Below are 230,686 nucleotides of genomic sequence, written 5' to 3'. Positions count from 1 at the left end.
AGATCCTCATAGAAAAAGTGATCGTAATGCAGATCGGCCAGCCGCAGATATGCCTCCCAGAAGGCATAGCTCTGCTCGATCAGAAAATAGGCCTGGCAGATGCCGGCGAAGTCGTATTGCGGAACCAGGTCCGCGCCGTCCATCGTGCTTCTCCAATGGCCTGACGCCTTCGCCCGGCAATAGGAAATCGCCTGGCGAAGACGGTCCCGCCGCTCCAGCAGGACCAAACCCATGGCATGGCGCCGGCCGCATTCCGCCAGGAAGTCGGCTCCATATTTGGCCTGCGACCAGTGAAGGTGCCGTGGAAACAGCTTGACGGCGAACGTGCCGTTCGCGGTCCCGCCGCGATCGATCACGGCGGACAGCAGGTCATCGAAGGATTTCGGCTTGCACCCGAGATTGGTCGTGTCGAGCCACTCGGCGGAGTTGCCGAACAATCCCGTGCTGTTTGTGAGACTGCCAAGCCATTCGGAACCGCTACGGGCTTCGGTAAGTATCGCCACGCCTTTCATGCGTGCGGATTGCCCGCGGCCTGTCCGACCTCGATTGCAGAAAGCCGTTCTTCCTGATCGCCCCTCGACATGTCAAAGCTCCGCTTAAACAGCGCCTCAACGAACAAAGGCTCATATGGTTCCGTAGATTCGACCTCACGCCAAGGCAAAATGCAGGCCATACACGTTACACTGGTCGATCAACGCCGTACGCGCAAAGGCCGGCCACGTTGTGGTGGTCGGCCTTTGCGTCAACCGCAGAAGCGATTACAGCCAGACGCGCTCGCGCCAGCAGCGGACGCGGCGGCGGCCGTGGCGCCAGTAGCTGCGGCAAACCCGTCTCCAGCCGCGGCGGCGTCCATGGCGGCGACGCCAGTAGTCATCGTGGTAATCGTGGCCATGGTGGCCGCTGCGATGGGAGACCTGCTCCAGCGCGACTTCGTCGTCCCCTTCGAAGACAGCCGGATCTGGCTTGTCCAGCTCATCAAGAATTCCGGTGCCCTGGGGAATACCGGCAACCGCGCGGCCGGGTCCGGCCACGCTTGCAAATGCCACTGCCCCCGCAACGCCAAGCATTCCAGTAAGAAACTTCCGACGTTCCATAAAAACCTCTCGAGTTGTTGACCATCGACACCTCGTTCCCTCGCCCGAAACAGGCTCCAGCGCGCATGCCGATCGCTTCTGAACGCGCGGTGTCGGTTCTCGTTCCGTCACCCTACTTCGCGCAGGATGAAATCATGCAGCATCTTGGCCGCCGGCGAGAGCACGCGATTCCGGACCGTGATCAGGCTGTAGGGCCTGACCTCGATGTCGAACTCGGTCTGGACGACATCGATGGCGCCGGCAAGCCCGTCCGGATTCTGGATGAACTTCGCCACCTGCACCGAGACCGGTGCGATGGCATCGGATTGTGCAACCATGACCAGCGTGAGCAGCAGCGAGCTGGTGTTCAAGATCCGGTCCGGCAGCGCGATGTTGCGGTTCAGGAAATTGCTTTCCATCGCCTGGCGCAAGGGCGAACCGCCCGATTGGAAGACCCAGTCATAGGCGGCGGTGTCTTCCAGCCTGACCACATTGCCCCCGGCGAGCGGGTGGCCGCGGCGCACGATCAGGCAGGCTTTCTCGACGCCGATCACACGGGATTCGAACAGCCGCGGATTGAGGTCGTCGGGAATGCGGGCGATGATGAAGTCGTGGCGCGAGGCGATCAGCTCGCGGGCGAGCACGTTCGACGTCTCGACCTGCATGGTGATCTCGATGCGCGGGTAGATGCGGCGGATCTCGCGAATCGCCGGTACGGCCAATTCGATCGCCGGCGCGGTCACGGCACCGAGGAACACCGAGCCGCCCTTGCCGGCCTTGAGCTCGGCAATCTCGCGGTCGGCTTCGCGCATCTCGAGCAGGATCGACCGGGCCCGCCTGGCGAGCGCCTGGCCGTAGGGGGTAAGGGTCACGCCGCGCGGCAGCCGTTCGCACAGCTTTACGTCAAGCACCGCCTCCATCTCGGCGATCATGCGCGAGGCGGCCGGCTGGGAGATGTTCATGACCTGGGCCGCCGCGCTCACCCGTCCGTGATCGTCGAGGGCGGCGATCATGCGCATGTGGCGCAAGCTCAAGCCACTGCGCAGGAGTGTCTCCCCATCTCCCGGGAGCTTCTCGTAACTTACTGGAATAGCATCGGGATCGCGCAATGCCGCCATGATCTTCCAGCCTTTCCGCCGGTTTCTTTCCGCATGCTAGATCATACCGGTTTCGGTATAGCAACCACCAAAGATCGCATTTGACAGTTATGGCAAAGGGACCCACCCTTCGCGCGCTCCGAGATGCAAGGGTCGGTAACGAACAAAATCGTATCGATTGAAACTGTGTCGCGGAGCCGATTGGGAGGATACCGGAGATCGATAAAGCCGACAGCGGCGCCTTTGCGCTCCTGTCTGGCTGCGCGGCCCGCGAAGCCCCGAGGTGTCGCGTCCATCAACCAGGGAGAGTAACGTGAAAATCATCAAGACGCTGGCCGCCGTCGCGGCCCTTGGCATCGCTGCCATGAGCTATCAGGCGCACGCGGCCGACAAGGGTCTTGTCGGCGTGCTGATGCCGACCAAGACCTCGCAGCGCTGGATCAATGACGGCGACGCCGTCAAATCCCAGCTCGAGGCGCTCGGCTACACTGTCGACCTGCAGTATGCGCAGGACGACATCCCCAACCAGCTCAGCCAGCTGGAAAACGAAATCACCAAGGGCCCGAAGGCGCTGATCATCGCCTCGATCGACGGCACCACCCTGTCGGATGCGCTGCAGAAGGCGAACGACGCAGGCGTCGTCGTGGTCGCCTATGACCGCCTGATCAAGAAGACCGCCAATGTCGACTACTACACCACTTTCGACAATTTCGGCGTCGGCGTGATCCAGGCGAATTCGCTGGTCAAGGGCCTCAAGGAGCGCTTCCCGAACACCAAGCCGTGGAACGTCGAACTGTTCGGCGGCTCGCCCGACGACAACAACGCCTTCTTCTTCTACAACGGTGCTATCTCCGTCCTGCAGCCATTGATTGACGACGGCTCGATCAAGATCAAGTCCGGCCAGACCGGCATGGACAAGGTCGGCACGCTGCGCTGGCTCGCCGCCACCGCCCAGGCTCGCATGGACAACCTCCTGTCGGCCAACTACTCGGACGGCAGCCGCGTCGACGGCGTCCTATCGCCCTATGACGGCCTGTCGCGCGGCATCACCGCCTCGCTGCGCGCCGTCGGCTACGGCACGGACGCACAGCCCTGGCCGATCGTGACCGGTCAGGATGCCGAGACCGCCTCAGTCAAGCTGATCATCTCGGGCGAGCAGTACTCGACCGTGTTCAAGGACACCCGCGAACTGGCCAAGGCCACTGTGCAGCTGGTCGACAAGGTGCTCTCGGGCGGCAAGCCGGAAGGCCTCGATGAAAAGACCTACAACAACGACGTCAAGGTGGTTCCCTCGATCCTGCTGACGCCGCATGAGGTCGACAAGTCGAACTACCAGGCGATGGTCGTCGATTCCGGCTACATCAAGGCCGAAGACCTGAAGTAATCCCGGTTATAAAATCAGGGGTCCTGCGCAACGCAGGGCCCCTTTTCGTTCACAAGCGACCCCGGTATTGTTTCTGCCGGCCTAGAGCAATTCCAGGAAAAGTGCGCGGCGGTTTTCCGTCAGGAATTGCGTAAAAACAAGAAAGTCTAGGAGGAGCTTGCCCTGATGACCTCGACGATTTTGGAGATGCGCGACATCACCAAGACGTTCCCCGGCGTGAAGGCGCTGTCGAACGTCAACCTCAGCGTGGAGGAAGGTGAGATCCACGCCGTTGTCGGCGAGAACGGCGCCGGCAAGTCGACGCTGATGAAGGTGCTGTCGGGCGTCTATCCCTCCGGCACCTATGACGGCCAGATCATTTTTCAGGGCCAGGAATGCCAATTCAAGGGCATCCATGACAGCGAACACAAGGGCATCGTCATCATCCACCAGGAGCTTGCGCTGGTGCCGATGCTGTCGATCGCCGAAAACATCTTCCTCGGCAACGAGCACGCCAGATACGGCGTCATCGACTGGAACGCCAACGAGGCGCGCACCAGCGCCCTGTTGAAGAAGGTGGGCCTCAAGGAGGACCCAAAGACCCTGATCACCAATATCGGCGTCGGCAAGCAGCAGTTGGTCGAGATCGCCAAGGCGCTGAGCAAGGAAGTCAAGCTGCTGATCCTCGACGAGCCGACCGCATCGCTCAGCGAAAAGGACAGCCAGGCGCTGCTCGACCTGCTGCTCGAATTCAAGCGGCAAGGCATGACCTCGATCCTGATCTCGCACAAGCTCAACGAGGTGAACCGGGTCGCCGACAAGGTTACCGTGATCCGCGACGGGCGTACCATCGAGACGCTGGCCAAGAAGGATATTTCGGAGGACCGCATCATCACCTCCATGGTCGGCCGCTCGCTCGACGACCGCTATCCGCCGCGCGAGCCTGACATCGGCGAGGTCGTGTTCGAAGTGAAGAACTGGTCGGTCTATCACCCGATCCATGCCGAGCGGCAGGTGATCAAGGGCATCGACCTCAACGTGCGCAAGGGCGAGGTGGTCGGCATTGCCGGGCTGATGGGCGCCGGCCGCACCGAATTCGCCATGAGCCTGTTCGGCCGCTCCTATGGGCGCCGCATCACCGGCGAAGTGCTGCTCAAGGGCAAGGCGGTCGACGTCTCCTCGGTGAGCAAGGCGGTCCAACACGGGATCGCCTATGTGACCGAGGACCGCAAGACCTACGGTCTCAACCTCATCGATCATATCAAGCACAACATAACGCTGGCCAATCTGGGCGGCGTCTCGCGCCACAGTGTGATCGACGACATGCGCGAGCTCGCCGTTGCCAACGACTATCGAAAGAAGACCAACATCCGTGCATCGAGCGTCTATCAGATGACCGGCAATCTTTCGGGCGGCAACCAGCAGAAGGTGGTGTTGTCGAAATGGCTGTTCGCCGACCCGGAAGTTCTGATCCTCGACGAGCCGACGCGCGGCATCGATGTCGGCGCCAAGTACGAAATCTACACGATCATCGCGCGCCTCGCCGCTGAAGGTAAGGCGATCCTGGTCATCTCGTCGGAAATGCCGGAATTGCTCGGCATCACCGACCGAATCTATGTCATGAACGAAGGGCGCATCGTGGGCGAAATGCCCGCGGCGGACGCGAGCCAGGAAAAAATAATGCGGGCCATCGTTCGTGGAGAAGGAAAAGCAGCATGAGCACCGACAGCGCCCCCGCCCCGCAAGGCAACATCGCCGAAGAACAGCGTCCACGCATCGCCGTCTCGGCGCTGACGACGAACCTGCGCGAATATGGTCTGATTATCGCGCTGATCGTCATCATGCTGTTCTTCCAGTTCACCACGTCGGGAACGCTGTTCAAGCCGGTCAACCTCAGCAACCTGGTGCAGCAGAACTCGTTCATCATCGTGATGGCGCTGGGCATGCTGCTGGTCATCGTTTCGGGCTACATCGACCTCAGCGTCGGGTCGGTCGCCGGTTTCATCGGCGCGCTGGCGGCGAACATGATGGTCATCTGGCAGCTCGGACCGCTCAGCAATCCGCTGGTGGTCTCGATCGTCTGCCTGATCGTGGGCGGCCTGATCGGCGCGGCGCAAGGCTATTGGATCGCCTACCACCGGATACCGAGCTTCATCGTGACGCTGGCGGGCATGCTGATCTTCCGCGGCATCTGCCAGGCGCTGCTGGGCGGCGGCTCCTCGGTGGGTCCACTTCCGGACGGCTTCAAGGCACTCAGCTCCGGCTTCATCCCTGATGTGATCGGCCCGCTGACGCTGGTTGCGCCGACGGTGAACGCGGCCGGCAAGACCATTTTGGGCAGCGGCCTGACGCTGCACATGACGACGGTCGTGCTGGGGCTGATCGCCGTGCTGGCCTATGCCTATTTCGGGGTGAGGACACGGCGCAAGCGCGAGCGCCACGGCTATGAGGCCGAGCCCTTCCCCCTGTTCGTCATCAAGACGCTGGTTGCCAGCGCGCTGGCGCTGTTCCTGGTCTATGAATTCGCCAGCTACAGGGGCCTGCCGGTGGTGCTGCTCGTCATGGGCGTGCTGATCTCGCTGTTCGTCTTCGTTACCAAGCGCATGACCATCGGCCGCCGCATCTACGCGATGGGCGGCAACCCCAAGGCAGCGCAATTGTCGGGCATCAACACCGAGCGGCTGACGCTTCTGGTGTTCATCAATATGGGCGTGCTGTCGGCGCTCGGCGGCCTGATCATCGCCGCGCGTCTCGGCCAGGCCGTGCCGGCCGCGGGCCTCGGCAGCGAGCTCGACGTGATCGCGGCCGTCTTCATCGGCGGCGCCTCGGCGATGGGCGGCGTCGGCCAGGTGATCGGCGCGGTGGTCGGCGGCTTCATCATGGGCGTGATGAACAACGGCATGTCGATCATGGGCGTCAACGTCGACTGGCAGCAGGTGGTCAAGGGACTGGTGTTGCTCGGAGCCGTCATCTTCGACGTCTACAACAAGAACAAGGCTTAAGGGCTGGAGGCGAGGACTAGGAGGCATACGGGTTCTAGATCGCGAAGCTGCCGGCAGCCCGTCGGCACCAAGAAGTCCGGGGAAGGACCAGGCTCGCGAACGCAATCCGGACGAAGCGTTTCAACCGTGGCGCGTTTCCGCGCCGCGCCGGTCAGGATTTTGCCGATGGCAGCCGGACACGGAAAAATGAGAGAGGACTGATCATGCTGATCTCGCAGATTCTCGACGACGCCGAGACGATCCGTGTCGTTGCCCGCAGCGGCGGGAAGACCCGGATCATCAACGGCGCGCGCAGCGTCTATTCGCTGGCGATGGAGGCCGCCCGCACCGGTGTCGGCCTGGCCGCCCTGATCGAACGCAAGGGACTTGGCGAGACGGTCGATCTCGACGCCGCCTACAAGAGAGGACGGCTCCTGTCGCCGATCAATCACCCCGACCCGGCGCATCTGCACCTGACCGGCACGGGGCTGACGCATCTCGGGTCGGCCGCGACGCGCGATTCCATGCACAAGAAGCTCAGCACCGACGGCGAGGAGCAGCTCACCGATTCGATGAAGATGTTCCGCATGGGGCTGGAAGGCGGCAAACCCGCCAAAGGCCAGGTCGGCGTACAGCCGGAATGGTTCTACAAGGGCAACGGCACCATGGCGGTCGCGCCTGGCGCGGCGCTGATGTCGCCGGCCTTTGCCAAGGATGCCGGCGAAGAACCCGAGGTCGCCGGGATCTATGTCATCGGCGACGACGGCGCGCCGTTCCGCGTCGGCTTCACGCTGTCGAACGAATTCTCGGACCATGTGACCGAGCGCGTGAACTATCTCTTCCTCGCCCACTCCAAGCTGCGCAATGCCTCGTTCGGGCCGGAAATCCTGATCGGAGACCTGCCTTCGGACATCCGCGGCACGTCGCGCATCCTGCGAGACGGCAAGACATTGTGGGAGAAGCCGTTCCTGTCGGGCGAAACGAACATGTCGCACACCATCGCCAATCTCGAACACCACCACTTCAAATATTCGGCCTTCCGCCAGCCGGGCGACGTGCATGTGCATATGTTCGGCACCGCGACGCTATCCTTCGCCGACGGCATCAACACGGAAGCAGGCGACGTGTTCGAGATCGAGGCAGGGGATTTCGGCCTGCCGCTGCGCAACCCGCTGGAAATCGAAAAGCCGGTGAAGGTGGCGGTGAAGGCGCTGTAAAAGCCACGGGGGCGTCATCCCCCTCTCGTGGGGAGATCGGCAGCTTCGACCTTAGCGCACCGCGCGGAAATGCTTTGAGAGCTTGAGGCCTTGCGCCTGGTAGTTCGAGCCCAGGTCGGTGCCGTAAAGCGCCCGCGGCCGCTTCAGCATGTGCTCGTAGACCAGCCGGCCGACGATCTGGCCATGGTCGAGGATGAACGGGACTTCGTGGCTGCGCACTTCGAGCACCGCCCGGCTGCCGGTGCCGCCGGACGCCGAATGGCCGAACCCCGGATCGAAAAAGCCGGCATAGTGGACACGGAACTCGCCGACCAGCGGATCGAAGGGCGTCATCTCGGCGGCGTAGAGCGGCGGCACATGCACCGCCTCCTGGCTGACGAGGATGTAGAACTCGTCGGGATCGAGCACCAGTTCGCCGGCGCCGCTCTTGTGGATCGGCTCCCAGAAATCGACGACGTCCTGTGCGGCACGCTTGTCGACATCGACGAGGCCGGTGTGGTGCTTGCCGCGATAGCCGACCAGCCCATCCTTGTCGCCATTGAGATCGATCGACAGCGCGATGCCGCCGCCGGAAATGTTCGGCGGATCGGTGGCGACCAGCATTTCGGCGTTGTGCAATTCATGCAGTTCGGCTTCCGATAGCAGTGCGTTGCCTGTACGGAAGCGGATCTGCGACAGGCGCGAACCGGTGCGCACGACGATCGGAAAAGTGCGCGGACTGACCTCGAGATAGAGCGGGCCGTGATAGCCGGCGGCGATCTTGTCGAACTCGTGGCCGCGATCGGTCATGACGCGGGTGAAGATGTCGAGCCGCCCGGTCGAGCTCTTCGGATTGGCCGAAGCCGAAATGCCAGCCGGCAGGGCCAGACTTTCGAGCAGCGGCACGATATAGACGCAGCCGGTTTCGAGAACCGCGCCTTCGGTCAGATTAATCTCGTGGAGTTGCAGCCGATCGAGCTTTTCCGAGACCTTGTGGTTGGGGCCGGGCAGGAACGAGGCGCGCACCCGCCAGGCCTTTTTCCCCAATCTGAGATCAAGGCTCGCCGGCTGGATCTGATCGGCATCGAGCGCGCGCGGCGACTTCAGCGCGCCGGACTTGAACAGCGCCGAAATGTCCTGATCGGGAAGAATGCCTGTCTGCCGCAAAGTCTGGCTCCGCCCAAGACTGGTCTCTTTTGGTGCAGGTTCTTGCCGCAAAACCACTGGGCACTTTTGCGGAACCTGCCTTGGTACAAACCTCTTAATGAAGCCGGCAATTGACGCAAGCGTGGCGCGGGTCTAAAGGGTCGTTATCCCGTGGTGATTTGGCCGGTCGGCTTGCAGCCACGTTAAACAAGTCGCTAAAGGACCGTCGGGCCGCAAGGCCGTATGGACCGGTTGCGACTTTCGCGGCCGGTTTTTTTGTGTCTGGAACAAAGCGATGAGCACCAAGAAGCGCAACTGGAAACCTCAGACGGCACTCGTGCATGGCGGAACCCTGCGTTCCCAATTCGGCGAAACCGCCGAGGCGATGTACCTGACCCAGGGCTATGTCTATAAAACCGCCCAGGCGGCGGAAGCCCGCTTCAAGGGCGAAGAGCCTGGCTTCATCTATTCGCGTTACGCCAACCCGACCGTCGACATGTTCGAAAAGCGCATGTGCGCTCTCGAAGGCGCCGAGGACGCGCGCGCCACGGCGTCGGGCATGGCGGCGGTGACCGCGGCCCTTCTGTGCAGCGTCAAGGCCGGCGATCATATCATTGCGGCGCGCGCGCTGTTCGGCTCCTGTCGCTGGGTGGTCGAGACGCTGGCGCCGCGCTATGGCATCGAGGCGACCTTGGTCGACGGCACCGATATCGCCAATTGGGAAAAGGCGGTCAGGCCGAACACCAAGCTGTTCTTCCTGGAAAGCCCGACCAATCCGACGCTGGAAGTCGTCGACATATCAGCCGTCGCCTCGCTTGCCAATTCGATCGGCGCGCGGCTTGTCGTCGACAATGTCTTCGCCACGCCGCTGCAGCAGAAGCCGTTGCAGCTTGGTGCGCACATCGTCGTCTACTCGGCCACCAAGCATATTGACGGCCAGGGCCGTTGCCTCGGCGGCGTCATCCTGTCGGACAAGAAGTGGATCGACGAAAACCTGCACGACTATTTCCGCCACACCGGCCCCAGCCTGTCGCCGTTCAATGCCTGGACCTTGCTGAAGGGGCTCGAAACGCTGCCGCTGCGCGTGCGCCAGCAGACGGAAAGCGCCGGCAGGATCGCCGACTTCCTGGCCGAGCAGCCGCAGATCGCCCGCGTCATCTATCCCGGCCGCGCCGACCATCCGCAGGCCGCCATCGTCAAGAAGCAGATGTCGGGCGGCTCGACGCTGATCTGCCTCGACGTCAAGGGCGGCAAGCCGGCGGCCTTCGCGCTGCAGAACGCCCTCGACATCGTGCTGATCTCGAACAATCTCGGCGATGCCAAGAGCCTGATCACCCATCCGGCGACGACGACGCACAAGAACCTGAGCGACGAGGCCCGCGCCGAACTCGGCATCGGGCCAGGGACGCTCAGGCTGTCGGTCGGCCTGGAGGACGCCGACGACCTGCTGGAAGACATCGCGCAGGCGCTGAAGACCGCCAAATAGGCTGTTTGGGAGCGTCGGTCGCGGCGATCAGGCGCGCGACGGCGTCTCCTCCAGTTCGGCCGCCTTGGTGCGGATGGTCATTACGTTGCCGCGCCAGTCGACGGCGCCGCCGAGCCAGCCGCGCGCCCAGAGGGTTGGGAGCATCACGTCCCGCGCAATCATGGCCGCGACCATGCGCGGCGACAGGTACCAGCCCTTGGACAAGGCCAGTGCGCACTCCGGAAGGTAGAAGGCCGCCAACACGGCAATCGCGGTTGCCCAGAGGCTGATGCCGGCGCTCGCCGCAGCAACCAGGGCAAGCGCGAGAGGCACCGCCGCGCCGGTCAGGATTTCGGGCGCGAAGAACAGCGGGAAGGTGACGCGGCGCAGGCGCGCCCAGCGGGCCTGACGCGACCAGATCTCGCCAAGCGTGCGCTGGCCGAGCGGCTGCTCGAAGGGCGCGGCAACGAGATTGACGCGCAAGCCGAGGCCGTTCACCAGCTTGGTGGCGGCAGCGTCCTCGGCGATCTCGGCGGCCAGCGCCCGAATGCCGCCATTGGCATCCAGCATCGGCTTGTTCCACAGCATGCTCTTGCCCTGGGCAAAGCCGAGGCCGAGCGCCTCGCCGGCATACTGCCAGCGGGCCTGCAATGTGTTAAGGAAGGCGCATTCGACATCGGCCCAGAAACCCTCGGGCCGCGAGCCGATCGGCGTCGAGCAGACAAGGCCGGTGTCGGGCCGCCATGCCGCCATCATGTGCTCGACATAGTTCCTCGGCATCAGGACGTTGGAATCGGCAAGGATGACCCAGTTGTGGCGTGCCGCTTCCCAACCCTTGACGCAATTGTTGAGCTTTGGATTGGCGCTGACGCGGTCGTCACCGATCAGCAGCCGGGCCGGCACCTTGGGAAACCGGGCAATCGCCCTGTTTATCAGTTTGACCACCGGATCGTCGGGATGGGCGACGCAGAAGATCAGTTCGTAGCGTGGCCAGTCGAGGGCGAAGGCGCGTTCCAGCGTCTCATGCGTGAACGGCTCGACGCCCCGCGACGGGACGACGATCGAGACCGGTTGCGGCTTGCCGGCTGGCGGGGCGATCGTGTTGCGCCGTTTCAGCTGTGAAGCGGCGAGCGAAATGCTGGCGGCGTTTGAAAGGATGAGTGCGGTCGAAAGCGAGGCGGCTATGAAGGTGAGTTCCATCGAGATCTGGTCACTCCGGAAAGGCGGCCGGCATCGTGGCCGTTTTCAACAGTTCGACAGAGCGCCGAGTCGCCCGGTTCGTGCACACCACCATTGTCGTGTGTCACTTAAATGACATTCTTTGCCGGCACCTGCGGTTCAAGGTCAGCCGCGACAAGACGCGCACGTTGACCTGCTCACCGGGAGCGCTGAAAGTCATCGGGTTGTTTTGGAGCCGCTCATGTACCGCGCCGTGACGCGCAACATCGAAGTGCAGGTCAGGCCGTTCTATCTCGAGGACCGTTCGGATCCCTCGGAGAACCGCTATGTCTGGGGCTATCAGATAACGATCGACAACCAGTCGGACGAGTTCGTGCAGTTGTTGTCGCGCTATTGGCACATCACCGATGGCGCCGGCCGGGTCGAGGAAGTGCGCGGGCCGGGCGTTGTCGGCGACCAGCCGGAACTCAATCCCGGCGACAGCTATCAATACACGTCCGGCTGCCCGCTCTCGACACCGTCCGGGATCATGGTCGGACGCTACACGATGCGCAACAAGCGCGGCGAGACCTTCGACATCGCCATCCCCGCCTTCTCGCTCGATCTGCCGGGGACAAGGCGCACGGTGAATTAGCGTCTTTTCTCCCGTCACTATACGGGGGAGTTGAGGAATGGTCCGCGAAGCGGACGAAAAGCCAATTGCTTGGCTTTTCGAGTGACGACCGTCCGGCAGGACAATGAGGGCAGCGCCGAGCTTGCGAGAATTTCTTCAGATAGAGCCAAGGAGCTCCTGTACTAACGCTGGCGCTGCCCCTCATCCGCCTGCCGGCACCTTCTCCCCGTATAGTGACGGGGAGAAGGGACTAGCTTTACTGAGCCGCAAACTCGGCCGGATCGAAGTCGTACTGGGTCGAGCAGAACTCGCAGGCGACGTGGATGCCGCCATCCTCGGTGCTGTCCTTGATCTCCTGCGCGGAGAAGCCTTCGAGGATATCGCGGATCTTGTCCCTGGAGCACGAGCACTGGTCGGTGACCGGGACGCCGCCGAAGACGCGCACGCCATGCTCGTGGAACAAGCGATAGAGCAGCCGCTCGGCGCCGATGGTCGGGTCGATCAGCTCGGTCGGCTCGATGGTGCCCAGCAAGGCGAGGAGTTCCTGCCAGGAATTATCGGCCGGATCGTGGACTTCCTCGCGCGGATCGCCATCGCCACCCGGCAGGTCCGGGACGCGCATGCGCTCGGGCGATTGCGGCAGGAACTGCGCCAGTATGCCGCCGGCGCGCCACTGCTCGCGCGCACCGCCGATACCGGGCGTCAGCAGCTTGGCGACCGAGAGCCTGATATCCGTCGGGATCTGTTCCGACTGGCGGAAATAGGTGCGCGCCGCGTCTTCCAGCGTTTCGCCGTCGAGCTGGACGATGCCCTGATAGCGCTGCGTATGGGCGCCCTGATCGATGGTCAGCGCCAGCACGCCGCTGCCAAGCAGCGTTTGCTGCGAGGTCTCGCCGGCCGCGACCAGCGCTTCGAGCCGATCCGCGTCGAAACGCGCATAGGCGCGCAGCGCCGAGGGCGTGGAAAAGTCCGCGACCAGCATGTCGACAGGCCCGTCGGTACGGGTCTGCAGGATGAACTTGCCTTCGAACTTGAGCGAGGTGCCGAGCAGCACCGTCAGCACACAGGCTTCCGCCAGCAGGCGGGCGACCGGCTCGGGATAGTCGTGGCGGCCAAGGATGGCGTCGAGCATCGGCCCGAGCTGCACCGTGCGGCCACGCACGTCGAGCGGACCGACTTCGAAGGGAACGACGTGATCGTCGCCGGCGTAGCCGAACTCGCCGAGTTTGGGGTGATGTTCAGTCACTTGATGGCTTTCCAACATGACAAAGCTCCAGGGCGCGGCCATGCGGCCCTGGTGGGCACATGCGTCCAAACGCGCTTGATTTGCGTGATGCGGCGCAGATAGGCATCGCGCCCCCGCAGATCAAGCGCCTGGGCATTTCAGGCGCCAAGACATATCAAGCAACAAGACACATCAAGCACCGAGACACCAGGCAAGCACGGCCTTCTGGGCGTGCAGCCGGTTTTCGGCCTCGTCGAAGACCACCGAATGCGGTCCGTCGATGACCTCGTCGGTCACCTCCTCACCGCGATGGGCCGGCAGGCAATGCATGAACAGGGCGTCGGGCTTTGCCTTGGCCATCAGCGCCGCGTTGACCTGATAGGGCGAGAAGACATTGTGGCCGCGGGCACGGTGTTCCTGGCCCATCGACACCCAGCAGTCGGTGACGATGCAGTCGGCCTGGTCGACGGCTTCTTCGGGCGAGCGGGTGAAATGCAGCTTGCCGCCATGCGCCTTGGACCAGTCGACATGCTTCTGCGCCGGTTCGCTGCCTTCGGGTACGGCGACGTTGAGATTGAAGCGGAACCGTGCCGAGGCCTCGAGCAGCGAGTGTAGCACGTTGTTGCCGTCGCCGGTCCAGGCAATGGTCTTGCCGGCCACCGGACCGCGATGCTCCTCGAAAGTCATGATGTCGGCCATCAGCTGGCAGGGGTGGGTGTCGTCGGTCAGCCCGTTGATCACCGGAACGGTGGCATTCTCGGTCAACTCTAGCAGCCGCTCGTGCGAGGTGGTGCGGATCATGATGGCGTCGACATAGCGCGACAGCACCTTGGCGGTGTCGGCGATGGTCTCGGAGCGGCCGAGCTGCATCTCGGTGCCGGTTAACATGATGGTCTCGCCGCCAAGCTGGCGCATGCCGACGTCGAAAGAAACGCGCGTGCGCGTCGACGGTTTGTCGAAGATCATGGCCAGCACCTTGCCTTCGAGCGGCTTGGTCCGCTCGCCGGCCCTGAGACGCGCCTTTCGCGTCACCGCATCATCCAGCATGAAGCGCAAATCGCCTTCGGAAACGGTGGAAAGATCGGTGAAATGGCGAACTGACATCAGGAATGGTTCCGGATTACTTCGCGGCGGCGGAGGCAATGGCCTCCGACAGGCCCTTGGCGCCGGCGCGGATGCGGCCGAGCGCTTCGTGAATCTCGGCATCGGTGACGGTCAGCGGCGGCAGCAGGCGAATGACGTTGTCGCCGGCCGGAACCGCCAGCAAATGCTGGTCGCGCAGCGCCATGTTCACCTTGCCGTTGGGCATCGCGCATTTGAGGCCGAGCATCAGCCCGGTGCCCCTGATATCCTCCATCACCTCGGGGAATTCGTCGGCTACCGACGCAAGCCCCTGCTTCATCAGCAGCGCCTTGCGCTGGACATCCTCGAGAAATCCATCTTCCAGCACGACGTCGAGGACGGCGTTGCCGACCGCCATTGCCAGCGGATTGCCGCCGAACGTGGTGCCGTGCACGCCGGCGGTCATGCCGACGGCCGCTTCATCGGTGGCAAGGCAGGCGCCCATCGGGAAGCCGCCGCCAATGCCCTTGGCGATTGCCATGATGTCGGGCGTCACACCCGACCACTCATGCGCGAACAGCTTGCCGGTACGGCCAATGCCGCACTGAACCTCATCGTAGATCAACAACAGGCCGTGCTGCTCGCAGAGCTGCCGCAGACGCTTCAACGACTGTGTCGGTACCGGGCGGATGCCGCCCTCGCCCTGCACCGGCTCGATCAGGATCGCGGCGGTCTCGGGCGTGATCGCTTTTTCAGCGGCGTCGATGTCGTCGAAGCCGACCTGATCGAAGCCTTCGACCTTGGGTCCGAAGCCCTCGAGATATTTGTACTGGCCGCCGGCCGCGATGGTCGCCAGCGTGCGGCCATGGAAGGCGCCTTCGAAGGTGATGATGCGGAAGCGCTCGGGATGTCCCTTGACGAAGTGGTAGCGCCGCGCCGTCTTGATCGCGCATTCCAGCGCCTCGGCGCCGGAATTGGTGAAGAACACCTTGTCGGCGAAGGTGGCATCAGCCAATCGTTCGCCAAGCCGGCTCTGCCCCGGGATCTCATAGAGATTGGAGACGTGCCAGAGCTTCGCCGCCTGTTCGGTAAGGGCCGCGACCAGATGAGGATGGCCGTGGCCAAGCGAATTGACAGCTATGCCGCCGGCGAAATCGAGATATCGCTCGCCCTTGTCGGTAACCAGCCAGGTGCCTTCCCCATGGTCGAAGGCCAGGGGTGCGCGAGCAAAGGTCTCGTAAAGCGCCGAACCGCTCATTATATGCGTCTCCGGTACCGGAAAATCAAAAAAGCCGCCAAAGCGGCGGCCTTCTGTGGCTTATCGTGTTTTTCGGTCATGAAGTCAACGAAAACGTCGCGTAGTGGCGCGCGGCAAGCCCCCTGACGCGACGCCGGCTCATGAGCGACCGGGCAAGTTGGGGAAAACCGAAAAAACCGATTCGTGTTGCACTTGGGACTCTTGTCACCGAGTCAGCGCATAGAGTAGTTGTAGTCGAGAAATAACTAGATTTCGTGCGGCGGACCTAATCACCAGATATATGTGGTGTCTGCCCCAGCAGTGGTGCTGGGTCGGGAAAGGATTCTGATTGCCGCACGCTTATGAGGAGCGCGGTCATGAACTGGACTGACGAGCGGGTAGAACTCTTGAGAAAACTGTGGTCGGAGGGTCTGAGCGCAAGCCAGATTGCCGCTCAGCTTGGAGGGGTCAGCCGCAACGCGGTCATCGGTAAGGTGCACCGGCTGAAACTGTCGGGCCGCGGCCGTGCGACGGCGACGCCGGCACGCCAGAAGAAGGCATCGCAAGGATCGACCGTCCAGAAGTCGGTGGCACGCGCCGCGACCACGGCACGTCATGTCACGACTTCGATCGGCGCGACGGCCCTTCAGACGCAATTCGACGCCGAACCTGTAGCAAGACACTACATTCGCCCGGTCGAGAACGTCGTGGTACCGATCTCACGGCATCTGCAGCTCGTCGAACTGACCGAGCGCACCTGCAAATGGCCGAACGGTGATCCGCTTTCGGAGGACTTCAATTTCTGCGGCAACGAAGCCGCCGAGACCGGTCCCTACTGCAAGTACCATGCCCGCGTGGCGTTCCAGCCAGCGGCGGAGCGGCGCAGGAACCGATAGGGAATAGCCACTGATTGAGCTTCCGCGAGGGGGCAATGCAGTCTTTCCCCTATTCGCTATTTGCTCTTTCACAGCCAGCCGTTCTTCCTGAACCGCCAATACAGGAAGCAGCAGATCAGCGCGATGGTGGCCAGCACCATCGGGTAGCCATATTCCATCTTCAGCTCGGGCATGTCGGTAAAGTTCATGCCGTAGATACCGGCGAATGCGGTTGGCACCGCCAGGATGGCCGCCCACGAGGCGAGTTTCTTGGAGATCGCCGTTTCCTGGCTCTGGCCGACCAGGAGACTGGCCTCGAAGGCGAAGGCCAGCACCTCGCGCAGACTGTCGATTTTCTCCTGGACGGTGCGGATGTGATCCGTCACGTCGCGGAACAGCGGGTGCATGGCCGAATGGATCTGCGGCAGCTCGGCGCTGGTCAGCCGGCGGCAGACTTCCACCAGGGGCAATGCCGCATTGCGCAGGCGCAAGAGGTCGCGGCGCAGCATGTAAAGCCGTTCGATATCGGGGCCGGTCATCGGCTTCAGCAGGACCTTGTCCTCGATCGCCTCGACCTCGTCCTCGATCTGCTCGAGCACGGGCATGTAGTTGTCGACGATGAAGTCGAGAATGGCGTAAAGGACGAAATCCTCGCCCTTGGCCAGCGAGTGCGGGCAGCTTTCCCAGTGCTGGCGCACGGCGGCATAGGATGTCGACGGGCCGTGCCTGACGCTGACGATGTAGCCTGAGCCGACAAACAGATGAGTCTCGCCGAAGGTGACGCGCCCGTCGATCAGCTGCGCCGTGCGGGCGACGATGAACAGCGCATCGCCATATTGCTCGATCTTTGGCCGCTGGTGCGGATGCTCGGCATCCTCGATCGCCAGCTCATGCAGATGAAACTGTGCCTGGACGCGCAGCAGAAGTTCACGGTCGGGTTCAAGCAGCCCGATCCAGACGACGTGTCCCGATTTCTTGGCCCAATCGCCGGCTTCCTCGATTGGAATATCGGCGATGCGGCGCCCGGCGGTATAGACACCGCAGGCAATGATGCCCGATGTCGGCGGCGAGGGCTTGAACTCCCGGACATATTCCATCGCGGCCTCCGAAAGCGTTGCCTTCCCCAGGGAACCAAGCTTATCTCGGGGTAGTTTAGCGCAATATGATCAAGCGTTCGAGAGGACGTGCGTTCACTTCACCGGCAGCGCCGCGGGGAGGCCGATCTTGTCCGTCTTGTCGCTTTTCGGCCGATCGGGCGGCATCTGGTCGCCGGTGACGATGTAGTAGATGGTCTCGGCGATGTTGGTGGCATGATCGCCGATACGCTCGATGTTCTTGGCGCAGAACAGCAGATGCGTACAGGGCGTGATGTTGCGCGGATCTTCCATCATGTAGGTCAGCAATTCGCGAAACAGCGACGTGTACATGGCATCGATCTGGTCGTCTCGGTCGCGCACGAAGCCGATCTTGTCGACCGAACGCGACGCATAGACGTCGAGAACTTCCTTCAGCTGGGTCAGCGCCAGGTTGGCCAGAGCCTCCAGGCCGCGGAAAAGGCTGGTCGGCTGACGGCCGTCGATGACGGCGACCACCCGCTTGGCGACGTTCTTACCGAGGTCGCCGACCCGCTCGAGGTCGGCCGAAATGCGGATGGCGCCGACGATCTCGCGCAGGTCCGTCGCCATCGGCTGGCGCTTGGCGATGATGATGATCGCCTTGTCGTCGATCTCACGCTGCCCCTCATCCAGCACGAGGTCATCGCGAATGACCTTCTGGGCCAATCCCGGATCGGCATTGACCAAGGCGGCGACCGCCTGCTCGACCATGCGCTCGGCATGGCCGCCCATGGCGGCGATGCGCTTGGAGAGATATTTCAGTTCCTCGTCAAAGGCGCTCATTGTGTGAACGGACTGCATGGACGAAATGCCTTCCCACGGGGTGTCTTGATTTTGAGTCGTTTCCTCGAATCCCCGCTGATACGCTAACCGGATGACAGAAAAAAGAAACGGTCCCGTGGAAAACTAGGGCAGTATCAGTGCGCCGGCAAATGGACTGAGAACGCGGCGCCCTTGCCGACCTCGGACCGGATCGTCAGCCTTGCGTTGTGACGCGTCAGAATGTGCTTGACGATCGACAGGCCAAGTCCCGTGCCTTTCTGGGTCCGGCTGGTCTCGACATCGATACGATAGAAGCGTTCGGTGATGCGCGGGATATGTTCCTCGGGGATGCCGGGGCCGAAATCCCGGATCGTCACGTCGATGCCTGGTTCGGAACCGTCATCGCCGCGCGCGATCGACACCACGACGCGGCCGCCCGACTGGCCGTATTTGCAGGCGTTTTCCAAAAGGTTCTCGAAGACCTGGAACAACTCGTCGCGATCGCCCGGCACATCGAGCGGCCCCTTGGCGAAATCGCGCTCGATGGCGACATTGTTTTCCCGGGCGAGCGGTCCGAGCGAATCGATGACGCTGTCGACGGTCTGGCGCAGATCGACTTCGGTTCCCGGTCTCAGATAGGGCTTCATCTCCAGCCGCGACAGCGACAGCAGATCGTCGATCAGGCGCGCCATGCGGCCGGTCTGGTTCTGCATGATCTGGAGGAACTGCTCGCGCGCCGCCGGATCGTTGCGGGCCGGTCCGCGCAGCGTCTCGATGAAACCCGCGATCGAGGCCAGCGGGGTGCGCAACTCGTGACTGGCGTTGGCGATGAAGTCGGCGCGCATGCGGTCTATGCGTCGCGCCTCGCTCTGGTCCTTGAAGACCAGCACATAGAGGTCGGTGCCATGCCCGACCGATGACGCGCTGACCCGGTAGGCCCGTTCGACAGGCAGTTTCTCGGTGTAATCGACAACATCCGAGGCGACGGTTCCCGACAGCACACTGTCCAGCAGCGCCTGCATTTCCGGCGCCCGGAATTTCAGCGGCAGCGATATGCCGGGCGCGATGCCGCCAAAGGCGGCAAAGGCGGCGGCGTTGGCGTGGACGATGGTGGCGGCCTGGTCGAAGATGATGAGCGGATCGGCGACGGCGGCCGCGAGATATTCCCCCGACAGGCGCTGCAAGCCCATCGCCTCGATTGCCCCGACGCTCTCGGCGGAATGGCGCACACCGGCCGCCGGCAATATTGCCGCCGCCAGCAACAGCAGCAGAGCCGGTACCAGCACGTAGGCGGAAATACCCGCGAAGCCATAGGCGATCAGAACCGCCACGACCCCGGCCGCAAGCAGCCAGCGGCTGTTCCACAGCCGGGCGGCCATGGCTTGCCCCGTGCCTTTCTGTTCCGCGCCCAGGTCAGTCATTCGCGCGCCCAACCTCCACCGGTCACACGGCGACGGAAACTTCCGCTGGACCGCAAATCAAAAGTGCTACAGCGTCGTTTGCGCGTCCAAATGGACATGCGGCCTGTAGTGGCTCCCAATAGCATGAGTCCAGACACTTAAAAGGGTTCGTCTGCATGAAAAACGCCAAGGAAAATTCCGTCACGCCAACTTCTGGTCCGCTGAACATCAAGATCGGCGGCAAGAAACGGGAGTTCGATATCGAGAATCCCGAGCTTCCGGACTGGGTCGAGGAGAACAAGCTGACCGCGGGCGGGTATCCCTACGACAAGAAGATGAAAAGCGAAGAGTATGACGAGACGCTCGAGAAATTGCAGATCGAGCTGGTCAAGGCGCAAGCCTGGCTGCAGGCGACCGGCAAGCGGGTGATGGCGCTGTTCGAGGGGCGTGACGCTGCCGGCAAGGGCGGTACGATCTTCGTGGTGCGCCAGTACCTCAACCCGCGCACGGCGCGCAACGTCGCGCTGACCAAACCAACCCCGACGGAGCTGGGGCAATGGTACTACCAGCGCTATGCCGACCATTTCCCGACGTCGGGCGAATTCGTCACTTTCGACCGCTCCTGGTACAACCGCGCCGGCGTCGAGCCAGTGATGGGTTTTTGCACCCCCGAACAGCATGAGAAGTTTCTCGACGAGACGCCGCATTTCGAACGAATGATCGTCAATGACGGCATCCATTTCTTCAAATTCTGGCTGAACATCGGCCAGGAGACGCAGCTCGAGCGCTTTCACGATCGCCGCTACAGCCCCCTGAAGAGCTGGAAGTTCTCGCCGATAGACATTGCCGGCATCACCAAGTGGGACGATTACACCAAGGCGCGCGACAGCATGTTCGAGCGCACCCACAAGGAGTTCGCGCCATGGATCATCGTGCGGGCCAACGACAAGCGCCGCGCGCGGCTGGCGGTGATGCGTCGCATCCTCCTGTCGCTGCCCTACGAGGGGCGCGATCTCGATGTCGTCGGCAAGGAAGACAAGAAGATCATCGGCGAAGGGCCGTCATTCCTGGGCAAGCAGGACTGACGCTTTGGCGCCGCGCGGCCAAAGCCAGCGCGGCGCAGTTGATGGATGTCCTCTTTCCTCAGCCGAGCGGCTCTAGGCCGCCAGGCGCGCGATCCGCTGCAACCGTCGCAGCGTGGCGTCGTCCTGCAGCGCCTGCTGGAACAGCGATATCTCCTCATCGATGCGCTCGCAAAGTGCCGTGGTGTTGCCCTTGAGCAAGCCGCGCGTCTGCAGCAACGCCGCAACCGGCTTTTTGGCCAATTGTCTTGCCCGGCCGAGCGTCGCCTCCTCGACGCTGCCTTCCGGGACGATCTCTGCGACGAGGCCGAGCGCCCTGGCGTCTTCGGCACGGAGCGTGTCGCCGAGGCAGAAGAAGCGGAAAGCTCCGGCATAGCCGAGCTTCTGCGGCGCCAGGATGCTGGTCGCCGCGTCCGGCACCAGGCCGAAATCGACGAACGGCACCCGGAACGTGCTTTTTTCCGACGCGATCACCATGTCGCAATGGAACAGGATGGTGCAACCGACGCCGACGGCGTCGCCGTCGACACAGGCCAGGATGGGCTTCGGAAACGTCGCCAGCATGCGGAACATGTCGGTGACGGCGGCGATCAGCTTCTGATGCTTGGTGGCATCCAGGAATTCGGAAAAGTCGCCGCCAAGGCAGAAACAGCCCGCCAGGCCGCGCAGCACGACGACCCGCACCTCGTCGTTCTCGGCGGCTTCGTGGAACGTCGTGGCAAGGCTCTCATAGGCCCTTCTATCGAGCACCGGCCGGCCGTCATTCGACGATACGGTGACGATCAGAGCGTGGTTGCGCAGTTCAGGCTGCGGGTGCGCGTTCATGATGCCCTCCTTTGGCCGAACATGTCGGGATATCCCCTGGCCAGAACGGGCGCATGATGATTGCGGCGCGACCGCACCACGTCCAGCGTGTGCTCGTTGAAGGTGAGCAGCGTCGCCACGACCTGCTGGGTGCCATAGGTGCGCTGATAGCCGAGCGGCGTCGCCAGGAAGTGCAGTTGCAACGCGCGCAGCACCCACATCGGCTCGAACTCGATGATCACCTTGTCGACGCCGCGCTTCAGACCCCACTCGACGAAACCGGCTATCAACTCCGTGCCGACGGTCGAGACGCCGCGCCGGCCATCGCGAAAACCCGGAGCCACCGCATAGCGGGTCAACTCCCAGATGTTGGGACCCGCCGGCGGCGTTCCCTCGGAGAGATCGGTCAACACCTCGGTCAGCAGATGCGGCCGCGTGGTCGGCAACATCCTCTGATAGCCCGCGACTTCATTGCCCCTGATGACGATCTGATGCACCGCCTCGTCATGATCGAACTGGTCGACCTCAAATCCGTCGGGGCGCCGTAGGTCCTCCCATCCCATTTCCTCGACGAATATCTGATAGCGCAGCCGATGGACGGCCTCCCAGAGATCGGGGCGTTCCATCAATTCCTTGGTCGAAAGACAAAAAAGCATTCCGTAGTCTCCTGTGTTTCAGGGGAAGATACGGCCGTGCTTCGATGCGAAAATTGCGTGATCACGTAGGCGAAAAGTGCTAGGCCGGCACGGCCGACCTAGCTAATGTAGCCGCGCCGTATCGCCTCGGCGACTGCCTGCACCCGGTTGACGGCACCGAGTTTGCTTTTGGCGTTAAGAAGATGTTTCTCCGACGTGTGCTCGGAGATGCCGAGGATTTGCGAAATCTCCCATTCGGACTTGCCGACGGCGGCCCATTGCAGGCACTCGCGTTCGCGCGGCGTCAATTCGATATGGTCGATTATCTTGCCGGCCATGGTGTGGAGTTGCATGGCGCGGCCGACCGCATAGGTCGAGACCAGCGAGACAAGGCCGAACTCGGCCGCCGACAGTTCCACGGCCTCGCCCCCCAGGGACACCATGACGATCTCACCGTCAAGCGTGATCAGAGGGAAGGCGAGCCCGTCACGCAGCTTGAAGGCACCGGCGTCGCCCATCACTTCGCCACTGTTCTTGTCGATGCGAAGGCCCTGGGCGGCTTCACGCCACTGGAACGGCGCCTGCAACTGCTTCATGTGACTGACGACGGGATCGTGATCGACATAGTTGCGCGCCACATAGCGCTCCAGCCATTCGACCGGCCAATCGCAAAGCAGCACATGCTGCTTTTGCTGACCCGTCGGCGTGCCCGGCTTCGGAACGGTTCCGGCCATCAGCGCGGTCAGGCCGAACTCCGATGTTACGCCCAACAGTTTCTCGCAGACCGCGGCCGCCGTCGCGGCGTGCTGCAGTTGGTCTATGTATTCCAGCGTCCGATCGAACTGACTCATCGCAACATCAACCCCATGTTGCCTCATGCATTAAAGCCCATGGTCCGCGCCTTGCTGGCACTTTGCCACTGACCACGGATTGCAAAGCGCCCGCTTCCGGTTGTGGTTCTCGACCCTGGTACCCCACCAGGGCAGCCACCGCTTGTTTGCAAACTCAGCGAATCATATCCTGAAATCGAAGCGTTGAAATCAAAAAGCATTGTGCCTGTACCATTTTCGTACCAAAACCGGCACGAGCACGGTGCGGGGAGTTCTATTGTGGCGTTCCAATGGAGGTTCCAGGTCCTGGCAGTGGCGCTCATTGCGGCATTGGCTTGGATTCCCGGAGCACGCGCGGAGCCCCAGGTACCGGTGCTGTGGGACGCCAAGGAGCGGCTGCCCAAGCCGGACCTTTCGGCACTGCCGCGGCTGCGGTTCCTGACGACCACGGATTTTCCGCCCTTCAATTTCCTCGACGGCGCGGGAAAGCTGTCGGGTTTCCATATCGACCTGGCGCGCGCCATCTGCGCGGAGCTCGGCATCGTCGACAAGTGCCAGATCCAGGCGCTGCCCTGGGCGGAGCTTCAAGGCGCGATCGGGAAAGGCGAAGGCGAAGCGATCATCGCCGGCATTGCCGCAACGCCGCAGTCGCGCCAGACATACGCCTTCTCGCGCGCCTACCTGCAGTTCCCGGCGCGCTTCATCATGCCGAAGAACAAGGCGCTGGCGGAACCGATCTTCGATAAATTGCACGGCAAGCGCGTCGGGGTGATATCAGGCTCGGCGCATGAACGCATGCTGCGCGACTATTTCAGCACGGTCCAGGTGGTTCCCTTCGACAAGCCGGAAGCCCTCTATGGCGATCTGAAGGCCGGCAAGATCGATGCGGCCTTCGGTGATGGCATGCGCTTCGCCTTCTGGCTCGGCGGCTCCGACGCGGCCGGCTGCTGCCGCTTTGCCGGCGGCCCCTATCTGGCGCCCGAATATCTGGGCACCGGCATGGCGATCGCCACGCGAGCGGACAATCCGGCACTGGCCGCGGCCCTCGACTACGCGCTGCAGGAGATTTCGATGAAAGGCACCTTCGCCGAATTCTACCTGCGCTATTTCCCGGTCAGCTTTTTCTGATCCGGCCCGGTCAGCTTTTTCTGATCCGGCCCGGTCAGCTTTTTTCTGATCCGGCGTAATGCTCGCCTTCAGGTGAGCGTGCGAAGCCGCGCCTTGGCCGCACGGCCGATGGCCGCCACGGTCAACGTGTCGAGATCGAGCTGGCGGCGGATCAACTGCAGCACCCGCACTTCCTCCATGCGCATTTCGAGATCGATGGCAGCCACTTCGAAGGCCGCCGCATAGGCGGTGTCGCGCAATCGCTCCGGCAGCGCCTCGGCAACCTGGGTGAGGACACCCTCCAGGCCATCCTTTTCATGCAACAGCTTCTGACAAGCCTGAGCCACGGCAACCAGCCGGTCCTGCTTGAAATCCTCGAACACCGGCCACGAGCGGACGACCTCGCCGATCCTGGCCAGTTCGACATCGGTCATGTCACGGTCGGAGGCCGATGTGATGACCATCAGGTAGATCAGCGCTTCGTGCGGGGTGGGCGACGGCATTCTTTACTCCTTGGACGGGCTTCGAAGGTAGGAAGGGGAGCCTGAGGCCGCAAGGAAAAAGCGCCCCACGCGTTGACGCTCCGGCCATGCGCGCCTAGAGACCGGTTGAAAATCGACACTTGCAGCCCGAGCGGCGAATAATTTTGGAAAACAGGACCATGGCGGGATCAAACATCATCGATCTCAATCCCGAACTGCTGGCGGCGGCGGCCGAGAGCAAGGCGTGGCCGTTCGAGGAAGCCAAAAAAATCATCGAACGCTACAAGGGCGCCGACTTTCCCGAAACGATCCTGTTCGAAACCGGCTATGGACCGTCGGGCCTGCCGCATATCGGCACGTTCGGCGAAGTGGCGCGCACCTCCATGGTGCGCCATGCGTTCCGCGTGCTGACGCAGGACAAGGTCGCGACCAAGCTGCTGTGTTTTTCGGACGACATGGACGGCATGCGCAAGATACCCGACAGCGTGCCGGATCGAGCGGCGCTCGAGCCGTATCTGCACAAGCCGCTGTCATCGGTGCCCAACCCCTTCGGCGGCGACTTTGCGAGCTTCGCCGACCACAACAATGCGATGCTCTGCCGCTTCCTCGACACGTTCGGCTTCGACTACGAATTCGCCAGCGCGACGCAATATTACAAGTCAGGCCGCTTCGATGCGATGCTGTTGCGCGCCGCCGAACGCTACGACCAGATCATGGCGGTGATGTTGCCGACGCTCGGGCCGGAGCGGCAGGCGACATACAGCCCCTTCCTGCCGATTTCGCCGAAGAGCGGGCGCGTGCTTTACGTTCCCATGAAGCATGTCGACGCCAAGGCCGGCACCATCACCTTCGACGATGAAGGCACCGAAACCACGCTGCCGGTCACCGGCGGCAGAGTGAAGCTGCAGTGGAAGCCGGATTTCGGCATGCGCTGGGCGGCCCTCGGCGTCGATTTCGAGATGTTCGGCAAGGACCACCAGACCAATGCGGTGGTCTATGACCGCATCTGCAACATACTGGGCGGGCGGGCGCCGGAGCATTTCGTCTACGAGTTGTTCCTCGACGAGAACGGCCAGAAGATCTCCAAGTCGAAGGGCAACGGCCTGACCATCGACGAATGGCTAACCTATGCGCCGACCGAGAGCCTGGGGCTCTATATGTACCAGCGGCCCAGGCAGGCGAAGAAGCTCTATTTCGACGTCATCCCGCGGGCGGTCGACGAATACTACACTTTCCTCGCGGCCTATCCCCGCCAAGAGTGGAAGGAGCGGCTGGGCAACCCGGTCTGGCATATGCATGACGGCAATCCGCCCGCCATCGACATGCCGGTGCCGTTCTCGCTGCTGCTCAACCTGGTCAGCGCCTCCAATGCGCAAAACAAGGATGTGCTGTGGGGCTTCATCTCGCGCCATGTTCAGGGCGTGACCCCCGCCTCCCATCCCGAGCTCGACCGGCTGACGGGCTATGCGATCCGCTATTTCGACGATTTCGTGAAGCCGACGAAGACCTTTCGCCCGGCCGACGAGGTCGAACGCGAAGCGCTGGTGGCTCTCGAAAAGGCGCTTGCCGACTTGCCGACGGACGCCGGCGGCGAGGCGATCCAGAACGCCTCGCTCAACGTGGCGCGCAAGATCGAACGCTACCAGGATCATTCCAAGCAGAGCCCAGAAGGCGGCCCCGGCGTTTCAGGCGCCTTCTTCCAGATGATCTATCAGGTGCTGATTGGCCAGGAACGCGGCCCACGCTTCGGATCCTTCGCCGCGCTCTACGGCGTCACCGAGACCCGCTCGCTCATTCAGAAGGCGTTGGCTGGTCAGCTTGCTTGAGGACGCCGCCATCCTCTTCCAGGATCGAACCCGGCGCCTGAGGCGCCGGGGCGGTGGCGGCCGGCGCCGCCGGGATGCCGGCTAGGTTCGGCGCCGGTCCGAAAATACCTTTCTTCGCACTTTGTGCCTTGTCACCGGCTTCCACATAGGGCCCGCCCTTGGCGGCGCGCGCCCAGCCGTTTTCGACCAGCCATTGACCGACATCCTGCTTGCCTATCCGGCACTCCGCGGCAATCAGGTCGCGACCACCTTCCGGCGGCACCAGGCAAACCACCGCGCGGCCGCGCAGCAAGGAACGGAATGCCGTGCGGGCACGGACGCCGCACGGCCAGGATTTGCCATCGGTGGTGCAGGTCTCGTCCTGCCCGACGACATCGATGCCGGAAATGGCGACCGAATAGCCTTTCGCCTCGATCAGGCCGGCGGCCGGGGCGACCGGCTGGAACAGCTTTGTGCCGTGCCAGTCGTCGGGCATCTTCGGCTTGGGCGGCACGGCGAGCGCCAGCTTGCTCAGCGGCGCGCGCGGCTCGACCCGCTCGGGCTCCCCGGCGGGCATTTCTGGCGGCGTGATGACATCCGGATCGATCGCCCGCGAATGCACCGCCGGCTTTGGCGGCTGCGATGCAGGTATGGCGGAGGTGGCAGGTTCTTCCGGCACCGTCCCGGCGTCAGCCTGGGGGAGCGTATCGGCGCCGGGATCGATCTGGTCCAACGCAACAGTGCTTTCGCTGCCCTTCAGCGTGCGTCCGCCGGCAACGACCAGTGCCGCCATCGCCGGAACCATCAGAACCGCCAGGACAAGATGAGGAAGTCGCACCCGTTGCACCTATTGGCTTGCCCAGACGATCCGCGCCACCCATTCGACCTCGCGCATTGGGATGTCGCGATCCGGATGCTCCGGATTGAGCGAGACCAGCGCGATCGACTTGACGGTCTGTCGCTCGAGCACCTTGGCCATCACCTCACCTGATGTCGTCTTGACGACGACGCGATCGCCCTTGCGCGTGGCGGCGCCCGGCTCGACGATGAGGACGTCGCCGTTGCGGTAGAGCGGCAGCATGGAATCGCCCTGCACCTGCAGCGCATAGGAACTTTCGGTCGATTGCGCCGGCAATTCGACGAGCTCCCAGCCCTGCCCCGCCGGAAAGCCGGCATCGTCGAAGAAGCCGCCGGCGCCTGCCTGGGCAAAGCCGAGCAACGGCACGGCGCGCCGGCTGGCGGGCGATGCGCCCCGGCCTTCGATCAGTCCCGTGAATTCGTCCAGCGAAGCGCCGGTCGCCTCGATGATCTTGGCCAGCGATTCGGTCGAAGGCCAGCGCGGCCGGCCGTCCGAGGACAGGCGTTTCGATTTGTTGAAGGCGGTCGAATCCAGTCCCGCGCGCCTTGCCAGACCCGACGCCGAAAGCGAATAGCGCTCGGCAAGAGCATCGATGGCAGCCCAGACGCGGTCGTGCGAGAGCATGACGTGCTCTCCTTCGAAACAGGAAAAAATGCCTCTTCCTGTCTAACGCGCAACGGCTGCGTTGTCCACCAGCGTGGCCGGCGGATCACGAACAAAGCTGTGTGCCGCAATGACGGCACAGTCATGGCCGAAGCCGCGGATAAGCTATCAGGCCAATGCCGCCATCGCCCTCGGCAGACCCTTCTTCAGCTCGTCGACGTTCATTACCGGGATCATCTCGACGGTGGCATTGAAGGCGAAGAAGAACCGCTCGGCGACATAGGGCATGTCCGAACTGTCCTTTACCTCGAGGAAAAGGTAGGCCGTCCGCCAACCACCGTCAGCGGTAAAATAGGCAGCCTCCGGCTTGAGGTCGGACAGGGTATGCTCGATGAACTTGCCCATGCTGCCTTCCTTGATCGCCTTGTTGCCCTCCTCGGCCGGGATGGACACTCTCAGCATCATACGCATGATGACTACTCCTCCGCCAACATTATGTTAGCGAAAACTAATGTATCATCCGCACCTGGCTTGGGAAAGTCGATCGACGGGTTGATCAGCCGGACGATTTGGCCAGACCGCGCAGCCCTTGGTGCGAGGTCATGAAAATCCGTTCCGCCTCTGTCGGCGGACGCGGGTTCACCGCCCGGCCAAGTGCGGCGACAACCTCGTCAATGTCGAGGAAGCGGCGCGCCTTGCGGTCGTAGACGCCGGCCGTCGTCAGGATCAAAGCGGCCGTCTCGCCATTGTCCAGGACGAAACGGTGTTTGCCGATGACCTGGGTGCCTTCCCAGGTCTCGATCGAGGACACCACCTCGAAACGGCGCCACAGCCTGATCTCGCGGGCATAGACCACCTGCAGCCCGCCCATCATCGGCGCCCAGCCATTCTTCCGCGCCAGCCTGATCAAGCCGGCACGGACGAACAGGTCGATGCGGCCGAGATCGGCCAGCATCATGTAGCGCGCATTGTTGAGATGGACGTTGAAGTCGATGTCGGTCGGCAGGCAGCGAAAGGCCAGCCGGCCTTCACCAGCCATCACATAGGGGCCACGGCTACGCGCCGTGGCCAGCATGCGCGCCATGCGCGCCCAGACATACATGGCGCGATATCAGGCTGCCTGCTTCACATCGCCCTTGGCATAGGGATCGAAGCGTTCGTAGAAGGTCTCACCTTTCTCGGCCATGTCGAGGAGCAGCTTGGGCGCCTTGAACTCGGCGCCATACTTCTTCTGCAGGCCCTTGGCGATCTTGACGAACTGCTTGGCGCCGATCCCGTCGATATAGGACAGCGCACCACCGGTATAAGGCGCGAAGCCGAAGGCCAGGATCGAACCGACATCGGCCTCGCGTGGATCGGTGACGATGCCTTCCTCCATCACCCGCGCCGCTTCGAGCGCGATGGTGACGAGCAGACGTTGCTGCAGCTCCTCATAGTCGACCTTCTCGGGTGCCAGCTGCGGATAGAGGTCCTTGAGGCCGGGCCAGAGCTTCTTCTTGGCGGGCTTGGCCGGATAGTCGTAAAAACCCTTGCCGTTCTTGCGGCCGAAACGGCCGTGGTCGTCGACCATTGTGTCGATCAGCGCCATCTGCCTGGGGTCGACGGCCTTGTCGCCGATATCCCTGATGGTCTGCTTCATGATCTTCTGGGCGAGGTCAATGGCCGTCTCGTCGGTCAGCGCCAAGGGACCGACCGGCATGCCGGCGGCCTTCGCCGCATTCTCGATCATCGGCGCGGGCACGCCCTCGATCAGCATCTTGTAGGCTTCCGACATGTAACGCAGCACGCAGCGGTTGACGTAGAAGCCGCGCGTGTCGTTGACGACGATCGGCGTCTTCTTGATGGCGCGCACGAAGTCGATCGCCGTGGCCAGCGCCTTGTCGCCGGTCTTCTTACCCAGGATGATCTCGACCAGCATCATCTTGTCGACCGGCGAGAAGAAGTGGATGCCGATGAAATTCTTCGGCCGCGCCGAATTCTTGGCGAGACCGGTGATCGGGATGGTCGAGGTGTTGGAGGCAAAGATCGCCGACGACTTGAGCACGGCCTCCGCCTGTTCGGTGGCGGCTTTCTTGACAGCGGAATCCTCGAACACCGCTTCGACGACGAGATCGCAGCCGGCGAGGTCGGCATAGTCCGCCGTCGGCGTGATCAGCGACAGGAGCTTGTCCTTCTCCTCGGGCTTGGCGCGGCCCTTCTTGACCTGGTCCGAGACCAGGCTGTCCGAATGCGCCTTGCCCTTCTGCGCCGAGTCCATATCCCGGTCGAGCAGAACCACCGGAATGCCGGCCTTGGCGGTGACATAGGCAATGCCCGCGCCCATGAAGCCGGCGCCGAGGATGCCGATCTTCCTGAACTTGGTGTCCGGCACGCCGGCCGGACGGCGTGCGCCCTTGTTCAACTCCTGCAGCGACACGAACAGCGAGCGGATCATCGCCGCCGCTTCCTTCGTCTGCATGATCTCGGTGAAATAGCGCTGCTCGATCCTGAGCGCGGTGTCGAAGGGCACCAGGAGGCCCTCATAGACGCATTTGAGGATCGCCGCGGCGGCCGGGTAATTGCCATGGGTCTCGCGGCGCAGGATGGCGATGGCCGGCGGCCACAAATTGGCGCCGGCCGCCGAATAAACCGGCCCGCCGGGCAGCTTGAAGCCCTTCTCGTCCCACGGCGCCACCGGCTTGAGGCCGTTCCTGATCATCGCCTTCGCGGTCTCGACCAGCTTCGCCGGTTCGGCGATCTCATGGATCAGGCCCATCGCCTTCGCCTTCTGCGGCGACAGCGTCTGGCCGGAGGTCAGCATCTGCAACGCCTGTTGCTGGTCGGTCAGCCGCGGCACGCGCTGGGTGCCGCCGGCACCGGGGAAGATGCCGATCTTCACCTCGGGGAGCGCCATCCTGACCTTGTCGGAGTCGGCGGCGACGCGGCCATGGCAGGCCAGCGACATTTCGAAGGCGCCGCCCATGCAGGTGCCGTTGATCGCCGAGACCCATGGCTTGCCGCAGGTTTCCAGCTTGCGGAACAGGCCGGTCATGATGCCGGCATTATCGAACAGCGCCTTGGTCGCCTTTTCGACGTCCTTGACCTTGTCAGTGGCGAAGCTGGTCAGCATCTTCTGCAGCAGGGTGATGTCGGCGCCACCGGAGAAGCTGTCCTTGCCGGAGGTGATCACGGCGCCCTTGATGGCGGCATCGCCGGCCACCTTGTCGACGATGGCGTTCAACTCGCGCATCACCTCTTCGGTGAAGACGTTCATCGAGCGGTCCGGGCTGTTCCAGGTGACCAGCGCGATGCCGTCGGCGTCGGTGTCGAGGGTGAAATTGGTGTAGCTCATCGTTCTCTCCCCGTCAGACGCGTTCGATGATGGTTGCGGTGCCCATGCCGGCACCGATGCAGAGCGTTACCAGCGCGGTGTTCAAGTCGCGGCGCTCGAGTTCGTCCAGCACGGTGCCGAAGATCATCGCGCCGGTGGCGCCGAGCGGATGGCCCATGGCGATGGCGCCGCCATTGACGTTGATCTTGTCGTGCGGGATCTCGAAGGCCTGCATGTAGCGCAGCACCACCGAAGCGAAGGCCTCGTTGAGCTCGAACAGGTCGATATCCGACAGCTTCATCTTGGCGCGCTTCAACAGCTTCTCGGTGACGTCGACAGGGCCGGTCAGCATCAGCACCGGCTCGGAGCCGATGTTGGCGAAGGTGCGGATGCGCGCGCGCGGCTTCAGGCCCATGGCCTTGCCGGCCTTCTTCGAGCCGAGCAGCACGGCGGCGGCGCCATCGACGATGCCGGACGAGTTGCCGGCGTGGTGGACATGGTTGACCTCCTCGACCTCGGGGTGCTTCTGCACCGCCACGGCATCGAAGCCGCCCATTTCGCCAGGCATGACGAAGGAAGGGTTGAGCGAGGCGAGCGACTGCATGTCGGTCGACGGCCGCATGTGCTCGTCATGGTCGAGAATGGTGAGACCGTTCTGGTCCTTGATCGGGATGACCGAGTTCTTGAAGCGGCCATCGGCCCAGGATTTCGCGGCTCGCTTCTGGCTCTCGACCGCGTAGGCGTCGACGTCGTCGCGCGAGAAGCCGTATTTGGTGGCGATCAGGTCGGCTGAAATGCCTTGCGGCACGAACCAGCCGGGCAGGCCGACCGAAGGATCCATGAACCAGGCGCCGCCGGACATGCCCATGCCGACGCGCGACATCGATTCGACGCCGCCGGCGATGACGATTTCATCGGCGCCTTGCGCGATCTTGGCGGCGCCGAAATTGATGGCGTCCAAGCCGGAGGCGCAGAAGCGCGAGATCTGCATGCCGGGTGCCTTGGTGTCGTAGCCGGCCTCGAAGGCGGCGGCGCGCGGAATGACGGAGCCCGCCTCGCCGACCGGGTCGACGCAGCCGAAGATGATGTCGTCGACCGTGCCGGTGTCCAGCCCATTGCGGTCGCGCAGTGCCTCGAGCGTCCTGGCGGCGAGCCGCACCGCCGGCACCTCGTGCAGCGATCCGTCCTTCTTGCCCTTGCCGCGCGGCGTGCGCACGGCGTCATAGACATAAGCTTCGGCCATTTTCATGCTCCTTGGGTTCGCTGAAGAGAGCTGCTCAGAGCGAGCGTCCGATCAACAATTTCATGATCTCGTTGGTGCCGCCGTAGATGCGCTGGACGCGAGCGTCGCGGAACATGCGGGCGATCGGATATTCATTCATGTAGCCATAGCCGCCGTGCAATTGAAGGCATTCGTCGACGACTTTGCCCTGCAGGTCGGAGAGCCAGTACTTGGCCATCGAGGCCGTGACCGGATCGAGGCCGCCATTGATGTGACGGGTGACGCAGTCATTGTAGAAGACGCGGCCGATGGTGGCCTCGGTCTTCAGCTCGGCCAATTTGAACTGGGTGTTCTGGAAGTCGATGATCGCCTTGCCGAAGGCCTTGCGCTCCTTGACGTAGTCGATGGTCAGCGCCAGCGCCCGCTCGATCATGGCGATCGCCCCGGTGCCGATCTGCAGCCGCTCCTGCGGCAATTGCTGCATGAGCTGGACGAAGCCCTGTCCCTCCTCATGGCCGAGCAGGTTGGCGGTCGGCACACGCACATCGTTGAAGAACAGTTCCGAGGTGTCGTTGGCCTTCAGCCCGATCTTGTCGAGGTTGCGGCCGCGCTGAAAACCTTCGACCTCATCGGTCTCGACGATCATCAGCGAGGTACCCTTGGCGCCCTTCTCCGGATCGGTCTTGGTGACGACGATGATGAAGTTCGCCAGCTGGCCGTTGGTGATGAAGGTCTTGGAACCGTTGATCTTGTACTGGTTGCCGTCCTTCTCGGCACGGGTCTTGACACCTTGCAGGTCAGAGCCGGCGCCGGGCTCTGTCATGGCAATGGCGCCGATCAGTTCGCCGGTGGCGAGCTTGGGCAGCCATTTCTTCTTCTGCTCCTCCGAACCGTAGTGAAGGATGTAGGGTGCCACGATCGAATTGTGCAGGCCGATGCCGAAACCGTCGACGCCGACATGGCCGATCGCCTCGATGATGGCGCTCTCATGCGCGAAGGTGCCGCCCGAGCCACCATATTCCTCCGGCATCGAGGCGCAGAGCAGGCCGGCGGAACCGGCCTTCAGCCAGCTTTCGCGGTCGACCATCTCGTTCTTCTCGAACTCGTCGTAGCGCGGTGCGATCTCCTCCGACATGAAGCGTGTAGCCATGTCGTAGAGCATGCCGACCTCGTCGGCCGCCCAGGCTGGTTTCGGCAAGGAGAGCACTTCGGCGGGATTTGTCGCCACGATTTCCTCCGCGTATCGACAGATAGAAGGCTAGCGGGACCGAGTTTAGAACGCTTCCGCCGGCAGGGCCATCAGCGTATCGGCGCCGCTCGAAATACGGGCGAGGTGCGCCGAGGTTTCCGGCATGATCCGTTCCATGAAAAAGCGCGCCGTCACGACCTTGTTGTCGTAGAATTGCTGGAAGCCGTTGGCGCCGGTCTTGCCCTGCGCCGCCTTGGCCATCTGCGCCCACATGTAACCCAGCGCCACGAGGCCGAAGAGATGCATGTAGTCGGTCGAGGCCGCACCGGCATTGTCGGGCTTGGCCATGCCGTTCTGCAGCAGCCACATCGTCGCCGCCTGCAAATCGTTGAGTCCCTTCTTCAGACCCTTGGTGAAGGGCGCCATCTTCTCATCAACGCGGTTTTCCTCACAGAATTCGCCGACCTCCTTGAAGAAGGCCTGGATGGCGCGGCCGCCATTCAAGCCGAGCTTGCGGCCGACGAGGTCGAGCGCCTGGATGCCGTTGGCGCCTTCATAGATCATGGCGATGCGGGCATCGCGCACGAACTGGCTCATGCCGTGCTCTTCGATATAGCCGTGGCCGCCGAACACCTGCTGCGCCATGACAGCGTGGTCGAAGCCCTTGTCGGTCAGCACGCCCTTGACCACCGGCGTCATCAAGCCGGTGTAATCGTCGGCCGCCTGGCGGTCCTTGTCGTCGGCGGAGCGGTGCGCGATGTCGGACTTGATGGCAGTCCACAGCGCCAGCGCGCGGCCGGCCTCGTTGAAAGCCTTCATGGTCATCAGCGAGCGGCGGATGTCGGGATGAACGATGATCGGGTCGGCCTTCTTGTCCGGCGCCTTCGGGCCTGACAGCGAGCGGCCCTGCAAACGGTCCTTGGCGTAGGCGACGGCGTTCTGGTAGGCGATCTCCGACAGTGAAAGGCCCTGCAGGCCGACGCCGAGACGGGCCTCGTTCATCATCGTGAACATCGCCTTCAAGCCGCCATTGGCCTCGCCCAGCAGCGTGCCTTCGGCCTCGTCATAATTCATGACGCAGGTCGAGTTGCCATGGATGCCCATCTTCTCCTCGATGGAACCGCAGGAAACGGTGTTTCTTGTCCCCGGATTGCCCGAGGCGTCGAGCTTGAGCTTCGGCACGATGAACAGCGAGATGCCCTTGACGCCTTCGGGTGCGCCTTCGATGCGGGCCAGCACCAGATGGACGATGTTGTCCGACATGTCGTGCTCACCGGCCGAGATGAAGATCTTCTGGCCTGAAATCTTGTAGGTGCCATCGCCGTTCGGCACCGCCTTGGTGCGCAGCAGGCCGAGATCGGTGCCGCAATGCGGCTCGGTCAGGTTCATGGTGCCGGTCCAGGTGCCCTCGACCATCCTGGGCAGCCAGGTCGCCTTCTGCTCGTCGGTGCCGTGGGTGATGATGGCGGCGATCGCGCCCTGGGTCAGGCCGGGATACATCATCAGCGACATGTTGGCCGACACCATGTATTCGGCCACCGCCGTGTGTACGGCATAGGGCAGGCCCTGGCCGCCGAACTCGACGGGGGCCGCCAGACCCATCCAGCCGCCTTCGCGATACTGGTCGAACGCTTCCTTGAAGCCCTTGGGCGTGGTCACCGAGCCGTCGTCATGGCGCACGCAGCCTTCCATGTCGCCGACACGATTGAGCGGATGCATGACGTTCTCGGCGAGCTTGGCCCCTTCGGCGAGAATTGCCTCCAGCACGTCGGGCGTTGCGTCGGCGAATCCGGGAAGGTTCGAATAGCGCTGATAGCCCAGCACTTCGTTGAGCACGAACAGCGTGTCCTGGACCGGGGCCCTGTAGATCGGCATGCTTTTCCTCCACCATGCGGATTAGGCCTCGAAATCAAGCCGTGCGCGGCAAGCGGGCCAATGTCGAAGCCGCAATAGCAAATATTGACGTTTGCGTAAACGTCAATATTTTCGATGCGACAAGATTTCCGCCGCCAGGCGCGCGGAGCCTAGCGTTGCGGCATCGCGCAAGCCAGGATGAAACAGCGGGCCAAAGATAGCGAAAAGCCGCGCGGCATGGCCACGCGGCTTTGATGGTGAAGGGCCGACAGTGTCGGCGTGAGCAGACTGGCTTAGCTGGCGACGCTCGCCTGCGGCGCCGAACGCTCGGCCAACATCTGACGCACCGCCGACATCGAGCCGCTGAGCTCATTGATGGCGTCGTCGATCAGCGCCCGCTGCTTCTGCAGGCGAGCGAGCTGCTTCTCCGACTTGTCCAGCGCCAGGCGCAACTGCTTGGTGTTGGAACCGGTCGGATCGTAGAGGTCCATCATCTGCTTGACGTCGCGCAGCGAGAACCCGACCTTGCGGCCGAGCAGGATCAGCTTCAGCCTGGCCTTGTCGCGGCGCGTATAGAGACGGGTCGAACCGTCGCGTTGCGGGTTGAGCAGGCCCTTGTCCTCGTAGAAACGCAGCGTGCGCAGCGTCACGCCGTACTTTTTGGCCATTTCGCCGATGCGGGAGAGATCCTCGCCGGCTTCGACGGATGCATTATTGGTATTGGCCGCGGTCTCGCCGGCCGAGATAAGCTTCATGGTTACTGGCTTCCCCGTCTGGTGGCGTCGCGGTCCTGGACCATGCGTCGCCTGACTGGAAGCGGGGGCGTGCTTCCGGCCGTGGTTTCAACAAACAAATCGCAAAACAGCACAGTTGTGCGCCATTTACGTTTACGTCAATTCTATACCGATAGCCGCCTCATGACGCAAGGGCGTTCTGAGAACGGTGCTTTATGCCGCACCGGAAGTCGCGACAGCCAACTTCCTTGCAACTTCTTAAGCTTGGTTAACGCGTTGTTTACCACGTTGGGCGAAATGTGCGCGTGTCGGCTACCCGTGGTTATCCTGTATCGAATTTTCACGGTTTTTCGGAGCGCGGGTGAAACCCGGGAAGCTTGTCTTCCACCGTGGCATGGAAGCGCGGTCGCCTCGTTCCGGCAGGGACTTGGGGAGCTGGTCGCAAGCCGGCCAATCTGAAAGACGGACGCACCGATGAACAGCAAGCGGTCCTACCTCGATACACTCAATGCCGGCAGGCAGCGCAAGCCGCAGACAACGCTCGAGCAGCTGAACCGCTCGCTGGAGACCCTGGAGCAGCGCCTGGGGCAGACGCGTGAGGACGCGACGGCACGGCCCGTTCCTCGCCAATATGGCGCCGATCCGCGCTACCCCGCCACCGATCCGCGTTATCCCGCCGCTCAGCCGACGGCCCAGCAGCGCTGGTATGAGGATCCGCAGCCGGCACCGCGCGCGCAGAATCCGGCGCCCTCGCCCGCCTTCGACCAGAATTATCAAGCGATCGCGCGCGACATCGACCGCGTGCGCGGCCAGGAAGACAGCGTCGCCATGGTCGGCAAGATCGCCGGCGAGCTGCGCGGCATGCGCGAGGAACTGCGCCACCAGGTGACTTCAGGGCTGCAGCGCGAATTCGACGCGCTGCGCAAGGACATCGACCGCGCCTTCCAGGCGAACGCCAAGCCCGGCGCGACAGGCAAGGGCAGCGCCGAACTCGGCGTGGAATTCGAGCGGCTCTCCGGCGCCATCAAATCGCTGTCGGAGAAGAGTGACGACAGGAGCGTCAACCTGCTGCGGCTGGAGCTCGAGCAGGTCAAGGCCGCGCTCGACACGCTGGCGCGCGAGGAGAGCGTGCAGAAGGTCGACCGCCGCTGGGACGATTTCGACCGCCGCTGGACGGCTTTCGAGGACCGCGTCGACGCCGACCAGCGCAAGCGCTCCGACGATCCCGCCCTCGCGGCCTTGACCGACCGGCTGGAGCAGATCAGCAACGCCGTCAACAACCTGCCGGAATCGCTGTCGCTGCGCTCGCTGGAGGAAAAGGTCCGCACGCTGGCCGGCGCTGTCGACCATTTCGCCAGCCAGCAGGACCATCGCGGCGGCGGCACGCTGGCCATGATCGACGAGCGGCTGGACGAGATTTCCCGCGCCATCGTGGCCTCGACAGTCGCCGCACAGGCGAATTCAATCGACCACGAAGCCTTCGAGCGCATCGAGAAGCGGATCGACTCGCTCGCGCAGCAGATCGAGGAAGTGGCGCAGGACCGTCCCGGCAATGTCGTGATCGACCGGCTGAACACACTGTCGAGCCGGGTCGATGACCTCGCCGGCCGCGCCAACCTGCCCGAGCAGGCGATGGAACGGCTCGCCAAGCAGATCGCGCTGATCGCAGACAAGATCGATCAGGCGCCGGCCATGCCCGACGCCGACTACATCTTCCACGGGCTGGAGCAGCGCTTCGACGTGCTGTCGGGCATGATGGAGCGTCGCCAGGGCGACGCCATCGAACAGGGCAACATGCTGTTTCGCGATCTCGAGCGCCGGCTGGACGAGGTTGCCGACCGGCTGGACCAGCGCAGCATGCCGCAGGTCGACAGCGCCGGCATCATGGACGCCATCGATGCCCGCTTCACCGCGCTGGCCAAGCGCATGGAAACGCGCGCTCCCGATCCCGCCGGCGAGGCGGCGATCCGCGGGCTGGAAAGCCGGCTCGAGGATATCTCAAGCCGGCTGGACGCCTCGGCGGCCCAGGTGGCCGGCATTGATCCGGCGCTGATCCGCAGCCTGGAGGCTCAGGTCGCCGGCCTGTCGGCGCATCTTTCCAGGCCCAGCACGCCGCTGCCGGACTTCGAGGACATCAGCCCGCGCCTCAACGAAATCGAGAAAGCGCTGGCCGGGACCCGCGATTCCATCCTCGGCGCCGCACGCGAGGCAGCCGAGAACGCCGTGCGCTCGCTGGCCGGAACGAGCACCAATACGGCCGCGGTTTCCGGCCTCGCCCAGGATCTGAAGACACTGGAGACATTGACGCGGCGTTCCGACGAACGCAATTCGCGCACCTTCGAGGCCATTCACGATACACTGCTCAAGATCGTCGACAGGCTGGGTTCGCTGGAAACCAGCGACCCGTCCGAAGCGGTAAGCGAACTGCTGGATGCGGCTCCGACCGAACCGGGCGGCTGGCGTGGCGCACGGCGGTCCAAGATGGCGGTGAACGCGCCGTCGATGACCATGGACGAGCCGCTGCCGCTGACCGGCGACATGGCCGATCTGGACGCGCGTGCCGCGGCCATATTGCGCGCCGAGCCTGCTTCGTCAGTCGAGCCGGCACTGCACGTCGAATCGGGCTTTTCGGCCCGGCCGGGGGCGCGCTCGCCGGCGGAAGCCGCCGCCGCCGCCGCGATGGCCGCACTCGGTTCCGACGCCACCACCAGAAAAGACCAGCCTGCTGGCCGCAAGTCGATGTTCGGCGGGCTGGCGCGCGCCTTCAAGAGCAAGAAGGCGGCGGATGTTCCGCCGCTGGCCGGCCCGGCGCCGGACGCCGATATCCCGAGTGTCGATCTCGACGAGCCGCTCGACCCGAAAGTCGCCAACCGCCCGCTGGAGCCCGGCTCCGGCGCGCCCGACCTCAATGCCATCATGAAGCGCGTGCGCGACGAGCGGGGACAACCGGCAAAGCCCGGCGACAGCGACGCCGCGAAATCGGATTTCATCGCCGCTGCCCGGCGCGCGGCGCAGGCGGCCGCGGCCGAGGCCGACGCCCTGAAGCGCCAGTCGACGATGAAAGGCCCGGTCAAGGCGCTCAGGATAGGTGACCTGCTCAAGGCGCGGCGCAAGCCGATCCTGATGGCGGCGGCAGCGATCATGCTGGCGCTTGCCGGCCTGCAGCTCGGCAAGGCGTTTCTTTCGGATCCCGCCCAGGTGGCAAGCAACGACGCGGCTCCCATCGTCGCCTCGCAGCCGGTGAAGACGGCATCTGTCGATACCGCCAGCCAGCCTAAGACCGAAGTCCAACCGGTGGCGACGGACAGCGCGCCGGCCCCTACCGTCAGGCAGGCGGAACAATCCGCGCCGCCAAGCAAGGACGACATGGCGGCGCAGACCGTCATGGCCATGCCGTCGGATACGGACGCGATGCCCGCGCCTACCGCCGAGCCCGCTCCAGCACCCGTCGCGCCGGCCATGGCTCCCGACGCGATGGCTTCGGCCTCGCCGGCGCCTGTTGCTCCGATGACCGCTGCTCCTACCTTAACGGATCCGGCACCAGCCGCCGTCACCAGCGGTACGCAGGCGTCGGATGCCGATGCCCAACCTGCATCAGCCGCGCCAACGGCCGCCGCCGAGGCAACGGCCAACGACACGACCGGCACCGTTGCGCCGATGGACAAGCCGGCGGCGACAGCCGCGACCAAGTTCGACATCCCGGCCGAAGCCGGCCCCGTTGCTTTGCGTGACGCCGCCGCCGCTGGCGACGCCAAGGCACTGTTCGAGGTCGGCTCGCGCTACGCCGAGTCGCGCGGCGTCAAGGAAGACATGCCGGCGGCCGCCAAATGGTACGAGAAATCGGCGGAACTCGGCTTCGCGCCGGCCGAATACCGTATCGGCAATTTCTACGAGAAGGGCATCGGCGTCGCGCGCGACATCAAGAAGTCGAAGACCTGGTACCAGCTCGCCGCCGCGCAGGGCAACGCCAGTGCCATGCACAATCTGGCGGTGCTGTTCGCCATGGCCGCCGACGGCGTGACCGACAATGAATCGGCCGCGCACTGGTTCCAGGAGGCCGCCGACCTCGGCGTCAAGGACAGCCAGTTCAATCTCGGTATCCTGGCCGCCAAGGGCGTCGGCATGAAGCAGAACCTGGAAGAGTCCTATAAATGGTTCGCGCTTGTCGCCAAGACCGGCGACAAGGATGCCGCGGCCAAGCGCGACGAGATCGCCAATGCGCTGCGGCCCGAGCAGCTCGAGCGGGCGCGCGCCGCGACAGAATTGTGGAAGGCCAAGCCGCTCAACGCGGCGGCCAATTCGGTGGACATTCCCGAATCCTGGCAGGAAGGCACGCCGCAGACGACCGCCGGCATCGACATGAAGAAGGCGGTCAAGAATATCCAGCTCATCCTCAACAAGAACGGCTATGACGCAGGCGGCGCCGACGGCGTGATGGGCGAGAAAACCAAGAACGCGATCATCGCTTTCCAGACCGCCAACAAGCTGCCGGCGACCGGCGCGGTCGACGAGAAACTGGTCAAGGCATTGCTGGCGCGCAAATAACGGCAGAAGCGTCGTTTCCACGACGCCCTTGCCATACATTTGCCTGTTAACTGATTGAGTTGTTTTTTGTTTCGGCGCGGTGGCGGGGTTTGACCCCGCTGCCGCGTCGGCGCAAGACAAAATTGGCTTTTCGATGCGATACTGCCCGCAACGGCTTTATTCGCCGACAGGCAAACTGATCGAGACTGACGGGTGGGCATCTATCTCCCGATCGCGGAAATTTCCGTCAACGTCTTCGTGCTGCTGGCCATGGGCGCCGCGGTGGGCTTCCTGTCGGGCATGTTCGGGGTGGGCGGCGGCTTTCTCATCACGCCGCTCTTGATCTTCTACAACATCCCGCCGGCAATCGCGGTCGCCACCGGCGCCAACCAGGTCATCGCTTCTTCCGTCTCCGGCGTCCTTTCGCACATGAAGCGAGGCACGCTCGACTTCAAGCTCGGCGGCGTGCTGCTCGCCGGGGGCATCGTCGGTTCCACCGCCGGCATCTACGTGTTCGGCTTCCTGCGCAGGCTCGGCCAGCTCGACCTGTTCATCTCGCTGCTCTACGTCGTGCTGCTCGGCACCGTCGGCGGGCTGATGCTGGTCGAGAGCATCAGCGCGTTGCGCGCCACGCGCAGCGGTGCGGCACCGGTGCTGAAGAAATCCGGCCAGCACAACTGGATCCATCGCTTGCCGCTGAAGATGCGCTTCCGCGCGTCGAAACTGTTCGTCAGCGTCATTCCGGTGCTCGGCCTTGGCGCCGGCATCGGGTTCCTGTCGTCGATCATGGGCGTCGGCGGCGGCTTCATCATGGTGCCGGCGCTGATCTATCTCTTGAAAGTGCCGACCAATGTCGTCATCGGCACCTCGCTGTTCCAGATCATCTTCACGTCCGCCTACACGACGCTGGTCCACGCCACCACCAACCAGACCGTCGATGTGATGCTGGCCTTCCTTTTGATGGCCGGCGGCGTGGCCGGGGCACAGTATGGCGCCAAGGCCGGCCAGCGGCTGCGCGGCGAGCAATTGAGAGCCCTGCTGGCGCTGCTGGTGCTGGCGGTGGCGATCCGGCTCGCCATCGATCTGTTCGTCACGCCGCCCAACCTTTATTCGTTGTCCGGCTTGGGCCTCAACTGATGAAAGGCATGAAGGCGCTCGCAACCGTCGCTCTCCTGTCCCTGACCGCCGCCCCGCCGGCGAAGGCGCAGACGCCATTGACGGAAGGCATCCAGATCGGCCTCTCCACCGACGCGGTGTCGATCACCGCCGGTTTTTCCGGCGCCGACCTGACCATTTTCGGTTCGCTGGAAAATCCCGACCCACTGGTGGCACGCCAGGGCCGCTACGACGTCATCGTCGTGCTCGAAGGGCCGCCCAAACCGGTGGTGGTGCGCCGCAAGGACCGGGTGCTGGGCGTCTGGATCAATCTGGATTCAGAGACCTTCGAGAATGTGCCGGTGTCCTATTCGGTGGCGACGACGCGGCCGCTGCAGGACATCACCGAACCCAACAGCTACAAGCAATTGTCGCTCGGCGCGTCCAACCTCTATATGCAGCCCGCCGATGCCGGTGACAGCCCGGCGACGATCGAGGAATTCACGGCGGCACTGCGCGAGCGCAAGGCCGCCGCGGGCCTCTACAGCGAGAATGTCGGTGGCGTGCAATTCCTGTCGCAGAACCTGTTTCGCGCCACGGTCAGGCTGGCGCCGAATGTGCCGGTCGGCACGCACAAGGCGCGCGCCTTCCTGTTCAAGAGCGGCCTGTTCATCAAGGAGAGTTCGGCGCAACTCGAAATCCGCAAGTCGGGCTTCGAACAATCGATCTTCCGCGTCGCCCACGACTATTCGTTCCTCTATGGCGTGTTCGCCATATCGCTGGCCATGGTGACCGGCTGGCTCGGCCGGCTGGTGTTCCGCAAAGATTGACGCTCGGGGAAAAGAGGGGTTCCCCTTTTCCCCACCATGCGATAAACCGCCGCCTCCCAGCCCAAGGGCAAACACGCACATACCATTCGCCAGAGCGGTCCGGCCTTCCGGATGACAGCGCGATGCATCGCCGCTGTCTTGCCGCCACGAAACAATTACAGGAGGCTGCAATGCATCGGGCATTCGGCGGCATCGACTTCGGCACGTCCAATTCCGCGGTGGGCGTGATCCGGAACGGCAAGGCGCGGCTGGTCCCGCTGGAGGGCGAACAGCCCACCTTGCCAAGTGCCGTGTTCTTCGACTTCGAGGACGGCCACACCTATTTCGGCCGTCGCGCGATCGGCGATTATACCGACAGCATCGAAGGCCGCCTAATGCGCTCGCTGAAGAGCGTGCTCGGCAGTTCGCTCGCCCATGAGAAGACGCGTATCAAGGCGCGCCAGATCGGCTTCATCGACATTATCGGCCTGTTCATCGGCCATCTGAAGACGCGGCTCGAAGAGGACGCCGGCGGCGTGGTAGAAAGCGTGGTGCTCGGCCGCCCGGTGCAATTCGTCGATGACGATGCGCAAGCCGACGCGAAGGCGCAAGGCGAGCTCGAGAAGGCCGCCCGTGCCCAGGGTTTCAAGCACATCGCTTTCCAGTTCGAGCCGATTGCCGCGGCGCTCGACTACGAGCAGAAGGTAACGCGCGAGGAACTGGCGCTGATCATCGACATGGGCGGCGGCACGTCCGACTTCTCGATCGTGCGGGTCTCGCCGGAGCGCTCGCGATCGACCGACCGCAAGGACGACATCCTGGCCAGCCGCGGCATCCATATCGGCGGCACCGATTTCGACCGGTTGCTGAGCATCGCCCATGTCATGCCGCAGCTCGGCTACCTCTCCGCGACCAAGGACGGCAAGCGCAATCTGCCGGCCAGCTATTTCATCGACCTCGCCACATGGCAGCGCATCAACCTGGTCTATACCGCCAAGGCGATGACGCATCTCCGCCAGATCCGTTACGAGGCCGTGCGTGCCGACCTGGTCGACCGCTTCATCCACATCGTCGAGCACCGCTACGGGCACGCTCTGGCGGCGCTGGTCGAAAAGGCCAAGATAGAACTGACCAACAGGTCATCGGCGGAGGTGGAGGTGAAGCTGCCGGACGCGGCGTTCGCCGCCGGGATCACGCGCGACGGGCTGGAGGCCACGATTGCCAGGGATATCGAGCGGGTCACCGAAACGGTCGGTCAGACCATTCGCGACGCTCAGGTCAAGCCATCGGACATCACCGCCGTGTTCCTGACCGGAGGCTCGACCGCGATCCCGCTGGCAAGACGAGAGATCCTGTCGCTGGTGCCGCAGGCTTCCGTCATAGACGGCGACATGTTCGGATCGGTCGGGCTTGGCCTGGCACTCGATGCGCAGCGGAAGTTCGGCTGATCCTACCCTGACCCGTTCATCTCTGCAGCCAGATGCGCCTTCAGCGCCATCTGGGCCAGGCTTGCCTGGCGGTCGCGATGGGTGATCATGGCGAAGTCGCGCTTCGGCAATTCGATCGGCACGGCTCTCAGGCTCCCCTCGGCGACCGCGTGCCCGACGACCAGCTCCGAAATGATGGTCGCGCCTGCGCCTGCTTCGACGGCCTGGCGAACCGCCTCGTTGCTGGGCAGCACCAGGAATATCTGCAGGTCGGCAAGTGAAATCCCCTCGCGACGCGCCAGATCCTCCAGCACCTCGCGCGTGCCGGAGCCGCCCTCGCGGATGATCCAGCGCAGGCCCGTGATGTCGGGGCGGCCCGGCGCGATTTCGGCGATCCGCGGATGGGAGCTGGCAACGACCAGCATCAACCGGTCGGTATCGACCTTGGCGCGGCGCAATATGTCGGATTCGGTGCGCCCTTCGACCAAGCCGAGATCGGCGGTTCCATCGAGCACGCTGGCCTCGACCTGCCTCGTGTTGCCGATGGTGACGCTAAGCCTGACGGCCGGATAGGCCTCGTGGAAGGAGGCCAGCCGGCGCGGCAGCCAGTAGCTGGCGATGGTCAGGCTGGCGGCGATCGAGAGGCTGCCGGCGACCGTCTGCGAAACATGTTCCAGCACGTTGCGGGCGGCGGCAGCCCGCTCCAGCACGGCCTTGGCCTCGGGCAGGAACCGGTGGCCGGTCTGGGCCAGCTCTATGTTGCGGCCGACGCGGTTGAACAGATGGACACCGTGCTGCTCTTCCAGCGCGCGAATGGCCGCCGACGCGGCCGACTGGGAAATGCCGAGAAGCTCTGCTGCCTTGGTCATGTGGCCGCGCTCTGCGACGGCGACGAAAATGCGCAACTGGTCCAGGGTCATGCCTGTATTAAGAACCAATATCGATCGAATTTACAAGAACAACTGATTAGACGGATCGATAGCTTTATTCTACTTTTTCAGTCGAAGTTAGAAAAAATTGGCCTGCAGGTCGCAGAGAATAAAATGATCGGGCGGTTCAGATCCCTGCTTGCGCATTGGACCCGCGGCATCCGGCGGCGATTGGCCGGTGATCGATATCACCCGGAAGAGCATTACATGCGCGGGCCCGGGCCGAAGACGCGCGCCAAATCCGCCGGCCGCGCGAGTACCCCGGGATCATGATGCAAGGGCCGCGCTGCGCCAATTCGGCCCCCTCGCAACGCCCGCTTGCCGACACGCGGGCGCCCGATGAAGGCGACGGCGTCGACACCTCGCCAGATGTTTCCGACAGCATCGCCAAGACGACCTGCTACATGTGCGCCTGCCGCTGCGGCATCGACGTGCACATCAAGGATGGCAAGGTCCGCTACATCAACGGCAACAAGGATCATCCGGTCAATCGCGGCGTGATCTGCGGCAAGGGCAGCTCCGGCATCATGCAGCACTACAGCCCGGCCCGGCTGAAGAAGCCGCTCTTGCGCACCGGCCCGCGCGGCTCGGGTGAGTTCCGCGAGATCGAGTGGGAGGAAGCCTTCTCGATCGCCACCGAGCGGCTGTTGAAGATCCGCCGGACCGATCCTAAGAAACTCGCCTTCTTCACCGGACGTGACCAGTCGCAATCCTTGACAGGCTGGTGGGCGAGCCAGTTCGGGACGCCGAATTTCGCTGCCCATGGCGGCTTCTGTTCGGTCAACATGGCAGCCGGTGGCCTCTACACGATCGGCGGCTCGTTCTGGGAGTTCGGCGAGCCCGATTGGGACAACACGAAATACTTCATGCTGTTCGGCGTCGCCGAGGACCATGACTCCAACCCGATCAAGATCGGCCTGGGCAAACTCAAGGCGCGCGGCGCCAAGGTGGTGTCGATCAATCCCTGCCGGACCGGTTACAACGCGATCGCCGACGACTGGATCGGCATCCGGCCCGGCACCGACGGCCTGTTCGTGTTCGCGCTCATCCACGAACTCTTGAAGGCCGGCCGCGTCGATCTCGATTATCTGCTCCGATACACCAACGCGCATGTCCTGGTTATCCAGGAGCCTGGCGCGGCCGATGATGGGCTTTTTCTGCGCGACAGCGACGGCACTCTTGTCGCTTGGGACCGAGTGGCGAAGACCTCCGTCAACGCAACCGATCCAGATGCAAAGCCGGCACTGACTGGCAGCTTCACGGTCGACGGGCGCAGGTGCGTTCCGGTATTTCAGCTCATTGCCGACCGCTATCTCGACGAGAGCTACGCGCCCGACGCGGTCGCCGAGCGTTGCGGCATTGCCGCCGATACGATCCGCCGCATCGCCGCCGAACTTGCCCATGTCGCCTTCGAACAGGCGATCGAACTGCCGGTCGCATGGACCGATTGGGCCGGGCGCCGGCATGAGACGATCAAGGGTCGGCCCGTTTCTATGCATGCCATGCGCGGCATCTCCGCCCATTCCAACGGCTTCCATACCTGCCGCGCCATTCACCTGTTGCAGGTGCTTCTCGGAACTGTGGATGTGCCTGGCGGCTTCCGCTTCAAACCGCCCTACCCCAGATCCGCCCCGCCTGGCCCGAAGCCCTGCGGCAAGGACGTGAGGCCGATGACGCCGCTCGATGGCATGCCGCTCGGTTTCGTTTGTGGACCCGACGATCTGCTGGTCGACGACGCGGGGACGCCGCTGCGCATCGACAAGGCCTATTCCTGGGATTCACCGCTTGCGGCGCATGGCCTGATGCACACTGTCATCCGCAACGCCTGGGCCGGCGATCCGTACTCCATCGACACGCTGATGATGTACATGTCGAACATGGCCTGGAATTCGTCGATGAACACGGTCGAGACCATGGCCATGCTCACCGACCGTGATGAGGTGGGCAACTACAGGATCCCCTTCATCATCTATTCCGACGCCTATTATTCCGAGACCGTGCCGTTCGCCGACCTCGTGCTGCCCGACACCACCTATCTCGAGCGCCATGACTGCATCAGCCTGCTCGACCGGCCGATCAGCCACGCCGACGGGCCGGGCGACGCCATCCGCCATCCCGTCGTCGAGCCCGACCGCGACGTCAAGGCGTTCCAGTCGGTGCTGATCGAACTCGGCGCGCGGCTTGGCTTGCCGGGCTTCGTCGAGGACGACGGCTCGGCGAAGTACCGCGACTACGCCGACTACATCGTCAATCACGAACGCACGCCCGGCATCGGCCCGCTCGCCGGCTGGCGCGGCAAGGACGAAATCTCGATCGGCAAGGGCGACGTCAACCCCAACCAGTTGCAGCGCTACATCGACAATGGCGGTTTCTGGCATCACGACTTCAATGACGACCAGCGCTACTACAAGATGGCCAACCGCTCCTATCTCGACTTCGCGGTGCAACTGGGCTTCATCCCCAAGGCCGAGCCGATCGTCTTCCAGCTCTATTCCGAACCGATGCAGCGTTTCCGGCTGGCCGCGCGCGGACATGGCCGGGTGGTGCCGCCGCAGTCGCAACGCGAGCGCGTCGAGACCTACATGGATCCGCTGCCGTTCTGGTACATGCCTTTCGAGGAAGCGGCCGTGGACCTGGAAAAATACCCGCTGCACGCGCTGACGCAGCGGCCCATGCACATGTACCATTCCTGGGGTTCGCAAAACGCGTGGTTGCGGCAGATCACCAGCCAGAACCGGTTGTTCGTGCATCGCCGGACGGCGGCCGGCCTTGGCCTTGTCGATGACGACTGGGTGTGGATCGAGAGCATCAACGGCAAGGTGAAGGGGCAGATCAAGCTGGTCGACGGGGTCAACGAAAGCACGGTGTGGACCTGGAACGCCATCGGCAAACGGCGCGGCAGCTGGGGCCTGAAGGACGATGCCGCCGAAAGCAATCGCGGCTTCCTGCTCAACCACATCATCGGCGACCAGACCTCTGCCGATGCCAACGGCAGGCGCTATTCGAATTCCGATCCGGTGACCGGCCAGGCGGCATGGTTCGATCTCAGGGTGCGCATCGTCAAATGCGCGGCGGAAGAGGCCGGCTTCACCGAACCGCAATTCGAGCGTTTCCACCAGCCGCCAAATCTCGAGCCCGTGCCGGACATACTTCGCTTCGGCGCCGAATTCCGCCAAAAGAGAGAAGCCGCCGAATGACCTGCTTGCCCTCTCACACGGACAAAAGGCTCGGTCTCGTCATCGACCTCGACACCTGCGTCGGCTGCCAGGCCTGCGTCACCGCCTGCAAGGAATGGAACACCGGCGGCCACATGGCGCCGCTGACCGACATCGACCCCTACGGCGGCCATGTCGACGGCGTCTGGTTCAACCGCGTGCACAGCTACGAGCACATCACCGAGATGGGCGGGCGCACGGTGAACTTCCCGCGCTCCTGCCTGCATTGCGAGACGCCGGCCTGCGTCACCGTCTGTCCGACGGGCGCCTCCTACAAACGCGCCTCGGACGGCATCGTGCTGATCGACGAGGACAAGTGCATCGGTTGCAAATTGTGCAGCTGGGCGTGCCCTTACGGCGCGCGCGAGTTCGACACGGATGTCGGCGTGATGAAGAAATGCACGCTCTGCGTCGACCGCATCTACAACGACAATCTGGCCGAAGGAGACCGCGTGCCGGCCTGCGTCGCCGCCTGCCCGACCAGCGCCCGGCATTTCGGCGATCTCGGCGATCCCCAATCCGCCGTCTCGCAACTGGTGGCGGAGCGCGGCGGGGTCGACCTCATGCCCGAACTCGGCTATCGCCCCACCAACAAATACCTGCCGCCGCGCGCCCATACACAGCGCGCCGCATCGGTGGCCGCTCCCGCGCTGGAGCCGGTACGGGCCGAGGGCGGTTTCCTTGGCTGGGTCGACCGCATGCTCTCGAACTAGCCCATGCATCCCGCCTTCTCCGTCGTCTTCTTCACCACCGCCACCGGTGCCGGCTACGGCCTGCTCGCGCTGCTTGGCGTGCTCGGCCCGCTCGGCCTCATCACGCCCGATTTCTGGCCGGCCTTCGTCGGCATGGGGCTGGCGCTCGGCCTGATCGCGGCCGGCCTGCTGTCATCGACCCGCCATCTCGGCAGACCTGAACGTGCCTGGCGGGCGTTCTCGCAATGGCGCAGTTCATGGCTGTCGCGCGAAGGCGTCGCGTCGGTCGCCACCTTCATTCCCGCAGGCCTCTTCGGCATGGGCTGGGTCTTCCTTGGCCGCCTCGATGGCTGGGTGGCGGCCGCGGGCGTTCTGGCCAGCCTCGGTGCCATTGTCACGGTCTGCATGACCGGCATGATCTATGCGTCGCTGAAGCCGATTGCCCAATGGCATAGCCCCTACACCTTGCCCGGCTATCTCATCTTCTCGGCGATGAGCGGCTGCGTGCTCGTGAATGCCCTGCTGCAAGGCTTTGCGCTCGGCTCGACTGTCCTGCTCGCCACTTCGGTACTGATCACCTTGCTCGGCTGGGGCTGGAAGCTGGCGACCTGGCGCTACAATGACCAGCTTGAAATCGCGACCAACGCGAACACCGCTACCGGACTCTCCGGCGGCACGGTGCGATCCCTGGAATGGCCGCATACCGAGGAAAACTACCTGCTCAAGGAAATGGGCTTCCGCATCGCACGCAAGCACAGCGCGAAGCTGCGCCGGATCGCGCAAGCGCTGGCGTTCGGCTTGCCAAGCTTGCTGCTGATTGCCGCCTTCGCCTTGCCGTGGCCGTTTGCGGCGGTCTCTTCAGGGCTCGCTGCAATCGTCCAGTTCACCGGCATGCTGGTCGAACGCTGGCTGTTCTTCGCCGAGGCGAAGCACACCGTCACGCTTTATTATGGACGATAGGACAGCCGAAAATGACTTCCGCCAGCTCTCTGAGCGACAGTAAAATTCGGCATTATTGTTGACAGCGGAGTCGATACTATCCTTTAAATCCAGAATGCTCCAGTTCTCTATTCGTAGTTCAAGGCGATGAATCTCGCTGCCTTCCGCTCTCCGACCTATCTCGCACTCGGCTTGTTCGCCGCATGTATGTTTATCCTTGCACCCTGCAATTTAATAGCAGGCGCGCTCGAAGCCGAAGCCGCCTTTAAAGCGAATAATTATTCAGAAGCGTACAAAGAATGGACGGCTCTCGCCCAAAAGGGTGATGCCATTGCCCAATTTAACGTCGGATTTCTGTATTCCAGAGGACTGGGTGTTCCACTGGATTATTCCAAAGCTGCCGAATGGTGGGGCAAGGCGGCGGATCAAGACATGGCAGTGGCCGAGTTGAACCTTGGACTTTTGTACTCCTGGGGCAAGGGCGTTCAGCAGGATGATTCCAAAGCGGCGGAGCTATGGCGCAAGGCGGCGATCCGAGGTTTGCCCGAAGCTCAGCAGTATCTTGGATACGCGTATTTTTCTGGGACGGGAGTGCCCAAAAGTGGTTCCGATGCGGTACTTTGGTTAACCAAAGCAGCTGAGCAAGGTAATGTTGACGCGCAAATTAATTTGGGCGTGGCTTACCTGACCGGCGAGATTGTAGATAAGAACCCCAAGCTAGCCTTCTATTGGTACGAAAAGGCTGCGCAACTGAATGACAGCAAGGCGCAATTCAACGTGGCATTGATGTATCTCAAAGGTGTTGGGGTTGAGCAGAATGATGACCTTGCCATCCAATGGTTAAAACGCTCGGCAGCGCAGGGATACCGCGGCGCGGAAGAAGCACTTGACCGCATTCATGCTGCGCTTAAGAAGACTTGAGCTTCACCAAGACCAGGCGGCGACCCTCAACCCGGCCGCAGCATCGAACCGGAGATGGCGAAGATGCGGTCAGTGCCAAGCATGTAAGCCATCAGCGACTCCAGCCGGAACAAGCCGGCATAGGCGCGGTCGAGCACGTTGAGCGAGCCGGTATAGGCACCGAAAGCCGGCATGATCATGCGGCCGCCGTCGCCCGCGAAACAGCGCCGCCGCACCGAACGACCGCGCTGCACGATGCGCGCGCAGGGATGCAGGTGGCCTGAAATCTCGCCCTCGACCCGCACCTTCGACGGCTCGTGCCGGAACAGCAGGGAACCTATGGCCAGTTCCCGCACGGTCTCGCCGGGCAGGTCCGCCGGCGCCTCCGGGTCGTGATTGCCGGCGACCCAGAACCAGTCACGGCCTGCCATCAGCGCCTCCAGCCGTTCGCGAAAGCTCGAATGCATGCGCTTGGCGCCGCCGCCATCGTGGAAACTGTCACCCAGGCTGATGACGATCGACGGCTGGTAGTCCGATATCACCGCCTGCAATCGCAGCAGGGTCGCGCCGGTATCGTAGGGCGGGATCAGTGTGCCGCGCCTGGCCAGCGACGAGCCCTTCTCCAGATGCAGGTCCGATACTGTCAGCAGCTTGAGCTCGGGAAAATAGAGCACGCCGCGCGGATCGCAGACCGCGCGCGCGCCCGCGATGCCGACAAGGTCGGCCTCGGCGATCAGCGATGCGCGCGCCAGCGAAAAGGTCATTCGTCAACCATCCCGGGCCCCATGGCCTCCTCGACCAGCGTCGCCGCATCCATCAGCAGCGTTTCATCGGCCTCGCCATTGACCGGCATCTTGCCGATCTCGAGCATGATCGGCACGGCAAGCGGCGATATCTGTTCGAGGGCCTTATGCATGATTCGACCCTGGATGCGCGAGAGCATGTCCGCAAGTCTGCTGACATCGAGCAGGCCGGTCGCCGCATCGGCACGCGTCGCCTGAAGCAGGATGTGGTCCGGCTCATGGCTGCGCAGCACATCGTAGATCAGGTCGGTCGACACCGTGACCTGGCGGCCGCTCTTCTCCTGGCCGGGGTGGCGTTTTTCGATCAGGCCCGAGATCAGCGCGCAGTTGCGGAAGGTGCGCTTGAGAAGCCAGCTATCGGCCAGCCAGGCTTCGAGATCGTCGCCCAGCATATCCTGATCGAAGAGCGCGCCGAGTGAAGGTTTCCTGGCTTTGAACATGGCGCTCATGTCGCCCAGCGACCATATGGCCAAGGCATAGTCGGTGGCGACGAAGCCAAGCGGCCTGGCGCCCGCCCTGTCGAGGCGACGGGTGAGCAGCATGCCAAGCGTCTGGTGCGCCAGCCTGCCCTCGAAGGGATAGGCGACCAGATAATGGCGGTTGCCGCGCGGAAAAGTCTCGATCAGCAAATCGTCGCGCTTGGGGAGCATCGATTTGTCCGACTGAAACCGCAGCCAGTCGGCCACCTGCTCCGGCAGCTTCTTCCAACGCTGCGGATCGTCGAGCATGATGCGGACCTGTTCGGCAAGGTACGTCGACAGCGGAAACTTGCCGCCGCCATAATAGGGCACCTTGGCGTCGCTGCCGGGCGCATTCGAGACGAAGCACTCATTCTCGCGGATACCTTCGAAGCGCAGCACCTTGCCGGCAAACATGAAGGTGTCGCCATGCGTCAAGGTTTCGAGGAACGCCTCCTCGATCTTGCCGAGCACGCGGCCGCCGTGCGACGCCGCGCCTTTTCTGCCGGCCTTGACGTAGCGCACATTGAGCGCCGGCACCTCGATGATGGTGCCGACATTCAGCCTGTATTGCTGGGCGACGCGCGGATTGGACACGCGCCACATCCCATCCTTGTTCAGGCGGATGCGGGCGTAGCGCTCGTAATTCTTCAACGCGTAGCCGCCGGTGGCGACGAAATCGATGACACGGTCGAAAGTCGGACGATCGAGGCCGGCATAGGGTGCCGCCGTTCGCACCTCTTCATAGAGGTCATCGGCGCGGAACGGTGCGCCGCAGGCGCAGCCCAGCACATGCTGCGCCAGCACGTCGAGCCCGCCATTGACCAGCGGCGGCGTATCCTGCGCGCCGAGATAATTGGCGTCGAGCGCGGCCCGGCATTCCAGCACCTCGAAACGGTTGGCGGGAATCAGGATCGCCTTCGACGGCTCGTCCATGCGGTGGTTGGCGCGGCCGATGCGCTGCGCAAGCCGGCTGGCCCCCTTTGGCGCGCCGACATGCACGACCAGGTCGACATCGCCCCAGTCGATGCCGAGATCGAGCGTCGAGGTGGCGACGATGGCGCGCAATGCGTTGTCGCCCATTGCCTTTTCGACACGCCGGCGCTGGGCGACGTCGAGCGAGCCATGATGCAGGGCGATCGGCAAGGTATCCTCGTTGACGCGCCACAGCTCCTGGAACAGCAGCTCCGCCTGGCTGCGTGTGTTGACGAACAGCAAGGTCGTCTTGTGGCGCTTGATCTCGCGGTAGATTTCCGGCGTGGCGTAGCGCGCCGAGTGCCCCGCCCACGGCACGCGCTCCTCGGAATCGAGGATCGAGATTTCCGGCTTCGCCCCACCCGTCACGGTGATCAATTCCGCCATGTCACCGGGTGGGTTCTGGCTGACCAGCCAGCGCCGCAATTCGTCCGGCTCGGCCACCGTCGCCGACAGCCCGATCGTCTGCAGGCCAGGGACGAAGCTGCGCAGCCGCGCCAGCCCAAGCGCCAGCAGATGGCCGCGCTTCGACGTCACCAGCGAATGCAATTCGTCGAGCACGACATAGCGCAAATCCTCGAAGAAGCGCCTCGCATCGCCTGCCGCGATCAGCAAGGCCAGTTGCTCTGGTGTGGTGAGCAGGATGTCGGGCGGCGCAAGCTTCTGGCGCTGGCGCTTGTGGGCGGGGGTGTCGCCGGTGCGCGTTTCGATGGTGACCGGCAGGCCGATCTCCTCGACCGGCTTGCCGAGATTGCGCTCGATGTCGACGGCCAGTGCCTTCAGCGGCGAGATGTACAGCGTGTGGATGCCGCGCCGCGCCTGGCCTGGTTTTCGCCTCGGCCTGACGGCCAGTTCGGTCAGCGACGGCAGGAAGCCGGCCAGCGTCTTGCCGGCGCCGGTCGGCGCGATCAACAGCACCGATTGCCCGGCCTGGGCTTTCGCCAGCAGTTCGATCTGATGCGCGCGCGGCGACCAGCCCTTCTCGCCGAACCATTTTACGAATGGCTCGGGCAAGACGACGGCGGCATTCTGGTCGGCGAGGCGCGGCAGCTCGGTCACCCGCCAGAGGTAGCGCGGCGGCGCGCAATCGCCAAGCAGAATCGGAACAAAAGGGGATCGAAAAAAAGCCTTACGGCCGCCGAAACCCCGTCGGTCCGCCATAGAGATAGCCGATGCGGGCGACCGCTTCCTTCAGCCCTTCGCGCGATACCAGCATGGTGTGGCCGTTGGCGTGGATCATGGTTTGGGCGTCGGTCATGATGGCGACGTGACCTTTCCAGAACACCAGGTCACCACGTCGCAACCCCGAAAAATCGGGGCCCGGCTCGAGCGGCTCGCCGACCGAAGCGGCCTGCATGTCGGAATCGCGCAGCACCTCCCTGCCGGCCATGCGCATGGCCAGTTGCACCAGGCCGGAGCAATCGATGCCGAAGCCGGAAACACCGCCCCACAGATAGGGCGTGCCGAGAAATGTCTCGGCCACGGACACATAGTCGTCGGCCACTTCGCCGATCGGCCGCAGATGGCCTGCGATCATGGCTTCACCCGACGGCAGCAGGGCATAGTGCGTGCCGCGTGTTTCCGCGGCACCCGTCACCGTTACGGTCGATCCCATCGACAGTTGCCCGGCGATCGGAAAGCGCAGATCCGGACCGGGATAAAGGAACGTACGCGGCACCGAGACAATATGGGTGGACGCATGGTCCCGCCCGCCCAGCATGGTGTCGGCGACATAGCCGACATAGCCGTCTCGCTCGGCCTGGATCCAGGCCCAGCCTTCTCTGTCCTCGAAAACCAGGACATCGTCGCCGAACAGAGCTTGCGTGTTGACACCCGACTCCAACTTGGGCGCCTTGCGGATATCGGCCACCGGCACCGAAATCCGCGCTGGCCGGCCCGCGACGAAACGGTCGGCAGCGACTTCTCCTTTCAACCTGGCATCGGCGAGATCGGAGCGGAAAGCATGAAGGCGTGCGTCGTGAGCGGTCAAAATCGGCAACCCTGTTGAATGGGCAATACAGTCAGATCGGCAGTTCGTGGGCCTTGGCAATGATACCATCGCCGAAGCGTTCGACAAAGAGCGCGCCTTCAACGGTGCGCTTGATCAGGACATTGCGCTTGTCGAGCTCGTCGCGATGGCGCGACACCAGTTTCAGCGCGCCCATCGTATCGAGCGCACGTGTGATGACCGGCTTGGTGACGTTGAGGCGGGCGGCAAGACCGCGCACCGTATGCGGCGGCGGATCGAGATAGATGGTGAACAGGATCGCCGTCTGACGCATGGTGAGATCGGGCGCATCCTCGCGCACCTGTGACAGCATCACTTGCTGCCACAGTCGCAAGGCCTGGCTCGGGCGCATCGCAATCGACATCGCGCCATCATGACGGCAAATTGTTTCGGTTCCGTTTCAGTATCAGCAATTTGCCTGCTCTGGTTGCGGCCATCAGCCATAACGCGTCGAGATGATCCGCTCCAGCGCCCGGATGCCTTGCGCCTCGCCACCGGCGGGGCCGTAGGGGCGATCGGCGGGGTTCCAGGCAAAGATATCGAAATGCGCCCAGCTCGCGGTCTTCTCGACGAAGCGCTTGAGGAACAGCGCCGCGGTGATGGAACCGGCGAAACCGTCCGTGGTGACGTTGTTGATGTCGGCGATCTTCGACGACAGTTTCGCATCGTAGGGCCGCCATAGCGGCATGCGCCACAGCGGATCCTCGACCGCCAGCGATGCCGCCGCCAGCTCCGAGGCAAGCGCCTCGTCATCGGTGTAGAAGGGCGGCAGGTCGGGGCCGAGCGCGACGCGGGCGGCTCCGGTCAGGGTCGCCATGTCGACCAGGAGCCGCGGTTCCTCCTCGTCGGCCAGCGCCAGCGCATCGCCCAGCACCAGCCTCCCCTCGGCGTCCGTGTTGCCGATCTCGACTGATATACCCTTGCGGCTCGCCAGCACGTCACCGGGCCGGAAAGCGTTGCCGGCAATCGAATTCTCGACCGCGGGGATCAGCACCCGCAGCCGTACGTTGAGCCCGGCGGCCATGATCATCGAAACCAGGCCCAGCACATTGGCGGCGCCGCCCATGTCCTTCTTCATCAACAGCATGCCCGAGGACGGCTTGATGTCGAGGCCGCCAGTGTCGAAGCAGACACCCTTGCCGACCAGGGTCACCTTCGGCGCCCCTTGCTGCCCCCATGTCATGTCGATCAAGCGCGGCGCGCCGGACGAGGCGCGGCCGACGGCGTGGATCATCGGGAAGTTCTGTGTGAGCAGGTCGTCACCCTTGATGACGGAGACTTCGGCCTTGTGGGTCCCAGCCAAGGCCCGCACTGCCCTCTCCAGATCGTCCGGCCCCATATCGTTGGTCGGTGTGTTGATCAGATCGCGCGTCAGGAAAACGCCATCGGCGATGCGGCGAACGCGCTGCGCATCGACGCCGGCCGGCAATTCGAAGCGCAGCGCCTTGACCGGCTTCTTGCCGTAGCGGGTAAAGACATAGCCGCCGAGCGCCAACGCGATCGCCGCCAACTCCGGCTCGGCCGGCGCCGAGGCGAAGTGCCAGTCGCCTTCCGGCAAGGTTTTCGACAGCGCGCCCAGGCCGAGCGCGCCCTCGCCGTCGCCAAGACCGAACATGGCGCCGCCGAGCGCTCCGTTCTCGCCGGGCACGACCAGCGTCCTGCCGGCCTCGCCGGAAAAGCCGTTTGCCCTGGCCCAAGCGACAATAGACGGCGACAGACCGGCCGCCTCCAGGCCGTCCCTGCCGACCAGATGGACCGGCAGTGGGTTCTTCAGCTTGTTCTCGACCAGTTCCACAGCCATCAGATGTTTCTCCTGCCGAGCTCGCCCCGAGTCGGCGCTTCTTAACCCTCCGTTAGGGTTAACAGAATATTTCTGCTGGAGGGAAGATGGCCACGCAATGGCCACGCGCATGAATGGAGGCCCAGGGTGCCGATGCCGACCAACCGCACGATAGACATCCGGGGAAAACGGCTCATCACCACGGCATTCATGCTGGCGCTCGCGGCAGGTGTCGCGGGATGCGCGACCGACAAGCTCACCACCGGCTCGATCGGACGCACCAGCGGCAAGCCGCTGGAGACGATGTCGGCGGGAGAACTGCACAATGCCACCGCCGCACTCGGCCAATCCTACGCCAGGAACCCCAACGACAAGCGCATCGCGACCAACTTCGCGGCGGCGCTGCAGATGGATGGCGATGCCGACCAGTCGCTTGCGGTGATGCGCAAGCTGGCGATCGCCTATCCGAAGGACCGCGACGTACTCGCCGCCTATGGCAAGGCGCTGGCCGCCAACGGCCAGTTCGAGGCGGCGCTCGACGCGGTGCGCCGCGCGCAGACGCCGGAATATCCCGACTGGAGGCTGGTCTCCGCCGAAGCGGCCATACTTGACCAGCTCAACCAGAAGGATGACGCGCGCCAGCTTTACCGCAAGGCGCTCGAACTCAAGCCCAACGAGCCTTCGATCCTTTCCAATCTCGGCATGTCCTATGTGCTGGAAGGGGATCTGCGCACCGCCGAGACCTATATGCGGTCGGCCGCCCAGCAACCGAACGCCGACAGCCGGGTACGCCAGAACCTGGCACTCGTTGTCGGCCTGCAGGGCCGTTTCGACGAAGCCGAGAAGATCGCCTCGCAGGAACTTTCGCCCGAACAGGCACAGGCCAATGTTGCCTATCTCAGGCAGATGCTGGCCCAGCAGAACGCCTGGAGCCAGCTCAAGGATCAGGACAAGGCGAAACCGCCGAAAACCGCCACCAACTGATCACCTCGAGCTTACCGAAAATCGTAGAAAAGCCGCGCCCCCCTGCAGCGCGGCTTTTTGTTTGCGCGGACGAGTTCTGCGTTGGTCTACTGGCTGGTCGACGCGGCCCCGCCGGAGTGATCGCCGAAGATGCCGCGCTGGCTGACCTGGATGCCCGCCGGCCCCAGGATGATGGCGAACAGCACCGGCAGGAAGAACAAGATCATCGGCACGGTGAGCTTGGGCGGCAGGGCGGCGGCCTTTTTTTCGGCGGCGTTCATGCGCATGTCGCGGCTTTCGCTGGCAAGCACGCGCAGCGCGTGCGCCACCGGCGTGCCGTAGCGCTCGGCCTGGACGAGCGCCTGCGACACCGACTTGACCGATTCCAGTCCCGTGCGGCCGGCCAGGTTCTCATAAGCCTGCTTGCGTTCCTGCAGATAGGAGAGTTCGGCGTTGGTCAGGATGAATTCTTCCGCCAGGGCCACCGACTGCGCGCCGATCTCGTCGGCGACCTTACGCAGCGCGGCTTCCACCGACATGCCGGACTCCACGCAGATCAGCATCAGGTCGAGCGCATCCGGCCACGCCATCTGGATCGACTGCTTGCGCTTGGTCGCGCGGTTGTTGACGTAGAGGACCGGAGCATAGAAGCCGCCATAGGCAACCAGGACGCAGACGAACAGCCGGATCACCAATGGCTTGTCGGGCAATCCGCCGAGCACGAAGATATAGAACAGACCAAGCGCGAAGCCGACAAAAGGAAGCACCAGGCGGAAGAACAGAAAACGCGTTAGCGGATTCTGCCCGCGAAAGCCGGCAACCTTGAGCTTTTGCAAGGTGGCCTCGTCGGCCAACGCACGCCGCAGATCGAGCCGGTCGACGATGTTGCGCATGCCGACCGACTGTTGCTCGCGCAGACCCTTGCGGCGCCGATCGGCCTCGTTCGCGAGCCGCGCGCGCTGCTTGGCGCGAAGCTCATCACGCTCTAGCGCGACCGATTTCATGCGCGCCTTGAGCTGGTTTCCGCCGATCGCCGGCAGCAGCGTAAAGACGGTTGCGAACACTGCGATGGCGACCAGCAGAGCAATCAGGAAGCTGGGATCCGTCAGTGATTTGATGACTTGTTCGGTCATGCCCCGGCCCTAGACTTCGAAGTTCATCATCTTGCGCATCACGAAGATGCCGATCGACATCCAGACGGCGGCGAAACCGAGTATCAGATGACCGACGCTGGTCGTGAACAGCGGCATCAAATAGTTGGGACTGGAGAGATAGACGAGAAAGGCGACGATGAACGGCAAGGCGCCGATGATGGCGGCGGATGCTTTCGCTTCCATCGACAGCGCCGCGACCTTGGCCTTCATCTTCTTGCGGTCGCGCAACACGCGCGAAAGGTTGCCCAGCGCCTCGGAGAGATTGCCGCCGGCCTGCGACTGGATCTGGATGACGATGCCGAAGAAACTCGCCTCGGTGCATGGCATGGTTTCGGGCATGCGCAAGGTCGCGTCGGGGATCGACAGGCCCATCTGCTGCGAATCGACTATTCGGCGAAACTCGGTCTTCACGGGCTCAGGGGATTCATTGGCGATCAGGCGCACGGCGTCGTTCAGCGGCAGGCCGGACTTGACCGCCCGGACGATGATATCGAGCGCGTTTGGAAATTCGTTGAGGAACGCCTTGACGCGGCGGGTACGACGAAAAGAAACGAACCAACGCGGCAAGCCGAGCGCTCCGGCGAGCAATATACCGGGCAATACGATCATCGGCGCACCGACCATGAACGCGACGATTGTCAGCGCGAGGCCGCATATGGCCGAATAGATATAGAAACGCTCGATCGGCACCTTCATCCCAGCCTGGCGAAGCTGGGCTTTCAGCGGCGGCTTCTTGACGGCGGTGTCCTTGGTCTTCTGCTTCTCGTCGAGCTCCTTCAGGGAATCCTGCACCGATTTACGGCGCTTGGCCGCGTCCGCCGCGCGGTCGCGCGTCGCCTTGACGACAGAGCGGTCCGTTTCGGCGGCCTTGATCGTTTCAAGCCGCTTTCCGGCCTGTTTCTCATTGCTGATCTGGTTGAACAGAAATGCATAGGCGACCGCGCCGGCGCTGAAGCCGGCGAGCACGACAAACGCCAATACGGTGCCGTCAATTCCAAACATCGACCTGAACCTTCACGCCCGCGGATGCGTCAGTCAGCACGTTTCTCCATGGCTTCGAGCGCCGTGGCGAGACGCTGCTCCTCGCCATAGTATCGAGCCCGCTCCCAGAAATGGGGGCGGCCGATGCCGGTCGAGACGTGTTCACCCAGCAACCTGCCGTTGGCGTCCTCGCCCTTGATGTTGTAGAGGACGATATCCTGCGTGATGATGACGTCGCCCTCCATCCCGATCACTTCGGTGATATGGGTGATGCGGCGCGATCCATCGCGCAGGCGAGCCGCCTGGATGATCACGTCGATGGAGCCGACGACGATTTCGCGCACGGTTTTCTGCGGCAGCGAATAGCCGCCCATGGCGATCATGGATTCGATGCGGTTCAGGCATTCGCGCGGGCTGTTGGAGTGGATCGTTCCCATCGAGCCGTCATGGCCGGTGTTCATCGCCTGCAGAAGGTCGAAGACCTCGGGTCCGCGCACTTCGCCGACGATGATGCGTTCGGGCCGCATGCGCAGGCAGTTCTTGACCAGGTCGCGCATCGTCACCTCGCCCTCGCCCTCGAGGTTGGGGGGACGCGTTTCCAAGCGCACGACATGCGGCTGCTGCAGTTGCAGTTCGGCCGAGTCCTCGCAGGTGATGACGCGCTCATCACGGTCGATGTAGTTGGTCAGGCAATTGAGCAATGTCGTCTTGCCGGAGCCGGTGCCGCCCGAAATGACGATGTTGCAGCGGACGCGGCCGATGATCTTGAGAACTTCGGCTCCCTGCGGAGAGATGGCGCCGAACTTGACCAGCTGGTCGAGCGTCAGCTTGTCTTTCTTGAATTTGCGGATGGTGAGCGCGGTGCCGTCGATGGCCAGCGGCGGTGCAATGACGTTGACCCGCGATCCGTCGGGAAGACGGGCGTCGCAGATCGGGCTGGATTCGTCGACGCGGCGGCCGACCTGGCTGACGATGCGCTGGCAGATGTTGAGCAACTGCTGGTTGTCGCGGAAGCGGATGCCGGTCTGTTCGACCTTGCCGTTGACTTCGATGTAGACGTTCTTGGACCCGTTGACCATGATGTCGGCGATGTCGTCGCGCGCGAGCAGCGGCTCAAGCGGCCCATAGCCAAGCACGTCGTTGCAGATGTCCTCGAGCAGTTCTTCCTGCTCGGCGATCGACATCGCGAAGTTCTTGATCGCGATGATATCGTTGACGATGTCGCGGATTTCCTCGCGGGCGCTTTCGGGATCGAGCTTGGCGAGTTGCGACAGGTCGATCGTATCGATCAGGGCCGAGAAAACCTGGCTCTTGGTATCGTAATAGGTTTCGCTCTTTTCGCGGCCTCTCCTCGGTTCCGGCGCCATCGGTGGCGCCTCGACCGCGCGCCTGGCGGGTGGCGCGACAGGCGCGCTCGGCTGCGGCGTGGCCGCGGGCCGGGCAAGAACCGCTGTGTCCACCGAAACCGCGGCGGCCGGCGCGACCGGCGCCGGTGCCGGCGCCGGCTGGCGAAATTCCGGCTTGAACCGGTTGCCGTCGTCGTTGCCTCTTTTACCGAACATGACCGACTACCGACCCCATTTCGTCACTTCTTGTTGCGCGAGAGCTTGCCGAGCAGACTGCCCAGGCCAGCCTTCTTTTTCGCCCTGATTTCGCTGCGGCCGGTCAGCACATGAGCAATCTCGTTGATCGTGGCCACAACCGGGTTCTTGGCATCCATCTCGCCCAGCATGCGCCCGTTGTTCGCGGCATTGCCGAACAGCAAGGGATCAAAGCCGATGACCGACATCGGCGTCAGGCCGAGCGGCTCGGCGAAATCGGATGGCGAGATCTCCGGCCGCTTGGGTATGCCGGCCTGGTTGATGATCAATTTCGGCGGCGGGTCGTTCGGGCGAAGCCGCTTGAGCATGTCGACCAGGTTCTTTGTGTTGCGCAGATTGGCCAGCTCCGGCGTCGCCGTGATGACGATTTCGTCGGCCTTGACCAGCGTGTTCTTGGCCCATCCCGTCCAGACATGGGGAACGTCGAGAACAAGGAGCGGCACGCTGCGCTGCGCGGTATCGACAAGTTGCGCGAAGGCGTCGGGATCGAAGTCGTAGACGCGTTCCAGCGTCGAGGGCGCCGCGAGCAGCGACAGATGCTCGGCGCATTGGGTCAGCAGCCGGTCGAGATAGACTTCGTCGATGCGCTCGGGCGAGAACACAGCCTCGGCGATGCCTTGGGCCGGATCCTGATCGAAATTGATGTTGGCGGTGCCGAAGGCGAGATCGAGGTCGGCCACAACGACCTCGGATTTGAACAGGGAGGACATTGCCCAGGCAACATTGTGGGCGATCGTGGAAGAGCCGACGCCACCCTTGGCGCCGACGAAGGCGACCGAGCGACCGAGCGGTTCAGCTTCCGGATCGACGAAGATCGACGAGACGACGCTGACGACGTCGGCCATCGACACCGGCGCGATGACATATTCGGAGATGCCGGAGCGGATGAGCTCGCGATAGAGACCAACATCATTGTAATGGCCGATCACCACCACTTTCGAGGATGGATCGCAATATTCCGAAAGCTGGGCGAGCTGCTCCAGCAATTGCTTGGGTTCGCTGCGCGATTCCAGCAGGATCAGGTTCGGTGTCGGCGCCGACTGGTAGAACTCGATTGCCGTGGGGACGCCGCCCATATGGACCTTGAGATGCGCCTTGGTCATGCGGCGGTCCTCGCCGGCGCGCTGGACCGGATTGGCAACGCCCTCCGTCTCGCAGAATGCCTGGATCGAAATACGCGGAACCGGCCGCAACGCCTGCATCGCGGCGACGTCCTGCAGCGAGGTATCACCGCCCTCCACGGTGGCGTCATAGGCAAGGTTGCTCATGGTCATGCTCTTTCCGTGGCCTGTTCCTGACGTCGCTTCTTTCCGAGGGCGGCTTAGTAAGTCACTTCCGAGTTGCCGAGGAATTCATCCGAAATGCCCCTGTCTTGGTAGACACCGATGGCTTTGCTGCGATTGGCCGCATCAATAGTGGTGGACTTGCGCGGCCCGAGAAGATCTCCCGGATTGGCCACCTGGGCGGCAAGATTGTTCTGATAGGAGCAGCCGAAATCGGCGTAGTGCTTGTTCTCCGACGTCTCCACCAGGTCAGCGGGCCAACGACCGCATTTGTCGGTCTGTGCCCTCACCGCGATGTAGGAGACGCGAACCGGGGCTGATGCCTCGCTCGATCCCGCTTGATAGGAGACCACGACGATCCGGTCGCGCTTGATCCCGGCAGCGAACGCGAGCCGAGCGAAATCATGGCCGGCCGCCGTTGCGGCGACTTCGTTGGCCGATCCGCTTGGAATCTGGATCGTCAATGTCGGAGCGGCACTCTTGTCATAGCCGTCGAGGAAACCCAGGAGCGTGTCGCGCTGCGAGCCGGTCATGCCGCGGTCACCGGCGCCAACAGGAAGATCGATCTTCTGGTTTTTCTCGGCGATGACGATCGGATGATTGGTGCGATAGTCGTCGGGGATGGCGCCGACGGTAACGCTGTCGCGCTGGGCACAACCGGCCAGCAGAGCCGACACCGCCACCGCCATGATCGGAAGCGCTCGCAGGCCTATCCGAGAACGGCCGGAGCGCATCGCCATGGTCCTTGCCTTAAGTGCTGACTGAGACATGTCCGCTTTCCCGTTCACTTGTAGATGAAGCCGACAACGCCGTGATAGCGGCCGTTGGGCCTGTCGGTCTGCATGGTGCCGTAGACGCGATTGACGCGCCCAAGGAACATGCCGGCGCCGTCGCTCGGCGGGTTGAAATTGTCGTCCGGCTTGGCCAGCTCATTGCGCGCCACCGGCTTCACCAGATAGGGCGTGATGATGATGACGAGCTCGGTCTCGTTGCGCACGAAATCCCTGCTGCGGAAGAGCGCGCCGAGCACTGGAATCTTCGTCAGCCCGGGCAAGCCGTTGATGGCCTGCCTGACATCGTCGCGAACAAGGCCAGCGATCATCATGGAGCCGCCGGAGGGCAGTTCCACGGTCGTATCGGCAAGACGCTTGCGCAGAGACAGGATATTCGTGCCGGGACTCGTCACACCCGAGGACAGCGAAACGGACCCTTCGGTGGTCGGCTCGGAGACCGACGTTCTGACTTTCAGGCTGATGCGACCGGGAGACAGCACCACCGGCTGGAACTCCAGGCCGATGCCATATTCGATCTTGTCGATGGTATAGTTCTTCAGGCCGGTCTGGTTGTCGGTCGATACGTTCGCGGTGACGCCGCTCACCATGTTGTATTCACCGCCAACCCGGAACGTCGCCTTCTCGCCAGAAACAGCAGTCAGGGTCGGCTCGGCCAGCGTCTTCATGACCCCGGACTGTTCCATGGCGTTGATATAGGCCTGCAACCCCGAGGCGCCGATCGTGAAGCCGGAATTCGACAGTTGCTTGCCGAGGCCGGTGAAATTGTCGCTGAGCGCGCCGTAGCTGATGCCGTTGCTGCCGCCGCTGCCGACCATGTTGACACCGAGCTGCTTCATCACCGAACGGCTGACTTCGGCGACCGTCACCTTCAGCGTGACCTGATCGTCACCGATGATCTGCAGCAAATTGACGATTTGGCTGACGCGGCGCTCCTGGTCAGGGTTGTTGATGTCGACACCGCTCTGGGCCGAGCCGCCGGCAGCGGTCTGCGAATATTGTCCCGTCGTCGCTTCACCGCCGGACACAAACATGTTTGCCAGCTGTTCGGCACGCTTGGCATCCAAGGGTGTATCCACGGTGCCGGTCAGAACCACGTTGTCATTCAGCAGTTCAACCTTGACGGCCGAGGTCGGAAGGAAGCGCTTGATATAATCCTCCAGGCCGGCGACGTCGCGCTCGATGGCCAGATCCAGGCTGGCGATCTGTTCGCCGTTCGGCCCAAAGACGAAGATGTTGGTTTCGCCGACCGCCTTGCCGAAGAGGTAGATACGCCTTGCGGTGCGGGTCACCGCGTCGGCAACGGAGGGATTGGCGACAAGAATGTCATAGGCATCGCTCGGCAGGTCTATGACCACCGACTTGTTGAGGCCAAGCTTGACGCGCTGGGTGGCTGTCGTGGCCGACACCTGCGTGCTCTTCGCCTCGACGCCCTGCACATTCGCTCCGACGAGCAGCAGGCCGAATGCCGTGGCTAGGATAGCCGGCAGTTTAGCGCTTAGCCTCATTTTCTTGCTCCTACTTCGGAGACTTCGCCCGACTTGATCAGCCTCACCGTTCCCCGGCGGCCATTGCCGGAAACGAGATAGTCGGCCTCATCCACATTCTTTTCCTGGGTGTCAGCGATCGCCCGCAGCGCCAGAGTCAGGCGATCCGCCATCTGCTGGGCAACGGTGATGATCTCCGCCTGTTTGGGGGTCAGCTCCAGCGTGGCGGTCTGGCCCACCCTGGTCTTCTTGCCTTCCTCGTCCTCCTGGATGGTCTGGTCGATCGCCAGGACGCGGATATTCTTGAGGATGGTCTCGGTGTTGAAGCCGGCGCCACCGGTGCTGGCATCGGCCCTGCGGGTCATGATGACGTCGACGAAATCGTTTGGAAGGATGAAGCCGCCGGCCGAAGTGTCCGCCGATATCGTCGTTGCGACCGCCCGCATGCCGGAAGGCAGGATGGACGACATGAAGCTTTGTCCCTCGCCGATCAGCTTGGAGCGCCGCACCGGCTCGCCCGCGTACATCGCCACGCGGGCAATCGACCCCTTGAGTTTCTCCAAAGCATCGGGAGCGGTGGCCTTGGTGATGAAATTCGCGTTGATGCCGTCAGCGGGCCAGGATTGCCAGGCTATGTTGTTCTCGAGCGCGTTGCCCATTGCGACATCGCCCGAGAGCACAAGCACGTCCTGCAGGGACACCGCGGGCGCCTGGGGGCCAGAATCGACGACGACCTGAGGCGGCGGAGCGACCATGTTTTTCGCCACATAGCCAGCACCGCCCGCCGCGGCCACCGCCACGCTCAGAATAATCAATCGGGATGCTGGCATCTGTCCGAACCCTCGCCCTTGGCAAACCACGTAGCCAAGCCGGACTTTGCAGCGGCAATCGTCAAAACAAGGTTAATGCAATGCTTACGATCGTGATTAATTTAAGGTTTACATAAATTGGACGGATCGCGCCGCGATGCGCGGAAAGGCTGGGCCGCCGCTCCGTAAAGCCGGCGTGTAAGCCATGTCAGCCCACGAAAAATTTGATGAATTCAGCTCGCCAGCCTTGCCAGCGCCCACACCATCAAAGGCGAGTCCGGGTAGGTCAGCAGGCCACCAAGGCCGAGCGCGATCCCGTAGGGAACACCGGCCGACTCTTCCGCGAAATGCCGCAGGAATGGATTGCGTCCGGTGAAAACCGCCAGCGGCGATTTCCGGTAAAGCAGGATCGCGATCGTCAGAAGGCCGCCGATGATTGTCGAGGCGACAAGATATTCGACGAGCTGCACGTTGAGCCCCATCCACACGGCCGTGGCGGCCAGCAGCTTGGCATCGCCACCGCCCATGCCACCCAAGGCGAACAGGCCGAACGTCACGGCCAGGACGATGGCGCCGGCGGCGAAATGCCAGCCATAGGCCGCCCAGTCCATGCCCGTCAGCGGCGCCACCAGGGCGAAGACGACGACAAGCAGCACCGGCACGCGATTGGCGATCGTCATCGACAACATGTCGGAGATCGCGGCAAACAGCATGCAGAACGGAAAGACGACGAAGATCAGGGCTTCAAGCATCGGCGATTGTGCCTATTGTGCGGATTCCACAGAAACTCAATCTAGGCTGGTTCGATTAACGATTGATGAGGTCAGTGGTGAAAAGACGACTGTTCCGCCGCGGTCCGAAACAAGTAAAATAAAACAGGGGCCACCCTGTGGCGGCCCCTGTCCTGAATGCGATCCGATCGATCGGCAATAAGCAGATTAGCTGCCGCTGCTGTTCAGCGTGCTGCCGATCGAAGTGAACTTGGCGTTGATGGCATTGCCGAGTGCGCCGGCGCCGGTGATGATGGCGAGCGCGATGAGAGCGGCGATCAGACCATATTCGATAGCGGTCGCGCCGGATTCGTCCTTCACGAAACGTGCAAAAAGGTTAGACATTCGAGAGCTCCTACTCCACGTGTTACAGCACTTCCGTCAACTTCTGTGATGGTTGATCGGATGCTGCCAATCTAGGGAGAAGCTCTTTCGATCGGCTTAATAAACAGCCTTACCGATTCCTTTCCCGGCTCGAACCAAGTGCGTGGTTAACTCCATACTAAGCGCTGGCTAATGTTTCGTTTCGCGGGTCAACGCCGCAAAAGGCAAGGGCTTGGGGAAGCTTGCCACCCCCCGCGCCCATCCGGCCAGGCGGGCAGCCATGCCGACCGCTCCATCCGCCGGCGGCAAGCCCACTTAACCGTTGGTTCACCAATCTCGTTCATGTTCCGTTGAACAGTCCGCTTGCGTGGAGCGCCTTGATGGCCGTGCCGAGATCCTCAATCCTGATTGCCGCGCTTCTTGCCGCCGCCAGCTTGATTACACCCGCCAGGGCTGGCGCCGACATCGAAGTCACCATGAATCAGGCCAAGATCGTGAAACTGTCGCGCCCCGCCGACACGATCGTCGTGGGCAACCCGGCAATCGCCGACGCTTCCGTCCAGGATGCCTCGACGATCGTGCTCACCGGCAAGGGTTTCGGTGTCACCAACCTCGTCGTTCTCGACCAGGAAGGCAGCCCGATCGTCGACACACAGGTTACCGTGGTTCGCCAGGCAGCCTCGTCGGTTCGCATTTACCGCCGCGCGGATGTCCAGACCATGTCGTGCACGCCCTATTGCGAAAGCTCCTACAAGAGCGATGCGGAGAAATCGTCCGAAGCCGAGATGAGCGTCAGCAAATAGGCGGCACGGGAGCGCGCCATCGCCCAGGTTACCTGCTGGTTAAAACGCGCGCGCCGACTTTAACGATCATTCAAACCGGACCTCAATCGGTTTGGGTTAATACACCTGTCAGCACCGTCCAGGGATGGCAGGAACATCGCATGAGCATGGAACTCGGCTCGACAGATCAGCGCAAGGTGGAGCGTACCGGGCCTTTCCAACGCTTCGTGCGCGACCGACGCGGCAGCACGGCGCTGGAGTTCGCGTTGCTTGCCATACCGTTCGCACTCCTGGTGTTCGCCATCCTCGAGAGCTGCATCTCGTTTGCCAGCCAGGAGGTGATGGCCAACATCACCGACGATGTCGCGCGCCGGCTGCGCACCGGCCAGTTGAAGGCCGCGGACATCGCCGGGGACAATTTGAAGAACATGATCTGCGACAAGCTGGAAATCATCGTTTCCCAGGATTGTCCCAATCAGTTGAGCGTCGATCTTCGCCAATACACGACATTCGCCGACGCGGCCCTGGCCGGCTTCAGGATTCAGGGCGGTAATATTCAGCTGACGAAAAGTGGCGCGGATGTGCCCTTTACCGTCACGGCGGGTGCGGCGGAGTCAAGGAACATGCTGCGGGTCTTCTACAAATGGCCCATCATGACCAACCTGATGGCGCAGTCGATGGGAGGTAACAAAACCCTCCATTTCGCTTCGGTGACCTGGCAGAACGAGCCGTTCGACAATTGATGCCATCACGGAAGCAACAACAAGAAAAAAGGCAACGAGTATGATGCGTGCGGGGGCACATCTGGGAATTGCGGGGCTTTGGGGCAAATCAGCCCGATTCTGGTCCAATCGCCGCGGCGTCGCGGCGGTCGAGTTCGCGCTTATCGCGCCTGTCCTGCTGATCATGTATTTCATGACCATGGAGGCCTCGCAGGCCATCGAGACGAGCAAGAAGGTCAGCCGCATCGGCAGCATGGTCGCCGATCTCGTCACGCAACAGCCGACCATCGTCAAGGCGGACCTCGATGCCATCATGAAGATCGGCAGCGTAACCCTTCAACCCTACAACCGCTCGGTGCCGGACATCACCATCACAGCCATACAGGTCACCACCGATCCCACGCCAAAGGTGTTGGTGGTGTGGTCACGCAAGGTGACCAGTGGTGCATACAGCGTCGGTGCAGCGGCGGGCTCGACCACTACGGTTCCGACAGCGCTCAAGGTCGCCGGGACCTTTCTCGTCCGCGTCGACAGCACCCTGGGCTACCAGCCGATCGTCGGCTGGACGACAGACACCCAACAGAAGCTTGGGTTTATCGAGACGCTCGCCAAAGGCATGACGATGAGCGAAACATATTATCTGCGCCCCCGCAGAAGCGTCACGATCCCTTGCAGCGACTGCTGAGGGCTCATTGCCGCCCACCATCGACCGACACCATCCGCACGATGGCCTCCGCCGCAGCATAGTCCTTGGGAACCACGGGCATGAAGCCGCCGGCATGCCTCGCTTCCAGAAGGTCGTAGACATCCGGCGTCGTCGATTTGAGATTGGTGAGGAATACGGTCAGCCGGCGCTTGGCTTCCGGATCGAGATCGCTGCGTACCGCATGGGGGCCGTATCGCAGCAGACCCGACGTCCACACCACCTGAGTGGCCGACGCCGAAAGGCCTGATGCGTCGAGCCTTGCCTGCGTGCCCCCGGCCAGTCGCGGCTGGCCGTCGGCCGCCGCCTTCACCCAGCCGAACATGGCGTCGGCCGCGCCTTCGACAAGCATGGTTTCGGCCGCCGACGCCGAGGCGGCATGGACGAGAAACGGTGCATCCTCGGCGATTTCGACGTGTTCGGCGGCTAACCCCGCCAAGGGCAAAAGCGAACCGCCGACGCTGTCCGGCGGCGGCACGGCGATCCGGTGGGTCTCCATATCGGCCAGGCCGCGCAGTCTGCCATCCCGGGTCAGCAATACCGAGCGGATGCCGGCCGCACCGTCGGAATCGACCGGCGCCACGAGCGGCTCGATGCATCCGCAGCGTTGCAGCGCCGTGGCATAGGCGGTCGCCGAATAGATGGCGTATTCGATCCGTGCATTGGCCTGTCCCTCGATCAGTGCCGCGTAATCGCGGGCAACGACGAATTCGACCTTCATGCCGAGCGCATCGGTAAAGGCTTGCGTCAACACCGCCAGCCCCGGAACGGCGTTGCCGGCGCCGGGCTCGGCCACGACGCCGATGCGAAATGTGCCGATATCATCGCGCCAGTCCGCCCAGGCCGGTCCGCACCAGAATGCGCCGTTCACAGCCATGAGGGCAGTCCAAGCCTTGAGCGCAGCCTTCATGACAGGACCGCCTTGCCCTTTGTTCCGTCCATGGACATGCCCAACTCGTCGCGGCACTTGATCTTGTGCCTGTATCTCATTGTCCAAACCGCGCATGGATCCCTTAGCTTGTCCATGTCGTTGTCGCAAAACCGCTGCGCACTTTTGGGCGACATGGATTTGAGTATCGCGCCAAGCCGTTGCGGTTTGGTTTCCGAATTGCCAACGTCGCCGTGGAACCCTATGTCTGGGCGTCCACACTGGCAACAAATGACCCGATGGCGCGTGCTTTCCTCTTTGTCCTGGATTCCTTCGGCATCGGCGGCGCGGCCGACGCCGAAAGCTATGGCGACGCCGGCGCCAACACGCTGGCGCACATCGCCGAAGCTTGCGCGGAAGGCCGCGCGGATCGCGAAGGGCTTCGCCAGGGACCACTGTTCGTCCCCCATATGGCATCGCTGGGACTTGGCAAGGCGGCCGAGACGGCGACAGGACTGGGTTTTACGCATTTCGGGACGAACCTGCTCGCCAATGCCTTCCATGGCGCGGCGCAAGAGATTTCGAGTGGCAAGGACACGCCTTCCGGCCACTGGGAGATCGCGGGCCTGCCGGTGCGCTTCGACTGGGGTTATTTCCCGGACACGGTTCCCGCCTTTCCGGCCGACCTGACCGAGGCGATGATCCGCGAAGGAAAGGTGCCCGGCATCCTCGGCAATTGCCATGCGCCAGGTACCGAGATCATTGAGCGGTTCGGCGAGGAGCACATCCGCACCGGCAAGCCGATTTGCTACACATCGGTTGATTCCGTCCTGCAGATCGCCGCGCATGAGGCCCATTTCGGCCTCGAGCGGCTCTATGAATTCTGCCAGGTGGTGCGCCGGCTGGTCGACCCGCTGAGGATCGGACGGGTGATCGCGCGTCCGTTCGTCGGCGAGACATCTGCCACCTTCGAGCGGACCTACAATCGCCGCGACTACGCCGTGCCGCCGCCCGAGCCGACATTGCTCGACCGGCTGACGGCGCGCGGCAGCCGCGTCATCGCCGTCGGCAAGATCGGCGACATCTTCGCCCATCGCGGGATTTCGCAAGTCCGCAAGGCCGCAGGCAACATGGCCATGTTCGACCAGGCGCTGGTCGCGATGGACGAGGCGACCGACGGCGACCTCGTCTTCGCCAATTTCGTCGATTTCGATACAGAATTCGGCCATCGCCGCGATGTCGCCGGTTATGCGGCCGCCCTCGAGGCCTTCGACCGGAGGCTTCCGGAGGCGTTCGCCAAGCTGAAGCAGGGCGACCTTCTCATCCTGACCGCCGATCACGGCAACGACCCGACCTGGCGCGGCACCGATCATACGCGTGAACGGATCCCGGTCATCGGCACTGGACCTGGTCTCAAAGGCGGCGACATAGGGCTGAGGGCGACATTCGCCGATATCGGCGAGACCGTTGCCGAACACCTCGCGCTGGCGCGCGGCCGCAACGGCACATCCTTCCATGCGATGATTGGCGGCCATGCCTGAATTGCCTGAAGTCGAGACCGTCCGGCGCGGGCTGCAGCCGGTCCTGGAAGGCGCCAATCTGGCCAAGGTCGAGATGAGACGGCCGGACCTGCGCTTCCCCTTCCCCGAACGGTTTTCGGAGCGGCTGACCGGCAGGACGATCACGGCGCTCGGCCGGCGCGCCAAATACCTGACCATGCATATGCAGGGCGGTCCGGTGCTGATCTGCCATCTCGGCATGTCCGGCTCCTTTCGCATCGAGACCGGCGACGACGACGAGACGCCGGGCGTGTTCCACCATGAGCGCTCGAAGAGCGCGGCGCACGATCATGTCGTGTTCCATGTCGTTTCGGCGGCCGGCGGGCGGTCACGTGTGATCTTCAACGATCCGCGCCGCTTCGGCTTCATGCTGTTTACGGAAGAGCCGCCGGAGACGCATCCGATGCTCGCCGGACTGGGCGTCGAACCCACCGGCAATGCGCTGGACGGCGTTCTGCTTGCCTCGTTGCTGAAAGGCCGCAGATCGCCGCTCAAGGCAGCGCTTCTCGACCAGAGGCTGATCGCCGGCTTAGGCAATATATATGTCTCGGAGGCGCTCTGGCGTGCCGGCCTGTCACCGCTGCGCGAGGCAGGCACCATTGCCAGGCCAGGCAAGAAGGCCAGGGAACAAAGCGATCGCCTCGCCGAGGCGATCCGCTCGGTCATATCGGATGCCATCGCGGCGGGAGGATCTTCACTGCGCGACTATATGCACACCGACGGATCGCTGGGTTATTTCCAGCATTCCTTCGCCGTCTACGACCGCGAAGGTGAGCCTTGCCCGAAGCCCGGCTGCGGCGGCCATGTCGAGCGCATCGTGCAGAGCGGACGTTCGACCTTCTATTGCCGGGCGTGTCAGACGTGAGCTAGACCGGTGTCGAGGAAGGAGAAGCAGCCAATGGCCTATGAGACAATCATCACCGAGAGGCGCGGCAAGGTCGGGCTGATCACGCTGAACCGGCCAAAGGCGCTCAACGCCCTCAATTCGCGGGTCATGGCCGAGGTGGTGGCGGCGGCGAAGGATTTCGGCGGCGACACGGGCATTGGCGCAATGGTCATCACCGGCTCCGACAAAGCCTTCGCGGCGGGTGCCGACATCAAGGAAATGCAGGAGATCGCGTTCGTCGATGCCTATGTGCAGGATTTCTTCGTCGGCTGGGAGGAACTGACGCGGGCGCGAAAGCCGATCATTGCGGCGGTGGCCGGTTATGCGCTCGGTGGCGGGTGCGAACTCGCCATGATGTGCGATTTCATCATTGCCGCCGACACGGCCAAATTCGGCCAGCCCGAGATCACGCTCGGTGTCATTCCCGGCATGGGCGGGTCGCAACGCCTGACCCGGTTCGTCGGCAAATCGAAGGCGATGGACATGTGCCTGACCGGACGGATGATGGACGCCGCCGAGGCCGAACGTTCGGGCCTCGTGTCGCGGGTCGTTCCGGCCGGCGAGCTGGTCGAAGAGGCCGTCAAGGCGGCGGCCAAAATCGCCGATTTCTCGCTGCCGTCGGTGATGATGGCCAAGGAAGCGGTCAACCGGACCTATGAGACGACGCTTGCCGAGGGATTGCGCTTCGAACGCCGCCTGTTCCATTCGCTTTTCTCGCTCGAAGACCAGAAGGAAGGCATGGCGGCGTTCGCCGAAAAACGGAAGCCGAATTTCACCAACCGGTAGGGCGTTGCAGGCCGGCGCCCGAAACCCGTGGCCTTGGCCAAAAAGAACGCCAGGCGGCGTTGACGCGCCGGAAAAGCTGAACTATAAGCCGCACCAACCGAGGCGGCCCCGTGGCTGCCCGTTTGTTTTTTGCGCCCTGCGGCACGCCGCGTGCGCCGACCAGATCAGAAGAGAGGCATCATGGCCAACACATCCTCGGCCAAAAAGGCAACGCGCAAGATCGCCCGCCGCGCAGCGATCAACAAGAACCGCCGCTCGCGCGTCCGCACCTACGTCCGCCAGGTCGAGGAGGCACTCGCCTCCGGCGACAAGGCCGCCGCACAGGCCGCCTTCAAGGCTGCCGAGCCGGAATTGATGCGCGCCGCGACCAAGGGCGTGATCCACAAGAACACGGCATCCCGCAAGGTGTCGCGCCTGGCCCAGCGCCTCAAGGTGCTGTCGGCCTGACATCGCCTTCCCAGGACGATCTTCTTCGAACCCGGCCGATCGCGCCGGGTTTTTTCGTTTGCCGGCAAGTACTTAAAAAGAATAGCCGCAAACAGCTGCAAATGCAGATTCCAGAGTTCGAAATGCTTTGCCGGCACATGCATGCCCGCTGATGATCGGCACGCTTGAAAAGCGGCGCCTAGAAAAATCCCGCCTCACAGAAATACCCAATATTTTTCAATTGGTTAGCGACAGTCATCCACAGCTTGTCCACAACGCGCCGAAGCGACGGGAGGACAACTGGCTGTCAAGAGAATTATTTCAGAAAATTTCGCGCCGGCCCGGCTTTTTCATATTCGTCGGAAAAGGGTTTGAATCACAATGGCTTTGTCAAAATATGCCACTGCGGCATGGCGCTCGAACCCGCCCGAGGTAACCAGATTCCTTAAAAATCCGTTAGACGTGGCCTTGCCCTATCCACAGCGATTTCGGTAATGTCGATCTATCGAAAGGGACGGGCCTCTTGCCCTTAACCCAGCCTGACGCGGCCAGCTAAAATTGGCGGGATTTGCGACGCGGATCAAGTCCGTGGACGGGTATGGTTTGCTCTTTTTCGATACGGTAGGGGACTGGCGTAACTAGACATGGCAGGTAGGACGGCGCGCCGGCGCTCTTTCGCCGGACGGTTTCGTATTGCCCTGACATACCCAACGCGGACTGGCTTCCATGGGCCGGCACCGGTTCCCTTGGATAGTGGGCGACGTTCATTGCCAGCGGCGGCAACGGGCATCGTAGCGAAGACACGGTCGCTGGAAAAAGGATGCAGGAGGCGCATCCCCGGCGAAAAAACAGGTACAGAAAGGCAAGGAACTCGATCATGCAGAGCGGCATCGAAAGGGAGCTTACGGGCGACCTCCCATTTCCTGGAACTTTGATCGGAGCAAACGAGATGGCGGTCTCCAGCGACGCGGAACAGAAATTCGACCGGGTCAAGGCCCAGTTGAAGGCGCGCCTGGGAACCGAAGTCTATTCCAGCTGGTTCGGCCGCATGAAGGTCGCGGAAGCTTCCAAGGGCATTGTCCGCATCTCCGTGCCCACCGCGTTCCTGCGCTCGTGGATCAACGGCCACTATCACGATCTCATTTCCGAGCTGTGGAAGCAGGAGGATCCCGAGCTTCTCAAGATCGAGATCGTCGTGCGCACCGCGACCCGTCAGGGACGCAGCCAGCCTGAACCGGAATTGGCGCCGGCGCGCAAGATGACACGGCAGACGCAGACGGCGCTGGCCGCCGGCACGGTCAGCCCAGGCAGGGTGGAACGGTCTCCCATGCCGCGTCCGGGTGTGCCGGTCGAGAGCGAGTTCCGCCACAACGTGCTGGGATCGCCGCTTGACCCGCGCTACACGTTCGGCTCCTTCATCGAAGGCCCCTCGAACCGCGTGGCCTTCGCCGCCGCCAAGGCCGTGGCGGAATCGCAGTCGAGCGCGGTGCGCTTCAATCCGCTTTTCCTGCATGCCACCGTCGGGCTCGGCAAGACGCACCTCTTGCAGGCCATTGCCGCGGAATCGCTGAAGCAGAACCCGAAGTCCCGCGTCGTCTATCTCACCGCCGAGTATTTCATGTGGCGCTTCGCCACCGCGATCCGCGACAACAACGCATTGACGCTCAAGGAGCAGTTGCGCGACATCGACCTCTTGATCATCGACGACATGCAGTTCCTGCAGGGCAAGTCGATCCAGCATGAATTCTGCCATCTGATCAACATGTTGCTCGACAGCGCCAAGCAGGTCGTCGTCGCCGCCGACCGGCCACCGTCGGAGCTGGAATCGCTCGAACCGCGGGTCCGTTCGCGCCTCAATGGCGGCGTCGCGCTCGAAATGTCGGCACCCGACTTCGCCATGCGGCTCGGCATGCTCAAACTGCGCCTGGCCACAGCCAGGATCGACGATGCATCGCTCGACATTTCCGAAGAGATCCTCAACCACGTTGCCCGCACCGTGACTGGTAGCGGACGCGAACTGGAAGGCGCCTTCAACCAGCTCCTGTTTCGCCAGTCGTTCGAACCGCAGATCACAATCGACCGCATCGACGAGATTCTCGGCCACATCTATCGCACCGGCGAGCCGAAGCGGGTCCGCATCGAGGATATTCAGCGCATCGTGGCGCGCCACTACAACGTCTCGAAGACGGAACTTTTGTCCAACCGGCGCACACGCACCATCGTCAAGCCGCGGCAGGTCGCGATGTATCTGTCGAAGGTGATGACGCCGCGCTCGCTGCCGGAAATCGGACGGCGCTTCGGCGGCCGCGACCACACGACGGTGCTGCACGCCGTGCGCAAGATCGAGGATCTTTCCGGCAATGACAACACGCTGGCGCAGGAACTGGAATTGCTGAGAAGGCTGATCAACGACCAGGCCTGAGCGGCCGAAAACCGCCCGCTCGTGGGGTTGGCCAGCTTTATCCCCAGAAAGCCCGCGTAACCGGCCCGAACCGGTGGCGCGGGCTTGCGTTCACTGGTTTTTTCCTGTCAGTTTGCGTAGATTCTGAAGCCTGTTCAGAGCTTTCGCGGGGCGCCGGTAGCCGGAGACCCGTTCATTCATTCAAGCGAGCCTGTTTCGTCATGCGTGTTATCCTGGAACGGTCAAATCTCCTGAAGTCGCTCAACCACGTGCACCGCGTGGTCGAACGGCGCAACACCATACCGATCCTGTCCAACGTGCTGCTCAGCGCCGAAGGCGCCAGCCTCGAAATGAAGGCCACCGACCTCGACCTGGAGGTGACGGAAGCGACGCCCGCCAAGGTCGAGCGCGGCGGCGCGACGACGGTCCCCGCGCACCTGCTCTATGACATCGTGCGCAAGCTTTCCGACGGCGCCGAGGTGATGCTGAAGACGGATGAGGACGGCAACGCCATGACGGTGACGTCGGGCCGCTCCAGCTTCCGCCTGCAGTGCCTGCCGCAATCCGACTTTCCCGAGCTTTCGGCCGGATCCTTCTCGCACATCTTCCGCCTCGACTCGGTGGCGCTGAAGGGCCTGATCGAGAAGACGCAGTTCGCCATCTCCACCGAGGAGACGCGCTACTATCTCAACGGCATCTACCTGCACACGCATGAAGTCGGCGGCAAGCTGAAGCTGCGCTCGGTGGCGACCGACGGCCACCGCCTGGCGCGCGCCGAGATCGACGCACCGGCTGGCTCCGAGGGCATGCCGGGCATCATCATTCCGCGCAAGACGGTAAGTGAACTGCAAAAGCTGGTCGACGATCCGGATGTCGCCGTGACCACCGAATTGTCCGACACCAAGATCCGCTTCACCATCGGCAGCGTCGTGCTGACCTCGAAGCTGATCGACGGCACCTTCCCCGACTATCAGCGGGTCATCCCGACCGGCAACGACAAGAAGCTGATCCTCGACCGCCAGAGCTTCGCCGCCGCGGTCGACCGCGTCTCGACCATCTCCTCCGAACGCGGCCGCGCGGTGAAGCTCTCGATCAGCGAAGGCCAGGTGACGCTTGCCGTCAACAATCCGGATTCGGGCAGCGCAACGGAAGAACTGGCGGCAGACTATTCGGCCGACCCGATCGAGATCGGCTTCAATGCCAAATATCTGCTCGATGTCGCCGCGCAGCTGACCGGCACGGAAGCCAAATTCATGCTGGCCGATGCCGGTTCACCGACGCTGATCCACGACATGGCCGACGAGACCGCGCTTTACGTGCTGATGCCGATGCGGGTATAGCCGGCGCGGCGGCGCCTGGCGAATACGGCCGGCGGCGGGCGTTGGTTGCGGTGACTTCCACGGGCGGATAGCGGTTGCCGGCACAAACCCATATAAGTAAGCTTACGCTTACCAATTTTCGTAACTACGCGACCCTGGCGATAGATGTTGCGCCGGGCGCCGTGGTCTTTTCGGGCGACAATGGTGCCGGCAAGACCAATCTCCTCGAAGCGATCTCCTTTCTGACGCCCGGGCGCGGCTTGCGCCGCGCACCTTACGGGGATGTGGCACGTGAGGGTGGCGATGGCGGCTTTGCCCTGCATGCCCGGCTCGACGGGCCTGACGGCGAGGTCGAGATCGGCACGGGCATCTCCGGGGGCGACACGGCGGAAAGCGGCAGGCGGGTGCGTATAAACGGAGCCGCCGCGCGGGCCGAGGGCATGCTGGAATGGCTGCGGGTCGTGTGGCTGACGCCGGCGATGGATTCGTTGTTCACCGGACCTGCCGCGGATCGCCGGCGCTTTCTCGACCGGCTGGTGCTGGCGATCGATCCCGGACATGGCCAGCGAGCGCTCGACTACGAGAAGGCGATGCGGGGCCGTAACCGTTTGCTGACGGAAGGCTCGCGGGATGTCGGCTGGTTCGAGGCGATAGAGACGCAGATGGCAGAGACCGGCGTGGCGATCGCCGCGGCGCGCGCCGAAATGGTGCGGCTGCTGGCCGCCATGATCGGCAGGCTGCCCGACACCGGACCGTTTCCGCAGGCCGATATCGGCCTTTCAGGTGACCTGGAGGCCGAGATTGCCGGCGCACCGGCGGTCGACGTCGAGGAGCGGTTCCGGCGGGCGCTTGCCGATGGCCGAGACCGTGACCGCGCCGCCGGACGCACCCTCGAAGGCCCGCACCGCTCAGACCTCATGGTCCGGCACCGGCCCAAGGCGATGCCGGCCGAACTCTGCTCGACCGGCGAACAGAAGGCACTGCTGATCGGCATCGTGCTGTCGCATGCCCGGCTGACCGGGGAAATGTCCGGGCTGACGCCGATCCTGCTGCTCGACGAGATCGCGGCGCATCTCGACGGCGGACGGCGCGCGGCACTGTTCGCGATCCTGGAGGAACTGAACTGCCAGGCTTTCATGACGGGAACCGATGCGGCGTTGTTTTCCAGCCTGCATGGCCGAGCGCAGTTCCTGACTGTCGACCATGGTACGGTTGGGCCAACCGAAGACCCCTGACAAGCTTTTTCGACCACTATATGGTCCCGATATGACCACAGCGCTCACCGCCGACGAGATCGAACGCTATGCCCGCCACATCGTGCTGCCCGAGGTCGGCGGCGCGGGCCAGCAGAAGCTCAAGCAGGCGCGGGTCCTGGTGATCGGCGCCGGCGGGCTCGGTGCGCCGGTGCTTGAATATCTCGCAGCGGCCGGCGTCGGTACGCTCGGCGTGGTCGACGACGACACCGTTTCTCTCTCCAACCTGCAGCGCCAGGTCATCCATGGCACCGATACGATCGGCATGCTGAAGACCCAGAGCGCCGAGGCGGCGATCGCTCGCATCAATCCCAACATATCAGTCGAAACGCACACATTCCGGCTGACCGCCGAGAACGCCCCCGCCCTCGTCGCCAGGTACGATGTCGTCGTCGATGGGTCCGACAATTTCGAGACGCGTTATGTGGTGGCCGATGCCTGCGCCAGCCAAGAGAAGCCGCTGGTGCATGCAGCCGTTGGACGCTTCGATGGCTCGGTGACCGTGCTGAAGCCTTTCGAAAACGGCAGTGACGGCAAGCCAAACCCGAGCTATCGGGATCTGTTTCCCGAGGCCCCGCCGCCGGGGCTTGTGCCGTCCTGCGCCGAGGCGGGGGTGCTCGGAGCACTGACCGGGGTCGTCGGCACGCTGCAGGCGATGGAGGCGATCAAGCTGATCACTGGCATAGGCGAGCCGCTGATCGGCCGGCTGCTGCTCTATGATGCGCTGGCCGCGCGCTTCGAGACGATCCGCTACAAGAGACGCTGATCTTGGAACATTCCCATGTTTCGATCACGCGGATCCCAGCCGATTTCGGCCGCTGGGGTGATGTGCTTGCCCTCATCATGCGTGCCTTCGCCTTTATGGACGGCATCATCGACCCGCCGTCGTCGGCTCACCTGCTCACAGCCGATGCGCTGCGCGCCAAGGCGCTGCGGGAGACCGGCTTCCTGGCACTCGACGGCGACAGGATCGTGGGCTGCGTTTTTGCTCTTGAAAGAGCTGACGGTCTTTATGTCGGCAAGCTCGCCGTCGCCCCGGACCGCCAGGGGCACGGCATTGGCCGACGGCTGATGCAAGCGGCCGAAGATCTGGCCCGCAGCCGCGGCAAGGCCGCCATCGAGCTCGAGACGAGGATCGAGCTCACCACCAATCATGCCGCCTTCGCCCGGCTCGGCTTTCGCGAAACCGGGCGGACGGCGCATGACGGCTATGACACGCCGACCTCCATCACCATGCGCAAAACGATCTCGTAAGCGTCGCGTTACATTGAACGGCGAGCCTGCGCCTGGACAGTTTCAGGTCCTGAGCGGCAGCACGCGGTCCGGCGGACGATGGCCGTCGACGAAGGCGCGGATATTGATGATGACCTTCTCGCCCATGTCGATGCGGCCCTCGAGCGTGGCCGAGCCCATATGCGGCAGAAGCACGACCTTGTTCCTGGCGGCGAGTTTCAAGAGCTTGGCGTTAAGGGCCGGCTCGTGCTCGTAGACGTCGAGGCCGGCGCCGGCGATCTTGCCGTCCTGGATGAGCTTGACCAGCGCTTCTTCGTCGATGATGTCGCCGCGGGCGGTGTTGACGATATAAGCGGTGGGCTGCAGCAACGCCAGCCGCCGTGCCGACAGAAGATGGAAGGTCGCCGGCGTCGACGGACAATTGACCGAGATGATGTCCATGCGGGCCAGCATCTGGTCAAGACTCTCCCAATAGGTCGCCTCCAACCCATCCTCGACCGCCGGCAGCACGCGATGCCGGTTGTGATAGTGGATGGACAGGCCGAAAGCCTTGGCCCGCCTGGCAACGGCGGTGCCGATGCGGCCCATGCCGACAATGCCGAGCCGCTTGCCCCAGATGCGCCGGCCAAGCATCCAGGTCGGCGACCAGCCGGCCCATTTCTTGTCGCCCGTGAGCACGTTGGCGCCTTCCGCCAGCCGGCGCGGCACAGCCAGCATCAATGCCATGGTCATGTCGGCGGTATCTTCGGTGAGCACGTTGGGCGTGTTGGTGACGGTGATGCCTTTCTTGGCCGCCGCCGCCACGTCGATCTTGTCGACGCCGTTGCCGAAATTGGCGATCAGCTTGAGGTTGTCGCCGGCCTGGGCGATCAATGCGGCATCGATGTGGTCGGTCACGGTCGGCACCAGCACGTCGGCTTCCTTGACCGCGGCGACCAGTTCCGGCTGCGTCATCGGCCGGTCCTCGACATTCAGCCTTGCGTCGAACAGTTCGCGCATGCGGGTCTCGACCGGGTCGGGCAGCTTTCGCGTGATGACCACGAGAGGCTTCTTTTTGCCTGGCATTGTTTCCCTCGTTGAGACCTCTTTAACCAAGACCGGCGAAACTGAAAGCTGGTCGCGGTAGCCGATTTTACCCATGTAACAAGCGGTGCCGCCGAAGACAAAGAAAAAGGGGTGCCGCAGCCGTCGGGCCGGCGCCGAAAGGAACGAAAGTGTCTGGTTTCGCGTCGCTTCGCCTGGCCCTCAGCGCAGCATTTCTCGGCGCTCTCCTCTATTCTCCGCTTGCCGGCGCGCAGAGCGCGGCCGCCCCTGCCCAGAGCGCCATCACGCTCGGACCGAGTGGGCTGCCGCTGCCGCGATTCGTCAGCCTGAAATCCGGCCGCGTCAACTCGCGCGTCGGCCCCGGCGCCAACTATTCGGTCGACTGGATGTATATGAAGGCTGGCCTGCCGATGGAGATCATCCAGGAGTTCGATACGTGGCGGCGCGTGCGCGACGCCGATGGCTCGGAAGGATGGATCAACCAGTCGCTGCTGTCGGGCCGGCGCACGGCGATCATCGCGCCCTGGCAGCGCGGCAAGGGCGGCCAGGTCAATCTTCTGAAAGGTCCCGACAAGGATGCCAGGGTGGTGGCGATCGTCGAACCGGGCGTTATGGGCACGATCAAGTCCTGCGACGGCCAATGGTGCGAAATGACGCTCGACGGCCACACCGGCTGGCTTGCCCAGTCGGTCGTCTGGGGCGCCTATCCGGGCGAGCGGGTCAAGGACTGAACGTCTCGCGTTTGCGCCCGATAGGGCCAAGATGGGTGTCCTGAAACCCCGTTGACAGCTTCAAGCCGTAACCCAGTGCACGGTCGATTGCGATATGAGCGATCCAGATCAGTGCGATGGCGCTGCCGACCGCACTGCCGGCGAGATGCCCGGCAAGCAGCAGAAGCACCGGTACGATCAGAATGTGCAAGACGTTGTAGGCAAGGGCGCCGATGCGAGGTCCACCGAGATAACCCAGCATCGACAGGTCCGGCGCCAGGATGAGCAACGCGAAAAGCCACCAGGAAACGCCCGTCGCGCCATAGAAGACGATTGCGGCAACCGCCACGACGGCCCATTCGAGCCGCACTATCCAATCCAAGGGTTTCATCCCACACCGATTGTTCCGGCTTCGCCGGTCATTCCGGACGCTTGGGACGCAGCCTCACCACGATATCGACATTGGCGATTTCCATGCCCTCGGGCGGGTCCGGCAGGTTGGTGACCGTGACCGGGCCGTTGGCGATGTCGAAAATCCTGTTTTCGCCTTCGATATAGAAATGGTGGTGATCGGAGGTATTGGTGTCGAAATAGGTCTTGGAACCTTCGACGGCGAGGATACGCAGCAGCCCCGCCTGGGTAAACTGGTGAAGCGCGTTGTAGACGGTGGCCAGCGACACCGGCACGCCGGCGGCCTGCGCCTCCTCGTGCAGTTCCTCAGCCGACAAATGGCGGTCGCCCTTGGCGAAAAGCAGGTCGGCCAGCGCAATGCGCTGACGCGTCGGCCTCAGGCCGGCTTCACGTACCCGCTTGTCCACAGCGACATTTTCCTTCCGGCAGCCCCGGTCCATCTGGTCTTCCAAGCTCACAGTCCCGCTTCAAGACACGCCCAGAGTGGCAAAAAAATGAATATATGCCGAACCCGGACCCCGGTTGACATATATTCTGTCGCCCGAATGCGATCAATAGCGCGCATTGACCCGGGCAGACTGGCGGGTTAAGCGCAAACGCCGGTTTCCGGCCTGAAACAGATTGTGTTAGGACACCAACGACAAGGGCGCGCTACCGCCCGGACGATATGGGGAGAAATTGATGGCGGGTTCGAAATCCAGCTACGACTACGAAGAATTGCTGGCCTGCGCCCGTGGCGAGCTGTTCGGAGAGGGCAATGCCCAGCTGCCCTACCCGCCGATGCTGATGTTCGACCGTATCACCGAAGTCAGCGAGACCGGCGGCGCCTTCGACAAGGGTTTCATCCGCGCCGAATTCGATATCAAGCCCGACCTGTGGTTTTTTGCCTGCCATTTCATCGGCAATCCGATCATGCCTGGCTGCCTCGGCCTGGACGCCCTGTGGCAATTGACAGGCTTCTATCTCGGCTGGCTCGGCGAACCCGGCAAGGGAATGGCGCTCTCGACCGGAGAGGTCAAGTTCAAGGGCATGGTCACGCCATCGGTCAAGAAGGTCGAGTATGGCGTGGATTTCAAGCGTGTAATGCGCGGCCGGCTGGTGCTCGGCATCGCTGATGGCTGGATGAAGGCGGATGGTGAGCCCATATACGCGGCGACGGACCTGAAGGTCGGTCTGTCAAAGCAGTCGGCGGTCGCTTGACCGCAGCCCTGGCCCGCACACTGGCCAGCATCCCTGGAAGGAGTTGCGAATGAGACGTGTCGTAGTCACAGGCCTCGGCATCGTGTCGTCGATCGGCAACAATGCCAATGAGGTGCAGACCTCGCTGCATGACGCCAGATCCGGCATCAGCTTTTCCGATTCCTTCGCGGAGCATGGCTTCCGCTGCCAGGTCTGGGGCGCGCCGACGCTCGACCCTTCCGCCATGATCGACCGCCGCGCGATGCGCTTCCTGAGCCAGGGCGCGGCCTGGAATCACGTTGCCATGGACCAGGCGATCGCAGATGCAGGCCTCGGCGAGAGCGACATCACCAACGAGCGCACCGGCATCGTCATGGGTTCGGGCGGTCCTTCCACCCGCACCATCGTCGAGGCCGCCGAGACCACGCTCAAGAACGGCAGCCCCAAGCGCATCGGTCCCTTCGCGGTGCCGAAGGCGATGTCGTCGACCGCGTCGGCGACGCTGGCCACCTGGTTCAAGATCCATGGCGTCAACTATTCGATCTCGTCGGCCTGCTCGACCTCGGCGCATTGCATCGGCAATGGTTACGAATTGATCCAGTGGGGCAAGCAGGACATGGTCTTTGCCGGCGGCCACGAGGATCTCGACTGGACGATGTCGGACCTGTTCGACGCCATGGGCGCCATGTCGTCGAAGTTCAACGACAGGGCCTCCACCGCATCGCGCGCCTATGACGCCAATCGCGACGGCTTCGTCATCGCCGGCGGCGCCGGCGTGCTGGTGCTGGAAGAGCTGGAACACGCCAAGGCGCGCGGCGCCAAGATCTACGCCGAGATCGTCGGCTATGGCGCGACGTCGGACGGCTACGACATGGTGGCGCCCTCGGGCGAAGGCGCGGTTCGCTGCATGCGCCAGGCGCTGGCGACGGTCTCCACGCCGGTCGACTACATCAACACCCACGGCACCTCGACCCCGGTCGGTGATTCCAAGGAAATGGGCGCGATCCGTGAAGTGTTCGGCGAGAAGATGCCGTTCATCACGTCGACGAAATCGCTGACCGGCCATTCCCTGGGCGCGGCCGGTGTGCAGGAATCCATCTATTCGATCCTGATGATGCAAGGCGGCTTCATCGGAGAAAGCGCCCATATCGAGACGCTCGATCCGGAATTCGAGGGCATGCCGATCGTGCGCAAGCGCATCGACAACGCCGCGATCGACACCGTTCTGTCGAATTCCTTCGGTTTCGGCGGCACCAACGCAACGCTCGTTTTCCAGCGCTATTCCGCATAGGGCCAAGTTTTACATAAGGATTGCCGGCCATGGACGGATTGATGAAGGGCAAGCGCGGGCTTGTCATGGGTGTCGCCAACGATCATTCGATCGCCTGGGGCATAGCCCGGAAATTATCCGAACATGGGGCGGAACTCGCCTTCACCTACCAGGGCGACGCTTTCGGCCGCCGGGTCAAGCCGCTCGCCGACAAGCTCGGCGCTTCGCTGGTCGTTCCCTGCGACGTCGAGGACAGCGCTTCGGTCGCCGCCACGTTCGAGACGCTTGGCAAGGAATGGGGCGGGTTGGACTTCGTCGTCCATGCCATCGGCTTTTCCGACAAGAACGAGTTGAAGGGCCTCTATGCCGACACCAGCCGGGACAATTTCGTCCGCACCATGGTGATCTCCTGCTATTCCTTCACCGAGGTGGCGCGCAATGCAGCGCCGCTGATGACTGCCGGCGGCTCGATGATCACGCTGACCTATGCCGGCTCGGTCCGCGTCATGCCGAACTATAATGTCATGGGCGTCGCCAAGGCCGGGCTCGAGGCCAGCGTGCGCTACCTCGCCAATGACTACGGTCCGCGCGGCATCCGCGTCAACGGCATCTCGGCCGGTCCGGTGCGCACACTGGCCGGCGCCGGCATTTCGGACGCCCGCCACATGTTCTCCTACCAGCAGCGCAATTCGCCGTTGCGCCGGACCGTGACGATCGACGAGGTTGGCGGCTCCGCGCTCTATCTCCTGTCCGACCTCGCTTCCGGTGTCACCGGCGAAATCCACTATGTCGATTCCGGCTACCATATCGTCTCGATGCCGACGCTCGATGAATTGAAGCAGACGGATGGCGGCGGAGACTGAAGAGCGGTCCCGTCAAGCAGGTCCTTTCCCAGTCAAGAAAATAATCCTCTCCAGTAAAATTGAATGCATTCGCGGAAACTCATTTTAAGAGGGTTTCCGCTATAGGGTCTCCGACCTGGGGACCTTTTCATGCCTGCCGTCAGCAACCCGAAGCGAACGCCAGTGTTCCGACTGCTCACGATAGCAAGTTCGGGCATTGGCAGTTTCGTCCTCGGCATCTGGGGCCTGAAGCACGGTCTCGGCGAGGGGTTTGCCGGCATATCAGCTGACATGATGGTCGCGATCATGGCCGCGCTTTGCGCGCTTGCGGCATCGGTGGCGGCAATGTCCTTCTTCGCAGGCATCGATGAATCGGCGGATTTCGTCTTCAACGAAACCCATTTCGACAAGCTGACCGGACTGCTGGCGCGGCCGGCCATGGTCGGCAAGATCGCCGAGGCGGCATGCGCGACAAGCCGTACCGGGGAACCGGTGTTCCTGATCGACATCGACATCGACCGGTTCAAACAGATCAACGACGCGATCGGCTACACCCAGGGCGACGAACTGATCCGCGCCTTCACCAAGCGGCTGCACAGCTGCGTGCCCGCGCGCGCGCCGATCGGACGCATCGGGGCCGGCGAGTTCGCAGTGCTGCTCCCGGACCATCTGATCCAGGGAACCTTGGAAAGCATGGTCGAGAGGCTCATCGACGAAATGATGGAGCCGTATGAACTCAGCAGCCACCAGCAATCGGTGAGCCTGTCGGTCGGCATCGTGGCGATGCCCAAGGACGGTGTCGATCCGGTCCTCATCCTGCGGCGCTCCAACCTGGCGCTGCAGAATGCGCGTGCGAGCGGAGTTGGCAACTGGTCGGTCTTCGACAGCGAGATGGGACGCGTGGCCGACCATCGCCAGTGGGTCGAATCCGAGCTGCACAGCGCCTTTGAACGCGGCGATTTCGACCTGCACTACCAGCCGCAGCTCGACCTCCCGACCGGCCGCATCGTCGGCTACGAGGCGTTGATCCGCTGGCAGCATCCCGAACGCGGCATGATCCCGCCGATGGAGTTCATCCAGATCGCCGAGGAGACCGGCATGATCAACCCGATCGGCGAATGGGTGCTGCGCAAGGCCTGCAGCGATGCCCGCCATCTGCCGGACGACTGTTTCGTCGCCGTCAACATCTCGCCGGTCCAGTTCATGACCAAGGACTTCGTCGGCCTTGTACGCGACACGATGCGGACCACGGGCATCAAGCCGTCACGGCTGGAGCTGGAAGTCACCGAGACGGCGATGATGCAGGATCGCGACCGCGCGGCCGCCATCCTGAAAGAGCTTGCCGAGATGGGCATCTCGGTCGCCGTCGATGATTTCGGCACCGGTTATTCCAACCTCAGCTATCTGATCGACTTCTCGTTCGGCAAGCTGAAGATCGATCGTTCCTTCATCAGCCGCATCGATACCGACGCCAGCTCCGGCGCCGTCGTGTCGACCATCGTCGGGCTGTCGCGGGCGCTCGGCGTCAGCATCATCGCCGAAGGCGTCGAGACCGAAAGCCAGGCGACGCTGCTCAGGGCCGCCGGCTGTGAGGTGGTGCAGGGCTACCTCTTCGGCCGGCCAGCACCGCTCACGGCCAGTATCGGTGGCCATGCGGCCGAAGATACCAGGCGAGTCGCCAACCTCCATTGAGCGCCATGGCTCCCGGCGTTGCCTCAGCGGCGCGCCGAAAACACCTTGAACATGCCGTCACGAGCAAGCTCTGCGTGGCTGGCGAAGGCCGCTGACAGGACGGCTTCGTAAGGAAGCTGGCGGTTGGCGACCATGAACAGGCGCCCGCCGGGCTTCAGGGCCTTGGCTGCCGCGCGGATCATGCCGGCACCAATCTCAGGCTCCGCCGCACGGCTGCGATGGAAGGGCGGGTTCATGGCGATGACGTCGTAGCGGCGCTCCACAGGCTCGGCGAGCAGGTCCGTCCAGAAGAAGCCCTGTGCCATGGTGTTGCCGAGATTGCCCCTGGCCGCCTCCAGCGCGTCGAAATCGGCCTCGTATAGATCGAGCGCCGACAAGCCCGGCGAGCGGGCGGCCATCTCCGCCGCCACATAGCCCCAGCCGGCACAGAAATCGGCCGCGCTGCCACGCAGATCGCCGGGCAGGTTGTCGACCAGCAGTTTCGAGCCGGCATCGACGCGATCGAAGGAGAACATGCCGGGCGCGGTGTGGAACCGGTCCCCAACCAGCAAGGCGGGATTGGCGGTGCGAAGTACGGCGGCGGCCAGCATGTCAGCCGGGCGGCGCAGCCAGAAGGCAATGCCGTGATATTTCGGCATGTGGCCATCGAGCGGCGCAAGATCGCCAACACGCTTGCGCAGGCTGGCAATGCCATCCTCCTTGCCACCGGCAATGACGATCAATCCGCCCTCTGCCACGCGCTCCATAGCCTCGGCGATGCGCAATTCGTTCTGGCCGCGATGGCGGCCGGCGAGCACCAACGCGGCATCAAAACCGTCACCGGCCGATTGCGGCGTGACCGTGAAGCCGGCCGCCTGCAACGCACGGAAATACGGCCGGAAGCCCTGTACGAGATTGAGCGTAGCCTCGAAAGCCGGCGGCAGGCGCAGGCCGGGTTCGGCGCCAAGGAAGAGAACGCGCTGGCCCTGCCGCGGCAAGGAAAGAGCCTCGGCCTCGAACGGGTGAAAAAGCGTCTTCAGCGCTTCAGCGGACATAACCGTGCTCCATAAACAAAAACGGGCGCGACCTAAGCCGCGCCCGCCTCGTTTTTCCGTCGGACCGATCAGGCGGCGTTTTCTTCGCCTTCGGTCTTCTTGTCGCGAGCGATTTCCTTGCCGGTGGCCTGGTCGACGACCTTCATCGACAGGCGAACCTTGCCGCGCTCGTCGAAGCCCATCAGCTTGACCCAGACCTTGTCGCCTTCCTTGACGACGTCCGAGGTCTTAGCGACCCGGTCGTTGGCGAGCTGCGAGATGTGGACGAGGCCGTCACGCGGACCGAAGAAGTTGACGAAGGCGCCGAAGTCGGCGGTCTTGACGACCGTGCCTTCGTAGATTTCGCCGACTTCCGGCTCGGCGACGATGGTGTGGATCCACTTCTTGGCCGCCTCGATCTCCTTGGCGTTCGAGGAAGCGATCTTGACCGTGCCGTCGTCCTCGATGTTGATCTTGGCGCCGGTCTTCTCGACGATCTCGCGGATGACCTTGCCGCCCGAACCGATGACGTCGCGGATCTTGTCGGTCGGGATGTGCATGACCTCGATGCGCGGCGCGAACTCGCCGAGTTCGGGACGGGCGCCGGTCAGGGCATGGGCCATTTCGCCGAGGATGTGCAGGCGGCCGTCCTTGGCCTGGCCAAGGGCGATCTTCATGATCTCCTCGGTGATGCCATCGATCTTGATGTCCATCTGCAGCGAGGTGATGCCGCCTTCGGTGCCGGCGACCTTGAAGTCCATGTCGCCGAGATGATCTTCGTCGCCAAGGATATCGGAGAGCACGGCGAAGCGCTCGCCTTCCTTGATCAGGCCCATGGCGATGCCGGCAACCGGCTTGGCCAGCGGCACGCCGGCATCCATCAGCGCCAGCGAGGTACCGCAGACGGTGGCCATAGACGACGAACCGTTGGACTCGGTGATCTCCGAGACGACGCGCAGCGTGTAGGGGAACTGGTCAGCGGAGGGCAGCATCGGACGGATGGCGCGCCAGGCGAGCTTGCCGTGGCCGATTTCGCGGCGGCCCGGCGAACCCATGCGGCCGGTCTCACCGACGGAATAGGGAGGGAAGTTGTAGTGAAGGAGGAACTTCTCCTTGTACATGCCGGTCAGGGAATCGACATACTGCTCGTCCTCGCCGGTGCCGAGCGTGGCGACGACCAGCGCCTGGGTCTCGCCGCGGGTGAACAGCGCCGAACCATGGGTGCGCGGCAGGACGCCGACTTCGGAAACGATCTTGCGAACCGTCTTGAGGTCGCGGCCATCGATGCGCGAGCCGGTGTCGAGAATGTTCCAGCGCACGACCTTGGCCTGGAGCTCCTTGAACACCGAGCCGATCTGTTCGGAGGTGTACTTTGCGTCCTCGCCTTCAGCGGGGGCAAACGCGGCCTTGACCTTCGCCTTGACGGCGTCGACCGCGGCGTAACGCTTCTGCTTGTCGACGTTCTTGTAGGCATTGCTGAGCTCGTCGCCGACGATCTTCAGCATCTCGGCCTCAAGCGCGGAATAATCCGGCGCGGTGAAGTCGCGCGGTTCCTTGGCTGCAACTTCGGCCAGCTTGATGATGGCGTCGATGACCGGCTGGAAACCCTTGTGGCCAAACATGACGGCGCCGAGCATCAGCTCTTCGCCAAGTTCCTTGGCTTCCGACTCGACCATCAGCACGGCGTCGGCGGTGCCGGCGACAACGAGGTCGAGCTTGGATTCCTGCATCTCATCGACATGCGGGTTCAGCACATATTCGCCGTTGATGTAGCCGACGCGGGCGCCGCCGACCGGGCCCATGAACGGAACGCCGGAGAGCGTCAGGGCCGCCGAGGTGGCGACGATCGACAGGATGTCCGGATCATTTTCGAGATCGTGCTGCACGACGGTGACGACGATCTGCGTGTCGTTCTTGTAGCCGTCGGCGAAGAGCGGGCGGATCGGGCGGTCGATGAGGCGGGAAACCAGCGTTTCCTTTTCGCTCGGACGGCCTTCACGCTTGAAATAGCCGCCCGGGATCTTGCCGGCGGCATAGGTCTTTTCCTGGTAGTTGACGGTCAGCGGAAAGAAATCGAGGCCGGGCTTCGGCTCCTTCATCGAAACGACGGTGGCCAGCACCTTGGTCTCGCCATAAGTGGCGAGCACAGCGCCATCGGCCTGGCGCGCGATCTTGCCGGTTTCCAGGATGAGCGGACGGCCGCCCCATTCGATTTCCACTTTGTGGTGATTGAACATGTCTTGTCCTTAATAAGCGGAAAGGGGCGCGCCGTTTCACGGTGCGCGGATGCCCTTTCCCTGGCTTCCTTTCTCGGGCAGCCACGGGCAAGACAACGGGAAGCTCGGATGATTTAGGCGCGAAGAGCGCGCACGAGCGTCCTGCAATCCTGCCCCATGACCGTCCATGGGCGGTTTCGAGTGGCCCTCTGCACGCTCGAAACCGGGTCTGGCCAGCCGACACGGCTGGCAGAATGCGTGACCGGCGGACTTTCCGAAGAAAGTCCGCCGGTCAATTCGTCAACGGCGCAGACCGAGCTTCTCGATCAGTGTCTGATAGCGCGCGTCGTCCTTGCGCTTGAGATAATCAAGCAGGCTGCGGCGCTGGGACACGAGAGCGAGCAGACCACGGCGGGAATGGTTATCCTTCTTGTGGTCCTTGAAATGGTCGGTCAGGTTCTTGATGCGCTCGGAAAGGATGGCCACCTGGACTTCCGGAGACCCGGTATCGCCCTTGGCGGTTGCGAATTCACCCATCAATTCCTGTTTGCGCTCGGCAGTAATCGACATCGTGTTTTTCCTTATCTGTTTGAGGAAACGGGTCGCCCACAGCCGGGATGTCGTCCAGCAGGGGCCGTGCGTGCAAAGCGTCAAGGCGCTATGCTGCGGCGCATATAGTGCAATTCCCCGAAAAACACCAGCCCAATTCACAAGTCGGCTTTGTCGCGGCTTTTGCGGCATGAAAGAAGCCTTTCGCCGTGGCTAAAGCCACTTCTTCCATCTGAAGAAGGCGATCAGCCCGATAGCGACGAGCAGCATGAAGACAAGTGCCGCCGGATAACCATAGTAGGATCGCAGCTCCGGCATGTTCCATGGCGAGGTGTCCGGACTGAAGTTCATGCCCCAGACGCCGACGAGGAAGGTGAGCGGCATGAAGATGACCGAGACGATGGTGAGGTAGCTGATGACGTCGTTGGTGCGCGCCTGGCTCAGCGACAGGTGCATCTCGATCAGCCCGGTCAGCATGTCGCGCTGGGTCTCGACCAGCTCGATCAGCCTGAGCGAATGGTCGAGCGTGTCGTTGAGGAAGACCTTGGTTTCAGCTCTGACATAGGACACATCGTTGCGGATCAGCGTCGCCAGCGCATCGCGCATCGGCCACAGCACGCCTTTGAGGACATTGGCATCGCGCCGCAATTCGTGCAGCTGCCGCATCTGGTGCTTGTGCGTCGAATGCAGCATCTGGTCCTCGATGCTGTCGACCAGGTCGCCGGCAGCCTCGATCGGCGGAAAATAGCTGTCGACGATGGCGTCGATCAGCGCATAGGCGAGATAATCGGCGCCGCGAGTGCGCAAGCGGTTGGGCGCCGAACTCTCGATGCGCTTGCGCACGGGATCGAAGGGATCGCCCTCGCGCTCCTGGAAGGTGACGACGAAGTTCTCGCCGAGGAAGAGAGCGATCTGCTCGTAACGATGCGACGTGACATCGTCGATCATGCGCACGACGACGAAGGCGTGATCCTCGAAGAAGTCGACTTTCGGCCGCTGGCCGGTGTTGACAACATCCTCCAGCGCCAGCGGATGCAGGCTGAAGATGCGGCCGATCTCCTCGATCAATTGGATGTTGGCGAGGCCGGTGCAGTCGAGCCAGATGACGGGCCATTTCCGGCAATTGGCCTTGACATCGTCGATGCTGGCATTCTCGATGGTCTTGAATTTCTGCGGCGAGATCAAGGTCAGCCGCAATTCGGAGCGCCGCGCCGCCGGATCGGCGATCAGCGTACCGGGCGAGGCGCCGACAGGCGGCCGCCTCGTCTTCACCGGCGCGCGCTTCTTGACCGTGTCAGCCTTTGCCATGGAGCCCCTCTGCCGCGATGTCGCACCGACATTAGATGAGTGGCATCACCCGGCAAAGACCCGCTTGGGCTTGAACATGCCTTGCTCGATCGCGCCGATGGCGACCAGCTTGCCGCGTGACGTCGCGCAGGCCTCTTCGGCCTCCACCGGTGCGTCACGGCCACGAATGATGACAGGATTGCCGAGGCGGATCTTTGTCGCCGCGTCATCGCTGATGGCGATCTGCGGCAGGCAGTCGAGAGCAGCCGAGGTGTCGACCAGAAGCGTGTCGATGGCGCCGAAGTCGACCGGCTTGGCCACCGCGTCTGCCGGTTCGGCGTCGTCGGCCGCTTCCGAATTCTCATCGCCAGTGGCGCCGAAGCGGGCGGCCTCGAGTTCGGCAATGGTGACGAAGTCCTCTGGCGTGAACGGCTCGACCTCGACCCGGCGCAGCTCGCTGATATGGCCGAAGCAGCCGAGGTCGCGGCCCATGTCGCGGGCCAGCGAACGCACATAGGTGCCCTTACCGCATTCGACTTCGAAAATCGTCTGGTCCGGCTTGTGCTCGACAATATCGAGCCGGCCGATCTCGATCTCACGCGGCGGTATGTCGACCATCTCGCCTTCGCGGGCGAGGTCGTAGGCGCGCTCGCCCGCAATCTTGATCGCCGAAAATTGCGGCGGCGTCTGCATGATGACGCCGGTGTATTTCGGCAGCAGCGCCCGCACCTCGGCTTCCGCCGGACGCAGGTCGGAGCTCTTCGTCACCGGCCCTTCAAGATCGTCGGTGGAGCGCTCATCGCCCCAGGCAACGGTGAAGCGGTAGATCTTGGCGCCGTCCTGCACGTAGGGCACGGTCTTGGTGGCTTCGCCGAGCGCGATCGGCAGCATGCCGGAGGCAAGAGGGTCTAGCGTGCCGGCATGGCCGGCCTTTTCGGCCTGGAACAGCCATTTGATCTTGGAGACGGCTTCGGTCGAGCCCATGCCGACCGGCTTGTCCAGCACCACCCAGCCGGAGACCGGCCGGCCCTTCTTCTTGCCGCGACGCGCCATCATTCTTCTTCCTTGTTGTCGTCGGTATCCAGATCGCGCGCCACTTCGGGCGATTTCAGCAGGTCGTTGATCCTGGCGAAATTGTCGAAGGAGGTATCGAGCCGGAAGCGGAATTCCGGCATGTATTTCATCTGCCTGAGCGCACCGGAGACGCGGCCACGCACGAACTTGGCATGCTTGTTCAGCGCCTCGATCACCGCGTTGGCATCCTTGGCGCCGAGCGGAGAAACAAAGGCGGTGGCGATCTTGAGATCGGGCGACATGCGCACTTCCGAGACCGAAACGACCGAATTTTCAATCAACGGGTCGATGATCTCGCCGCGCTGCAAGGTTTCGGAGAGTGCATGGCGCACCTGCTCGCCGACGCGCAGCATGCGCTGGGATGGGCTTGATGTTGTGGAACGGGGCATTTTTCTCAATCCTGAAAGCGTGAGGCGCGGGATAGGACCGTGCCGCATGTCTCAAACGGTCATTCTCAATAGCACTGAGGCGGCGGTCTTTCGACCACCGCCCAATATCGACAAGCCACTCGAACTCAGAGTGTGCGGGTCACCATCTCGACGCGGAAGCACTCGATGATGTCGCCGACGCGCATGTCTTCGTAGTTCTGGAAGGCCATGCCGCATTCCTGGCCGCCCGGGACTTCCGAAACCTCGTCCTTGAAGCGCTTCAGGGTCTTCAGCGTGCCTTCGTGGATGACCACGTTGTCGCGGATCAGGCGCACGCCCGCGCCACGCTCGACCTTGCCCTCGGTGACACGGCAGCCGGCGATCTTGCCGACCTTGGTGATGTCGAAGATCTCGAGGATCTCGGCATTGCCGATGAAGGTCTCGCGACGCTCCGGCGACAGCAGGCCCGACAGAGCCGCCTTCACATCATCCACCAGGTTGTAGATGATCGAGTAGTAGCGGATCTCGATGCCCGCGGCCGCGGCCGCGGCACGCGCCTGCACATTGGCGCGCACGTTGAAGCCGATGATCGCCGCGCCGGACGTTTCCGCCAGCGAGACGTCGCTTTCGGTGATGGCGCCGGCGCCGGAATGAACGATGCGCGCACGCACTTCGTCGGTGCCGAGCTTGTCCAGGGCAGCATTGATCGCTTCGATCGAACCCTGCACGTCGCCCTTGATGACCAGCGGGAATTCCTTCAGCCCGCTCGTCTGCAACTGCGACATCATCTGTTCGAGCGAGCCACGCTGGCCGGCATGCCTGGCCACCGCCTTCTCGCGTGCCAGACGCTGGCGATATTCGGTGATCTCGCGGGCGCGGGCCTCGTTGTTGACCACCGCGAAGCGGTCGCCGGCCTGCGGGGTTCCCTGAAGGCCGAGCACCTCGACCGGCATCGCCGGCGGCGCTTCCTTGATCTGCTCGCCGCGATCGTTGACGAGCGCGCGCACACGGCCCCATTCGTTGCCGGCGACGAGGATGTCGCCCGGCATCAAGGTGCCGGTCTGCACCAGCACGGTGGCGACGGGACCACGGCCCTTGTCGAGCTGCGCCTCGATGACGACACCTTCGGCGGTGCGGTCGGGGTTGGCCTTGAGGTCGAGGATTTCGGCCTGCAGCAGGATCGCTTCGAGCAACTTGTCGAGATTGGTGCCCTTGGTCGCCGACACTTCGACGTCCAGCACCTCACCGCCCATCGATTCGACGAAGACCTCGTGGCGCAAGAGTTCCGAGCGCACTTTCTGCGGATCGGCGTCATGCTTGTCGATCTTGTTGATCGCCACGATGATCGGAACGCCGGCCGCCTTGGCATGGCTGATCGATTCGATCGTCTGCGGCATGACGCTGTCGTCGGCCGCAACCACCAGGATGGCGATGTCGGTCGCCTGGGCGCCACGGGCGCGCATGGCCGTGAAGGCGGCGTGGCCGGGCGTGTCGATGAAGGTGATCTTCTGACCGTTCTTCTCGACCTGATAGGCGCCGATATGCTGGGTGATGCCGCCGGCCTCGCCGGAAACGACATTGGCGTTGCGGATGGCATCGAGCAGCGACGTCTTGCCGTGGTCGACGTGGCCCATGATGGTGACGACCGGCGGACGCGACACGAGGTCTTCCGGGCGGTCGGCGATGTTGAACAGGCCTTCCTCGATGTCGGACTCGGCGACGCGGCGGACCGTGTGGCCGAATTCGGTGGCCACCAGCTCGGCCGTGTCGGCGTCGATGACGTCGCCCGGCTTCAGGATCTGGCCCTGCTTCATGAAGTACTTGACCAGGTCGACAGCACGCTCGGACATGCGCTGCGCCAGTTCCTGGATGGTGATGGTCTCGGGCAGGATCACTTCGCGCATGACCTTTTCGCGCGGCTCATTGTGCATCGCGCGCTTGAATTTTTCCTGGCGGCGACGCATCGACGACAGCGAACGGGCCCGCGCATCCTCGTCGGACAACGCGGAATTCAGTGTCAGCTTGCCACGGCGGCGGTCTTCCTCGCTCTTGGTCGGCTTGGCCGGGCGCGCCACTTCGGGCGTGACCAGGCGGCGCACCGGCGCACCAGCGATCGCCCGCTTGGGCTTGACCTCTTCCTCCTCGTCGGCGGTCGCCAACTCAGCGGCTTGCGGTGCGCGGCGGCGAGCCTCTTCCTCGGCGCGACGGCGCGATTCGGCCTCGGTCTGCAGCCGTGCCTCTTCCTCGGCCTGGCGGCGCGCGGAGTCCTCGCGTTCGCGCTTGCGGCGCTCTTCGTCCTCGGCGCGGCGCTTGGCCTCTTCGGCCGCGCGCTGACGGTCTTCGACCTCGCGGACCTTCGAGCCCTCGAGCGCCCTGCGGCGCGCGTCCATTTCGCTGCGCGACAATTCGTTCAGCACCATGCCGCTGCGCTCGACCGGAGGCCGCGGCGGAGGCGGCGCCTTGGGCGCTTCCTGCACGACAGGTGCCGCCACGACCGCCGGCTTCGGCGTGAAGACGGGCGCAGCCGGAGCGGCAACCGGCTCCGGCTTATCGCCGGGCAGCGAGAACTTGCGCTTCTTGGTCTCGACCACGACCGACTTGGTACGGCCGTGCGAGAAGTTCTGGCGCACAGTGCCTTGTTCCATGCCGGGGCGCTTCAGCGTCAAGGTCTTCTTCGGTGTAACACTCAACGTCTTGTCGTCGCCCGATTTCGTATCGTTCATTCCATATCCTCTGCAGCATCATCTTCGTCAGCAACGGCCGCAAGCATTGCAAGATCGTCCGGGGTTCCGCCCCGATATCGGTCGAGCGCAACCATGCGCTTCTGGACCGCCTTACCCGCGTCTCCCGCGAGGACGGCAGCATGTATCACATTTGTACCCCCCAATGCCAAGCTCAACTCGGCCTCGGAGAAAAGTTTGTAGGCAAGGATGGAAGGGCCGCCAATATGGACGGTCGCCCGCCGCGCCTGGCTGATCTTGCGTACGCCGTCGTCGGATGCCTCGGTCGCGTGGAGCACGAAAAGCGCCAGCCCGCCGCGCACCGCGCTCTCCACCTTGGTGGCACCCAGCGAAATCGCGCCTGCCTTGCGGGCAAGGCCCAGCATGCCTAGAGCGGATCTGGAGAGCAACCCGTCGACCATGCCGCCGAGATCGGGCGGTACGACCACCTGTGCCTTGAAGGCGCGGGCAAAAAGGTTCTTGGCCGCCGCCTTCTCGATATGTAGGCGGTCGGCACTCACCCAGCAACCACGGCCGGGCAGATTTCGCTTGAGATCGGGAACGACGGCCGAATCCGGACCGACGACGAACCGGATCAGTTCATCCGGTTCGGCCTGTTTTCGGGTGACGATGCAGGTGCGATCGTTCATCTCGTCCAAGGGCGGGTTGTGTGCGATGCGGTTTCACCTCACGCACCAACGGCTTCGTCAGCCGTTTCTTCTTCGGCCGCAAGCTCGTCCTCGGTGATCCAGCCGGCCTTGAGGCGAGCGGCCAGAACCATCTGCTCGGCATCGGCGCGCGAAACGCCGTGGTTGGCCAGCACGCCGGGATAGACCTTGGTCTCGCCGTCCTTGCGTTCCTTCCAGCCGGTGAGGTCGTCGGCGGCATAGCCGGCGAAATCCTCGATCGTCTTCACGCCGTCCTCGCCGAGCGTCACCATCATGGCGGTGGTGACGCCTGGAATTTCGCGCAGATCATCCGAAACGCCCAGCGCCTTGCGCTTCTCGTCGTGCTCGGCTTCGATCTTCTCCAGATATTCGCGGGCGCGGGTCTGGATTTCAGAGGCGGTATCCTCATCGAAGCCGTCGATGGAGGCGATTTCGCCGGCATCGACATAGGCGACTTCCTCGACGCTGGTGAAACCTTCGGAGGCCAGCACCTGACCGACCATCTCGTCGACATCGAGCGCTTCCATGAACAGCGCCGAGCGCTCGACGAATTCCTTCTGACGGCGCTCGGATTCCTCGGCCTCGGTCAGGATGTCGATATCCCAGCCAGTGAGCTGCGAGGCAAGGCGCACGTTCTGGCCGCGGCGGCCGATGGCCAGCGACAGCTGATCGTCGGGAACCACCACTTCGATGCGCTCCGCATCCTCGTCGAGCACGACCTTGGCGACTTCCGCCGGCTGCAGCGCATTGACGATGAAGGAGGCGGCCGAAGGCGACCACGGAATGATGTCGATCTTCTCGCCCTGCAATTCGCCGACGACGGCCTGGACGCGGCTGCCGCGCATACCAACGCAGGCGCCGACCGGATCGATCGAGCTATCACGCGAGATGACGGCGATCTTGGCGCGCGAGCCCGGGTCGCGGGCGACCGACTTGATCTCGATGATGCCGTCATAGATCTCAGGCACTTCCATGGTGAAGAGCTTGGCCATGAACTGCGGATGGGTGCGCGACAGGAAGATCTGCGGGCCACGCTGCTCGCGGCGCACGTCGTAGACATAGGCGCGGACGCGATCGCCATATTTGTAGTTTTCACGCGGAATCAGCTCGTCGCGACGAATGATCGCTTCGCCACGGCCGAGATCGACGATGACGTTGCCATATTCGACGCGCTTGACGGTGCCGTTGACGATCTCGCCGATACGGTCCTTGTACTCGTCGTACTGGCGGTCACGCTCGGCCTCGCGCACCTTCTGCACGATAACCTGCTTGGCAGACTGGGCGGCGATGCGGCCGAAATCCATCGGCGGCAGCTGTTCGGCGATGAAATCGCCGAGCTGGGCGTCGGGATTGCGCTCGCGGGCGGAGGAAATGGCGATCTGGGTGGCGTAATCGTCGACCTTCTCGACCACTTCCATCAGCCGCTGCAGCTTCATCTCCCCGGTGTTCGGGTTGATGTCGGCGCGGATGTTGGTCTCCTGACCATAACGCGAACGCGCCGCCTTCTGGATCGCATCGGCCATGGCGGCGATGACGATCGACTTGTCGATCGACTTTTCACGCGCGACCGCATCGGCAATCTGCAGCAGTTCAAGTCTGTTGGCGCTTACAACCATGTTCTTTCTCCCGAGCCTGTTCGCCGGACCTTTGCGCCCGGCAGCTCAATCAAATTTCCTGTTCGTGTTCTTCCGTGACGTCCGGTTCCGCACCCTCGGACACATCGTCGTCCGGTTCACCGCGGCGTCTCTTGGCTTCCTTGCGCGCCCTGTTGTCCTTCGACAACGCTTCGCGAATGAGGTCGTCGGTCAGGATCAGCCGGACATCGGCAATGGCATCGTAGGGCACGCGCACCGTCGGCTCCTCACCATAGGCCGCCTTGTCGCGCTCGATCAGCACATCGTTCTCACCAGCCTCGGCGATCTTGCCCTTGAAACGCTTGCGATCGGCGACGACGACCGAAGTCTCCATCTTCACCAGATGACCGGTCCAGGTCACGAAATCCGATTTGCGCACCAAGGGCCGATCGATTCCGGGCGAAGAAACTTCGAGATGATAGGCCTTTTCGATCGGATCATCGACGTCGAGCGCCGGCGACACCGCGCGGCTGACCTCTTCGCAATCCTCGACGGTCATGGTGCCGTCCTCACGCTCGGCCATGATCTGCAGCGTCAGTCCGTTCTGGCCGGACAGATGCACGCGCACGAGGCGAAAGCCGATGCCGCGCAGCACCGGCTGGACGATCAGCGCAATGCGCGCATCGATGCCGCTTTCGCGGATGATGCGGTCGTCACCTTCGCTTGCCGTTGCAGTCATCAATTGCCTGTCGTTCGTTTCGAACCTATCGGCAGGTAATAAAAAAGAGCGGGACCGGGTGGACCCACTCTTCGTCATACCGACCAAGAATTTGAGGCTGATATAAACGATCCGGGCTGGTGTTTCAAGTCCGCAGTCCCGGCCGGACAAAAGCCTGTGGGTTCAGGGTTGTTCCAGGCGCATGGCCGCCATGCGGCAATCCCCCTGTGAGAGCCCGCGTCGCGCTCTTATTTGTTAGCCATCAAATGAATTGAATTGGCGCGCGCTGGCGCGCGGAAGGACAAGATCATGAGCAACCGCAGGATATTCTCCGCCTTGGGCGATCTCTTCACCACATTCGGCAGCGCCGTTGCCGCATCGCGCGCCGTGGAAGCCGGGCGTAAGCCACGAGCCGACGACCTGCGCAATCTCGGCATGGACCCGGCCATATTCAACAGGATCGGCCGTTTCTGACTGCGATGAGCATTCGATTCGGCTCCCGGTAAGTTGCCGGAGCCGTCGACGGTCGGGAGCGCCTACGTCCTGATGAAGGTAAGATAGGCCGGCCGGCGCCCCTCGCGAATGGCCTTGGCCTCATAGCGTGTACCCGGCCAACCCTCATAGGGACGATGCCAGTCGGCTGCCTCATCCGCCTGCCACGCAAAAGCGCCATGCGCCCGGCAATGCAGCAAGGTCCAGTTCACATAAGTGTCGATGTCGGACGCGAAGCGGAATTTTGAGCCCGGCTTCAGGACGCGCGCGAAACGGTCGAGATTGACCGGGCTGACGAAACGCCGCTTCCAGTGCTTCTTCTTAGGCCAGGGGTCGGGATAGAGAAGGTCGATACCGTCGAGCGAGGACGGCGGCAGCCAGTCAAGCAACTGGGTGGCGTCGTCGTCGTAGACCCTGAGATTGGCCAGCGGCGCTGCCCGCACCGCCATCATCATCTTGGCCATGCCGTTGACGAAGGGCTCCACGCCGATGAAGCCGATCGTCGGCGCCTCGGTCGCGCGATGCAGAAGATGTTCACCGCCGCCAAAGCCGATCTCGAGCCGAACCGCCGAAACCTCGGTTTTGAACAGGGTCCGCGGATCCGACGGGGCTTCAGCCGTCAGATCGAGCCGATAGGCGCCAAGCCCGCTTTCCAGCGCCGCCGCTTGCTGCGGGCGAACGGGTTTGCCGCGCCGACGGCCGAAGAAGGCTTCGGTCGTGCGGCTTGGCCTGTCCCCGTCACGCATCGATTGGCGCAAGTCCTGCCGCCGCCCTCAGGCCGCGACAGCATCCTTGAGCGCCTTGGCCAGATCGGTCTTTTCCCAGGAGAAAGACCCGTCACGGCCAGCCTTGCGGCCAAAATGGCCGTAAGACGACGTCTTGGCGTAGATCGGCTTGTTGAGATCGAGATGACGGCGAATGCCGGAAGGCGACAGGTCCATCACGGTGCGCAGGGCATCCTCGAGTTTGGCCTCGTCGACCTTGCCGGTGCCGTGCAGGTCGACATAGACCGACAGCGGCTGCGCGACGCCGATGGCGTAGGACAGCTGGATGGTGCAGCGGTCGGCAAGCTTCGCCGCCACGACGTTCTTGGCCAGGTAGCGCGCCGCATAGGCGGCCGACCGGTCGACCTTGGTGGTGTCCTTGCCGGAGAAGGCGCCGCCGCCATGCGGGGCCGCGCCGCCATAGGTGTCGACGATGATCTTGCGGCCCGTCAGGCCGGCATCGCCGTCCGGACCGCCGATGACGAACTTGCCGGTCGGGTTGATGTACCACATGCAGTCGTCAGCGATCTTGAGGTCGCCCAATGCCTCGCGGATATAGGGTTCCACGACCTTGCGGACCTTCTTGGAATCCCAGCTCGAATCGAGATGCTGGGTCGACAGCACGATCTGCGTCGCCTCCGCGGCCTTGCCGTCGACATAGCGAACGGTGACCTGGCTCTTGGCATCGGGGCCAAGCTTGCCGGCCTCGCCATTGTTCTCGTGACGGGCGGCGGCCAGGAGTTCGAGGATCTTGTGGCTGTAGTAGATCGGCGCCGGCATCAGGTCAGGCGTCTCGCGGCAGGCATAGCCGAACATGATGCCCTGGTCGCCGGCACCTTCCTCGCCCTGACGGTCGGCCGCGTTGTCCACGCCCTGGCCGATGTCGGGCGACTGGCCATGCAGCAGGACCTCGATCTTGGCCGTCTTCCAGTGGAAGCCGGCCTGCTCGTAGCCGATCTCGCGGATCGCCTTGCGGGCGACGGATTTGAACTTCGCCGGATTGACGATCGGGTGGCCCGCGGCATCCTTGAGGATGTTGCCGGCCTTGTCCTTCTTCAAGAGCGTCTCGGGGACGCGCACCTCGCCGGCGATGACGACGCGGTTGGTGGTCGCCAGCGTCTCGCAGGCCACACGGACTTTCCACGGGTCCATGCCGGTCTTCTTGGCTTCACGATAGACCAGATCGACAATTTCGTCGGAGATCCGGTCACAGACTTTGTCGGGATGGCCCTCGGCAACGGATTCCGAGGTAAAGAAGTAGTTCTGCCGCGTCACGGGTGTCCCCTCTTGAAAAACGATCGGCAGGCTGCCGATTTTGGCGCGCCACGTGTTAGCGGGGCAAAGCGCTGCTCGTCAAGCGTTGCCGCCGGTCTGGCCTGAATGTCGGAGACGATATCTTGTGCCACCGGCGGCGCACGCCGCCGGTGCGAAGCGCATCGCGGATCAGTCGAGATCGTCCTCGGCGAGCGATTTCACCAGGTCTATGATCCTGCGGCGCACCTTGACGTCGGCGATCTTGACAAAGGCCCGGTTGAGCTGAAGCCCTTCGGGACTGCCGCAGAATTCGACGGCGAAAGCCATCGAGCTATCCTCGGCAAAACCACGGTTGGCCGTCAGCTCCTGGCCCGGCGCATCCTCGAAAAAGAAGGCGACGGGCACGCCGAGTATGGAGGCTATCGCCTGCAGACGGCTGGCGCCGACGCGATTGGTGCCCTTTTCATATTTCTGGATTTGTTGAAACGTGATGCCGAGATTCTCGCCCAGCTTTTCCTGGCTCATTCCGAGCATATTGCGGCGAAGCCGGACCCGGCTTCCAACGTGGATGTCGATGGGATTCGGTTTCTTCTTGTTTTCTTCTGTCATTTTTTCCTCGCCGAATTTTTTCGGCTTTGTGATTTTTTTCCTGCCCAAAGAAAACCGGAGGCGACTGCCCCAACAGAACGATCCACCGGCTTCGAGAAATTTTCAGGCGGTACAGTATGAGTTTCTAATGTGCCAACTGTCAATTCACCCGTAGCCTTTGCCTTACGTTCAACAGCACCCCTCCCAGCGCAAACAGCAACATGATCAGCGTTCCGTTAATGCGCCGCTGACGGGACGAAATCACCGTCTGTTCGGAAACAGGAACCTTCACATCGATGGCCCCGCGCGCGTCGATGGCCAGCGCATCGACGACGCGGCCACGGGGGTCGACAACGGCCGAGATGCCGTTGTTGGCAGCACGCAACAGGGGCAATCCGTTCTCCACCGCGCGAATCTGGGCCTGCCTGAAATGCTGATACGGTCCCGGCGTGTCGCCGAACCATGCATCATTGGTAACGTTCACAATAAGCTGCGCTGACGTTGCGTCAACTGCCACCAGATCGGGAAAGATCACCTCATAACAGATAAATGGCAGGGCACGAATGCCACCCGGCAGCGTGATGGGATGACGCTCGTTGCCAGCCGTGAACGTCATCGGCCCAGCGACGAGCTGTTCGATGCCGAAACGGCCGAGCAGGTCGGCAAAAGGCAGGTACTCGCCGAACGGCACCAGATGAACCTTGTCCACGGCATCGGCGATCTCGCCCTTGTCGTTGATCGCCACGACGGAGTTGTAGTAGCGGCTGTCGGGGCTTGCCGCCGAGCCGCCCTCTTCGCGCACGACGCCAGCGATCAGCATCTGGCCGTCGCCCAGCATGTCGCCCAGCGCCGTCAAGGCATCGGGGCGCTCGGTGAAAAGGAACGGCACCGAGGTTTCCGGCCAGAGAATCAGTTGCGGTCTTTCGTGACCTGGATCCGGCGCCTTGGAAGACAGGCCCAGCAAGGTGGCGAAGATGCGGTCACGCACCGAGGCATCCCACTTTTCCGACAGGTCGACGGCCGGCTGGACGATACGGACATCGAGACTGCGCGCCGCCGGCTTTTCGGGGGCCGCGATCCTGACATAGCCAAAGCCGGCATGGGCGGCGACGAGCAGGACAAACAGGGCGGCGCCCAGCCGAAGATGCCGGCGCGCCGCCAGCAGCGCCGGCAGTGCGAAAAGGAAAACCGCGAGCGCGTTCATGCCGATCATGCCGGTCACCGAGACGCTTTGCATCAAAAGGGGGACCGGCATCGCCGCGTAGCCGATGGCATTCCAGGGAAATCCGGTGAACAGGAAGCCGCGCAGCCACTCCGCCAGCGCAAAACCGAAGGCAAGGGCAGCGATACGGCCGATATCGCTGCTCCACAGGAGGCGGGCGACCATCGTTGCGAAGCCATAGAAAAATGCGAGCGCGAAAGGAATGCCGACCACGGCGAAGGGAAGCGCCCAGGCAAAATCGTCGGCCTCGACCAGCAGCGCCGAGCCGATCCACCAAAGGCCGGCGAGGAAATAACCGAAGCCAAACCACCAGCCGACGGCGAAAGCCGGCCGCAGGCGCCGGACCAGGCTGCCGGAGGCTTCGCCGGTCGCGCCGTCGAGCAGCCAGACCAGCACCGGAAACGAAATGAAACAGGCGGCGAAGAAATCGTAAGGCGCCTGGCCCAGCACCGCCAGCGCTCCGGCGAGAAAGGCCACGAGCGCGCGGCGCCAGCCCCAGAGCAGAATTATCCGGCCGGCAAGGCGCACCATGAATACTTCCGAGTCGCGCGAATCAGGAGCCAAGATTTATCAGGCCGCGGCCTGCACTCCAAACGCCGGCCGCATGACCGACCATGGCTCTACCGGTGCCAACCCTCGATGCGCAAGCCACCCAGGCGCTCGGCCTCCTCACGGGAAACAGAACGGATTGGCTGCGTGAACGTCCAGACATGGCCTTCGGGATCGCGCGCCCGATACTGGCGTTCGCCGTAGAACTGGTCCGCCGGTTCCTGGATTATGGCGGCACCGGCCGCGCGGGCCTGCTCGCAATGCGCATCGAGGCCGTCTTTCAGCCTGATATAGACCGACTGCGTGTTCTTGCCACCGACCGATGCGGGGCTCGCGACATGATCGGCCCATTCAGAATCGACGATGATACAACCATCCCCGAACCGCATCTCGGCATGGATCAGTTTCCCGCCGGTATCGCGGACCACCATGCTGGGCTCGAAGCCGAAGGCCGCTTCGAGCCAATCCAGCGCCGCACGCGGGTCGCGGTAGAACACGCCAGAACCGAGGACCGGATGCTTGAACGGATCCTCGATTGTCATTGCGCGGCAGCTTTTCAGGCCTGTTCGGTGCGCGCCGTGGCGCGCCGGCGGCGCTCGCCCTTCTGGCTCTGCACGATGCGCACGCGCTTGACGCGGCGCGGATCGGCATCGAGCACATGGAACTCGAAGCCAGGGATGGCCTGCACCACCTCGCCACGCGCCGGCACGCGGCCGAGCGTGTTGAAGATCATGCCGCCAATGGTGTCGACATATTCGCCATGTTCCCCCGCGGCGAAATCCTCGCCGATCATCTTGGCGACCTCGTCGATCTCGGCCTTGCCGTCGACGATGAACACGCCGTCGCCGGTCTGGGTGATCATCGGCTCATCGTCGTCGTGCTCGTCCTCGATGTCGCCGACCACCATCTCGACGATGTCCTCGAGCGAGACGAGGCCGTCCGTGCCACCATATTCATCGATGACCAGGGCCATTTGCGTGCGCGTCGTCTGCATGCGGCCCATCAAGTCGGAAGCAAGCATCGACGGCGGCACGAACAGGACCTGGCGGATCAGATTGAGCTCGCCGATGGTGCGCGCGAGGTCGACCTGGGCAAGATCAAGAACCGTGGCGACGGGCGTTTTGCGGCTCGTGCGGCCCTTCCTGACGCGCGCCAGCTTGGTGATATGGGCCAGCACGTCTCGGATATGGACCATGCCGCGCGGGTCGTCGAGCGTCTCGGAATAGACCGGCATGCGGGAATGGCCGGATTGTTCGAACATGCCAAGCAAGTCACCAAGCGTCGTGGCGATCTCGACCGCCTCGATATCGGCGCGCGGAACCATGACGTCCTCGACGCGCACTTCGCGCAGGCGCAGGATGTTGTTGAGCATGGCGCGCTCGCCAGGCGAGAAGGATTCGACATCGCTCGTCGTCTCGGCGAGCGCGCCGGCGATCTCCTCGCGCAGGCTGGTGCCGTTGCGTTGCCGGAACAGGCCCAGCACGCGGTTGAACAGGGAGGGACCGGCAGGCGACGGCTCGACGACAGCGCTGCCAGCAATGGTACTCGGACTTGATCCCTCTTCCGACGTATCGGAAGCCTTGGTCGCACTGCCGGCGTCGGGGCGGGCGGCAGTCTCTGGTTTGTCGTTCATCGTCGTCCGGTCAATTGGTCTTTTTTAGTTACGCGTAGGGATCGGGAATGGCAAGCCTTGCAAGCGCGGCGCGCTCGATGGCTTCCATCTCCTCGGCCTCGGCGTCGGTCTCGTGATCATGGCCCATGAGGTGCAGCAGGCCATGGATGACGAGATGGCAGATATGGTTCTCCAGCGGCTTGTCTTCCAGTGCCGCTTCGCGCGCCACGGTTTCGGCGGCAAGCACGATGTCGCCGAGCATCGGCGGCAGTGGGCCACCATTCACATGCGGAAAAGCCGGGAAAGACAAGACGTTGGTGGGCTTGTCCTTGCCGCGCCAGTCCGCATTCAAGGTACGGATATGGGCATCGTCGGAAAAAACAATGCTGAGTTCGGAATGACCCGTCACACCGGTCTCGGCAAAGGCGGCATCAACCGCGCGATCGACCAGCCGCGTCAGGCTTGCTTCATCGGGCCAGCCGCCCGCTTCAATCGATATATCGATCTCGACGGGAACCGGAAGGCTCCCGCCGCCGGATGTGTTGTCCTCAGGCATGAGGCTGCATCGTCACATCAATTCTCGGCGCCAAGGCCGCGCGCCAGCTTGGCGTCCCGGTCATAGGCCCTGACGATTTCAGCCACCAGCGGATGGCGAACGACGTCGACATCGTTGAAGCGCACGGTTACCGCGCCTGCAACACCGTCAAGGACACGCAAAGCCTCGACCAGGCCCGATTTGGTGCTCGGAGGAAGATCGATCTGGGTCGGATCGCCGGTGACGATCATGCGCGAATTCTCGCCGAGACGGGTGAGAAACATCTTCATCTGCATCGGCGTGGTGTTCTGCGCCTCGTCGAGGATCACCGCGGCATGCGCCAGCGTGCGGCCGCGCATGAAGGCTAGCGGCGCGATCTCGATCACTTCGGCCGCAATGGCGCGCTCGACCTTGTCGGCCGGCATCATGTCGTAGAGCGCGTCGTAGAGGGGGCGCAGATACGGATCGACCTTCTCCTTCATATCGCCCGGCAGGAAGCCCAGCCGTTCGCCGGCTTCGACTGCCGGCCGCGACAGGATGATGCGCTCGACCATGCCACGCTCGAGCAGCATCGCCGCATGCGCCACCGCCAGGTAGGTCTTGCCGGTGCCGGCCGGACCGATGCCGAACACCAGCTCCGAACGCTCCAGCGCCCGCATATAGGCGTCCTGGTTGAGCGAACGGGCATAGATCGTCTTCTTGCGGGTGGCGATCTGGGCGGCGGAAACCTTGCCCTTGCGCTCCAGTGTCGGCAGTGTGAGCTGGTCGTCGGCGGCGATAGCCATGCGAACGGCACCGTCGACATCGGACTGGCCGATATCGACGCCTTTCTGCAGGATGCCGTAGAGATTGTCCAAGGCACGGCGCGCCTGTTCGGCGGCGGACGCCGATCCTTTGATGGTCAGCTGGTTGCCGCGCGAACGGATATCGACGCCGAGCTTCTGCTCGAGCCGGGCGAGGTTTTCGTCGAACTGGCCGTAAAGGGCGCTGGCAAGCTTGTTGTTGTCGAAAGTCAGAACGATGTGCGCCATGTCAGAAGCCCCGGATGCCGGTACCGGGGGCAGATTCTTCAGCTCCGCTGCGCTCAACCGTCTCTCCTCATCTGCCGAGACCATCAGGCCAATTCGGCGAACAGGCTGTTGTAGCCCGTCTTCGTGATTCGCACCTTGATAATGTCACCGATTTCGCCGGCCTTTTCATCAACAATAACCGGCTGCAGCCAAGGCGAGCGGCCGACCTTCTGGCCGGCCTGACGGCCGGGCTTCTCGATCAGCGTATCGATGGTGCTGCCGACCAGGCTCGAGCCGAAATCCTGCTGTTGTTTCAGCAGCAATGCCTGCAGGCGCTGCAAGCGCTCGTCCTTGACCGTTTCCGGCACGTGGTCAGGCATGTCGGCCCCCGGCGTGCCGGGACGCGGCGAATATTTGAACGAGAAGGCCGAGGCGTAGCCCACCTGGCGCACCAGTTCCATGGTCGCCTCGAAATCGGCCTCCGTCTCGCCGGGGAAACCGACGATGAAGTCGCCCGACAGCGCGATATCGGGGCGCGCGGCGCGGATGCGGTCGAGCAGCGCCAGATAATCCTTGGCAGTATGCCTGCGGTTCATCGCCTTCAGAATGCGGTTTGAGCCCGATTGCACCGGCAGATGCAGATAGGGCATCAGCGACGGCAGGTCGCGGTGCGCCGCGATCAATTCGTTGTCCATGTCGCGCGGATGGCTGGTGGTGTAGCGCAACCGCGCCAGGCCGGGGATTTCGGCCAGCCGGAACAGCAGGCGGCCGAGACCCCATTCCGCGCCATTATCGCCCGCGCCATGCCAGGCGTTGACGTTCTGGCCGAGCAGCGTCACCTCGCGCACCCCGGCCTCGGCCAGGCGCTCGGCCTCGGCAACGATCTGCGCCACCGGCCGTGACACTTCCGAGCCTCTCGTATAGGGCACGACGCAGAAGGTGCAGAACTTGTCGCAGCCTTCCTGGACGGTGAGGAAGGCGGTGACGCCGCGCTTGATCAACTCGGCGCGCTTGGGCTGCGGCAGATGTTCGAACTTGTCCTCGATGGCGTATTCGGTCTCGACGATCTTCTCGCCGCCGCGCACCCGCGCCAGCACATCGGGCAGACGGTGATAAGTCTGCGGACCGATGACCAGGTCGACGGCCGGCGACCGGCGGATGATCTCGGCGCCCTCGGCCTGTGCCACGCAGCCGGCGACGCCGATCAGCATCTCGAGGCCGGCACCGGCGCGCTCGGCCTTCATGTCGCGGATGCGGCCGAGTTCGGAATAGACCTTTTCGGCGGCTTTCTCCCTGATGTGGCAGGTGTTGAGCAACACCAGATCGGCTTCGCCGATGGCATCGGTCGCGGTATAGCCGTCGGCGGCCAGCGCGTCGGTCATGCGCTGAGAATCATAGACGTTCATCTGGCAGCCATAGGTCTTGATGAAGACCTTCTTTGCTGCCGTGGCGCGCACCGCCGGCTGTCCGGCCGCAGTGCCGATGTCGTCGCTTTCAATCGTGTTCAAGTCCATCCGGCGGCTTCTAACGCCTTTCCGTGACAAAAAACAGACGATTCTCGGCATGCGCAGGCTGGCGCCTGCCGGCGGCTAACGGCTCGGGAGCGGATCGGCGAGCGCCGCCTGCATCATCTCGCGCACCCGGCCTTCCATCAATTTGGCCGTTTCCTTGCGGTTGGAGCCCTTGGCAAAGGCGATCGGTTCGCCGAAATGCACCTCGACGTCGAGCGCGCCCTCGGCCATCAGCACCTTGAGATGCGGCATCAGGTCCTCGTCGCCGATCCAGGCCGCGATCGGGCGGTGGCGGCGGCCAAGCGGCACGCCGTGCAGGCGCGTGTAGACGATCGCCACCGGCTGGATGAACACTTCCTGCGCGGCACCTTCCGAGATCGCCATCGAGGCCGCGCCGAACAGCGTGCTCTTGAAAGGCAGGACGATATTGCCGTCACCGGTCGACCCCTCCGCGAACAGCACCATGGCGTCGCCCTTGGCCATGCGGCTGGCGATCTCGCTGGCCTGATCGCCCGAGGAGCGCTTGCGCTCACGCTCGATGAAGACGGTGCGCTGCAGCTTCGACAGCATGCCGATCAGCGGCCAGCCTTCCATGTCGGCCCGGGCGATGAATTTCACATCGGCAAAAGAGCCCAGCACCATGATGTCGGTCCAGGAGATGTGGTTGGAGGCAACCAGCAAGGGCCGCTTGTCGGAGAGCGTACCCTTGACGTGGATACGCATGCCGAGCGCCCGGATGATCAGCCTGTGCCAGATCTTGAGGACGACGGTTTCCGGCCACCAGCCGGTTTTCATCGACAGTATCTGCAGCGGCACGAAAACCAGCGACCCGGCGACGACGAGGCCCAGCGCCAGGAAAATCCTGATTTTTCCGATCATCTGTCCTGGCCCTACCCGATCCCTCGCTAGCGAAGATCGCGGCGCATGACAAGCGCGCCTGTCGGCCGGCGATCGGGCGACTTGTAGTAATCCGGGCGCTTGCCGACTTCCCGAAAACCCAGCCGACGATAGAGGGCGATCGCGGCGGCATTGGTCTCGTCGACCTCGAGGAACAGGGCCTCGGCGCGTTGCGAATGCAGTTCGCGCAGCACGGCGTCCATCAACTGCCAGCCCAATCCCTGGCGGCGATGCGACCGCGCCACCGCGACGGTCAGGATTTCGCCTTCGCCAGCGGCCAGCCGGGCGAGGACGAAGCCAACAGGCGGCTTGGCGCCCTGCCCGGTTTCGCGGGCGGCATAACCGAACACGGTGTCCTGTTCGAGCAAGGCGGCGAACTCACCGTCGGTCCATGGGCGGACAAAATCCTCGCGGTGCAGCACCGATATAGCGGGGCTGTCGGTGATCCTGAGCGGCTCGAGCGCGTAGTCCCGGCGACGCGATTGGAGAAAAGGTATGCGCATTAACTCTCGTTTTCTCGTCTGACCATGATCTCTGGACAAACGGGGCCGTTTGTCCGCGAAAACCGGCTTCCACTTTTCGGGATCATGGTCTTTGCCTCGAAAGTATAAACCCGGCCTGTGGCTTGGCATCGGCACCGCGCAGATAAAGCGGTTTGGGCCTTTCGCCCTGCCCCTTCGCGGCAGCAAGCCGGGCGTAGGTGAGAATGTCGGCGGTGGCCGTCCGAGGCCCGATGTCGAAGGGTCGGCCGGCCGCTTCAGCGATCAGCGTCGCGGCCGTGCCGGCAAGCACCGCGGAACGTTCCGATGCCATGGCCGCCGCATTCGCAAGCGTGGCCACGGCCGGACCGTAAGTCAAAACTGACATTTCATCGTAGAGAGCGGCATGGATTTCCTCCCGTCCGGCATCGAGCGCCGCCACCACGGCACGGCCTCGAAATGCGGTTGCCGCCTCGGCGGCCAGCGCCTCGAGCGTCGTTACCCCGATTGCCGGCACCTTGAGCGCCAGCGCCAGGCCGCGCGCGGTCGACACGCCGACACGCAGGCCGGTGAAGGAACCGGGGCCGACCGAGACGGCGATGGCGCCAAGGCCGGCGTAGTCGGTCGCGCCGGCCCTCAACGCCCCTGCAATGACGGCCATCAGGTGCTCGGCATGGCCTTTGCCCAGATCAAGCACCGAACGGCCGAGTTCCTGCCCGCCCGCCGCGTCGTAGACGCAGGCGGCGCAGAGGCTGGCGGCACAGTCGATGGCGAGTACCTTCATGAAACGACCGGTTCCTAGAAACAATTCCCTGTGCCCGCCACAGCGCGCAACCGCAAGGGTATAGTGCACAATTTGTTAAGCGGCTTCGGTTTGGGCTGGCAGAAGAGCTTATGCCGCCTGCTCTATGCGCAGCATGTGATTGTCCCAGACATAGTCCGGTTCCGACCGCGTGGCACCACTGTCCTCGATGATCTCGCCGGCGCCCGTTGTGGCCATGAACCCGGCCCCGTCAGGGGCCACGCCGCAGACCTCGACCAGCGTATTGGAGGAGACGACCCCGCCGCTGCCCGCATCGATGACGACCAGCGAATTGCCCTCCGGCGAGGATACGGCAACGGTACCGGCAACAGGATTGGCGGCGACCGAGCCGATATAGTTGCGGAAGCCGGATAGCAAAGTCTGCGGCATGTCGAGCAAAGCCAGATCCTTGCCACGCGCGGCGCGGCCGACCAGCAACGGACGATCGGTGCCCGGCCCCCGGTACTGGCAACCGAACCAGACGGTGCCGGACCGGTCTGCATCCATGTGGCGGATCGACAGCTGGTGCAGTGCGGCCGGCAATTCATGTTTTTCGATGAGATCCCCGGTGACGCGGTCGACCAGCACATAGGACGGTTTCATGGTGGCGATGTTGAGCTCGGCGCGGCCAAAGTCAGGATGGGTCTCGATGCCGCCATTGGCGACCGCGATCGTCCTGCCGTCGCCTAACAGCAGAAGTTCGTGCGGACCCATGCCGTAGGTGGGGAATTCGCCGATGCGATTGAATTTCGCCCGCGCGTCATAGACGCCGACCACGCCGGCCGCGTTGTCGAAATCGTTCTCGGTGGCGTAGAGCAACGCGCCGTCGGGCGAGAACACGCCATGGCCGAAGAAATGCCGGCCGGCGATGCTGGCGATGGTCAGCGGAGCGTCGCGCCCGGAGTGATCGAACACGACGGCGAAGGTGCCGGGCTGGCGGGCGAAAACCACCGAACGCCTCGATACGGGATCGAAGGTGACGTCGTGGCCGCGATCGGGCAGGTCGATCGCATGCAGCACCTTGCCGGCCTCGGACAGGACGGCGGCGCCAAAACTGCCATCGCGCTTGACGAAGGCGGTGGCAAAGACGGCATCCGCAGCAAGCGTGGTTGCCCAGGCTGAGGGCGTCACCGCGGCGGCAAAGCCGATGCCGGCGGCCCTGAGGAAATCGCGGCGATCGATGAGCAATCTCTTCATGCTCAGTCCCCATCCAGCGACGAGAAGCCGGCTGTCAGGCCGAATTCGGCGGTCAGCCTGGTGCCGATCAGGGTCGACAGGCTGGAGGTGATCAGGACGAGATGCTCGAGTTTTTCGCGCAGCGCCGGATCGGCGAGCGCCCTGTCGATCGGGCCTTGGACGGCCTTGGCAGCCGCAACGCCGTTGACCAGCTGGATGTGGATCGATTCCGCCATCCAACGCGCATCCGGCGGCAGCGCGTCGCCAAGCTTCGACACCTGGAAAAGCGCATCGATGCCGGCCAGATTTCCAGCCAGCGCATTGGCGGTGTTTTGCGAACGCCAGTAGATCGCCTGTTTTGGCTTGTCGGCGTCGGGCGTAGCGCCCAGAAAGCCTTTGAGGCGGACATCCCGGACCATTTCCAGCTCGTTGATGAAGACGCCGACCAGTTCGGTGACCGCTTCGTTGCCATCGCGATAGAGCGCATTCCGTGGCCCCGGATTGGCCCAGAGTGCCGCGAAGCCGTCCGGTTTGCTCCAGGCCGCGCTGACATCGGCGGCGATGGTTTCGATGTTGCCGGCAACGGACGCGCCATAAGCGCAGCGATAGGGTTCGTCCTTGCCCGTCAAGGCATCGGCGCCGTCGCCGTAAAGCACGAATTCCAGCGCGCCGAGCCCCTGCATGGCAACGCTCTTGTCGGCAAGCTGCGCAGGATCGGTGGCGGTGGGATCCTTGCCCGACAGCGCCGCCTGCACCTGTTTCAGACCGATGCTCTTGCGGTCCGGCCAGAACAGCATGCGCTCCGCCCTGTTGTTCTCCTTGATCGGCCCGAAACCGATGATCTCGGCCGATGACCAGGCATAGACGGTAGCCGAGAACGCCGCGCGCGCCGCATCAAGCTCCCCTTGCGAGGGCGCCTCGCAGAGCTTGTGCATCGCCTTGGCGAGGGCTTCCGTTTGCTGGTGCAGATCGGCATAGGCCGGGCGGACAAAACCGTCGATCGCGCGCTGGACGACGTCCGAGGCTTTGACCGCGGCCGATGCGGGCAATGCGGCCAGTAGAACCAGCGGAAGAACGAAAACCAGCGCGAAACGCTTCAGCATCACAGTGACTCCAGGAATTTGACCAGCGCATCGCGCTCGGTGGCGTTTGCGGCGGCAAAGCGGTCGCGCGCCTTTTGCGCCTCGCCACCATGCCACAGGATAGCCTCGACCAAAGACCGCGCACGGCCGTCGTGCAGATAGAAGGAATTGCCGTTGACCGTTTCGGTGAGGCCGATCCCCCATAGCGGCGGGGTGCGCCACTCACTGCCTGTCGCCTCGCCCACGGCCTGGCCGTCGGCAAGGTCCGGCCCCATGTCGTGCAGCAGGAAATCGGAATAAGGCCAGATCAGCTGGAACGCCTGCGCCCTGTCGGGCGCATCGCGGCGGGTGACGAATTTCGGCGTGTGGCAGGCAACGCAGCCGATTTCGTAAAAGACCTTCTTGCCGGCGAGCACATCGGGCGAGGCAAGATCGCGCCGCGCCGGCACCGCCAGGTTCCGCGAATAGAAGGTGGCGAGATCCATCACCGGCGCCGGCGCCTCGGCCGGGCCGAGGCGCGCCTGCACGCCGTTGGGCATGGCGAGGCATTTCTCCTGCGCGGCGGTGCAATCCCCCCAGTGTTTCGGCTCCTCGGGTGTCGAGATGCCGATGTCGCCGGCAAAGGCGTCCGCGGCCTGCCGGCGGATCGACGCGGCCTGCGCCTTCCAGCCGAAGCGGCCAAGCGTCAGTTCACCGTCCAGGCCATCCCGCACGATGTTCGGCTTGCCGGAGATACCATCGCCGTCCCTGTCGTCCGGATCGGTATGGGCCAGAATGTCCGCCGGCGCGATCTGTTCGATCAGGCCAAGGCCGATCATGGGCGGCGTCAGGCGCGGCGACAGCGTGGTGCGCGGATCGAGTGGCCCATAACCAAGATTGTCGACCGCGTAGGTGGGTTTGCGCAGGGAAATGACGGTGCCGTCCGTCAGCTCCACCTTACGTTCCTGATAGTCGACACGCATGCTGCCCTCGCCCTTGAGGCCAGGGACGGCCAGTTCCTGCAACTGCGTGCCATAGACCGGGTCCGGGAGATTGAGCAGCCTGTGGTCGGCAAGCGCCGCCTTCTCTTCCGCGCTGCTTGCGTCGCGCGCCAGCCGCAGGAACATCGAGGTGGTGCCGGCATCGCCTTGTGGCGGCCGGCCACGGCCATCCTTCAGATGGCAGTTCTGGCAGGCCCGTTCGTTGAACAGGGGCCCGAGTCCGTCCGAGGCCTGCGTCGAGGATGGCGACGAGACCCAATTCTTGCGGAAAAGCGCGTTGCCGAGCTTGAAGGTGCCTTCTTCCTCGAAGGTGAGGTTGACTGACGATTGCGAGAAGGAATCACGGCTGACGTCCTTCAGCGAGGTGCCGGCGCCACCTTGCATCAGTTCGAAGGGCTCGGGTTTGGAGAAATCCGTGGTCGGCCTGCTGACGGCGGTGACGCGCGCCTGATCCTTGGCATTGAGGTCGGTGCGCGAAGTGGCGAGGCCGGCGGGTTGAAGGTCGCCGGCGATGGCGGAGGATGTCAGCGCCAGCATGAAAATGATGCCGCGCCGACCAGCCGATATGGCTGGTGTTTTCCGGAGGGGCAGCGGGGCTTTTGCCCGCCGCAAGCGGCGCGGGAAGTCTAAGAGGCGCCGCATTCCCGCATATCCTTAGTCCGCCTCGTCCGCCGATGCGGCGTTGAGCTGGCCGTATTTTTCCTCGCCGATCGAGGCCAGCAGGTCGAGCTGCGTCTCGAGGAAGTCGATATGGCTTTCCTCATCGGTCAGCAGTTCCTCGAACAGTTTCATCGTCACGTAGTCGCCCGCTTCCTCGCAGATTTCGCGCGAGCGCTTGTAAGCAGTGCGCGCGTCATACTCACCGGCAAGGTCGGATTCGAGTACTTCCTTGACGTTCTGGCCGATGCGCAGCGGCGCCAGGGACTGCAGGTTGGGGTGGCCTTCAAGGAAGATGATGCGGGCGACCAGCTTGTCGGCGTGGTGCATCTCCTCGATCGATTCCGCCCGCTCCTTCTTGGCCAGCTTGGCGTATCCCCAATCCTCGAGCAGACGGAAATGCACCCAATACTGGTTGACGGCGCCGAGCTCCAGAAAAAGAGCCTCGTTAAGCCGCTCGATGATCTGTGGTTCGCCTTTCATGGGCTCTGCTCCCGTATTGGACGCGCAGGCCCCTGACGCGATCCAGATGTGAAACGATGTCCACGCCGCTCGCCTGCGAGCGGGCGTGGTAGTTCTCGGTGACCCGAATGATCGTTTCGACCACATTTGGGAAGCAGCCGCAACAGCGGCCACGTTTGTGCATGGCGTGATAGACCTTTGCCGGCACGATGAGCTGCCAGGGATCCTGATCCAGCAGGCCGATGATCGTCTGCTCGATCTCCTTCTCGGTGATGATGTTGCAATGGCAGATCAGCATTTCGTCGCTCTGGCTGACGGCGCCCGTGCGGCGCCGTTTGGCTGCGGATGGCAGGCTTACTTGAACACCTTGTCGGGTGCGTCGAGGCTGTCGGAGCCTTCGAAGGCGATGGCATTGAGCTTCAGCACGCCAACGGCGCGTTCGATCGACTTGGTCTGGTCGATCAATGCGTCGATTGCCGCCTGAACGGTGGCATTGCCCGCGGTATTGCCCTCGGCGATCTGCTGGTCGTAGGCCTCGCCGGCCTCGGCTCGCGCCTTGATCGCTTCCATCTTGGCGACGGTGACATCGAGCTTGTCGGACAGCTCCTTGTCGATTGCCGGATCGGCCGCTTTCACCATGTCGTGCACCGAGGAACCCGAAACGACGGTGCCGTCCAGGCGCGTGTAGCTGGCGAGATAGGCGGCGCGGATGCCGACGGCATCATAGAGATGAGAGTTGTAGGTGTTGTCGGAGAAGCAGTCATGCTCCTCTTCCGGATCGTGCAGCAACAGGCCAAGCTTCATGCGTTCGCCTGCCAGCTCGCCGTAGGAGAGCGAGCCCATGCCGGTGAAGATCACCGAGATGGCGGTGTTCGGCTCGCCATCGACAAGGTTCTTGCGCGCCGCGCCGTCTTCCTTCCAGTCGTTGACCATCTTCTGGAGGTCCGAGACCAGAAGGCCAGTCGCCGACTTCAGGTACTCTGCGCGACGGTCGCAATTGCCTCCGGTGCAGTTCTTCAGGTCGTAATCCGTATAGGGACGCTGGCCGGCGCCCGGACCGGTGCCGTGCAGGTCCTGGCCCCAGAGCAGGAATTCGATGGCGTGATAGCCGGTGGCGACGTTGGCCTCGACGCCGCCGGCCTGCTGCAGCGTGCCGGAGAGGAATTCCGGCGAAAGCTTCGAGGCATCGACCTGCTTGCCGTTGATCTCGATCTCCTTGTTGGCGATCACATTGGCCGTATAGAGCGAATTCGCGTCCGACTCGGTGCCGTAGCTCTTGGCGACATAGTCGATCAGGCCTTCGTCCAGCGGCCAGGAATTCACCTCACCTTCCCAGTCATCGACGATCTTGTTGCCGAAGCGGTAGACCTCGGTCTGCTGGTAGGGCACGCGCGATGCCTTCCAGGCGTCGCGGGCGGCATTGAGCGTTTCCGCCGACGGGTTGGCAAGCAGCGCGTCGACCGCCTTGTCGAGCGCCTGCGCCGTGGTCAGCGAATCCTCATATTTGGCAAGCCCGATGTCGGCATAGGTCTTGATGACCGCCTTGGCATCGGTTTCCGCCTTGGCAGGCAGCACGAACACCGCTGCCGTCAGCAGCGCCGTGGCGCCGATCGCCGCCAGCCTGCCGCCATATCGTGCTGTCATTATCGCTCTCCAGTTCCTCGGAAATTTTCTAAGCGGCGCACGCGCCAACCCGCGCCAGGCCACATTCATGCCGTTGGGCGCAAGACATGCCGCGCGATCGCGCGGCTCAGGGAAAAAAGACACCAAAATGCCTCCAATCGAACGGGTTCAAGGCCCAGACATCAAAGGGATGCGCCAATGCGCGGCTTCCTTAAAGCTTCGAGTGCGATGGAAGTCAATGAAAATTACTGGAAAAGCCAATTGAAACAATAGTTTAGAATTATTCTAAACTACGATGGTCAACTTTACGCGCCCGCTGCATCGGCTTTGCGGCCGAACTGTACGATTGACAGTCGCCGTCCCGGGTGCGACCCGCAAACCCTCCCTTGCGGCGGCGTCAGACAATTGCCACTTGGCGAGACGTCCTAGGATCGATCGGGATCGGAATGCGATGAAGAACGGCGTGGTAATTGTCGGTGCGGGTCATGCGGGCGTGCAGGCGGCCGCCAGTCTGCGCGAGGATGGCTATGATGGGCCGGTGATCCTGGTCGGCGACGAGAACGAACTGCCCTACCACAAGCCGCCGCTCTCGAAGACCTTCATCAAGGATGCCGAAGCCAAGCCTCAACCGCTTCGGGGCGAGGCCTTCTACACCGGCAGCGCCATCGACTACCGGCCTGGGATCCGGATCGAGCGCATCGATGCCGGCCGCCACGGTCTCGACATTGCCGGCGGCGGCGCGCTTGCCTTCGACAATCTGATCCTGGCGACCGGATCGCGCCCGCGCGCCCTGCCGCTGCCAGGCTCCGATCTGTCGGGCGTGGTGTCGCTGCGCTCGCTGGCCGACGCGCGGCTGATCCGGGAGCTGAGCGCTGAGAGCGAAGATATCGTCATCCTCGGCGGCGGCTTTATCGGGCTGGAAATCGCCGCGACGCTGCGGGCGGCCGGTCGCACCGTGACGGTTGTCGAAGCAGTCGACCGGCTGCTCGGCCGCGCCGTGGCGCCGGTGGTGGCGAGCCATGTCCGGCAAAGGCTGGAAGCGACCGGCGTGCGCATCCTGACCGGAACCTCGATCTCAAGGCTCGAAGGCGAAGACGGCAAGGTCACGGCCGCGATCACCTCGTCTGGCGAAAGGCTGCCGGCGCGCATGGTCGTGGTCGGCATCGGCGCCGTGCCGAATGTCGAACTGGCGCAAGCCGCGGGCCTTGCTGTCGGCAACGGCATTCGCGTCGATCATCAGATGCGCAGTTCGGCGCCGGAGATTCTGGCCATCGGCGACGCCGCCTCGTACCGGCACTGGTTCACCGGCGGCGATGTCAGGCTGGAATCGGTGCAGAACGCGACCGACCAGGCGCGGCTTGCCGCCCGGACAATTACCGGTCACACCGACGCCTACTCGGCGGTGCCATGGTTCTGGTCCGATATTGGCGACATGAAGCTGCAAATGGTTGGCCTGACCGCCGGCGGCGACAGCCATGTCGTGCTCGGCGACCTGCGCGACAACAAATTCTCGATCTACCACTATGCCGGTGACCGGCTGCTCGGCATCGAATCCGTCAACCGCCCCGGCGACCACATGCTTGGCCGCAAGATGCTCAGTGCCGGTTTTTCGCCAACGCCGCAGATGGTGGCCGCAGGCCCGGACGGGCTGAAGGCGGCACTGGCGACATTCCAGAACATGGAGCCAGCCCGTGACGAGCGAATATTTCGGTGAGTTGATCCGCCGCGATCAAGACCGTCAACGGCTTCTGCATCTGCTCCTTGAGGGCGCGTCATCCGAACCGGGTCCCTCGGTTGATGATGGCTATTTCGAAGCACTGCGAAAACGAGCGCAGGTCAAATAGGCACAATCTGCTGGCCGAGACGAGGCGGTATTGGCGACAGGAGTCAATTCAGACGTCCGCGCCGCCCCTCATCCGCCTGCCGGCACCTTCTCCCCGTGTTGTGACAGGGAGAAGGTAAGCGCCGTTCAGGCGGCGCAGACCTCGCGGATCGAGCTTTCCAGAATGTCGAGCGCTTCGTTCATGACCTCGTCCTGGACGGTGATCGGCGCCAGGAAGCGGATGACGTTGCCGTAGACGCCGCAGGTCAGCAGGATCAGGCCCTTGTCGAGCGCTTTCAGGCGGATCGCGTTGGCGATCTCGGCCGACGGCAGGCCCTTCTTGACGTCGTTGAACTCCACCGCGTTCATGAAGCCCAAACCCCTGATGTCGACAATCTCGGGCACGTCGTCACGGATCGACTGCAGACGCTGCTTCAACCGCGCACCCAGCGTGTTGGCGCGATCGCAGAGCTTTTCGTCCTCGATCACATCGAGCACGGCGTGCGCGGCGGCGACGCCGATCGGGCTGCCGCCATAGGTGCCGCCCAGTCCACCAGGGCTGGGCGCGTCCATGATCTCGGCGCGGCCAGTGACGGCCGACAGCGGGAAGCCGCCAGCCAGGCTCTTGGCCATGGTGGTGATGTCGGCGGCTACCTCGTGATGGTCCATGGCGAACATCTTGCCGGTGCGGGCAAAGCCGGTCTGCACTTCGTCGGCGATCAACAGCATGCCGTGCTGGTCGCAGAGCTTGCGCAGCGCCGTCAGCAGTTCACGCGGCGCGTCGTAGAAGCCGCCCTCGCCCTGAACCGGCTCGATGATGATCGCGGCGACGCGGGCCGGATCGACATCCGCCTTGAACAGCTTGTCGAGCGCGGCAAGCGAATCGGCGACCGAGACACCATGCAGTTGCACGGGGAACGGCACGTGGTAGACGTCGCCCGGCATGGCTCCGAAGCCAACCTTGTAGGGCACGACCTTGCCGGTCAGCGCCATGCCCATGAAGGTGCGGCCATGGAAGCCGCCGCCGAAGGCGATGACGGCCTGGCGGCCGGTGGCGTTGCGAGCGATCTTGATGGCGTTCTCCACCGCCTCGGCGCCGGTGGTGACGAAGATGGTCTTCTTCTCGAACTTGCCGGGCAGCATGGCGTTCAGCCGTTCGGCCAGCCGCACATAGCTCTCATAAGGCACGACCTGGTGGCAGGTGTGGGTGAAGCGGTCGAGCTGCGCCTTGACCGCCTCGATTACCCTGGGATGGCGGTGGCCGGTGTTGACGACGGCGATGCCCGAGGAGAAGTCGATATAGCGGCGGCCCTCGACATCCCAGATCTCCGAGTTCTCGGCCCGGTCGGCGTAGATCTGCGTGGTCATGCCGACGCCGCGCGAGATCGACTGGTTCTTGCGTTCGGAAATGGCGGAGTTCTTCATGATATCCCTCACCGGGCCATCCCTCATCGGGATGGGGCCCGTTCTGTTTTGATGCCGTTGAATTCCCTTCTGGCCTTATTTCAGATTTTCCTCAAGCCGACACCATCACAGCGTCGATTGGGCCTGACTTAACCAGTCCGGCGAGAGGCGTACGAGACCGGTTTCCTTTTTTCCGGGATCGATTATCCTCCTAATCTCCGCGAGGGGATCGCGATCAGCGACCGGCGCGCGGCCGAGGGGAGCCATGAGCAGCAACGTGACATCGTCCGTCTCGCCGCCATCCGCTAAAACTCTCAACCTTTTGTCTTGTCCAGCCGCTTCGATTCTCGCCTGCACGGCCCTGGCGCTGCTCGCCGGTTGCCAGAAGCAGGAGGCGGCGGAAAAGAAGCTGCCGGTCATGGTGCGCACCGAAACGGTGGCGATGGCCGATTATGCGCCGAGAACCTCGCTGACCGGGGTGATCGCGGCGCGTACGTTGAACAATCTTTCGTTCCGGGTTGGCGGACGCGTCGCGGAGCGGCTTGTCGATGTCGGCCAGCATATCGATCAGGGGACGGTGCTTGCGCGTATCGATCCGCAGGAGCAGGAGTCCGATTTGCGCTCCGCGCAGGCCGATCTCGATGCCGCGCAGGCACAATTGACACAGGCCGCGGCCACGTTCGAGCGGCAAAAGACGCTGCTTGCCCAGGGCTTCACCACCAGGCGCGATTATGACGCGGCCGACCAGGCGCTGAAAGTCGCGCAAGGCAGCGTCGATGCCGCGCGGAGCGCATTTGCCAATGCCCAGCAGAATCTGTCCTTCACCGAACTCAAGGCCGGTGCGGGAGGCGTGATTACCGCACGCCAGGTCGAAACCGGCCAGGTGGTGCAGGCGGCGCAGACCGTCTTCACCGTCGCCGAGGACGGCGACCGCGACGCGGTGTTCAACGTGCAGGAGACGCTGGTCGCCAAAACGCCGGCTTCACCGGCGGTAACGATCACGCTGTTGTCCGACCCGCAGGTCCGCGCGAGGGGCAAGGTGCGCGAAATCTCGCCGGCAGTCGACCCGGCTTCGGGCTCGATCAGGGTCAAGGTCTTCATTCCCGACACGCCGGCCGGTATGCCGCTGGGCGCGGCCGTCATCGGCTCGGTCGGCGCCAAGCCGGCGAAGGCGATCCTGTTGCCCTGGCAGGCCTTGACATCGAGCGCTGGTAAGCCGGCGGTCTGGATCGTCGATCCCGCGACCAAGGCGGTGACGACGGCGCCGGTCGAGGTGCTGGCGTTCGATTCGGGTACCGTCGTCATCGCCGAGGGCCTGAACGAAGGCCAGAGCGTCGTTACATCAGGCGGGCAATTGCTCAGCCCCGGCCAGACGGTCGAGATATCGGGAGCAGGGCAATGAAGCGGCTGCTACCCGTCCTGCTTGGCCTTGCCGCGCTTTCCGCCTGTTCGAAATCGGACGAAAAACCGCCGCAAATCGTCCGACCGGTGCTGTCGGTCGTGGTCGAGCCGCGCACCACGCAGACTTTCGGTTTCGCCGGCTCGGTCGAGCCACAGGTCAGCGCCGATCTTGCCTTCCGCCTGCTCGGCCGCGTCGTCTCGCGCGACGTCAAGGTCGGCGACACCGTCAGCAAGGGCACGACGATCGCCGCACTCGACCCAACCGCGCTGGAGCTGGCAGTCCAGGCTGCCAAGGCCGAACTCTCCAATGCCGAGGCGCAATTCGCCAATGCCGCCGCCAGCGAGGAACGCCAGCGCCAGTTGCTGACCTCTGCCAATACGCCGCAGTCGGTCTTCGACGCAGCGCAGCAGGCACGCAAGGCCGCGGAAGCCCGTGTCGAGCGGGCCAAGGCTTCGCTGGCGAAATCGCAGGAGCAGCTCGGTTATGCCAGGCTGTTTTCTGATTTCGACGGCGTCGTCACCGCCGTCGGCGCCGAAGTTGGCCAGACGGTTTCGCCCGGGCAGACCATCGTCACCGTGGCGCGTTCGGACCTGCGCGAGGCAGTGGTCGACATCCCCGACCAGTTGACCGGCGATCTGCCGGCCGGCACGCCGTTCCAGGTCATCCTGCAGTCGCTGCCGACGATCCAGACCGAGGCCAAATTGCGCGAGATCGCCCCCCAATCCGAGGGCTCGACCCGCACACGGCGCGTCAAGCTGACGCTTACCGATCCGCCGCAAGCCTTCAGGCTCGGCTCGACGGTGACGGCGACCCGCATGACCAAGGTTGTGCCGACGATCGAGCTGCCCATTTCGGCGCTGCTCGAAAAGGACGGTTCCGAAAAAGTGTGGATCATCGATCCAAAGACGTCGAGCGTGAGCGCGCACGATATCAAGGTCGCGTCGAAGAATGGCGGCACCTTTACCGTGGCGGAAGGACTGGACGCCGGCATGCGCGTCGTCACCGCCGGCGTTCACAGCCTCGTCGACGGCCAGAAAGTGAAAGTGCCCGAGGGAGGGGCCTCATGAAGGGCTTTAACCTCTCCGAATGGGCGCTCAACCACCGCTCGCTGGTCTGGTATTTCATGCTGGTCTTCGTGGTGGCCGGCATCTTCTCCTATCTCAATCTCGGCCGCGAGGAAGATCCCAACTTCACCATCAAGACCATGATCATCCAGGCCAACTGGCCGGGCGCCTCGGTGAAGGAGACGGTGCAGCAGGTGACCGATCGCATCGAGAAAAAGCTCGAGGAACTCGACAGCCTCGACTACACCAAGTCGGTGACGACAGCCGGCCAGACTGTCATCTTCGTCAACCTGAAGGACACCACCAAGGCGCGCGACGTCGCGCCGAACTGGCTTCAGGTGCGCAACATGGTCAACGACATCAAGGCGCAGTTTCCGCAAGGCGTGCAGGGACCGTTCTTCAACGACCGCTTCGGCGACGTCTACGGCAACATCTATGCCTTCACCGCCGACGGGCTGACGCCACGCCAATTGCGCGACTATGTGGAGGATGTGCGAACCAAGATCCTGACCGTGCCCAATGCCGGCAAGGTCGATCTGGTCGGTGCGCAGGACGAGGCGATCTATCTCGAATTCTCGACCCGCCAGATCGCCGCGCTTGGCCTCAACCAGCAGCAAATCGTGGCCAGCCTGCAAGCGCAGAACGCGATCACGCCGTCCGGCGTCATCCAGTCCGGGCCGGAGCGCATCAGCGTGCGCGTCGGCGGCCAGTTCGCCTCCGAGGAGAGCCTGCGCGCCATCAATCTGCGCGTCAACGACCGGTTCTTCCGGCTGAGCGACGTGGCGACGATCACGCGCGGTTATGCCGACCCGCCGACAGCCCTGTTCCGCTTCAACGGCCAGGATGCGATCGGGCTTGCCATCGGCATGAAGCCCAACGCCAATCTGCTCAAGTTCGGCGAAGCGCTGCATGAGGAGATGGACAAGGTGCTGGCCGACCTGCCGGTCGGCGTCGGCGTGCATCTGGTCGCCGACCAGCCTGTCATCGTCGAGGAGGCGGTCTCGGGCTTCACGCGCGCGCTGTTCGAGGCGGTGGCGATCGTGCTTGCCGTCTCTTTCATCAGCCTCGGCATGCGGGCCGGCTTCGTCGTCGCGCTGTCGATCCCGCTGGTGCTGGCCATCACCTTCACCGTCATGGAGTATCTCGGCATATCGCTGCAGCGCATTTCACTCGGCGCGCTGATCATCGCGCTCGGGCTGCTGGTCGACGATGCGATGATCGCGGTCGAAATGATGGTGGCGCGGCTGGAGGTTGGCGACACCCTGCGCAGGGCGGCGACCTATGTCTACACCTCGACCGCCTTCCCGATGCTGACCGGCACGCTGGTGACGGTCGCCGGCTTCATCCCGATCGGCCTCAACTCGAGCGCGGCAGGCGAGTACACCTTCACGCTGTTCGTCGTCATCGCGGTGTCGCTCTTGGTGTCATGGATCGTGGCGGTGCTGTTCGCGCCGCTGCTTGGCGTCACCATCCTGCCGGCGACGATGAAGGAGAAGCATCACGACCAACCAGGGCGGTTCACGTCGCTGTTCCGGCGCGTGCTTGTCGGCTCGGTGCGCCATCACTGGCTGACGATCGTCGTGACCGTGCTCCTGTTCGGTGGCTCGATCGCCGGCTTCGGGCTCGTCCAGCAACAGTTCTTCCCGCCTTCCGACCGGCCGGAGCTGATCGTCGACTGGAACCTGCCGCAGAACTCGTCGATCACCGAGACGCGCGACCAGATGGAGCGCTTCGAACAGCGGGCGCTGGTCGGCAATCCCGACATCGACCACTTCTCCTCCTATATCGGCCAGGGCGCGGTGCGCTTCGTGCTGGCCTATGACGTGCAGCCCGCCAATCCCTATTTCGGCCAGACCGTGATCGTCACCAAGAGCATCGAGGCGCGCAACCGGGTGAAGCCGGCGCTGGAGAAGCTGCTGCGCGCGGAGTTCGTCGGCACCGACGCCTTCGTCAAGCCGCTCGAGCTTGGGCCACCGGTCGGGCGCCCGGTGCAATATCGCGTCGGCGGCCCTGACATCCAGACGGTGCGGGAACTGGCGCAGCAATTCGCCGGCATCATCTCGGCCAATCCGAAACTTGCCGCACCCACCTTCGACTGGAACGAACCACAGCGCGTGCTGAGGGTCGACGTGCTGCAGGACAAGGCGCGCCAGCTTGGCATCACCTCCTCCGATATCGCCAGCACGCTGAACAGCACGGTGGGCGGATCGACGATCACCCAGGTGCGTGACGCGACCTACCTGATCAATGTCGTGGCCCGTTCGCGCGGGGCCGAGCGCGGCTCGATCGAGACGCTGCAGAACATCCAGCTGCCGACGGGCAATGGCGAGGCTATCCCGCTCGCGGCGGTTGCCAATTTCCGCTACGATCTGGAGCAGCCGACGGTGTGGCGGCGTGACCGCATCCCGACCATCACCGTGCGCGCCGGCCTGGTTGGCGACGTGCTGCCGGCGACCGTCGTCAACGAGCTGAAACCGTCGGTCGACGCCTTCATCACCAAGCTGCCGCCCGGCTATTCGGTCGAGACCGCCGGCTCCGTCGAGGAAAGCGCCAAGAGCCAGGGGCCGATCGCCGCCGTCGTGCCGCTGATGCTGTTCGTGATGGCGACCATCCTGATGGTGCAGTTGCAGAGCTTCCAGCGCCTGTTCCTGGTCGTGGCGGTCGCGCCGCTCGGACTGATCGGTGTGGTGGCGGCGCTGGTGCCGAGTGGCGCGCCGCTCGGCTTCGTCGCCATCCTCGGGGTGCTGGCGCTGATCGGCATCCTGATCCGCAACTCGGTCATCCTGATCGTGCAGATCGAGGATCTTGTCGCTGAAGGCAAGGATCGCTGGGCCGCCGTCATCGAGGCGACGGAGCATCGCATGCGGCCGATCGCGCTGACCGCCGCCGCCGCCAGCCTGGCGCTGATCCCGATCGCGCGCGAAGTGTTCTGGGGGCCGATGGCCTATGCCATGATGGGCGGCATCATCGCTGGTACGGCGATCACGCTGCTGTTCCTGCCGGCGCTTTATGTGACGTGGTTCAGGATCAAGGAGCCGAAGCAAGGGGACGACCCATCCGTTCCGGAGAACGGCGAACTGGCGCAAGGTTCGACTTAAGATCCTGCAGTATCACTCGTTATCGTTGGAGGGCGAGGGGAGTGATTTGGCGCGCTGCCAAGGCGACGATTTGGAGCTGCGCCAAGCATGCCAACCTTTCGGCAAATCGGCCAACGCCAAGATGCTTTCATCCCGCCGAACCACCTCCTGCAGGCCGACGAGCATTATCTCACGTTCGTTCCGATCTCGAGTGTCGCTGCTGTGAAACTGCCAGCTGCCACCTTCTTCGTTGTAGATGTCGTCGTGGTCAGCTTCATGCACGACGTATGCGATCCAATCGTCAGATTTGAATATACTCTTGTCCGATAGCACCGCGACATTGGGTGGATCTGCAAACTTCCATTCCCCCATGGAATTCCCCCGTTGGTCTGTGCACAGGAAGAGCGAATTCAGGCGGTTCTTACAAACCCGTCGCTGGCTCGCAGCAGGTTGCGCGTATAATCCTTTGTCACACGGCGCTCGACCAGATCGTTTGCCACCAGATTTTCCACTGCCTCGCCGCCCTGCATCACCATCAGACGCTCGCACATATGGGTGATGATGGCGAGGTCGTGGCTGACCATCAGGAAGGTCAGCTTGCGCCGCCGCCGGACTTCCTCCAGCAGGTTGAGCACTTCCGCCTGCACGGAGGCGTCGAGCGCCGAGGTCGGCTCGTCTAGCAGCAGGATCGAGGGCTCGAGGATCAGCGCGCGGGCGATCGCGACACGCTGGCGCTGGCCGCCCGAGAGCTGGTGCGCGTAACGGAAGCGAAAACCGTTGCCGAGGCCGACCTCGTCGAGCGCGCGCTCGATGCGCTTTTCGCCGTCGGCAAAGCCGTGGATGGCGAGCGGCTCCTGCAGCAGGCGGTCGACCGTCTGGCGCGGGTGCAGCGACCCATACGGATCTTGGAAGACCATCTGCACTTCGCGGTAAAAGGCCTTATCGCGGCGCGCGCCGAGCGTCTTGCCGTTGACGGCGATGCTGCCCGAGGCGACCGGCGCGAGACCGGCGATGGCTCGCAGCAATGTCGATTTCCCGGAACCGGATTCACCGACCAGGCCGAAGGATTCACCCGGCTGTACATCAAGGCTGACGCCCTTCAGCGCGCGAAAGCGGTCGAAGATCACCTCCAGCGTGTCGACGGCAATCGCTGATGTCATGCCGCCCACTCCGGCTTGCGGTCGAGCACAGGCAGCGGGTGACGGTCGGCGCCGATCTTGGGCATGCAGTTGAGCAGGCCGCGCGTATAGGGATGCTGGGCCTGGCTGAGTTCCGAGGCCTTGAGTTGTTCGACCACCTTGCCGGCATACATGACGATGACGCGGTCGCAGAAGGAGGAAACCAGGCGCAGATCGTGCGAGATGAAGACCAGTCCCATGCCCCGCTCCGCGACCAGCCGGTCGAGGATACCGAGCACATCGAGCTGCACGGTGACGTCGAGCGCCGAGGTCGGCTCGTCGGCGATCATCATTTCCGGCCCGGCGATCAGCATCATGGCGATCATGGCGCGCTGGCCCATGCCGCCCGACACTTCGTGCGGGTGCAGGTCGAAGACGCGTTTGGGATCGCGGATCTGCACCGCCTCGAGCATGGCCAGCGCGCGCTCGCGCGCCTCGGCCTTGCCGACCTTTTTGTGCGTGCGCAGCGTCTCGACGATCTGGCGGCCGATGCTCATGACCGGGTCGAGCGAATATTTCGGATCCTGCAGGATCATGGCGATGCGGTTGCCCCGCAAGGCTCGGCGTTGGCGTGGCGAGATGCCGAGCAGGTCGATGCCGTCGAAGGTCAATTTATTGGCCGATATCCGGGCCTGCGGCGGCGTCAGGCCCATGATGGCGCGGCCCGTTTGCGACTTGCCCGACCCGGACTCGCCGACGATGCCGAGGCGTTCCCGGCCAAGCGAAAAGGAAACGCCGCGCACCGCCTCGACCATGCCCGTGCGGGTCGGAAAGGTGACCCGCAGGTCATCCACCTCAAGCAGGGTCCTAGTTCGGCCGTTCATTGGTCGCCACTCCGAGGATCGAGCGCGTCGCGCAGGCCGTCGCCGAGCAGGTTGAAGCCGAGGCTGACGATCAGGATTGCGAAGCCCGGCGCACCGGCCACCCACCATTGGTCGAGGATGAAGCGCCGGCCCGAAGCGATCATGGTGCCCCATTCCGGCAGCGGCGGCTGCGCGCCAAGGCCGAGGAAGCCGAGGCCCGCGGCCGTCAGGATGATGCCGGCCATGTCGAGCGTCACGCGGATGATCAGCGAGGAGATGCATAGCGGCATGATGTGGCGCAACACGATGCGGAAGGGAGAGGCGCCCATCAGTTGCACCGCCTTGATGTAGTCCGAGTTGCGCACGGTGAGCGTCTCGGCACGCGCGATGCGGGCATAGGGCGGCCAGGAGGTGATGGCGATCGCCAGCACGGCATTCTCGATGCCGGGGCCAAGGGCGGCGACGAAGGCCAGCGCCAGCACCAGCTTGGGGAAGGCAAGGAAAATGTCGGTGATGCGCATCAGGATCGCGTCGGTCCAGCCGCCGGCATAGCCGGCGACGGTGCCGACCAGAAGCCCGATGGGTGCGGCGATGATGGCGACCAGGACGACGACATAAAGCGTCCAGCGCGAGCCGTAGAGGATGCGCGAATAGATGTCGCGGCCGAGATCGTCGGTGCCGAACCAGTGCTGGGCACTCGGCGCCAGCAGACGCGCGTTCTTCAGGTCGCCGAAGGTCGGCGAATACGGCGCCAGCACACCGGCAAGGGCGGCGACGAGCAGCAGAGCGATGATGATGAGCAGGCCGACAAAGGCCAAACGATTGGCGGAAAAGCGCCGCCAGGCGACATAGGCGCGACCGAGCCTTGCCTGCATGCGCGATGCCGGCCGCTCCGACAACAACCATTCGCGACGGGAGAAGGGGCGGGCGTCGGAGACGGTCATGACGATGCCTCTTGAAGCCGTCGACCCCCACTCCGGTCTGCTTCGCAGACCATCTCGCCCCCGGTCGACGGAGGAGAGGAAAGGCGCCAGGCGTGCGGCCGCCTTCTCCTCTCCCCCGGACAGGGGGAGAGGTGGCCCGAAGGGCCGGAGTGGGGGTGATTTGCCGCAGCCAAGCCCGAAAGCGCGATACCTCTGCTCATCCGGTCTTCGTCCTCGGGTCGAGCACGCGGTAGAGAAGATCGGACAGGAGATTGATGCCGATGAACACCGAGCCGATGACGATGGTGCCGCCGAGCACGGCGTTCATGTCTGCGTTCTGCAGCGAGTTGGTGATGTAGAGGCCGATGCCCGGCCAGGAGAAGACGGTCTCGGTCAGCACCGAGCCCTCGAGCAGCCCGGCATAGGACAACGCGATCACGGTCACCATCGGCACGGCGGCATTGCGCAGCGCGTGGCCCCAGATGATGCGGGTTTCCGACAGGCCCTTGGCGCGCGCGGCGACGACGTATTCCTGGGCGAGTTCATTGAGCATGAACGAGCGCGTCATGCGGCTGATATAGGCCAGCGAGAAATAGCCGAGCAGCGAGGCCGGCAGGATGATGTGCCGGAAGGCGTCGTAAAAGACATCCCACTGCCCCTGCATCGCGGAGTCGAGCAGGTAGAAACCGGTGACCGGCGTGAAAGTGTATTCGTAGACCACGTCGAGCCGTGCCGGGAAGGCCACCCATTGCAGCTTGGCGTAGAACAGCACCAGGGCCAGCAGGCCCAGCCAGAAGATGGGCACGGAATAGCCGATCAGGCCGATGATGCGCACAATCTGATCGACGAGGCTGCCGCGTTTGACCGCGGCCAGCACTCCCAGCGGCACACCGAACAGCGCGCCGATCAGTGTCCCCAATGTCGCCAGTTCCGTCGTTGCGGGAAGAGCGCGGCGGATGTCGGTCATGACGGGATTGGTGGTCAGCACGGAGATGCCGAAATCGCCGCTCAGCGCATGTTTCACATAGATGTAGAACTGCTCGATCAACGGCAGGTCGAGGCCCATCTCGCGGCGCGTTCGCTCCACGACATTGGCGGGTGCCCGGTCGCCGAGCACGGCCAGCACCGGGTCGATCGGGATGACGCGGCCAATGAAGAAAGTGACCGCGAGAAGACCGAGATAGGTCGTCACCGCAATGACCAGGAAGCGGCCAAGCGATGATGCAAGGGCGACGGCGCGGGCGCTGCCGCGCCCGCTTTCGTTTTCAATCGTGCTCATGCGGCGTGTCCGCGAACACTATTCCTTGGAGACCGGCCCGACGAAGTTGGTGTCGAAACTCGGACCGAGCGCGAAGCCTTTGAGGTTCTTGCGCAGACCGGCAACTTCCAGCTGCTGGTGGATGATGACGAAGGGGCTGGTGTCGAGGATTTTCTTCTCGAGATCCTTGTACATATCCGCGCGCTTGCCCGAATCCTTCTCAAGCAGGGCTGCTTCCGTTTGCTTGGTCAGGTCCGGAATGTCCCAGGCATTGCGCCAGGCGAGCGTGTGGGACTTGCCGGCATCCGAATTGTCCGGGTTCGAGGCAAAGGTCTGGGCATTGGAGTTCGGATCGAAATAGTCCTGGCCCCACTGGCCGATATAGATGTCGTGGTTGCGGGCGCGGTATTTGGTCAGCGTCTGCTTGCCGTCGCCAGGGATGATCTCCAGCTTGATGCCGGCCTGGCCGAGCGTCTGCTGAATGGATTCCGCCATGCCGGTGGTCGGCTGGCCGGTGCGCACGTCCATGGTGACGCTGAAGCCGTCCGCCAAGCCGGCCTTGGCCAGCAATTCCTTGGCCTTGGCGACGTCGAGCTTGAAGGGGTTTTCGTCGAGTTCGCCCAGCACGCCCTTGGGCAGGAAGGTCTGGTGGATCTCGCCGATGCCCTTGAGGATGGTCGAACCCAGCGCATCATAGTCGACCAGATATTTGAAGGCCTGACGCACCTCGGGTTTGGCGAGGTTCGGGTTCTTCTGGTTGAGGCTGATGTAGTAGACGGTGCCCTTGGGCGCGCTGGTCGAGGTGAGGTCGGCGTTCTTGGCGATGGCGTCGAGGTCGTTCGGTTCGAGGTTGCGGGCAACGTCGATATCGCCGGCCTCGAGTGCCAGGCGCTGCGCCGAGCTTTCCTTCATGTTGCGGTAGATGACGCGGGCAAGCTTGGCCTTCTCGCCGTGATAATTGTCGTTGCGCTCCATGACGACGGCTTCGTTGGCGCGCCATTCGCGCAGCTTGAAGGCGCCCGAGCCGGCATAGCCTGTTTTCAGCCAGGCATTGCCGAAATCGTTGTCCCATTTGTAGTCGGCGCTCGGCGTGACCGCCGCCACATGTTCCTTGACCAGCTTGGCGTCGACAACGGAGGCAACGGTGGCCGACAGGCAGTTCAACACGAAACTTGGCGCATAGGCCTTGTCGACGGTGAACTGGAAGGTGGTGTCGTCGACCGCCTTGGCCTTTTCGGTGACGTTGTCGCCGCTAATGCCGAACTGGCCGATGATGAAGGCGGGGCTCTTGTCCAGCTTGACGGCGCGCTCGAACGACCAGGCGACGTCGGCGGCGGTGATCGGGTTGCCTGAGGCGAATTTCAGGCCCGGCTTGAGCTTGAACGTATAGGTCAGGCCATCGTCGGAGACGGTCCAGCTTGCGGCGAGATCGGGCTTGACCTTGGAGGTGTCGCTGAGGTCGAGGCGGACAAGAAGATCATAGGTGTTGCCGGTGACCTCGGCGGTCGACAGCTCGAACGCCTCGCCCGGATCCATCGAGATGATGTCGTCGATGGCAAAACCTTCGACAAGCGTGTCGGCGGGAGTGACCGCGCCAGCCGGCGCTCCGGCCAGAAGCAGCGCCGACATGGCGGCGCCCGCCAGCAAGATGCGGGATCGTAGAGCAAGCTTTTCCATCATCATGATGATTGTTCCCTGTTTTGTTGTTTGTTGACCTGAGTTCCCGGCTCAGGGTTGCGGTGTTCTTTCAGGGCTCCAATGAAAGCCCTTGACTCGCTACCGTCGTGGTTTTTGTCCAGTTGGTCAACACCTTATCCGGCGACTCCCAGCCCGGCAACGAGGATTTGCGAGACGGCCTCAGTGGATCAGAATACACAGCGGCGTGTCGACGCATGCGCCGGCCAAATGATGCCGGGGATCGGGAAAAATCTGCTAAAATTCGATGCTATTTCAGCGCGGCGACCAGGCCGGCATCGGGAAAACAGGTGGCGGCCTGACCATTCTTTTCCTGCCATCTGCCGATCGAGCGGCGGGTCTTGAAGCCGGGCAGGCCGTCGGCGCTGCCAACATCATAGCCTTTGGCTTCCAGTGCCCCTTGCAAGGCGGCGATGTCGGAGCGGTGGAGATCGCCGACCGGACCCCAGCTACCGGAAAAATTCTGATCGCCATGGGCGATGCGGTCGGCGCCATGGCCGATGAACAGCGCGTAGAGGTCGCTGGTGTTGTATTGTTTCAGCACGTAGAAATTGGGAGTCGCGATGAAGGCTGGGCCGCTGCGCCCGGCCGGCATCAGCAGGAAACCTTCCGCCTTCAGCTCGCTCGCCGGGAAGGCTTTACCGCCGACGCGCTCAATGCCCATGGCGGCCCATTGCGAGATCTTTTTGCCCTGGTCCGGGCCCTCCAGCGAACAGGAGACGCTCTGAGGCACGATCACCTCGAAACCCCAGCCGCGTCCCCTCACCCAGCCATAATGGACAAGATAATTGGCGATCGAGGCCAGCACGTCGGGCGTCGAATTCCAGATGTCGACGCGGCCGTCGCCGTCGAAATCGACGGCATGCTTGAGGAAAGAGGTCGGCATGAATTGCGGCTGGCCGAGCGCCCCGGCCCAGGACGATTTCATCGCGCCGACCGGGGCCAGCCCGCGCTGGACGATTTCCAGCGCCGCCAGCAGTTCCGTGCGGAAGAAATCCTTTTTCGTCGACATGAACGCCTTGGTGCCCAGCACTTCGAAGGCGTCGTAGGGCATCTTCGCCGCGCCGAAGCCGGTCTCGCGGCCCCAGATCGCCAGAAGGATTTCGCCCGGCACGCCATAGCGCTTTTCGATCGCGGCAAGCGTGCGGGCATTGGCGGCCTCGCGGGTGCGCCCGCCCGATGTCACCGCACGAACCGTCTTCTCGGCAAAATAGGCGCCGGGAGAACCGAACTCGGCCTGGTGCTGCTTCTGCGGCGTCTTCGGTTTCTCGCCTGGCATGACAAGGTCGGGGAGATTGAGATTGGGCTTGATGCCGTTGAACGCGGCGTCGAACGTATTTTTGGAAATGCCTTTCGCCTTGGCGTCGGGCCAGAGATCGGTCTGGAGCCAGGTCCTGAACTGGTCGTCGATCTTGGAGGCGAACGCGGGGGCAGCGATGAGGGCAAAGAGCGCTGCAAGAAAGAATGCAAAGCTGAACTTGCGAAAGCCGCGTTCTGTAGCGTGCACCACCAGCTTCGAAAGATGCGTGGCAATCATCGTGCGCATCCTCTCCGCAATCGTGTCAAAACGCCGTTCGCGAGCGCAGCGCCGCGGCCAGCGTGCCTTCGTCGAGATAGTCGAGTTCACCGCCGACCGGTACCCCGTGCGCCAGCCGTGTTATCTTGACCTCGAAGCCGGAGAGTTGATCGGTGAGGTAGTGCGCGGTAGTCTGGCCCTCGACCGTCGCGTTGACGGCGAGGATGAGTTCCTTGACCTCGCCGCCGGCGATGCGGTCGATCAGCGAGCGGATGTTGAGCTGATCGGGGCCGATGCCGTCGAGCGGCGACAGCGTGCCGCCAAGCACGTGGTAACGCACATTCATCGCCGCCGCCCGCTCCAGCGCCCAGAGATCCGAGACGTCCTCGACGACGATCAAGGTGGCGGCATCGCGGCGTGGATCGGTACAGATCATGCAAGGATCCGAGGTGTCGACATTGCCACAGGTGGAGCAGATGCGCACCTTGTCGGCGGCCTCGCCCATGGCGGCAGCGAGCGGCGACAGCAACTGTTCCTTCTTCTTGATCAGGTGCAGTGCCGCGCGCCTGGCCGAACGGGGGCCAAGCCCCGGCACCTTGGCCAGGAGTTGGATCAGGCGTTCGATCTCGGGACCGGCGATTCGCTTGGACATCGCCCTGATCTAGGATTTTTCAGAGCGCTTTGAAACATCCGGCGTCCGCGAATGTCCCGCCATCCTGCCATTGCGGGTTTGCGACACGCATCAGTTGGTTTCGAGCGGGCGGCCCTGGCTGACGATCATCGCGCCGATCGCGTCGGTGTTTTCAGGCGTCGACTGGAACCCCATCGACGCTTCCTGCGGCTCGCCCTCAACCGAGGAGATCACCCTCTTGTTCGAGGTTCCGCCGGTCAAGGTTCCGCCGAAACGAGCGACATCCGGCTCCTCCATCGGCTCCTGCATGGCGACCAGTGTCGGCTTCGCCGAGACGCGTGCGGACTTGGCCGTCGGCGCCGCGGACGCAGTGACATAGGTCTCCTGGGCCGCAGCGGTGCGGGCGGTTGCCGTCTTGCCGGGGCGTGTCGGCTCCGCCGCGGCGGTCATGTAGACCTGCTGGGCTGGAGCGGTGCGAGCGGATGTCTTGGCCGCAGGTACGGGCTCGGCGGAAGCGACGCGCACCGCAGGCACGCCTGGCAAGGCGGCTGGCTGCTCGGCCGAGGCAATGGCAACCGTCGGTTCATCCGGCAGCGGCTGCCAGTTGCGGCCGCGCTTTTCGTAGAAGGCATTGCCGCCGGCAACCATGGTGTAGTGCATGTTCTTGTAGGGGAAGCGCAGACCGGCGGTGTGGAAATACATCGTGTTCTTGAGCTTGGCCTTGCGCTCGCCCTTGAGCACGGCGTCGGCGGCCTCCTCGACATCGGGCATTGCGCGCGAATTCATCGGCCTGGTCATGACGCCCGGCGCGAACTGCCCGGGTTCACCCACCACTTGGCAGATGGTGCTGCCGTGGTTGCCCGAGCGCAGCCGGTTCATCACCACCGTGCCGACGGCGATCATGCCGTCGCGGCTCGACCGGTTGGATTCGAAGAACATCGCCCGTTCGAGGCATTCCCTGTCCTTCGGCGTGTGACTGTAGGCGCGCGAACTTAGGAAACTCGGCGTGATGGCGTCGGTCAGGCTCGCAACCGACATGCCGTGCGAGGTGGTCTGGCTGCAAGCGGCCAAGAAAAGGGGAGACGTGACGACGCCGAGCAACAGCGGCGTCTTCCATCGCGTGGCGATCAACAGGTAACCCTCTCACTTCAATGCCCGCCCCCAGGCTGCGGCAAGAATGAGACACTTTCGGGCAAAATGATGGCCAAAACGTTATTAACGGCAGACTGTTGCCGAATTGACACAAATTGAGGCTTTCCAGATAGATCGAGCCGTCGTTTCACACAGATGATGACCGCTCTCTCTTCGTTTCGCCGCAATTCCCTTGGGGAAACGCTATGCGCCTTTCGCGGGAAAGCCTATCGCCCGGCGGCGATTGCCGCCGACCGACCGGGTTCGACCTCTTCGACCTTCTCTGAAAACAGGCCCCGCCCGAGAAACAGCGCCCGCGCCTCCCTGGCCGCCGGCGCGATCTTGCCTGGCCAGTCGCTGTCGATGAACTCGGCCTTGGTGAAATCAGGATTCGTTTCGGAGGCCGCCTCCAGGAATTCGGCGATTTCCAGCACGATCGCGCGTTCGTCCTTCGAAAGCGCCGACGTGCCGGCCTCGATCGACGGGCGGTGCACGAAATCCTCGAAGAGATTGAAGTAGCCCTTGATGCCGACGAGATCGACACCCGCATCGCAATCGGCGAGGATTTCCAGAATCTCGTAGATCCTGTTGCGGATACGCTGCTCGATCAGTCTTTCGGACGGCTCATCGATCATGGCGCACCGAGCGCTAGAAAGGCAGTTTCATTCCTGGCGGGATGGGCAGGCCAGCGGTCAGCGCCTTGGTCTTTTCCTGCATGATCTGCTCGACCTTGGCCTTGGCGTCATTGTGCGCGGCAAGAATCAGATCCTCGAGGATTTCGACCTCGTCTTCCTTGAATAAGGACGGGTCGATCTTCAGCGACTTGATGTCGAACTTTCCGCTCAAAATGATGCTGACCAGGCCGCCGCCAGCCTGACCGACGGCTTCGACCGTGGCGATCTCATCCTGCATGGCCTGGAACTTGGCCTGCATTTCCTTCGCCTTGCCCATCAGGCCGAGAAGATCTTTCATGGTCCGATCCTTTGCGGATTAGTGCTGCATATCAGGGTTCGTCGTCATCGGCCGGCGGCTCGACCGGCATTTCGGCCTCGCTCGCTTCGGCGTCCGGCGTGTCGGGAATGCGCACATCGATGATCTTGGCGCCGGGAAAGCGGGTCAGGAAGGCGGCGACTGTCGGGTCGTTCCTGGCATCGAGGAAAGCGTTTTCACGCTTCGTCGATTCCATTTCGGCCAGCGTCTGGCCGCCCTCCTCCTTAGACAGCGACACCAGCCAGCTGCGGCCGGTCCAGGCGCGCAGTTTCGTCGTCAGTTCGTTGAGCAGCATCTTGGGCGCATCGTCGGTCAGGCCGACGTCGATGCGGCCAGGTTCGATGCGCACCAGACGGATGCAGCGCTTGACCAGCACCTTGAAGGCGACGTCGCGCTGAGCGTCGGCAAGGGCAACGATGTCGGCCAGCGATTTCAGCGGTACGGCTTGCGTCTCCGGCGCCGGCTGCGGGGGCGCGACGAAGGCGGCCGGAGCGGGCGTGGCCTCGACCAGCCGCATGGTCTGCGCGCCGCCCGAGCCGCCAGGCATGCGCGCCTGCGCCACGGCGCTGGCCCCATTGCCGCCAGGACCGCCATTGCCGGGGTTCACGGGAGCGCCGTTCGGACGCGGCGCGGCGCCGGTGGCCGAGGCGCCGCTCTCCAGCGATCTCAGCGCCTCGTCCAATGTCGGCAGATCGGCGGCGTGCGCCAGCCGGATCAGCACCATTTCGGCGGCGCTGACCGGCCGGTTGGAGGACTGTACTTCGGGAATGCCCTTGAGCAGCATCTGCCAGGTCCGCGACAGCACGCGAACCGACAGCGCCCTGGCGAAATCGGCGCCGCGCTGGCGCTCGTCCTGCGACAGCGAGGCATCGTCCATCGCGGTCGGCACGAAGCGCAGCCGGGTGACGAGGTGGTTGAACTCAGCCAGGTCGGTGAGCACGGCGGCCGGATCGGCGCCGGTGTCGTATTGCGCACGGAATTCGCCGAGCGCCGCCGCCACATCGCCTTTCATCACATGTTCGAACAGATCGACGATGCGGGCGCGGTCGGCCAGGCCCAGCATGGCGCGCACGGCCTCGGCGCTGACCGAGCCGGCGCCATGGGCGATCGCCTGGTCGAGAATGGAGAGCGAATCGCGGGCGGAACCTTCCGCCGCGCGCGCGATCATCGCCAGAGCGTCGTCGTCGACCGAAATGCCTTCCTTGCCGGCGATCGAGGAGAGATGCGCGACCAGCGCGCCGGCGTCGATGCGCCTCAGGTCGAAGCGCTGGCAGCGCGACAGGACGGTGATCGGAACCTTGCGGATTTCGGTGGTGGCGAAGATGAATTTGACGTGCGGCGGCGGTTCTTCCAGCGTCTTCAGCAGGCCGTTGAAGGCCTGCGTGGACAGCATGTGCACTTCGTCGATGATGTAGACCTTGTAGCGGGCCGAGACGGGCGCATAGCGCACGCGCTCGATGATGTCCCTGATGTCGTCGATGCCGGTGTGCGAGGCGGCGTCCATCTCGATGACGTCGACATGGCGGCCTTCCATGATCGCCTGGCAATGCTCGCCAAGCACGGCGAGGTCGACCGAGGGCTGATCAACGGTGGCGGTTTTATAATTCAGGGCCCGCGCCAGGATACGCGCGGTGGTGGTCTTGCCGACGCCGCGCACGCCGGTCAGCATCCAGGCCTGGGCGATGCGGCCGGTGGCAAAGGCGTTGGTGAGGGTGCGCACCATCGGCTCCTGGCCGACCAGCTCGGAGAAATTCGACGGACGGTATTTGCGCGCCAGCACACGGTAGGCCGCGGCCTTGCCTGTCGCCAAACTATCGGGCCCCGAATTTCCGGCTTCGCTCATTCGCCGTTAAGCTCCAAAAGGCCGCGCCCAAAGCGCCGATTCCTGCGCATAGTCTCGCCCGCGCTGCAATGCGTCGTCAATGTCGCGAGGAGGGCCGATGAGGTGGGAGGCTGGAACAATGACCCGTTCCGGGCTCGTTAGGGCTGCTTCCTTCCGGACCTGACCCGGTTGGCGAGTGGATCGTCCACCACCAACCTCCCGCTGTCCATATCGGCAATTGCGCGACGAAATGCAAGTGCGCAGGCAAATCGGCACCGCGAACCGCGAGATTCGCTTGCAGCCCCGATGCAGCCGCTTTAGCGTTCAGGGTTTGAGGAAGCCAAGAAAAGCAAGGGAAACGCCGATGCTGCCGGGCCTGAAGGCCGGATTCACGCTGGATGCCCGGCTGGAGGCTGACAGCGAGCAGTTGATGTGGCTTGGACTGTGCGAATTGCGGGTGATGAACGACCGCCGCTGGCCGTGGCTGCTCCTGGTGCCGCAGCGGCCGGGCGCGGAGGAGATCCACGACATGACGCCGCTCGACCAGGCGATGCTGACCTTCGAGACCAATATGGTGGCGCAGGCGCTGAAGAAGGTGAGCGGCTGCACCAAGATCAACACCGGCGCGCTCGGCAACATCGTGCGCCAACTGCATATCCATATCGTCGCACGGTCCGAGGGGGATCCCGGCTGGCCCGGCCCGGTGTGGGGGCATGGCCTGCGCGAGCCCTATCAGCGCTCCGACCTGCGCCGGTTTGCCGAAACGATAAGGGCAGCGCTATAAGCCTTCCCTGTGTCTATCCCAAGCATGTCCATCCCAAAGCACCAGAGTCCATATGAGCTTTCGCCTGTTTGACGCGCCCGTGCGCGAGCCGAGCCAGTTCGTCGGCTTTGCCGGCAACACCATCGACCGGCAATCCGAGAACCGCGCCGACGATTCGGTCGACAAGGCGCTGGCCGATCCGACGACACGGCTGCTTTTGATGAATGGCGGCCGGCTCTACCTGAAACTCGCCGATGGCGGTTTCGACCCTTGGTACCGCATCGCCGAGAGCGATCCCTTCAGCCCTTCCTTCGACCAGGGCGTCCTGCTCGGGTTTTCCGAACAGGGGCCGGTGCTGGCGGTGCTGGCCGGCATCGATGCCGAACAGTTGCCCGAAACCGTCAAGGCGATCGATTACCGCTCGGTCTATATGCAAGGACTGATCGACGAGGCCGCCGCCGGCGCGATGGCACAAGGGGCGGCCCTGCTCGCCTGGCACGCCAGCCACCGCTTCTGCAGCAAATGCGGCACGCAATCGCAGATGCGGGCGGGCGGCTACAAGCGCCATTGCCCGAATTGCGGCACCGAGCATTTTCCGCGCACCGACCCGGTGGCGATCATGCTGACGGCGACGCGGGACAAATGCCTGCTCGGGCGTGGCCGGCACTTCGCGCCGGGCATGTATTCGGCACTTGCCGGCTTCATCGAGCCCGGCGAGACGATCGAGGCGGCGGTGCGCCGCGAGACGCTGGAGGAGGCCGGGATCCGGCTCGGCCGCGTCGTCTACCACGCGAGCCAGCCCTGGCCGTTCCCCTATTCGCTGATGATCGGATGCTTCGGCGAGCCGCTCAACGAAGACATCCAGGCCGACCTCAACGAACTGGAGGATTGCCGCTGGTTTTTGCGCGACGAGGTTCGCCTGATGCTGGACCGCACGCATCCCGACACGCTGGTCACCCCGCCGAAAGGCGCCATCGCGCATCACCTCATCCGCGCCTGGGTCGACAGCGAATAGTCATCGAAGTCATTGCAGGAGAGACAAATGATCCGTCACACCGTCGTCTTCACGCTGAAGCATCCGCCGCACTCGCTGGAGGAAAAGCGGTTTCTCGTCGACGCCAGGAAAATCCTCTCGGCGATCCGGGGCGTCACGCATTTCGAGCAATTGCGGCAGGTCAGCCCCATGAACGACTATCAGTTCGGCTTCTCGATGGAGTTCGCCGACCAGGCCGCCTACACCAGGTACAACGACCATCCCGACCATGTCGCCTTCGTGCGCGACCGCTGGGTGCCGGAGGTCGAGACCTTCATGGAAATCGACTACGTGCCGCTGGGCTGGTAGCTCAATCCGCCACCTTCCACTGCTCGCGCGACTCGCTGGCCGGATAGACGCCGAGAATCCGCACCTCGCGCGAGAAGAAGCGAAGCTCGTCCAGCGCCAGCTTGACCAGCGGATCGTCGGGATGGCCCTCGATGTCGGCGTAGAACAGCGTCGCCGTGAAGGCGCCGAGTTGGTAGCTCTCGAGCTTGGTCATGTTGATGCCGTTGGTGGCGAAGCCGCCCATGGCCTTGTAGAGCGCGGCCGGCACGTTGCGGACGCGGAAGATGAAGGTCGTCATCATCTTGACGTCGGGTGACGTGCGCTCGGCCCATTGCTTGCTCTTGGTCAGGACGACGAAGCGGGTGACGTTGCTGTCGGTGTCCTCGACGTTCTCCTCGATGATGTCGAGCCCGTAGAGCGTCGCGGCCAGCGCCGGCGACAGCGCGGCCATAGTGCGATCCTTGACCTCGGAGACCATTTTGGCTGCACCCGCCGTGTCGCCGGCGACTACTCCCTTCCAGCCGTTCTTGCGGATGTATTTGCGGCATTGGCCGAGCGCGTGGATATGTGTGTGTACGGTCTTGATCTCGTCGCGCTTGACCCCGGGCAGCACCATCAGCTGGAAATGGATCGGCAGGAAATATTCGCCGACGATGTGCATCCTGGATTCCGGCAGGAGGTGGTGGATGTCGGCGACGCGTCCGGCGATGGTGTTCTCGATCGGAATCATGGCGAGATCGGCCTTGCCGGTCTCGACGGCATTGAAGGCGTCCTCGAAGGTCGGGCACGGCAACGGCTCCATCGAGGGATAGACGTTGCGGCAGGCGGTGTCGGAATTGGCGCCGGGCTCGCCCTGGAAGGATATTCTGTTGGTCTTTTCAGGCATGCCGATATCTCAGTTTGAAAGGATTTCCCTGGCGCGGTCCAGGTCTACAGGCGTGTCGACGCCGAGCGGCAGCGACTGCACGATCTCGGCGTCGATGCGCATGCCGGCTTCCAGTGCCCGCAACTGCTCAAGCCGCTCGCGGCGCTCCAGCGGCGACGGCTTCAGCGCGACGAAGCGTTCCAGCGCCGCGCGCCGATAGGCGTAGAGACCGACATGGTGATAGAGCGGCCCCTCGCCCCAAGGTGCCGTGGCGCGCGTGAAATAGAGCGCCCTCAGCCGCGTGGCCGACAGCGGCGACCCGACGATCTTGACGACGTTGGGATTGGTCTTTTCCTCCTCGCGGACGATCTCGACGCCGAGCGTGGCGATATCCACCGCGGCGTCCTCGAACGGCCTGAGCGACGCGGCGATGATGCCGGGATCGATGGTCGGCAGGTCGCCCTGCACATTGACGATCGTTTCGACCTCGCCTCGGGAATCGAGCGCCAACAGAGCTTCGTGGATGCGGTCGGAACCCGATTCATGGTCGATGCGCGTCATGACCGCCTCGAAACCATGCGCGCGCACCGCTTCGGCCACGCCTTGCGTGTCAGTCGCCACCACCACCCGGCCAAGCCCGGCTTCGGCCGCGCGGCGCGCGACATGGACGATCATCGGGGCGCCGGCAATGTCGGCCAGCGGCTTGCCCGGCAGGCGGGTCGAGGCCATGCGGGCCGGGATCAGGATCAAGGTGGACATCGGTCTGGCGAGGCGTTCGAAAAGAGGACAAGGAAAAGTGGCAAAAGGTCTCACTGGCAGCGCCCTTATAGGTGTTGCAACGCTGGAGCAAAAGACCTAGTTTCCGCCCGATTTGACCGGCCCTGGAGGGCAGGTCTCGATACCGACGGACGGAGTGGACGGTTCGGTCCGCCGGAAAAGGGAGCAAGGGGCGTATGGATTCCAACGAAGTCAACAAGCTGCTCGCCGGATTGCTCGGAACCGTTTTCGTCGTCTTCTCGGTCGGCATTGTGTCGGACGCGCTGTTTGCCTCGCCGGCGCCGGAAAAGCCCGGCTTCGCCATCGAGGCCGCCGAACCGGCCGAAGGCGGCGCTGCCGCTCCAGCCGCTGAAGCCAAACCGATCGCCGATCTGCTGGCCACTGCCAATGTCGAGGCGGGTGCTGCCGTCTTCAAGAAGTGCCAGGCCTGCCATTCAGGCGAAAAGGGCGGCCCCAACAAGGTCGGCCCGGATCTGTGGGATCTCGTCGATCGCCCTGTCGCCGAGCATGAAGGCTTCGCCTATTCGGCCGGCATGAAGGAATTCTCCAAGGGCGGCACAGAGAAGTGGACCTACGACAACATCAACCACTTCATCACCTCGCCGAAGAAATTCGTGAAGGGCACGGCCATGGGCTTTGCCGGCCTGCCCAAGGACGAGGACCGCGCCAACGTCATCGCTTATCTGCGCACACTGTCGGACAATCCCAAGCCGCTGCCGGCACCGGGCGCCGCTGCTGACGCCTCCGCGCCCGCCAAGCCCGCTGACGGCGCCGCACCGGCCAAGCCCGCGGCGCCGGCCGCTCCGGCAGCGCCGGCAAAATAACCGGATTGTCATCTCGACGTCCTTGAAAAAGCCGGGTTCAGCCCGGCTTTTTTGTTGGGAAAATGCGCGGTGCGGCGACAAAGCCGGCGCATTGCGGTTTTCACGAGCGTCAAATCATCTAGGATCGCCCTTCTGGATGATCTGGCACGCATCGCGAAAGGGAGAGTGCATGACGGTTGGCCGAACGCTTCTCAAGTCGCTGCTGGCGGCGGCCCTGCTGGTAGCAGGGTTGCAGACGACCCGGGCCGACGAGTGGCGGACAACCTCATCGCTGATCGGCCAATCCAAATACGGCGACAATTTCCAGCACTATGACTACGTCAATCCGAACGCGCCCAAGGGCGGCACGCTGAATTCGGTGCTGCTCGGCACTTATGACAGCTTCAACCCCTATGTCGTCCAGGGATCGCCTGCCGCGGGTCTTGTGGGCTTCGGCGGCGGCCTGCTCTACGACACGCTGATGGAACAGGCGACCGATGAGGGCAGCGTCAGCCATCCCCTGATCGCCGACGCCTACAAATACCCGGCTGACTATTCCTCGGCGACTTACCGGCTCGACCCGCGCGCCAAATGGCATGATGGCCAGCCGATCACCGTCGACGATGTGATCTGGTCGTTCCAGGTGCTGAAGGCCAACAGCCCGCAATACAGCCGCTATTTCGAGAACGTCACCGATGCGGTCGCCATCTCCGATCGCGAGGTCGAATTCCATTTCAACCAGAAGGGCAACCGGGAACTGCCTAAGATCATGGGCGACCTTGCCGTGCTGCCGAAACACTGGTGGGAGGGCACCGATGCCAGCGGCAAGAAGCGCGATGTCACCAAGCCGACGCTGGAAATCCCGCTCGGCTCGGCCGCCTACAAGATCGCCAGCTTCAAACCCGGTTCGGAAATCGTCTGGCAGCGCGTGCCGGACTATTGGGCGGCTAAGCTGCCGGTAAAGATCGGCCGCGAGAATTTCGACACGCGCCGATACACCTACATCCTCGACGACAATGCCGCCTGGCTTGCCTTCACCAAAGGTGGGCTGGAAGACATCAACCGCGAATACAGTTCTCGCAAATGGGCGACGGCCTATAATTTCCCGGCCATCCAGGCAGGCGACGTCGTCAAGAAGGACTTCCAGACCCAGTCGCCACAGCCGATGCAGGGCTTTGTTCTCAACCAGAGGCGGCCGCTGTTCCAGGACCGGCTGGTCCGCGAAGCACTGACCATACCATTCGATTTCGAGAGCATGAATCGCACGCTTTTCTTCGGCTTCAATACCCGTACATCGAGCTATTTCCAGGGTACCGAACTGGCGTCCAGCGGATTGCCGCAGGGCAAGGAACTGGAAATCCTGGAAAAATACCGCGACAAGCTGCCGCCGGAACTCTTCACTCAGGAGTTCAAGCTGCCTGTCTACGATTCGACGCAAGCGGAACGGAAGTATCTGAAGCAGGCCGTCGATCTCTTCGCCAAGGCCGGATGGGTCATCAAGGGCGGCAAGATGGTCAACGCCAAGACAGGCGCACCGTTCAAGTTCGAGATCCTCGGCTGGAACGACACCGACCAGGTGATCGCCAGCCCCTACATTGCCAACCTGCGCAAGATCGGCGTCGACGCTACCCTGCGCATCATCGATCAGACGCAGTACATCAACCGTGTGAACCATTTCGATTTCGATGTCGTGACGGGTCTGTTCGGCCAGTCGGAGTCGCCTGGCAACGAGCAGCGCGATTTCTGGAGTTCCAAGGCTGCCGACGCGCCCGGTTCGCGCAACCTGATGGGCATTAAGGATCCTATCGTCGATGCGCTGGTCGATCGCATCATCTTCGCCACCGATCGCGATGATCTCGTCGCCGCCACCCACGCACTCGACCGCATCCTGCTGTGGAACTTCTACGTGGTGCCGCAATATTACCGTTCCGCCGTCTGGCTGGCCTATTGGAACAAGTTCAAGTTCCCCGACAAGCAGCCTGCCTATGTCGGCGCCGATATCGATTCCTGGTGGGTCGATCTCGACAAGGAAAAAGCGCTGGCGGCCAAATACAAAGGCGGTAATTGATGGGGCGGCAATCGATGACGGCCCTGCCCCGCCGCGACTTTCTCGCTCTTGGCGCAGCTGCCACTGCCGCCGCCTTGTTGCCGGGCAAGGCTTTCGCAAACATTGCCACCGGGATCAAGCTGCACGGCCTGTCGGCCTTCGGCGACCTCAAATACAGACCGGATTTTGCGCATTTCGACTATGTCAATCCGGACGCTCCCAAGGGCGGCCAGATGAATTTCACGCCGCCCAGCGCAACCCTCAATCAGAGCTTCCTGACTTTCAACACACTGAATTTCCTGGTGTTGAAAGGAGAGGCGCCGCCGCGCGCCGAACTCTGCTTCGATTCCCTGATGGCAAGCGCGCTCGATGAGCCGGATGCGGTCTACGGCCTGCTTGCCGAGTCCGTCACGCTGTCGCAAGACCGCAACGGCTTCCGCTTCGCGCTTCGGCCGCAAGCGCGTTTCCATGACGGCTCGCCGCTGACCGCCGAAGACGTCGCCTCCGCGCTGAAGCTGTACAAGGACCAAGGCCACCCGAACCTTTCCAAGGCGCTGCGGCATATGACGGAGGCGGTCGCGGTCGATCCCGTCACCCTTGCCCTGACCTTCAATGGCGAACAGTCCGCGCAAAACATCCTAGCGGTCGTCGGAATGCCGATCGTGTCCAAGGCCTTTTATACGGCCAACAATTTCGATGCCTCAACGATGACACCGCCGCTTGGCTCGGGGCCCTACAGGATCGGACGCGTCGCGGCCGGACAGACTGTCGAATATGACCGCGTGGCCGACTATTGGGGCCGCGATCTCCCGGTGAACCGCGGTCTGTACAATTTCGACCGTATACGCATCGACTTCTATCTCGACCGGCAGGCGGCATTCGAGGCCTTCAAAAAGGGCGATACGCATTTTCGCGAGGAATTCACCGCGCGTGTCTGGGCGACCGGATACGACTTTCCAGCGTTGAAGGACGGCAAGGTCGTCAAACGGGAATTTCCCGGCGAAAAGACGCCGGACATGCAGGGCGTCGCGCTTAACCAGCGTCGCCCGCAATTTCGCGACGAACGGGTGCGACGAGCGATCGCCAGATGCTTCGATTTCGAGTGGATGAAGCGGGCGTTGTTTTACGGCTCTTACGAACGCGCTCAATCGAATTTCGAACGGTCGGATTACAAAGCCGAAGGCCTGCCCTCGCCTGAGGAATTGGCCCTGCTGGAGCCGTTCCGAGCCGAGTTGCCGCCAGAGGTCTTTGGTGAAGCCGTAACGCAGCCCCTCTCCGACGGTTCGGGCCATGACCGCAAGCAGCTGGGCGAGGCTTCGCGGTTGCTTGCGCAAGCCGGCTGGAAGCGCGCGGGCAGTTTCCTCGTCAACGACAAGGGTGAGCGGCTGCGGGTTGAAATGCTGGCGGAGGATGATGGCATCGTTCGCATCTACACTCCGTGGTCCGAGAATATGAAGGCGATCGGAATCGACGCATCGATCAGGCAAGTCGATTCAGCGCAATATGAACAGCGGCAGAGCGATTTCGACTTCGATCTCAACATGCTCCATTGGTCGATCGGAGCGACACCGACTGATGACGGGCTGGAAATGCTCTATGATTCCCGGATGGCTGACACACCGGGGCAGCGCAATTATCCGGGCACGAAAAGCAAGGCCATCGACGCGCTGATCGTGGCGGCCGGCAAGGCGCAAAGCCGCGCAGAACTCGTCGCGGCGCTGAGAGCGCTCGACCGGATCTTGCGCGCGCGGCTAGACTGGATTCCAACATACTATCTGGCGAATCACCGCGTCGCCTATTGGGACATGTTCGGCTTTGTCGAGCAAAAGCCCGATTTCGGCTTTCCGGTCGAGGCGCTGTGGTGGTTCGATAAGGGCAAGGCGGCAAAAATTGGCAAAGGCTGAATTTCTTGCGGGCGTTGGCGCTGCCCCTCACCTGCCTGCCGGCATCCTCTCCCCGTATAGTGACGGGGAGAGGGGTGCTCTGATCAGTGATTTCGCCAACTACAAGCGTCGCGATAAGAGCGCCGAGATCATGGCCAGCCCCTTTCTCCCCATCCCTATACGGGGAGAAATGTCCGGCAGGACAATGAGGGGCGGCGCCGGCGTCGACAATTGGCCTGACGCGACTGCCTTGGGGGTGCCGCCGGACACGGTGGCTCTCCCTGAGGAGGATACCATCTGATGGGCGCCTATATACTGCGCCGCATCCTTTTGATGATCCCGACGCTGTTCGGCATCATGGCGATATCCTTCGCCGTCATCCAGTTCGCGCCTGGCGGCCCGGTCGAGCAGGTCATCGCCAAGCTGACCAACCAGGGCGGCAGCGACCGCCTCGGCGGTGGCGGCGGCGATGCGGGCGGTTCCAATTTCGACGCTGCCGGCGACGTCAGCTCGAAATATCGCGGCGCCCAGGGCCTCGACCCGGAATTCATCAAGAAGCTGGAGAAGCAGTTCGGCTTCGACAAGCCGCCGCTCGAGCGCTTCGGCATGATGCTGTGGAATTATGCCCGGTTCGATTTCGGCAACAGCTATTTCCGCGATATTTCGGTGCTCGACCTGATCCTTGAGAAAATGCCCGTTTCGATTTCGATCGGGCTCTGGATCACGTTATTGTCCTATCTGATCTCGATCCCGCTCGGCATCCGCAAGGCGGTCAGGGACGGCACCCCCTTCGACGTCTGGACCAGCGGCGTCGTCATTGTCGGCTATGCCATTCCGGGCTTCCTGTTCGGCATTCTTCTGATGGTGCTGTTTGCCGGCGGCTCGTTCTGGGACTGGTTCCCGTTGCGCGGCATTGTCTCCGACAATTGGGATCAGTTGTCGTGGCCGGCCAAGATCGCCGACTATGCCTGGCACATGACCTTGCCGCTGACGGCGCTGGTGCTGTCGGCCTTCGCCACGACGACGCTTTTGACCAAGAACTCGTTCCTGGAGGAAATCCGCAAGCAGTATGTGGTGACGGCGCGCGCCAAGGGCCTGTCGGAACGGCAGGTGCTTTACGGCCACGTCTTCCGCAATGCCATGCTGATCGTCATCGCCGGCTTCCCCGGTGCCTTCATCTCGGCCTTCTTCACCGGCTCGCTGCTGATCGAGAATATCTTCTCCCTCGACGGGCTCGGCCTGCTCGGCTTCCGGTCGGTGGTCGAGCGCGACTATCCCGTGGTGTTCGCCAACCTCTACATCTTCTCGCTTCTTGGCCTGTTCATCGGGCTCCTGTCCGACCTGATGTACACCTGGGTCGATCCGCGCATCGATTTCGAGCGGAGAGACGTCTGATGTCGGAGGCAAGCGTTACCGCCGGTGTCTTGCCGGAGCGGCTCCCACGGCCGTTCCTGTCGCCGCTCAACAAGCGCCGCCTGCAGAATTTCAAGGCCAACCGGCGCGGCTACTGGTCGCTATGGATCTTCCTCATCCTGTTCGTGCTGTCGCTGTTTGCCGAATTCATCGCCAACGACAAGCCGATCATCGCTTCCTACAAGGGCGAAATCCTGTTTCCGGTGATGGTCGCTTACCCCGAAGAAAAATTCGGCGGCTTCTATGCGGTCACGGATTACCGCGACCCGGTGATCCAGGACGAAATCAATGCCCATGGCTGGATGATCTGGCCGCCGATCCGCTATTCCTACCAGACCGTCAACAACGCCATCCCGGAAGCGGCACCCGCCAAGCCGTCCTGGCAATACGACGCCAAGACGCGCTGCAACCAGTATCCGCAAGGAGCCGATGACCCAGCCTGCAATGTCGGCAACTGGAACTGGCTCGGCACCGACGACCAGGCACGCGACGTGCTGGCGCGCGTCATCTACGGCTTCCGCATTTCGGTGCTGTTCGGCCTGATCCTGACCGCCGGCTCGGCTCTCATCGGCGTTGGGGCTGGTGCCTTGCAAGGCTATTTCGGCGGCTGGACGGATCTGCTGTTCCAGCGCTTCATCGAGATCTGGTCGGCCATTCCGGTGCTCTATCTGCTGCTCATCGTCGCCGCCATCCTGCCGCCCGGCTTCTTCATCCTGCTCGGCCTGATGCTGTTGTTTTCCTGGGTGGCGCTGGTCGGGGTGGTGCGGGCGGAGTTCCTGCGCGCCCGCAACTTCGAATATGTCAACGCGGCGCGCGCGCTCGGCGTACCCAACCGCACCATCATGTTCCGGCATCTGCTGCCCAACGCCATGGTGGCGACATTGACCTTCCTGCCCTTTTTGCTGAGCGGATCGATCTCGACGCTGACCTCGCTCGATTATCTCGGCTTCGGCCTGCCGCCGGGTTCGGCCTCGCTCGGCGAATTGCTCAAGCAGGCGCAGCGCAACCTCAACGCGCCTTGGCTCGGCATATCCGGTTTCGTCGTCATCTCGCTGATGCTGTCGCTGCTGGTTTTTGTCGGCGAGGCGACGCGCGACGCCTTCGATCCGCGCAAGACGTTCAAATGAGCGGAGCGCCCTTGCTCAGCGTGCAGGACCTCAGCGTCGCCTTCAGCCAGGGCGGCGGCCAGTCCGTTGCCGTCGACCACATCTCGTTCGACATCGCCAGGGGCGAGACGGTGGCGCTGGTCGGCGAATCCGGCTCCGGCAAATCGGTCTCGGCGCTGTCGGTGCTGAAGTTGCTGCCCTACCCCAGCGCCAGCCATCCGTCGGGCAAGATCCTGTTCCAGGGCGCCGACCTCTTGGCCATGAGCGAGAAGCAATTGCGCCAGGTGCGCGGCAACAAGATCACCATGATCTTTCAGGAGCCGATGACCTCGCTCAATCCGTTGCACACGATCGAGCATCAGATCGTCGAAATCCTGAAGCTGCATCAGGGCATGGGCGACCGTCCGGCCAAGGCGCGCACGCTGGCCCTGCTCAACGAAGTCGGCATTCGCGATCCGCAAAAGCGGCTCGACGCCTATCCGCATCAGCTTTCGGGCGGCCAGCGCCAGCGCGTCATGATCGCCATGGCTCTCGCCAACGAGCCGGAACTGCTGATCGCCGACGAGCCGACGACGGCGCTCGACGTCACGGTGCAGGCACAGATCCTCGAACTGCTCGCGGGCCTCAAAAGCCGCAAGGGCATGTCGATGCTGTTCATCACCCATGACCTCGGCATCGTGCGCAAGATCGCCGACCGGGTCTGCGTGATGACCAAGGGCAAGATCGTCGAGACCGGCCCGACCAAGGACATCTTCGCTAACCCGCAGCACCCCTATACACGCCACCTTCTGGCCGCCGAGCCGAAAGGCAAGCCGCCGGCCGCCAATGCCGACGCCAAGCCTGTCATGACCGGCAAGGACATCAAGGTGTGGTTCCCAATCAAGCAGGGCTTCTTCCGGCGCACGGTCGATCATGTGAAAGCGGTCGACGGCATCGATGTCACGGTGCGCGCCGGCCAGACACTCGGTGTGGTCGGAGAGTCCGGTTCCGGCAAGACGACGCTCGGCCTGGCGCTGGCGCGCATGATCTCGTCGACCGGAACCATTCAGTTCAACGGCCGCGACATCAACCAGCTCACCTTCAACGCCATGCGGCCGCTCAGACGCGAACTGCAGATCGTCTTTCAGGATCCGTTCGGTTCGCTCAGCCCGCGTATGTCGATCGCCGAGATCATCGAGGAAGGCCTGAAGATCCACGAGCCGAAACTGTCGCCCGACGAGCGCGACGACAAGGTCGCCGCCGTGCTGAAGGAAGTCGGCCTCGACCCGGCGACCCGCAACCGCTATCCGCACGAATTTTCCGGCGGCCAGCGCCAGCGTGTCGCCATCGCCCGCGCCATGGTGCTCAACCCGCGCTTCGTCATGCTGGACGAGCCGACATCGGCGCTCGACATGAGCGTGCAGGCGCAGGTCGTCGATCTCCTGCGCAATTTGCAGGCCAAGCACGACCTCGCTTATCTCTTCATCAGCCATGACCTCAAGGTCATCCGGGCGCTGGCCAATGACGTCATCGTCATGCGCAACGGCCAGATCGTCGAAGCCGGCCCTTCCGAACAGATTTTTGGAAATCCGCAAACCGACTATACTCGGGCGCTGATCTCGGCCGCCTTCAAGATCGAGACGGCTCCGACAGGCGCGGTCAGCGAGTGATCCGCACAAGCAAGGATTGAACGAACCGCGATGGAAAAAGGCCGTATCCTGCTTGCCGTCACCGGCTTTCATCCGCAACGCTGGCGCGACCTGTTGTCGGCCGAGCGCGAGGTGGTGCTGGAGCCGGACGGCGCCAAGGATCCTTCGATCACCTACGCGGTGGTGTGGAAGCACAAGCCCAATTTGATGTCGTCGCTGCCCAATCTGCGCGCCATCTTCTCGATCGGCGCAGGCGTTGACCATATCTTCGCCGATCCCGGCCTGCCCGACGTGCCGATCGTCAAGGTCGTCGCCGACAACCTCACGCAGTACATGACCGAGTACGTCGTCTGGCGGGTTCTCGACCATCACCGCCAGGGCCTGCTCTACCGGTCGCAGCAGCTGAAGAAGACCTGGCACGAGCCGCTGCAGCGGCCGGCCGGCGACATTTCCGTCGGCATCATGGGTCTCGGCAGCCTCGGCCGGGCCGCGGCCTCGGTGCTTCTGTCGCTCGGCTTCGCGGTCAATGGCTGGTCGCGCAGCGACCGGCCGATGAAGGGCGTGGCGACCTATTCCGGCGAAGCAGGCCTTATCCCATTCCTCAATGCCACCGACATTCTGGTGGTGCTTCTGCCGCTTACTCCAGACACGCAAGGCATCATCAATTACGGCGTGCTGAAGGAGTTGCGCAAGCGCAACGGCCTTGGCGGCTCGGTGCTGATCAATGCCGGGCGTGGGCGCCTGCAGAAGGACGCCGACATCATACGGGCATTGGACGACGGTACGCTGAAGGAAGCGAGCCTCGACGTGTTCGAGGTCGAACCGCTGCCGAAGACCAGCCCGCTGTGGACCCATCCGAAAGTGTTCGTGACACCCCATGCCGCGGCGACCTCCGATCCCGTGCACCTGGCGCCGACCATGCTGCGCCAGATGGATGCTTTCGAGCGCGGCGAAAAGCTCGACAATCTGGTGGACCGCAAGGCGGGATATTAGCAGGGCGTTACCCTCCTCTGGGCAAGTCCCACTCCCGGAAGCATTCCTTGATTGCCCGGACCGACGACAGTTGCAGCTTCGGCAGATCGATCTGCTCGAACATTGTCCGTTATCTCCGGCGATTTTTCGGCGTGGTCACGGCGATGTGGTGGATCATATCCCATTTGATGCTGTCGCGCCCGCCTTCCAAGCCCCCGCGCCTCTCCCTCTCGAACAGGGTTCGCCTGAAATAGCGCAACAGGCTTGCGGAGGTGGAGATGTCCAGCAGGATCAATCCCGTCGCCCGCTGGAAGCGTTGCGGCATGCAAACCGAGTAGTTTCCGTCCATCACCCACCGCTCGCCAGCGATCGCGGCCTCATGCAAGGCAATGAACTCGTCCCTCGGACGCTGCACCCAATCCGTGTGGGGCAGGTGAAAGAGCAGATCGAGATGAATGGGTGTCAGGCCACGCTTGCGCGCGATCGCGTCGGCGAGCGTCGACTTGCCGCTGTTGGACGGCCCAAGGATACAGATGCGGTCGCCGAGGTCCGAGAGGTTCACCGGACGGAGCCTTGCTAATGGACGGTTGGATTATCAGCCAGGCAGAGCGAACTTCTTCTGCTTGTCCGGCTTGCCGCAGTCGCGGCGGTCGATGGACCGGTTCATGGCATCGATCTCGCCCGACGCCTTGTCGCTGTCGCGCTGGGCCTTGGAGCGCATGTCGGGCGTGAACGGACCGAAGCCCATGGCGGGATTGGAGAAGGTCGGCTTGGCGGTCGTCGGGAGATTGTATTGCTGCGCCAATCCGTTGCGCTGCGCCAGCAACTGATCGCATGGCACGCTGTCATATTGCAGCGAGGATTCGATGTTGGCATCCTGCCGCTCGGACGCTGAATTGCCGACGCAGCCGGTGGTTGCCAGGCAAGACGCCAAGATCATCATGTTCCAGCGCATCGAAGTGCTCCTCCTGGTATCCCGCCCTGATGCGACCAGATCGCAAATATCAGTCGCGCACGCAAATCGGACTTTTTCGCAGCAGTGCAACGAGCTGGCCTCACACGGCCTGAGCTTTCCGTGCCACGACGGCCAGGCCTTTGACAGGCTCTCGGCGATCCCAGCGGATGGTTGTCGGTTCCAGCGCGACGATCGAGAGACCGTTGGCCTCGAGGGTCCGTCCGACATAGCCATCCGAATGGGCGTAGCGCCGCGACGGCTGCAGCGCGAAGTCGCCGCCATCCACGAGGCTCTCGACGGAAAAGGCAAACAGGCCGCCCTCGGCGAGCAGGCCGGCGACCGCTGCCACCAAACCTTCGAGCCCACCGATGTAAATCAGCACGTCGGCTGACGTCACCAGATCGGCCTTGCCGCCCGAATAGGAAAAATCCTGCAAATCCGCTTTTGTCAGCGCGTCATAGATATTTTTTGCCCGCGCCTTCCTCAGCATCCTTGCCGAGATATCGACCCCCTCCAGCCGGTCGACGATCGGCCTCAGCCTCTCGCCCATCAGTCCGGTGCCGCAACCCAGGTCGAGCGCCAGGCGGAAGCGGCCCGGCCTTGCCTTGCGGATGGCAGCGTCGAGCACCTCGGGCAGCCGGTAGTCGAGCTTGCCGACCAGCGTCTCCTCGAATGTCTCGGCATAGTGGTCGAACAACGTCTCGACAAAGGCGCTGGGCGGCGCGGTGGAGGCCGGACCTTTGCCGATCAGCTGCAGTTTGAGCACCGCGCCCTGGCGATCGGCCGGATCGAGTTTCAGCGACGTCGTCCAGGCCTGCGCCGCAAGGTCGAGCCTGCCTGATGCCTCCTGCATCTCGCCGAGGCGAAACCAGCCCATTGCCCATTGCGGCGCCAGTTCCAGCGCGCCGAGCAGCAACTCGGCCGCCGCAGTGTGATCGCCGGAGACAAAGAGCATTTCGGCATAGTCTGCACGGCGATCGGCGTTCGGGTCGCCCGACGAGGTCTGAAGCGGTTTCATGATGATGGTTCCACCGGCAGGGTAGCCGGCCGCCCATCTGTGTAGAGCAAAGCACGCCGAAGCTGAACCGAATTGAGCAGGCTTTGCCCGGCGAGTCAGCAGTCTCGGGCAACCGGCTTCCCGCGGCGGAATTATATCCTATCTTGAGGGTCATGCGCGCCAGCGACCTGCTTCATCCCCGGCCCGAGGGCCTCTACTGCCCGCCGGGCGATTTCTTCATCGACCCGGTACGGCCGGTGAACCGGGCGCTGATCACGCACGGCCATTCCGACCATGCGCGTTCCGGCCACGGCTCGGTGCTCGCGACACAGCAGACGCTCGACATCATGGCACTGCGCTACGGCGAGGATTTTGCCGGGACGACGCAGGCAGCCATGCTCGGCGAAACGATTGCCCTCGACGGCGTCAGCGTCAGCTTCCATCCGGCCGGCCATGTGCTGGGGTCGGCGCAGATAGCGGTCGAGCACCAGGGCAGGCGCATCGTCGCCTCCGGCGACTACAAGCGGCAGAAGGATGCGACCTGCGCACCGTTCGAGCCGATTCGCTGCGACGTCTTCATCACCGAGGCGACCTTCGGTCTGCCGGTGTTTCGCCATCCGCCCGATACGGAAGAGGTCGCCCGGCTGCTGAAATCGGCCGCGCAGTTTCCCGAACGCTCGCATCTGGTCGGAGCCTACGCGCTCGGCAAGGCACAACGGGTGATGCGGCTGTTGCGCGACGCCGGTTACGACAAGCCGCTCTACATCCATGGCGCGCTGGCCAGGCTCAGCGAATATTACCAGAGCCAGGGCATCGACCTCGGCGACCTCGAGCCGGCGACGGTGGAGAGCGGCGGCAAGCAGGATTTCGCCGGCGCCATCGTGGTCGGCCCGCCATCGGCCTTCGCCGACCGCTGGGCGCGGCGCTTTCCCGACCCGATCTCATGCTTCGCGTCGGGCTGGATGCGCATCCGCCAGCGCGCCAAGCAAGGCGGCGTCGAGCTGCCGCTGATCATCTCGGACCATGCCGACTGGGACGAACTCACCGCCACCATCAAGGAGACCGGCGCCGAGGAAATCTGGGTCACGCACGGCCGCGAGGAAGCCCTGGTGCGCTGGTGCGAGCTGGAAGGGATAGCGGCCAGGCCACTGCATCTGGTGGGCTACGAGGACGAGGGCGATTGATGCAATACAGTTCGCCAATTGTCCCTGACGAGCCCTACGGCGCCCCCCTCTGGCCTGCCGGCCATCTCCCCCACTTGTGGGGAGATCAGATGTTACGCCGGCTTTCGCCAATCGCTGATGTTGGGGGAGATGAGCCGGCATCGCAGCTGCCAATCTCCCCCCTCGTGGGGGAGATGTCCGGCAGGACAGAGGGGAGCGCGACGGGACGCGACGCCTGCCGATTGGCGAGGTTTCCCTCCCCATGAACCGCTTTGCCGAACTTCTCGACCGCCTGGTGCTGACGCCGTCGCGCAACGGCAAGCTGACGCTTTTGACCGACTATTTCCGCAGCGTCGAGGATCCCGACCGTGGTCTGGCGCTGGCCGCGATCACCGGCGATCTCAAAATTGCTGCCGTCAAGCCGGCCATGCTGCGCACGCTGGTCACCGAACGCATGGACCCGGTGTTGTTCGGCTATTCCTACGACTATGTCGGCGACCTCGCCGAGACGGTGTCGCTGGTCTGGCCGCAACCGCCTGGCAGGATCGCCAACCGCGAGCCGACGCTTGGCGAGGTGGTGGCGAAGCTGCAGGCGGCAAGCCGCTCCGACGGGCCGAAGGTGCTGACGGGGCTGCTCGACAGCGCCGGCATCTCGGCGCGCTTCGCCATCATCAAGCTGGTCACCGGCGGCCTGCGCATCGGCGTCTCGGCGCGGTTGGCCAAACAGGCGCTGGCCGATTTCGGCAAGGTCGACGTCGCCGAGATCGAGGAGCTCTGGCATGGGCTGTCGCAGCCCTACACGGCACTGTTCGCCTGGCTGGAAGGCAAGGCCGAAAAACCACGCAACACGGCGCTGGCGCTGTTTCGCCCGGTCATGCTGTCGAACCCGGTGGGCGACTGCGATCTCGAAAAGCTCGATCCCGCCGACTATGCGGCGGAATGGAAATGGGACGGGATCCGTGTCCAGGCGGTGGCCGAAGGCGGCATCCGCCGGCTCTATTCGCGCACCGGCGACGATGTCTCGGGCGCCTTTCCAGACCTCGCCGACGCCATGCACTTTTCCGCCGCACTCGACGGCGAATTGCTTGTCGGCGATCCACGCGAGGCGACGGGAACCTTCTCGGACTTGCAGCAGCGGCTGAACCGCAAGACGGTGACACTGAGGATGCAGCAGCAATATCCGGCCTTCATGCGCTGCTACGACCTGCTGCAGATTGGTGAAGAGGATCTGCGCCCACTGTCCTTCCGCGAGCGGCGCGGCCGCCTGGAAGCCTTCATCGGGACGCTCGACCCCAGCCGCTTCGATCTCTCCCCCTTCGTCGACTTCGCGGACAGGCAGGCGCTCGAGGACCTGCGCCGTGCGCCGCCGCATCCGATCATCGAAGGGGTGATGCTGAAGCGCTGGGATTCGCCCTATCTCGCCGGCCGGCCGAAGGGGCCGTGGTTCAAATGGAAGCGCGACCCGCACACGGTGGACGCCGTGCTGATGTATGCCCAGCGTGGCCACGGCAAGCGTTCGAGTTTCTATTCGGACTACACGTTCGGCGTCTGGTCCGGGACCGAGGGCGCGGAGGAGCTGGTGCCGGTCGGCAAGGCCTATTTCGGCTTCACCGACGAAGAGCTGAAGCAGATCGACAAATATGTCCGCGACAACACGGTCGAGCGCTTCGGACCGGTGCGCTCGGTGCGCGCCGACCGTGACAATGGCCTGGTGCTGGAAGTCGCCTTCGAGGGGCTCAACCGCTCGACTCGGCACAAATCGGGTGTGGCCATGCGTTTCCCCAGAATTTCACGGCTGCGCTGGGACAAGCCGGCCAACGAGGCCGACCGCATAGAAACCCTGCAGGCGCTGCTCGACTGATAGGCACCGCCGGTATGTCGGTCGCAACGATTCAATTCAAGGCTCGATCGAGACGCGAATCTCGTAGACGTTGACCGCCTTGCCCTGCTTGTCGAAATCGGAATTGACGGCAATGGTTCCGGCCGAACCTGGATGCTTGTCGGGGAACTTCACGTCGAACAGATATTCGTTTTTCTGCTGGCCGACGGCGTAACGCTTGCGGCCGCAGTCGCCGAGTTCGCCGAAATTGCAGTCGACGGAGATCTGCGTGTCCTTGCCGTCCTCGGCCCGGGCAATGATGTCGAACACGGCGTGCTTGCCGGCGAGCTTTTCCAGCACGCCCTGCCCGACGTCGAAGGCGATCGCCGAGCCGGAGGCGCCGGACCGGATGCGCAGGAACGGCCCGCTGTCGTCCTTCATCACCTCGGCCTTGGCGTCCGACGGCGCGGCGACATGGCTCGGGTCGGTCGGCGAAAACACATTGATCCAGTCGTGCGACTGATCCGCGGCACCGGGCTTTGCCGGGGCGTTGGCGCCGTCGGCCGGGGTGAAATCGTCGTCCTCGACGGTCGGCGGCGCTTCCGGCGGCGCGGTATTAAGCTCGGCCGCCGACTTGAACACACCGGTCTGCATGGCGAAAAACAGGCCGATGCCAACCGCCGCGAGCAGCGTCACGGTGAAGAAAATGGCGGTCAGCGGCAGGCGACGTCCGCGAATGCGCCGCTCATCGCGGTCTGGCGCCACTTCCGTCGGGGCTCCCGGCGCGGCGGGAGCCCACATGTCGATGGTCGGCGCACCGGGCAGGGTCGCATCCGGCATGATGTCGGGAACGACCGGCAGCACGCGCGAGCGCGGTGCATCGGAAGCGGGCTGCACGGGGGCGTCGACGGAGACTGCGGGCGACGGCACCCTCGGGCCGGCCTCGACCGCAGGCGCCGCACCAACCTCGGCCTCGCCCGCCGGCGCGTCGATCGCGTCGATCTGCGGGGCAACGCCAGGCACCGCCGGCAGGTACTCGGATTCGATTTCGGTGATTTTCGCCTGGATAGCCTTGCGGCGCTTGATGGCGACTTCCACGGTCACGCCGGGATTTGCCTGGAGCGCACGGTCGAGCGCGGCGAAGGCCGAGCGATAGACCCTCTCGCGGAACGCGCGGTCCTCGGCGTTGCCCTTTTCCAAGGCGTTCCGGATCGCTTTTTCGATCGCGTCCAAGCGAGATCCCTCTGCTAATTGCGACAAGCTTTCATGATGGTTAGCGGCAGGCGACCAATCAATCAACGGGCGGGCAGCCGCATTCTGCCTTGACGGGCCGTCCAAAGTCCATCTTCGCGATGTTCCGGCAAACAAAATCGGAATATGTCGGCGATTCCGGCATGCAAGGGCGCTGGAGCCCCGGTTTCGATCGCGGCGGGACGCTTGCATGATTTGCCAAGTCGCATCTTGAATTCGCGGCCGGTTGAGTCTATCACCCTGCCCATCTTGGAGGCCTTGGCCTCCCGGGCCGCTTTAGCTCAGTTGGTAGAGCACATCATTCGTAATGATGGGGTCAGGTGTTCGAGTCACCTAAGCGGCACCAGTTTTTCAAACCAATGGTCGAAGCGGCTTGGGTGCGCGGAAGTTGGCCCGAATTCCGGCCTTTTGCCTTTTGCCGGTCGGTCCAACGCCCAGAAACGCGCTGACAACCGCGCGGTCCGGCATTTTCAAATCTCAACAACAAATGATGGATATCGCATTTCTATTTTTTTGAAACAGGCGCCTGTTTTTTGGAACAGACGCTTGGGTCGCACATTTCCTGCCGATGGTTCCACGGACAGGAGGTTTTAAATTGCCAAGGCGTGTCGACAAGGAAAAGCTGGCAAGAGCGGACCGTGAGGCGAGGCTGGTGCTGGATGCCGAGCGCCACGCCAGGGACGCCAAGACAGCCCGCCTGAGGGAGCAGAGACTGCAGCAGGAGGCCTTGGCGGACAAGCCTCCGCCTGCGCGCCAACGGGAGCCGGTCAGGAAGCCGGCCCGGCGTGTGATCGAGGCGGACTGATCCGCGGAGGCCGCCCGCTTCGCCCCGAGGGCGCCGTCCGCGATGCCCCCCGCGTTGCCGCATGAGACAGTGGCCCAAAAGACCCGTATGCCATTGTCGGGACACCGGTTTTGGTATGAAATGTCAGGTGTCAGCATGGGAGGTCCAAATGCCCAACACTTTCAAGACCGGAGACGTCGTCAAGCTGAAGTCGGGAGGCCCGAAGATGACGGTCAGCGATGGCGCCGCTTCCGGCATGTATCTGTGCCACTGGTTCAATAAAGAGGGCGATGTGTGGACCCCTCAGCATGCCGGCTTCAAATCGGATCAGCTGGTAGCCGACGATCACTCGGCGTAATCCAGACGCGCCGGACGAAGTGCTTTGCCACTTCTCCTGCCGCCGCCAAGGCCCGGCATTGCGGCAAGCGCGTGATCGGCATCGGCGACCGACGGATTTCTCCGATCGCTGCGTTTAACGGTTGAAGCGTGACCCTGGCATTGGGCCATGGCATGCGCCAACCGGAGACGTGAAGCATGATACGCCGTTCGATCCTTGCCGCTGCCTTGAGCCTGCTGACCACCGCGGCTCTGGCCCAGACAGCGACAGAACCACCGGCCGCCACGCCACCCGCGGCCACATCCCCCGCGGCCACATCCCCTACTGCCCCATCCCGCACCGCCAAGTCCGACATCACGCTGGCCAAGTTCCAGAAGCGGCGGGAGAAGGCGATCATGGCCGCCGACACGGACGGCGACGGCAAGATCAGCCTCTTGGAGTGGGAGGCCTTCCGGGCCAAACGCAACGTCAAGGGCGATCCCGCCAAATCCTTCGCGCGCATCGATTCCAATCATGACGGCTTCATCGACCGGGCCGAGCTCGATGCGTTGTTCGCCAAGCGCTTCGCCAGGCTGGACAAGAATGGCGACGGCATTCTAACGGCCGACGAGAGGCCGGGCCACAAATCCGCTCCCAAGCCGGAGCAATGACCAAGAGGCTATGACGCGTGATGGACATCGGGAGTGCGCCAGCCGATGAGCGCCGACCCGGACGAGGAGTTGGTTCGCCGCGTCGGTACCGGCGAGCCGGAGGCGGTGCGGTTGCTGGTCGCGCGCAAGCTGCCGCGCATCCTTTCGCTGGCCGTGCGCATGCTGGGCGACGCGGCGGAGGCCGAGGATGTCGCGCAGGAAACCTTCATGCGCATCTGGCGTCATGCATCGGGCTGGCGGCGCGGCAATGCACGCTTCGACAGCTGGATCCACCGCGTCACGCTCAACCTCTGCTACGACCGGCTGCGCCGGCGCCGCGAATGGGTGACCGACGCGGTGCCGGACATTGTCGATCCCGCCCCGCTTCCCGATGCCCGCGAAGAGCCGCATCGGGTCGAGCAGGCCTTGCAGGCAATCGCACCACGCCAGCGCGAGGCGATCATCCTGGTCTACTATCAGGAGATGTCCAACATAGAGGCGGCCGCGACCCTGGAGATCAGTGTCGATGCCTTGGAGAGCCTGCTGTCGCGCGGCCGGCGGGCGCTGCATACGATCCTGGCCAGGGATGGTGCCCATGACTGAGAAAGGCGCGATCATGATGCGAAGAATTCACCGTACCTCGCGAGCGTCCGGTGGCCAGGTCCCGGGAATCCAACCGCCCGGACACGCGGCGCCAATCGGCAAAGGATGGACTGATGTCTGATGGGTCGAGGAACGAACCCGCAATGGATGCCGAGCGCTTTGCGGCTCTGGCGGCGGCCTATGGCGGCGATCTGCGGCGGTGGCCGCAGGCCGATCGCAGGGCCGGAGCGATGTTCGCCGCGAGCGAGATGGGCGCGGTCATATTGGGCCACGCCGGGAAACTCGACGCCTTGCTCGACAGCTATGCCGTCAAGGCGCCCGGCGCGGCGCTGCACGGCAGCATCCTGCGCACCGCCGAGCGGCACCTTGTCAAGCGCCGGCGCCAACTGGTCTGGTGGCTGGGTTTGGGCCTTGCCGGCATTGGCCTGGCGGGCGCGGTGGCCGGGTTGGCCCTGGTGACCATCGTTACTCCAGAGGTTCCGTCCGACCATTATGTGCTCGATGCCAATGCGACGGCGTTCGGCGATGCCGGGCCCGACGGCGAAACAGTCGGGGAGGACCTATGAGCACGGGCCGTAAGCTCATCATCGCGTCGGTGGCACTGAATGTCTTCCTGGCCGGGGCGCTTGCCGGCGGGGCCGTCTGGGTAAGAAGCGGCAAGCAGGGCCAGGGCTATTCGCTGGAGGCGGCCGGCGGCCGTCTTCCCGACCAGCAGCGCATGCTGTTCCGCAAGGCATTGCGCGAGGTTCGCCGCGAGTCGCGCGACATCATCCTCGACGGCCAGCAGGCCAGGCGCGAGGCGGCGGATCTGTTGCGGCAGCCCGTCCTCGACACGGCGGCGCTGTCGGCGGCCCTTGAACGGGCCCGCAATGCCGACATCACCCTGCGCACGCGGCTGGAGCAGCGCATCACCGAGTTCGCGGCTGCAGGCTCCGCCGAGGCGCGCGCCGTGCTGGCGGACGGGCTGGCCAGGCGCGCCGGGCCGCAGCCGAAGGCGGAGCCAAAAAAATCACCGTGACGGCCGACGGAAAGCGCCCGCAGGGCCGTTTAACCGGGAGAAGGGCAGACCTGCCGGCCCCATCGGTACGAACAGGTTTTCATTCTCGGACAACATTCGGAGTAACGTCATGAACCGTCTGACACAGTATGCGGCAGCAGCCGTCCTCGCCTTGACCGGAACCGCGGCAACCGTCGCGACCTCCGCCGCCATGCCGATGGTGGCGCAACCGGCCGCGCCGGCGCTGATCGAGCATGTGGCCTGGGGTTGCGGACCCGGCTGGCATCCCAATCCCTGGGGGCGCTGCGTTCCCAACCGTGTCGTGGTGTATCCGCGCTACCGCTATTGGCACGGCCCGGCCTATTACGGCTGGCATCCGAACCGCCACTGGCACCGCTGGCATCGCTGGTAAGCGTGCGGGAGGGCCGGGCGGCACCCGCCCGCCCGGTCGCCTGTCCCCGGTTTGAGCCGGGGAACAGCCCAATCGGGCGTCGCGCGCCTCGCGTGAGATCCAATCATGGAGCGCTGACATGGCCCTCGCGACCAAAAGGCCCATGGCGCCAGGTCCCGCCCTGCCGAATCCCGCCCTGATCGCCTTCAACCGCTTCGGGCTCGGGGCCCGGCCCGATGACCGCGACAGGCTGGCGAACGACCCACGCAGCTATCAGGCGGCCTCGACCTTGGCGGCCTCAGAGGCCTCGCCGCGCACCAGCCTGGTCACGCCGACGAAGTCGATCTTGCCCGAGCCAAGCACCGGCACGTGCGCCACGACGCGCACTTCGGCCGGCACCATCAGGTCCATGGCGCCGTTCGCCTTGGCGAAGGCCAGAAATTCGGCGCGCGTCGCGTTTTCGGCTTCGGTGATGAGCACCAGCTTTTCGCCCTTGCGCGGATCAGGCACCGTCGCGACCGCCGAGAGCGAACCTTTCCACAGCTCGCCCGCCAACGCTTCCACGGCAGCCAGCGAAATCATCTCGCCGCCAATCTTGGCGAAGCGCTTGGCGCGGCCGCGAATGCTGACGAAGCCGGCATCGTCAATGCTGACGATATCGCCGGTGTCATGCCAACCGTCCTGCAGCGGTTCGAGCACACCAGGCTTTTCCGCCCTGAGATAGCCCGCCATGACGTTGGGGCCGCGCACGAACAGCCGCCCGCCGCCCTGGACGCCGATCACCGGATCCAGGCGGTATTCCATGCCGGGCATGATTTTTCCCACCGTGCCCGATCTGTTGTACATCGGCGTGTTGATGGAAATCACCGGCGCCGTCTCGGTGACGCCGTAGCCTTCGAGAATGCGCAGGCCGAACTTCTCCATATAGGTTTCGCGGGTCGAGGCCTTGACCGGCTCGGCGCCGGAAAAGCAGTAGCGCACCGAGCGGAAATCATAGGGGTGTGCGGTGCGCGCATAGCCGCTGAGGAAGGTGTCGGTGCCGAAGATGATCGTCGCGTTCGAGGCATAGACCAGTTCGGGAACGATGCGGTAGTGCAGCGGCGAAGGGTAGAAATAGACCGGAACGCCCGACACCAGCGGCAGCACCGTGCCCGCCGTCAACCCGAAGGAATGGAAGATCGGCAGCACGTTGAACACCTTGTCGCCCGAGTGGAAATCGATGCGCGAGGCGGCCTGCGCGGCATTGGCCAGGATGTTGCGATGGGTAAGCACCACGCCCTTGGGCGTGCCTTCGGAGCCAGAGGTGAACAGGATCACGGCCGGATCGGTGGCATTGCGGGCAACCCGTGGCGTGGCCTTGCGCAGCATGCCAAGCAGCTTGTCCTTGAGGCTGATGGTTGCGCGCAGATCGTCGAGCCAGACGATGTTCACCGACCGGCCGACTTCCTCGACCGTCGCGCCGAGCTTGGCCTGCTCGACAAAGGCCCGAGAGGTCAAAATTGTGGTGACCCGCGCCGCCTTGCAGGCGGACAGGATGTTGGCGGCACCGGCGGTGAAGTTGATCATCGCCGGGACCTTGCCGGCGGACATGACGCCAAGCAGCGCGGCACAAGCGCCATTGGCATTGGGCAGCATGATGCCGAGCGTGTCCTGTCCGGCATAGAGCGCTTCGAACTTCTCGCCGAGCACGGCGACACCCGTGAGCAGCTTGCCATAGCCCAGCGAACCGGCGACCGGATCCTGCACGGCGAGTTGCTTCATGCCGCGCTCGGTCGCCGTTTCGATGACCCTTTCGAGCACGGTCTTGTCGATATGCTGGGTGCGGAAGACGAGGTCGGACATCACCTGGTAGAGTGCGGCACCGGCGGCGGCTCTGCGCTTGCGGCCCTTCAGTTCGTCGGCGACCTTGAGCCTGACCGGCGGCAGTATGGTCACCTTGACCTTCGGGAACAGGCGACGGCGCACGTGCTGCGCCGTCAGCCGCGAGAAGGGGCTTTTCTCCAGCCCCTCGATACGGATCGGCACGACCATCGAGCCGGTCTTGTCGGCCACCATGGCGGCGCCGTCATAGACCTTCATCAGCCCGCCGGTGACGGTGATGCGGCCCTCGGGAAAGATGACCAGCGGATCGCCATTCTGCACGATCTTGATCAGCGTGCGCGTCGACATCGGCTTGGCCGGATTGAGCGGCAAGGCGCGGGTCAGTTTGAGGAACGGCTTCATCCACCAGGCCTGCGCGATGGTGTAGTCGATGGCGAAGACCGGCTCTTCATCGGTCAGCGTCAGCGCCAGCGGACCGTCGAGAAAGCTGACATGGTTGAGCGCCAGAATAGGCGCCGGACCCGCGGCCTTGAGGTTTTCCAGGCCCTCCACTTCCAGCCGATGGAAGGCGCGAAAGAGGATGGAGACGAAGTCGCGGAAGGCGTTGGTCGGCAGATATTTCAGCATCAGCCAGGCGGCCACCGCATTGAAGGCGGCAAGCCCGAACAACACGCTGGCAATAGAGACGCCAGCGGCCTGGACGGCGGCGACGAGGATGCCGCCCAGCGTCATGAAGCCGGCGTTGACGATGCTGACAGCGGCGACGACGCGGGCGCGGCGCGCCTCGGGCGACCAGGCCTGCACGGCAGCGAAGGTCGGCACGACCAGGAAGGCACTGGAAATGGCCATGCCGGCAAGGTCGATGGCAACGCGGATGGTGTTCGGCCCGGCGAAGAAGAGGCCAAGGGTTTCAGCCTTGGGCGAAGGCTGCATGCTCCAGATCGTCCAGGCAAGGTGCAAGCCGAACAGCGCCAGAAGCGCGGTGCCGACCGGCGCGGGAAGCAGCACCATGCGGCCCTGCGACATCCAGGCGGCGATCGCCGAGCCGATGGCAATGGAGACGGCGAACACCGCGAGATAGGCGGTGACCGCGATCTCGTTGCCGCCGAGCTGGTCCTCGATCAGCGTGGGCAGGATCGAAAGCACGATGGCGCCGATCAGCCAGAACCACGAGGTCATCAATCCGGCGCGCCAGATGCGCGTGTCGGTGCGCAATTCGCTGACCTGGCGCCATGTCGAGCGGAAGATGTTCCAGTCGATGACAAGGTTCGGCGCGGCTGAGCCGGTCGAGGGGATGGAGCGGCTGACGAACCAGCAGCCGACCGCAAGGATCATCATCATCGGGCCGAAAACGGCGACACCGATGCCGTCAGCGGAGACGACACCGCCCACGATCGTGCCGCCAAGGATGGCGGCGAAGGTCGCCGACTCGATCCAGGCGTTGGCGCGGGGCAATTCCTTGCGCTCGAGATGATCGGGCAGGATGCCGTATTTGATCGGCCCAAACAGTGCCGAGATGACGCCGAACATCAACAGCGCGGTCATCAGCACAGGAATGGAGGACAGCGCGATGCCGACGACCGCGACGGCAGCGGCGCCGATCTCGGCGAATTTCAGCCGGCGGGCAATGAGCGCCTTGTCGAAGCGGTCGGCGATCTCGCCGCCCAGCGCCGACAGGAACAGGAACGGCGCCATGAACACGGCGCCGGCCAGCGTGACCAGCGAGGCGGCCTGATCGGCAGCCAGTGTGAAGAGGATCAGGAACACCAGCGTGTTCTTGAGGAAATTGTCGTTGAAAGCGGACAGGAACTGCGTCCAGAAGAGCGGCGCGAAGCGCCGCGAAAGCATGAGATGCGTGTTCATGGCGTTGTCCCATTTGGCGGAACCACGCGGCGATGCTCCGGTGATCCCCGCGGGTTCATGCGCTGTTCCGATCGTTGTGATAGCCGTGAGCTGGTTAAGGTTCTTTACTGGGTCGGAAATCGCCGGTGGTCGCTGGTTCGTTCCGGCGCTGGTGAAGCTGGCCTGTGCGCGCCCGTGTCAAGCGGTTCCGACATCTACGCCTCCGTATGAACAATGTTCATGGCGCCAATGTAGCATAACTTGAACGATGTTCCAGGGCAAAAATGAACGATGTTCACAAAAGTGAGGAGAGGTTAACGAGTCAATCGCCAGGGCCTGGCTATCGTTCGCGGCCAGCCCCTGTCCAATGGGAATCTACAAGCTGCACCGACGCGCTTGATTCCCGGCTAGCGAGGAGCGCCTTCGTTCAGTGTCGCCACGGTCTTCAGCGCGCCGTCCAGCATGTCGCCCTTCTCGTCCTTGAGCGCCGCCTCGCGCAGGCGGCGGATCCAGTCGGCGGCGTCGTCCCTCCCCTTGAGCAGATCGAGCGCCGACAGCACGCGGTCGAATTTCGACTGGGCGCGCACATGCGTGTCGCTGTAGCCCTTGATCAGCCGGCGACAGTTGAGGATTTCGACCGCAAGCGCGTAGTCTGCCGGCACGTAACCAAGCGCCAGAGCGTACCAGCGGTCGAGATGCGTGGTCTCGACCTTGTGGCGCAGCAGGCGGCGGCGCCAGCGGCGCAGGCCGCCGATGAACCAGAGGGCTGCAAAACCGGCGAAGCTGTCGGTGCGGATGCGGCGGCCATGGTTGATGCGGCGATCGAGAAAGGCGGCCAGTTTCGGCCGGCTTTCGATGTAGCTGCCCAGCCCCGCCGGCAGCGTGCCGCAGAACTCCTCGATGCGCGGGTGGAAATATTCGGTCACCTGCAGGACCGAACCGTCCTTGACGCCAACCTCCTTGCGCACCCGCCTGTCGCGGGTCGAGCGCGTTTTCAGATCGGCGACGCGGATCATGTCGTCGTAGCACATGGCATTGGCCAGATGCTTGGCGGCGGCGATGGACAGCGCATAAGCGTGGCCGGCGCTGTCCAGCGCAACGGCGTTGTCCAGCCGGTCGAGATAGTCGCGCCCATAGGCGATGTCCTGATAGTCGACGACCTTTCTCAGGCCGCGAAGCGCCATGTCGCGCACGGCTACGGGCATCAGGTCGATGCGGGCGCGCTGGGCATGCCATCCCCGCAGCAGATTTTGCGGACCGCTCACACGCCCGGCACCCAAAGCGGATTCGACAATGGCTGGCTCCGCCGGTTTTGACGAAGGTGCTGCCGCCGTGCCGCGTGCGCGATCGAAGGCTGCGCCGAAGGCGGCAAGGCTGGCCTTCACGCCCCGCCCGCCGGCACCAATCGCCTGTTCGTAGCTCTCGCGCGTAAACGGCAGTGCGTCGGAGCCGGCCAGCGCGCCAAGCAGGCTGGCCGAGATCATCGAGCCGTTGTCGGCGGCGATCTTTTCCATGTCGAAAGCGATGAAGCGCTTCGACGCGGCCTCAGCCGTTGCGTGGACCTTGGACGACGAGGCGCGGCCGTCGCCCGGTTCGATCTTTTCCGAGACGGCGGCGATGCGATGCGATGAGGCGATCAGCGTCGTGCGGTTGGGGGTGACGAAGCCCCTGATGATGGCGCGGCCGGCCTCCATCAATTCGGCGGCGATCAGGATGTCGACATCGCCCTGCGAGGGTGACAGGGCGAAGACCGGCAGGCGGCCGGTGTCGCGGGCCATCTCGATATAATAGATGGTCGCGCCGGTGCGCTGGGCGACGCCGGCGACCGAAGTCGACTGTGCAACGTAACCATTGCGTTCGGCGACATCGGTGATCCAGTCGGCCAGCACGCCGCCGCCCTGGCCGCCGACGGCCAGCACGGCGAGCTTGATCACCGGCTCATCGGCGGCACCGGATCTGGGGTGCAAGGAGGGGACGGGCTCAAGCATCGGCGAATATCAGGCGCCGGTTTTCGCGACGCCTCTGCAGGAAGCCGATCGTCGCGCGACGAGCGGATTCCAGTAACCGGTCCCAGCGGCTCGGATTGTGCACGACATCGGCGCGGTAGAAGGACGGACAGAGGACGGCGGCGTCCGCCACCTCGCCGCAATTGCCGCAGCCGACGCAGTTCTGGTCGATCGACGCCACCGGATCGTCGCGCAGCGGGTCGTCAAGCGATTTCACCGACAGCGACGGACAGCCGGAAAGCCGCATGCAGGCATGGTCCCCGGTGCAGATGTCCTCGTCGACGCCGAACTTCGGTTTGACGACACGCTCGCCGCCCTTGATGGCCTTGTCGACCAGCGGCTTTTCGCGGCGCTGGCGATTGAGCATGCACTCCGACGAAGCGACGATGACTTTCGGGCCCTTCTCGTCCGTCGTCAGCGCCTCACGCAACGAGTCCTGCATCTTGCCGACATCGTAGGTGCGGTCGACATGGCGCAGCCATTTCACGCCCATGCCTTTCACCGCCTCGGTGATCGGATGCTTGGTCGACTTGGTCTTGTTGCCGGCGCGCGACGACAGGATGTCCTGCCCGCCAGTGGCGGCCGAATAGAAATTGTCGACAATGACGATGACGCCGTCATTCTTGTTGAACACCGCGTTGCCGATCGAGGAGGTCAGGCCGTTGTGCCAGAAGCCGCCGTCGCCGACGAAGGAGATCGAGCGGCGCTTGGCGTCGGGCGAATTGAACGCCGAGGCCGAGGCTGGCCCCAGCCCATAGCCCATCGTGGTGGCGCCGAGTTCGAAAGGCGGCATGATCGAAAACAGATGGCAGCCGATATCAGAGGCTATGTGGTGCTTGCCGAGTTCCTGTTCGACCAGCTTGGTCGCGGCAAAGATCGGCCGTTCCGGGCAGCCGATGCAGAAGCCGGGCGGGCGGCCCGGCACGACGTTGATCAGGTCAGCCGTGTCGACGCCGTCGCCGACCTTGTTGGGCGCGCGCACCTCGCCCGGCAAAAGATGCGGCGCCTCGGCGCGCAGGAAGGCGCCGATACCATCGAGCATGACCTGGCCGGTATATTCGCCGGCCATCGGCAGATGTTCCTTGCCGACCAGGCGCGTGCCGCGCCCGGCCTTGTGCAGCATGGCGGCAAAGGCCTGTTCGATATAGTTGGGCTGGCCTTCCTCGACCACCAGCACCGCCTGCTTGCCCTCGCAGAAGGCGAGGAACTCGTCGTCGATCAGCGGATAGACGGCGTTGAGCACGTAGAGCGGGACATCCGTGTCGCCATAGGTGTCGGCAAGGCCAAGCCGCTGCAGCGCACGGATGACCGAATTGTACATGCCGCCCTGCATGACGATGCCGACCGAGCCGTGGTCCGAACCGAAGAACTCGTTGATCCTGTTCTTGGCGATGAAATCGACCGCCGCCGGCCAGCGCTTCGCCACCTTCTCCTTCTCGTGCAGGAAGGAGGCGGGCGGCAGCACGATGCGGCCGGTGTCGCGGCGCGGCGCTTCGAGCGCATCGGCGACAGTCATCGGCGGGCGCTTGTTGTCCTTGGCGATGAAATGGCCATGCACGTGGCAGCAGCGGATGCGCACCTGCAGCATGACCGGCGTGTTGGAGACTTCCGACAGCTCGAAACCATCCTCAACCGCCTTGACGATCGACGGCAGGTTCGGACGCGGGTCGAGCAGCCAGACCTGGCTCTTCATGGCGAAGGCATGGCTGCGCTCCTGCATGATCGAGGAGCCCTCGCCATAATCCTCGCCGACGATGATCAACGCGCCGCCGGTGACGCCGCCGGACGCGAGATTGGCCAACGCATCGGAAGCCACGTTGGTGCCGACGGTCGATTTGAAGGTCGCGGCACCGCGGATCGGATAATGGACCGAAGCGGCGAGCATGGCTGTGGCCGTGGCTTCCGAGGCGCTGGCCTCGAAGTGCACGCCGAGTTCGCCCAGAATGTCCTGCGCGTCGGCCAGCACATCCATCAGGTGGCTGATCGGAGCGCCTTGATAGCCGCCGACATAACCGACCCCGCATTGCAGCAGCGCCTTAGTGATGGCGAGGATGCCCTCTCCGGCGAATTCCTCGCCGGCGCCGAGCCTGAGCTTCTCGACTTCCTTGGCAAAAGACCGTTCGGCCATTTTTGGCCTCCTTCCATTGCCGCCGGCATCGGCGGCGCGTACATCTAGATGTCGTGCTTGCGAATGTTCTTCAGCATCTTCTGCAGCGTCGCGATGAGGGCGGCATATTCGGCATCGTCGACATCGTCGAACATCGCCTCGAACGCGTCATGCATGGCGGGCCAGGCGCGGGTGAACTCGGCGCGACCTTCGTCGGTCAGGAACACGTGGCGGATCCGGCTGTCGCTCACGCCCTGCTCACGCCGCACGAACCCTTGCCCCTCCAGCGTGTCCAACGTGCGGCTCAAGGTCGACTGCTCGATCACCGTATAGACCGAGAGGTCGTTGACAGTGACGCCGTCGGTGACCGACAGCACGGCCAACGTGCGCACCTGCGAAATGGTCAGGCCCTGCTTGCGAAAATCGTCACGCAAGGTGGCGTTGTAGCGGCCCATGATGCGGTTCATCAGATAGGGCGCGAATTGCTGCAGGCCGATCTGGCCGAGGGTCGAAATGCGCTGGCGTTTTTCGGCGACTTTCTGTTCCATCACAGCTTCCCCGCCAGCAGGAAACCGGAGCCGCCGCCGAGGCCAGCACCGGGATGGGTCGAAGCGCCGATATGATAGAGGCCCTTGATGCCGGTCTGGTGGTTGCGGCTGGTCTTGAACGGCCGCCACAGGAAGGCTTGGTCTATGGTCGAGGAACCGCCATAAGGGTCGCCGCCGACCAGGTTGATGTTTATCGCTTCGAGATCGGCCGGAGAATAGGCGCGGCGCGCGATCACGCTGTCCTTGAAGCCGTCGATATGGCTGGCGAGGACCGCTTCGGCGCGATCGGCATAGGCCTCGCGCAGGGCATCGGTCCATTGCCCGTCAGCGCGCGCCTGCAGCTTGCCGGCGGCGTCGCCCTTGATGTGGCGGGGCGCCTCGGGCAGTTGCAGCCACAGGATCGCCTTGCCTTCCGGGCAGCGTGACGGGTCGAGCGCATGCGGCTGGCCGACACAGATGGTCGGCACCTCGGGGAGCATGCCGCGCGCCGCCTCGTTGCAGGCTTTCGAGACACCATCCAGTCCGGGCGTCAGATGCAGCAGCGCCACCTTGTCCAGGCCTTCGCCGCGCCAGGACGGCGGCTTGTCGAGGGCGTAGTGGATCTGGAAATTGCCTTTGCCGTAGCGGTATTTCTTCGTCGCCTCGGCATCGGCTTTGGGAGCATCCGTGCCGAGCAGGCGGCCATAGAGCTGTGTCGGCGTAACCGAGCAGATAACGCTCTTCTTCGCGTGGACGGTCTCGCCCGAAGCCAGGCGCACGCCGGTGGCGCGGCCGCCGGCCAGGAGGATGGAGGCAACGTCCGCTTCGGTGGAGATGACGCCGCCGCGCTCCTTGATGAGCGCCTCGAAAGCAGACAGCAGGTTCTGCGCCCCGCCCTTGACGATCGGCGCGCCGGCCGCCTCCAGCGCGAAGGCGATCACCTTGGCGATCTGGCCGGAAAAGGCGTCTTCCGGGCCAAGCCCGGCATGCAGCACCCACGGCGCCCAGAGCGCGCGGACGGTCTCGGACTGGTAGCCGCTTTCCAGCCAGCCGCGCGCCGGCACCAGCGCATCGCCAAGGAAGGCGGCAAGACCACGCGGGCTCCGCCGCCAGGCGTCGCCCGCCAGCAGCTTCGCGGTCGGATAAGACCACAGGCTGCCGCCGAGCAGGCCGAACAGCAGGCCGGCATTGCCTTCGATGCCGCCGACATCTTCCGCGTGGCGGTCACCGTCGCCGGCCGCGATCGCGTTGAGCGCGGCGATGTTGGCGGCGCGGTCGGTGCTGAGCACCGCATGGCTGCCGTCCGGGCGAAGCACGCCGGTCGGCGTGCCGGTATGGCAGAATTCCAGCCCGTGCCGGGCGAGGTCGGCGCCAAGTGCGGCGAAGGCCGGCGAGGTGATGAACAGCACGAAGGTCGTTGCCATCACATCATGGATGAAGCCAGGCGCGGTGATCTCCTCGGTGCGCATGCAGCCGCCAATGCGGTCGTTGCGCTCCAGCACGAGCACCTTGGCGCCCTTGCCGCCAAGCATCGCCGCGCAAACCAGCGCGTTGATGCCGCTGCCGACAATGATGTGGTCGGGCGCTTTCATTGGGGGTTGCTCGTGGGCAGCGGGTGGGCTTGCCGGGTCAGCGCCCTACGGCGCCCCCCTCTGTCCTGCCGGACATCTCCCCCACAAGGGGGGAGATCGGATGTCATCCCGGCTTTCGCCAATTTTCTATGTCGCAAGAAGGGAGCCGTCGCGGAAGCTGCCGATCTCCCCCCAAGTGGGGGAGATGCCCGGCAGGGCAGAGGGGGGCGCCGTAGAGCGCTAACGCCGCCATCCTGCCTCCCTATCGCCTCACCAAGCTGCATGATCTTCTCCCGAAGACCCACCTCGCTCTATTTTCCAACCACCAGCGCCAGTGCGCGGATCGGACTGCCGGTGCCGTGCTCGATCTTGAGCGGTGCCGCGATCAGGATCGCGCCTTTCGGCGGCAACTGGTCGAGGTTGCAGAGGCTGGCCAGGCCGTAGCGGTTGGCCTTGTGCATCAGCGTGTGCGCCGGGAATGGCGGCTCCATGCCGCCCGCCTTGCCGGCATCGGTGCCTATCGTCTCCGAGCCCCAGCCCTTGATGTCCTTGCTGATCAGGAACTGGATGGCTTCGGCCGTCGGGCCGGGCGTGTGCGGGCCGGTCTCGTTGGCGTTAAGGAACTCGGCTTCCGAACCGTTGCGCTTGTACCAGTCGGTGCGCATCACCACCCACTCGCCGGCGTTGATCGCGCCATGCTTGGCTTCCCATGCCTTGATGTGGTCGACGGTGAGCAGGAAATCATGGTCGGCGGCGGCCTCCTTCGAACAGTCGATGACATTGACCGGGCCGATGAAGTTCTGCGCCGGAATGGTGTCGGTGGCGCCGTCCGGATAATCCTTGCCGCTGATCCAATGCTGCGGGGCGTCGAAATGGGTGCCGGAATGCTCACCGAGCTTCAGCCAGTTCCACGCCCACCATGGGCCGTTCTTGTCATAGCGGGAGATCGAATGGATCTCGACCTTCGGCGTATCGACGGCAAGTTCCGGCGGCAGCTTGATCAGTGGTGTGTCCGGCCCGAGCGGCGCCGTCAGGTCGACCACCTTGATGGCGCCGGAAAGGAGTTGGCCGGCGACTTCGCCGAGAAGTTTTTGGGTGTCCATGGTCTCTGTTCCCTCTTGTCTGACATGATCAAGGCTCGTCTCGGCCCTTAATATCCTACTAGACGAAAACATATGCATCTGCAATTATCTTTAAGCATAAAGGAAACGGGAACGGGGCGTGAGCGAGTTCGACGCCATCTTTGTCGGGGCGGGCCACAACAGTCTGGCATGCGCCGCGCATCTGGCGCTCAAGGGCTGGAAAACCGGGGTTTTCGAGCGCAGCGCAACGATCGGCGGCGCGGTGCAAACCCGCGAATTCACGCTTCCGGGCTTCCGTCATGATTTCGGCGCCATGAATCTGAGCCTGTTCGCCGGCTCCGCCTTCCACCGGAAATATGCAAATGAATTGAAAGCGCAGGGGCTGGAATTCGCGCCGGCCGCCGATTGTTTCGCCAGCGCCTTTCCGGATGGGCGCTGGTTCGGGGTCAGCAACGATCTGGAAAAGACCGCCAGCCGCGTTGCCGCCTTTTCAGCCGCCGATGCCGCGACATGGCGCAGGCTGGTAGCCGCCTTCCCGGCCGAAGCCGGGCATTTGTTCAAGCTGCTGGGCTCGCCGATGAGCGCCCGTGCGCTTGCGGGCACCGCATGGAACCTGTGGCGCAAGAAAGGTGTTTCCGGCGCGCTTGATACCGGCCGGCTGCTGTTGTCCTCGCCGCGCGCCTGGCTGGAGGAGACTTTCGAGTCTCCGCATATCAGGGCGACGCTCGCCACCTGGGGCATGCATCTTGACTTCGCGCCCGACATCGCCGGCGGCGCGGTGTTTCCCTATCTGGAATCGATGGCCAACCAGAGTTTCGGCATGGTGCTGGGCAAGGGCGGCGCCGATACGATCATCCGGGCACTGGCCGGCATGGTGACATCAGCCGGTGGCAGGATCATTACCCGTGCCGATGTCGCCGAGATCACGGTTTCCGGCGGCAAGGCGACGGGCGTGCGGCTCGCTTCCGGCGAAACGCATACGGCGGCCAAGGCGGTCATTGCCGGTGTGGCGCCCAAGGCGCTGACCGACAAGCTGCTGCCTGGCGGTTCCGGCAACGCCGGCTTCGACACGGCGATGCAGAAATTCCGGCACGCGCCGGGCACGATGATGATCCACCTGGCGCTGGACGATCTGCCGGACTGGCGCGCCGGGGCAGAGTTGCGCCAGTTCGCCTATGTGCATCTGTCCCCCTCGCTCGACCAGATGTCGCGCACCTATCAGCAGGCGATGGCAGGCATGCTGCCGGACGAACCGGTGCTGGTCGTCGGCCAGCCGACCGCCATCGACCCATCGCGGGCGCCGCAGGGCAAGCATGTTCTGTGGATACAGGTGCGCATGCTGCCCGCCGAAATCGCGGGCGACGCCGCGGCCAAGATCGCGCCAGCACATTGGGACCAGGTCAAGGAAGCCTATGCCGAGCGCGTGCTCGACATTATCGAGACCTACGCGCCCGGCCTGCGCGCAAAGATCCTTGGCCGCGCGGTGTTCTCGCCGATCGATCTCGAGCGTGAGAACCCGAACCTCGTCGGCGGTGACCAGGTCTGCGGCAGCCACCATCTGGCGCAGAATTTCCTGTTCCGCCCGGCGCGCGGCTATGCCGGCTGGAACACGCCGGTCGCCAACCTGCATCTCACCGGCGCCGCGACATGGCCGGGCGCCGGCACCGGTGCCGCCTCGGGCTTCATGCTCGCGCAACAGCTTGGCGGGAGGTAGGCCAGACGATTTTATGGAGGCGACGAGAGGCAAGGCGCTGCTGCCGACGAAGCCCGAACCAATGAACTGAAGACGCTGCGCGAAGACAAATAAACCAACAAGGGGAACGACCATGACAATCAACAGACGCGAATTGCTGGGATACAGTGCCGCGGCACTTGGCGTGGCCGCCGTCGGCCTGCCAAAGATCGCCCAGGCTGCCGCCGGCGAACTGACCATTGCCTACAACGTCAACCTGCCGTCCTGGGATCCGACCACCGGACCGTCGGCCGTCAACCCGACCATCCAGGGCCTCTACCAATCGGTGTTCGACCAATTCATCCCGCAGAAGCCGGACCTGTCCTTCGCGCCTGGCCTGCTGACCGAATGGGGCTGGAACGACGACCGCACCAAGATCATGATGACGGTGCGCGAAGGCGTGAAATGGCATGACGGCTCGCCCTTCACACCGGAAGACGTCGTCTGGTCGCTGCAGCGGGCGGGCGACGAGAAGACCGGCAATCCGATCCAGTTCGTCTGGAAGAACGTCAACAATTTCAAGATCGACGGCAACAAGATTACTGGCGACGTCGTGCAGTTCGATCCGGTCTATTTCAAGTGGATGTCGTTCCTGACCGGCTACATCATGCCCAAGGCCTATTACGAGAAGGTCGGCGCCGAAGGCTTCGAGAAGGCGCCGATCGGCACCGGCCCTTACATGGTGGAAAAATTCGAGCGCAACGCTTTCCTGCGGCTGAAGGCCAATCCCGACTATTGGGGCGGCAAGCCGGCCTTCGAGAATGTGACGATCAAGTTCGTCACCGATGCGGCAAGCCGGGTGGCCGAGATCGAATCCGGTTCCTCGCAGGTGACGCTCGAAATCCCCTATGAGGAGTATGACCGGCTGATCGCCAAGGACGGGCTTGCCGGCTCGATCAAGAATGTTTCCGACATCGGCATGATCTTCTTCAACGACATCGAAGCGATGCTGGACAAGAACGTGCGCCAGGCAGCCGTCATGGCGGTGGACAAGGAGCTTCTGGTCAAGCGGCTGCTGCGCGGCTATGGCCAGCCGATCGCCACGCTCGAAACGCCGGAATACGCGGCCTTCGATGCCTCGATCAAGGTGGAGCACAATCCTGAGAAGGCCAAGGAACTGCTGGCCGCCTCAGGCTATTCGCCGGAAAAGCCGGTCAAGTTCACCATCCAGACGACCAAGGGCTTCAAGCCCAAGGACTATGAGATGATCCAGGCGATCGTCGGCATGTGGCGCAAGGTCGGCATCGAGGCGACGATCGAGGTCTATGAGATCGCCAAGCACTACGAGCTGCGCGCCGCCGACAAGCTCGCGCCCGCGGCCTTCTACAATTGGGGCAACGCCATTGGCGATCCGACCACCTCGACCGGCTTTGCCATGTATGGGCCGAGCCCGCATTCGGTCTGGGACAGCCAGGACCTGATCGACATGATCAACCCGCTGTGGGGAGAAAAAGACGAGGCCAAGCGCATCGCCGGCTGGAAGGCGGTCGACAAATACATCGCCGAGCAGGCCTATGTGCTGCCGCTGATGCAGTACGCGCAGCCGATCGTGCATGCCAAGGGCGTCAAAGTCGTCCAGCACATCTCAGGCGCGCTGCTGCCGGCCTTGATGACCCCGGCCTGATATCGGCCTGGAATTGCCGCGCGCCGTCGCCAATGACGGCGCGCATTTTCCATCGGGCATACGAGCCCACGGGCTCCTGCAAAGATTTACATGCTCCTGCAACGATTCCTGATTCGTCTGCTGACGATGTTGATCACGCTGTTCGGCGTGGCCGTCGTCGTCTTTGTCGTCATCCGCGTCGCGCCCGGCGATCCGATCGCCATGATGCTGCCGCCCGGCGCCACCAATGACGACATCGCCCGACTGCGCGCGCTGTACGGGCTCGACAAGACGATCGTACAGCAGTTCTTCATCTGGCTGTCCGGTGTCGCCAGGGGCGATTTCGGAACCTCGATCTCGCTGCGGCAAGACGTGCTCGGCCTCGTCTTCAACCGGCTGCCGGCCACGCTGGAACTTGCCATCGTCGCTCTCGTCATGGCGGTGGCGATCGGCGGCACGACGGCGATACTCGGCGCGCGCGAACGCGGCACGGCGGTCGAGGCCGGCATCGATATTGCGAGCGGCGCCGCCCTTTCCATCCCCGACTTCCTCTGGGGCCTGGTGCTGATCCTGCTGTTCGGCGTGCTGGTGCCGATCTTCGACATTTCGGGCCGCGTGTCGCCGCAACTCGACCTGCCCTTCGTGACGCAGTTCTATTTCTTCGAGAGCCTGCTGCGACTGCGCTTCGACCTGACCTGGGATCTCTTGAAGCACATGCTGATGCCGGCCGTGGCTTTGGCGCTGCCGCTGGCGGCGATCATCTCGCAGCTTCTCAAACAGTCGCTGAAGGAAGTGCTCGACTTCGACTATGTCGTGCTGGCACGGGTCAAGGGCTTTTCGGAAACGCAGGTCATCCTGCGCGAGGCGCTGAAGAACGCCGCGCTGCCGACGCTGACCCTGATCGGCGTGCAATTCACCTTCCTCATCGGCGGCACGGTCATCGTCGAGCGGCTGTTCTCCTATGAGGGGCTCGGCAACATGGCGATCGATGCCGTCATCAACCGCGACCTGCCGCTGATCCAGGGCATCGTGCTGGTGTTCGCGCTGCTGTTCGTGCTGATCAACCTCGTCGTCGACATGATGTATGCGCTGCTCAATCCGAGGCTTCGCCATGGATGACGCCCGCATCGTCAGGCGCCGATTAAGCCCGAGGCTGTGGCTTGCCGGCGGCTGGCTGCTGCTGGCACTGCTGGCCGCGATTTTCGCGCCGCTGGTGGCGCCGCAGGATCCGCTGGCGCAGGATTTGATGCTGGAGCGTCTGCCGCCGTTCTGGCTCGATGGCGCCGAGCCTGGCTATTGGCTTGGCACCGACAGCCTCGGCCGCGACCTGCTCTCGCGCCTGATTTTTGGTGGCCGCATCGCCTTCATCGTTGCTTTCGCGTCGGCCATCGCCGCCTGCGCCGTCGGTTCGATGCTGGGACTGATCGCGGGCTATTTCGGCGGCTGGGCGGATCGCATCATCTCGCGCATCGTTGACATCTGGATGGCGTTCCCGCCGGTGCTTTTCGCCATTCTGCTGGTCGCCGTGCTCGGTACCGGCTTGAGCTCCGTCATTCTCGCCATCGCCATCATCGACTGGACGCGCTTCTGCCGGGTCATCCGCGCCGAAGCCATGGGCCAGTCGCGCATGGACTATGTCGAGAATGCCCGCATCGCCGGCTATGGCCGCATCGGCATCATGCTGCGCGAGGTGCTGCCCAACGTGGTGCCGTCGATCGTTGCGCTGCTGTCGCTGGAAATGGGCATCGCCGTCATCGTCGAGGCGATCCTGTCCTTCGTCAATCTGTCGATCTCGACCGACGACCCGACCTGGGGCGGCATCATCGCCGAAGGCCGGCTGTCGATCCATCAAGCCTGGTGGGTGCTGGTGTTTCCGCTGATCACGCTGATCCTCACTGTGCTGTCGTTCAGCCAGTTCGGCGAAGCACTGAAGACGCGTTTCGATCCGGTGCTGCGATGAGTGCCTGTCTCGATATCGCCAATCTGAGCGCGGTGCTGGCCAACGGCCAGCGCGTGCTGCGCTCTGTTTCGCTCACCGTGCAACCCGGCGAGGTGCGCGCGCTGGTCGGCGAAAGCGGCGCCGGCAAGACGATGATCGGCAAGGCGGTGCTGGGCGTCCTGCCGTCGAGCGTGCGCATCGTCGAAGGCGACATGAGGCTCGAGGGCGAAGACCTCGGCAAACTCCAGCCCAAGGCGCGGCGCACGCTGATCGGCGCACGCACGGCGCTGATCCCGCAGGACCCGCTGACCGCGCTCAACCCCTCGCGCCGCATCGGTCCGCAGATGACCGACCGGCTGGTGCGCATCCTGGGTTGGAGCGGCGACAAGGCGGACAAGCGTGTCAGGCAATTGCTGGACGAGGTACAGATCCGCGACCCGGACCGGGTGCTGAAGAGCTATCCGCACGAACTGTCCGGCGGCATGCGCCAACGCGTGCTGATTGCCGCCGCCTTTGCCGCCGAGCCACGGCTGATCGTCGCCGACGAGCCGACCACGGCGCTCGATGTCACCGTGCAGAAGCAGATCCTTCGGCTGATCGCCGCGTTGCAGCGCGAGCACGGCACCGCGATCCTGTTCGTCACCCATGATCTTGGCGTCGTCGCCAAGATCAGCCAGAAAGTGTCGGTGCTCTATGCCGGCAAGGTGGTGGAAGAGGCCGAGACCGCTGATCTCTTCGCGGCACCCCGGCATCCGTACACCCGGGCGCTGATGGCTGCGACGCCACGCTACACCGACCCCTTCGCCTCGCTGAAGCCGGTGGACGAGACGGTTCTGGCCGGACTTGCCGCCGAGATCGCGGCAGCCGACCAGGCATGGAGGCGCCCGCATGGCTGAGCCGCTGTTTTCCGTGCGCGGGCTGAAGGTCGCGCTGCCCGACATGACGCGCAAGCCGCTTATCGGCCGCGCGCCGCTGGCCGAAATTCTGAAAGGCCTGGATTTCGACCTGCCAAAGGGCTCTGTCACCGGCATCGTCGGTGAATCCGGATCCGGAAAATCGACGCTTGGTCGCGCTTTGGTCCGGCTGCTGGAGCCGAGTGCCGGCAGCATCCGTTTCGAGGGCCGTGACATCACCCAACTGCCGGAGGCGGCACTGCGGCCGCTGCGCCGCGACCTGCAGATGATCTTCCAGGATCCGATGTCATCGCTCAACCCGCGCCGCACCATTGCCAGCATCATCGCCGCACCGCTGAAGCAGAACGGGCTTGGCGACAATCTGAAATCCCGCGTCGCAGAGGCACTGCAACGCGTCGGCCTGCCGCAGAGCTTCGCCAGCCGCTACCGGCACCAGCTGTCGGGCGGCCAGCGCCAGCGCGTCGGCATTGCGCGCGCGCTGGCGCTGTCGCCGAAATTCTTGCTGGCCGACGAGATCGTCTCCGGGCTCGACGTCTCGACACAGGCGCAGATCCTGACCTTGCTGGAGAAGCTCGCGGCGGAGATGGGCCTGACGGTCGCCTTCATCAGCCACGACCTGTCGGTCATCCGGCGGCTCTGCCAACAGGTGATCGTCATGCGCGAGGGCAGCATCGTCGAGCAGAGCGCCACGGATGCGCTGTTCGACAATCCCAGGGAGACTTACACGCGAGACCTGCTTGCCGCCATTCCGCTTCCCGAGATCGACGCGGACTGGCTGCGGCCGCCCGCGAAGGCGCCGGCATAAGACTTTTCATCCCGCACGCCGAAGAGCGGGCCTCGGACGTGCATGGGGGCGAAATCAGCCCGCGAACGGAGGGTAACATGAACTACGCAACCCGCGGCACGATGCTCGCCGCGATCCTGCTCGGATCGATGGGAGCGGCGGCGGCGGATTCGATCCCCGGCATGCGCGGACACGACCATACCGGCATCACGGTTCCCGACATGAAGCAGGCGGTCGATTTCTTCACCGAAGTCGTGGGCTGCAAGAAGGCGATGTCGTTCGGACCGTTCGCCGACGACAAGGGCACCTTCATGCAGGACGTGCTGGGCGTCGATCCGAAGGCGGTCATCGAGCAGATCACCATGGTCCGGTGCGGTAGCGGATCGAACATCGAGCTGTTCAAATACACCGCGCCCGACCAGAAGGACCTGACACCGAAGAACAGCGACATTGGCGGCTTCCACATCGCCTTCTACGTCGACGACGTTGCCGCGGCGAAAGCCTATCTCGACGGCAAGGGCGTGAAGACACGGATGGGGCCGCTGCCGGTCAAGGAAGGGCCCGCCGCCGGCCAGACCATCCTCTATTTCCAGGCACCCTGGGGCTTGCAACTGGAAGCGATCAGCTATCCCAACGGCATGGCCTATGAGAAGGGTGCCGAGACCGTGCTGTGGAGCCCGAAGAACCCGGAGAAATGATCTCCCGCGGCGCGCTTGCAGGGACGTCACGCAAGCGCGCCACGCAATCCCCGCCTAATCATTTCGACATAAAACTTTAAGCTTGAAATATCTTACCTCCGGCGCGATACTGAGGCACAGCAAGCGAAGAGGAGATCGCACAGATGAAGGTTGCGGTTCTCGGCGGCGGACCAGCCGGCCTCTACTTTGCCATTTCGATGAAACTGAGGGACGCCGCGCACGACGTGACGGTGTTCGAGCGCAATCGCGCCGACGACACGTTCGGCTGGGGCGTCGTGCTGTCGGCCGAGACGCTCGATAATCTTGCTGAGAATGATCCCGTCAGCGCCGTCTGGATCAAGAAGCATTTCGCCTATTGGGACGACATCGCCGTCATCCATGACGGCGTGCGCACGGTCTCGTCGGGCCACGGCTTCTGCGGCATCGGCCGCAAGCGCCTGCTGGTGCTCTTGCAGCGGCGCGCGCGCGAACTCGGCGTCAAGCTGATGTTCGAAACCGACATCGCCGACCCCCGCCCCTATATGGAGACGCATGACCTGGTCGTCGCCGCCGACGGGCTGAACTCCAGGGCGCGCAATACCTTCGTCGACATTTTCAAGCCCGACATCGACACCCGCAAATGCAAGTTCGTCTGGCTTGGCACCAACCAGAAATTCGACGACGCCTTCACCTTCATCTTCGAAAAGACCGAGCATGGCTGGGTGTGGGCGCACGCCTACCAGTTCGACAGCGAGACCGCGACCTTCATTGTCGAATGCAGCGAACAGACCTGGGCCGCCTTCGGCTTCGGCGCGATGTCGCAGCAGGAGTCCATCGCGGTCTGCGAGCGCATCTTCGCCAAACATCTTGGCGGCCATGCGCTGATGACCAACGCCAACCACATCAGGGGCTCGGCCTGGATCAATTTCCCGCGCGTGCTGTGCGAGCGCTGGTCCTACAAGAATCTGGCGCTGATGGGCGACGCCGCGGCCTCGGCGCATTTCTCGATCGGCTCCGGCACCAAACTCGCCCTGGAAAGCGCGGTGGCGCTGGCCGACTATGTCGAGACCGAACCGGACCTCGAGGCCGCGTTCCGCAAATATGAGGACGCTCGCCGCACCGAGGTGCTGAAGCTGCAATCGGCGGCGCGCAATTCTCTGGAATGGTTCGAGGAGGTCGAGCGCTATCTCGGTCTCGATCCAGTGCAGTTCAACTATTCGCTCTTGACCCGTTCGCAACGCATCAGCCACGAGAATTTGCGGCTGCGCGATGCCGAATGGCTGGGCGGCGCAGAAGAGTGGTTTCAGCGCCAGGCTGGTGCCGGCGGCAACAGGCTGCGCCGGGCGCCGATGTTCGCCCCCTTCAAGCTGCGCGACATGGTTCTCAACAACCGCGTCGTCGTTTCGCCGATGGCGCAGTACAAGGCCGTCGACGGCTGCCCAACCGATTGGCATTTCACCCATTATGCCGAGCGCGCCAAGGGCGGCGCCGGGCTTGTCTATATCGAGATGACCTGCGTCAGCCCGGAAGGGCGGATCACGCCTGGCTGCCCCGGCTTCTACGCGCCCGAACATGAGGTGGCGTGGAGGCGGCTGGTCGATTTCGTCCATACCGAAACCGAAGCGAAGATCTGCGCCCAGATCGGCCATTCCGGCGCCAAGGGTTCGACCCGTGTCGGCTGGGAAGGCACTGACGTGCCGCTGGACTCGGGTAACTGGCCTGTCATGGCGGCATCGGCCGTCGCGTGGTCGCCGCAGAATCAGGTGCCGAAGGCGATGGATCGCGCCGACATGGATTTGGTGCGCGACCAGTTCGTGGCCTCCGCCAAAATGGCCGATCGCTGCGGCTTCGACATGCTGGAGATCCATGCGGCGCACGGCTATCTCCTGTCGTCGTTCATCACGCCGGTCACCAACGGGCGCACTGACGCCTATGGCGGTTCGCTGGAAAACCGCATGCGCTATCCCCTCGAGATCTTCCGTGCGGTGCGCGCCGCCTGGCCGACGGGAAAACCGATCTCGGTGCGCATTTCGGCCAATGACTGGGTCGGGATCGAAGGCGTGACGCCGGCCGACGCCGTCGAGATCGCGCGCATGCTGCATGAGGCGGGCGTCGACATATGCGACGTCTCGGCCGGCCAGACCTCGATTGCTGCCAAGCCGGTCTATGGCCGCATGTTCCAGACGCCGTTTTCGGACCGCATCCGCAACGAGGTCGGCATGGCGACGATGGCGGTCGGCAACATCTACGAACCGGATCATGTCAATTCGATCCTGATGGCCGGCCGCGCCGATCTGGTGGCGCTGGCACGGCCGCATCTCGCGGATCCCTACTGGACGCTGCATGCGGCGGTGACGCTCGGCGACCGTGGCGTTAAATGGCCGGATCCCTATCTGCCCGGACGCGACCAAATCTACCGGCTGGCTGAGCGCGAAGCGGCGGCGGGGCTGAAAGTATGACAGCGGCGGCCACGATTCCCGGCAAGCACGCGCTGGTCACCGGCGGCGGATCCGGCGTCGGCCGGGCCATCGCGCTGGCGTTAGCCGAGGCTGGTGTCGACGTGACCATATGTGGGCGTCGCGAAGCTGAACTCGCGAAGGTTGCCAGCGAAAACGACCGCATCCATGGCATTGCCGCCGACGTCACCAATGAGGCGGCGATGGCCGCGCTCTACACACAGGCCGAGGCCGCGCGCGGACCGTTCGACATCGTCGTCGCCAATGCCGGCATGGCCGGCAGCACGCCGGCGCACAAGACGACGCTTGCCGACTGGCAGCGGACGCTCGACGTCAATTTGACCGGAGCCTTCCTGACGGTGAAGCCGGCGCTGGCCGGCATGGCCGCGCGCAAGGCAGGCCGCATCGTCTTCATCGCCTCGACCGCCGGTCTGAAAGGCTACGCCTATGTCGCGCCCTATGTAGCGGCCAAGCATGGCGTCGTCGGTCTGATGCGGGCGCTTGCCGCCGAGACGGCGAAATCCGGCGTCACCGTCAATGCGGTGTGTCCTGGCTTCGTCGAGACCGACATGCTGGAGGAGTCCATCCAGCGCATCGTCGAAAAGACCGGACGCTCGGCTGACGAGGCACGGGCGAGCCTGGCCTCGACCAATCCGCAGGGCCGTTTCATCCAGCCTCAGGAAGTAGCCGCCGCCGTGCTCTGGCTGTGCGGCAATGCTGCGGCGTCGATCACCGGACAGGCGATTTCGATCTCGGGAGGTGAAACATGGTAGCCGGCCCCCTGCCCGTGCCATCGGGACCCGGCAAGGACCGGCTGCGTCTTTGGATCAGGCTGCTGCGCGCCTCGCGCACGATCGAGGCCGAGTTGCGCGAGCGGCTGAAGAAGGAATTCGATACGACGCTGCCGCGCTTCGACGTCATGGCAGCACTCTACCGGGCGCCGGAAGGCATGCTGATGAGCGACCTCTCGCGCTTCCTGCTGGTCTCCAACGGCAATGTCACCGGCATCGTCGACCGTCTGGTTTCCGAAGGACTGGTGGCGCGTGCACGCCGCAATGGCGACCGCCGCACCTCGATGGTGCGGTTGACCGAGGAGGGCACCAAGTCCTTTGCCACCATCGCCGCCGCGCATGAGGGCTGGATCGGTGAATTGCTGGGCAAGGTCAGCGAGGAGGATGCCCGCCGGCTGACCGGCATGCTGACCTCGTTCCGCAGCAACTGGGAGGGACGCGAATGACTGCAATGGCCGGCCGCAAGCCGAAGCATTTCCTGTGGGAGGTCGAGGGCCGGATCGCCAAGGTCCGGCTCGACCGGCCTGAGCGCAAGAACCCGCTGACCTTCGACAGCTATGCCGAGTTGCGCGACACGTTCCGCGATCTTGTCTATGCCGACGATGTCGACGCCGTGGTGTTCCTGTCCAATGGCGGCAATTTCTGCTCCGGCGGCGATGTCCACGACATCATCGGTCCGCTGGTCAAGATGGACATGAAGCAGCTCCTCGCCTTCACCCGCATGACCGGCGATTTCGTCAAGGCGATGCTGAATTGCGGCAAGCCGATCATCGCGGCGGTTGACGGTGTCGCGGTCGGCGCCGGCGCCATCATCGCCATGAGTTCCGACATCCGCATCGCCACGCCGGAGGCCAAGACCGCCTTCCTGTTCACACGCGTGGGCTTGGCCGGCTGCGACATGGGCGCCTGCGCGATCCTGCCGCGCATCATCGGCCAGGGCCGCGCCGCCGAACTGCTCTACACCGGCCGAACCATGACGGCGGCGGAAGGCGAGCGCTGGGGCTTCTACAACAGGCTGGTCGATGCGGCGGCTCTCGAGGCCGATGCGCTGGAGATGGCGGCCCGCATCGTCTCGGGCCCGACCTTCGCCCACGGCATCACCAAGACGCAGCTCAACCAGGAATGGTCGATGGGCCTCGACCAGGCGATCGAGGCGGAAGCGCAGGCGCAGGCGATCTGCATGCAGACCCGCGATTTCGAGCGGGCGTATCGGGCTTTTGTGGCCAAGGAAAAGCCGGTGTTCGAGGGGAATTGAGGATGTTTTCTTCGCCAGAGAAGGACATGCCGGCGGGACAGCGCCCCTCTCTGTCCTGCCGGACATCTCCCCCACTTGGGGGGAGATTGGCTGTCATCACCGCTTTCGCCAATTTTCAACGTCGCAAGGACGAGCGGGGCGTCGAAACCGCCAATCTCCCCCCTTGTGGGGGAGATGTCCGGCAGGACAGAGGGGGGCGCCGTAGAGCGCAAACCTCGCAGAGCTGCGGAGGCAGACATGCCTGACCGCTCTTTCCTCGCCTGGCCGTTCTTCGAAGATCGCCATCGCGAGCTCGCAGAACACCTCGACGCCTGGTGCGCCAAGAACCTCCCCGTCGATCATCGTGACATCGACGCTGCCTGCCGCGAGCTGGTGGCCATGCTTGGCCGCGATGGCTGGCTGAAGCCGACGGCTGTCGACACTGACAATCCGGGCCCGCTCGACGTGCGTTCCTTGTGCATCACGCGCGAGACGCTGGCGCGCCATGACGGGCTGGCCGATTTCGCTTTCGCCATGCAGGGGCTCGGCACCGGTGCGCTCAGCCTGTTCGGAACGGCTGACCAACGGCAATGGCTGGCTAAGACGCGCGCCGGCAAGGCGATCTCCGCCTTCGCCCTGTCGGAGCCGCGCTCCGGATCCGATGTCGCCAACACGGAAATGACGGCGACCCGCCATGGCGACAACTATGTTCTCACCGGCGAAAAAACCTGGATTTCGAATGGCGGCATCGCCGATTTCTATGTCGTCTTTGCCCGCACCGGCGAAGCGCCGGGCGCCAAGGGCCTCTCGGCCTTCATCGTGCCGGGCGATGCCAAGGGCCTCGACATTGCCGAGCGGCTGGAAGTGATTGCGCCGCATCCGCTGGCGCGTTTGTCGTTCGACGAGGTTCGTGTTCCCACCTCGGCGCTGATCGGCAGGCCGGGCGACGGCTTTCGCATCGCCATGTCGGTGCTCGACGTGTTCCGCTCGACGGTCGGTGCGGCAGCGCTCGGCTTTGCCCGCCGGGCGCTCGATGAAAGCATCAACAGAGTGGCCGAGCGCAAGCTGTTCGGCGCGCCGATGGCCGAGTTGCAGATGGTGCAGGGCCATATCGCCGACATGGCCCTCGACGTCGATGCGGCGGCGCTGCTGGTCTACCGCGCCGCCTGGACCAAGGACATGGGCGCCGCCCGCGTCACCCGAGAGGCGGCGATGGCCAAGCTGTTCGCCACAGACAAGGCGCAGGAGGTGATCGACAAAGCGGTGCAACTGCATGGCGGCGACGGTGTCCGCAAAGGCCACATCGTCGAGAGCCTGTATCGCGAAATCCGCGCGCTGCGCATCTATGAGGGCGCTTCGGACGTGCAGAAGGTGGTGATCGCGCGGCAAGTGATGGGCGCGGCCTGAACGGGTCGTGACCACGGACTGAATTGTTTTCGACACGGATATTGCGGACCCGATATTGGATAGCGGAGAGACGACATGCACGAGATCCTGCAGCCGGAAGGCTGGGCAAAACCCGTCGGCTACGCCAACGGCGTGGCGGCGCGCGGCAAGCTCGTCTTCGTCGGCGGCCAGGTCGGCTGGAACGGGCAATGCCAGTTCGAGACCGACGATTTCGCCGGCCAGGTGCGGCAGACCCTCCAGAACATCGTCGCGGTGCTGGCCGAGGCCGGCGCGGAGCCACGGCACATCACCTCGATGACCTGGTATTTCACCGACAAGGCCGAATATCTCGGCAATCTCAAGGGGATTGGCGAGGCCTATCGCGAAGTGATCGGCCGGCATTTTCCGGCAATGGCCGCCATGCAGGTGGTGGCGCTGGTGGAGGACCGCGCCAAGGTGGAGATCCAGGCCACCGCCGTTATTCCGGAATAACCGCCATCGCTTCGTCATCCTGGGGCGAAGCAAGGAGCGCAGCGACGCGGCGCAGACCCCAGGATCCATGCCGGGACTCCAAAGCGTCGCCGCAGTCCAGAATTTTGATCCGCTGCATTCCACGATTGAAGTCGCGGCATGGATCCCAGGGTCTCCGCGACGGAGCTTCGCTCCTGCTTCGCCCAGGGATGACGACGTTGGGAAAGCTTCGGCTAATTCCGAATGCTCACCACCGCTATTCGCGAAGGCCGGCTTGCCTGAGCAGCGGCAGCACGTGGTCGCAGAAGTAAGGCAGCTCCTGAGTGTAGTTGACGAAGGACAGGGCGATGCCCTGATAGCCGTGCGCGGCAATGGCGGCCATGTCGGCGGCAATCGTTTGCGGCGTTCCAACCAGCGGATAGGTGCCGGCGCCGCCGGCAAAACGCTGCCGGTATGCGTCATAGGCATGCGGGTCATGGGATTGCGAGAATTCCTTCTTGCCGGCCATATGCGCATCGACCGCCTCGTGATCCGCCAGATCGACGGCATAGCGCCTGTAATAGGCCTGCGCCTCTTCCATGGTCGGGCGGCAGACGACATGTGCCACGGTGTAGACGCCGACCTCCCGGCCAACCTTGTCGGCCCGCTCGCTGATGTCGGCGACATGCTTGCCGGCGTCGGCCATTTCGGAGAAGGTCGTAAACAGATAATCGCATCTGGCGGCGGCGAAATCGCGGCCCGGGCCGCCGAAAGCGGCGTTCATGGTCACCGGGCGCGGAAGCTGCAGGCTGGCCGGCCGGCTGACCGCCTCCTTGAGGTGATAATAGGTGCCTTGATACTCGAGCGGCTCCGCCGACGCGTAGAGCTTCTCCAGAATTTCGATCCATTCGGCCGCCTGGTCGTAACCCTTCTCGACCAGCGGTGTGCCGAACATGCCGAATTCCTTCGGGTTCCAGCCGCAGACGATGTTCAAACCGGCACGGCCCTGGCTGATGTGGTCGACGGTCGCCAGCGCCTTGGCGGCATAGAGCGGGTGCACAAGCGGCACGTGCACGGTCATGAACAGGCCGATACGGTCGGTGGCCACGCTGAGCGCCGCCGCCCAGGTGAAGGTCTCGAACGACGATTCACGCACCTTGTTGCGGCCGCCAAAGCCACGCCAGCGTGCGATCGGCAACATGAACTCCAGCCCGGCGCGGTCGGCGATCTGGGCGGCCGTCAGATTGTCCTGCCAGCTCGCCGTCCAGCGCTCCGGCACATCCGATATGGCAAGACCGCCATCGGCGTTGGTCGAGAAGACGCCAAGCTTGAGTTTGTTGGAGCCGTGCAACGGATGTGCTTCGATCATCTCGGGAACTCGCGGGCGGGAGGCCGTAGGCTAGGCCCGCGCGAAAATATTTCAAGCCTGAAATAGCTTCGCGTCGCACTGGTTTGCCGATATGAACTTGGTGGGATGAGAGAAGGGATCGGCATGAACGAGTTCCGCCAGAAATGCATCGGCAAGACCAGCCTCGTCGGGTCCTTCTGCGCCATTCCGCATCCCGTCGCGGTCGAGGTGATGGCGCTGTCCGGCCTCGACTTCCTCTGCATCGACTGGGAGCACGCGCAGATCTCGCGCGACATCGTCGAAACGATGATACGCGCCGCCGATGTCCACCGTGTGCCGGCGATGGTGCGCGTTCCCGGCCATGCGCCCGAAGCCATCCAGGCGGCATTGGACAGCGGCGCGCAAGGCGTGCTGGTGCCACGCGTCTCGACACCGGCCCAAGCTGCGATGGCGGTGACGGCATCGCGTTATCCGCCGCTGGGCGAGCGCGGCGTCGGACCCGGCCGCGCAGCCGGTTATGGCTATCGCATTCCAGAATACCTGGCCGGCGCCAATGACAGGATCGTCGTGGCGGTCCAGGTCGAAACCGCCGAGGGGTTGGCCAACATCGAGGCGATCGCCGATGTCGACGGCGTCGACGTGATCTTCGTCGGCCCCGGCGATCTCTCCGTGTCGATCGATGCGATCGGACCGAAGGGCGCCGACAAGCTCGCGGCTGCGATCTGCAGGATCATCGGCGTGACGATCGCGCACGGCAAGGCCTCCGGCATATTTTGCGCCAGCCCGCAAACCGTCGGCCAATGGGCAGCCGTCGGCGCCAGCTTTTTCGTCCTGGCCAGCGACACGATGTTTCTCGGTGCGGGCGGCGCGGCCAATTATGCCGCCGCCCGGGCGGAACTGGCGCGGGAAGACCCGCGCTAGCGCCCAGTCGAGCAGCAAGCCGGGAAACTTTTTTAAGCTTAAAACTTTTACCTTGAAAAGCGCCGCACTTTGGATAAGCATTCAAGATCGATGGAGACTGTCGGGCTGGAGGGTTTCCGGGCAGCTCATCGCGGGTGCTCCGGGTGGGAGGGGTTTCAGTCCTTTGTCGTTTGTGCTGCCCCAGTCATCGTCCAGCGCGCGCTGTGCTTTCGATCGCGTCCGCGCCCGGATCCGCGACCTGCATACCGAGACCAACCTTGCCGTGCCTGCGCGTGAAGGCGACCGCGACCAGATCGCGGCCACGGCCGAGCGCATGGTCGCCACATGAATTGACGCCCCGCTGGGAGGCGGGACGGCAAGAAACCGTGCGGGGCAGCCCGCTCGATCAACAACCAGAGGGAACACCCCAGAGGGACCACCAATGAAGCTCAACCGTCGCAATCTCATCCTTTTCGCCGCGGCAATCGGCATCGCCGCTGGACCGGCAACCGCCTTCGCCGCCGATGTGCTCAATGTCGGCGCCTACCCGACCAATCCGCCCTTCGAATACAAGAACGAGAGCGGCACCTTCGAAGGTTTTGAGGTCGACATCGTCAACGAGGCGGCCAAGCGCGTCGGCATGACAACCGACATCGCCGACCTCGGCTTCCAGGCACTGTTCGCCGCGACCACCTCGAAGCGTATCGACGTCGCCATCTCGTCGATCACGATCACGCCGGAGCGGCTGAAGTCGCAGTCCTTCACCCAGCCCTATTATGATTCCGACATGGGCATCGCCACCAAGACCGACAGCGCGGTCAACGCCGAGGCAGACCTCAAGGGCAAGATCGTTGGCGTGCTCTCCGGCTCGACCGGCGAGACCTGGGTCAAGGCGCACCAGGAAGCCGACGGCTTCAGCGACGTGAAGGGCTATGACACGCAGCAGAACCTGCTGCTCGACCTCAGCGCCGGCCGCATCGACGCCGCCGTCAGCGACATTCCCGGCATGGAATATTCCTTCACCAAGATGAAGGACCTGAAGGTCAAGCAGCGCATCAAGACCGGCGAGCAGTACGGCCTGATGATGACAAAGGATCATCCGCTGCTCGGCAAGCTCAACGACGCGCTGACGGCGATGAAGAAGGACGGCACGCTGGCCGCGATCCACAAGAAGTGGTTCGGCAGCGACGCCCCGGCCGATTCCTCGACCGTCAAGGAAATGCCGCTGCCCAAGGCCTGAGCTGCGGCCGACAGGACGGAAGGCGTGCCGGCTCCAAAAAGGGTCGGCACGTCCCGTTTTCACGCATAACCTTCCCGGGACCAGCATCCGTTCGGCAGAGCCGATCTTGATGTTCCGGGTCGGGCTCTGGCGTCAGATGACGCAACACCGTTCGGGAATGCTCTGATGTCGCTGATCGACACTTTCTTCAACGCCGACGTCATCGCGTCGAGCCTGCCGGCACTGCTGCGCGGCTTTCTGAACACGCTGCTGCTTGGCCTGCTCAGCATCGGTATCGGCATTCCCATCGGCCTGGTGATCAGCCTGTTGCGGCTCTACGCACCGAAGCCGCTGCGCTGGCTGGCGGTCGGCTACACCGACATCTTTCGCGCCTTGCCGGTCCTCGTCGTGCTGATCCTGATCTACTACGCGCTGCCGTTCCTCGGCATACGCCTGTCGTCCTGGGCGTCGGCAGTGACCGCGTTCGCCATCATCATGTCGGCCTATTCGGCCGAAGTGTTTCGCTCCGGCATAGAGAGCATTCCGCGCGGCCAGTTCGAGGCCTCGCAGGCGCTTGGCCTGCCGTTCCTTTTGACCTTGCGCAAGGTGGTGCTGCCGCAGGCGGTGCGCGTCGTCATCCCGCCGATGACCAGCAACTGCGTCTCGATGTTCAAGGACACTTCGCTGGCCTCCACCGTGGCCCTGCCGGAACTGCTCAAGGAAGCGACCAACGCACAGTCGCTCTACGCCAACCCCTCGCCGCTGATCGGCGCCGCACTGGTCTATCTCATCTTCCTTTGGCCGATGGTTCGTCTCGTCAGCCTGCTTGAAGCCCGCTTCAAGGACGAGAAGGCCCGCTAGCCACCTACCACCCCGCAAGCACTTCGCAGGAGATACAATTGAGCAATCCCCAGGCCACTGGCGGCTTCCCCGTCGACACCATCCGCGCCATGTTCCCCGCCCTGCAGCGAGCCGGCGATTTCATCTTCATGGACAATGCCGCCGGGGCACAGATTCCGCAGAGCGTGCTCGACGCGGTGACCAACCACCTGGTCTCGCACAATGTGCAGCGCGGCGGCCGCTATGGCCGCAGCGTCACCGTCGATCAGTCGGTCGCCGATGCTCGGACAAGCGTCGCCCTGCTGATCAATGCCACCAACCCGGCGGAAATCTGCTTCGGCATGAACGCCACCTCCTTCATCCGCCTGGTCAGCCTCGGCATCGGCCAGATGCTTTCCGAGCGTGATGAGATCGTCGTCACCGACATGGACCATGATGCCAACATCGCCACCTGGCTGGCGCTGGAATCCGCCGGCGCCAAGTTCAAATGGTGGCGCATGCGCGAGGATGGCAATCTGCATGTCGACGATCTCAAGCCATTGGTTTCGGACCGCACTCGGCTGGTCGCCTGCACGGTGACGGCGCACTCGATCGGCTCGATCGTCGATGTCGCCTCGGTCGCTGACATCGCGCATAGGGTTGGCGCCGAAGTGTTCCTCGATTGCGTGCATTACGGACCGCACGGGCTGATCGACGTGCAGGCCTGGGATTGCGATTATCTCGTTTGTTCCGGCTACAAGAATTTCTCGCCGCATATGGGTTTCCTCTGGGGCCGCTTCGAGACGCTGAAACGCCTGCCGACCTTCCGCGAGGATTTCATCCCGGACGAGCCGCCCTACAAGGTCGAGGCCGGCACATTCATCTACGAGAACGTGTCGGGCATGGATGCCGCCGTGCAGTATCTTGAACTGATCGGCCGCAATCTCGCCCCCTCCAACAACCGCTCGCGGCGCGACAACATCGTCGCCGGCATGGGCGCCATCCGCGACTATGAGTTGCTGCTGGCGCGCGAGATGATGGGCGTGCTGAAGGCCTGCGGCGCGACCATCTACGGTGTCGCCGACGAGGCCCGCCTCAACGAGCGCGTGCCGACCTTCTGCTTCAACATCGGCAAGCTGTCGCCGCAGCGCATCGTCGAGGAAATGGCCGATATGCAGATCGGCATCCGCGACGGCCATATGTATGCGCCCCGCCTGATGAAACGCCTCAACCTGTCGATGGACAGCGGCGCCATCCGCGCCTCGCTGGTGCACTACAACACGGTCGAGGAGATCCACAAATTCGGCGAGGCGCTGCGCGCTATCATCGCCAAGCTGTCGTAGCCGGATGGGCCGTGCCTGACCTCCGGTCAGGCCGCCTTCTTCTTCGCCAGCCTCGCCTTGATGCTTGCCACGTCGGCGCGCGGCGTGGCGGCAAACAGCGTCCTGGTGTAGCTGTGCTTGGGGTCCGAAAAGACCTCGTCGCGCGAGCCGTATTCGACGGCCTCGCCGAAATACATCACCATCACATCGTCGGCGATGTAGCGCACCACCGACAGGTCGTGGCTGATGAAGACATAGGTCAGCTGGAACTCGTCCTGCAGGTCGGCGAGCAGGTTGAGCACCTGCGCCTGAACCGAGAGGTCAAGCGCCGAAACCGGCTCGTCCAGCACCAGCAGGCTGGGGTTCAGCATCAGCGCGCGGGCGATGGCGATGCGTTGGCGCTGACCGCCCGAGAGCATGTGCGGATAGCGGTTGTAGTGTTCGTGGCCGAGGCCGACCTTCTTCAGCATCTTCATGGCGAGGTCGCGCCGTTCGGCCGCTGGCTTGTCGGTGTTGATGAGCAGCGGCTCGCCCAGCACGTCGCCGATCTTCTGGCGCGGATTGAGCGATCCGTAGGGATTCTGGAAGACGATCTGCACCTTGCGGCGCATTTCCTTGGTCAATCCGCCTTTGGCGATATCGACCTTGTTGCCGTCGATGAACAGCTCGCCCGACGTCGCGGGATCGATCAAGGTGATGATGCGGGCGAGCGTGGACTTGCCACAGCCGCTTTCGCCGACGATGGCGAGCGTCTTGCCCTTGTCCACGGTGAAGGAGACGCCCTTGACCGCATGCACGGTGCGCGGCCCGGTGAACAGGCCACCGCCGATATGATAGTCGCGAACGATGTTCTTGCCTTCGAGGACCGTGGTGCTCATGCGGAGGCTCCCGCTACCGAGGGGGCAGGCTCGAACAGCATGTCGGAAACGGTCGGCAGCCGGTCGCCGACGGCATTTTCCGGCAACGCCGAGAGCAGCGCGCGCGTGTAATTGCTCTTGGGCGATTCAAACAGCGACAACACGTCGGCCTCTTCCATCTTGCGGCCCTTGTACTGGACGATGACGCGGTCGGCGGTCTCGGCCACCACGCCCATATTGTGGGTGATCATGATCAGGCCCATGCCGTATTTGGCCTGCAGCGAGACGAGCAGATCGAGGATCTGCTTCTGGATGGTGACGTCCAGCGCGGTCGTCGGCTCGTCGGCGATCAAAAGCTTCGGATTGCAGGCAATCGCGATCGCGATCATGACGCGCTGGCACTGGCCGCCCGACATCTGGTGCGGAAACGAACTCAGCCGTTCTTCCGGATCGGCAATGCCGACCAGCTTCATCAGCTCGATGGCGCGTGCCCGGCGCTGGGCACGATCCATGCCCATGTGGAAACGCAGCACCTCCTCGATCTGGAAACCGACCGTGAAGCACGGGTTGAGGCTGGCGATCGGCTCCTGGAAGATCATAGAAATGTCCTTGCCGACGATCTTGCGGCGTTCGGACGGGCTGAGCTTCAACAGGTCGACGCCGTCGAAGGCCATGCGGTCGGCCTTGACCGTCGCGGTGTTGGGCAACAGCCCCATGACCGCCAGCATCGACACCGACTTGCCGGAACCGGACTCGCCGACGATCGCCAGCACCTCACGCGGCTCGATCGAAAGGTCGATGCCTTGCACGGCCATGAACGGCCCGGCGGCGGTGTCGAAGGAAACGGTGAGGTTCTTGATCTCGAGCAGCGACATGCTCACGACCTCTTCAGCTTGGGGTCGAGGGCGTCGCGCAGGCCGTCGCCGATCAGGTTGATGGCAAAGACGGTGATCAGAATGGCAAGGCCGGGGAAGGTCACCACCCACCAGGCGCGCAGGATGAATTCGCGCGCTTCGGCGAGCATCGTGCCCCATTCGGGTGTCGGCGGCTGCGCGCCCATGCCGAGGAAGCCAAGGGCGGCGGCCTCGAGGATGGCGTTGGAGAAGGACAGCGTCGCCTGCACGATCAGCGGGGCGATGCAGTTGGGCAGGATGGTGACCAGCATCAGCCTGAGATGGCTGGCGCCGGCGACCTTGGCCGAGACCACATATTCGCGGGTCTTTTCCGCCATCACCGCGGCACGGGTGAGCCGGGCGAAATGCGGCTGCAGCACGAAGGCGATGGCGATCATGGCGTTGACGAGGCCGGGGCCGAGCACCGCGACCAGCACCAGCGCCAACAGCAGCGATGGGAAGGCCAGGATGATGTCCATGATGCGCATGATCAGCGTGTCGACCCAGCCACGGCAGTAGCCGGCGAGCAGGCCGAGGATGACGCCGGAGATCAGCGCCGTGGTGACGACGACGAAACCGATGGCGAGCGAAAAGCGCGAGCCATAGATCAGGCGCGACAGCATATCGCGGCCGACGGCGTCGGTGCCGAGCAGGAACTGCGCGTTGCCGCCCGCCTGCCAGGCCGGCGGCGTCAGGAAGAAGTCGCGGAACTGATCGTCAGGCGAATGCGGTGCGAGCAGCGGCGCGAAGATGGCGATCAGGATCAGCAGGGCGAAGACGAAGAGACCGATCACAGCGCCCTTGTTGATCGAGAAATAGTGCCAGAACTCGGCGAACATCTGCAGCCGGGCATCCTGCGGCTTGACGACGGTCGCGGCTTCGATGGTGGCTGGGCCTTCATTGGTCATGTCAATTCGCCCGGATACGCGGGTTGATGATGGCATAGAGCACGTCGACGATAAGGTTCACCGACATGACGATCAGCGCGATCAAAAGCAACCCGCCCTGCACGGTGAAATAATCGCGCTTGGAGATGGCGTCGATCATCCACTTGCCGATACCCGGCCACGAAAAGATGCTCTCGGTCAGGATGGCGCCGGTGAGCAGCGTGCCGACCTGCAGGCCGATGGTGGTGACGACCGGGATCAGCGCATTGCGGAAGGCATGCAGGCCGATGACACGGCGCGGCGCCAGTCCCTTGGCGCGCGCGGTGCGCACATAGTCCTCGCCCAACACTTCGAGCATAGCCGATCGCGTCTGCCTGGCGATGACCGCCAGCGGAATGGTGCCAAGCACGATGGTGGGCAGTATGAGGTGCGACACCGCCGAGCGGAAGGCGCCCTTCTGCCCCGAGATCAGGGAATCGATGGTCATGAAGCCGGTCACCGGCTTGAAGAAATAGAGAAGGTCGATGCGGCCGGAGACCGGCGTCCAGTGCAGCGTACCGGAAAACACGATGATCAGCAGCAGCCCCCACCAGAAGATCGGCATGGAATAGCCGGCGAGCGCGGTGCCCATGGTCAGCTGGTCGAACCAGGAGCCGCGGCGGATGGCGGCGAAAATGCCGAAGGCGACACCGAAGATGACGGCGAAGATCATGGCGAAGATGGCGAGTTCGACCGTGGCCGGGAACCGCACCAGGAAATCCTTCAGCACCGGTGTCTTGGTCGAAAACGAGGTGCCGAAATCGCCGCTGAGGATGTTGGTCAGGTAGGTCAGATACTGTTGCCAGATCGGCAGGTCGAAACCGAACTGATGCATCAGCGCCGTGTGGCGTTCGGGCGACAGGCCACGTTCGCCCGCAAGCACCAGCACCGGATCACCGGGCAGGATGCGCACGAAGCCGAAAGCGAGGATGGTTATCCCGATAAAGGTCGGGATGATGAGGGCGAGCTTGCCGAGGATGTAACGCAGCATGGCGGGCGAGGTGGGGCGGCGCCCTGTGGCGCCGCCCCGTTTCGCGAACCTTATTCGGCGATATCGACGCCGTCAAAGCGATGGATGCCGAGCGGATCCATCGCAAAGCCGGAGACGGTCTTCTGCATCGGCATGAACACCTTGGAGTGGGCGAGCGTCGCCCACGGTGCCTGCTCCTTGAAGATGACCTGCGCCTGTTCGTAGAGCTTGGTGCGCTCGGCCTGATCGGAAACCGTCTTGGCCTTGTTGATGAGCGCATCGAAGTCCTTGTTGCACCATTCCGCGCGGTTGTTCGAACCGACGGACGCGCAGCTCAGGAGCACGCCGAGGAAGTTGTCCGGATCGCCATTGTCGCCGGTCCAGCCGACGATGACGGCGCCGTCGTGATCGACCGCCGAAGCGCGCTTGAGGTATTCACCCCAATCGTAGCTGACGATGTTGACGGTGACGCCGACCTTGGCGAAGTCGGCCTGGATCAGCTCGGCGGTGCGGCGCGCGTTCGGCATGTACGGACGCGACACGGGCATGGCCCAGACGTTCATCTTGAGGTCCTTGACGCCGGCCTCTTCAAGCATCTTCTTGGCCGCGTCCGGATCGTAAGGATCGTCCTTCACATCCTTGTTGTAGGACCACATGGTCGGCGGGATCGGGTTGATCGCCACCTGGCCGGCGCCCTGGAACACGGCGTCGATAATGGCCTTCTTGTTGATGGCCATGTTGAGCGCCTTGCGGACGCGCACGTCGTCGAACGGCTTCTGCTGGGTGTTGTACATCAGCGCGCCGACGTTCAGGCCTTCCTGCTCCGCGACCGTCAGGTTCGCATCAGCCTGCAGGCCGGCGATGTCGGCCGGTGCCGGATACGACATGATGTTGCATTCGCCGGCCTTCAGCTTCTGCGCGCGAACCGCCGGATCGGTGGTGATGGCGAACACCAGATCGTCGATCTTCTGCTTGCCGCCCCAATAGTCCGGGTTGGCCTTGTAGCGGATGGCGGCGTCGGTCTGGTAGTCGACGAAGATGAACGGGCCGGTGCCGACCGGCTTCTGGTTGAACAGTTCAGGCGTCTTGTCGGCCTGCAGCTTGTCGGCATATTCCTTCGAGACGATCGAGGCGAAATCCATGCCCAGCGTCGGAATGAAGGTGATCGCCGGTTCCTTGAGGGTGAACTTCACCGTCAGGTCGTCAACCTTCTCGACCTTGGTGATGTTGTCGCCGAACTGATCATTGTAATACTGATAGGCGATGCCCGGTATGTACTGGAACCAGGGGCCGTTCTTGTCGACCTGGCGCTGGAACGAGAACACCACGTCGTCGGCGTTCAGGTCGCGGGTCGGGGTGAAGTAGTCGGTGGGCGCGAATTTGACGCCCTTGCGCAGCTTGAAAGTATATTCCTTGCCGTCGTCGGAAATGGTCCAGCTATCCGCCAGGCCGGGCGAGACCGAGGTCTTGCCGTGATCGAATTCGACGAGGCGGTTGAAGACGGTACGCGAGGACGCATCGAACGTCTGTCCCGCAGTGTACGGCGCCGGATCGAAACCTTCTGGCGACGCCTCCGCGCAGTAGACCAGAGTTTTCGCGTTGGCCACGCCGCCCAGGACGCTTGCAGCCAGCAACGCGGCTGCAAAAGTCAATTTCTTCTTCATTGAGCACTCCCTGATGTTCTTCCAAGCCCCTCTATCAGGCTCGCGAAGCGCGCATATAAGCACCGTTTTTCCGGGTTTGGAACACCCCGTTTGCTTACCCCGCGGGAAGCAGGAAAAAAATCCGCCATTTTGCTAAACGGCAGAAAAAATTAGCAGTTTCTTCTATTCACGATATTATTAACGACCGCATTTTTTTATTGATCCGACGTCCGGCGACAAGGGCGCCGCGCCCCGTCTTCATCGGCCGCGGAAGCGCGAAGATGCCGGTTCCAGCTGTGGCCCGCGGGAAAGATTTACGGCGGCAAATCTTTCGGCGTCCTGCCGCTGGGGCAAGACTTGCACCGCCGCCGATAGAGGCAATACATAGATGGACAACTGGCGGCAGCGGAGGGCGTCTCCATCAATCCGGGGGCGGTGCGGCACAGGCCAACGAGAAACAGGCGACCAGGGTTGTCGAGGAGGAACGGGTGGCAAAAGCGTCGAAGAGCCCAGTGAAAGCGCCGGCCAAGGCGGCCTCGAAACCAGCCGCCGGTGGAGACGGGCAAGGCAAGGCCGCGGGCAAGGCAGCGACCGCGAAGGCGGCGGCCAAACCCGCCAGGAATGCCCCACCGGCAAAAGCCGCGGCCACGGCCAGGACCGCCACGAAGCCGGCTACGAAGGCCGCGCCGGCGAAGGCGTCCGCGGCGAGGACCGAATCGGGCAAGACCGCGACGACGAAGAACTCGCCACCAGCAAAGACCGCACCGGCCTCGAAGCCGGCGACGGCGACCAGCCAGCGGCTGCCGAAGGCGCTGACCGAACTCGCCGCCGGCCTGCCGCAAAAGCCATGGCTCAACAGCTATCCCAAGAACATGCCTGCCGAGATCGGCGCCCTGCCCTACGGTTCCATCGGCGACTTCCTGGTGGGCGCCTGCAAGCAGTTCGCCGGTCAGCCGGCCTTCACCTGCATGGGCAAGTCCATCACCTACGCCGAACTCGAGCAGCTTTCGGCGGCCTTCGGTGCCTATCTGCAGTCCACTGGATTGCAGAAGGGCGCGCGCGTCGCCCTGATGATGCCGAACGTGCTGCAGTATCCCGTGGCGATGATGGCGGTCGCCCGCGCCGGCTTCACGGTGGTGAACGTCAATCCGCTCTACACGCCGCGCGAACTGGAGCATCAGCTCAAGGATTCCGGGGCACAGGCCATCGTCATTCTCGAAAACTTCGCCAACACCTTGCAGGCGGTCGTCGCCAGGACCTCGGTCAAGCACATCGTCGTCGCGGCCATGGGCGACCTGCTCGGCGGCCTGAAGGGTTCGATCGTCAATCTGGTGGTGCGCCGCGTCAAGAAAATGGTGCCGGCCTGGTCAATGCCCGGCCATGTCAAGTTCAATGCGGCGCTGAAGGCCGGCCGCGGCATGGCTTTCAAACCGGCCACGGTGGCCGCCAGTGATGTCGCCTTCCTCCAATATACTGGCGGCACCACCGGAATCTCGAAAGGCGCGACCCTCTCGCACAGCAATGTGCTGGCCAATGTCGCGCAGAATGCGCTGTGGCTGCAGGACGCCTACACCGTCAAGCCAAAGCCGGCGCATCTCAACCTCGTCTGCGCACTGCCGCTTTACCATATCTTCGCGCTGACGGTGAATGCGCTGATGGGCATGCAGATGGGCGGCCAGAACATACTGATCCCCAATCCGCGCGACATTCCCGGCTTCGTCAAGGAAATGGGCAAATATCCGATCCATATCTTTCCGGGCCTCAACACGCTGTTCAACGCGCTGCTCAACAATGAGGACTTCCGCAAGCTGGACTTCAAGCCGCTGCTTCTGACCTTGGGCGGCGGCATGGCGGTACAGAAGGGCGTCGCCGAACGCTGGAAGGCGTTGACCGGTTGCCCCGTCAGCGAAGGCTATGGCCTTTCGGAGACCTCGCCGGTGGCGACGGCCAACAAGTTCAGTTCCGGCGAGTTCACCGGCACCATCGGCCTGCCGCTGCCCTCGACAGAAATCGCCATCCGAGACGACGACGGCAACAACGTGCCGCTGGGCGAGGTCGGCGAGATCTGCATCAGGGGACCGCAGGTGATGGCCGGCTACTGGAACCGGCCGGACGAGACCGCCAAGGTGATGACCACGGACGGCTTCTTCAAATCGGGCGACATGGGTTTCATGGACGAACGCGGCTACACCAAGATCGTCGACCGCAAGAAGGACATGATCCTCGTTTCCGGCTTCAACGTCTATCCGACCGAACTCGAGGAGGTCGTGGCGGCGCATCCAGGCGTGCTCGAAGTGGCCGCGATCGGCGTGCCGGACGAGCACTCGGGCGAAGTGCCGAAGCTGTTCATCGTCAAGAAGGACCCGGCCCTGACCGCCGAGGCCATCACCGCCTTTTGCCGCGAGAACCTGACCGGCTACAAGCGGCCCAGATACATCGAGTTCAGGACCGAATTGCCAAAGACGCCGGTCGGCAAGATCCTGCGGCGGGCGTTGCGCGAATAGTGGCCGACGATCCCGCCGACTTCGATGCGCCCGGCCGACGCCTTGATCCGGCAGAATTCATCAGGACGAATTTGCGCCTTGCCCCAGTGCGGGCGCTTCCTGAAATCCAGCTTTACACCGCTCACCCGGGCAGCGGGCTGAGGCGGCTCGTCGGGTCCGGCGACGACCTGGACGAGTCCGAGCCGCAGCCACCCTATTGGGCCTATGCCTGGGCCGGCGGCGCGGTGCTGGCGCGCCATATTCTCGACCATCCGGAGATCGTGACGGGCCGCCGCGTGCTCGACCTCGGCGCCGGCTCGGGCCTTGTCGCCATCGCCGCCGCGAAGGCCGGCGCAGCGGAAGTGATCGCCGCCGAGATCGACCGCAACGGCGTCGCCGCGATCCGCCTCAATGCCGCGGCCAACGCCGTCGAGATCACCATCTTCGACAAGGATCTCACCACAGGCCCGCCACCGGCCGCCGACCTCGTGCTGGCGGGCGACGTGTTCTACTGCCGTGAGGTTGCCTTGCGGGTTATGCCGTTCCTCGACCGCTGCCTGGCATCAGGCATCGAGGTACTGGTCGGCGACCCCCGCCGCAACGATTTGCCGCTGTCGCGGCTGCGATTGATCGCTGAATATGAGGTGCCGGATTTTGGGGATGGGATGCGGGGTGCGAGGAGGGCGAGCGGGGTGTTTTTGTTTGAGGCGGAAGAGCGGTAGGGCGCTGGGCGCAGGCCGATAGCTGGAACGGCCGGGGTTCGAGCCAGTGCTTGCTTAGGTCGAATGAACGTCTGGTTAGCGCCTAATTCCGGTCGTTCATCCACCGATTCCTGTGGAATGGCGCGCCCGGCATAGCGAAGATGGGCACTCAGACCATTGGCAAATTGCGGTGTCACTTAACTCGTTTGCATGCTGATCGGCAAAGCGCAGCAGACCCGCTAGGGTCAGGAGCCATTGATGTGAGGCGCGTGATCTGATTCAGGCTCCGCGACCCTAGACCCGCCTTTATCGTGGTCCCCAACCAGGCTTCCGATCAGGTTTCGGACCCAGCGGTGGCCCGCATGCCTATGACATCTCTCGTGCCAAATCAGACTGACATTGAATTGCTCACCTAGCCAGGGTAGATCAACCATCATGAGCTTTTCTGATTGCCTAAGAAATAGGCGCCTTGGCACGAGTGCAACCAAATCACTATCTAAGACGATCTCCGGCAGGAGCAAAAAGGAGGCCGCTGACACGACGACGTTGCGTCGGTAACCAAGTGTCGCCAAAGCACTGTCCACTGGCGTTTCGAAGTCGCCGCCCCGCGGTGACACCACGACGTGTTCCAATTCGACATATTCGTCTATTGTCATACCCGATTTTAGCCGAGGATGACCGTGTCTTCCTATGAGGACATAAGTTTCGTCGAATAAGTGACACGTCCGTAGGTGCGGGGCCGACCGCTCGGGAGTAGCGATAACAAGATCGACTTCTTTATTCCCCAATTGCTGCTCCACCAGCTCGGGCACCAGATGCCGTACGGCCACCCGTACTCCCGGCGCCGTCTGCCGGAGAGCCAAGACGAACGGCATCACCACTGCTGCCTGGATATAGTCAGAACAGCCGATCGATACGGTAAGCTCGGCCTTGCCGGGATCAAAGTCCTGATGAGAATGTAACGCGTTGCGCACGTGATCCAGCGCGTCTCTCAGTTGCGGTGCAAGTTCGATTGCCTTGGCGGTCGGGATCATGCCTCGACGAGTCGGGAGCAGAAGCGGGTCGTCAAACAAATCCCGAAGCCGTGCCAGTTGCGCGCTTACAGCCGGCTGACTGAGGTGCAGTTGATCTGCCGCTTTCGTTACGTTTTGTTCGGCAAGCAGCACTTCGAGCGTCGCCAAGAGATTGAGGTCGATGCGACTGTCATTCACCGTGTCTATTCCTAGTCGCCGTTTAATCATTTCTATATATGATGATCGCGGCGCTGCCCGTCAACGGCTTGGCCGCCTAATGGGAAGCTGTCTGTGTTGGCGTCGGGCCGCTGGCGCGAAAGCGATCGCTGCTGTTCTTACGATTGGTAGAGAGCCGCCAAACTGGAGCGGAGGGAGCCGTGCGGCACCGACGGGCCAATCGAACGCCCGCGTGAAAGTGCCAACGTGGCGATCAGCGGTTAGATATCCGCTATCTGGATAGCACGGGTCAAGATAATCGATTTCACAAATCTTAGTCGGATACTCATGTTGAGGCCAGCCGGGCTTCCAATCCCGAGCCGGAGGCATCGAGTGATCTCAGTCAGCATCCCATACCCGACTAGCTTAGCGCGCGCTTTGGCGCGAACTGCTGCAACGAAACAAGCATTCTGCTGGTGATCGAGGAGCCTCGCCGCGCCGTCAACAGTGTAAGTATCGAAATCGATGTCGGCATCATCGAGCCGAGCGCGCCCGGGGGGGCACGCAAAATCCCCGAAAACGTCTGTCTCACCAACGCGCAAGCCCTGGCGCGCAATTGATACCGATCGGGAACATCAGACACAGCTCTCAACAACTACGGAGACCATCTCGTGAAAAGAAATATTCTCATCGTTTACGCACACCCTGAGCCCACTTCGCTGACACGGCAGCTGGTCGACGTGACCGCTGAGATGTTGTCGGCGGCGGGGCACACCGTGGTCCATTCGGACCTCTACGGCATGAAGTGGAAGGCGGGGTACGACGCCGATGACTTTCCGATGCGCAACAACCCTGAGCGACTGTCGTTCATCATGGAATCGGGCCATGCTTACGCAAGCGGGCATCAGACGCCCGACGTGATCGCCGAGCAGCAGAAGCTGCTCGCGGCCGATGCTGTGGTCCTGCAATTCCCGCTGTGGTGGTACGGCGTGCCCGCGATCTTGAAGGGCTGGATAGAGCGAGTCTATGCCTTCGGTTTTGCCTACGGCTATCAGAATGGCTCCAACGAGTTTCGCTTTGGCGACGGCATCCTCAAGGGCAAGCGAGCGCTGGTCAACGTGCAGGCAGGCGGCCCAGTGGCCGATTATGGCCCGCGGGGTATCAACGGGCCGATAGAGCAACTGTTGTTCCCGCTGACTCATGGCGCGCTGTTCTATCCCGGCATGGACGTGCTCCCGACGCACGCGGTCTATGGCGCGGGTCACGTTTCGACGGCGGAGCAAGTGGACGCGATCAAGGCAGCATGGCGTGTACGTCTCGCCGGGCTATTCACCGACAAGCCGATTCCCTTCCGTTCGCAAAACGGCGGCGACTTCCCCGATCGCCACACCATGGCCGACCACGTTGCGCCGGGCCAAACCGGCCTCGCCGCGCACTTTGCCGATCTGATCGACGCATAAAGAGCAACACCGATGTCGCCTGCATTGTTCGCGCTTGCCGTGGCGGCCTTCGCCATCGGCACGACGGAGTTCGTCATGATCGGGCTTGTCCCGGATGTCGCGCGCGATCTTACGGTAACGATACCCCAAGCCGGTCTGCTTGTGACTGGCTATGCCCTGGCCGCGACCGTTGGGGCGCCGACGGTCACGGCCCTTACTGGAAGGCTTCCCCGCCGCGGGCTTGTGGTTGGACTGATGAGCCTGTTCACGCTCGGTAATCTGCTTGGCGGCGCTGCACCGACTTATGAAGTGCTGCTGGCCGGGCGGATCGTGACAGGAGTGGCGCACGGCGTGGTCTTCGCCGTCGGCGCGCCGATTGCGATGAGCCTGGCGGATCGTGAGCGCGGCGCGCGGGCGGTGGCGACGATGTTCGCAGGGCTCACCCTTGCAATAGTCATCGGTGTCCCGCTCGGCACAATCGTCGGACAGAGCCTTGGGTGGCGTGCACCGCTGCTGGCGGTGGCTGTGCTCGGCTGCCTCACGGCAGCGCTATTGCGACTTTTGTTGTCGCGGGAAATTCCCCACGCTCCGCCCGCCGGTTTAAGGTCGCAGTTCGCCGTATTGGCGAAGCCCCGCCTCCTGGCGCTCTATTTCATCGCAATGAACGGGTTCGGCGGATCATTCGTGGTTTTCACCTTTCTCGCACCGCTGCTGACGGAGGTAACCCACGTGTCTCCTGCCGCAGTCAGCTTGGCGTTCATGGCATTCGGCGCAGCTGCGGTGGTCGGGAATTTTGGTGGGGGCCGGCTTAGCGATGCACTCGGCACGCGGCGCAGCCTGATGGCAGCGCTGGTCGGTCTGGTCCTGGCCCTTGCGACGCTGCCCTTTTCGGCCCCGCACGTCCTGACAATGTTCGCCAACCTGCTCCTCTGGTCTGCCTGCTGCTTCTGTCTTGGCCCGATCGTTCAGTCTGGCGTGGTCGCGGCCGCGGAAGAGGTCGCGCCCGACGCGGTCGCGACTGCTTCGGGTGGAAAGCGGACATTGCGCCTACGGCAATGCCGACCTGCATAGCAGACGTTTTGCCGTGGCGCCGTTCGCAAAAAGGATGGCGTTTCAGGAAACGTTGTGCGCAGCTTTCAGTTCAGTCGGTATTACCCTTCGGCGGTCAACGTCGTCAGCCGTTTAAGCGGAGAACATCATGATTTCACCCTACATAATAAACATTCCTGACGAACGGCTCGCCACGATCAGAGCCAAGGTCGAGGCTTATGACTGGAGCCAGCTGCCGGATGCGGGGGGCTGGTCAGCGGGGGTCGGGGTTGATGACCTCAAGCGACTCGCCGCGTATTGGCGGTACAGCTACGACTGGCGTGCGGTCGAACGGCGCCTCAACGCGCTGCCCAACTTCACGGCCGACGTGGAAGGCGAGCACCTCCACTTCGTTCATGTGAAGGGCGACGGCTCCAAGCCGCCCGTACTGCTTCTCCACGGCTGGCCGGGCTCGTATCTCGAGTTCGAGCGGCTGTTGCAGCCGCTCGCAGCGGACGGGCACGACGTTGTCGTCCCCTCGCTTCCTGGCTTCGCGTTCTCCAACCCGATCACGCGCCCGATCGGCCCGCGGCGGGCTGCTGCACTCGTGCATGGGCTGATGATACAACTTTTCGGCGACGCGCGGTATTTCGTTCAAGGGGGCGATTGGGGCCACGGCATCGCGGCCTGGGCAGCGCATGATCGACCGGACGCTCTGCTCGGCATTCATATCAACATGATGACCGTGCGTGCGGAGGATGCCGCTCCGACGACCGACGAGGAGAAGTCCTTCGCCGCCAAGCGTGCCGCGATTGCCGATCGGGAGAGCGCCTACTTTCACGAGCAGGAAACCCGTCCGCAGACGCTCGGCGTCGCGATGGCCGACAGCCCGGTCGGAGCGGCGGGCTGGATACTCGAGAAGTTCGGCAAGTGGGCCGATCTTCCGACAACCGCCGATGGCGACCCCGACATCTGGAGCAAATTTTCCGAGGAGGAACTCCTCACCAACATCATGCTCTACATCGCGCCGGCATCGTTCGTGACGGCAACCTGGATCTACTACGGCAGCCGGCTTGAGGAGTCGCGGATGCTTCCGGCCGGCACCCGCATCCAGGTGCCGACCGGCGTTGCGGCCTTCCCCGATCCAGTGTTCTTGCCGCCGCCGCGCTCGTTCGCGGAGAAGACCTACAACATCGTGCATTGGACCGACATGCCGCGGGGCGGGCATTTCGCCGCGCTGGAAGAGCCGGAACTGATGCTGGCCGACCTACGCGCCTTTATCGCGACGGTGTCGGGAGCGCGCTTTGGCTGCTTTCGGGACCATGGATTGACTGCCTAAACGTCTCCAATTGGAAGCTTCCTGCCATTCGAAAGTGCCCGCCGCGCACGGCAGTTATCCAATCGCCAAGACCCGAAAGCTGACTGTCCGCTCACGGCCCCATCTCGGCCATCGAAGTCAAACCACCTTCCCACCCCTTCTCCGGATCACGCCGTCTCCTTGACCCGTGCGGCCAGAAAATCCGGCAGGTCGGCAACCGAATCCAGGATGACGTCGGCGATCTCGGCCAGCGATTCGCGGGTGCCGGTGCCGGAGAGCACGCCGACCGCGAGGCCGCAGCCGCCGGCGCGCGCCATTTCGAGATCGTGCCTGTTGTCGCCGACCATGGCGATCTCGCTTGGCTTCAGGCCGGTGAGGTCGCAGAAGGCCTGGATGGTGTCCGGGGCGGGCTTGGGATTGGCGACGGCGTCATATCCGTAAGCGGCGACGAACAGTTGCGCCACGCCGAGCGTGACCAGCGTTTTTTCGGCGCCGCTGGTCGAATCGTTGGTGGCGACGCCAAGCCGGTAGGATCGCTTGTGCAGCAGGGCCAGCGTGTCGACGATATCAGGCAGTGCCACCGCCATCGCCGAGCCCTGAACCGAAGTGATCTCGTTGAAGCGGGCGACGGCCAGCATCTGATCCTCGTTGGACAGGCGCGGAAACCACAGTTCGACGACGTCGAGATTGGTGCCGGAGGCAAAGATGGAGTCGGGCTTGAAGCGCCGGTTGGCGAAATCGAAACCGGCGGCCGCGAGCAGCCTGTCGGCCTTCCAGCGATCGCCGTCGGCTGCATCCATGGCCATGAAATCGGCAACGCCGAGCCAGGTCGCGTTGAAATCGACAAGTGTCCCGTCCTTGTCGAACAATATTCCCTTGATGTCTGCCAAACTTTTCACTCCGAACCACGCAATTGGCGGATGTATCCCACAAGGCCAGCGGTCGACGCGTCGCGCTTGGCGGCACTTTCCTTGCCTTCCACGACAGGCAGGAGGCCGGTCGCCAGTTCCTTGCCGAGCTCTACGCCCCACTGGTCGAAGGAGTTGATGTTGAACAGCGTTCCCTCGACGAAGACGCGGTGCTCGTAGAGCGCGATCAGCCGGCCGAAGGTGCGCGGGTCGAGCTTGCGGTAGAGGATGGTCACCGAGGGCCGGTTGCCGGAGAAGACACGGTGCGGCGCGATGCGGTCGACATCGGCCGGCTTCATGCCCTTGGCCAGCATCTGCGTGCGTGCCTCGTCCAGCGTGCGGCCCTTCATCAAGGCTTCCGACTGCGCCAGGCAGTTGGCGAGCAGCAGGTCATGCTGATGCTTGAGATCAGGCTCGTGGCCGACCGCGGCGGCGAGGAACTCGACCGGGATCAGATCGGTGCCCTGGTGCAGCAGCTGGAAGAAGGCGTGCTGCCCGTTGGTGCCTGGCTCGCCCCAGACCAGAGGCCCGGTCGGCGTCGCCACCGGCGTGCCGTCAAGGGTGACGCTCTTGCCGTTCGATTCCATGTCGAGCTGCTGCAGATAGGCCGGCAGCCGTGACAACCGCTGGTCGTAGGGGATGACCGCGCGGGCCGGATAGCCGCAGATCACGCGGTGCCACCAGCCGACCAGCCCCAGGAGCGCCGGCAGGTTCTTCTGGAGCGGCGCGGTGCGGAAATGCTCGTCCATCTCGTGCGCGCCGTCGAGGAAGGCGCGGAAATTCCGCGGGCCGATGGCGATCATGACCGGCAGGCCGATCGCGCCCCACAGCGAATAGCGGCCGCCGACCCAGTCCCAGAAGCCGAAGACGCGATCCGGCTCGATGCCGAACTTGGCCACCAGGTCGAGCGCGGTCGAGACGGCGGCGAAATGCTTGCCCACGGCTTCCTTGCCGAGCGCTTTCTGCACCCAGTCGCGCGCCGTCTGCGCATTGGTCATCGTCTCGACCGTGGTGAAGGTCTTGGAGGCAATGATGAACAGCGTGGTTTCGGCGGACAGCCCCTTCAGCGTGTCGTGGATATGGGCGCCGTCAATGTTGGAGACATAATGCGCGCGCGGACCGTCATGATAGGGAGCGAGCGCCAGCGTCGCCATGGCCGGACCAAGGTCAGAGCCGCCGATGCCGATGTTGACGATGTCGGTGATCTTCTTGCCGGTGGCGCCTGTTGCCTTGCCCGAGCGGATCGCATCGGCGAAGGCGCCCATCGCGTCGAGCACGGCAATGACATCCGCCTTGACGTCCTGGCCGTCGACCGTGACCCCCTTGCCGGTGAGGTTGCGCAGCGCCGTGTGCAGCACGGCGCGGTCTTCGGTGACGTTGATCTTCTTGCCGGCGAACATGGCGGCGCGGCGGCCCTCGATATCCGCGGCGGCGGCCAGTTTTTCCAGCAAATCCATGGTCGCGGCGTCGACGGCGCATTTCGACCAGTCGAGCAGGAGGTCACCATCGGTGGCGGAGAACGTCTTGAAGCGTTGCGGATCGGCGGCGAAGGCCTGGCGCATGTCGCCAGGGACCGCGGCGCGATGATCGCGCAGGGCGGCAAGCTGTTTCTGGAAGGCTGACTGATCCACTGGCGGGGGACTCCTGGCGTTTTGGACGCACCATATCAGACCGGATGTTTCCGGCGCGTGTCGTCGCGCCACAACTATTGAGCCGAATTCCATCCGGTCAATACGCGGCGATGACGCAGCGCATCACGATGCGATGACACAATGTATCGGGCGGCGAGGTGGTCGCGGCTTATTTCGAGCTTGAAGGATCACTGGCATAAATCCCAAAGATCAGAAAAATTGATTGGCGCAACCCCTTGTGCCACGGTTACGTTCGGCTGGTCCAGCCAAGCAAAAAAGCTGGCCATCGAGGAACATCTCCCATGCCACAGAGAAACGACACGGCGATATGGTCCGGCCTGTTCCGGATTTCGGCCGAATCCGGCCAAACCTTGCAGGCGCAGATCCGCCAAGCCATCGTGGCCGCCATTCTCGACCGCCAGATCGCCGCTTCGATGCCGCTTCCCTCCTGCCGGATCCTGGCCGAGAAACTCGGCGTGGCGCGCGGCACGGTGGTGCTGGCCTTCCAGCAGCTCGTCGACCAGGGTTTCCTGGTGGCGCGCGAGCGGCGCGGCCATTTCGTCAATCCCGAAGTGCTGGCGACGCCGGCCAAGCCGCACCAGAAGGCGCCCGACCAGGCCAACGAGATCGACTGGAAGGCGCGCCGGCAGATCGCGGCCAGCGACATGCCGCCGCCGGCCAAGCACGAGAACTGGATCAAGTCGTCCTACCCCTTCGTCTACGGCCAGTTCGACCCGGCGCTGTTTCCGACCGCCGAGTGGCGCGAGTGCAACCGCATGGCGCTGGCCGTGCTGGAGATCCGCAACTGGGCGTCCGACATGGTCGACCGCGACGATCCGCTGCTGATCGAGCAGATCCAGGCACGGCTCTTGCCCAGGCGCGGCATCTTCGCCAATCCCGACGAAATCATCGTCACGCTGGGCGCCCAGAACGCGCTCTACATGCTGGCCTCGCTGCTGATGACCAAGGGCTCGAAAGTGGCGATGGAGGATCCGGGCTACCCCGATGCACGCTCGATCTTCCGCCTCGCGGGCGCCGACATCGAGCCGGTGCCGGTCGACCAGTCGGGTATCGTAACCTCTTCCATTCCCAATGATTCCGGCTTCGTCTTCGTCACCCCCAGCCATCATTGCCCGACCATGGTGCCGATGTCGGCCGAGCGACGGCAGGACCTCCTGGCGCGCGCCAACCGGCACAACCAGATCATCATCGAGGACGGCTATGACAGCCAGCTTCTCGACGAGGCACCGCAGCAGGCGCTGAAGAGCCTCGACCGCTCCGGCCGTGTCGTCTATGTCGGCTCGATGTCGAAGACGCTGGCGCCGGGCCTGCGGCTTGGCTACATCGTGGCCTCGGCTGGACTGATCGCCGAACTCCGGGCGCTGCGCCGTTTCATGCTGCGCCATCCGCCGGCCAACAACCAGCGCGCCGTGGCATTGTTCCTCTCGCTCGGCCATCACGAAGCGCTGGTGCGGCGGCTGTCGAGCGCCTTCGACGAGCGGCGCAAGCGCCTGGTCCATGCGATTTCCGCCTTCTTGCCGGAGTGGCGCTCGACGGATTCGGCCGGCGGCACCTCGCTTTGGCTGGAAGGACCACGGGGTACCGATTCCCGCGGTTTGGCCGAGGCCGCCGCCTCGCGCAGCGTCATCATCGAGCCGGGCGACCGCTTCTTCGACCGTACCGAAAAGCCTTCGCGTTTCATGCGGTTGGGCATTTCCTCGATCGCGCTGCAGCACATCGAGCCCGGCATCCGGGAATTGGCCACCGCCGCTGGCCGCAGACCCGCCGCGGCCTGATCCATTCTTCGATCCTTTGACGGGAGCCGCCTTCAAGCGGCTCCCGCTCCCTTTTCTCTGGCATACTCGACTGAACCCGCTGGCTCATAGGCTGTGCCAATGCCGGCGGCATAGTCGTGGCACAAAGGGGAAGAAGCAGCCGATGGTGGACCAACCGCCGCGCTGTTTCTCAGGAAAGGTGGAGTGTTTTCCATGTCAGTGGTTCTTGAAAAGCAGGACGCGGCGGATCAACGCTCCCGCCGCTCCGGGGGGCGCGAAGCGCGTCGCGCGATGCGGGCAGCGCCGCTCGCCGACGACATCAAACCGGTGCGTGCCGGCCTCGAGGGCGGCAGCTACGGACCACTCAAGGGCAATGATCGCGAGCGTATCCACGAAGCGGTGCTGACGCTTCTGGAGACAGTCGGCTTCGCCAACGCCATCCCCTCCTGCATCGAGGCGCTGACCCAGGCCGGCGCCACCTATGGCGATGACGGCCGCATCCGGTTCCCGCGCGCGCTGGTGCTCGAGACGATCAAGAAGGCGGCACGGAATTTCACCTTGCACGGCCAGGATCCCAAACACGACATGGTGATACAGGGCAAGCGCGTGCATTACGGCACGGCGGGTGCCGCCGTGCATCTGGTCGATGTCGAGAAGCGCGAATACCGTGAGTCGCTGCTGCAGGACATCTATGACGCGGCCCGCATCGTCGAAGGGCTCGACAACATCCATTTCTTTCAGCGGCCGATGGTGCCGCGCGACATTCCCGATCCGCTCGAAATGGACTTCAACACGCTCTACGCCTGCGTGATGGGCACGTCCAAGCATGTCGGCACCTCGTTCACGGTGCGCGAGAACGTGCAGCCGGCGCTCGAAATGCTCTACGCGATTGCCGGCGGCGAGGACAATTTCCGCGCCAGGCCGTTCGTGTCGAACTCGAACTGCTTCGTCGTGCCGCCGATGAAATTCGCCGAGGATGCCTGCGGCGTGCTCGAAGCATGCGTCGAGGGCGGCATTCCAATCCTGCTGCTGTCGGCCGGACAGGCCGGCGCCACGGCGCCGGCGGCGATTGCCGGCGCCGTGGTGCAAGCGGTGGCCGAAGTGCTGGCCGGTCTGGTCTATGTCAACGCCATCAAGCCGGGGCATCCGGCGATCTTCGGCACCTGGCCGTTCGTATCGGACCTGCGCACAGGCGCCATGTCGGGCGGCTCGGCCGAACAGGCGGTGCTGACCGCCGCCTGCGCCCAGATGGCGCAATTCTACGACCTGCCGGGCGGCTCGGCCGCAGGCATGACGGATTCGAAGCTGCCCGACATCCAGTCCGGTTATGAAAAGGGCATCACCGACGTAATGGCCGGCCTTGCCGGGCTCAACCTGGTCTATGAATCGGCCGGCATGCATGCCTCGCTGCTCGGCTTCTGCCTGGAAAGCCTGATCATCGACAACGACATGCTCGGTCATTGCCTGCGCTGCGTGCGCGGCATCGAGGTGACCGACGAAGCGCTGTCGATCGCCACCATCGCCGATGTCTGCCTGAAAGGCCCGGGGCACTATCTCGGCAACGAGCAGACGCTGCGGCTGATGCAGACGGAATATTTCTATCCCGCCGTTGGCGACCGGTTTTCGCCGAAGGAATGGAATGAGAAGGGCCGGCCCGACATATTGCAGCGGGCGATCATCGAGAAGAAACGCATCCTTGCCGAGCGCTTTCCGCGCCATGTGCCGAAGCTGCTCGACGACAAATTGCGCGCCCGCTTCGGCGACATGATCAAGCTGCCGCGCGGCGGTATGGGCGGGTAGCCGCTCCTCGTCAAACAGTCTACTCGGCTGCCAGCCCGTAGTGTTCGACGACTTCGGCGTTGATCAGCTTGGCGTGCAGCGCCATCAGCACGATCTGGGCATCGAGGCCGTCGCCGGCTTCGAGAGCCGCCTCGATCCGGCGCTCCGCATCGAGCCGCTGTTGCGGACCTTGCGCCCGCTCGAAGGTTTCCGGTCCGGCGATGCAGTAGCTGAACAGGGTCGCCACCCGCGGATAGGCCCGCGGCGGCGGTTCCTCGGGCCAGTGGTCCTTCATCAGATTGACGATGGTGAGTTTTACGCCCTCCGGCACCAGGGCCGGATGCAGGTCGGCGCCGCGCAAGGCGGCATCGAGCTGCCGCAGATCACCGGAGCGGCCGAACATGCCGAGAAAGCCAAGAGAAGAGCGTCGTTGCGCCATGAGTGTCCAATCCGTTTTCCCACCAGTTAGGTGGTTGGCCGGCGGAATACAAAGATAGTGACCGGCGTCTATCCGCTCACCGCCAGCAGCAAGACGCCGGCCAGGGCCGACCCGGCAAGTGTCGGCAGCATGCCGACCTTCAGCCTGAGGATGGCAATCATGGCGGCGCAGGACAGCAGTGCGGCGCGCCAGTCGATCGACGACGGCACCGGCACGTTCATGCCGAGGCCCAACTTGCGCACGTCGTGGAAGATGACGTGCAAGGCAAACCATAGAGCCAGGTTCAGGATGACGCCGACCACGGCGGCGGTGATGGCGCCGAGCGCAGCCGACAGAGCCTTGTTGCCGCGCAGGGCCTCGATATAGGGCGCGCCGAGGAATATCCAGAAGAAGCAGGGCGTGAACGTAACCCATAAGGTCAGCAGCGCTCCAAGCGATCCGCCAAACAACGGGCCTATCGCGCCGGAGTGGCGAAAGGCGGCGATAAAGCCGACAAACTGCAACACCAGAATGAGCGGCCCCGGCGTGGTCTCGGCAAGCCCGAGGCCATCGACCATCTCGCCGGGCGCCAGCCAGCCGAAGGATTCGACGGCCGCCTGTGCGACATAGGCAAGAACCGCGTAGGCGCCGCCGAAGGTGACGACCGCCATCAGGCTGAAGAAACCGCCTATCTGCGTCCATACGCTGTTTGTCCCGGTGAGCGCCCAGAGCAACAGAACCGGCCCGAGCCAGATCGGCAGCCAGATCGCGATAATGCGCGGCGCATGCCATCTTGTCGGTCTGGCATGGGCCAGTTGGCCGCGCTCGAACATCAGGTCGACCGCGCCCTTGATGTCGGGAGCATCGTTCTTGCCGTGCGCCGCACCGGAAAACAGGGCTGGCGCGACGCGGTTTCCCGCCCATCCCACCAATCCCACAATCAGGACGATGAGCGGGAACGGAATGCTGAGGACATAGATGCCGAGAAAAGCGCAAAGCGCGATCGCCACCATCACCCGGTTCTTCAAGGCGCGGCGGCCGATGCGGATCACCGCCTCGACCACGACCGCGAGCACGGCGGCCTTGACGCCGAAGAACAGAGACTCGACCAGCGGGACATCGCCGTAGAGCGCATAGAGGATGCTCAAGGTGAGCATGACGAGTGCGCCCGGCACCACGAACAGGATGCCGGCGACGAGACCGCCGGCCGTCCTGTGCAGCAGCCAGCCGATGTAGATGGCGAGTTGCTGGGCTTCGGGACCGGGCAGCAGCATGCAGTAGTTCAAGGCATGCAGGAAACGCTGCTCGCCGATCCAGCGCCGATCCTCGACCAATTCCTTGTGCATGAGCGCGATCTGCCCCGCTGGCCCGCCGAAGCTCAGCAATCCGATCTTCGCCCAGAGTTTCGTGGCTTCGCGGAAGCTCGGGACCGCCGGCACCTCGACGATGTCTGCACTTTCTCCCGAAATGAGGCTGCTCATGTTGGCTTCGCCCCGCCCGGCCAGTTGTGCGTCTCCTCAGTGGCGTCGCGGCACCAGCGGAAGAACGCGTCATAGAGAACCATCCCCGCCTCCAGCTGTTCCAGATCGTCGCGGAACATGCGTGACAGGCCAAGCGAGGCGGCAAGGAATCCGGCGGCTTGGGGAACGAGATCGAGCCTGGCGGTGTCGGCCGCGCGCACGATCGTGGCAAGGCGATCGAGTGCCTGGGATTCCAGCCCGAACTCCTCGATCATCGTGTCGAAGGTGCAGCGTTCGCCGCGATGGCTCCAGAATACATTGTCGATGTCGAAGGGCACGGCCTGAAAGCGGTCCGCGACAGCAGGCACTTCGGCCGCCTCGACAAAGAGGAAGACCGCATGCGGATCGACGAAGCGCCGGATCAGCCAGGGGCAAGCGATGCGATCGACCTTGGGGCGAGCCCGCGTCACCCAGACGGTGCGGCCTTTTTCATCGCGGAACGGGATCTTGGCGGCGTGGACCAGTAGGCCGCCGGCATCACGCCAGGCCTCGAAACCGCCTTCGAGGGATTCGGCGGCAACGCCCTGGTGCCGCAGCCAGGCGGCCACGCCTTGCGAGAGCTTTTGCCCCTTCTGGCAGACCACGGCCACCTGGCTGCCGGCAAGGTCGGCTGCCCAGGTCGAGACGGTCTTGAAGTTGCGCCGGTGCGAGGCCGGCAGCGGGCGCGGGTCGGCATCGTAGTCCTCATCGAGGCGGACATCGACGATTACAGGCGCGCCGGGCAAACCAACCAGACGGGATAGTTGCTGTACGGTAATTTCGGTTGTTGACGGCATGGCGTCCACCTCCTGAAAAGAGAAGCTTGGACGCGAACATTGGGCTGACGCCTCACGGGGTGGTCGCGATGCACCCCTTGCGGTGATGTTGGAATTGTTGGGCGGTCTTGTCAAGGACGGAGCATTCCCGGCTACGCCGTCAGACCGGCGGCCTGATCGATCAGGCCGCCGGTCCTCGTCCATCCTCATCCGTGACCAGCCAGGAATAATCGATGACTATTCCGTGGAATAATCAGTGATTGTCGCGAGGCACGCCCATGGTATGGGCGACATCCTGGTATTTCACCGCCGGCTTCAGCACCATGCCGGCCGAGAACTGGTCGACCATGCCGCGCTGGATCTCCTGCCATGGCGTCTGGTGCTGGGGATAATGGTAGCCGCCATCTTTCTGCAGCTCGGCGCGCCGCCGCGTGATCTCGTCGTCGCTGACGAGGATGTTCGCGGTGCCTTTCCTCAGATCGATGCGGACGCGGTCGCCGGACTTGAGCAACGCCAGACCGCCGCCGACCGCGGCTTCCGGCGAGGCATTCAGGATCGACGGCGAGCCCGACGTGCCGGACTGGCGGCCGTCGCCGATGCAGGCCAGCGCGTGGATACCCTTCTTGATGAGGTAGGCCGGCGGCTGCATGTTGACGACCTCGGCGCCGCCGGGATAGCCGACCGGGCCAGCGCCGCGCATGAACAGGATGGTGTGCTCGTCTATGCCTTGCGCCGGGTCGTCGATGCGGGCGTGGTAATCCTCCGGCCCATCGAAGACCATGGCGTTGCCCTCGAAGGCTTCCGGGTCGTTCGGGTTCGATAGATAGCGCTCGCGGAATTCGGGCGAGATGCCGCTCATCTTCATGATCGCCGAATCGAACAGATTGCCCTTGAAGTTGATGAAGCCGGCATTGGCCTTCAGCGGCTCGGCCACGGTGCGGATGACGTCGGTGTTCTCGTTGGCGACCCCCTTGCAGTTGTCGCCGATCGACTTGCCGTTGACGGTCAGGGCATCGGGGTGCGGCAGCATTCCGGCCTTCATCAGCTCGGCCACCACGGCAGGCACGCCACCGGCATGGTGATAATCTTCGCCGAGATATTCACCCGACGGCTGCAGGTTGACGATGAGCGGCACCTTGAGACCGACCTTCTGCCAGTCATCATTGTCGAGCGGCACGCCGAGATGGCGGGCGATCGCGTTGAGATGGATCGGCGCGTTGGTGGAACCGCCGATCGCCGAATTGACGACGATGGCGTTTTCGAAGGCCTTGCGCGTCATGATGTCGGACGGTTTCAGGTCCTCGTGCACCATGTCGACGATGCGCTTTCCAGTCTCATAGGCGATCTGGCCGCGCTCGCGGTACGGCGCGGGGATGGCGGCCGAACCGGGCAACTGCATGCCGAGCGCCTCGGCCAGCGAATTCATCGTGGTGGCGGTGCCCATCGTGTTGCAGTAGCCCGTGGACGGCGCCGAGGAGGCAACGATGTCCATGAACTCGTCATAGTCGATCTCGCCGGCCGACAGGCGCTGGCGCGATTCCCAGACGATAGTGCCCGAGCCGGTGCGCTTGCCCTTGTGCCAGCCATTGAGCATCGGGCCGACCGACAGCGCGATGGCCGGGATGTTGACGGTGGCCGCCGCCATCAGCAAGGCAGGCGTGGTCTTGTCGCAGCCGATGGTCAGCACGACGCCGTCCAGCGGATAGCCATAGAGCACTTCGACAAGGCTGAGATAGGCGAGGTTGCGGTCAAGGGCGGCGGTCGGCCGCTTGCCGGTCTCCTGGATCGGGTGACAGGGGAATTCGAAAGGAATGCCCCCCATCGAGACGATGCCTTCGCGCACGCGCTTGGCGAGCTCGATGTGGTGCCGGTTGCAAGGCGAAAGATCAGAGCCCGTCTGGGCGATGCCGATCAGCGGTTTGCCCGACATCAGCTCGGCGCGTGTCAGCCCGTAATTAAGGTAGCGCTCGAGATAAAGCGCCGTCATTCCCGGATTGTCGGGATTGTCGAACCACTCCTGCGAGCGGAACTTTTTCTTTTTCGTAGGGGCGCCAGCCATCATGGTCTCCGTATTTGTATGACAAATCGATATGACAACGCGCGGATGCAGGCAAGGGGCACGCGTGATCTGAATCCGGACTTTGGTGCGATAGACAGCTATCGAGCCGCGCGCTACGACCAATCCGACATCGGCGATCGGGGAGGTTTTGATGGCTTTGGTGATCGAAGGCGAGGAACGTATCGCCGCACCCGTGCAGAAAGTGTGGGAAGCGCTGAATGACCCAACCGTCCTGAAGGACGCCATTCCGGGCTGCCAGAGCCTGGAAATGAAATCGGCGACCGAGATGGCGGCGACGGTGGTGCTGAAGATCGGGCCGATCAAGGCGACCTTCAACGGCGAAGTGACGCTGAAGAATCTCAAGCCCCCGCATGCCTACACCATCCAGGGCGAAGGCAAGGGCGGCATTGCCGGCTTCGCCAAGGGCGGTGCCGATGTCACCCTGACCGCCGACGGGCCGGACGCGACGGTCCTCAAATATGCGGCCAAGGCGGAAGTCGGCGGCAAGATCGCGCAGCTCGGCAGCCGGCTGATCGAATCGACCTCGAAGAAGCTGGCCGGACAGTTCTTTTCGGCATTCGGCGAGAAAGTCGGCGGCTGATCCCTTCCCCTCGAGGGTCACTCAAACACGATGCTCGGCACAGCCGCTTCGGCCGCGCCGCGTTCCTCGTTGACCCTGTCCCAGACCTTGGAAGCGATATCGCGATAGATTTTCGCCTCTGCGCCCTCGGGCTTGGAGACGACCACCGGCGTGCCGGCGTCCGAGCTCTCGCGAATGCCCATTTCCAGCGGCACCTCGCCGAGGAAGGTGACGCCCAGCCTCTCGGCCTCACGGCGCGCGCCGCCATGGCCGAAAATATCGTAGCGCTTGCCGGTATCCGGGGCGAGGAAGTAGCTCATGTTCTCGACGATGCCGAGCAGCGGCACATCGACTTTTTTGAACATATTGAGGCCTTTGCGGGCATCGATCAGCGCCAGGTCCTGCGGTGTCGAGACGATGACGGCGCCGGCCAGCGGCACCTGCTGGGCCATGGTGAGCTGGGCGTCGCCAGTGCCGGGCGGCATGTCGACGACGAGCACGTCGAGCCGCCCCCATTCGACCTCACGAAGCATCTGCGTCAGCGCCGACATCACCATCGGCCCGCGCCAGATCATCGGCGTCTCCTCATCGACGAGGAAACCCATCGACATCACCTTGAGGCCATAATTCTCCATCGGTTTCAGGATCTTGCCGTCGACCGTCTGCGGCCGGCCATGGATGTTGAGCAGCCTGGGCATGGACGGGCCATAGATGTCGGCATCGAGCACGCCGACCCGCAAGCCATTGGCGGCAAGACCGAGCGCCAGATTGACGGCCGTGGTCGACTTGCCGACGCCACCCTTGCCGGAGGCGACCGCGATGATCGCCTCGATGCCGGGCACACCGCGCTTGCCGTGGCTCTGCGAAGCAGGAGCATGCGGAGCCGCGCGCGGTGCGGCGGCGGGCGGTGCCGGCCTGGGTGCGGGGCGCGATGGAACCGGTGCCTCCATGCCGCCGCCTTTCTTTTCAGCCGTCAGCGCGACGACCGCGCCGGCAACGCCGGGAATGGCCTTCACCACCCGCTCGGCGGCGGCGCGCAACGGCTCCATCTCCGGGGCGCGCGCGGCGGGAACGGTGATCGAGAAGAACACTTTCGAATCGGCAATGAAAATCTCGGAAACCATGCCGAGGTCGACGATGTTGCCGGTGAAATCCGGCCCGTTCACCGTCTTCAGGCGCTCGGTGACGATTTCCTTGGTAATGGACATGGCGGTTATTCCCTGGCGTTCGGCTGCAGCTCACATAGTGCAGAACGCGGACGGCTCCAAGCGCCACGCCGCGACATCACCGGGCCAGGCTGAGCGCCAGGTAGGTGAGAGCGGAAATCGCCGCCGTCGCCGGCAAGGTGACGACCCAGGCGACAACGATGTTGCCGGCGATGCCCCAGCGGACGGCCGAGATACGCCGAGCCGCGCCGACACCGATGATGGCACCGGTGATCGTGTGCGTGGTCGAGACCGGGACGCCGAGCCAGGTGGCTGCGAACAGGGTGATCGCGCCGCCGGTCTCGGCGCAGAAACCCTGCATCGGATTGAGGCGCGTGATCTTCGAGCCCATTGTGTGGACGATGCGCCAGCCGCCCAAGAGCGTGCCCAGCGCCAGCGCCGACTGGCAGGTGAGGACGACCCACAGCGGTACATAGAACGAGGTGCCGAGCATGCCTTGCGAATAGAGCAGCACGGCGATGATGCCCATGGTTTTCTGGGCGTCGTTGCCGCCATGGCCGAGCGAATAGAGCGAGGCCGAAAAGAACTGCAGGACGCGAAACGTGCTGTCGACAGCGAATGGCGTCTGTCGCACGAACAGCCATGAAACCACCAGGACCAGGAGAAGCGCCAGGACGAAACCGGTTGCCGGCGACAGCACGATCGCGGCGACCGTCTTGCCCAGGCCCGACCAGACGATGGCGCCGAAGCCCGCCTTTGCGACCCCGGCCCCAACCAGCCCGCCGATCAGCGCGTGCGAGCTGCTCGACGGAATACCGGCGATCCAGGTGACGATGTTCCAGACAATAGCGCCGACCAGCGCCGAGAAGATCACCGCCGGGGTGACGACACTGACGTCGACGATGCCCTTGCCGACGGTCTCGGCGACATGAAGGCCGAAGAACAGGAAAGCGATGAAATTGAAGAAGGCCGCCCACAGCACCGCATAATGCGGCCGCAGCACCCGCGTGGAGACGATGGTGGCGATGGAGTTGGCCGCGTCGTGCAGGCCATTGAGAAAATCGAAGAACAGCGCCACGGCGACGAGGCCGACGAGCAGGGGAAAGGCGATGGTCGCTTCCATCGCTAGACGTTCTCGATGACGATGCCGCTGATCTCGTTGGCGACGTCCTCGAAACGGTCGACCACCTTCTCAAGCTGGCCATAGATTTCCGAGCCGATCAGATAGGCCATCGCATCACCGCCATTGTGGTGCTTGAACAAATCCTTCAAACCCTGCTCATGCAGGTCGTCTGCCCGGCCCTCGGCACGCATGACCTCCTCGGCGAGTTCATTGAGGCGTGTGCTGTTGGCGCCGACCTTGGCGAGCAGCGGGATCGCCTCCGCGACCAGCTTGGCGGTGTCGACGATGACGCCGCCCATTTCCTGCATCAGCGGATCGAATTCGCGCTTTTCGAACAGCCGCACCGTCTTGACGGTCTTGTGCATCGTGTCGATGGCGTCATCCATCGATTGGATCAGATCCTTGATGTCGCCGCGGTCGAAAGGCGTGATGAAAGACCGCCTCACCGCAAGCAGCACCTGCGCGGTTATGTCGTCCGCCTCGTTTTCGAGATCGATGATCTCCTGGCACCTGCGTTCGATATCCTTGCCCTGGAGAAGCAACTGGAGTGCCTCGGCGCCGGCGACCACGGTACGGGAATGCTGTTCGAACAGGTCGAAGAAGCGATCCTCGCGCGGCAACAGCTTGCGGAACCAGCCCAGCATGTTCGTCCCTCCCTGCGCACCAGTTGCATCCACATAGCGTCGCACGCGGCCGCAGGAAACAGTAAACCGGCTGAAAGATGTGGATCGGCGCCGTTTGAAGGCACAACTTGCAGCAAGGGCGCATGTCCTTGACGCTCGTCAAGCGGCTGGGCGGCCCTACTTCAGAAATGGCACGTTCGACGCAGTTCAATGACGAGGGAACAACCAGGAAAGGAGACGATCATGCTTGAAAACAGCAACGCAACAGCCAATCTCGCGGTCAGGGACCTTGCCAAGGCAAAGGCTTTCTATGAGGGGACGCTCGGCCTGAAACAGGTGCACGATGAGGGCGGCGAATTGATCGTGTACAAAAGCGGCGACACCACCATCAATGTCTATCGTTCCAAATTCGCGGGGACCAACAAGGCGACTGCGGTGACCTGGATGGTCGGCGACAAAATCGCCGATGTCGTCAACGCCCTCAGGTCAAAGGGTGTCACCTTCGAGCATTACGACATGCCCAGCCTGACGATGGAGGGTGACCTCCATGTCGGCGGCGGCATGAAAGTCGCATGGTTCAAGGATCCGGACGGCAATATCCTCAATCTCGTGGACCGGTAAATCCCGGGATCGGGCAGCGCGGCGCGAGAGTTTTCCTATGCATGCCGTCACCCCAAAACCGAAGTCACTTTTGGGCGACATGCATTGGATGATTGAGCACGGCACCATCTGGCGCGCCGCCGCCGCGCCGGATAGCCTCCGCCAATGATCGACAAGCTGGAATTCTTCATCGCGCTGGCCAGGGAAGAGCATTTCGGCCGGGCCGCGGAAGTGTGTGGCGTCACCCAGCCGACGCTGTCGGCCGGCATCAAGCAACTGGAAGGCCAGCTCGGCGTCATGCTCGTCCTGCGCGGCTCGCGCTTTCAGGGCCTGACGCCGGAGGGCAAGCAGGTGCTGGTATGGGCGCGCCGCATCGTCGGCGACTCCAGGACCATGCGCGAGGAAATGCGGGCGGCGCGCCACGGTCTCTCCGGCCGCATTCGTATTGCCGCCATCCCGACAGCATTGGCCATGGTGGCCAGATTGACGACGCCCTTTCGAGACAAGCACCCGGGTGTCACCTTTTCGGTGCTGTCGCGAACCTCTATCGAAGTGCTTTCGCTGCTCGGCAATTTCGATGTCGATGCCGGCATCACCTATCTCGACAACGAACCGCTGGGACGGGTGACCAGCGTGCCGCTCTATGACGAGCGCTACCAATTGATCACCGCAATCGGCAATCCCTATTCCGACCGCGACAAAGTGACATGGGCCGAGATCAGCCAGCTGCCGCTTTGCCTGTTGACGCCGGACATGCAGAACCGCCGCATCATCGACCAGCACCTGGCCGAAGCCGGCGTGCAGGTGCGGCCGACGCTGGAATCGAATTCGATGATCGTGCTGTTTTCGCACATCCGAACCGGCAAATGGTCATCGATCATGCCGCTCAACCTTGCGGAAACATTCGGTTTTTCCGAACCGATCCGGGCCATTCCGATCGTCGAGCCCGATGCCAGCCACACGGTCGGGCTGGTCGCCGCACCGCGTGAGCCGCACACGCCGCTGGTCCAGGCGCTGCTGGACGAGGCGATGGCGCTGGCAGACGATTTCCGGGCGCACCGCTAGGCTAGACAATGCTAGCTGAAGCCCATCGATAGAGATTTTCTATCGAGCAACGAAACCGCTTTATTGATTTCGCGGGTTTCCTCTGATTTTGTAAAGACTTAGCGCTAAAAGCTATCGACCAGGGAGGGCGCTGCATGACGATGCAGCCTGCAAGTACCGAGATCGCGTCACGCACTGCGGCGATTATCCAGGAGTTGAAGGACCTCGAGGGTCCGTTGCTGCCGATCCTCCACGGCATTCAGGAAGAGTTCGGCCACGTACCGCACGACGCCGTGCCCGTGATTGCCGATGGGCTGAACCTGTCCAGGGCCGAGGTGCACGGCGTCGTCACCTTCTATCACGACTTCCGCGCCCGCCCGGCCGGCCGGCACGTGCTCAAGCTCTGCCAGGCGGAAGCCTGCCAGTCGATGGGTTCGGACGCGGTCGCCGCCAGGATCAAGCAGTTGCTCGGTATCGATTTCCACGAGACCACGCGTGACGGATCGGTTACGCTCGAGCCGGTCTATTGTCTCGGACTGTGCGCCTGTTCGCCGTCGGCGATGCTGGACGGCGAGGTAATCGGACGGCTCGATGACGAAAAGATCGACGAGATCGTAGCAGAGGTGCGCTCATGACCCCCCGCATCTATATTCCCGGCGATTCCGGCGCGCTGGCGCTGGGCGCGGAAAAGGTCGCCAAGGCGATCGCAAACGAACTCGCCGAACGCGGCATCGAGGCCAAGATCGTGCGCAACGGCTCGCGTGGCGCCTATTTCCTCGAACCGATGGTCGAAGTGGCGACAGCCAGTGGCCGTGTCGCCTACGGGCCGGTGAAGCCGTCTGACGTGAAGAGCCTGTTCGACAGCGGCTTCCTCAAGGGCGGGCATCACAAGCGCTGGCTCGGCGCCCCGGACAAGATCCCGTTCCTCGCCAAGCAGACACGGCTGACCTTCGCGCGCTGCGGCATCAACGACCCGCTGTCGCTCGATGCCTACAAATCGCTCGGCGGATTGAAAGGCCTGCAGAATGCAGTGGCCATGGCGCCCGCCGACATCGTCAGCCAAGTGACCGACTCCGGACTGCGGGGGCGTGGCGGCGCCGGCTTCCCGACCGGTATCAAGTGGAAGACGGTGCTCGATACGACATCGGAACGCAAATACATCGTCTGCAACGCCGACGAGGGCGACAGCGCCACCTTCGCCGACCGCATGATCATGGAGGGCGACCCCTTCGTGCTCATCGAAGGCATGGCGATCGCCGGCATCGCCACCGGCGCGACCAAGGGCTTTGTCTACATCCGCTCGGAATATCCGCACGCGGTGGCAACAATGAACAAGGCCGTCGAGATTGCCCGCAAGCACGGCGTGCTCGGCGTCAATGTGCTGGGTTCGCCCAATGCCTTCGACATGGAAATCCGCGTCGGCGCCGGCGCCTATGTCTGCGGCGAGGAAACCTCGTTGCTCAACAGCCTGGAGGGCAAGCGCGGCGTGGTGCGTGCCAAGCCGCCGCTGCCCGCGATCCAAGGCTTGTTCGGCAAGCCGACGGTGATCAACAACGTCATCTCGCTGGCTTCCGTACCTATCATCATGGACAAGGGCGCCGCCTTCTACAAGGATTTCGGCATGGGCCGCTCGCGCGGCACGATCCCGATCCAGATCGCCGGCAACGTCAAGCAAGGCGGCCTGTTCGAAACCGCTTTCGGCCTTACGCTGGGCGAGATCGTCGACCATATCGGCGGCGGCACGTCCACCGGACGTCCGGTCAAGGCGGTGCAGGTTGGCGGCCCGCTCGGCGCCTACTTCCCGCGCGCGCTGTTCGACACGCCGTTCGACTACGAAGAATTCGCCAAGCGCGATGGACTGATCGGCCACGCCGGTATCACGATTTTCGACGATGCCGCCGACATGCTGAAGCAGGCACGCTTCGCCATGGAATTCTGCGCCATCGAAAGCTGCGGCAAGTGCACGCCTTGCCGCATCGGCTCGACGCGAGGCGTGGAAACCATCGACAGGCTCGCCGCCGGCATCGAGCCGGAGAAGAACCTCGCTCTGGTCACAGACCTCTGCAACACGATGAAGTTCGGTTCGCTCTGCGCGCTGGGCGGCTTCACGCCCTACCCGGTGATGAGCTCGATCACGCATTTCCCCGAGGATTTCAAGCCCGCGCCGGCGCGCGTGGCTGCTGAATAGGAGCTGGCAGATGAACATCAAGGCCGACTTCCCGACGCTCATCGAAGAACTCGATTACGGAACGCCGCAATCGAAGGCTGAGAAACAGGTCACGCTGACCGTCGATGGCCGCAGCATCAGCGTGCCGGAAGGCACGTCGATCATGCGCGCGGCGATGGAAGGCGGGGTCGAAATCCCGAAACTCTGCGCCACCGACATGCTGGACTCCTTCGGTTCCTGCCGCGTCTGCCTCGTCGAGATCGAAGGACGCGGCGGCACACCGGCCTCCTGCACGACGCCGGTCGGCGAAGGCATGGTGGTGCGTACGCAGTCGGACAGGCTCGACGCCATCCGCCGCGGCGTCATGGAACTCTATGTCTCCGACCATCCTACCGGCTGGAACGAGAAGGCCGGAACCGGCGCCAGCGAGTTCGATGTGGTGGCGAAGTCCGTCGGCCTGACCGAAAACCGCTACGGCGTCGAGGGCCGCAACCACGTCAAGGAAGAAAATGGCGTCGCGCCGGGCCATGGCTCGCTGGCGGTCGACTACATCGCCCGCGACGAGAGCAACCCTTATTTCACCTATGATCCGGCGCAATGCATCGTCTGCTCGCGCTGCGTGCGCGCCTGCGAAGAGGTGCAAGGCACTTTCGCGCTGACCATCGAGGGTCGCGGCTTCGAATCGCGCATGGTCGCCGGCATGCACGAGGACTTCATCGCTTCCGAATGCGTGTCCTGCGGCGCCTGCGTGCAGGCCTGCCCGACCGATGCGCTGCGCGAGAAGACCGTGCTCGAAAAGGGCCTGCCGGAGCGCTCCGCCGTCACCACCTGCGCCTATTGCGGCGTCGGCTGCTCGTTCAAGGCCGAAGTGAAGGGCGACGAAGTCATCCGCATGATGCCCTACAAGGAAGGCATGGCAAACCACGGCCATTCCTGCGTCAAGGGCCGCTTCGCCTATGGCTACGCCACGCACAAGGACCGCATCCTGTCGCCGATGATCCGCGAAAAGGTCAGCGATCCCTGGCGCGAAGTGAGCTGGGAAGAGGCGATCGCCCATACGGCCAAGGAATTCCGCCGCATCCAGTACCAGTACGGCCGCACCGCGATCGGCGGCATCACCTCCTCGCGCTGCACGAATGAGGAGACCTATCTCGTCCAGAAACTGGTGCGGCAAGGCTTCCGCAACAACAATGTCGACACCTGCGCGCGCGTCTGCCATTCGCCGACCGGTTACGGCCTCGGCCAGACCTACGGCACCTCGGCCGGCACGCAGGACTTCGATTCGGTCGAATTCACCGACGTCGCCGTCATCATCGGCGCCAATCCGGCATCCGCGCACCCGGTGTTCGCCTCGCGGCTGAAGAAGCGGCTGCGCCAGGGCGCCAAGTTGATCGTGCTCGATCCGCGCCGCACCGAGATGGTCAAGTCGGCGCATGTCGAAGCCGACTACCATTTGCCGCTGAAGCCCGGCACCAATGTCGCCGTGCTGACGTCGCTGGCGCATGTCATCGTCACCGAAGGCCTGTTCGACGAAGCCTTCATCCGCGAGCGCTGCGACTGGGCGGAATTCCAGGACTGGGCATCCTTCGTCGCCCTGCCGGAAAACAGCCCCGAAACCGTGGGTAAGCTGTCCGGCGTCGATCCCGAGCTGATCCGCGGTGCCGCGCGCCTCTACGCCAAGGGCGGCAATGGCGCGATCTATTACGGCCTCGGCGTCACCGAGCACAGCCAGGGCTCGACCACGGTGATGGCGATCGCCAACCTTGCAATGGCCACCGGCAATATCGGCCGGCCCGGCGTCGGCGTGAACCCGCTGCGCGGCCAGAACAACGTGCAGGGCTCGTGCGACATGGGCTCGTTCCCACATGAGCTGCCGGGCTACCGGCACATTTCGGGCGACGCGGTGCGCGACATCTATGAGAGCCTGTGGGGCGTGAAGCTGGACGACGAACCCGGCCTGCGCATCCCCAACATGCTGGATGCCGCCGTCGACGGCTCCTTCAAGGGCATCTACATCCAGGGCGAGGACATTTTGCAGTCCGATCCCGACACCAAGCATGTCGCCGCCGGCCTTGCCGCGATGGAATGCGTGGTCGTGCACGACCTCTTCCTCAACGAGACGGCGAACTACGCGCACGTCTTCCTGCCCGGCTCGACCTTCCTCGAGAAGGACGGCACCTTCACCAATGCCGAGCGCCGCATCAACATGGTGCGCAAGGTGCTGGAGCCGAAGGCGCGCTATGCCGACTGGGAGGCGACGCAGGAGCTCGCCCGCGCCATTGGTCTCGACTGGAACTATACGCATCCGGCCGAAATCATGGACGAGATCGCCAAGACGACGCCAAGCTTCGCCAATGTCTCCTTCGACCTGCTCGACCGGGTCGGCTCCGTGCAATGGCCCTGCAACGACAAGGCGCCGCTCGGCACGCCGATCATGCATGTCGACGGCTTCGTGCGCGGCAAGGGCAAGTTCATCCGGACCGAATATGTGGCGACGGACGAAAGAACCGGACCGCGCTTCCCGCTGCTGCTGACCACCGGCCGTATCCTCAGCCAGTACAATGTCGGCGCGCAGACGCGGCGTACCGAGAACGTCACGTGGCACTCCGAGGACCGGCTGGAGATCCATCCGCACGACGCAGAAAATCGTGGCCTGCGCGATGGCGACTGGGTGCGGCTGACCAGCCGTTCGGGCGAGACGACGCTGCGCGCGCTGATCACCGACCGGGTGTCGCCGGGCGTCGTCTACACCACCTTCCACCATCCCGACACACAGGCCAACGTCATCACCACCGACTTTTCCGACTGGGCGACCAACTGCCCGGAGTACAAGGTGACGGCGGTGCAGGTCGGCGCGTCCAACGGCCCGTCTGAATGGCAGCGCGACTATGACGAACAGGCCAAGCAGAGCCGCCGCATCACTCCGCTGCAGGCGGCGGAGTAGTCTTGGCCGCGCGCCGCAAAGCGACAACGCAAATTTCGCGGCTGGCGCATCGCGCCAGCGGCACGGCCGCGGCCAACCGCATGGTGCCTGAGGAGACGCCGGTGGCGTTCTCCTTTGCCGGCACCACGCATGCGGTAATGATGGCGAGCCCTGCCGATTTCGAGGATTTCGCGCTCGGCTTTTCGCTGACCGAAGGCATCATCGCCGAGCCAGAAGAGATCGAAGCCATCGAAGTGGAAGATCACGGCGCCGGCATCGACATCCAGATTCGGTTGAAGGACCAGGCCAATACGCGTTTCGAGGCGCGGCGGCGGCGGCTTGCCGGACCGGTCGGCTGCGGGCTCTGCGGCATCGAATCCATCGAGGAAGCAATGCGCTCGGTCGATGCGGTCGGTGCGTCGAAACTTACGCTTGAGGCCGAAGACATCACCCGTTCGGTCAAGCTGTTGTCGAAGGTGCAGCCACTGCATACCGAGACGGGGGCCGTGCACGCCGCCGGTTTCTACGTGCCCGGCAAGGGCGTCGTCATGGCGCGCGAGGATGTCGGTCGCCACAATGCGCTGGACAAGCTGGCGGGCGCGCTGGCCAAGGCCAATATCGATGGCGCATCGGGCGCTGTCGTGGTGACCAGCCGTGTTTCGGTCGAGATGGTGCAGAAGACGGCGGCGATCGGTTCTGCCTTCATCATCGCCGTTTCCGCGCCCACCGCACTTGCCATCCGCACGGCGCAGGAAGCCGGCATGACGCTGGTGGCGTTGGTGCGCGGCGACGATTTCGATGTTTTTACCCACCCTGACCAGGTGATCTCCGGAGTTGCCCAGCATGTCGCATGACGAAGACCACATCATGAGCACCAGAGAAAAGCTGGTGCGCATGGCCAACCAAATCGCCGCCTTTTTCCACTCCAGGCCACGCGAGGAAGGCATTGCCGGCGTCGCCGAGCACATCAACAAGTTCTGGGAGCCGAGGATGCGGCGCCAGTTCTTCGAGATGCTGGACAGCGGCGGTGAGGGGTTCGACGAACTGGTTGTGGTCGCCTCGGCCAGGATCAAGCGGCCGATCACCCCGGCAGAGGCCGATCTCAAGCTCGGCCTCAAGGCCTTCCCGGCCGACGTCGCAGCCTCGCAAAAATAGCCGCCGGGCCGCGCCGTTTATATTCCGCGTCGCTAAAGTTTAGGCTGCCGCACCCGGCGCGGCTCTGCTATGGTTGGCGATCAGAAATCGTCAGGCCGGGCGGACAACCTCGTGAGGCCGATCGAGACCCGTTACGCCCTTAGCGGCGAGGTGCGGATCGCCTACCAGGTGGTCGGGCAGGGGTCGTTTGACCTCGTCTTCGTCCCCGGCTTCATTTCCAATCTCGACCTGCATTGGGAAGACGAGGTTATACCAGACTCTTGCGGCGGCTTTCGGCCTTCTCACGGCTGATCCTGTTCGACAAGCGCGGTACGGGTCTCTCGGACCGCGTCGATGTCCATCACCTGCCCAGCCTCGAGACCCGCATGGATGATGTGCGCGCGGTGATGGACGCAGTCGGCAGCGGCCGTGCCGCACTGCTCGGCGCTTCCGAGGGAGCGCCGCTGGCGATGCTGTTCGCCGCCACCTATCCGGAGCGGACGCGGGCCCTGGCGCTCTATGGCGGCTATGCGCATTTCCACAAATGGGTGATGCCGCCGGAACGCCTCAACGCCTTCATCGTTACGGCCGAGACTGCCTGGGGCACCGGTGCCACCTTGCCGAATTTCGCGCCGGGCCGGGTCGACGACGCGCATTTTACCCAGTGGTGGGCCCGTTTCGAGCGGCTGTCGGCGAGCCCGACGGCAGCGGCGGCGCTCGCGCGAATGAATGCGGAAATCGATATACGTGGTGTGCTGGCGGCGATCAGCGCGCCGACGCTGCTGATCCATCGCCGCAACGATGCGCGGGTCGATCCCGACGCCAGCCGCTTCCTGGCCAGGAAAATCCCGAATGCGCGGCTGGTCGAGATTCCAGGGCGCGACCATCCGATCTGGACCGGCGATGTCGACCGGGTGGCCGACCTGATCGAAGAATTCCTGACCGGCGAGCGCGCCGTGGCAGGAGCCGAGCGCGTCCTGGCCGCCCTTCTGGTGACACGCATCTACGACACTGCACGGCTGGGCGACAGGATGTGGAGCGAACGCAGCGAGCATTTCCACGAAACATGGCGGACACTTGTGGCGCGCCATGGCGGGCGCTGCGCGGACATGCACGGCGAAATGATGATTTCGCGCTTCGACGGCCCGGGGCGTGCCTTACGCTGCGCGGCGGCGCTACGCGACGCGGCGCAGCAAATCGGGGTGGCAAGCGCGCAAGGGGCGCATGTCGGCGAGATCGAATCGCGTGGGGCCCCAGCAGGATTGACGGGCCGCGTGACGATACAACTCGCTGCTCACGCAGGGCGCGGCGAGATATTGGCGTCGAGGCTGGTCGCCGATCTGGCAGTCGGCTCGGGACTTCATTTCGTCGATCGCGGGCGTGTCGACATCGACGAGTTGGAGGAGCCGCTGGCGCTCGTACTTGCGATGTCCGAACAGCACCTGGAGCCGGCGTGCCGGCCGAAGACCAGGGCGACCGAGCCGGCTTGCCTGACCACACGCGAGAGCGAAGTCGTGAGTTTGATCGCCGATGGCAAGAGCAATGCGGCGATCGCCGCTGAACTCAGGCTGAGCGAACACACGGTCAAGCGCCACGTCGCCAACATACTGCTCAAGCTCGACCTGCCATCGCGAGCGGCGGCGGCGGCATTTTCCATCAGGCACGCTGGCCCGGACGGGCCATGAGTGCCATGGCGCTTTCGGGCGAAGCGGCCATACCGATGTAAGCGCTATCAATCTCCCCCATGCAGGCCACGCGGATATCACCCGGAAGGCGCTGCGAACGGAGGATGAAATGCCCAAGTCAAAGCTGAATCTCAGATTACTTGTGATCGCGGCAGGCATTGGCGCGCTGTCAACGCTCTCTCCCGCAAAAGCCGAGGATGCATCGGCGACCGCCGCCTACAAGGACATCCAGGCGACGCTCGGCTCGGTGCCGGATATGTTCAAGACACTGCCCGACGTCGCCATCGCCGGCGCCTGGGCCGAGATCAAGGGCATCCAGCTCAACCCCAAGACCGCGCTCGACGGCAAGACCAAGGAGTTGATGGGGCTCGCGGTCGCGTCGCAGATCCCGTGCCAGTATTGCATCTATTTCCACACCGAAGCCGCCAAGCTCAACGGCGCCAGCGACGAGGAGATCAAGGAGACGATCGCGATGGCGGCAATCGTTCGTCATTGGTCGACAATCCTCAACGGCAGCCAGGTCGATCTCGCGACCTTCAAGAAGCAGACCGACGACGTGTTCGCGGCCGTGAAGGCCAAGTCGCAGTGAAGACCCCGGCCCGGCGATGAGCGCCGGGCCGCACCTCAAAGCATCAACCGCCCGATCGTGTAGATGGGCATATGGAGGATGAAATGCTGACCAAGACCCAAATAGTGGACGGCCCGGCGATCAAAAAGGCGATCGAAGGCCGTGATGGAAAGACGCTGTCGAGCTTCTATGCCGACGATGCGCTGGTGCGGGTGATCGACCGCAACAACCCGCCGAGCAAGCCACGCGAAATCCGTGGGCGCGCGGCGATCACGACGTTCTGGGACGATATCTGCAGCCGGGCAATGACCCACAAGGTCGACACCACCATCGCCAGCGGCGACAGCCTCGCCTTCACCCAGGCCTGCGCCTATCCGGACGGCACGAAAGTGTTCGCCGCGGCGATGCTGGAGCTGAAGAAAGGGCAGATCGCACGGCAGACCGTCGTGCAGGCCTGGGACGAGTAGATCAACCGCGGGCTCAACCGCAATCTCGGAGGAGAACCAACATGTTCAGCGCCAGATGGCAGATCGACGCCAAGTTCGGACACAAGCAGACCGTGCTCGAATTGCTCAGGAAATGGGAACGCGAGATCGGTTCGCAGGTCGGCCTCGCCGACCTGAAATTCCAGATCATGACCGGATCGATCGGCGCGCGCGAGGCGACGGTCGAGTCGCATCACGAGGTCGAAAGCCTGGCCAAGCTGGAAGAATTCTTCGCCAAGATCGGCAAGATCGACGCGCACGCCAAATGGGGCAAGGAGATGGAGCCCTATGTCGTGTCGGGCACCAGCCTGTGGAACATTTATCGCATCGTGGAGTAGGCAAACGCGTCCGCACCTCTCCCCTTGCGGGAGAGGTCGGATTGCCCCGATTTGTCCTTCACAAATCGGTTGGCAATCCGGGTGAGGGGTAAGTTGGCGCCAAGCTGGAACACCCCTTGTGTGTTTGGAATCGTGCATTGTTGAGGGTGCCACGGACCAGGTGCTTGCCTGATCCGTGGCGGCGGTCGAGAGCCCGTCACCCCTCAGGTGGCTTAAACCGTGGATGAGCTGGGGCCC

The 230,686-nt window shown here is 63.6% G+C and carries 209 protein-coding genes, 1 tRNA gene, 1 other RNA gene, 1 pseudogene and 1 riboswitch (1 of these 213 cut by a window edge); of the genes and pseudogenes, 100 read left to right on the top strand and 112 right to left on the bottom strand.

What is annotated here, in order from left to right; all coding sequences use genetic code 11:
- Positions 1–233 carry the 5' portion of a Stf0 family sulfotransferase gene (locus EN824_RS36195; protein WP_245511999.1) on the bottom strand. Its footprint begins 250 nt before the window's first position, so the window shows 233 of its 483 coding nt (coding positions 1–233); the start codon lies at positions 231–233; the stop codon falls past the left edge of the window.
- A gap of 3 nt (positions 234–236) precedes the next feature.
- Between EN824_RS36195 and EN824_RS36190 the strand changes: the two genes are divergently transcribed.
- The gene (locus EN824_RS36190; RefSeq protein ID WP_245512003.1) at positions 237–569 is read left to right on the top strand and encodes a hypothetical protein; all 333 of its coding nucleotides are present in this window, start codon (positions 237–239) and stop codon (positions 567–569) included.
- Positions 570–851: 282 nt separating this feature from the next.
- Positions 852–1,115: a hypothetical protein gene (locus tag EN824_RS35375; RefSeq protein WP_189343536.1), complete on the top strand. Its 264-nt coding sequence runs from the start codon at positions 852–854 to the stop codon at positions 1,113–1,115.
- A gap of 86 nt (positions 1,116–1,201) precedes the next feature.
- On the opposite strand, the gene EN824_RS27810 is transcribed toward EN824_RS35375, so the two are convergent.
- Entirely contained in the window at positions 1,202–2,191 is a 990-nt protein-coding gene (locus EN824_RS27810; protein WP_015319281.1) for a LysR family transcriptional regulator, read from the bottom strand.
- A 292-nt stretch (positions 2,192–2,483) separates the two neighbouring features.
- Here EN824_RS27810 and chvE point away from each other — a divergent pair, with 292 nt between their 5' ends.
- The 4 genes from chvE (at position 2,484) to araD1 (ending at position 7,731) form a co-directional block, all read left to right on the top strand.
- Positions 2,484–3,554 carry a multiple monosaccharide ABC transporter substrate-binding protein gene (chvE, locus tag EN824_RS27805; protein WP_127275620.1) on the top strand — a complete coding sequence of 357 codons (1,071 nt, stop codon included), beginning with the start codon at positions 2,484–2,486 and terminating at the stop codon, positions 3,552–3,554.
- Between the two features lie 165 nt (positions 3,555–3,719).
- Positions 3,720–5,252, top strand: a complete 1,533-nt coding sequence (gene mmsA, locus EN824_RS27800; RefSeq protein WP_127275619.1) for a multiple monosaccharide ABC transporter ATP-binding protein — start codon at positions 3,720–3,722, stop codon at positions 5,250–5,252.
- The gene (gene mmsB, locus EN824_RS27795; protein ID WP_127870780.1) at positions 5,249–6,535 is read left to right on the top strand and encodes a multiple monosaccharide ABC transporter permease; all 1,287 of its coding nucleotides are present in this window, start codon (positions 5,249–5,251) and stop codon (positions 6,533–6,535) included. Before mmsA ends, mmsB begins: the two co-directional genes overlap by 4 nt.
- 203 nt (positions 6,536–6,738) lie before the next feature.
- Entirely contained in the window at positions 6,739–7,731 is a 993-nt protein-coding gene (araD1, locus tag EN824_RS27790; protein WP_127275617.1) for an AraD1 family protein, read from the top strand.
- Between the two features lie 51 nt (positions 7,732–7,782).
- Here araD1 and EN824_RS27785 read toward each other — a convergent pair whose 3' ends face one another.
- The gene (locus EN824_RS27785) at positions 7,783–8,877 is read right to left on the bottom strand and encodes a 2'-deoxycytidine 5'-triphosphate deaminase (protein ID WP_127870779.1); all 1,095 of its coding nucleotides are present in this window, start codon (positions 8,875–8,877) and stop codon (positions 7,783–7,785) included.
- Between the two features lie 140 nt (positions 8,878–9,017).
- Positions 9,018–9,095: riboswitch (SAM riboswitch) on the top strand.
- 56 nt (positions 9,096–9,151) lie between these two features.
- On the opposite strand from EN824_RS27785, the gene EN824_RS27780 reads away from it, so the two are divergent.
- Entirely contained in the window at positions 9,152–10,342 is a 1,191-nt protein-coding gene (locus EN824_RS27780; RefSeq protein WP_127870778.1) for an O-succinylhomoserine sulfhydrylase, read from the top strand.
- Positions 10,343–10,369: 27 nt separating this feature from the next.
- Here the strand turns inward: EN824_RS27780 and EN824_RS27775 are convergent, their stop codons facing one another.
- Positions 10,370–11,521: a ceramide glucosyltransferase gene (locus EN824_RS27775; protein ID WP_127870777.1), complete on the bottom strand. Its 1,152-nt coding sequence runs from the start codon at positions 11,519–11,521 to the stop codon at positions 10,370–10,372.
- Positions 11,522–11,741: 220 nt separating this feature from the next.
- On the opposite strand from EN824_RS27775, the gene apaG reads away from it, so the two are divergent.
- Positions 11,742–12,134 carry a Co2+/Mg2+ efflux protein ApaG gene (apaG, locus tag EN824_RS27770; RefSeq protein ID WP_027146773.1) on the top strand — a complete coding sequence of 131 codons (393 nt, stop codon included), beginning with the start codon at positions 11,742–11,744 and terminating at the stop codon, positions 12,132–12,134.
- Between the two features lie 235 nt (positions 12,135–12,369).
- Here the strand turns inward: apaG and EN824_RS27765 are convergent, their stop codons facing one another.
- The 3 genes from EN824_RS27765 to EN824_RS27755 all read right to left on the bottom strand — a co-directional run bounded on the left by EN824_RS27765 (position 12,370) and on the right by EN824_RS27755 (position 15,658).
- The gene (locus EN824_RS27765) at positions 12,370–13,401 is read right to left on the bottom strand and encodes an Hsp33 family molecular chaperone (RefSeq protein WP_127275613.1); all 1,032 of its coding nucleotides are present in this window, start codon (positions 13,399–13,401) and stop codon (positions 12,370–12,372) included.
- A 129-nt stretch (positions 13,402–13,530) separates the two neighbouring features.
- Positions 13,531–14,442 (bottom strand): ornithine carbamoyltransferase, encoded by a 912-nt coding sequence (argF, locus tag EN824_RS27760; protein WP_127275612.1) that lies wholly within the window; start codon positions 14,440–14,442, stop codon positions 13,531–13,533.
- Positions 14,443–14,458: 16 nt separating this feature from the next.
- Positions 14,459–15,658: an aspartate aminotransferase family protein gene (locus tag EN824_RS27755; protein WP_127275611.1), complete on the bottom strand. Its 1,200-nt coding sequence runs from the start codon at positions 15,656–15,658 to the stop codon at positions 14,459–14,461.
- A gap of 356 nt (positions 15,659–16,014) precedes the next feature.
- On the opposite strand from EN824_RS27755, the gene EN824_RS27750 reads away from it, so the two are divergent.
- On the top strand, positions 16,015–16,533 hold the full coding sequence (locus EN824_RS27750) for a GcrA family cell cycle regulator (protein WP_127275610.1): 519 nt from the start codon (positions 16,015–16,017) through the stop codon (positions 16,531–16,533).
- Positions 16,534–16,601: 68 nt separating this feature from the next.
- On the opposite strand, the gene EN824_RS27745 is transcribed toward EN824_RS27750, so the two are convergent.
- The 3 genes from EN824_RS27745 to EN824_RS27735 form a co-directional block, all read right to left on the bottom strand.
- On the bottom strand, positions 16,602–17,609 hold the full coding sequence (locus EN824_RS27745; RefSeq protein ID WP_127870775.1) for a magnesium and cobalt transport protein CorA: 1,008 nt from the start codon (positions 17,607–17,609) through the stop codon (positions 16,602–16,604).
- Between the two features lie 93 nt (positions 17,610–17,702).
- On the bottom strand, positions 17,703–18,428 hold the full coding sequence (gene phoU / locus EN824_RS27740) for a phosphate signaling complex protein PhoU (protein ID WP_127275608.1): 726 nt from the start codon (positions 18,426–18,428) through the stop codon (positions 17,703–17,705).
- Positions 18,429–18,544: 116 nt separating this feature from the next.
- Positions 18,545–19,810 carry an ATP-binding protein gene (locus EN824_RS27735; RefSeq protein WP_127275607.1) on the bottom strand — a complete coding sequence of 422 codons (1,266 nt, stop codon included), beginning with the start codon at positions 19,808–19,810 and terminating at the stop codon, positions 18,545–18,547.
- A 155-nt stretch (positions 19,811–19,965) separates the two neighbouring features.
- Here EN824_RS27735 and ppk2 point away from each other — a divergent pair, with 155 nt between their 5' ends.
- Positions 19,966–20,874 carry a polyphosphate kinase 2 gene (gene ppk2 / locus EN824_RS27730; RefSeq protein WP_135932917.1) on the top strand — a complete coding sequence of 303 codons (909 nt, stop codon included), beginning with the start codon at positions 19,966–19,968 and terminating at the stop codon, positions 20,872–20,874.
- A gap of 72 nt (positions 20,875–20,946) precedes the next feature.
- Here the strand turns inward: ppk2 and EN824_RS27725 are convergent, their stop codons facing one another.
- From EN824_RS27725 to EN824_RS27715, 3 genes are all read right to left on the bottom strand, one after another.
- Positions 20,947–21,696, bottom strand: a complete 750-nt coding sequence (locus EN824_RS27725; RefSeq protein ID WP_127870772.1) for an enoyl-CoA hydratase-related protein — start codon at positions 21,694–21,696, stop codon at positions 20,947–20,949.
- Positions 21,693–22,331, bottom strand: a complete 639-nt coding sequence (locus tag EN824_RS27720; RefSeq protein ID WP_127870771.1) for an acyl-homoserine-lactone synthase — start codon at positions 22,329–22,331, stop codon at positions 21,693–21,695. Before EN824_RS27720 ends, EN824_RS27725 begins: the two co-directional genes overlap by 4 nt.
- A 98-nt stretch (positions 22,332–22,429) precedes the next feature.
- Positions 22,430–23,161, bottom strand: a complete 732-nt coding sequence (locus EN824_RS27715; protein ID WP_127279873.1) for a LuxR family transcriptional regulator — start codon at positions 23,159–23,161, stop codon at positions 22,430–22,432.
- Between the two features lie 258 nt (positions 23,162–23,419).
- On the opposite strand from EN824_RS27715, the gene EN824_RS27710 reads away from it, so the two are divergent.
- A complete protein-coding gene (locus EN824_RS27710) occupies positions 23,420–24,268 on the top strand; it encodes a transporter substrate-binding domain-containing protein (protein ID WP_127279874.1) in 849 nt (282 codons plus the stop codon).
- A 68-nt stretch (positions 24,269–24,336) separates the two neighbouring features.
- Here the strand turns inward: EN824_RS27710 and EN824_RS27705 are convergent, their stop codons facing one another.
- Positions 24,337–24,750 carry a tellurite resistance TerB family protein gene (locus tag EN824_RS27705; protein WP_127279875.1) on the bottom strand — a complete coding sequence of 138 codons (414 nt, stop codon included), beginning with the start codon at positions 24,748–24,750 and terminating at the stop codon, positions 24,337–24,339.
- Positions 24,751–24,908: 158 nt separating this feature from the next.
- Here EN824_RS27705 and EN824_RS27700 point away from each other — a divergent pair, with 158 nt between their 5' ends.
- Entirely contained in the window at positions 24,909–26,555 is a 1,647-nt protein-coding gene (locus EN824_RS27700; protein WP_127870770.1) for a lysine--tRNA ligase, read from the top strand.
- Here the strand turns inward: EN824_RS27700 and EN824_RS27695 are convergent.
- The 9 genes from EN824_RS27695 to EN824_RS27655 form a co-directional block, all read right to left on the bottom strand.
- Positions 26,521–27,372, bottom strand: coding sequence for a thermonuclease family protein (locus EN824_RS27695; protein WP_348630734.1), 852 nt, complete (start codon positions 27,370–27,372; stop codon positions 26,521–26,523). The two genes, EN824_RS27700 and EN824_RS27695, sit on opposite strands and share 35 nt — an antisense overlap.
- 9 nt (positions 27,373–27,381) lie before the next feature.
- Positions 27,382–28,017 carry a helix-turn-helix transcriptional regulator gene (locus EN824_RS27690; protein WP_127280688.1) on the bottom strand — a complete coding sequence of 212 codons (636 nt, stop codon included), beginning with the start codon at positions 28,015–28,017 and terminating at the stop codon, positions 27,382–27,384.
- 147 nt (positions 28,018–28,164) lie between these two features.
- A complete protein-coding gene (locus tag EN824_RS27685; RefSeq protein WP_127280689.1) occupies positions 28,165–28,467 on the bottom strand; it encodes a hypothetical protein in 303 nt (100 codons plus the stop codon).
- Positions 28,468–28,552: 85 nt separating this feature from the next.
- Positions 28,553–29,098, bottom strand: a complete 546-nt coding sequence (locus EN824_RS27680) for a thioesterase family protein (RefSeq protein WP_135932916.1) — start codon at positions 29,096–29,098, stop codon at positions 28,553–28,555.
- Between the two features lie 9 nt (positions 29,099–29,107).
- Positions 29,108–31,327 carry a 3-hydroxyacyl-CoA dehydrogenase NAD-binding domain-containing protein gene (locus tag EN824_RS27675; RefSeq protein WP_135932915.1) on the bottom strand — a complete coding sequence of 740 codons (2,220 nt, stop codon included), beginning with the start codon at positions 31,325–31,327 and terminating at the stop codon, positions 29,108–29,110.
- A 13-nt stretch (positions 31,328–31,340) separates the two neighbouring features.
- Positions 31,341–32,549 carry an acetyl-CoA C-acetyltransferase gene (locus EN824_RS27670; RefSeq protein WP_127870767.1) on the bottom strand — a complete coding sequence of 403 codons (1,209 nt, stop codon included), beginning with the start codon at positions 32,547–32,549 and terminating at the stop codon, positions 31,341–31,343.
- A 34-nt stretch (positions 32,550–32,583) separates the two neighbouring features.
- A complete protein-coding gene (locus tag EN824_RS27665) occupies positions 32,584–33,756 on the bottom strand; it encodes an acyl-CoA dehydrogenase family protein (protein ID WP_127279758.1) in 1,173 nt (390 codons plus the stop codon).
- A 45-nt stretch (positions 33,757–33,801) separates the two neighbouring features.
- Positions 33,802–35,592, bottom strand: coding sequence for an acyl-CoA dehydrogenase (locus EN824_RS27660; RefSeq protein ID WP_135916874.1), 1,791 nt, complete (start codon positions 35,590–35,592; stop codon positions 33,802–33,804).
- Positions 35,593–35,864: 272 nt separating this feature from the next.
- Positions 35,865–36,326, bottom strand: coding sequence for a MerR family DNA-binding transcriptional regulator (locus tag EN824_RS27655; RefSeq protein ID WP_127279760.1), 462 nt, complete (start codon positions 36,324–36,326; stop codon positions 35,865–35,867).
- 453 nt (positions 36,327–36,779) lie between these two features.
- On the opposite strand from EN824_RS27655, the gene EN824_RS27650 reads away from it, so the two are divergent.
- From EN824_RS27650 to EN824_RS27635, 4 genes are all read left to right on the top strand, one after another.
- A complete protein-coding gene (locus EN824_RS27650) occupies positions 36,780–40,850 on the top strand; it encodes a peptidoglycan-binding protein (RefSeq protein ID WP_135932914.1) in 4,071 nt (1,356 codons plus the stop codon).
- A gap of 192 nt (positions 40,851–41,042) precedes the next feature.
- Positions 41,043–41,966, top strand: coding sequence for a sulfite exporter TauE/SafE family protein (locus EN824_RS27645; protein ID WP_127280139.1), 924 nt, complete (start codon positions 41,043–41,045; stop codon positions 41,964–41,966).
- Complete coding sequence (locus EN824_RS27640; protein WP_127280140.1) at positions 41,966–42,754, top strand: TIGR02186 family protein; 789 nt, start codon at positions 41,966–41,968, stop codon at positions 42,752–42,754. The genes EN824_RS27645 and EN824_RS27640 overlap by 1 nt, the downstream gene beginning before the upstream one ends.
- 170 nt (positions 42,755–42,924) lie before the next feature.
- Positions 42,925–44,181 (top strand): Hsp70 family protein, encoded by a 1,257-nt coding sequence (locus tag EN824_RS27635; protein ID WP_135932913.1) that lies wholly within the window; start codon positions 42,925–42,927, stop codon positions 44,179–44,181.
- Between the two features lie 2 nt (positions 44,182–44,183).
- On the opposite strand, the gene EN824_RS27630 is transcribed toward EN824_RS27635, so the two are convergent.
- A complete protein-coding gene (locus EN824_RS27630; RefSeq protein ID WP_135921019.1) occupies positions 44,184–45,080 on the bottom strand; it encodes a LysR family transcriptional regulator in 897 nt (298 codons plus the stop codon).
- A gap of 281 nt (positions 45,081–45,361) precedes the next feature.
- Here EN824_RS27630 and EN824_RS27625 point away from each other — a divergent pair, with 281 nt between their 5' ends.
- The 4 genes from EN824_RS27625 (at position 45,362) to EN824_RS27610 (ending at position 50,856) form a co-directional block, all read left to right on the top strand.
- Positions 45,362–48,286, top strand: coding sequence for a molybdopterin oxidoreductase family protein (locus EN824_RS27625; RefSeq protein ID WP_135916896.1), 2,925 nt, complete (start codon positions 45,362–45,364; stop codon positions 48,284–48,286).
- A complete protein-coding gene (locus EN824_RS27620) occupies positions 48,283–49,017 on the top strand; it encodes a 4Fe-4S dicluster domain-containing protein (RefSeq protein ID WP_135916870.1) in 735 nt (244 codons plus the stop codon). The genes EN824_RS27625 and EN824_RS27620 overlap by 4 nt, the downstream gene beginning before the upstream one ends.
- Positions 49,018–49,020: 3 nt before the next feature.
- Positions 49,021–49,956, top strand: coding sequence for a DmsC/YnfH family molybdoenzyme membrane anchor subunit (locus EN824_RS27615; RefSeq protein ID WP_135932912.1), 936 nt, complete (start codon positions 49,021–49,023; stop codon positions 49,954–49,956).
- Positions 49,957–50,082: 126 nt separating this feature from the next.
- On the top strand, positions 50,083–50,856 hold the full coding sequence (locus tag EN824_RS27610) for a tetratricopeptide repeat protein (protein WP_127280003.1): 774 nt from the start codon (positions 50,083–50,085) through the stop codon (positions 50,854–50,856).
- A 26-nt stretch (positions 50,857–50,882) separates the two neighbouring features.
- On the opposite strand, the gene pdeM is transcribed toward EN824_RS27610, so the two are convergent.
- From pdeM to EN824_RS27585, 5 genes are all read right to left on the bottom strand, one after another.
- Entirely contained in the window at positions 50,883–51,599 is a 717-nt protein-coding gene (gene pdeM, locus EN824_RS27605; protein WP_135932911.1) for a ligase-associated DNA damage response endonuclease PdeM, read from the bottom strand.
- A complete protein-coding gene (locus EN824_RS27600; RefSeq protein ID WP_135932910.1) occupies positions 51,596–54,130 on the bottom strand; it encodes a ligase-associated DNA damage response DEXH box helicase in 2,535 nt (844 codons plus the stop codon). The genes pdeM and EN824_RS27600 overlap by 4 nt, the downstream gene beginning before the upstream one ends.
- A 70-nt stretch (positions 54,131–54,200) precedes the next feature.
- Entirely contained in the window at positions 54,201–55,061 is an 861-nt protein-coding gene (locus EN824_RS27595) for an NlpC/P60 family protein (protein ID WP_135932909.1), read from the bottom strand.
- Between the two features lie 31 nt (positions 55,062–55,092).
- Positions 55,093–55,443 (bottom strand): MarR family winged helix-turn-helix transcriptional regulator, encoded by a 351-nt coding sequence (locus EN824_RS27590; RefSeq protein ID WP_015319324.1) that lies wholly within the window; start codon positions 55,441–55,443, stop codon positions 55,093–55,095.
- A 72-nt stretch (positions 55,444–55,515) separates the two neighbouring features.
- The gene (locus EN824_RS27585; RefSeq protein WP_135932908.1) at positions 55,516–56,880 is read right to left on the bottom strand and encodes a M17 family metallopeptidase; all 1,365 of its coding nucleotides are present in this window, start codon (positions 56,878–56,880) and stop codon (positions 55,516–55,518) included.
- Positions 56,881–57,012: 132 nt separating this feature from the next.
- Here EN824_RS27585 and EN824_RS27580 point away from each other — a divergent pair, with 132 nt between their 5' ends.
- A complete protein-coding gene (locus EN824_RS27580) occupies positions 57,013–57,843 on the top strand; it encodes a tetratricopeptide repeat protein (protein ID WP_135932930.1) in 831 nt (276 codons plus the stop codon).
- An 86-nt stretch (positions 57,844–57,929) separates the two neighbouring features.
- Here EN824_RS27580 and EN824_RS27575 read toward each other — a convergent pair whose 3' ends face one another.
- The 9 genes from EN824_RS27575 to EN824_RS27535 form a co-directional block, all read right to left on the bottom strand.
- Positions 57,930–58,955: a type II secretion system F family protein gene (locus tag EN824_RS27575; protein WP_127870754.1), complete on the bottom strand. Its 1,026-nt coding sequence runs from the start codon at positions 58,953–58,955 to the stop codon at positions 57,930–57,932.
- Positions 58,956–58,964: 9 nt separating this feature from the next.
- On the bottom strand, positions 58,965–59,978 hold the full coding sequence (locus EN824_RS27570; protein ID WP_127278985.1) for a type II secretion system F family protein: 1,014 nt from the start codon (positions 59,976–59,978) through the stop codon (positions 58,965–58,967).
- 29 nt (positions 59,979–60,007) lie between these two features.
- Complete coding sequence (locus EN824_RS27565; protein WP_127870753.1) at positions 60,008–61,519, bottom strand: CpaF family protein; 1,512 nt, start codon at positions 61,517–61,519, stop codon at positions 60,008–60,010.
- A 23-nt stretch (positions 61,520–61,542) separates the two neighbouring features.
- Positions 61,543–62,826 carry a CpaE family protein gene (locus EN824_RS27560; protein ID WP_189343568.1) on the bottom strand — a complete coding sequence of 428 codons (1,284 nt, stop codon included), beginning with the start codon at positions 62,824–62,826 and terminating at the stop codon, positions 61,543–61,545.
- A gap of 53 nt (positions 62,827–62,879) precedes the next feature.
- Complete coding sequence (locus tag EN824_RS27555) at positions 62,880–63,611, bottom strand: CpaD family pilus assembly protein (RefSeq protein ID WP_127278982.1); 732 nt, start codon at positions 63,609–63,611, stop codon at positions 62,880–62,882.
- 14 nt (positions 63,612–63,625) lie between these two features.
- Positions 63,626–65,140, bottom strand: a complete 1,515-nt coding sequence (locus EN824_RS27550) for a type II and III secretion system protein family protein (protein ID WP_127278981.1) — start codon at positions 65,138–65,140, stop codon at positions 63,626–63,628.
- Positions 65,137–65,949 carry a Flp pilus assembly protein CpaB gene (gene cpaB, locus EN824_RS27545; RefSeq protein WP_127278980.1) on the bottom strand — a complete coding sequence of 271 codons (813 nt, stop codon included), beginning with the start codon at positions 65,947–65,949 and terminating at the stop codon, positions 65,137–65,139. Before cpaB ends, EN824_RS27550 begins: the two co-directional genes overlap by 4 nt.
- A gap of 212 nt (positions 65,950–66,161) precedes the next feature.
- Positions 66,162–66,680, bottom strand: coding sequence for a prepilin peptidase (locus EN824_RS27540; RefSeq protein ID WP_127870752.1), 519 nt, complete (start codon positions 66,678–66,680; stop codon positions 66,162–66,164).
- A gap of 186 nt (positions 66,681–66,866) precedes the next feature.
- Positions 66,867–67,043 (bottom strand): Flp family type IVb pilin, encoded by a 177-nt coding sequence (locus tag EN824_RS27535; RefSeq protein WP_056569967.1) that lies wholly within the window; start codon positions 67,041–67,043, stop codon positions 66,867–66,869.
- Positions 67,044–67,402: 359 nt separating this feature from the next.
- On the opposite strand from EN824_RS27535, the gene EN824_RS27530 reads away from it, so the two are divergent.
- The 3 genes from EN824_RS27530 (at position 67,403) to EN824_RS27520 (ending at position 69,211) form a co-directional block, all read left to right on the top strand.
- Positions 67,403–67,825 carry a pilus assembly protein N-terminal domain-containing protein gene (locus tag EN824_RS27530; protein WP_127280726.1) on the top strand — a complete coding sequence of 141 codons (423 nt, stop codon included), beginning with the start codon at positions 67,403–67,405 and terminating at the stop codon, positions 67,823–67,825.
- A 140-nt stretch (positions 67,826–67,965) separates the two neighbouring features.
- A complete protein-coding gene (locus tag EN824_RS27525) occupies positions 67,966–68,547 on the top strand; it encodes a TadE/TadG family type IV pilus assembly protein (protein WP_127280725.1) in 582 nt (193 codons plus the stop codon).
- A 40-nt stretch (positions 68,548–68,587) separates the two neighbouring features.
- On the top strand, positions 68,588–69,211 hold the full coding sequence (locus EN824_RS27520) for a TadE/TadG family type IV pilus assembly protein (RefSeq protein WP_127280724.1): 624 nt from the start codon (positions 68,588–68,590) through the stop codon (positions 69,209–69,211).
- A 4-nt stretch (positions 69,212–69,215) separates the two neighbouring features.
- Here the strand turns inward: EN824_RS27520 and EN824_RS27515 are convergent, their stop codons facing one another.
- A complete protein-coding gene (locus EN824_RS27515; protein ID WP_127870751.1) occupies positions 69,216–70,139 on the bottom strand; it encodes a phosphate/phosphite/phosphonate ABC transporter substrate-binding protein in 924 nt (307 codons plus the stop codon).
- Between the two features lie 257 nt (positions 70,140–70,396).
- On the opposite strand from EN824_RS27515, the gene EN824_RS27510 reads away from it, so the two are divergent.
- The 9 genes from EN824_RS27510 (at position 70,397) to EN824_RS27470 (ending at position 79,981) form a co-directional block, all read left to right on the top strand.
- The gene (locus EN824_RS27510; protein WP_127279775.1) at positions 70,397–71,638 is read left to right on the top strand and encodes a phosphopentomutase; all 1,242 of its coding nucleotides are present in this window, start codon (positions 70,397–70,399) and stop codon (positions 71,636–71,638) included.
- A complete protein-coding gene (mutM, locus tag EN824_RS27505) occupies positions 71,631–72,521 on the top strand; it encodes a bifunctional DNA-formamidopyrimidine glycosylase/DNA-(apurinic or apyrimidinic site) lyase (protein WP_127279776.1) in 891 nt (296 codons plus the stop codon). The genes EN824_RS27510 and mutM overlap by 8 nt, the downstream gene beginning before the upstream one ends.
- A 33-nt stretch (positions 72,522–72,554) precedes the next feature.
- Positions 72,555–73,328, top strand: a complete 774-nt coding sequence (locus EN824_RS27500) for an enoyl-CoA hydratase (RefSeq protein ID WP_127279777.1) — start codon at positions 72,555–72,557, stop codon at positions 73,326–73,328.
- 180 nt (positions 73,329–73,508) lie between these two features.
- The gene (gene rpsT / locus EN824_RS27495; protein WP_027026587.1) at positions 73,509–73,775 is read left to right on the top strand and encodes a 30S ribosomal protein S20; all 267 of its coding nucleotides are present in this window, start codon (positions 73,509–73,511) and stop codon (positions 73,773–73,775) included.
- Between the two features lie 856 nt (positions 73,776–74,631).
- Complete coding sequence (dnaA, locus tag EN824_RS27490; protein WP_127870750.1) at positions 74,632–76,176, top strand: chromosomal replication initiator protein DnaA; 1,545 nt, start codon at positions 74,632–74,634, stop codon at positions 76,174–76,176.
- A 200-nt stretch (positions 76,177–76,376) separates the two neighbouring features.
- On the top strand, positions 76,377–77,495 hold the full coding sequence (gene dnaN, locus EN824_RS27485; protein WP_127276856.1) for a DNA polymerase III subunit beta: 1,119 nt from the start codon (positions 76,377–76,379) through the stop codon (positions 77,493–77,495).
- A gap of 74 nt (positions 77,496–77,569) precedes the next feature.
- Positions 77,570–78,709, top strand: coding sequence for a DNA replication/repair protein RecF (gene recF / locus EN824_RS27480; protein ID WP_127276858.1), 1,140 nt, complete (start codon positions 77,570–77,572; stop codon positions 78,707–78,709).
- A gap of 31 nt (positions 78,710–78,740) precedes the next feature.
- A complete protein-coding gene (locus tag EN824_RS27475) occupies positions 78,741–79,493 on the top strand; it encodes a molybdopterin-synthase adenylyltransferase MoeB (protein ID WP_127276860.1) in 753 nt (250 codons plus the stop codon).
- Positions 79,494–79,495: 2 nt separating this feature from the next.
- Positions 79,496–79,981, top strand: a complete 486-nt coding sequence (locus EN824_RS27470; RefSeq protein WP_245521027.1) for a GNAT family N-acetyltransferase — start codon at positions 79,496–79,498, stop codon at positions 79,979–79,981.
- 42 nt (positions 79,982–80,023) lie between these two features.
- Here the strand turns inward: EN824_RS27470 and EN824_RS27465 are convergent, their stop codons facing one another.
- Positions 80,024–81,025, bottom strand: coding sequence for a D-glycerate dehydrogenase (locus tag EN824_RS27465; RefSeq protein ID WP_127276862.1), 1,002 nt, complete (start codon positions 81,023–81,025; stop codon positions 80,024–80,026).
- Between the two features lie 149 nt (positions 81,026–81,174).
- On the opposite strand from EN824_RS27465, the gene EN824_RS27460 reads away from it, so the two are divergent.
- Complete coding sequence (locus tag EN824_RS27460) at positions 81,175–81,735, top strand: SH3 domain-containing protein (protein ID WP_127276864.1); 561 nt, start codon at positions 81,175–81,177, stop codon at positions 81,733–81,735.
- On the opposite strand, the gene EN824_RS27455 is transcribed toward EN824_RS27460, so the two are convergent.
- Entirely contained in the window at positions 81,725–82,105 is a 381-nt protein-coding gene (locus EN824_RS27455) for a DUF4260 domain-containing protein (protein ID WP_135932907.1), read from the bottom strand. The two genes, EN824_RS27460 and EN824_RS27455, sit on opposite strands and share 11 nt — an antisense overlap.
- A gap of 28 nt (positions 82,106–82,133) precedes the next feature.
- A complete protein-coding gene (irrA, locus tag EN824_RS27450) occupies positions 82,134–82,565 on the bottom strand; it encodes an iron response transcriptional regulator IrrA (RefSeq protein WP_027142023.1) in 432 nt (143 codons plus the stop codon).
- Between the two features lie 241 nt (positions 82,566–82,806).
- Between irrA and fabA the strand changes: the two genes are divergently transcribed.
- The 4 genes from fabA (at position 82,807) to EN824_RS27430 (ending at position 87,108) form a co-directional block, all read left to right on the top strand.
- Positions 82,807–83,325, top strand: a complete 519-nt coding sequence (gene fabA / locus EN824_RS27445; RefSeq protein WP_127276870.1) for a 3-hydroxyacyl-[acyl-carrier-protein] dehydratase FabA — start codon at positions 82,807–82,809, stop codon at positions 83,323–83,325.
- Between the two features lie 49 nt (positions 83,326–83,374).
- Complete coding sequence (fabB, locus tag EN824_RS27440; RefSeq protein ID WP_127870747.1) at positions 83,375–84,595, top strand: beta-ketoacyl-ACP synthase I; 1,221 nt, start codon at positions 83,375–83,377, stop codon at positions 84,593–84,595.
- A 29-nt stretch (positions 84,596–84,624) separates the two neighbouring features.
- Positions 84,625–85,437 (top strand): enoyl-ACP reductase FabI, encoded by an 813-nt coding sequence (fabI, locus tag EN824_RS27435; RefSeq protein WP_135882871.1) that lies wholly within the window; start codon positions 84,625–84,627, stop codon positions 85,435–85,437.
- Positions 85,438–85,566: 129 nt separating this feature from the next.
- Positions 85,567–87,108, top strand: a complete 1,542-nt coding sequence (locus tag EN824_RS27430; RefSeq protein ID WP_127870745.1) for a bifunctional diguanylate cyclase/phosphodiesterase — start codon at positions 85,567–85,569, stop codon at positions 87,106–87,108.
- A gap of 23 nt (positions 87,109–87,131) precedes the next feature.
- On the opposite strand, the gene EN824_RS27425 is transcribed toward EN824_RS27430, so the two are convergent.
- The 10 genes from EN824_RS27425 to rimP all read right to left on the bottom strand — a co-directional run bounded on the left by EN824_RS27425 (position 87,132) and on the right by rimP (position 99,316).
- Positions 87,132–88,142, bottom strand: coding sequence for a class I SAM-dependent methyltransferase (locus EN824_RS27425; RefSeq protein WP_135932906.1), 1,011 nt, complete (start codon positions 88,140–88,142; stop codon positions 87,132–87,134).
- A gap of 68 nt (positions 88,143–88,210) precedes the next feature.
- Positions 88,211–90,358 (bottom strand): polyribonucleotide nucleotidyltransferase, encoded by a 2,148-nt coding sequence (pnp, locus tag EN824_RS27420; RefSeq protein ID WP_127276880.1) that lies wholly within the window; start codon positions 90,356–90,358, stop codon positions 88,211–88,213.
- Positions 90,359–90,637: 279 nt separating this feature from the next.
- Positions 90,638–90,907 carry a 30S ribosomal protein S15 gene (rpsO, locus tag EN824_RS27415; RefSeq protein ID WP_006202929.1) on the bottom strand — a complete coding sequence of 90 codons (270 nt, stop codon included), beginning with the start codon at positions 90,905–90,907 and terminating at the stop codon, positions 90,638–90,640.
- A gap of 192 nt (positions 90,908–91,099) precedes the next feature.
- Entirely contained in the window at positions 91,100–92,194 is a 1,095-nt protein-coding gene (gene corA, locus EN824_RS27410) for a magnesium/cobalt transporter CorA (RefSeq protein ID WP_135932905.1), read from the bottom strand.
- 45 nt (positions 92,195–92,239) lie between these two features.
- Positions 92,240–93,226, bottom strand: a complete 987-nt coding sequence (gene truB, locus EN824_RS27405) for a tRNA pseudouridine(55) synthase TruB (RefSeq protein WP_135916894.1) — start codon at positions 93,224–93,226, stop codon at positions 92,240–92,242.
- Entirely contained in the window at positions 93,226–93,636 is a 411-nt protein-coding gene (gene rbfA / locus EN824_RS27400; protein ID WP_127870742.1) for a 30S ribosome-binding factor RbfA, read from the bottom strand. Before rbfA ends, truB begins: the two co-directional genes overlap by 1 nt.
- 125 nt (positions 93,637–93,761) lie before the next feature.
- Positions 93,762–96,338, bottom strand: coding sequence for a translation initiation factor IF-2 (gene infB / locus EN824_RS27395; protein ID WP_127279032.1), 2,577 nt, complete (start codon positions 96,336–96,338; stop codon positions 93,762–93,764).
- Positions 96,335–96,985, bottom strand: coding sequence for an RNA-binding protein (locus tag EN824_RS27390; protein WP_013891268.1), 651 nt, complete (start codon positions 96,983–96,985; stop codon positions 96,335–96,337). Before EN824_RS27390 ends, infB begins: the two co-directional genes overlap by 4 nt.
- A 38-nt stretch (positions 96,986–97,023) precedes the next feature.
- Positions 97,024–98,619 carry a transcription termination factor NusA gene (gene nusA / locus EN824_RS27385; RefSeq protein ID WP_027142036.1) on the bottom strand — a complete coding sequence of 532 codons (1,596 nt, stop codon included), beginning with the start codon at positions 98,617–98,619 and terminating at the stop codon, positions 97,024–97,026.
- A 49-nt stretch (positions 98,620–98,668) separates the two neighbouring features.
- Entirely contained in the window at positions 98,669–99,316 is a 648-nt protein-coding gene (rimP, locus tag EN824_RS27380; RefSeq protein ID WP_127279033.1) for a ribosome maturation factor RimP, read from the bottom strand.
- A 288-nt stretch (positions 99,317–99,604) separates the two neighbouring features.
- Here rimP and EN824_RS27375 point away from each other — a divergent pair, with 288 nt between their 5' ends.
- Entirely contained in the window at positions 99,605–99,769 is a 165-nt protein-coding gene (locus EN824_RS27375; RefSeq protein WP_127279034.1) for a hypothetical protein, read from the top strand.
- A 62-nt stretch (positions 99,770–99,831) separates the two neighbouring features.
- Here the strand turns inward: EN824_RS27375 and EN824_RS27370 are convergent, their stop codons facing one another.
- From EN824_RS27370 to EN824_RS27285, 18 genes are all read right to left on the bottom strand, one after another.
- Positions 99,832–100,533: a tRNA (guanosine(46)-N(7))-methyltransferase TrmB gene (locus EN824_RS27370; protein WP_127870741.1), complete on the bottom strand. Its 702-nt coding sequence runs from the start codon at positions 100,531–100,533 to the stop codon at positions 99,832–99,834.
- 27 nt (positions 100,534–100,560) lie between these two features.
- A complete protein-coding gene (metK, locus tag EN824_RS27365; RefSeq protein WP_127279030.1) occupies positions 100,561–101,826 on the bottom strand; it encodes a methionine adenosyltransferase in 1,266 nt (421 codons plus the stop codon).
- 168 nt (positions 101,827–101,994) lie between these two features.
- Positions 101,995–102,414: a helix-turn-helix transcriptional regulator gene (locus EN824_RS27360; RefSeq protein ID WP_127279029.1), complete on the bottom strand. Its 420-nt coding sequence runs from the start codon at positions 102,412–102,414 to the stop codon at positions 101,995–101,997.
- A gap of 139 nt (positions 102,415–102,553) precedes the next feature.
- Positions 102,554–104,146: an apolipoprotein N-acyltransferase gene (gene lnt, locus EN824_RS27355; RefSeq protein WP_127279028.1), complete on the bottom strand. Its 1,593-nt coding sequence runs from the start codon at positions 104,144–104,146 to the stop codon at positions 102,554–102,556.
- Between the two features lie 89 nt (positions 104,147–104,235).
- Entirely contained in the window at positions 104,236–104,706 is a 471-nt protein-coding gene (locus EN824_RS27350) for a VOC family protein (RefSeq protein ID WP_127279027.1), read from the bottom strand.
- Positions 104,707–104,720: 14 nt separating this feature from the next.
- On the bottom strand, positions 104,721–105,797 hold the full coding sequence (locus tag EN824_RS27345; protein WP_127870740.1) for a hemolysin family protein: 1,077 nt from the start codon (positions 105,795–105,797) through the stop codon (positions 104,721–104,723).
- A gap of 28 nt (positions 105,798–105,825) precedes the next feature.
- The gene (ybeY, locus tag EN824_RS27340; protein WP_127870739.1) at positions 105,826–106,332 is read right to left on the bottom strand and encodes an rRNA maturation RNase YbeY; all 507 of its coding nucleotides are present in this window, start codon (positions 106,330–106,332) and stop codon (positions 105,826–105,828) included.
- Between the two features lie 17 nt (positions 106,333–106,349).
- Positions 106,350–107,342: a PhoH family protein gene (locus tag EN824_RS27335; RefSeq protein WP_224536181.1), complete on the bottom strand. Its 993-nt coding sequence runs from the start codon at positions 107,340–107,342 to the stop codon at positions 106,350–106,352.
- 83 nt (positions 107,343–107,425) lie between these two features.
- Positions 107,426–108,835: a tRNA (N6-isopentenyl adenosine(37)-C2)-methylthiotransferase MiaB gene (gene miaB, locus EN824_RS27330; RefSeq protein WP_127870738.1), complete on the bottom strand. Its 1,410-nt coding sequence runs from the start codon at positions 108,833–108,835 to the stop codon at positions 107,426–107,428.
- Between the two features lie 75 nt (positions 108,836–108,910).
- Positions 108,911–109,711 carry a 1-acyl-sn-glycerol-3-phosphate acyltransferase gene (locus tag EN824_RS27325; RefSeq protein ID WP_135932904.1) on the bottom strand — a complete coding sequence of 267 codons (801 nt, stop codon included), beginning with the start codon at positions 109,709–109,711 and terminating at the stop codon, positions 108,911–108,913.
- Positions 109,712–109,737: 26 nt separating this feature from the next.
- The gene (gene rimI / locus EN824_RS27320) at positions 109,738–110,232 is read right to left on the bottom strand and encodes a ribosomal protein S18-alanine N-acetyltransferase (protein ID WP_127280630.1); all 495 of its coding nucleotides are present in this window, start codon (positions 110,230–110,232) and stop codon (positions 109,738–109,740) included.
- An 82-nt stretch (positions 110,233–110,314) separates the two neighbouring features.
- Positions 110,315–110,992, bottom strand: coding sequence for a tRNA (adenosine(37)-N6)-threonylcarbamoyltransferase complex dimerization subunit type 1 TsaB (tsaB, locus tag EN824_RS27315; RefSeq protein WP_135932903.1), 678 nt, complete (start codon positions 110,990–110,992; stop codon positions 110,315–110,317).
- A gap of 108 nt (positions 110,993–111,100) precedes the next feature.
- Positions 111,101–112,207, bottom strand: coding sequence for a DUF1513 domain-containing protein (locus EN824_RS27310; protein ID WP_135921063.1), 1,107 nt, complete (start codon positions 112,205–112,207; stop codon positions 111,101–111,103).
- Positions 112,208–112,209: 2 nt separating this feature from the next.
- Complete coding sequence (locus EN824_RS27305; RefSeq protein ID WP_135932902.1) at positions 112,210–113,289, bottom strand: imelysin family protein; 1,080 nt, start codon at positions 113,287–113,289, stop codon at positions 112,210–112,212.
- Positions 113,289–114,890, bottom strand: a complete 1,602-nt coding sequence (locus EN824_RS27300) for a di-heme oxidoredictase family protein (RefSeq protein ID WP_135932901.1) — start codon at positions 114,888–114,890, stop codon at positions 113,289–113,291. Before EN824_RS27300 ends, EN824_RS27305 begins: the two co-directional genes overlap by 1 nt.
- Positions 114,891–114,902: 12 nt before the next feature.
- On the bottom strand, positions 114,903–115,388 hold the full coding sequence (gene bfr, locus EN824_RS27295; RefSeq protein ID WP_127870732.1) for a bacterioferritin: 486 nt from the start codon (positions 115,386–115,388) through the stop codon (positions 114,903–114,905).
- Positions 115,354–115,665, bottom strand: coding sequence for a (2Fe-2S)-binding protein (locus EN824_RS27290; protein WP_127279217.1), 312 nt, complete (start codon positions 115,663–115,665; stop codon positions 115,354–115,356). The genes bfr and EN824_RS27290 overlap by 35 nt, the downstream gene beginning before the upstream one ends.
- Before the next feature lie 56 nt (positions 115,666–115,721).
- A complete protein-coding gene (locus EN824_RS27285) occupies positions 115,722–117,011 on the bottom strand; it encodes an imelysin family protein (protein ID WP_135932900.1) in 1,290 nt (429 codons plus the stop codon).
- 430 nt (positions 117,012–117,441) lie between these two features.
- Here EN824_RS27285 and EN824_RS27280 point away from each other — a divergent pair, with 430 nt between their 5' ends.
- Positions 117,442–118,704: an FAD-dependent oxidoreductase gene (locus EN824_RS27280; RefSeq protein WP_135932899.1), complete on the top strand. Its 1,263-nt coding sequence runs from the start codon at positions 117,442–117,444 to the stop codon at positions 118,702–118,704.
- 255 nt (positions 118,705–118,959) lie between these two features.
- Here the strand turns inward: EN824_RS27280 and EN824_RS27270 are convergent, their stop codons facing one another.
- A complete protein-coding gene (locus EN824_RS27270; protein ID WP_135862116.1) occupies positions 118,960–120,237 on the bottom strand; it encodes a 4-aminobutyrate--2-oxoglutarate transaminase in 1,278 nt (425 codons plus the stop codon).
- 244 nt (positions 120,238–120,481) lie between these two features.
- Between EN824_RS27270 and EN824_RS27265 the strand changes: the two genes are divergently transcribed.
- Genes EN824_RS27265 through EN824_RS27255 form a run of 3 tightly spaced genes read left to right on the top strand, consistent with a single transcriptional unit; the run spans position 120,482 to position 125,780 of the window.
- Positions 120,482–121,618: an efflux RND transporter periplasmic adaptor subunit gene (locus EN824_RS27265; RefSeq protein WP_135862118.1), complete on the top strand. Its 1,137-nt coding sequence runs from the start codon at positions 120,482–120,484 to the stop codon at positions 121,616–121,618.
- The gene (locus EN824_RS27260; protein ID WP_135862120.1) at positions 121,615–122,685 is read left to right on the top strand and encodes an efflux RND transporter periplasmic adaptor subunit; all 1,071 of its coding nucleotides are present in this window, start codon (positions 121,615–121,617) and stop codon (positions 122,683–122,685) included. Before EN824_RS27265 ends, EN824_RS27260 begins: the two co-directional genes overlap by 4 nt.
- On the top strand, positions 122,682–125,780 hold the full coding sequence (locus EN824_RS27255; RefSeq protein WP_127278750.1) for an efflux RND transporter permease subunit: 3,099 nt from the start codon (positions 122,682–122,684) through the stop codon (positions 125,778–125,780). The genes EN824_RS27260 and EN824_RS27255 overlap by 4 nt, the downstream gene beginning before the upstream one ends.
- A 12-nt stretch (positions 125,781–125,792) precedes the next feature.
- Here the strand turns inward: EN824_RS27255 and EN824_RS27250 are convergent, their stop codons facing one another.
- The 13 genes from EN824_RS27250 to ffs all read right to left on the bottom strand — a co-directional run bounded on the left by EN824_RS27250 (position 125,793) and on the right by ffs (position 137,926).
- Positions 125,793–126,131 carry a hypothetical protein gene (locus EN824_RS27250; protein ID WP_127278749.1) on the bottom strand — a complete coding sequence of 113 codons (339 nt, stop codon included), beginning with the start codon at positions 126,129–126,131 and terminating at the stop codon, positions 125,793–125,795.
- A gap of 38 nt (positions 126,132–126,169) precedes the next feature.
- Positions 126,170–126,919 (bottom strand): ABC transporter ATP-binding protein, encoded by a 750-nt coding sequence (locus EN824_RS27245; protein WP_127870724.1) that lies wholly within the window; start codon positions 126,917–126,919, stop codon positions 126,170–126,172.
- Positions 126,916–127,761, bottom strand: coding sequence for an ABC transporter ATP-binding protein (locus tag EN824_RS27240; RefSeq protein WP_135932898.1), 846 nt, complete (start codon positions 127,759–127,761; stop codon positions 126,916–126,918). Before EN824_RS27240 ends, EN824_RS27245 begins: the two co-directional genes overlap by 4 nt.
- On the bottom strand, positions 127,758–128,684 hold the full coding sequence (gene nikC, locus EN824_RS27235; protein WP_135882894.1) for a nickel transporter permease: 927 nt from the start codon (positions 128,682–128,684) through the stop codon (positions 127,758–127,760). Before nikC ends, EN824_RS27240 begins: the two co-directional genes overlap by 4 nt.
- A gap of 196 nt (positions 128,685–128,880) precedes the next feature.
- On the bottom strand, positions 128,881–129,942 hold the full coding sequence (locus EN824_RS27230; protein WP_127278745.1) for an ABC transporter permease: 1,062 nt from the start codon (positions 129,940–129,942) through the stop codon (positions 128,881–128,883).
- 18 nt (positions 129,943–129,960) lie between these two features.
- On the bottom strand, positions 129,961–131,604 hold the full coding sequence (locus EN824_RS27225; protein ID WP_135932897.1) for an ABC transporter substrate-binding protein: 1,644 nt from the start codon (positions 131,602–131,604) through the stop codon (positions 129,961–129,963).
- Between the two features lie 262 nt (positions 131,605–131,866).
- The gene (locus EN824_RS27220; protein WP_135932928.1) at positions 131,867–133,153 is read right to left on the bottom strand and encodes a lytic murein transglycosylase; all 1,287 of its coding nucleotides are present in this window, start codon (positions 133,151–133,153) and stop codon (positions 131,867–131,869) included.
- Between the two features lie 25 nt (positions 133,154–133,178).
- On the bottom strand, positions 133,179–133,784 hold the full coding sequence (gene recR, locus EN824_RS27215) for a recombination mediator RecR (protein ID WP_127280959.1): 606 nt from the start codon (positions 133,782–133,784) through the stop codon (positions 133,179–133,181).
- Between the two features lie 90 nt (positions 133,785–133,874).
- Complete coding sequence (locus EN824_RS27210; protein WP_127870720.1) at positions 133,875–134,894, bottom strand: cell wall hydrolase; 1,020 nt, start codon at positions 134,892–134,894, stop codon at positions 133,875–133,877.
- Between the two features lie 227 nt (positions 134,895–135,121).
- Positions 135,122–135,529, bottom strand: coding sequence for a hypothetical protein (locus EN824_RS27205; protein ID WP_127280301.1), 408 nt, complete (start codon positions 135,527–135,529; stop codon positions 135,122–135,124).
- A 13-nt stretch (positions 135,530–135,542) separates the two neighbouring features.
- Positions 135,543–135,866, bottom strand: a complete 324-nt coding sequence (locus tag EN824_RS27200) for a YbaB/EbfC family nucleoid-associated protein (protein WP_127280300.1) — start codon at positions 135,864–135,866, stop codon at positions 135,543–135,545.
- A 31-nt stretch (positions 135,867–135,897) separates the two neighbouring features.
- Positions 135,898–137,727: a DNA polymerase III subunit gamma/tau gene (locus tag EN824_RS27195; protein ID WP_135932896.1), complete on the bottom strand. Its 1,830-nt coding sequence runs from the start codon at positions 137,725–137,727 to the stop codon at positions 135,898–135,900.
- Between the two features lie 102 nt (positions 137,728–137,829).
- An RNA gene (ffs, locus tag EN824_RS27190) (signal recognition particle sRNA small type) lies at positions 137,830–137,926 on the bottom strand.
- A 144-nt stretch (positions 137,927–138,070) separates the two neighbouring features.
- Here ffs and EN824_RS27185 point away from each other — a divergent pair.
- The 3 genes from EN824_RS27185 to EN824_RS27175 are packed head-to-tail and all read left to right on the top strand — an operon-like array spanning position 138,071 to position 139,811.
- Positions 138,071–138,490, top strand: a complete 420-nt coding sequence (locus tag EN824_RS27185) for an HIT family protein (RefSeq protein ID WP_127280298.1) — start codon at positions 138,071–138,073, stop codon at positions 138,488–138,490.
- 52 nt (positions 138,491–138,542) lie between these two features.
- Positions 138,543–139,484: an NAD(+) diphosphatase gene (gene nudC, locus EN824_RS27180; RefSeq protein WP_127870717.1), complete on the top strand. Its 942-nt coding sequence runs from the start codon at positions 138,543–138,545 to the stop codon at positions 139,482–139,484.
- Between the two features lie 27 nt (positions 139,485–139,511).
- Positions 139,512–139,811 (top strand): Dabb family protein, encoded by a 300-nt coding sequence (locus EN824_RS27175; RefSeq protein ID WP_135916849.1) that lies wholly within the window; start codon positions 139,512–139,514, stop codon positions 139,809–139,811.
- A gap of 1 nt (position 139,812) precedes the next feature.
- On the opposite strand, the gene EN824_RS27170 is transcribed toward EN824_RS27175, so the two are convergent.
- Together EN824_RS27170 and EN824_RS27165 are read right to left on the bottom strand one after the other, a co-directional pair.
- A complete protein-coding gene (locus EN824_RS27170; protein WP_135921087.1) occupies positions 139,813–140,676 on the bottom strand; it encodes a prephenate dehydratase in 864 nt (287 codons plus the stop codon).
- Positions 140,677–140,685: 9 nt separating this feature from the next.
- Entirely contained in the window at positions 140,686–141,414 is a 729-nt protein-coding gene (locus tag EN824_RS27165; RefSeq protein ID WP_135921089.1) for a 3-deoxy-manno-octulosonate cytidylyltransferase, read from the bottom strand.
- A 194-nt stretch (positions 141,415–141,608) separates the two neighbouring features.
- Between EN824_RS27165 and EN824_RS27160 the strand changes: the two genes are divergently transcribed.
- From EN824_RS27160 to EN824_RS27125, 7 genes are all read left to right on the top strand, one after another.
- The gene (locus EN824_RS27160) at positions 141,609–142,256 is read left to right on the top strand and encodes a cytochrome c family protein (RefSeq protein ID WP_127870715.1); all 648 of its coding nucleotides are present in this window, start codon (positions 141,609–141,611) and stop codon (positions 142,254–142,256) included.
- A gap of 169 nt (positions 142,257–142,425) precedes the next feature.
- A complete protein-coding gene (locus EN824_RS27155; protein WP_135932895.1) occupies positions 142,426–144,303 on the top strand; it encodes an extracellular solute-binding protein in 1,878 nt (625 codons plus the stop codon).
- Between the two features lie 14 nt (positions 144,304–144,317).
- Positions 144,318–146,186: an extracellular solute-binding protein gene (locus EN824_RS27150; protein ID WP_127870713.1), complete on the top strand. Its 1,869-nt coding sequence runs from the start codon at positions 144,318–144,320 to the stop codon at positions 146,184–146,186.
- A 279-nt stretch (positions 146,187–146,465) separates the two neighbouring features.
- Complete coding sequence (locus EN824_RS27140) at positions 146,466–147,560, top strand: microcin C ABC transporter permease YejB (RefSeq protein WP_127278437.1); 1,095 nt, start codon at positions 146,466–146,468, stop codon at positions 147,558–147,560.
- Positions 147,560–148,705 (top strand): ABC transporter permease, encoded by a 1,146-nt coding sequence (locus EN824_RS27135; RefSeq protein ID WP_127870712.1) that lies wholly within the window; start codon positions 147,560–147,562, stop codon positions 148,703–148,705. Before EN824_RS27140 ends, EN824_RS27135 begins: the two co-directional genes overlap by 1 nt.
- A complete protein-coding gene (locus EN824_RS27130) occupies positions 148,702–150,333 on the top strand; it encodes an ABC transporter ATP-binding protein (RefSeq protein WP_127278435.1) in 1,632 nt (543 codons plus the stop codon). The genes EN824_RS27135 and EN824_RS27130 overlap by 4 nt, the downstream gene beginning before the upstream one ends.
- A gap of 30 nt (positions 150,334–150,363) precedes the next feature.
- Positions 150,364–151,305 carry a glyoxylate/hydroxypyruvate reductase A gene (locus tag EN824_RS27125; protein WP_127278434.1) on the top strand — a complete coding sequence of 314 codons (942 nt, stop codon included), beginning with the start codon at positions 150,364–150,366 and terminating at the stop codon, positions 151,303–151,305.
- 7 nt (positions 151,306–151,312) lie between these two features.
- On the opposite strand, the pseudogene EN824_RS27120 reads toward EN824_RS27125, so the two are convergent.
- The 3 genes and pseudogenes from EN824_RS27120 to EN824_RS27110 form a co-directional block, all read right to left on the bottom strand.
- A pseudogene (locus EN824_RS27120) lies at positions 151,313–151,846 on the bottom strand (AAA family ATPase).
- 33 nt (positions 151,847–151,879) lie between these two features.
- Positions 151,880–152,239: a hypothetical protein gene (locus EN824_RS27115; protein ID WP_127278432.1), complete on the bottom strand. Its 360-nt coding sequence runs from the start codon at positions 152,237–152,239 to the stop codon at positions 151,880–151,882.
- Positions 152,240–152,339: 100 nt separating this feature from the next.
- Entirely contained in the window at positions 152,340–153,257 is a 918-nt protein-coding gene (locus tag EN824_RS27110) for a methyltransferase domain-containing protein (RefSeq protein ID WP_127870711.1), read from the bottom strand.
- 152 nt (positions 153,258–153,409) lie between these two features.
- On the opposite strand from EN824_RS27110, the gene EN824_RS27105 reads away from it, so the two are divergent.
- Both EN824_RS27105 and EN824_RS27095 read left to right on the top strand, forming a co-directional pair.
- The gene (locus tag EN824_RS27105; protein WP_127281133.1) at positions 153,410–154,420 is read left to right on the top strand and encodes a ligase-associated DNA damage response exonuclease; all 1,011 of its coding nucleotides are present in this window, start codon (positions 153,410–153,412) and stop codon (positions 154,418–154,420) included.
- A gap of 241 nt (positions 154,421–154,661) precedes the next feature.
- Complete coding sequence (locus EN824_RS27095) at positions 154,662–156,260, top strand: cisplatin damage response ATP-dependent DNA ligase (protein WP_135932893.1); 1,599 nt, start codon at positions 154,662–154,664, stop codon at positions 156,258–156,260.
- A 36-nt stretch (positions 156,261–156,296) separates the two neighbouring features.
- Here EN824_RS27095 and EN824_RS27090 read toward each other — a convergent pair whose 3' ends face one another.
- Positions 156,297–157,451: a hypothetical protein gene (locus EN824_RS27090; RefSeq protein WP_127275788.1), complete on the bottom strand. Its 1,155-nt coding sequence runs from the start codon at positions 157,449–157,451 to the stop codon at positions 156,297–156,299.
- A gap of 288 nt (positions 157,452–157,739) precedes the next feature.
- Here EN824_RS27090 and EN824_RS27085 point away from each other — a divergent pair.
- From EN824_RS27085 to EN824_RS27050, 8 genes are all read left to right on the top strand, one after another.
- Positions 157,740–157,815 (top strand) — tRNA-Thr (locus EN824_RS27085).
- 249 nt (positions 157,816–158,064) lie between these two features.
- Complete coding sequence (locus tag EN824_RS27080; RefSeq protein WP_127275158.1) at positions 158,065–158,274, top strand: hypothetical protein; 210 nt, start codon at positions 158,065–158,067, stop codon at positions 158,272–158,274.
- Between the two features lie 148 nt (positions 158,275–158,422).
- Positions 158,423–158,611, top strand: coding sequence for a DUF2158 domain-containing protein (locus tag EN824_RS27075; protein WP_127275157.1), 189 nt, complete (start codon positions 158,423–158,425; stop codon positions 158,609–158,611).
- Positions 158,612–158,787: 176 nt separating this feature from the next.
- Positions 158,788–159,240 carry an acid-shock protein gene (locus EN824_RS27070; RefSeq protein WP_127275156.1) on the top strand — a complete coding sequence of 151 codons (453 nt, stop codon included), beginning with the start codon at positions 158,788–158,790 and terminating at the stop codon, positions 159,238–159,240.
- Between the two features lie 45 nt (positions 159,241–159,285).
- Entirely contained in the window at positions 159,286–159,822 is a 537-nt protein-coding gene (locus EN824_RS27065) for an RNA polymerase sigma factor (RefSeq protein ID WP_127275155.1), read from the top strand.
- A 113-nt stretch (positions 159,823–159,935) separates the two neighbouring features.
- On the top strand, positions 159,936–160,388 hold the full coding sequence (locus tag EN824_RS27060) for a hypothetical protein (RefSeq protein ID WP_127275154.1): 453 nt from the start codon (positions 159,936–159,938) through the stop codon (positions 160,386–160,388).
- Positions 160,385–160,840, top strand: coding sequence for a periplasmic heavy metal sensor (locus EN824_RS27055; protein ID WP_127275153.1), 456 nt, complete (start codon positions 160,385–160,387; stop codon positions 160,838–160,840). Before EN824_RS27060 ends, EN824_RS27055 begins: the two co-directional genes overlap by 4 nt.
- 109 nt (positions 160,841–160,949) lie before the next feature.
- A complete protein-coding gene (locus EN824_RS27050; RefSeq protein ID WP_135930295.1) occupies positions 160,950–161,231 on the top strand; it encodes a hypothetical protein in 282 nt (93 codons plus the stop codon).
- Positions 161,232–161,483: 252 nt separating this feature from the next.
- On the opposite strand, the gene EN824_RS27045 is transcribed toward EN824_RS27050, so the two are convergent.
- The 6 genes from EN824_RS27045 to EN824_RS27015 form a co-directional block, all read right to left on the bottom strand.
- Positions 161,484–164,894 (bottom strand): acyl-[ACP]--phospholipid O-acyltransferase, encoded by a 3,411-nt coding sequence (locus EN824_RS27045; RefSeq protein WP_135930294.1) that lies wholly within the window; start codon positions 164,892–164,894, stop codon positions 161,484–161,486.
- A gap of 386 nt (positions 164,895–165,280) precedes the next feature.
- A complete protein-coding gene (locus EN824_RS27040; RefSeq protein ID WP_135930293.1) occupies positions 165,281–166,861 on the bottom strand; it encodes an indolepyruvate oxidoreductase subunit beta family protein in 1,581 nt (526 codons plus the stop codon).
- Positions 166,854–169,007 (bottom strand): indolepyruvate ferredoxin oxidoreductase subunit alpha, encoded by a 2,154-nt coding sequence (locus tag EN824_RS27035; RefSeq protein ID WP_135932892.1) that lies wholly within the window; start codon positions 169,005–169,007, stop codon positions 166,854–166,856. The genes EN824_RS27040 and EN824_RS27035 overlap by 8 nt, the downstream gene beginning before the upstream one ends.
- Before the next feature lie 44 nt (positions 169,008–169,051).
- Positions 169,052–169,534: a MarR family transcriptional regulator gene (locus EN824_RS27030; RefSeq protein ID WP_127275953.1), complete on the bottom strand. Its 483-nt coding sequence runs from the start codon at positions 169,532–169,534 to the stop codon at positions 169,052–169,054.
- Entirely contained in the window at positions 169,534–171,105 is a 1,572-nt protein-coding gene (locus EN824_RS27025; RefSeq protein ID WP_135930291.1) for an NAD(P)/FAD-dependent oxidoreductase, read from the bottom strand. Before EN824_RS27025 ends, EN824_RS27030 begins: the two co-directional genes overlap by 1 nt.
- Positions 171,106–171,395: 290 nt before the next feature.
- Entirely contained in the window at positions 171,396–172,187 is a 792-nt protein-coding gene (locus EN824_RS27015; protein WP_127275955.1) for a cyclase family protein, read from the bottom strand.
- A 118-nt stretch (positions 172,188–172,305) separates the two neighbouring features.
- Here EN824_RS27015 and EN824_RS27010 point away from each other — a divergent pair, with 118 nt between their 5' ends.
- From EN824_RS27010 to EN824_RS26945, 13 genes are all read left to right on the top strand, one after another.
- A complete protein-coding gene (locus EN824_RS27010; RefSeq protein WP_135932891.1) occupies positions 172,306–173,880 on the top strand; it encodes an NAD(P)/FAD-dependent oxidoreductase in 1,575 nt (524 codons plus the stop codon).
- Positions 173,881–173,992: 112 nt separating this feature from the next.
- Complete coding sequence (locus EN824_RS27005; RefSeq protein ID WP_135932890.1) at positions 173,993–175,522, top strand: ABC transporter substrate-binding protein; 1,530 nt, start codon at positions 173,993–173,995, stop codon at positions 175,520–175,522.
- A gap of 90 nt (positions 175,523–175,612) precedes the next feature.
- Positions 175,613–176,620 carry an ABC transporter permease gene (locus tag EN824_RS27000; RefSeq protein ID WP_127870701.1) on the top strand — a complete coding sequence of 336 codons (1,008 nt, stop codon included), beginning with the start codon at positions 175,613–175,615 and terminating at the stop codon, positions 176,618–176,620.
- Positions 176,613–177,461: an ABC transporter permease gene (locus EN824_RS26995; protein ID WP_127870700.1), complete on the top strand. Its 849-nt coding sequence runs from the start codon at positions 176,613–176,615 to the stop codon at positions 177,459–177,461. Before EN824_RS27000 ends, EN824_RS26995 begins: the two co-directional genes overlap by 8 nt.
- Entirely contained in the window at positions 177,458–178,336 is an 879-nt protein-coding gene (locus tag EN824_RS26990) for an ABC transporter ATP-binding protein (protein ID WP_127275959.1), read from the top strand. Before EN824_RS26995 ends, EN824_RS26990 begins: the two co-directional genes overlap by 4 nt.
- Positions 178,329–179,159 (top strand): ATP-binding cassette domain-containing protein, encoded by an 831-nt coding sequence (locus tag EN824_RS26985; RefSeq protein WP_127870699.1) that lies wholly within the window; start codon positions 178,329–178,331, stop codon positions 179,157–179,159. Before EN824_RS26990 ends, EN824_RS26985 begins: the two co-directional genes overlap by 8 nt.
- 77 nt (positions 179,160–179,236) lie before the next feature.
- Positions 179,237–179,836: a VOC family protein gene (locus tag EN824_RS26980; RefSeq protein ID WP_127275961.1), complete on the top strand. Its 600-nt coding sequence runs from the start codon at positions 179,237–179,239 to the stop codon at positions 179,834–179,836.
- Positions 179,837–179,979: 143 nt separating this feature from the next.
- On the top strand, positions 179,980–182,274 hold the full coding sequence (locus tag EN824_RS26975) for a bifunctional salicylyl-CoA 5-hydroxylase/oxidoreductase (RefSeq protein WP_127275962.1): 2,295 nt from the start codon (positions 179,980–179,982) through the stop codon (positions 182,272–182,274).
- On the top strand, positions 182,271–183,044 hold the full coding sequence (locus EN824_RS26970; protein WP_127275963.1) for an SDR family NAD(P)-dependent oxidoreductase: 774 nt from the start codon (positions 182,271–182,273) through the stop codon (positions 183,042–183,044). The genes EN824_RS26975 and EN824_RS26970 overlap by 4 nt, the downstream gene beginning before the upstream one ends.
- Complete coding sequence (locus EN824_RS26965) at positions 183,038–183,508, top strand: MarR family transcriptional regulator (protein ID WP_127275964.1); 471 nt, start codon at positions 183,038–183,040, stop codon at positions 183,506–183,508. The genes EN824_RS26970 and EN824_RS26965 overlap by 7 nt, the downstream gene beginning before the upstream one ends.
- Positions 183,505–184,317, top strand: coding sequence for an enoyl-CoA hydratase family protein (locus EN824_RS26960; protein WP_127275965.1), 813 nt, complete (start codon positions 183,505–183,507; stop codon positions 184,315–184,317). Before EN824_RS26965 ends, EN824_RS26960 begins: the two co-directional genes overlap by 4 nt.
- Before the next feature lie 237 nt (positions 184,318–184,554).
- Positions 184,555–185,703 carry an acyl-CoA dehydrogenase family protein gene (locus EN824_RS26950; RefSeq protein WP_127870813.1) on the top strand — a complete coding sequence of 383 codons (1,149 nt, stop codon included), beginning with the start codon at positions 184,555–184,557 and terminating at the stop codon, positions 185,701–185,703.
- Between the two features lie 75 nt (positions 185,704–185,778).
- The gene (locus tag EN824_RS26945; RefSeq protein WP_127275967.1) at positions 185,779–186,174 is read left to right on the top strand and encodes a RidA family protein; all 396 of its coding nucleotides are present in this window, start codon (positions 185,779–185,781) and stop codon (positions 186,172–186,174) included.
- Positions 186,175–186,409: 235 nt separating this feature from the next.
- On the opposite strand, the gene EN824_RS26940 is transcribed toward EN824_RS26945, so the two are convergent.
- Entirely contained in the window at positions 186,410–187,501 is a 1,092-nt protein-coding gene (locus EN824_RS26940) for an LLM class flavin-dependent oxidoreductase (protein ID WP_127870698.1), read from the bottom strand.
- Positions 187,502–187,624: 123 nt separating this feature from the next.
- Between EN824_RS26940 and EN824_RS26935 the strand changes: the two genes are divergently transcribed.
- From EN824_RS26935 to EN824_RS26915, 5 genes are all read left to right on the top strand, one after another.
- Complete coding sequence (locus EN824_RS26935) at positions 187,625–188,401, top strand: HpcH/HpaI aldolase/citrate lyase family protein (protein WP_127870697.1); 777 nt, start codon at positions 187,625–187,627, stop codon at positions 188,399–188,401.
- Between the two features lie 163 nt (positions 188,402–188,564).
- Entirely contained in the window at positions 188,565–188,729 is a 165-nt protein-coding gene (locus EN824_RS26930; RefSeq protein WP_167531461.1) for a hypothetical protein, read from the top strand.
- A gap of 93 nt (positions 188,730–188,822) precedes the next feature.
- Complete coding sequence (locus tag EN824_RS26925) at positions 188,823–189,620, top strand: ABC transporter substrate-binding protein (protein WP_127870696.1); 798 nt, start codon at positions 188,823–188,825, stop codon at positions 189,618–189,620.
- Positions 189,621–189,785: 165 nt separating this feature from the next.
- On the top strand, positions 189,786–190,460 hold the full coding sequence (locus tag EN824_RS26920) for an amino acid ABC transporter permease (protein WP_127870695.1): 675 nt from the start codon (positions 189,786–189,788) through the stop codon (positions 190,458–190,460).
- A gap of 38 nt (positions 190,461–190,498) precedes the next feature.
- Positions 190,499–191,761, top strand: a complete 1,263-nt coding sequence (locus EN824_RS26915) for a cysteine desulfurase-like protein (protein WP_167531463.1) — start codon at positions 190,499–190,501, stop codon at positions 191,759–191,761.
- Positions 191,762–191,787: 26 nt separating this feature from the next.
- Here EN824_RS26915 and EN824_RS26910 read toward each other — a convergent pair whose 3' ends face one another.
- The 5 genes from EN824_RS26910 to EN824_RS26890 form a co-directional block, all read right to left on the bottom strand.
- Positions 191,788–192,618: a dipeptide ABC transporter ATP-binding protein gene (locus tag EN824_RS26910; RefSeq protein ID WP_135932889.1), complete on the bottom strand. Its 831-nt coding sequence runs from the start codon at positions 192,616–192,618 to the stop codon at positions 191,788–191,790.
- Positions 192,615–193,472, bottom strand: coding sequence for an ABC transporter ATP-binding protein (locus EN824_RS26905; protein WP_127278114.1), 858 nt, complete (start codon positions 193,470–193,472; stop codon positions 192,615–192,617). Before EN824_RS26905 ends, EN824_RS26910 begins: the two co-directional genes overlap by 4 nt.
- A gap of 2 nt (positions 193,473–193,474) precedes the next feature.
- Positions 193,475–194,329: an ABC transporter permease subunit gene (locus EN824_RS26900; protein ID WP_174361976.1), complete on the bottom strand. Its 855-nt coding sequence runs from the start codon at positions 194,327–194,329 to the stop codon at positions 193,475–193,477.
- Between the two features lie 70 nt (positions 194,330–194,399).
- Complete coding sequence (locus EN824_RS26895; RefSeq protein ID WP_127870693.1) at positions 194,400–195,407, bottom strand: ABC transporter permease subunit; 1,008 nt, start codon at positions 195,405–195,407, stop codon at positions 194,400–194,402.
- Positions 195,408–195,457: 50 nt separating this feature from the next.
- Positions 195,458–197,050 carry an ABC transporter substrate-binding protein gene (locus EN824_RS26890; protein WP_127870692.1) on the bottom strand — a complete coding sequence of 531 codons (1,593 nt, stop codon included), beginning with the start codon at positions 197,048–197,050 and terminating at the stop codon, positions 195,458–195,460.
- A gap of 467 nt (positions 197,051–197,517) precedes the next feature.
- Between EN824_RS26890 and EN824_RS26885 the strand changes: the two genes are divergently transcribed.
- Both EN824_RS26885 and EN824_RS26880 read left to right on the top strand, forming a co-directional pair.
- The gene (locus EN824_RS26885; RefSeq protein ID WP_127870691.1) at positions 197,518–199,533 is read left to right on the top strand and encodes a long-chain fatty acid--CoA ligase; all 2,016 of its coding nucleotides are present in this window, start codon (positions 197,518–197,520) and stop codon (positions 199,531–199,533) included.
- Positions 199,530–200,234, top strand: a complete 705-nt coding sequence (locus tag EN824_RS26880; RefSeq protein ID WP_127870812.1) for a 50S ribosomal protein L11 methyltransferase — start codon at positions 199,530–199,532, stop codon at positions 200,232–200,234. Before EN824_RS26885 ends, EN824_RS26880 begins: the two co-directional genes overlap by 4 nt.
- A 224-nt stretch (positions 200,235–200,458) precedes the next feature.
- On the opposite strand, the gene EN824_RS26875 is transcribed toward EN824_RS26880, so the two are convergent.
- Positions 200,459–201,424 carry a LysR family transcriptional regulator gene (locus EN824_RS26875; protein ID WP_135882933.1) on the bottom strand — a complete coding sequence of 322 codons (966 nt, stop codon included), beginning with the start codon at positions 201,422–201,424 and terminating at the stop codon, positions 200,459–200,461.
- Between the two features lie 629 nt (positions 201,425–202,053).
- Between EN824_RS26875 and EN824_RS26870 the strand changes: the two genes are divergently transcribed.
- The 3 genes from EN824_RS26870 (at position 202,054) to EN824_RS26860 (ending at position 205,189) form a co-directional block, all read left to right on the top strand.
- On the top strand, positions 202,054–202,842 hold the full coding sequence (locus EN824_RS26870) for an NAD(P)H-dependent oxidoreductase (protein WP_127278328.1): 789 nt from the start codon (positions 202,054–202,056) through the stop codon (positions 202,840–202,842).
- A gap of 12 nt (positions 202,843–202,854) precedes the next feature.
- The gene (locus EN824_RS26865; RefSeq protein WP_135932888.1) at positions 202,855–203,892 is read left to right on the top strand and encodes an MFS transporter; all 1,038 of its coding nucleotides are present in this window, start codon (positions 202,855–202,857) and stop codon (positions 203,890–203,892) included.
- A gap of 127 nt (positions 203,893–204,019) precedes the next feature.
- Positions 204,020–205,189 (top strand): epoxide hydrolase family protein, encoded by a 1,170-nt coding sequence (locus tag EN824_RS26860; protein WP_127278326.1) that lies wholly within the window; start codon positions 204,020–204,022, stop codon positions 205,187–205,189.
- Positions 205,190–205,335: 146 nt separating this feature from the next.
- On the opposite strand, the gene EN824_RS26855 is transcribed toward EN824_RS26860, so the two are convergent.
- Positions 205,336–206,058: an HAD family hydrolase gene (locus tag EN824_RS26855; protein ID WP_127278325.1), complete on the bottom strand. Its 723-nt coding sequence runs from the start codon at positions 206,056–206,058 to the stop codon at positions 205,336–205,338.
- 5 nt (positions 206,059–206,063) lie between these two features.
- Entirely contained in the window at positions 206,064–207,707 is a 1,644-nt protein-coding gene (gene pgi, locus EN824_RS26850) for a glucose-6-phosphate isomerase (protein WP_127278324.1), read from the bottom strand.
- Positions 207,708–208,009: 302 nt separating this feature from the next.
- Between pgi and EN824_RS26845 the strand changes: the two genes are divergently transcribed.
- Together EN824_RS26845 and EN824_RS26840 are read left to right on the top strand one after the other, a co-directional pair.
- The gene (locus EN824_RS26845; protein ID WP_127278323.1) at positions 208,010–209,503 is read left to right on the top strand and encodes a PLP-dependent aminotransferase family protein; all 1,494 of its coding nucleotides are present in this window, start codon (positions 208,010–208,012) and stop codon (positions 209,501–209,503) included.
- A 192-nt stretch (positions 209,504–209,695) separates the two neighbouring features.
- A complete protein-coding gene (locus EN824_RS26840; RefSeq protein ID WP_135862197.1) occupies positions 209,696–211,282 on the top strand; it encodes a trimethylamine methyltransferase family protein in 1,587 nt (528 codons plus the stop codon).
- Between the two features lie 19 nt (positions 211,283–211,301).
- On the opposite strand, the gene EN824_RS26835 is transcribed toward EN824_RS26840, so the two are convergent.
- The 4 genes from EN824_RS26835 to EN824_RS26820 all read right to left on the bottom strand — a co-directional run bounded on the left by EN824_RS26835 (position 211,302) and on the right by EN824_RS26820 (position 216,013).
- Positions 211,302–211,700 carry a hypothetical protein gene (locus EN824_RS26835; protein ID WP_127276403.1) on the bottom strand — a complete coding sequence of 133 codons (399 nt, stop codon included), beginning with the start codon at positions 211,698–211,700 and terminating at the stop codon, positions 211,302–211,304.
- A gap of 68 nt (positions 211,701–211,768) precedes the next feature.
- A complete protein-coding gene (gene chrA / locus EN824_RS26830; RefSeq protein ID WP_135862199.1) occupies positions 211,769–213,160 on the bottom strand; it encodes a chromate efflux transporter in 1,392 nt (463 codons plus the stop codon).
- A complete protein-coding gene (locus EN824_RS26825; RefSeq protein ID WP_135862201.1) occupies positions 213,157–213,975 on the bottom strand; it encodes a sulfurtransferase/chromate resistance protein in 819 nt (272 codons plus the stop codon). The genes chrA and EN824_RS26825 overlap by 4 nt, the downstream gene beginning before the upstream one ends.
- A 232-nt stretch (positions 213,976–214,207) precedes the next feature.
- Positions 214,208–216,013, bottom strand: a complete 1,806-nt coding sequence (locus EN824_RS26820; RefSeq protein ID WP_135862204.1) for an IlvD/Edd family dehydratase — start codon at positions 216,011–216,013, stop codon at positions 214,208–214,210.
- Between the two features lie 151 nt (positions 216,014–216,164).
- Here EN824_RS26820 and EN824_RS26815 point away from each other — a divergent pair, with 151 nt between their 5' ends.
- Complete coding sequence (locus EN824_RS26815) at positions 216,165–216,614, top strand: carbon monoxide dehydrogenase subunit G (protein ID WP_135921146.1); 450 nt, start codon at positions 216,165–216,167, stop codon at positions 216,612–216,614.
- Between the two features lie 17 nt (positions 216,615–216,631).
- Here EN824_RS26815 and EN824_RS26810 read toward each other — a convergent pair whose 3' ends face one another.
- The 3 genes from EN824_RS26810 to EN824_RS26800 all read right to left on the bottom strand — a co-directional run bounded on the left by EN824_RS26810 (position 216,632) and on the right by EN824_RS26800 (position 219,526).
- Positions 216,632–217,801 (bottom strand): Mrp/NBP35 family ATP-binding protein, encoded by a 1,170-nt coding sequence (locus EN824_RS26810; protein ID WP_127276413.1) that lies wholly within the window; start codon positions 217,799–217,801, stop codon positions 216,632–216,634.
- Between the two features lie 76 nt (positions 217,802–217,877).
- Entirely contained in the window at positions 217,878–218,882 is a 1,005-nt protein-coding gene (locus EN824_RS26805) for an inorganic phosphate transporter (RefSeq protein WP_127870681.1), read from the bottom strand.
- A gap of 2 nt (positions 218,883–218,884) precedes the next feature.
- Positions 218,885–219,526 (bottom strand): DUF47 domain-containing protein, encoded by a 642-nt coding sequence (locus EN824_RS26800; protein ID WP_135862208.1) that lies wholly within the window; start codon positions 219,524–219,526, stop codon positions 218,885–218,887.
- A gap of 222 nt (positions 219,527–219,748) precedes the next feature.
- On the opposite strand from EN824_RS26800, the gene EN824_RS26795 reads away from it, so the two are divergent.
- The 11 genes from EN824_RS26795 to EN824_RS26745 all read left to right on the top strand — a co-directional run bounded on the left by EN824_RS26795 (position 219,749) and on the right by EN824_RS26745 (position 230,449).
- A complete protein-coding gene (locus tag EN824_RS26795) occupies positions 219,749–220,126 on the top strand; it encodes a VOC family protein (protein WP_135921148.1) in 378 nt (125 codons plus the stop codon).
- A gap of 144 nt (positions 220,127–220,270) precedes the next feature.
- On the top strand, positions 220,271–221,170 hold the full coding sequence (locus EN824_RS26790) for a LysR family transcriptional regulator (protein WP_127276421.1): 900 nt from the start codon (positions 220,271–220,273) through the stop codon (positions 221,168–221,170).
- Positions 221,171–221,304: 134 nt separating this feature from the next.
- Positions 221,305–221,784: a formate dehydrogenase subunit gamma gene (locus tag EN824_RS26785; protein ID WP_127276423.1), complete on the top strand. Its 480-nt coding sequence runs from the start codon at positions 221,305–221,307 to the stop codon at positions 221,782–221,784.
- Positions 221,781–223,337: an NADH-quinone oxidoreductase subunit NuoF gene (locus tag EN824_RS26780; RefSeq protein WP_135932887.1), complete on the top strand. Its 1,557-nt coding sequence runs from the start codon at positions 221,781–221,783 to the stop codon at positions 223,335–223,337. Before EN824_RS26785 ends, EN824_RS26780 begins: the two co-directional genes overlap by 4 nt.
- A 10-nt stretch (positions 223,338–223,347) precedes the next feature.
- Positions 223,348–226,260, top strand: coding sequence for a formate dehydrogenase subunit alpha (gene fdhF, locus EN824_RS26775; RefSeq protein ID WP_135932886.1), 2,913 nt, complete (start codon positions 223,348–223,350; stop codon positions 226,258–226,260).
- A 2-nt stretch (positions 226,261–226,262) separates the two neighbouring features.
- Positions 226,263–227,093 carry a formate dehydrogenase accessory sulfurtransferase FdhD gene (fdhD, locus tag EN824_RS26770; RefSeq protein WP_135921154.1) on the top strand — a complete coding sequence of 277 codons (831 nt, stop codon included), beginning with the start codon at positions 226,263–226,265 and terminating at the stop codon, positions 227,091–227,093.
- On the top strand, positions 227,083–227,394 hold the full coding sequence (locus EN824_RS26765; protein WP_135882945.1) for a formate dehydrogenase subunit delta: 312 nt from the start codon (positions 227,083–227,085) through the stop codon (positions 227,392–227,394). Before fdhD ends, EN824_RS26765 begins: the two co-directional genes overlap by 11 nt.
- Positions 227,395–227,654: 260 nt before the next feature.
- Positions 227,655–229,058, top strand: coding sequence for an alpha/beta fold hydrolase (locus EN824_RS26760; protein WP_245521026.1), 1,404 nt, complete (start codon positions 227,655–227,657; stop codon positions 229,056–229,058).
- 109 nt (positions 229,059–229,167) lie between these two features.
- Entirely contained in the window at positions 229,168–229,647 is a 480-nt protein-coding gene (locus EN824_RS26755) for a carboxymuconolactone decarboxylase family protein (RefSeq protein WP_135882947.1), read from the top strand.
- Positions 229,648–229,730: 83 nt separating this feature from the next.
- Complete coding sequence (locus tag EN824_RS26750) at positions 229,731–230,093, top strand: nuclear transport factor 2 family protein (RefSeq protein ID WP_127281016.1); 363 nt, start codon at positions 229,731–229,733, stop codon at positions 230,091–230,093.
- A gap of 41 nt (positions 230,094–230,134) precedes the next feature.
- Positions 230,135–230,449, top strand: coding sequence for a hypothetical protein (locus EN824_RS26745; RefSeq protein WP_127281015.1), 315 nt, complete (start codon positions 230,135–230,137; stop codon positions 230,447–230,449).
- Positions 230,450–230,686 lie beyond the last annotated feature (237 nt).

Source organism: Mesorhizobium sp. M8A.F.Ca.ET.181.01.1.1 (assembly GCF_004792025.1).
GTDB lineage: Bacteria > Pseudomonadota > Alphaproteobacteria > Rhizobiales > Rhizobiaceae > Mesorhizobium.
This window is presented reverse-complemented; position numbering and strand designations above follow the sequence as displayed.

Coding starts and splice junctions, on each gene's coding strand:
- EN824_RS36190 (WP_245512003.1), top strand. CDS start 237: ATGGCGCCGGCCGCATTCCGCCAGGAAGTCGGCTCCATATTTGGCCTG.
- EN824_RS35375 (WP_189343536.1), top strand. CDS start 852: ATGGCGGCGACGCCAGTAGTCATCGTGGTAATCGTGGCCATGGTGGCC.
- EN824_RS27810 (WP_015319281.1), bottom strand. CDS start 2,191: ATGGCGGCATTGCGCGATCCCGATGCTATTCCAGTAAGTTACGAGAAG.
- mmsA (WP_127275619.1), top strand. CDS start 3,720: ATGACCTCGACGATTTTGGAGATGCGCGACATCACCAAGACGTTCCCC.
- mmsB (WP_127870780.1), top strand. CDS start 5,249: ATGAGCACCGACAGCGCCCCCGCCCCGCAAGGCAACATCGCCGAAGAA.
- araD1 (WP_127275617.1), top strand. CDS start 6,739: ATGCTGATCTCGCAGATTCTCGACGACGCCGAGACGATCCGTGTCGTT.
- EN824_RS27780 (WP_127870778.1), top strand. CDS start 9,152: ATGAGCACCAAGAAGCGCAACTGGAAACCTCAGACGGCACTCGTGCAT.
- EN824_RS27775 (WP_127870777.1), bottom strand. CDS start 11,521: ATGGAACTCACCTTCATAGCCGCCTCGCTTTCGACCGCACTCATCCTT.
- apaG (WP_027146773.1), top strand. CDS start 11,742: ATGTACCGCGCCGTGACGCGCAACATCGAAGTGCAGGTCAGGCCGTTC.
- EN824_RS27765 (WP_127275613.1), bottom strand. CDS start 13,401: ATGGCCGCGCCCTGGAGCTTTGTCATGTTGGAAAGCCATCAAGTGACT.
- argF (WP_127275612.1), bottom strand. CDS start 14,442: ATGTCAGTTCGCCATTTCACCGATCTTTCCACCGTTTCCGAAGGCGAT.
- EN824_RS27755 (WP_127275611.1), bottom strand. CDS start 15,658: ATGAGCGGTTCGGCGCTTTACGAGACCTTTGCTCGCGCACCCCTGGCC.
- EN824_RS27750 (WP_127275610.1), top strand. CDS start 16,015: ATGAACTGGACTGACGAGCGGGTAGAACTCTTGAGAAAACTGTGGTCG.
- EN824_RS27745 (WP_127870775.1), bottom strand. CDS start 17,609: ATGGAATATGTCCGGGAGTTCAAGCCCTCGCCGCCGACATCGGGCATC.
- phoU (WP_127275608.1), bottom strand. CDS start 18,428: ATGCAGTCCGTTCACACAATGAGCGCCTTTGACGAGGAACTGAAATAT.
- EN824_RS27735 (WP_127275607.1), bottom strand. CDS start 19,810: ATGACTGACCTGGGCGCGGAACAGAAAGGCACGGGGCAAGCCATGGCC.
- ppk2 (WP_135932917.1), top strand. CDS start 19,966: ATGAAAAACGCCAAGGAAAATTCCGTCACGCCAACTTCTGGTCCGCTG.
- EN824_RS27725 (WP_127870772.1), bottom strand. CDS start 21,696: ATGAACGCGCACCCGCAGCCTGAACTGCGCAACCACGCTCTGATCGTC.
- EN824_RS27720 (WP_127870771.1), bottom strand. CDS start 22,331: ATGCTTTTTTGTCTTTCGACCAAGGAATTGATGGAACGCCCCGATCTC.
- EN824_RS27715 (WP_127279873.1), bottom strand. CDS start 23,161: ATGAGTCAGTTCGATCGGACGCTGGAATACATAGACCAACTGCAGCAC.
- EN824_RS27705 (WP_127279875.1), bottom strand. CDS start 24,750: ATGCCGTCGCCCACCCCGCACGAAGCGCTGATCTACCTGATGGTCATC.
- EN824_RS27700 (WP_127870770.1), top strand. CDS start 24,909: ATGGCGGGATCAAACATCATCGATCTCAATCCCGAACTGCTGGCGGCG.
- EN824_RS27690 (WP_127280688.1), bottom strand. CDS start 28,017: ATGCTCTCGCACGACCGCGTCTGGGCTGCCATCGATGCTCTTGCCGAG.
- EN824_RS27685 (WP_127280689.1), bottom strand. CDS start 28,467: ATGCGTATGATGCTGAGAGTGTCCATCCCGGCCGAGGAGGGCAACAAG.
- EN824_RS27680 (WP_135932916.1), bottom strand. CDS start 29,098: ATGTATGTCTGGGCGCGCATGGCGCGCATGCTGGCCACGGCGCGTAGC.
- EN824_RS27675 (WP_135932915.1), bottom strand. CDS start 31,327: ATGAGCTACACCAATTTCACCCTCGACACCGACGCCGACGGCATCGCG.
- EN824_RS27670 (WP_127870767.1), bottom strand. CDS start 32,549: ATGGCCGAAGCTTATGTCTATGACGCCGTGCGCACGCCGCGCGGCAAG.
- EN824_RS27660 (WP_135916874.1), bottom strand. CDS start 35,592: ATGCCGATCTACAGGGCCCCGGTCCAGGACACGCTGTTCGTGCTCAAC.
- EN824_RS27655 (WP_127279760.1), bottom strand. CDS start 36,326: ATGAAGCTTATCTCGGCCGGCGAGACCGCGGCCAATACCAATAATGCA.
- EN824_RS27650 (WP_135932914.1), top strand. CDS start 36,780: ATGAACAGCAAGCGGTCCTACCTCGATACACTCAATGCCGGCAGGCAG.
- EN824_RS27640 (WP_127280140.1), top strand. CDS start 41,966: ATGAAAGGCATGAAGGCGCTCGCAACCGTCGCTCTCCTGTCCCTGACC.
- EN824_RS27635 (WP_135932913.1), top strand. CDS start 42,925: ATGCATCGGGCATTCGGCGGCATCGACTTCGGCACGTCCAATTCCGCG.
- EN824_RS27630 (WP_135921019.1), bottom strand. CDS start 45,080: ATGACCCTGGACCAGTTGCGCATTTTCGTCGCCGTCGCAGAGCGCGGC.
- EN824_RS27625 (WP_135916896.1), top strand. CDS start 45,362: ATGCAAGGGCCGCGCTGCGCCAATTCGGCCCCCTCGCAACGCCCGCTT.
- EN824_RS27620 (WP_135916870.1), top strand. CDS start 48,283: ATGACCTGCTTGCCCTCTCACACGGACAAAAGGCTCGGTCTCGTCATC.
- EN824_RS27615 (WP_135932912.1), top strand. CDS start 49,021: ATGCATCCCGCCTTCTCCGTCGTCTTCTTCACCACCGCCACCGGTGCC.
- EN824_RS27610 (WP_127280003.1), top strand. CDS start 50,083: ATGAATCTCGCTGCCTTCCGCTCTCCGACCTATCTCGCACTCGGCTTG.
- pdeM (WP_135932911.1), bottom strand. CDS start 51,599: ATGACCTTTTCGCTGGCGCGCGCATCGCTGATCGCCGAGGCCGACCTT.
- EN824_RS27590 (WP_015319324.1), bottom strand. CDS start 55,443: ATGTCGATTGCGATGCGCCCGAGCCAGGCCTTGCGACTGTGGCAGCAA.
- EN824_RS27585 (WP_135932908.1), bottom strand. CDS start 56,880: ATGGCTGTGGAACTGGTCGAGAACAAGCTGAAGAACCCACTGCCGGTC.
- EN824_RS27580 (WP_135932930.1), top strand. CDS start 57,013: ATGCCGACCAACCGCACGATAGACATCCGGGGAAAACGGCTCATCACC.
- EN824_RS27575 (WP_127870754.1), bottom strand. CDS start 58,955: ATGACCGAACAAGTCATCAAATCACTGACGGATCCCAGCTTCCTGATT.
- EN824_RS27570 (WP_127278985.1), bottom strand. CDS start 59,978: ATGTTTGGAATTGACGGCACCGTATTGGCGTTTGTCGTGCTCGCCGGC.
- EN824_RS27565 (WP_127870753.1), bottom strand. CDS start 61,519: ATGTTCGGTAAAAGAGGCAACGACGACGGCAACCGGTTCAAGCCGGAA.
- EN824_RS27560 (WP_189343568.1), bottom strand. CDS start 62,826: ATGAGCAACCTTGCCTATGACGCCACCGTGGAGGGCGGTGATACCTCG.
- EN824_RS27555 (WP_127278982.1), bottom strand. CDS start 63,611: ATGTCTCAGTCAGCACTTAAGGCAAGGACCATGGCGATGCGCTCCGGC.
- EN824_RS27550 (WP_127278981.1), bottom strand. CDS start 65,140: ATGAGGCTAAGCGCTAAACTGCCGGCTATCCTAGCCACGGCATTCGGC.
- cpaB (WP_127278980.1), bottom strand. CDS start 65,949: ATGCCAGCATCCCGATTGATTATTCTGAGCGTGGCGGTGGCCGCGGCG.
- EN824_RS27540 (WP_127870752.1), bottom strand. CDS start 66,680: ATGCTTGAAGCCCTGATCTTCGTCGTCTTTCCGTTCTGCATGCTGTTT.
- EN824_RS27535 (WP_056569967.1), bottom strand. CDS start 67,043: ATGTCTAACCTTTTTGCACGTTTCGTGAAGGACGAATCCGGCGCGACC.
- EN824_RS27530 (WP_127280726.1), top strand. CDS start 67,403: ATGGCCGTGCCGAGATCCTCAATCCTGATTGCCGCGCTTCTTGCCGCC.
- EN824_RS27525 (WP_127280725.1), top strand. CDS start 67,966: ATGAGCATGGAACTCGGCTCGACAGATCAGCGCAAGGTGGAGCGTACC.
- EN824_RS27520 (WP_127280724.1), top strand. CDS start 68,588: ATGATGCGTGCGGGGGCACATCTGGGAATTGCGGGGCTTTGGGGCAAA.
- EN824_RS27515 (WP_127870751.1), bottom strand. CDS start 70,139: ATGAAGGCTGCGCTCAAGGCTTGGACTGCCCTCATGGCTGTGAACGGC.
- EN824_RS27510 (WP_127279775.1), top strand. CDS start 70,397: ATGGCGCGTGCTTTCCTCTTTGTCCTGGATTCCTTCGGCATCGGCGGC.
- mutM (WP_127279776.1), top strand. CDS start 71,631: ATGCCTGAATTGCCTGAAGTCGAGACCGTCCGGCGCGGGCTGCAGCCG.
- EN824_RS27500 (WP_127279777.1), top strand. CDS start 72,555: ATGGCCTATGAGACAATCATCACCGAGAGGCGCGGCAAGGTCGGGCTG.
- rpsT (WP_027026587.1), top strand. CDS start 73,509: ATGGCCAACACATCCTCGGCCAAAAAGGCAACGCGCAAGATCGCCCGC.
- dnaA (WP_127870750.1), top strand. CDS start 74,632: ATGCAGAGCGGCATCGAAAGGGAGCTTACGGGCGACCTCCCATTTCCT.
- dnaN (WP_127276856.1), top strand. CDS start 76,377: ATGCGTGTTATCCTGGAACGGTCAAATCTCCTGAAGTCGCTCAACCAC.
- EN824_RS27475 (WP_127276860.1), top strand. CDS start 78,741: ATGACCACAGCGCTCACCGCCGACGAGATCGAACGCTATGCCCGCCAC.
- EN824_RS27465 (WP_127276862.1), bottom strand. CDS start 81,025: ATGCCAGGCAAAAAGAAGCCTCTCGTGGTCATCACGCGAAAGCTGCCC.
- EN824_RS27455 (WP_135932907.1), bottom strand. CDS start 82,105: ATGAAACCCTTGGATTGGATAGTGCGGCTCGAATGGGCCGTCGTGGCG.
- irrA (WP_027142023.1), bottom strand. CDS start 82,565: ATGGACCGGGGCTGCCGGAAGGAAAATGTCGCTGTGGACAAGCGGGTA.
- fabA (WP_127276870.1), top strand. CDS start 82,807: ATGGCGGGTTCGAAATCCAGCTACGACTACGAAGAATTGCTGGCCTGC.
- fabB (WP_127870747.1), top strand. CDS start 83,375: ATGAGACGTGTCGTAGTCACAGGCCTCGGCATCGTGTCGTCGATCGGC.
- fabI (WP_135882871.1), top strand. CDS start 84,625: ATGGACGGATTGATGAAGGGCAAGCGCGGGCTTGTCATGGGTGTCGCC.
- EN824_RS27430 (WP_127870745.1), top strand. CDS start 85,567: ATGCCTGCCGTCAGCAACCCGAAGCGAACGCCAGTGTTCCGACTGCTC.
- EN824_RS27425 (WP_135932906.1), bottom strand. CDS start 88,142: ATGTCCGCTGAAGCGCTGAAGACGCTTTTTCACCCGTTCGAGGCCGAG.
- pnp (WP_127276880.1), bottom strand. CDS start 90,358: ATGTTCAATCACCACAAAGTGGAAATCGAATGGGGCGGCCGTCCGCTC.
- rpsO (WP_006202929.1), bottom strand. CDS start 90,907: ATGTCGATTACTGCCGAGCGCAAACAGGAATTGATGGGTGAATTCGCA.
- corA (WP_135932905.1), bottom strand. CDS start 92,194: ATGGCAAAGGCTGACACGGTCAAGAAGCGCGCGCCGGTGAAGACGAGG.
- truB (WP_135916894.1), bottom strand. CDS start 93,226: ATGGCGCGTCGCGGCAAGAAGAAGGGCCGGCCGGTCTCCGGCTGGGTG.
- rbfA (WP_127870742.1), bottom strand. CDS start 93,636: ATGCCCCGTTCCACAACATCAAGCCCATCCCAGCGCATGCTGCGCGTC.
- infB (WP_127279032.1), bottom strand. CDS start 96,338: ATGAACGATACGAAATCGGGCGACGACAAGACGTTGAGTGTTACACCG.
- EN824_RS27390 (WP_013891268.1), bottom strand. CDS start 96,985: ATGAACGATCGCACCTGCATCGTCACCCGAAAACAGGCCGAACCGGAT.
- nusA (WP_027142036.1), bottom strand. CDS start 98,619: ATGGTTGTAAGCGCCAACAGACTTGAACTGCTGCAGATTGCCGATGCG.
- rimP (WP_127279033.1), bottom strand. CDS start 99,316: ATGACTGCAACGGCAAGCGAAGGTGACGACCGCATCATCCGCGAAAGC.
- EN824_RS27375 (WP_127279034.1), top strand. CDS start 99,605: ATGAGCAACCGCAGGATATTCTCCGCCTTGGGCGATCTCTTCACCACA.
- EN824_RS27370 (WP_127870741.1), bottom strand. CDS start 100,533: ATGCGTGACGGGGACAGGCCAAGCCGCACGACCGAAGCCTTCTTCGGC.
- EN824_RS27360 (WP_127279029.1), bottom strand. CDS start 102,414: ATGACAGAAGAAAACAAGAAGAAACCGAATCCCATCGACATCCACGTT.
- lnt (WP_127279028.1), bottom strand. CDS start 104,146: ATGGTGCGCCTTGCCGGCCGGATAATTCTGCTCTGGGGCTGGCGCCGC.
- EN824_RS27350 (WP_127279027.1), bottom strand. CDS start 104,706: ATGACAATCGAGGATCCGTTCAAGCATCCGGTCCTCGGTTCTGGCGTG.
- EN824_RS27345 (WP_127870740.1), bottom strand. CDS start 105,797: ATGAACGACAAACCAGAGACTGCCGCCCGCCCCGACGCCGGCAGTGCG.
- ybeY (WP_127870739.1), bottom strand. CDS start 106,332: ATGCCTGAGGACAACACATCCGGCGGCGGGAGCCTTCCGGTTCCCGTC.
- EN824_RS27335 (WP_224536181.1), bottom strand. CDS start 107,342: ATGGCGCACATCGTTCTGACTTTCGACAACAACAAGCTTGCCAGCGCC.
- miaB (WP_127870738.1), bottom strand. CDS start 108,835: ATGGACTTGAACACGATTGAAAGCGACGACATCGGCACTGCGGCCGGA.
- EN824_RS27325 (WP_135932904.1), bottom strand. CDS start 109,711: ATGATCGGAAAAATCAGGATTTTCCTGGCGCTGGGCCTCGTCGTCGCC.
- rimI (WP_127280630.1), bottom strand. CDS start 110,232: ATGCGCATACCTTTTCTCCAATCGCGTCGCCGGGACTACGCGCTCGAG.
- tsaB (WP_135932903.1), bottom strand. CDS start 110,992: ATGAAGGTACTCGCCATCGACTGTGCCGCCAGCCTCTGCGCCGCCTGC.
- EN824_RS27310 (WP_135921063.1), bottom strand. CDS start 112,207: ATGAAGAGATTGCTCATCGATCGCCGCGATTTCCTCAGGGCCGCCGGC.
- EN824_RS27305 (WP_135932902.1), bottom strand. CDS start 113,289: ATGCTGAAGCGTTTCGCGCTGGTTTTCGTTCTTCCGCTGGTTCTACTG.
- EN824_RS27300 (WP_135932901.1), bottom strand. CDS start 114,890: ATGCGGCGCCTCTTAGACTTCCCGCGCCGCTTGCGGCGGGCAAAAGCC.
- bfr (WP_127870732.1), bottom strand. CDS start 115,388: ATGAAAGGCGAACCACAGATCATCGAGCGGCTTAACGAGGCTCTTTTT.
- EN824_RS27290 (WP_127279217.1), bottom strand. CDS start 115,665: ATGCTGATCTGCCATTGCAACATCATCACCGAGAAGGAGATCGAGCAG.
- EN824_RS27285 (WP_135932900.1), bottom strand. CDS start 117,011: ATGACAGCACGATATGGCGGCAGGCTGGCGGCGATCGGCGCCACGGCG.
- EN824_RS27280 (WP_135932899.1), top strand. CDS start 117,442: ATGAAGAACGGCGTGGTAATTGTCGGTGCGGGTCATGCGGGCGTGCAG.
- EN824_RS27270 (WP_135862116.1), bottom strand. CDS start 120,237: ATGAAGAACTCCGCCATTTCCGAACGCAAGAACCAGTCGATCTCGCGC.
- EN824_RS27265 (WP_135862118.1), top strand. CDS start 120,482: ATGAGCAGCAACGTGACATCGTCCGTCTCGCCGCCATCCGCTAAAACT.
- EN824_RS27260 (WP_135862120.1), top strand. CDS start 121,615: ATGAAGCGGCTGCTACCCGTCCTGCTTGGCCTTGCCGCGCTTTCCGCC.
- EN824_RS27255 (WP_127278750.1), top strand. CDS start 122,682: ATGAAGGGCTTTAACCTCTCCGAATGGGCGCTCAACCACCGCTCGCTG.
- EN824_RS27250 (WP_127278749.1), bottom strand. CDS start 126,131: ATGGGGGAATGGAAGTTTGCAGATCCACCCAATGTCGCGGTGCTATCG.
- EN824_RS27245 (WP_127870724.1), bottom strand. CDS start 126,919: ATGACATCAGCGATTGCCGTCGACACGCTGGAGGTGATCTTCGACCGC.
- EN824_RS27240 (WP_135932898.1), bottom strand. CDS start 127,761: ATGAACGGCCGAACTAGGACCCTGCTTGAGGTGGATGACCTGCGGGTC.
- nikC (WP_135882894.1), bottom strand. CDS start 128,684: ATGACCGTCTCCGACGCCCGCCCCTTCTCCCGTCGCGAATGGTTGTTG.
- EN824_RS27230 (WP_127278745.1), bottom strand. CDS start 129,942: ATGAGCACGATTGAAAACGAAAGCGGGCGCGGCAGCGCCCGCGCCGTC.
- EN824_RS27225 (WP_135932897.1), bottom strand. CDS start 131,604: ATGATGATGGAAAAGCTTGCTCTACGATCCCGCATCTTGCTGGCGGGC.
- EN824_RS27220 (WP_135932928.1), bottom strand. CDS start 133,153: ATGATTGCCACGCATCTTTCGAAGCTGGTGGTGCACGCTACAGAACGC.
- recR (WP_127280959.1), bottom strand. CDS start 133,784: ATGTCCAAGCGAATCGCCGGTCCCGAGATCGAACGCCTGATCCAACTC.
- EN824_RS27205 (WP_127280301.1), bottom strand. CDS start 135,529: ATGATCGATGAGCCGTCCGAAAGACTGATCGAGCAGCGTATCCGCAAC.
- EN824_RS27200 (WP_127280300.1), bottom strand. CDS start 135,866: ATGAAAGATCTTCTCGGCCTGATGGGCAAGGCGAAGGAAATGCAGGCC.
- EN824_RS27195 (WP_135932896.1), bottom strand. CDS start 137,727: ATGAGCGAAGCCGGAAATTCGGGGCCCGATAGTTTGGCGACAGGCAAG.
- EN824_RS27185 (WP_127280298.1), top strand. CDS start 138,071: ATGCTGCCGGGCCTGAAGGCCGGATTCACGCTGGATGCCCGGCTGGAG.
- nudC (WP_127870717.1), top strand. CDS start 138,543: ATGAGCTTTCGCCTGTTTGACGCGCCCGTGCGCGAGCCGAGCCAGTTC.
- EN824_RS27175 (WP_135916849.1), top strand. CDS start 139,512: ATGATCCGTCACACCGTCGTCTTCACGCTGAAGCATCCGCCGCACTCG.
- EN824_RS27170 (WP_135921087.1), bottom strand. CDS start 140,676: ATGCCTGAAAAGACCAACAGAATATCCTTCCAGGGCGAGCCCGGCGCC.
- EN824_RS27165 (WP_135921089.1), bottom strand. CDS start 141,414: ATGTCCACCTTGATCCTGATCCCGGCCCGCATGGCCTCGACCCGCCTG.
- EN824_RS27160 (WP_127870715.1), top strand. CDS start 141,609: ATGGATTCCAACGAAGTCAACAAGCTGCTCGCCGGATTGCTCGGAACC.
- EN824_RS27155 (WP_135932895.1), top strand. CDS start 142,426: ATGACGGTTGGCCGAACGCTTCTCAAGTCGCTGCTGGCGGCGGCCCTG.
- EN824_RS27150 (WP_127870713.1), top strand. CDS start 144,318: ATGACGGCCCTGCCCCGCCGCGACTTTCTCGCTCTTGGCGCAGCTGCC.
- EN824_RS27140 (WP_127278437.1), top strand. CDS start 146,466: ATGGGCGCCTATATACTGCGCCGCATCCTTTTGATGATCCCGACGCTG.
- EN824_RS27135 (WP_127870712.1), top strand. CDS start 147,560: ATGTCGGAGGCAAGCGTTACCGCCGGTGTCTTGCCGGAGCGGCTCCCA.
- EN824_RS27130 (WP_127278435.1), top strand. CDS start 148,702: ATGAGCGGAGCGCCCTTGCTCAGCGTGCAGGACCTCAGCGTCGCCTTC.
- EN824_RS27125 (WP_127278434.1), top strand. CDS start 150,364: ATGGAAAAAGGCCGTATCCTGCTTGCCGTCACCGGCTTTCATCCGCAA.
- EN824_RS27115 (WP_127278432.1), bottom strand. CDS start 152,239: ATGCGCTGGAACATGATGATCTTGGCGTCTTGCCTGGCAACCACCGGC.
- EN824_RS27110 (WP_127870711.1), bottom strand. CDS start 153,257: ATGAAACCGCTTCAGACCTCGTCGGGCGACCCGAACGCCGATCGCCGT.
- EN824_RS27105 (WP_127281133.1), top strand. CDS start 153,410: ATGCGCGCCAGCGACCTGCTTCATCCCCGGCCCGAGGGCCTCTACTGC.
- EN824_RS27095 (WP_135932893.1), top strand. CDS start 154,662: ATGAACCGCTTTGCCGAACTTCTCGACCGCCTGGTGCTGACGCCGTCG.
- EN824_RS27075 (WP_127275157.1), top strand. CDS start 158,423: ATGCCCAACACTTTCAAGACCGGAGACGTCGTCAAGCTGAAGTCGGGA.
- EN824_RS27070 (WP_127275156.1), top strand. CDS start 158,788: ATGATACGCCGTTCGATCCTTGCCGCTGCCTTGAGCCTGCTGACCACC.
- EN824_RS27065 (WP_127275155.1), top strand. CDS start 159,286: ATGAGCGCCGACCCGGACGAGGAGTTGGTTCGCCGCGTCGGTACCGGC.
- EN824_RS27060 (WP_127275154.1), top strand. CDS start 159,936: ATGTCTGATGGGTCGAGGAACGAACCCGCAATGGATGCCGAGCGCTTT.
- EN824_RS27055 (WP_127275153.1), top strand. CDS start 160,385: ATGAGCACGGGCCGTAAGCTCATCATCGCGTCGGTGGCACTGAATGTC.
- EN824_RS27050 (WP_135930295.1), top strand. CDS start 160,950: ATGAACCGTCTGACACAGTATGCGGCAGCAGCCGTCCTCGCCTTGACC.
- EN824_RS27045 (WP_135930294.1), bottom strand. CDS start 164,894: ATGAACACGCATCTCATGCTTTCGCGGCGCTTCGCGCCGCTCTTCTGG.
- EN824_RS27040 (WP_135930293.1), bottom strand. CDS start 166,861: ATGCTTGAGCCCGTCCCCTCCTTGCACCCCAGATCCGGTGCCGCCGAT.
- EN824_RS27035 (WP_135932892.1), bottom strand. CDS start 169,007: ATGGCCGAACGGTCTTTTGCCAAGGAAGTCGAGAAGCTCAGGCTCGGC.
- EN824_RS27030 (WP_127275953.1), bottom strand. CDS start 169,534: ATGGAACAGAAAGTCGCCGAAAAACGCCAGCGCATTTCGACCCTCGGC.
- EN824_RS27025 (WP_135930291.1), bottom strand. CDS start 171,105: ATGAAAGCGCCCGACCACATCATTGTCGGCAGCGGCATCAACGCGCTG.
- EN824_RS27015 (WP_127275955.1), bottom strand. CDS start 172,187: ATGGACACCCAAAAACTTCTCGGCGAAGTCGCCGGCCAACTCCTTTCC.
- EN824_RS27005 (WP_135932890.1), top strand. CDS start 173,993: ATGACAATCAACAGACGCGAATTGCTGGGATACAGTGCCGCGGCACTT.
- EN824_RS27000 (WP_127870701.1), top strand. CDS start 175,613: ATGCTCCTGCAACGATTCCTGATTCGTCTGCTGACGATGTTGATCACG.
- EN824_RS26995 (WP_127870700.1), top strand. CDS start 176,613: ATGGATGACGCCCGCATCGTCAGGCGCCGATTAAGCCCGAGGCTGTGG.
- EN824_RS26990 (WP_127275959.1), top strand. CDS start 177,458: ATGAGTGCCTGTCTCGATATCGCCAATCTGAGCGCGGTGCTGGCCAAC.
- EN824_RS26985 (WP_127870699.1), top strand. CDS start 178,329: ATGGCTGAGCCGCTGTTTTCCGTGCGCGGGCTGAAGGTCGCGCTGCCC.
- EN824_RS26980 (WP_127275961.1), top strand. CDS start 179,237: ATGAACTACGCAACCCGCGGCACGATGCTCGCCGCGATCCTGCTCGGA.
- EN824_RS26975 (WP_127275962.1), top strand. CDS start 179,980: ATGAAGGTTGCGGTTCTCGGCGGCGGACCAGCCGGCCTCTACTTTGCC.
- EN824_RS26970 (WP_127275963.1), top strand. CDS start 182,271: ATGACAGCGGCGGCCACGATTCCCGGCAAGCACGCGCTGGTCACCGGC.
- EN824_RS26965 (WP_127275964.1), top strand. CDS start 183,038: ATGGTAGCCGGCCCCCTGCCCGTGCCATCGGGACCCGGCAAGGACCGG.
- EN824_RS26960 (WP_127275965.1), top strand. CDS start 183,505: ATGACTGCAATGGCCGGCCGCAAGCCGAAGCATTTCCTGTGGGAGGTC.
- EN824_RS26950 (WP_127870813.1), top strand. CDS start 184,555: ATGCCTGACCGCTCTTTCCTCGCCTGGCCGTTCTTCGAAGATCGCCAT.
- EN824_RS26945 (WP_127275967.1), top strand. CDS start 185,779: ATGCACGAGATCCTGCAGCCGGAAGGCTGGGCAAAACCCGTCGGCTAC.
- EN824_RS26940 (WP_127870698.1), bottom strand. CDS start 187,501: ATGATCGAAGCACATCCGTTGCACGGCTCCAACAAACTCAAGCTTGGC.
- EN824_RS26935 (WP_127870697.1), top strand. CDS start 187,625: ATGAACGAGTTCCGCCAGAAATGCATCGGCAAGACCAGCCTCGTCGGG.
- EN824_RS26925 (WP_127870696.1), top strand. CDS start 188,823: ATGAAGCTCAACCGTCGCAATCTCATCCTTTTCGCCGCGGCAATCGGC.
- EN824_RS26920 (WP_127870695.1), top strand. CDS start 189,786: ATGTCGCTGATCGACACTTTCTTCAACGCCGACGTCATCGCGTCGAGC.
- EN824_RS26910 (WP_135932889.1), bottom strand. CDS start 192,618: ATGAGCACCACGGTCCTCGAAGGCAAGAACATCGTTCGCGACTATCAT.
- EN824_RS26905 (WP_127278114.1), bottom strand. CDS start 193,472: ATGTCGCTGCTCGAGATCAAGAACCTCACCGTTTCCTTCGACACCGCC.
- EN824_RS26900 (WP_174361976.1), bottom strand. CDS start 194,329: ATGTTCGCCGAGTTCTGGCACTATTTCTCGATCAACAAGGGCGCTGTG.
- EN824_RS26895 (WP_127870693.1), bottom strand. CDS start 195,407: ATGCTGCGTTACATCCTCGGCAAGCTCGCCCTCATCATCCCGACCTTT.
- EN824_RS26890 (WP_127870692.1), bottom strand. CDS start 197,050: ATGAAGAAGAAATTGACTTTTGCAGCCGCGTTGCTGGCTGCAAGCGTC.
- EN824_RS26865 (WP_135932888.1), top strand. CDS start 202,855: ATGTCGCCTGCATTGTTCGCGCTTGCCGTGGCGGCCTTCGCCATCGGC.
- EN824_RS26860 (WP_127278326.1), top strand. CDS start 204,020: ATGATTTCACCCTACATAATAAACATTCCTGACGAACGGCTCGCCACG.
- EN824_RS26845 (WP_127278323.1), top strand. CDS start 208,010: ATGCCACAGAGAAACGACACGGCGATATGGTCCGGCCTGTTCCGGATT.
- EN824_RS26840 (WP_135862197.1), top strand. CDS start 209,696: ATGTCAGTGGTTCTTGAAAAGCAGGACGCGGCGGATCAACGCTCCCGC.
- EN824_RS26835 (WP_127276403.1), bottom strand. CDS start 211,700: ATGGCGCAACGACGCTCTTCTCTTGGCTTTCTCGGCATGTTCGGCCGC.
- chrA (WP_135862199.1), bottom strand. CDS start 213,160: ATGAGCAGCCTCATTTCGGGAGAAAGTGCAGACATCGTCGAGGTGCCG.
- EN824_RS26825 (WP_135862201.1), bottom strand. CDS start 213,975: ATGCCGTCAACAACCGAAATTACCGTACAGCAACTATCCCGTCTGGTT.
- EN824_RS26820 (WP_135862204.1), bottom strand. CDS start 216,013: ATGGCTGGCGCCCCTACGAAAAAGAAAAAGTTCCGCTCGCAGGAGTGG.
- EN824_RS26815 (WP_135921146.1), top strand. CDS start 216,165: ATGGCTTTGGTGATCGAAGGCGAGGAACGTATCGCCGCACCCGTGCAG.
- EN824_RS26810 (WP_127276413.1), bottom strand. CDS start 217,801: ATGTCCATTACCAAGGAAATCGTCACCGAGCGCCTGAAGACGGTGAAC.
- EN824_RS26805 (WP_127870681.1), bottom strand. CDS start 218,882: ATGGAAGCGACCATCGCCTTTCCCCTGCTCGTCGGCCTCGTCGCCGTG.
- EN824_RS26800 (WP_135862208.1), bottom strand. CDS start 219,526: ATGCTGGGCTGGTTCCGCAAGCTGTTGCCGCGCGAGGATCGCTTCTTC.
- EN824_RS26795 (WP_135921148.1), top strand. CDS start 219,749: ATGCTTGAAAACAGCAACGCAACAGCCAATCTCGCGGTCAGGGACCTT.
- EN824_RS26790 (WP_127276421.1), top strand. CDS start 220,271: ATGATCGACAAGCTGGAATTCTTCATCGCGCTGGCCAGGGAAGAGCAT.
- EN824_RS26785 (WP_127276423.1), top strand. CDS start 221,305: ATGACGATGCAGCCTGCAAGTACCGAGATCGCGTCACGCACTGCGGCG.
- EN824_RS26780 (WP_135932887.1), top strand. CDS start 221,781: ATGACCCCCCGCATCTATATTCCCGGCGATTCCGGCGCGCTGGCGCTG.
- fdhF (WP_135932886.1), top strand. CDS start 223,348: ATGAACATCAAGGCCGACTTCCCGACGCTCATCGAAGAACTCGATTAC.
- EN824_RS26765 (WP_135882945.1), top strand. CDS start 227,083: ATGTCGCATGACGAAGACCACATCATGAGCACCAGAGAAAAGCTGGTG.
- EN824_RS26755 (WP_135882947.1), top strand. CDS start 229,168: ATGCCCAAGTCAAAGCTGAATCTCAGATTACTTGTGATCGCGGCAGGC.
- EN824_RS26750 (WP_127281016.1), top strand. CDS start 229,731: ATGCTGACCAAGACCCAAATAGTGGACGGCCCGGCGATCAAAAAGGCG.
- EN824_RS26745 (WP_127281015.1), top strand. CDS start 230,135: ATGTTCAGCGCCAGATGGCAGATCGACGCCAAGTTCGGACACAAGCAG.